General features: G+C 71.5%; 217 protein-coding genes and 3 tRNA genes (1 of these 220 running past the window's edge). 98 read left to right on the forward strand and 122 right to left on the reverse strand.

What is annotated here, in order from left to right; translation table 11 throughout:
• The 10 genes from G495_RS0101525 to G495_RS20070 form a co-directional block, all read right to left on the reverse strand.
• On the reverse strand, positions 1-1,281 hold the 5' portion of the coding sequence (locus G495_RS0101525) for a carboxypeptidase M32 (protein ID WP_028586363.1). Its footprint begins 240 nt before the window's first position; only the first 1,281 of its 1,521 coding nucleotides appear in the window; its start codon is at positions 1,279-1,281; the stop codon falls past the left edge of the window.
• 75 nt (positions 1,282-1,356) lie between these two features.
• On the reverse strand, positions 1,357-1,959 hold the full coding sequence (locus tag G495_RS0101530; protein WP_028586364.1) for a MarC family protein: 603 nt from the start codon (positions 1,957-1,959) through the stop codon (positions 1,357-1,359).
• Between the two features lie 156 nt (positions 1,960-2,115).
• A complete protein-coding gene (locus G495_RS22165) occupies positions 2,116-2,529 on the reverse strand; it encodes an amphi-Trp domain-containing protein (RefSeq protein WP_211234119.1) in 414 nt (137 codons plus the stop codon).
• A gap of 37 nt (positions 2,530-2,566) precedes the next feature.
• Positions 2,567-3,751 carry a GAK system CofD-like protein gene (locus tag G495_RS0101540; RefSeq protein WP_028586365.1) on the reverse strand — a complete coding sequence of 395 codons (1,185 nt, stop codon included), beginning with the start codon at positions 3,749-3,751 and terminating at the stop codon, positions 2,567-2,569.
• 12 nt (positions 3,752-3,763) lie between these two features.
• Entirely contained in the window at positions 3,764-4,897 is a 1,134-nt protein-coding gene (locus G495_RS0101545; RefSeq protein WP_028586366.1) for an HprK-related kinase B, read from the reverse strand.
• 8 nt (positions 4,898-4,905) lie between these two features.
• A complete protein-coding gene (locus G495_RS0101550) occupies positions 4,906-5,784 on the reverse strand; it encodes a GAK system ATP-grasp enzyme (protein WP_028586367.1) in 879 nt (292 codons plus the stop codon).
• Between the two features lie 19 nt (positions 5,785-5,803).
• Positions 5,804-7,450, reverse strand: a complete 1,647-nt coding sequence (locus G495_RS0101555; protein WP_028586368.1) for a PhoU domain-containing protein — start codon at positions 7,448-7,450, stop codon at positions 5,804-5,806.
• 2 nt (positions 7,451-7,452) lie between these two features.
• Positions 7,453-7,713, reverse strand: a complete 261-nt coding sequence (locus G495_RS0101560; protein WP_028586369.1) for an amphi-Trp domain-containing protein — start codon at positions 7,711-7,713, stop codon at positions 7,453-7,455.
• A 54-nt stretch (positions 7,714-7,767) separates the two neighbouring features.
• Entirely contained in the window at positions 7,768-8,943 is a 1,176-nt protein-coding gene (locus G495_RS0101565; protein ID WP_051444951.1) for a hypothetical protein, read from the reverse strand.
• Positions 8,944-8,946: 3 nt separating this feature from the next.
• Positions 8,947-9,573 carry a GAK system XXXCH domain-containing protein gene (locus G495_RS20070; RefSeq protein WP_051444952.1) on the reverse strand — a complete coding sequence of 209 codons (627 nt, stop codon included), beginning with the start codon at positions 9,571-9,573 and terminating at the stop codon, positions 8,947-8,949.
• A 305-nt stretch (positions 9,574-9,878) separates the two neighbouring features.
• Between G495_RS20070 and G495_RS17035 the strand changes: the two genes are divergently transcribed.
• The 12 genes from G495_RS17035 (at position 9,879) to G495_RS0101630 (ending at position 18,367) form a co-directional block, all read left to right on the forward strand.
• The gene (locus G495_RS17035) at positions 9,879-11,183 is read left to right on the forward strand and encodes an MFS transporter (protein ID WP_051444953.1); all 1,305 of its coding nucleotides are present in this window, start codon (positions 9,879-9,881) and stop codon (positions 11,181-11,183) included.
• 3 nt (positions 11,184-11,186) lie between these two features.
• Positions 11,187-11,432 carry a hypothetical protein gene (locus tag G495_RS20075; protein WP_028586371.1) on the forward strand — a complete coding sequence of 82 codons (246 nt, stop codon included), beginning with the start codon at positions 11,187-11,189 and terminating at the stop codon, positions 11,430-11,432.
• Between the two features lie 177 nt (positions 11,433-11,609).
• Complete coding sequence (locus G495_RS0101585; RefSeq protein ID WP_245588336.1) at positions 11,610-12,566, forward strand: sensor domain-containing diguanylate cyclase; 957 nt, start codon at positions 11,610-11,612, stop codon at positions 12,564-12,566.
• A 39-nt stretch (positions 12,567-12,605) separates the two neighbouring features.
• Positions 12,606-12,944 (forward strand): tRNA-binding protein, encoded by a 339-nt coding sequence (locus G495_RS0101590; RefSeq protein ID WP_028586373.1) that lies wholly within the window; start codon positions 12,606-12,608, stop codon positions 12,942-12,944.
• 171 nt (positions 12,945-13,115) lie between these two features.
• Positions 13,116-13,742 (forward strand): LysE family translocator, encoded by a 627-nt coding sequence (locus G495_RS0101595; protein WP_028586374.1) that lies wholly within the window; start codon positions 13,116-13,118, stop codon positions 13,740-13,742.
• An 89-nt stretch (positions 13,743-13,831) separates the two neighbouring features.
• Positions 13,832-14,395, forward strand: a complete 564-nt coding sequence (locus G495_RS0101600; protein ID WP_035250439.1) for a LemA family protein — start codon at positions 13,832-13,834, stop codon at positions 14,393-14,395.
• A 15-nt stretch (positions 14,396-14,410) separates the two neighbouring features.
• Complete coding sequence (locus tag G495_RS0101605; protein ID WP_028586376.1) at positions 14,411-15,202, forward strand: hypothetical protein; 792 nt, start codon at positions 14,411-14,413, stop codon at positions 15,200-15,202.
• Positions 15,203-15,205: 3 nt separating this feature from the next.
• Positions 15,206-17,092: a DUF2207 domain-containing protein gene (locus tag G495_RS0101610; protein ID WP_028586377.1), complete on the forward strand. Its 1,887-nt coding sequence runs from the start codon at positions 15,206-15,208 to the stop codon at positions 17,090-17,092.
• Between the two features lie 205 nt (positions 17,093-17,297).
• A complete protein-coding gene (locus tag G495_RS21515; protein WP_156939539.1) occupies positions 17,298-17,444 on the forward strand; it encodes a hypothetical protein in 147 nt (48 codons plus the stop codon).
• A 43-nt stretch (positions 17,445-17,487) separates the two neighbouring features.
• The gene (locus tag G495_RS0101620) at positions 17,488-17,715 is read left to right on the forward strand and encodes a hypothetical protein (RefSeq protein ID WP_028586378.1); all 228 of its coding nucleotides are present in this window, start codon (positions 17,488-17,490) and stop codon (positions 17,713-17,715) included.
• Positions 17,716-17,717: 2 nt separating this feature from the next.
• Positions 17,718-17,912, forward strand: a complete 195-nt coding sequence (locus tag G495_RS0101625) for a hypothetical protein (RefSeq protein ID WP_028586379.1) — start codon at positions 17,718-17,720, stop codon at positions 17,910-17,912.
• A gap of 92 nt (positions 17,913-18,004) precedes the next feature.
• The gene (locus G495_RS0101630; protein ID WP_028586380.1) at positions 18,005-18,367 is read left to right on the forward strand and encodes a PilZ domain-containing protein; all 363 of its coding nucleotides are present in this window, start codon (positions 18,005-18,007) and stop codon (positions 18,365-18,367) included.
• Between the two features lie 170 nt (positions 18,368-18,537).
• On the opposite strand, the gene rpe is transcribed toward G495_RS0101630, so the two are convergent.
• The 26 genes from rpe to G495_RS0101760 all read right to left on the reverse strand — a co-directional run bounded on the left by rpe (position 18,538) and on the right by G495_RS0101760 (position 42,701).
• A complete protein-coding gene (gene rpe, locus G495_RS0101635) occupies positions 18,538-19,206 on the reverse strand; it encodes a ribulose-phosphate 3-epimerase (protein ID WP_028586381.1) in 669 nt (222 codons plus the stop codon).
• Between the two features lies 1 nt (position 19,207).
• Positions 19,208-19,666, reverse strand: a complete 459-nt coding sequence (gene ahbA / locus G495_RS0101640) for a siroheme decarboxylase subunit alpha (protein WP_028586382.1) — start codon at positions 19,664-19,666, stop codon at positions 19,208-19,210.
• Positions 19,666-20,856, reverse strand: a complete 1,191-nt coding sequence (gene ahbD / locus G495_RS0101645) for a heme b synthase (protein WP_028586383.1) — start codon at positions 20,854-20,856, stop codon at positions 19,666-19,668. Before ahbD ends, ahbA begins: the two co-directional genes overlap by 1 nt.
• Entirely contained in the window at positions 20,853-21,866 is a 1,014-nt protein-coding gene (hemB, locus tag G495_RS0101650; protein ID WP_028586384.1) for a porphobilinogen synthase, read from the reverse strand. The genes ahbD and hemB overlap by 4 nt, the downstream gene beginning before the upstream one ends.
• Before the next feature lie 81 nt (positions 21,867-21,947).
• Positions 21,948-22,160, reverse strand: coding sequence for a hypothetical protein (locus tag G495_RS0101655; protein WP_028586385.1), 213 nt, complete (start codon positions 22,158-22,160; stop codon positions 21,948-21,950).
• Between the two features lie 8 nt (positions 22,161-22,168).
• Positions 22,169-23,350 carry a 12,18-didecarboxysiroheme deacetylase gene (gene ahbC, locus G495_RS0101660; protein WP_028586386.1) on the reverse strand — a complete coding sequence of 394 codons (1,182 nt, stop codon included), beginning with the start codon at positions 23,348-23,350 and terminating at the stop codon, positions 22,169-22,171.
• 242 nt (positions 23,351-23,592) lie between these two features.
• Positions 23,593-24,924 (reverse strand): 4Fe-4S binding protein, encoded by a 1,332-nt coding sequence (locus G495_RS0101665; RefSeq protein ID WP_051444954.1) that lies wholly within the window; start codon positions 24,922-24,924, stop codon positions 23,593-23,595.
• On the reverse strand, positions 24,924-25,586 hold the full coding sequence (locus G495_RS17040) for a 4Fe-4S dicluster domain-containing protein (protein WP_156939540.1): 663 nt from the start codon (positions 25,584-25,586) through the stop codon (positions 24,924-24,926). Before G495_RS17040 ends, G495_RS0101665 begins: the two co-directional genes overlap by 1 nt.
• Positions 25,587-25,663: 77 nt before the next feature.
• Positions 25,664-26,341 (reverse strand): hypothetical protein, encoded by a 678-nt coding sequence (locus G495_RS17045; RefSeq protein ID WP_035250444.1) that lies wholly within the window; start codon positions 26,339-26,341, stop codon positions 25,664-25,666.
• Between the two features lie 105 nt (positions 26,342-26,446).
• The gene (locus G495_RS0101680; protein WP_156939541.1) at positions 26,447-26,788 is read right to left on the reverse strand and encodes a hypothetical protein; all 342 of its coding nucleotides are present in this window, start codon (positions 26,786-26,788) and stop codon (positions 26,447-26,449) included.
• 13 nt (positions 26,789-26,801) lie between these two features.
• On the reverse strand, positions 26,802-27,893 hold the full coding sequence (locus tag G495_RS0101685) for a YIP1 family protein (RefSeq protein WP_028586389.1): 1,092 nt from the start codon (positions 27,891-27,893) through the stop codon (positions 26,802-26,804).
• A 110-nt stretch (positions 27,894-28,003) separates the two neighbouring features.
• Positions 28,004-29,203, reverse strand: coding sequence for a glycosyltransferase (locus G495_RS17050; protein WP_051444956.1), 1,200 nt, complete (start codon positions 29,201-29,203; stop codon positions 28,004-28,006).
• A complete protein-coding gene (locus G495_RS17055) occupies positions 29,166-30,335 on the reverse strand; it encodes a glycosyltransferase family 4 protein (protein ID WP_084457735.1) in 1,170 nt (389 codons plus the stop codon). The genes G495_RS17050 and G495_RS17055 overlap by 38 nt, the downstream gene beginning before the upstream one ends.
• Before the next feature lie 13 nt (positions 30,336-30,348).
• On the reverse strand, positions 30,349-30,900 hold the full coding sequence (gene fliS, locus G495_RS17060) for a flagellar export chaperone FliS (RefSeq protein ID WP_051444957.1): 552 nt from the start codon (positions 30,898-30,900) through the stop codon (positions 30,349-30,351).
• A 20-nt stretch (positions 30,901-30,920) separates the two neighbouring features.
• Positions 30,921-32,585, reverse strand: a complete 1,665-nt coding sequence (gene fliD, locus G495_RS0101705) for a flagellar filament capping protein FliD (protein WP_028586390.1) — start codon at positions 32,583-32,585, stop codon at positions 30,921-30,923.
• 153 nt (positions 32,586-32,738) lie between these two features.
• On the reverse strand, positions 32,739-33,629 hold the full coding sequence (locus G495_RS0101710) for a flagellin N-terminal helical domain-containing protein (protein ID WP_028586391.1): 891 nt from the start codon (positions 33,627-33,629) through the stop codon (positions 32,739-32,741).
• A 323-nt stretch (positions 33,630-33,952) separates the two neighbouring features.
• Positions 33,953-34,741 carry a tRNA (adenosine(37)-N6)-threonylcarbamoyltransferase complex dimerization subunit type 1 TsaB gene (gene tsaB / locus G495_RS0101715; protein ID WP_051444958.1) on the reverse strand — a complete coding sequence of 263 codons (789 nt, stop codon included), beginning with the start codon at positions 34,739-34,741 and terminating at the stop codon, positions 33,953-33,955.
• A gap of 4 nt (positions 34,742-34,745) precedes the next feature.
• Positions 34,746-35,819 (reverse strand): RIP metalloprotease RseP, encoded by a 1,074-nt coding sequence (gene rseP / locus G495_RS0101720; protein ID WP_028586393.1) that lies wholly within the window; start codon positions 35,817-35,819, stop codon positions 34,746-34,748.
• A 52-nt stretch (positions 35,820-35,871) separates the two neighbouring features.
• Positions 35,872-37,068, reverse strand: a complete 1,197-nt coding sequence (gene dxr, locus G495_RS0101725; RefSeq protein ID WP_035250454.1) for a 1-deoxy-D-xylulose-5-phosphate reductoisomerase — start codon at positions 37,066-37,068, stop codon at positions 35,872-35,874.
• 8 nt (positions 37,069-37,076) lie between these two features.
• Positions 37,077-37,934, reverse strand: coding sequence for a phosphatidate cytidylyltransferase (locus G495_RS0101730; protein ID WP_028586395.1), 858 nt, complete (start codon positions 37,932-37,934; stop codon positions 37,077-37,079).
• A gap of 16 nt (positions 37,935-37,950) precedes the next feature.
• Positions 37,951-38,682 carry a polyprenyl diphosphate synthase gene (uppS, locus tag G495_RS0101735; protein WP_028586396.1) on the reverse strand — a complete coding sequence of 244 codons (732 nt, stop codon included), beginning with the start codon at positions 38,680-38,682 and terminating at the stop codon, positions 37,951-37,953.
• 66 nt (positions 38,683-38,748) lie between these two features.
• On the reverse strand, positions 38,749-39,303 hold the full coding sequence (frr, locus tag G495_RS0101740; RefSeq protein ID WP_028586397.1) for a ribosome recycling factor: 555 nt from the start codon (positions 39,301-39,303) through the stop codon (positions 38,749-38,751).
• Positions 39,304-40,026, reverse strand: coding sequence for a UMP kinase (gene pyrH / locus G495_RS0101745; protein WP_028586398.1), 723 nt, complete (start codon positions 40,024-40,026; stop codon positions 39,304-39,306).
• Between the two features lie 92 nt (positions 40,027-40,118).
• Positions 40,119-40,976, reverse strand: coding sequence for a translation elongation factor Ts (gene tsf, locus G495_RS0101750; protein WP_028586399.1), 858 nt, complete (start codon positions 40,974-40,976; stop codon positions 40,119-40,121).
• A 2-nt stretch (positions 40,977-40,978) separates the two neighbouring features.
• Positions 40,979-41,782 (reverse strand): 30S ribosomal protein S2, encoded by an 804-nt coding sequence (gene rpsB / locus G495_RS0101755; RefSeq protein ID WP_028586400.1) that lies wholly within the window; start codon positions 41,780-41,782, stop codon positions 40,979-40,981.
• A 160-nt stretch (positions 41,783-41,942) separates the two neighbouring features.
• Positions 41,943-42,701, reverse strand: a complete 759-nt coding sequence (locus G495_RS0101760) for a fumarylacetoacetate hydrolase family protein (RefSeq protein ID WP_028586401.1) — start codon at positions 42,699-42,701, stop codon at positions 41,943-41,945.
• A gap of 720 nt (positions 42,702-43,421) precedes the next feature.
• Between G495_RS0101760 and G495_RS0101765 the strand changes: the two genes are divergently transcribed.
• Positions 43,422-44,219 (forward strand): 2-amino-3,7-dideoxy-D-threo-hept-6-ulosonate synthase, encoded by a 798-nt coding sequence (locus G495_RS0101765; RefSeq protein ID WP_028586402.1) that lies wholly within the window; start codon positions 43,422-43,424, stop codon positions 44,217-44,219.
• 80 nt (positions 44,220-44,299) lie between these two features.
• On the opposite strand, the gene G495_RS0101770 is transcribed toward G495_RS0101765, so the two are convergent.
• Positions 44,300-45,466, reverse strand: coding sequence for a response regulator (locus G495_RS0101770; protein ID WP_028586403.1), 1,167 nt, complete (start codon positions 45,464-45,466; stop codon positions 44,300-44,302).
• Positions 45,467-45,924: 458 nt separating this feature from the next.
• Between G495_RS0101770 and G495_RS0101775 the strand changes: the two genes are divergently transcribed.
• The 3 genes from G495_RS0101775 to G495_RS0101785 all read left to right on the forward strand — a co-directional run bounded on the left by G495_RS0101775 (position 45,925) and on the right by G495_RS0101785 (position 50,951).
• Complete coding sequence (locus tag G495_RS0101775; RefSeq protein WP_245588338.1) at positions 45,925-46,359, forward strand: cytochrome c family protein; 435 nt, start codon at positions 45,925-45,927, stop codon at positions 46,357-46,359.
• A 12-nt stretch (positions 46,360-46,371) separates the two neighbouring features.
• Complete coding sequence (locus G495_RS0101780) at positions 46,372-48,399, forward strand: methyl-accepting chemotaxis protein (RefSeq protein WP_028586405.1); 2,028 nt, start codon at positions 46,372-46,374, stop codon at positions 48,397-48,399.
• A gap of 224 nt (positions 48,400-48,623) precedes the next feature.
• Positions 48,624-50,951 carry a methyl-accepting chemotaxis protein gene (locus G495_RS0101785; protein ID WP_028586406.1) on the forward strand — a complete coding sequence of 776 codons (2,328 nt, stop codon included), beginning with the start codon at positions 48,624-48,626 and terminating at the stop codon, positions 50,949-50,951.
• 317 nt (positions 50,952-51,268) lie between these two features.
• Here G495_RS0101785 and G495_RS0101790 read toward each other — a convergent pair whose 3' ends face one another.
• The 5 genes from G495_RS0101790 to G495_RS22715 form a co-directional block, all read right to left on the reverse strand.
• A complete protein-coding gene (locus G495_RS0101790; RefSeq protein ID WP_028586407.1) occupies positions 51,269-51,781 on the reverse strand; it encodes a hypothetical protein in 513 nt (170 codons plus the stop codon).
• Between the two features lie 83 nt (positions 51,782-51,864).
• Entirely contained in the window at positions 51,865-53,265 is a 1,401-nt protein-coding gene (locus tag G495_RS0101795) for an NAD(P)/FAD-dependent oxidoreductase (protein ID WP_028586408.1), read from the reverse strand.
• A gap of 181 nt (positions 53,266-53,446) precedes the next feature.
• Positions 53,447-53,968, reverse strand: a complete 522-nt coding sequence (gene yjgA, locus G495_RS21520; protein ID WP_028586409.1) for a ribosome biogenesis factor YjgA — start codon at positions 53,966-53,968, stop codon at positions 53,447-53,449.
• The gene (locus G495_RS20080; protein WP_156939542.1) at positions 53,965-55,428 is read right to left on the reverse strand and encodes an MBL fold metallo-hydrolase; all 1,464 of its coding nucleotides are present in this window, start codon (positions 55,426-55,428) and stop codon (positions 53,965-53,967) included. The genes yjgA and G495_RS20080 overlap by 4 nt, the downstream gene beginning before the upstream one ends.
• Before the next feature lie 101 nt (positions 55,429-55,529).
• Positions 55,530-57,146 carry a methyl-accepting chemotaxis protein gene (locus G495_RS22715; RefSeq protein ID WP_169734341.1) on the reverse strand — a complete coding sequence of 539 codons (1,617 nt, stop codon included), beginning with the start codon at positions 57,144-57,146 and terminating at the stop codon, positions 55,530-55,532.
• A gap of 519 nt (positions 57,147-57,665) precedes the next feature.
• Between G495_RS22715 and G495_RS20085 the strand changes: the two genes are divergently transcribed.
• From G495_RS20085 to G495_RS17085, 3 genes are read left to right on the forward strand one after another with little or no spacing between them, the layout of a single operon-like run.
• The gene (locus G495_RS20085) at positions 57,666-61,598 is read left to right on the forward strand and encodes a PAS domain S-box protein (RefSeq protein ID WP_051444961.1); all 3,933 of its coding nucleotides are present in this window, start codon (positions 57,666-57,668) and stop codon (positions 61,596-61,598) included.
• Complete coding sequence (locus tag G495_RS20090) at positions 61,595-62,629, forward strand: response regulator (protein WP_051444962.1); 1,035 nt, start codon at positions 61,595-61,597, stop codon at positions 62,627-62,629. Before G495_RS20085 ends, G495_RS20090 begins: the two co-directional genes overlap by 4 nt.
• A 13-nt stretch (positions 62,630-62,642) precedes the next feature.
• On the forward strand, positions 62,643-63,992 hold the full coding sequence (locus tag G495_RS17085) for a mechanosensitive ion channel family protein (RefSeq protein ID WP_051444963.1): 1,350 nt from the start codon (positions 62,643-62,645) through the stop codon (positions 63,990-63,992).
• 200 nt (positions 63,993-64,192) lie between these two features.
• On the opposite strand, the gene G495_RS0101830 is transcribed toward G495_RS17085, so the two are convergent.
• The 7 genes from G495_RS0101830 to G495_RS0101860 all read right to left on the reverse strand — a co-directional run bounded on the left by G495_RS0101830 (position 64,193) and on the right by G495_RS0101860 (position 72,598).
• Positions 64,193-64,915, reverse strand: a complete 723-nt coding sequence (locus G495_RS0101830; RefSeq protein ID WP_028586411.1) for a TrmB family transcriptional regulator — start codon at positions 64,913-64,915, stop codon at positions 64,193-64,195.
• Positions 64,916-65,064: 149 nt separating this feature from the next.
• Positions 65,065-66,054, reverse strand: a complete 990-nt coding sequence (locus G495_RS0101835) for an HD-GYP domain-containing protein (RefSeq protein WP_035250459.1) — start codon at positions 66,052-66,054, stop codon at positions 65,065-65,067.
• 474 nt (positions 66,055-66,528) lie between these two features.
• Complete coding sequence (locus tag G495_RS0101840) at positions 66,529-69,615, reverse strand: efflux RND transporter permease subunit (RefSeq protein ID WP_028586413.1); 3,087 nt, start codon at positions 69,613-69,615, stop codon at positions 66,529-66,531.
• A 7-nt stretch (positions 69,616-69,622) separates the two neighbouring features.
• The gene (locus G495_RS17090; RefSeq protein ID WP_169734342.1) at positions 69,623-70,861 is read right to left on the reverse strand and encodes an efflux RND transporter periplasmic adaptor subunit; all 1,239 of its coding nucleotides are present in this window, start codon (positions 70,859-70,861) and stop codon (positions 69,623-69,625) included.
• 155 nt (positions 70,862-71,016) lie between these two features.
• A tRNA-Pro gene (locus tag G495_RS0101850) sits at positions 71,017-71,093 on the reverse strand.
• Positions 71,094-71,255: 162 nt separating this feature from the next.
• The gene (amrS, locus tag G495_RS0101855; protein ID WP_028586414.1) at positions 71,256-72,278 is read right to left on the reverse strand and encodes an AmmeMemoRadiSam system radical SAM enzyme; all 1,023 of its coding nucleotides are present in this window, start codon (positions 72,276-72,278) and stop codon (positions 71,256-71,258) included.
• Positions 72,279-72,304: 26 nt separating this feature from the next.
• Positions 72,305-72,598, reverse strand: coding sequence for a hypothetical protein (locus tag G495_RS0101860; RefSeq protein WP_028586415.1), 294 nt, complete (start codon positions 72,596-72,598; stop codon positions 72,305-72,307).
• 93 nt (positions 72,599-72,691) lie between these two features.
• Here G495_RS0101860 and purM point away from each other — a divergent pair, with 93 nt between their 5' ends.
• Positions 72,692-73,753, forward strand: a complete 1,062-nt coding sequence (purM, locus tag G495_RS0101865; RefSeq protein ID WP_028586416.1) for a phosphoribosylformylglycinamidine cyclo-ligase — start codon at positions 72,692-72,694, stop codon at positions 73,751-73,753.
• 104 nt (positions 73,754-73,857) lie between these two features.
• Here the strand turns inward: purM and G495_RS0101870 are convergent, their stop codons facing one another.
• The 3 genes from G495_RS0101870 to rplM form a co-directional block, all read right to left on the reverse strand.
• Positions 73,858-75,159, reverse strand: coding sequence for a radical SAM family protein (locus G495_RS0101870; RefSeq protein WP_028586417.1), 1,302 nt, complete (start codon positions 75,157-75,159; stop codon positions 73,858-73,860).
• Positions 75,160-75,256: 97 nt separating this feature from the next.
• Positions 75,257-75,649 (reverse strand): 30S ribosomal protein S9, encoded by a 393-nt coding sequence (gene rpsI / locus G495_RS0101875; RefSeq protein ID WP_028586418.1) that lies wholly within the window; start codon positions 75,647-75,649, stop codon positions 75,257-75,259.
• Positions 75,650-75,673: 24 nt separating this feature from the next.
• On the reverse strand, positions 75,674-76,102 hold the full coding sequence (gene rplM / locus G495_RS0101880) for a 50S ribosomal protein L13 (protein WP_028586419.1): 429 nt from the start codon (positions 76,100-76,102) through the stop codon (positions 75,674-75,676).
• A 252-nt stretch (positions 76,103-76,354) separates the two neighbouring features.
• On the opposite strand from rplM, the gene G495_RS0101885 reads away from it, so the two are divergent.
• The 3 genes from G495_RS0101885 (at position 76,355) to G495_RS20095 (ending at position 79,824) form a co-directional block, all read left to right on the forward strand.
• Positions 76,355-77,602, forward strand: coding sequence for an HD domain-containing protein (locus G495_RS0101885; protein ID WP_028586420.1), 1,248 nt, complete (start codon positions 76,355-76,357; stop codon positions 77,600-77,602).
• Between the two features lie 223 nt (positions 77,603-77,825).
• Positions 77,826-78,782 (forward strand): MBL fold metallo-hydrolase, encoded by a 957-nt coding sequence (locus G495_RS0101890; RefSeq protein ID WP_028586421.1) that lies wholly within the window; start codon positions 77,826-77,828, stop codon positions 78,780-78,782.
• A gap of 49 nt (positions 78,783-78,831) precedes the next feature.
• Positions 78,832-79,824: a GGDEF domain-containing protein gene (locus tag G495_RS20095; protein ID WP_051444966.1), complete on the forward strand. Its 993-nt coding sequence runs from the start codon at positions 78,832-78,834 to the stop codon at positions 79,822-79,824.
• A gap of 258 nt (positions 79,825-80,082) precedes the next feature.
• On the opposite strand, the gene G495_RS17100 is transcribed toward G495_RS20095, so the two are convergent.
• The 6 genes from G495_RS17100 to G495_RS0101925 all read right to left on the reverse strand — a co-directional run bounded on the left by G495_RS17100 (position 80,083) and on the right by G495_RS0101925 (position 85,982).
• Positions 80,083-80,400, reverse strand: a complete 318-nt coding sequence (locus tag G495_RS17100) for a hypothetical protein (protein ID WP_035250463.1) — start codon at positions 80,398-80,400, stop codon at positions 80,083-80,085.
• A 184-nt stretch (positions 80,401-80,584) separates the two neighbouring features.
• On the reverse strand, positions 80,585-81,199 hold the full coding sequence (locus G495_RS17105; RefSeq protein WP_035250466.1) for a chemotaxis protein CheX: 615 nt from the start codon (positions 81,197-81,199) through the stop codon (positions 80,585-80,587).
• A 156-nt stretch (positions 81,200-81,355) separates the two neighbouring features.
• Positions 81,356-82,417, reverse strand: a complete 1,062-nt coding sequence (locus tag G495_RS17110) for an HDOD domain-containing protein (RefSeq protein ID WP_245588339.1) — start codon at positions 82,415-82,417, stop codon at positions 81,356-81,358.
• 88 nt (positions 82,418-82,505) lie between these two features.
• Positions 82,506-83,381: a CheR family methyltransferase gene (locus tag G495_RS0101915; protein WP_028586422.1), complete on the reverse strand. Its 876-nt coding sequence runs from the start codon at positions 83,379-83,381 to the stop codon at positions 82,506-82,508.
• Positions 83,382-83,556: 175 nt separating this feature from the next.
• Positions 83,557-85,503, reverse strand: coding sequence for a heavy metal translocating P-type ATPase (locus tag G495_RS17115; protein WP_245588340.1), 1,947 nt, complete (start codon positions 85,501-85,503; stop codon positions 83,557-83,559).
• 203 nt (positions 85,504-85,706) lie between these two features.
• Complete coding sequence (locus G495_RS0101925; protein ID WP_028586423.1) at positions 85,707-85,982, reverse strand: metal-sensing transcriptional repressor; 276 nt, start codon at positions 85,980-85,982, stop codon at positions 85,707-85,709.
• A 282-nt stretch (positions 85,983-86,264) separates the two neighbouring features.
• Between G495_RS0101925 and thiM the strand changes: the two genes are divergently transcribed.
• Genes thiM through G495_RS0101945 form a run of 4 tightly spaced genes read left to right on the forward strand, consistent with a single transcriptional unit; the run spans position 86,265 to position 89,515 of the window.
• Positions 86,265-87,125 carry a hydroxyethylthiazole kinase gene (gene thiM, locus G495_RS0101930; protein ID WP_028586424.1) on the forward strand — a complete coding sequence of 287 codons (861 nt, stop codon included), beginning with the start codon at positions 86,265-86,267 and terminating at the stop codon, positions 87,123-87,125.
• Complete coding sequence (gene thiE, locus G495_RS0101935) at positions 87,122-87,760, forward strand: thiamine phosphate synthase (RefSeq protein ID WP_028586425.1); 639 nt, start codon at positions 87,122-87,124, stop codon at positions 87,758-87,760. Before thiM ends, thiE begins: the two co-directional genes overlap by 4 nt.
• A 55-nt stretch (positions 87,761-87,815) precedes the next feature.
• Positions 87,816-89,039 (forward strand): aminotransferase-like domain-containing protein, encoded by a 1,224-nt coding sequence (locus G495_RS17120; RefSeq protein ID WP_035250469.1) that lies wholly within the window; start codon positions 87,816-87,818, stop codon positions 89,037-89,039.
• Positions 89,015-89,515, forward strand: a complete 501-nt coding sequence (locus G495_RS0101945; RefSeq protein WP_028586426.1) for a GNAT family N-acetyltransferase — start codon at positions 89,015-89,017, stop codon at positions 89,513-89,515. The genes G495_RS17120 and G495_RS0101945 overlap by 25 nt, the downstream gene beginning before the upstream one ends.
• An 80-nt stretch (positions 89,516-89,595) precedes the next feature.
• Here G495_RS0101945 and G495_RS0101950 read toward each other — a convergent pair whose 3' ends face one another.
• A complete protein-coding gene (locus G495_RS0101950) occupies positions 89,596-90,123 on the reverse strand; it encodes a type 1 glutamine amidotransferase domain-containing protein (protein WP_028586427.1) in 528 nt (175 codons plus the stop codon).
• A gap of 291 nt (positions 90,124-90,414) precedes the next feature.
• Between G495_RS0101950 and G495_RS22335 the strand changes: the two genes are divergently transcribed.
• Together G495_RS22335 and G495_RS0101960 are read left to right on the forward strand one after the other, a co-directional pair.
• A complete protein-coding gene (locus G495_RS22335; protein ID WP_028586428.1) occupies positions 90,415-90,903 on the forward strand; it encodes a CBS domain-containing protein in 489 nt (162 codons plus the stop codon).
• 2 nt (positions 90,904-90,905) lie between these two features.
• Positions 90,906-91,820 (forward strand): delta(1)-pyrroline-2-carboxylate reductase family protein, encoded by a 915-nt coding sequence (locus G495_RS0101960; RefSeq protein WP_028586429.1) that lies wholly within the window; start codon positions 90,906-90,908, stop codon positions 91,818-91,820.
• Positions 91,821-91,840: 20 nt separating this feature from the next.
• On the opposite strand, the gene G495_RS0101965 is transcribed toward G495_RS0101960, so the two are convergent.
• The 4 genes from G495_RS0101965 to G495_RS0101980 form a co-directional block, all read right to left on the reverse strand.
• Positions 91,841-92,593, reverse strand: coding sequence for a UPF0280 family protein (locus tag G495_RS0101965; protein WP_035250473.1), 753 nt, complete (start codon positions 92,591-92,593; stop codon positions 91,841-91,843).
• Positions 92,590-93,705: a glycosyltransferase family 4 protein gene (locus G495_RS0101970; protein WP_028586431.1), complete on the reverse strand. Its 1,116-nt coding sequence runs from the start codon at positions 93,703-93,705 to the stop codon at positions 92,590-92,592. Before G495_RS0101970 ends, G495_RS0101965 begins: the two co-directional genes overlap by 4 nt.
• Complete coding sequence (locus G495_RS0101975; protein WP_028586432.1) at positions 93,702-94,808, reverse strand: glycosyltransferase; 1,107 nt, start codon at positions 94,806-94,808, stop codon at positions 93,702-93,704. The genes G495_RS0101970 and G495_RS0101975 overlap by 4 nt, the downstream gene beginning before the upstream one ends.
• 76 nt (positions 94,809-94,884) lie before the next feature.
• Positions 94,885-95,250, reverse strand: a complete 366-nt coding sequence (locus G495_RS0101980; RefSeq protein ID WP_028586433.1) for a molybdenum cofactor biosynthesis protein MoaE — start codon at positions 95,248-95,250, stop codon at positions 94,885-94,887.
• A 25-nt stretch (positions 95,251-95,275) separates the two neighbouring features.
• On the opposite strand from G495_RS0101980, the gene G495_RS17125 reads away from it, so the two are divergent.
• Positions 95,276-98,011 carry a tetratricopeptide repeat protein gene (locus G495_RS17125; RefSeq protein ID WP_035250479.1) on the forward strand — a complete coding sequence of 912 codons (2,736 nt, stop codon included), beginning with the start codon at positions 95,276-95,278 and terminating at the stop codon, positions 98,009-98,011.
• 78 nt (positions 98,012-98,089) lie between these two features.
• Here G495_RS17125 and G495_RS0101990 read toward each other — a convergent pair whose 3' ends face one another.
• Positions 98,090-98,845, reverse strand: coding sequence for an SDR family oxidoreductase (locus G495_RS0101990; RefSeq protein ID WP_028586434.1), 756 nt, complete (start codon positions 98,843-98,845; stop codon positions 98,090-98,092).
• A 205-nt stretch (positions 98,846-99,050) separates the two neighbouring features.
• Between G495_RS0101990 and G495_RS0101995 the strand changes: the two genes are divergently transcribed.
• Positions 99,051-100,502 (forward strand): sensor domain-containing diguanylate cyclase, encoded by a 1,452-nt coding sequence (locus G495_RS0101995; protein WP_051444967.1) that lies wholly within the window; start codon positions 99,051-99,053, stop codon positions 100,500-100,502.
• Positions 100,503-100,619: 117 nt separating this feature from the next.
• Here G495_RS0101995 and G495_RS0102000 read toward each other — a convergent pair whose 3' ends face one another.
• The 16 genes from G495_RS0102000 to G495_RS0102070 all read right to left on the reverse strand — a co-directional run bounded on the left by G495_RS0102000 (position 100,620) and on the right by G495_RS0102070 (position 115,297).
• A complete protein-coding gene (locus G495_RS0102000) occupies positions 100,620-101,501 on the reverse strand; it encodes a hypothetical protein (protein WP_169734343.1) in 882 nt (293 codons plus the stop codon).
• Between the two features lie 154 nt (positions 101,502-101,655).
• A complete protein-coding gene (locus G495_RS0102005; protein WP_028586437.1) occupies positions 101,656-101,844 on the reverse strand; it encodes a flagellar biosynthesis anti-sigma factor FlgM in 189 nt (62 codons plus the stop codon).
• A 98-nt stretch (positions 101,845-101,942) separates the two neighbouring features.
• Complete coding sequence (locus tag G495_RS20100) at positions 101,943-102,644, reverse strand: tetratricopeptide repeat protein (protein ID WP_051444968.1); 702 nt, start codon at positions 102,642-102,644, stop codon at positions 101,943-101,945.
• Between the two features lie 312 nt (positions 102,645-102,956).
• Positions 102,957-104,240, reverse strand: coding sequence for an amidohydrolase family protein (locus G495_RS0102015; protein WP_028586438.1), 1,284 nt, complete (start codon positions 104,238-104,240; stop codon positions 102,957-102,959).
• Positions 104,241-104,251: 11 nt separating this feature from the next.
• Entirely contained in the window at positions 104,252-105,193 is a 942-nt protein-coding gene (locus tag G495_RS0102020; RefSeq protein WP_028586439.1) for an ABC transporter permease, read from the reverse strand.
• Positions 105,194-105,196: 3 nt separating this feature from the next.
• Complete coding sequence (locus G495_RS0102025; RefSeq protein ID WP_028586440.1) at positions 105,197-106,246, reverse strand: ABC transporter permease; 1,050 nt, start codon at positions 106,244-106,246, stop codon at positions 105,197-105,199.
• Complete coding sequence (locus tag G495_RS0102030; RefSeq protein ID WP_035250483.1) at positions 106,236-107,768, reverse strand: ABC transporter ATP-binding protein; 1,533 nt, start codon at positions 107,766-107,768, stop codon at positions 106,236-106,238. The genes G495_RS0102025 and G495_RS0102030 overlap by 11 nt, the downstream gene beginning before the upstream one ends.
• A gap of 55 nt (positions 107,769-107,823) precedes the next feature.
• Entirely contained in the window at positions 107,824-108,822 is a 999-nt protein-coding gene (locus G495_RS0102035) for a BMP family protein (RefSeq protein ID WP_028586442.1), read from the reverse strand.
• 556 nt (positions 108,823-109,378) lie between these two features.
• Positions 109,379-110,425, reverse strand: a complete 1,047-nt coding sequence (locus tag G495_RS0102040) for an extracellular solute-binding protein (protein WP_028586443.1) — start codon at positions 110,423-110,425, stop codon at positions 109,379-109,381.
• Position 110,426: 1 nt separating this feature from the next.
• Entirely contained in the window at positions 110,427-111,197 is a 771-nt protein-coding gene (potC, locus tag G495_RS0102045; protein WP_028586444.1) for a spermidine/putrescine ABC transporter permease PotC, read from the reverse strand.
• Positions 111,194-112,072: an ABC transporter permease subunit gene (locus G495_RS0102050; RefSeq protein WP_028586445.1), complete on the reverse strand. Its 879-nt coding sequence runs from the start codon at positions 112,070-112,072 to the stop codon at positions 111,194-111,196. Before G495_RS0102050 ends, potC begins: the two co-directional genes overlap by 4 nt.
• A complete protein-coding gene (gene potA / locus G495_RS0102055; protein WP_028586446.1) occupies positions 112,065-113,174 on the reverse strand; it encodes a spermidine/putrescine ABC transporter ATP-binding protein PotA in 1,110 nt (369 codons plus the stop codon). The genes G495_RS0102050 and potA overlap by 8 nt, the downstream gene beginning before the upstream one ends.
• Before the next feature lie 154 nt (positions 113,175-113,328).
• The gene (locus tag G495_RS22720) at positions 113,329-113,454 is read right to left on the reverse strand and encodes a hypothetical protein (protein WP_281171678.1); all 126 of its coding nucleotides are present in this window, start codon (positions 113,452-113,454) and stop codon (positions 113,329-113,331) included.
• Positions 113,455-113,669: 215 nt separating this feature from the next.
• Positions 113,670-114,530, reverse strand: coding sequence for a class I SAM-dependent methyltransferase (locus G495_RS17135; RefSeq protein WP_035250487.1), 861 nt, complete (start codon positions 114,528-114,530; stop codon positions 113,670-113,672).
• Positions 114,531-114,615: 85 nt separating this feature from the next.
• Positions 114,616-114,691 (reverse strand) — tRNA-Ala (locus tag G495_RS0102065).
• 105 nt (positions 114,692-114,796) lie between these two features.
• Positions 114,797-115,297 (reverse strand): VOC family protein, encoded by a 501-nt coding sequence (locus G495_RS0102070; protein WP_051444969.1) that lies wholly within the window; start codon positions 115,295-115,297, stop codon positions 114,797-114,799.
• A 179-nt stretch (positions 115,298-115,476) separates the two neighbouring features.
• Here G495_RS0102070 and selB point away from each other — a divergent pair, with 179 nt between their 5' ends.
• A complete protein-coding gene (gene selB / locus G495_RS0102075; RefSeq protein WP_028586448.1) occupies positions 115,477-117,390 on the forward strand; it encodes a selenocysteine-specific translation elongation factor in 1,914 nt (637 codons plus the stop codon).
• Between the two features lie 227 nt (positions 117,391-117,617).
• Here selB and G495_RS0102080 read toward each other — a convergent pair whose 3' ends face one another.
• Together G495_RS0102080 and G495_RS0102085 are read right to left on the reverse strand one after the other, a co-directional pair.
• On the reverse strand, positions 117,618-118,088 hold the full coding sequence (locus tag G495_RS0102080; protein ID WP_028586449.1) for a hypothetical protein: 471 nt from the start codon (positions 118,086-118,088) through the stop codon (positions 117,618-117,620).
• Positions 118,089-118,326: 238 nt separating this feature from the next.
• A tRNA-His gene (locus tag G495_RS0102085) sits at positions 118,327-118,402 on the reverse strand.
• A gap of 78 nt (positions 118,403-118,480) precedes the next feature.
• Between G495_RS0102085 and murA the strand changes: the two genes are divergently transcribed.
• A complete protein-coding gene (murA, locus tag G495_RS0102090; protein ID WP_028586450.1) occupies positions 118,481-119,734 on the forward strand; it encodes a UDP-N-acetylglucosamine 1-carboxyvinyltransferase in 1,254 nt (417 codons plus the stop codon).
• An 84-nt stretch (positions 119,735-119,818) separates the two neighbouring features.
• Here murA and G495_RS0102095 read toward each other — a convergent pair whose 3' ends face one another.
• On the reverse strand, positions 119,819-120,745 hold the full coding sequence (locus tag G495_RS0102095) for a Gfo/Idh/MocA family protein (protein WP_245588341.1): 927 nt from the start codon (positions 120,743-120,745) through the stop codon (positions 119,819-119,821).
• A gap of 156 nt (positions 120,746-120,901) precedes the next feature.
• Here G495_RS0102095 and lpxB point away from each other — a divergent pair, with 156 nt between their 5' ends.
• Both lpxB and G495_RS0102105 read left to right on the forward strand, forming a co-directional pair.
• Positions 120,902-122,062 (forward strand): lipid-A-disaccharide synthase, encoded by a 1,161-nt coding sequence (gene lpxB / locus G495_RS0102100; RefSeq protein WP_245588342.1) that lies wholly within the window; start codon positions 120,902-120,904, stop codon positions 122,060-122,062.
• An 11-nt stretch (positions 122,063-122,073) separates the two neighbouring features.
• Positions 122,074-124,542: a DNA internalization-related competence protein ComEC/Rec2 gene (locus tag G495_RS0102105; RefSeq protein ID WP_028586453.1), complete on the forward strand. Its 2,469-nt coding sequence runs from the start codon at positions 122,074-122,076 to the stop codon at positions 124,540-124,542.
• A 154-nt stretch (positions 124,543-124,696) separates the two neighbouring features.
• Here G495_RS0102105 and trpS read toward each other — a convergent pair whose 3' ends face one another.
• The 3 genes from trpS to G495_RS0102120 form a co-directional block, all read right to left on the reverse strand.
• Positions 124,697-125,722 carry a tryptophan--tRNA ligase gene (trpS, locus tag G495_RS0102110; protein WP_028586454.1) on the reverse strand — a complete coding sequence of 342 codons (1,026 nt, stop codon included), beginning with the start codon at positions 125,720-125,722 and terminating at the stop codon, positions 124,697-124,699.
• A 13-nt stretch (positions 125,723-125,735) separates the two neighbouring features.
• Positions 125,736-126,386 (reverse strand): site-2 protease family protein, encoded by a 651-nt coding sequence (locus G495_RS0102115; protein ID WP_028586455.1) that lies wholly within the window; start codon positions 126,384-126,386, stop codon positions 125,736-125,738.
• A gap of 171 nt (positions 126,387-126,557) precedes the next feature.
• Positions 126,558-126,917 carry a response regulator gene (locus tag G495_RS0102120; RefSeq protein WP_028586456.1) on the reverse strand — a complete coding sequence of 120 codons (360 nt, stop codon included), beginning with the start codon at positions 126,915-126,917 and terminating at the stop codon, positions 126,558-126,560.
• Positions 126,918-127,099: 182 nt separating this feature from the next.
• On the opposite strand from G495_RS0102120, the gene G495_RS0102125 reads away from it, so the two are divergent.
• From G495_RS0102125 to G495_RS0102145, 5 genes are all read left to right on the forward strand, one after another.
• Entirely contained in the window at positions 127,100-127,312 is a 213-nt protein-coding gene (locus tag G495_RS0102125) for a ubiquitin family protein (RefSeq protein ID WP_028586457.1), read from the forward strand.
• A 4-nt stretch (positions 127,313-127,316) separates the two neighbouring features.
• A complete protein-coding gene (locus tag G495_RS0102130; RefSeq protein ID WP_028586458.1) occupies positions 127,317-128,213 on the forward strand; it encodes a TIGR00269 family protein in 897 nt (298 codons plus the stop codon).
• Positions 128,214-128,360: 147 nt separating this feature from the next.
• A complete protein-coding gene (locus G495_RS0102135; protein ID WP_028586459.1) occupies positions 128,361-128,759 on the forward strand; it encodes a DUF3568 family protein in 399 nt (132 codons plus the stop codon).
• A gap of 112 nt (positions 128,760-128,871) precedes the next feature.
• Positions 128,872-129,897 (forward strand): glycosyltransferase, encoded by a 1,026-nt coding sequence (locus G495_RS0102140; RefSeq protein ID WP_028586460.1) that lies wholly within the window; start codon positions 128,872-128,874, stop codon positions 129,895-129,897.
• Between the two features lie 32 nt (positions 129,898-129,929).
• Positions 129,930-131,198 (forward strand): glycosyltransferase, encoded by a 1,269-nt coding sequence (locus G495_RS0102145; protein ID WP_028586461.1) that lies wholly within the window; start codon positions 129,930-129,932, stop codon positions 131,196-131,198.
• A 409-nt stretch (positions 131,199-131,607) separates the two neighbouring features.
• On the opposite strand, the gene mltG is transcribed toward G495_RS0102145, so the two are convergent.
• From mltG to hypF, 5 genes are all read right to left on the reverse strand, one after another.
• A complete protein-coding gene (gene mltG / locus G495_RS0102155) occupies positions 131,608-132,675 on the reverse strand; it encodes an endolytic transglycosylase MltG (protein ID WP_245588343.1) in 1,068 nt (355 codons plus the stop codon).
• On the reverse strand, positions 132,672-133,112 hold the full coding sequence (gene ruvX, locus G495_RS0102160; RefSeq protein ID WP_028586463.1) for a Holliday junction resolvase RuvX: 441 nt from the start codon (positions 133,110-133,112) through the stop codon (positions 132,672-132,674). The genes mltG and ruvX overlap by 4 nt, the downstream gene beginning before the upstream one ends.
• Before the next feature lie 9 nt (positions 133,113-133,121).
• Positions 133,122-136,682, reverse strand: coding sequence for an FAD-binding and (Fe-S)-binding domain-containing protein (locus G495_RS17140; RefSeq protein ID WP_035250491.1), 3,561 nt, complete (start codon positions 136,680-136,682; stop codon positions 133,122-133,124).
• 96 nt (positions 136,683-136,778) lie between these two features.
• The gene (locus tag G495_RS20105; RefSeq protein WP_028586464.1) at positions 136,779-137,546 is read right to left on the reverse strand and encodes a substrate-binding periplasmic protein; all 768 of its coding nucleotides are present in this window, start codon (positions 137,544-137,546) and stop codon (positions 136,779-136,781) included.
• Between the two features lie 91 nt (positions 137,547-137,637).
• Positions 137,638-140,046 carry a carbamoyltransferase HypF gene (gene hypF, locus G495_RS0102175; protein WP_028586465.1) on the reverse strand — a complete coding sequence of 803 codons (2,409 nt, stop codon included), beginning with the start codon at positions 140,044-140,046 and terminating at the stop codon, positions 137,638-137,640.
• A gap of 203 nt (positions 140,047-140,249) precedes the next feature.
• On the opposite strand from hypF, the gene G495_RS0102180 reads away from it, so the two are divergent.
• The 7 genes from G495_RS0102180 (at position 140,250) to G495_RS17155 (ending at position 148,610) form a co-directional block, all read left to right on the forward strand.
• Positions 140,250-140,981, forward strand: a complete 732-nt coding sequence (locus G495_RS0102180) for a sulfite exporter TauE/SafE family protein (protein ID WP_028586466.1) — start codon at positions 140,250-140,252, stop codon at positions 140,979-140,981.
• 195 nt (positions 140,982-141,176) lie between these two features.
• Positions 141,177-141,578 (forward strand): response regulator transcription factor, encoded by a 402-nt coding sequence (locus G495_RS0102185; protein WP_028586467.1) that lies wholly within the window; start codon positions 141,177-141,179, stop codon positions 141,576-141,578.
• Entirely contained in the window at positions 141,575-143,335 is a 1,761-nt protein-coding gene (locus G495_RS0102190; protein ID WP_245588344.1) for a sensor histidine kinase, read from the forward strand. Before G495_RS0102185 ends, G495_RS0102190 begins: the two co-directional genes overlap by 4 nt.
• Positions 143,332-143,820 (forward strand): response regulator, encoded by a 489-nt coding sequence (locus G495_RS17150; protein WP_051444971.1) that lies wholly within the window; start codon positions 143,332-143,334, stop codon positions 143,818-143,820. The genes G495_RS0102190 and G495_RS17150 overlap by 4 nt, the downstream gene beginning before the upstream one ends.
• Positions 143,817-145,088, forward strand: coding sequence for a sulfite exporter TauE/SafE family protein (locus G495_RS0102200; RefSeq protein WP_028586469.1), 1,272 nt, complete (start codon positions 143,817-143,819; stop codon positions 145,086-145,088). Before G495_RS17150 ends, G495_RS0102200 begins: the two co-directional genes overlap by 4 nt.
• A 2-nt stretch (positions 145,089-145,090) precedes the next feature.
• The gene (locus G495_RS0102205) at positions 145,091-145,843 is read left to right on the forward strand and encodes a hypothetical protein (RefSeq protein ID WP_028586470.1); all 753 of its coding nucleotides are present in this window, start codon (positions 145,091-145,093) and stop codon (positions 145,841-145,843) included.
• Positions 145,844-145,958: 115 nt separating this feature from the next.
• On the forward strand, positions 145,959-148,610 hold the full coding sequence (locus G495_RS17155) for a PEP/pyruvate-binding domain-containing protein (RefSeq protein WP_051444972.1): 2,652 nt from the start codon (positions 145,959-145,961) through the stop codon (positions 148,608-148,610).
• Between the two features lie 2 nt (positions 148,611-148,612).
• Here the strand turns inward: G495_RS17155 and G495_RS0102220 are convergent, their stop codons facing one another.
• From G495_RS0102220 to nth, 4 genes are all read right to left on the reverse strand, one after another.
• On the reverse strand, positions 148,613-148,933 hold the full coding sequence (locus tag G495_RS0102220; protein ID WP_281171679.1) for a DsrE family protein: 321 nt from the start codon (positions 148,931-148,933) through the stop codon (positions 148,613-148,615).
• Positions 148,934-149,154: 221 nt separating this feature from the next.
• Positions 149,155-149,847, reverse strand: a complete 693-nt coding sequence (locus G495_RS17160; protein ID WP_051444973.1) for a YdcF family protein — start codon at positions 149,845-149,847, stop codon at positions 149,155-149,157.
• Complete coding sequence (gene tgt / locus G495_RS21525; protein WP_028586472.1) at positions 149,844-150,965, reverse strand: tRNA guanosine(34) transglycosylase Tgt; 1,122 nt, start codon at positions 150,963-150,965, stop codon at positions 149,844-149,846. The genes G495_RS17160 and tgt overlap by 4 nt, the downstream gene beginning before the upstream one ends.
• Before the next feature lie 41 nt (positions 150,966-151,006).
• Positions 151,007-151,648, reverse strand: a complete 642-nt coding sequence (nth, locus tag G495_RS21530) for an endonuclease III (RefSeq protein ID WP_028586473.1) — start codon at positions 151,646-151,648, stop codon at positions 151,007-151,009.
• 416 nt (positions 151,649-152,064) lie between these two features.
• On the opposite strand from nth, the gene G495_RS0102240 reads away from it, so the two are divergent.
• Positions 152,065-152,403, forward strand: a complete 339-nt coding sequence (locus G495_RS0102240; protein ID WP_028586474.1) for a hypothetical protein — start codon at positions 152,065-152,067, stop codon at positions 152,401-152,403.
• Positions 152,404-152,660: 257 nt separating this feature from the next.
• Here G495_RS0102240 and G495_RS0102245 read toward each other — a convergent pair whose 3' ends face one another.
• Positions 152,661-154,409, reverse strand: coding sequence for an ARMT1-like domain-containing protein (locus tag G495_RS0102245; RefSeq protein WP_028586475.1), 1,749 nt, complete (start codon positions 154,407-154,409; stop codon positions 152,661-152,663).
• Positions 154,410-154,627: 218 nt separating this feature from the next.
• Between G495_RS0102245 and G495_RS0102250 the strand changes: the two genes are divergently transcribed.
• On the forward strand, positions 154,628-155,395 hold the full coding sequence (locus tag G495_RS0102250; protein ID WP_156939544.1) for a hypothetical protein: 768 nt from the start codon (positions 154,628-154,630) through the stop codon (positions 155,393-155,395).
• A 145-nt stretch (positions 155,396-155,540) separates the two neighbouring features.
• On the opposite strand, the gene G495_RS17165 is transcribed toward G495_RS0102250, so the two are convergent.
• The 4 genes from G495_RS17165 to G495_RS0102270 all read right to left on the reverse strand — a co-directional run bounded on the left by G495_RS17165 (position 155,541) and on the right by G495_RS0102270 (position 159,504).
• Positions 155,541-156,527, reverse strand: coding sequence for a TRAP transporter substrate-binding protein (locus tag G495_RS17165; RefSeq protein ID WP_051444974.1), 987 nt, complete (start codon positions 156,525-156,527; stop codon positions 155,541-155,543).
• A gap of 285 nt (positions 156,528-156,812) precedes the next feature.
• Entirely contained in the window at positions 156,813-157,862 is a 1,050-nt protein-coding gene (locus tag G495_RS0102260) for a glycosyltransferase family 9 protein (RefSeq protein WP_035250495.1), read from the reverse strand.
• Positions 157,859-158,890 carry a glycosyltransferase family 9 protein gene (locus G495_RS0102265; protein WP_028586478.1) on the reverse strand — a complete coding sequence of 344 codons (1,032 nt, stop codon included), beginning with the start codon at positions 158,888-158,890 and terminating at the stop codon, positions 157,859-157,861. Before G495_RS0102265 ends, G495_RS0102260 begins: the two co-directional genes overlap by 4 nt.
• Positions 158,887-159,504, reverse strand: coding sequence for a D-glycero-alpha-D-manno-heptose-1,7-bisphosphate 7-phosphatase (locus tag G495_RS0102270; protein ID WP_028586479.1), 618 nt, complete (start codon positions 159,502-159,504; stop codon positions 158,887-158,889). Before G495_RS0102270 ends, G495_RS0102265 begins: the two co-directional genes overlap by 4 nt.
• Positions 159,505-159,815: 311 nt before the next feature.
• Here G495_RS0102270 and G495_RS0102275 point away from each other — a divergent pair, with 311 nt between their 5' ends.
• The 23 genes from G495_RS0102275 to G495_RS0102380 all read left to right on the forward strand — a co-directional run bounded on the left by G495_RS0102275 (position 159,816) and on the right by G495_RS0102380 (position 179,614).
• Complete coding sequence (locus tag G495_RS0102275; RefSeq protein WP_028586480.1) at positions 159,816-160,868, forward strand: hemolysin family protein; 1,053 nt, start codon at positions 159,816-159,818, stop codon at positions 160,866-160,868.
• A gap of 3 nt (positions 160,869-160,871) precedes the next feature.
• Positions 160,872-161,312, forward strand: a complete 441-nt coding sequence (locus G495_RS0102280) for a cytochrome c maturation protein CcmE (protein WP_028586481.1) — start codon at positions 160,872-160,874, stop codon at positions 161,310-161,312.
• Between the two features lie 61 nt (positions 161,313-161,373).
• Positions 161,374-163,263 carry a heme lyase CcmF/NrfE family subunit gene (locus tag G495_RS0102285; protein WP_028586482.1) on the forward strand — a complete coding sequence of 630 codons (1,890 nt, stop codon included), beginning with the start codon at positions 161,374-161,376 and terminating at the stop codon, positions 163,261-163,263.
• A gap of 4 nt (positions 163,264-163,267) precedes the next feature.
• A complete protein-coding gene (ccmA, locus tag G495_RS0102290; protein ID WP_028586483.1) occupies positions 163,268-163,942 on the forward strand; it encodes a heme ABC exporter ATP-binding protein CcmA in 675 nt (224 codons plus the stop codon).
• A complete protein-coding gene (locus tag G495_RS0102295) occupies positions 163,939-164,613 on the forward strand; it encodes a heme exporter protein CcmB (protein WP_028586484.1) in 675 nt (224 codons plus the stop codon). The genes ccmA and G495_RS0102295 overlap by 4 nt, the downstream gene beginning before the upstream one ends.
• A gap of 3 nt (positions 164,614-164,616) precedes the next feature.
• The gene (locus G495_RS21535; RefSeq protein ID WP_156939546.1) at positions 164,617-165,141 is read left to right on the forward strand and encodes a hypothetical protein; all 525 of its coding nucleotides are present in this window, start codon (positions 164,617-164,619) and stop codon (positions 165,139-165,141) included.
• Positions 165,142-165,263: 122 nt separating this feature from the next.
• On the forward strand, positions 165,264-165,989 hold the full coding sequence (locus G495_RS0102300; protein ID WP_028586485.1) for an NYN domain-containing protein: 726 nt from the start codon (positions 165,264-165,266) through the stop codon (positions 165,987-165,989).
• A 5-nt stretch (positions 165,990-165,994) separates the two neighbouring features.
• Positions 165,995-166,696 carry a cytochrome c biogenesis protein CcsA gene (ccsA, locus tag G495_RS0102305; protein WP_245588345.1) on the forward strand — a complete coding sequence of 234 codons (702 nt, stop codon included), beginning with the start codon at positions 165,995-165,997 and terminating at the stop codon, positions 166,694-166,696.
• Positions 166,697-166,753: 57 nt separating this feature from the next.
• A complete protein-coding gene (locus G495_RS20810; protein WP_084457760.1) occupies positions 166,754-166,894 on the forward strand; it encodes a CcmD family protein in 141 nt (46 codons plus the stop codon).
• The gene (locus G495_RS17170; RefSeq protein WP_051444975.1) at positions 166,884-167,546 is read left to right on the forward strand and encodes a tetratricopeptide repeat protein; all 663 of its coding nucleotides are present in this window, start codon (positions 166,884-166,886) and stop codon (positions 167,544-167,546) included. The genes G495_RS20810 and G495_RS17170 overlap by 11 nt, the downstream gene beginning before the upstream one ends.
• A 408-nt stretch (positions 167,547-167,954) precedes the next feature.
• Positions 167,955-169,103 (forward strand): ABC transporter substrate-binding protein, encoded by a 1,149-nt coding sequence (locus G495_RS0102320; protein WP_035250497.1) that lies wholly within the window; start codon positions 167,955-167,957, stop codon positions 169,101-169,103.
• A 145-nt stretch (positions 169,104-169,248) separates the two neighbouring features.
• The gene (locus G495_RS0102325) at positions 169,249-170,145 is read left to right on the forward strand and encodes a branched-chain amino acid ABC transporter permease (protein WP_028586488.1); all 897 of its coding nucleotides are present in this window, start codon (positions 169,249-169,251) and stop codon (positions 170,143-170,145) included.
• Positions 170,146-170,155: 10 nt separating this feature from the next.
• Positions 170,156-171,199: a branched-chain amino acid ABC transporter permease gene (locus G495_RS17175; RefSeq protein ID WP_051444976.1), complete on the forward strand. Its 1,044-nt coding sequence runs from the start codon at positions 170,156-170,158 to the stop codon at positions 171,197-171,199.
• Complete coding sequence (locus tag G495_RS0102335; protein ID WP_028586489.1) at positions 171,183-171,971, forward strand: ABC transporter ATP-binding protein; 789 nt, start codon at positions 171,183-171,185, stop codon at positions 171,969-171,971. Before G495_RS17175 ends, G495_RS0102335 begins: the two co-directional genes overlap by 17 nt.
• Complete coding sequence (locus G495_RS0102340) at positions 171,964-172,671, forward strand: ABC transporter ATP-binding protein (protein ID WP_028586490.1); 708 nt, start codon at positions 171,964-171,966, stop codon at positions 172,669-172,671. The genes G495_RS0102335 and G495_RS0102340 overlap by 8 nt, the downstream gene beginning before the upstream one ends.
• A 51-nt stretch (positions 172,672-172,722) precedes the next feature.
• Positions 172,723-174,237, forward strand: coding sequence for an IMP dehydrogenase (gene guaB, locus G495_RS0102345; protein WP_028586491.1), 1,515 nt, complete (start codon positions 172,723-172,725; stop codon positions 174,235-174,237).
• A gap of 24 nt (positions 174,238-174,261) precedes the next feature.
• Entirely contained in the window at positions 174,262-175,821 is a 1,560-nt protein-coding gene (guaA, locus tag G495_RS0102350) for a glutamine-hydrolyzing GMP synthase (RefSeq protein WP_028586492.1), read from the forward strand.
• A 73-nt stretch (positions 175,822-175,894) separates the two neighbouring features.
• Positions 175,895-176,194, forward strand: coding sequence for a Sec-independent protein translocase protein TatB (gene tatB, locus G495_RS0102355; RefSeq protein WP_028586493.1), 300 nt, complete (start codon positions 175,895-175,897; stop codon positions 176,192-176,194).
• Positions 176,195-176,210: 16 nt separating this feature from the next.
• Positions 176,211-177,287 (forward strand): twin-arginine translocase subunit TatC, encoded by a 1,077-nt coding sequence (gene tatC, locus G495_RS17180; protein WP_084457762.1) that lies wholly within the window; start codon positions 176,211-176,213, stop codon positions 177,285-177,287.
• 170 nt (positions 177,288-177,457) lie between these two features.
• Entirely contained in the window at positions 177,458-178,045 is a 588-nt protein-coding gene (gene hisB / locus G495_RS0102365; RefSeq protein WP_028586494.1) for an imidazoleglycerol-phosphate dehydratase HisB, read from the forward strand.
• On the forward strand, positions 178,045-178,680 hold the full coding sequence (locus G495_RS0102370) for a hypothetical protein (protein WP_028586495.1): 636 nt from the start codon (positions 178,045-178,047) through the stop codon (positions 178,678-178,680). The genes hisB and G495_RS0102370 overlap by 1 nt, the downstream gene beginning before the upstream one ends.
• Positions 178,677-179,417 carry a 1-(5-phosphoribosyl)-5-[(5-phosphoribosylamino)methylideneamino]imidazole-4-carboxamide isomerase gene (hisA, locus tag G495_RS0102375; protein WP_028586496.1) on the forward strand — a complete coding sequence of 247 codons (741 nt, stop codon included), beginning with the start codon at positions 178,677-178,679 and terminating at the stop codon, positions 179,415-179,417. Before G495_RS0102370 ends, hisA begins: the two co-directional genes overlap by 4 nt.
• A complete protein-coding gene (locus G495_RS0102380; protein WP_028586497.1) occupies positions 179,414-179,614 on the forward strand; it encodes a heavy-metal-associated domain-containing protein in 201 nt (66 codons plus the stop codon). Before hisA ends, G495_RS0102380 begins: the two co-directional genes overlap by 4 nt.
• An 81-nt stretch (positions 179,615-179,695) precedes the next feature.
• Here the strand turns inward: G495_RS0102380 and G495_RS0102385 are convergent, their stop codons facing one another.
• Entirely contained in the window at positions 179,696-180,103 is a 408-nt protein-coding gene (locus G495_RS0102385) for a hypothetical protein (RefSeq protein WP_028586498.1), read from the reverse strand.
• A 207-nt stretch (positions 180,104-180,310) separates the two neighbouring features.
• Between G495_RS0102385 and G495_RS21985 the strand changes: the two genes are divergently transcribed.
• On the forward strand, positions 180,311-181,423 hold the full coding sequence (locus tag G495_RS21985; protein ID WP_028586499.1) for an ATP-binding protein: 1,113 nt from the start codon (positions 180,311-180,313) through the stop codon (positions 181,421-181,423).
• A 102-nt stretch (positions 181,424-181,525) separates the two neighbouring features.
• Here the strand turns inward: G495_RS21985 and G495_RS0102395 are convergent, their stop codons facing one another.
• The 5 genes from G495_RS0102395 to upp form a co-directional block, all read right to left on the reverse strand.
• Positions 181,526-183,391, reverse strand: a complete 1,866-nt coding sequence (locus tag G495_RS0102395; RefSeq protein WP_051444977.1) for a bifunctional homocysteine S-methyltransferase/methylenetetrahydrofolate reductase — start codon at positions 183,389-183,391, stop codon at positions 181,526-181,528.
• A gap of 75 nt (positions 183,392-183,466) precedes the next feature.
• On the reverse strand, positions 183,467-183,976 hold the full coding sequence (locus G495_RS0102400; protein ID WP_028586501.1) for a hypothetical protein: 510 nt from the start codon (positions 183,974-183,976) through the stop codon (positions 183,467-183,469).
• 27 nt (positions 183,977-184,003) lie between these two features.
• Positions 184,004-184,990, reverse strand: coding sequence for an NAD-dependent epimerase/dehydratase family protein (locus tag G495_RS0102405; RefSeq protein WP_028586502.1), 987 nt, complete (start codon positions 184,988-184,990; stop codon positions 184,004-184,006).
• Positions 184,991-185,010: 20 nt separating this feature from the next.
• Positions 185,011-186,249: a uracil-xanthine permease family protein gene (locus G495_RS0102410; RefSeq protein WP_028586503.1), complete on the reverse strand. Its 1,239-nt coding sequence runs from the start codon at positions 186,247-186,249 to the stop codon at positions 185,011-185,013.
• Between the two features lie 71 nt (positions 186,250-186,320).
• The gene (upp, locus tag G495_RS0102415) at positions 186,321-186,947 is read right to left on the reverse strand and encodes a uracil phosphoribosyltransferase (protein ID WP_028586504.1); all 627 of its coding nucleotides are present in this window, start codon (positions 186,945-186,947) and stop codon (positions 186,321-186,323) included.
• A gap of 206 nt (positions 186,948-187,153) precedes the next feature.
• Here upp and G495_RS17190 point away from each other — a divergent pair, with 206 nt between their 5' ends.
• The 14 genes from G495_RS17190 to pal all read left to right on the forward strand — a co-directional run bounded on the left by G495_RS17190 (position 187,154) and on the right by pal (position 198,348).
• Positions 187,154-187,711, forward strand: coding sequence for a hypothetical protein (locus G495_RS17190; protein ID WP_035250500.1), 558 nt, complete (start codon positions 187,154-187,156; stop codon positions 187,709-187,711).
• Positions 187,712-187,730: 19 nt separating this feature from the next.
• A complete protein-coding gene (gene cutA / locus G495_RS0102430) occupies positions 187,731-188,066 on the forward strand; it encodes a divalent-cation tolerance protein CutA (RefSeq protein ID WP_028586505.1) in 336 nt (111 codons plus the stop codon).
• 23 nt (positions 188,067-188,089) lie between these two features.
• On the forward strand, positions 188,090-189,034 hold the full coding sequence (locus G495_RS0102435; protein WP_028586506.1) for a carbohydrate kinase family protein: 945 nt from the start codon (positions 188,090-188,092) through the stop codon (positions 189,032-189,034).
• Positions 189,035-189,088: 54 nt separating this feature from the next.
• Complete coding sequence (locus tag G495_RS0102440; RefSeq protein ID WP_028586507.1) at positions 189,089-190,183, forward strand: phosphotransferase family protein; 1,095 nt, start codon at positions 189,089-189,091, stop codon at positions 190,181-190,183.
• Positions 190,180-190,794 (forward strand): adenylyl-sulfate kinase, encoded by a 615-nt coding sequence (locus G495_RS0102445; protein ID WP_028586508.1) that lies wholly within the window; start codon positions 190,180-190,182, stop codon positions 190,792-190,794. Before G495_RS0102440 ends, G495_RS0102445 begins: the two co-directional genes overlap by 4 nt.
• On the forward strand, positions 190,791-192,218 hold the full coding sequence (locus G495_RS0102450; protein ID WP_035250503.1) for a MiaB/RimO family radical SAM methylthiotransferase: 1,428 nt from the start codon (positions 190,791-190,793) through the stop codon (positions 192,216-192,218). Before G495_RS0102445 ends, G495_RS0102450 begins: the two co-directional genes overlap by 4 nt.
• Complete coding sequence (locus tag G495_RS0102455) at positions 192,212-192,715, forward strand: bifunctional nuclease family protein (RefSeq protein ID WP_028586510.1); 504 nt, start codon at positions 192,212-192,214, stop codon at positions 192,713-192,715. Before G495_RS0102450 ends, G495_RS0102455 begins: the two co-directional genes overlap by 7 nt.
• 37 nt (positions 192,716-192,752) lie before the next feature.
• Entirely contained in the window at positions 192,753-193,406 is a 654-nt protein-coding gene (locus G495_RS0102460) for a histidinol phosphate phosphatase domain-containing protein (RefSeq protein WP_028586511.1), read from the forward strand.
• Positions 193,407-193,418: 12 nt separating this feature from the next.
• Positions 193,419-194,174, forward strand: a complete 756-nt coding sequence (locus G495_RS0102465) for an SIR2 family NAD-dependent protein deacylase (protein WP_028586512.1) — start codon at positions 193,419-193,421, stop codon at positions 194,172-194,174.
• Between the two features lie 107 nt (positions 194,175-194,281).
• Complete coding sequence (locus G495_RS0102470) at positions 194,282-194,980, forward strand: MotA/TolQ/ExbB proton channel family protein (RefSeq protein ID WP_028586513.1); 699 nt, start codon at positions 194,282-194,284, stop codon at positions 194,978-194,980.
• Positions 194,981-194,998: 18 nt separating this feature from the next.
• Entirely contained in the window at positions 194,999-195,436 is a 438-nt protein-coding gene (locus tag G495_RS17195; RefSeq protein ID WP_035250507.1) for an ExbD/TolR family protein, read from the forward strand.
• A 37-nt stretch (positions 195,437-195,473) separates the two neighbouring features.
• Positions 195,474-196,331 (forward strand): cell envelope integrity protein TolA, encoded by an 858-nt coding sequence (tolA, locus tag G495_RS22170; RefSeq protein WP_028586514.1) that lies wholly within the window; start codon positions 195,474-195,476, stop codon positions 196,329-196,331.
• Positions 196,332-196,333: 2 nt separating this feature from the next.
• Entirely contained in the window at positions 196,334-197,656 is a 1,323-nt protein-coding gene (locus G495_RS0102485) for a PD40 domain-containing protein (RefSeq protein ID WP_035250509.1), read from the forward strand.
• A gap of 173 nt (positions 197,657-197,829) precedes the next feature.
• Positions 197,830-198,348, forward strand: a complete 519-nt coding sequence (gene pal, locus G495_RS0102490; protein ID WP_028586516.1) for a peptidoglycan-associated lipoprotein Pal — start codon at positions 197,830-197,832, stop codon at positions 198,346-198,348.
• 532 nt (positions 198,349-198,880) lie between these two features.
• On the opposite strand, the gene G495_RS0102495 is transcribed toward pal, so the two are convergent.
• The 9 genes from G495_RS0102495 to G495_RS0102535 form a co-directional block, all read right to left on the reverse strand.
• Positions 198,881-199,399, reverse strand: coding sequence for a phosphatidylglycerophosphatase A family protein (locus G495_RS0102495; protein ID WP_035250512.1), 519 nt, complete (start codon positions 199,397-199,399; stop codon positions 198,881-198,883).
• A 135-nt stretch (positions 199,400-199,534) separates the two neighbouring features.
• Positions 199,535-200,554: a type I glyceraldehyde-3-phosphate dehydrogenase gene (gap, locus tag G495_RS0102500; RefSeq protein ID WP_028586518.1), complete on the reverse strand. Its 1,020-nt coding sequence runs from the start codon at positions 200,552-200,554 to the stop codon at positions 199,535-199,537.
• A gap of 24 nt (positions 200,555-200,578) precedes the next feature.
• Positions 200,579-201,139 carry a GAF domain-containing protein gene (locus G495_RS0102505; RefSeq protein ID WP_028586519.1) on the reverse strand — a complete coding sequence of 187 codons (561 nt, stop codon included), beginning with the start codon at positions 201,137-201,139 and terminating at the stop codon, positions 200,579-200,581.
• Between the two features lie 288 nt (positions 201,140-201,427).
• The gene (locus G495_RS0102510; RefSeq protein ID WP_051444980.1) at positions 201,428-202,051 is read right to left on the reverse strand and encodes a Maf family protein; all 624 of its coding nucleotides are present in this window, start codon (positions 202,049-202,051) and stop codon (positions 201,428-201,430) included.
• A 19-nt stretch (positions 202,052-202,070) separates the two neighbouring features.
• A complete protein-coding gene (locus G495_RS0102515) occupies positions 202,071-203,480 on the reverse strand; it encodes a dihydrolipoyl dehydrogenase family protein (RefSeq protein ID WP_245588346.1) in 1,410 nt (469 codons plus the stop codon).
• A complete protein-coding gene (gcvPB, locus tag G495_RS0102520) occupies positions 203,461-204,915 on the reverse strand; it encodes an aminomethyl-transferring glycine dehydrogenase subunit GcvPB (RefSeq protein ID WP_028586522.1) in 1,455 nt (484 codons plus the stop codon). Before gcvPB ends, G495_RS0102515 begins: the two co-directional genes overlap by 20 nt.
• On the reverse strand, positions 204,912-206,246 hold the full coding sequence (gene gcvPA / locus G495_RS0102525) for an aminomethyl-transferring glycine dehydrogenase subunit GcvPA (protein WP_028586523.1): 1,335 nt from the start codon (positions 206,244-206,246) through the stop codon (positions 204,912-204,914). Before gcvPA ends, gcvPB begins: the two co-directional genes overlap by 4 nt.
• Positions 206,247-206,268: 22 nt before the next feature.
• Complete coding sequence (gene gcvH, locus G495_RS0102530) at positions 206,269-206,649, reverse strand: glycine cleavage system protein GcvH (protein WP_028586524.1); 381 nt, start codon at positions 206,647-206,649, stop codon at positions 206,269-206,271.
• Positions 206,650-206,992: 343 nt separating this feature from the next.
• Positions 206,993-207,403, reverse strand: coding sequence for a response regulator (locus G495_RS0102535; protein ID WP_028586525.1), 411 nt, complete (start codon positions 207,401-207,403; stop codon positions 206,993-206,995).
• Positions 207,404-207,571: 168 nt separating this feature from the next.
• On the opposite strand from G495_RS0102535, the gene G495_RS22340 reads away from it, so the two are divergent.
• Positions 207,572-207,913, forward strand: coding sequence for a hypothetical protein (locus G495_RS22340; RefSeq protein WP_051444981.1), 342 nt, complete (start codon positions 207,572-207,574; stop codon positions 207,911-207,913).
• A 10-nt stretch (positions 207,914-207,923) separates the two neighbouring features.
• The gene (locus G495_RS17205) at positions 207,924-208,799 is read left to right on the forward strand and encodes an HD domain-containing protein (RefSeq protein WP_051444982.1); all 876 of its coding nucleotides are present in this window, start codon (positions 207,924-207,926) and stop codon (positions 208,797-208,799) included.
• Here G495_RS17205 and G495_RS20115 read toward each other — a convergent pair.
• Positions 208,739-209,440 (reverse strand): PilZ domain-containing protein, encoded by a 702-nt coding sequence (locus tag G495_RS20115; protein WP_028586526.1) that lies wholly within the window; start codon positions 209,438-209,440, stop codon positions 208,739-208,741. The genes G495_RS17205 and G495_RS20115 overlap by 61 nt on opposite strands.
• Positions 209,441-209,669: 229 nt before the next feature.
• Between G495_RS20115 and G495_RS0102555 the strand changes: the two genes are divergently transcribed.
• The 7 genes from G495_RS0102555 (at position 209,670) to G495_RS0102585 (ending at position 215,962) form a co-directional block, all read left to right on the forward strand.
• The gene (locus G495_RS0102555; RefSeq protein WP_028586527.1) at positions 209,670-210,416 is read left to right on the forward strand and encodes a hypothetical protein; all 747 of its coding nucleotides are present in this window, start codon (positions 209,670-209,672) and stop codon (positions 210,414-210,416) included.
• Between the two features lie 7 nt (positions 210,417-210,423).
• Positions 210,424-212,085 carry a dephospho-CoA kinase gene (locus tag G495_RS17215; RefSeq protein WP_281171680.1) on the forward strand — a complete coding sequence of 554 codons (1,662 nt, stop codon included), beginning with the start codon at positions 210,424-210,426 and terminating at the stop codon, positions 212,083-212,085.
• A complete protein-coding gene (locus G495_RS0102565) occupies positions 212,082-212,822 on the forward strand; it encodes a rhomboid family intramembrane serine protease (RefSeq protein ID WP_028586528.1) in 741 nt (246 codons plus the stop codon). The genes G495_RS17215 and G495_RS0102565 overlap by 4 nt, the downstream gene beginning before the upstream one ends.
• A gap of 177 nt (positions 212,823-212,999) precedes the next feature.
• Positions 213,000-213,809 carry an ABC transporter ATP-binding protein gene (locus G495_RS0102570; protein ID WP_028586529.1) on the forward strand — a complete coding sequence of 270 codons (810 nt, stop codon included), beginning with the start codon at positions 213,000-213,002 and terminating at the stop codon, positions 213,807-213,809.
• Positions 213,806-214,972, forward strand: a complete 1,167-nt coding sequence (locus G495_RS0102575) for a SufB/SufD family protein (protein ID WP_028586530.1) — start codon at positions 213,806-213,808, stop codon at positions 214,970-214,972. The genes G495_RS0102570 and G495_RS0102575 overlap by 4 nt, the downstream gene beginning before the upstream one ends.
• A 268-nt stretch (positions 214,973-215,240) precedes the next feature.
• A complete protein-coding gene (locus G495_RS0102580; RefSeq protein ID WP_028586531.1) occupies positions 215,241-215,693 on the forward strand; it encodes a metal-dependent hydrolase in 453 nt (150 codons plus the stop codon).
• 53 nt (positions 215,694-215,746) lie between these two features.
• Positions 215,747-215,962: a hypothetical protein gene (locus tag G495_RS0102585; protein WP_028586532.1), complete on the forward strand. Its 216-nt coding sequence runs from the start codon at positions 215,747-215,749 to the stop codon at positions 215,960-215,962.
• 89 nt (positions 215,963-216,051) lie between these two features.
• On the opposite strand, the gene G495_RS0102590 is transcribed toward G495_RS0102585, so the two are convergent.
• The 6 genes from G495_RS0102590 to G495_RS0102610 form a co-directional block, all read right to left on the reverse strand.
• Positions 216,052-216,357, reverse strand: a complete 306-nt coding sequence (locus G495_RS0102590) for a hypothetical protein (protein ID WP_028586533.1) — start codon at positions 216,355-216,357, stop codon at positions 216,052-216,054.
• A gap of 273 nt (positions 216,358-216,630) precedes the next feature.
• On the reverse strand, positions 216,631-217,014 hold the full coding sequence (locus tag G495_RS21545; protein WP_156939547.1) for a hypothetical protein: 384 nt from the start codon (positions 217,012-217,014) through the stop codon (positions 216,631-216,633).
• A 358-nt stretch (positions 217,015-217,372) separates the two neighbouring features.
• Positions 217,373-218,704, reverse strand: a complete 1,332-nt coding sequence (locus tag G495_RS17220; protein WP_051444983.1) for an RHS repeat domain-containing protein — start codon at positions 218,702-218,704, stop codon at positions 217,373-217,375.
• 465 nt (positions 218,705-219,169) lie between these two features.
• Positions 219,170-219,982, reverse strand: a complete 813-nt coding sequence (locus G495_RS0102600; protein ID WP_028586534.1) for a J domain-containing protein — start codon at positions 219,980-219,982, stop codon at positions 219,170-219,172.
• Between the two features lie 11 nt (positions 219,983-219,993).
• Positions 219,994-220,452, reverse strand: a complete 459-nt coding sequence (locus G495_RS0102605; RefSeq protein ID WP_028586535.1) for a YkgJ family cysteine cluster protein — start codon at positions 220,450-220,452, stop codon at positions 219,994-219,996.
• Positions 220,449-220,859, reverse strand: coding sequence for a CoA-binding protein (locus G495_RS0102610; protein ID WP_028586536.1), 411 nt, complete (start codon positions 220,857-220,859; stop codon positions 220,449-220,451). Before G495_RS0102610 ends, G495_RS0102605 begins: the two co-directional genes overlap by 4 nt.
• A 94-nt stretch (positions 220,860-220,953) precedes the next feature.
• Between G495_RS0102610 and mqnC the strand changes: the two genes are divergently transcribed.
• Both mqnC and G495_RS17225 read left to right on the forward strand, forming a co-directional pair.
• Positions 220,954-221,982: a cyclic dehypoxanthinyl futalosine synthase gene (gene mqnC, locus G495_RS0102615; protein ID WP_028586537.1), complete on the forward strand. Its 1,029-nt coding sequence runs from the start codon at positions 220,954-220,956 to the stop codon at positions 221,980-221,982.
• 4 nt (positions 221,983-221,986) lie between these two features.
• Positions 221,987-222,385 (forward strand): hypothetical protein, encoded by a 399-nt coding sequence (locus tag G495_RS17225; protein WP_051444985.1) that lies wholly within the window; start codon positions 221,987-221,989, stop codon positions 222,383-222,385.
• Positions 222,386-222,391: the final 6 nt, after the last annotated feature.

Raw genomic sequence — 222,391 nt, forward strand, 5'->3', positions numbered from 1 at the left:
GTAGAGGTTGCCCAGGGTGTAGGTGGGGAAATAGCCCAGCAGCCCGGCGGACCAGTGCACGTCCTGCATCACCCCGTCGGCCAGGTCCGGCGGGGTCAGGCCCAAGAGGGCGCGTGAGGCCTCGTTCCAGGCCTCGGGCAAGTCGCGCGGGTCGAGCTGGCCGCGCAAAAGCGCCAGCTCCAGCTCGAAGCGCATGAGCACATGCAGGTTGTAGGTCACCTCGTCGGCCTCCACGCGGATCAGGCTGGGCCGCACGTCGTTGACCGCCAGCACGAAGGCGTCCAGCTCCACATCGCGCAGGCACTCGAAGCGGTCCACGGCCCGGGGCAGGAAGTGGCGCCAGAAGCCCCGCGAGCGGGCGACCATGTTCTCCCACAGCCGCGACTGCGATTCGTGGACCCCCAGGGATACCGATACGCCGCAGGGCGTGCCGAAGTGCGCGCCGGGGATGCCCTGGCTGTACAGGGCGTGCCCGGCCTCGTGGATGGCTCCGAAGAAGCCCTCGTTGAAGAAGCGCTCGTTGTAGCGGGTGGTGATGCGCACATCGCCGGGGCCGATGCGCGTGGAAAAGGGGTGCGCCGTGGGGTCGATGCGCCCGGCCTCGAAGTCGAAGCCGATGGCCGCCACGGCCTCGCGGCACAGGGCGCGCTGGCAGCCCAGGGGGTACTCGCGGGTCAGGATGGAGCGGTCGGGCTGGCGCGGGGCGCCCTGGATGCGCTCCAGCAGGGGCACCAGCTCGCGGCGCAGCCCGGTGAGCACGGGCTCCAGGGTCGCGGCGGTCTCGCCGGGTTCGTATTCGTCCAGCAGGGCGTCGTAGGGCTCGCCCGCGTAGCCCACGGCCTCGGCCTCCTCGCGTCGCAGGCGGACGATCTCCTCCAGGTAGGGCAAAAAGGCGGGCCAGTCGCCGTCCGGCCGGGCGCGCTTCCAGGCCGTTTCGCCCTCGGCGGCGGCCCGGGCCAGGGCCACGGCCAGCCCGGCGGGAATCTTCACCGCGCGCATGTAGGCCCGCTCCCATTCGCGGACGTTGGCGACCCATTCGCTGTCCGGGTCGTCGCGCAGCAGCTCGGCCTGGGCCTTGGCCAGGGCCTCGCCCACGCGCGGGTCGGTGCGCCGCTCGTGCAGCAGCCCGGCCAGGCTGGCCACCTGCGCGGCGCGGTGGGTATGGCCCGCCGGGGGCATCTTGGTGGACTGGTCCCAGTGCAACAGGGCCAGGGCGGAGCCGATGTGCGCGGTCTCCACCGCGTGGGCGCGCAGCCAGTCGTACGATTCGCGGGGCGGCATGGCTTCTCCGGGGCTTGGGGGCTGGGGGGACAGTGTACGGGATTTCGCGGCGCTGTGGCAACCGGGGCGCGCGGCCTACAGGCTGGCGATGAACAGGCGCACGCCGTCTTCGAGCATCTGGAAGGACATCAGGATGAGCACCAGGCCCATGAGCCGCTCCATGGCGCGCATGCCCTTGGCGCCGAGCACGCGCGTCAGGGCCGGGGCCAGGAGCATGAAGGCCAGGGTGGCGGCCCAGGCCGCGCCGATGGCCGGCAGCAGCACGGCCTGGCTGTCGCGGTGGGCGTAGACCATCACCGCCGCCAGGCACGACGGCCCGGCCACGAAGGGCACGGCGATGGGCACGATGAAGGGGTCCTTGAGGTGCGGGTCCGACAGGGCGTCTTCGGACTGGGGGAAGACCATCTTCATGGAGATGATGAACAGGATCACCCCGCCCGCCATGCGCAGGGTGGACTGGTGGATGTCGAGCAGCCCGAGCAGCCCCTCGCCCAGGTACATGAAGAGCACGATGATGGCCAGGGCGAAGACCAGCTCACGCAGGATGATGGCCCGCTGGCGCCGGGCCGGGAAGTCCTTGAGGATGGTCAGGCAGACGACCCCGTTGCCGATGGGGTCCATGATCAGGAACAGGGGGAAGGCGATTTCCAGGATGGCCTGGAGGGCGGGCTGCTGCATGGGGCTCTCCTGCATCGCTTCCTACCCCTGAGCGGGGGGGATGGCAAGGCTGGGCCGCAGCCCGCGCGCCCGCCTGCGCCTGGCGCCACGGACAAGGCCCCCGGGCGACCGGGGGCCTTGCTGCATGCTGCGCGGCCCGGGGTGCGGGCGGCGGGCCTACTTGCCGGGCTTGGCCGGGGCGGGCTTGGCGTCCTTGGGCGCGTCCTTGGGCGCGGCGGCATCCTTGGCCGGGGCCTTGGGCGCCTCGGGCGCCTTGGCCTCGGCGGGCTTGGCCTCGGCCTTGGGGGCCTCGGACGCGGGCAGGTCGGTCTCCACGGGGGTGATGACCACCTGCTCGCCGGGCTCCATGGGCGTGCGCCACTCCAGCTCCAGGCTGAACTTGGCCTTGCCCTTCTTCACGCGGGCCTCCACCTCCACCTCCACGCTGTCGGCGGGCACCAGCTCCAGGCTGGTGTCACCCTGGGCCACGATGACCTTGCCCGCCCGGAAGCCGTCGGCGAGGTCCTCCAGGTAGGCGATGGCGTCTTCCAGGGCCATGGTCTGCTCCAGGGAGATCTTGTCCTTTTCCATGTCGTCGCTCCTTGCGGGCCGGGGGGCGCCCCGGCGCTCAGGTGAGGGACAGCAGCGCCCGGGCCAGGAGTTCCGGGTCCAGAAGCGGCGCGCTGTCCGGGGTGACCAGGGGGCAGTCGATGATTTCGGCCCCCTTGGCCTGGATGGCCCGCTTGTCCAGCGGGCCGGGGTACTTGCCGTTTTTCTGGTCCACGAGCACGAAGTTCACGGGCAGCCCGGCGCCGGGGGCGTCGCGGGTCAGGGTCGTCAGCAGCACGCGCAGCTGGTCGGCCACCGTGAGGCCCGGGGCCTCGGGGTCGTGGCCCAGGTTGGGGATGAAGACCTTGGGGCAGGGGTTGGCTGCCACGGCGGCGCCCACGCCCTGGGGCAGCAGCGTGGCCACCAGGCTGGTCCAGAAGCTGCCCACGGGAAAGCAGATCAGCTCCGCCGAGGCGATGAGCTGGCGGACCTTGTCGCGGATGGGCACGCGCACGGCCTCGGTGTCCGCCGCGCTGCGCACCAGGCGCAGGGTGCGCACGGGCGAGGCCAGCGGCGCGGTCTGCTTGCCGGTGATCAGGTGCTGGCCGAGCACGGTGGTGCCGTCGTCCAGCTCGGCGCACAGGTGCAGGCTGCGGTTGACCACCGGGCGCACCGTGCCGCGTACCTCGGCCAGCTTGGAGAAGATGTAGATCACCGGGTCCAGGTGCCTGCGGTGCTCCAGGTAGCCCGCCGTGAGCACCAGGTTGCCGATGCTGGCCCCGGTCAGGTCGAAGGCCGGGGGCATCCATTCGGTGAACACCCGCAGGTGGTGGCGCACGATCTTGCGCATGGGGTCGGGGATGGCCGAGACCAGGGGGTGCCTGCCCCGGGCCATGGTCTGCATGGCCTCGCGCAGTTCCCGGGCCGGGGCGTCCTTGGCGAAGCGGTGGGCGAACAGGGCCACCACCTCGGGGTTGCCGCGCAGGCTCTGGTCCGACAGGGCCATAAGCCGGTTGCGGATGTCGCCGATGGCGGGCATGCCGAAGGCCTGGCGCAGGGTGGCCGAGCTGCCGCCCGAGTCGAAGGGCGTGATGAGGTGGATGGAGTTGTGCGTGTAGCGGATGATCCGCTGCGAGAGCCCGCGCAGGGCCGAGCCGCCGCTGAAGAAGAGCACGCGCGGCCCCAGCTCGGGGCTGCGTTCGTGGCGGCGCAGGCGCAGCGGGTCGGGCACGCGCGCCTCCCTGGTGATGCGGACCTGGACCATGGTTCCTCCGCCTCAGGCCCCCCGGCCCGCGCCGGGGGTCTGGCCGGTGTGCAGGAAGTTCCAGCATACCGTGGCCCCGGCCTCGAAGTCCACCCCGCCCGCCAGTTCGATGACCGCGCAGCGCGACAGGGCGCGCACGTAGGCGGCCAGGGGCGGGTCCTGGGGCCGGGCGGGGTCGGCGGGGCGGTAGAACAGGCCCGTGGCCTTCATGAACGCGGGCAAAAGGTCGGTGCGCAGGGCGGGGGCCACCCGGTGGGCGCGCAGCGGCCCGCCGCCGCGCCGCCAGTTGAGCAGCACCAGGGCGTCCATGGGCGCCTGGAGCCGGAAGCGCCCGGCTCCGAAGCACTGGCCGATGAGCGCGTCGTACTTGTGCTCCAGGCTCCACAGCTCGGCCTCGGGCAGGGCCAGGAAGCGCGCGCGGTCCTCGGGGGCGACGATGCCCGCGAGGTCCGCATTGGCCAGGGCCGTGCCGGGGTTGATGCGCGGGTGCTTGGCCACGCCGAACATGGTCAGGCCGCCGTCGGCGCCCTCCTGGGCCAGCACGCGGTCGTTGGACACGAAATCCGTGCCGCGCGACATGAGGTGCAGGGCCAGGGTGGACTTGCCCATGCCCGAGAACCCGGCCAGGGCCAGGCCGCGCCCGCCCAGGGCCACCCCGGCGGCGTGGCCCAGCAGGCAGCCCTGGTCGAGCTTGCGCTCGATGAAGCGGTTGTTGATGAAGTTGACCACCTGGTTGGGGTTGGCCAGGCAGGGGCCCAGGGCCACGTTGGTTCCGCCGCCGAAGGCGAAGACCATGCCCGTGAGCCGCTTGCGCACCACGCGTCCGTCGGGCAGGTCGGCCCACTGCTCCTTGATCTTCTCCTTGCCGGGGTCGGGGGCCTTGTCGGTCAGGGCCAGGCCCAGCTCCGGCGCGGGGGCCTCGTGGGCGGTGACCAGGATGTCCGCCGCCCCGGGGGCCGGGGGCGGGCACAGGAATTCGTCGAAATATCCGGCCAGGGCGCTTTGCAGCTCCAGCTGGCTGGTGCGCACCTCCACCACGCAGTCGCCCAGGGCCAGGAACAGGGCGTGCTCGGCAGGCAGGGCCGCGCGCACGGATTCGGCCAACTGGCCGACGCAAGCGGGGGCGCCGAAAGAATCCGGGGGCATGGGCACACTCATGACGCGATCCTTTCCAGGGCGTAGCGGGCGTAGAGCCGGGCGGCATCCAGGCCGCTGGTTTCCTGGATGCCCCGGAACCCGCCGAAGGCCGAAACCTCGAACACGCAGGGCCCCTGGGCGGTGATGGCCACGTCCACGCAGGTGAAGTCCAGCCCGAAGGGCGCCTGGGCCCGCCGGGCCAGCTCGATGATCTCCGCCCCGGGCTCGAAGGGCGCGTATTTGCCGCCCGATTCGGTGGTGGTGTTCCAGGCGCCGTTGGTCTTGCAGCGGGCGTAGGTGGTCAGGTACTCGCCGCCCAGAAAGACCACGCCCAGGTCGCGGTCGTCCAGCTCCACGGTCTTCTGGATGTACATGATGGGGTTCTCGGCGGCGTAGGCGGCCACGGCGGCCCGGGCCTGCGGGCCCCGGGAAACCACGGTCATGCCCCGGGCCTTGGAGGTGTACAGCGGCTTGAACACGGCTTGGCCGTACATCTCAAGCGCTTCCAGGGCCTGGTCCACGTCCTCGGTGATGGTCGTGGGCGGCATGGGGATGCCCTGGAGCTGGAGGGTCACGGTGCACGAGAGCCGGTCGAGCACGCGCATGATGGCCATGGGGTCCGAGAACACGGGCAGCCCGCGTGCGGCCAGGAAGCGCAGCACCTCCAGGCGGTCCAGCAGGTCCGGCGAGTAGCGCGCGCCGATCTTTTTGACGAGGAGCCCGTCCAGGGTGGCCAGGTCCGTGCCGTCGAACCAGGCCGAGCCGCCGGGCAGGTCCAGGCGGACGCGGGACATGTCCACCAGCAGGCGCGGCCCGCCGGTGACTTCGGCCACCGTGTCGGCCAGCAGTTCCGAGGACCAGCCGCCGGTGGTCCCGATGACGCCGATGCGTTTCATGATGCTCTCCGTTGCGGGCTTAGTAGTACAGGACGCCTTCGGGCAGGCGGAAGGTTTCCCAGGGCGCGCCCTGGTGGGCCAGGGTTTTTTCCATGAGGAAGTGCGCGCGCAGGTACATCTCCTTGGAAAACTTGGGGTGCAGCTCGAAGCGTGTGGAGGTGTACAGCGAGCGCGCCAGGCCCAGGGCCAGGCGCGCGTGGAAGGTCGCGTCGCCGATCTCTTCGGCGAAGCCGCAGGCGAAGTCCAGGAACTGGGCGATGACCCAGTTGATGCGGTCGCGCTCCTGGCGGCCCAGCAGCGGCACGCGGAAGTTGGAGATGAGGAACACGGCCACGTCCTGCACGTAGTCGCCCTCGGTGGAGCGGTACAGGTCGATGAAATGGACCTGCTGGCGCTCGTGGTCGTAGACCACGTTGTTGGTGTTGAAGTCGCCGTGGATGAGCATGGACGCGGGCGCGGGCAGCTCCGCCTCCAGGACCTTGCAGCGGGCGATGAGTTCGGCGGTGGGGGCGACGCGCGCCAGGCCCAGGCTGCGTTCGGCGCGCTCGAAGTCGGGGTGGACCTGGAGCACGGAGCCCAGGCGCTCTTCGAGCTGGGCCATGAAGCGCGTGGGGCCGGGCCGGGGGGTCAGGGTCTGGGCCCAGATTTCGTGCAGGGTGGCCGTGAGCACGAACAGGGCGTTGGTGGCCAGCTCCCGGTTGGGCGAGAGGATGACCTCGTCCAGGGTGCAGCCGGGCAGGAACTCCACCAGCAGTGAGCCGTGGTCGCCGTCCTCGTGGAAGCTGAAGATGCGCGGGCCGATGCCCGGGAAGACCCTGGCCCAGCGCTCGATGTTTTCCTTCTCGCGGCGGATCTTCTTGATGTTGCCTTCCTTGTAGAGGCTGCCGGAGGCCACGTCCTCGCTGCCGGGCGGGCGCGAGCCTACGCGCCCGATGCGGCAGCCCGAGCGCGAGCCCCAGATGGACTTGAAGTCGATGTCGTCCACCGAGCCGGTGAAGCCGCCCTTGTCCAGGGTCTGGCGCAGGGCCTCGAACTGCTCGATCTTGATGCGCTCGCCCAGGATGGAGAAGATCAGCGCCTCGCCGATGTTGAGCAGCGAGTCGCCCACGCGCTCCAGGTAGCGGAAGATGAACAGCGCGGTGATCAGGTTGCGCGGCTCGCCCCCGCGCGACAGCTCGGCCATGATGCGGTCGAAGTTCTGCTTGTAGAGCGCGTCGAGCTCATGCTCGGTCTTGCAGATTTCCAGGGCCCCGCCCAGGTCCGCCGCGCGGCGGGTGGGCGCGATGCGCGCCAGGCCGTCGGCGATGATGGCGAACATGGCCTGGTAGTCGTAGCGGTGCAGGAACTTCGGGTCCGTGAAGTGCTCCACCTGGCGGGTGATGTTCACGCAGAAATCGGCGATGCGCTCCAGGTTGACGCACATGATCTGCACCGAGCGGATGGTGTCCACCATGCGCCCGGAGAGGTCCGCCTCGCCGTGGATCTTGGAGAAGCACTTGTTCTCGATGACGTTCTTCAGGTTGTCCACGTAGTCGTCGCGCGAGATGATGCGCTCAAGGAGCGCGCGCGAGGGCTCGGCCAGGAACGACAGCGTGGCCTGCACGAGGTTGACGGCCTCGATGGTCAAAAAGCGGAAGTTTTCTTCCAGGCTTTCGAGTGTCGGCATGGTCAGGAGCGGATGTCCATGCTGTCGTCGGAGCGGATGGCGGCCTTGGGCTCGTCCTTCCAGGCCAGCTTGAGCACCAGCTTGCTGGTGGGCGCCTTGCGCTTGGCCTTGAGGGTGAACTTGAGCAGGTCCGGCGGGGTCAGGGTCAGCTCGTCGCCGTTGGTGGACAGCACGATGCGTCCCTTCTCGATGCCCTCGACGAGCGATTGCAGGTAGTCGCGGATGGACTTGGGGTCCTGGATGGACTCGAAGAAAAACTTTATCTTCCTGGGCCATGGGGGTGCTCCTTGGGTGCGTTCGGGTGCGGGGTGCGGGGGTCAGCCGTCCAGGCGGGCGCGGTATTCGGCCATGACCCGGGCGCGGTCCATGCCGGCCATGATGAGCTGCTTGCGCACGAGCATGTCGTCCCAGGGCTGGACGCCGACCTCGCGGGCGGCCTTCTCCGGGCTCTGGAAGGCCGGGTCCTTGACCTTCTCGCCCAGGTGCGTGTCGTCGCCCATGAAGACCATCAGCGGGCGGCCCGAGCGCGGGCGGCAGCGGTTCTTCTCGTGCAGCACGGAGACGAGGAAGGCCGTGTAGCGGCTGGACTGCGGGTTCCAGACCTCCCAGCCGTCCACGTCGTACTCGGCCAGCAGCACGGGCCAGAACTGCTCGGGGTGGGGGATGACGATGCCCGCCCCCAGCGCCCGGGCCTCCTCGATGACCTCGCTGGCGCGGTAGAAGTAGTCCAGGGAGAACTCGGCCTTGACGATGGCCTTGACCGCCCGCAGGTAGGTCTGCACGCGGTCGATGAACGGGTCGGAGTGCTCGGCGCGCAGGGTGTCGAACCAGTGGGCCAGCAGTTTGTTCTTCACCGAGTCGCGCGGCACGGCGTCCCACTGCGCGGTGAGCAGGGCGTCGATGCGCGCCACGTTGCGGCGTACGTATTCCACCGTGGTCTCGTCGGCGCCGGTCAGGGCGGCGGCGCGGGCGATGGTCTCCTGGCGGGGTTCGAGGATGGCGGCCATGAACTCGAAAAGCTGCGAGGAGCGGTACTTGTGCGTGTGGCGCAGCATGTGCCGCAGGGTGTGCGCGTTTTCCAGGCGCTCCTTGCGCAAGTGCAAGAGCAGCTGGATTTTCTGGTTGAAGCCCGAGGAGTAGCAGTCCACCTCCACCCCGGCGTAGTCGCCGAAGGTGGTCAGTTCGTTGTGCTGGGTGGGGATGATCAGGCGCTCCTCGGCGTTGGGGAACAGCGCGTCCAGGCGCTGGCCGATGAGCTCCATGGGCACGAACTCGGGGTGCCAGTGCAGGGCCAGCACGCGGCGCTGCTTGGGGTACGTCTGGCCGGGGGTGGTGGCACGCAGGACCTGCTCGGGCGAGAGGTCCACGCTGACGATGCGCGCGAAGCGCTCGGCGTCGGCCTGGGTGGGCTCGCGGGGCACGGCGTCGAGGTCGGGCGCCGTCCACGGGGCGCGCGCCCCGGGGCGCAGGGCGGTGAGGGGGGTGGCGGGCATGGGCTATTTGTACCTGTCGTGGCACTCGTTCTTGCGCGCTTCCAGGGCCTCGGCGGCGCCAGCCATGGCCGCCAGGTCGCCCGCCTCCCAGGCCCGGGCCAGCTCGCGGCAGGCGCGGGAGTAGTCGAGGTAGAACTCGTCGCCGTGGCCGGGGTAGCAGACCATGACGTCGGAGTCGGCCAGGAAGGAGGCCACGGCTTCGGCGGCGGGCGCGCGCCCGGCCTCCAGGCTGGAGCGGATGGCCTTGAAGGATTGCTTCATGCGCTTTTTCAGGCGCGAGTACTTCTCGGGCTCATTGGCGGCGGTCACGCATCCGGCCTCGGGATCGCAGGGGCAGCCCGGGCGCATGGGCTCGACCTTCAGCTTGGCCTGCACTTCGCCGAACTCGCGCTTGACCGTGAACTTGATCTTGCACACATCCGCCGCCGTGAGCAGGGCGGGGGCGGCGGGGGCTTGGCCCTGGGCGCCGCCCTGCGTTTGTGCGGGCTCCTGGGCGGGCTCCTGGGCGGGCTGCTGCGCGGGGTCCGGGGCGGGCGCCGGGGCGGCCATGAGCGTAAGCAGGGCCTGGAGCGCCGGGCCCAGCTCCGCGTCGGAAAGGACGCGCTCGAACTTGACGGACTTGCTGCTCATTGCGGTCTTTCTCCTTCGGGGCGGACCCGAACGGTTGCGGCCGGGAAAGGCGCCCCGGGCCGGGGCCGGAGCGGGACGGGCGTGGCGCCCGCCATCGGCTCGCGATATTCGCTGCTGTGTACTTGACGTGTGTGACGACCGCGTTGCGGATGCGGGAAGAATATGCGCCGCGCGCGTCACGCAATCGTCACCTTGGACCCTTCCGGCCCCGGGGCGGCGCCCGGAGCCCCGACGGCGGGGCTTTGCCGCCCGCCGTGGCCGGGTTGCGGGTTTTCTTTGGCGGCGGCCTGGGGTAGAACCCCGCCATGAACGACGCACGCGCCGCGCGGCGCCGGGTCCACGCCTGGTGCCTGTACGACTGGGCCAACTCGGCCTATGTGACCACCGTGGCCGTGGCGGTGCTGCCCGCGTATTTCGCTGCGGTGGTGGTGCCCGAGGCCGGGGTGGCCGTGGGCGGGGCGCGGCTGTCCGCCGCCAGCCTGTGGGGCTATCTGGTCAGCGCCACAGCCCTGGTGGTTTTCGTTCTGGCGCCGCCCCTGGGCGCCGTGGCCGACCACCTGGGGGCGCGCAGGCGGTTTCTGGCCGTGTTTTGCACCCTGGGCGGCCTGGCGGCCACGGGGCTCGTGGTCATCGGCCCGGGCGCGGTCTGGCTGGCCATGGGCCTGTTTTTCCTGGCCCAGGTGGGCTTTGTGGGCGGCAACGTGTTCTACGACGCGCTGCTGGGCCATGTGGCCCCGCCCGGGCGGCTGGACGCCGTGTCCGGCCGGGGGTTCGCCTACGGCTATGTGGGCGGCGGGCTCCAGTTCGCCCTGGCCCTGGGGCTCATCGCCGGGCACGGGACCCTGGGGCTGGACGCCGATCTGGCGGCGCGGCTGGCCATGGCTTCGGCGGGGCTGTGGTGGCTGGGTTTCGGGCTGTGGGCCGTGCGCGGCATGGACGAGCCGCCGGGCACGGCGGCAGGGGCCGAGCCCCTGGGGGCCTCGCTGCGCCGGGGCGTGGCGCGGATGCGCGGGCTGTGGGCCCGGGCCCGGGCCGTGCCGGGGCTGGTGCCGTTCATGCTGGCCTTTTTGTTCTACAACGACGGCGTGCAGACGACCATCAGCATGGCCACCATCTACGGCAAGACCGAGCTGGGCCTGTCCACCACCGTGCTCATGCTGACCCTGCTCATGATCCAGTTCGTGTCGGTGTTCGGGGCGCTGGCCTTCAGCCGGCTGGCCGGGGCCGTGGGCACGCGCGCGGCGCTGATGCTCTCGGTGGCCCTGTGGGCCGGGGTGGCGGTGTATGCGTGGCGGATGCAGTCGGCCACGGAGTATTTCATCCTCGGCGGCGTGGTCGGGCTGGTCATGGGCGGCTCCCAGGCCCTGTCGCGCTCGCTCTACGCCCGGCTCATCCCGGCGGACCGCCCGGCGGAGTTCTTCGGCTATTTTTCGGTGGTCAACCGCCTTTCGGCCATCGCCGGGCCCGCCGTGTTCGCCGCCGTGGCCCAGCATACGGGCTCGGCGCGCGGGGGCATCCTGGTACTCACGGCGTTTTTCGTCCTGGGCCTGGCGCTGCTTGCGCGCGTGCCCGCCGGGCGCGAGGACGCGCCCAAGCCCCAAGGAGCGTGACCCATGTCCATGCGCCACAAGCTCATCCTGTGGGCCGTGCGCCGCGAGCTGCGCGAACACGGCGACGAGATCCGCGCCGAGCTGGAACGCCTGCGCGCCATCCGCAGCCTGCCCGAGCTGCGGGCCTGGGCCGCCGAAAAGGGCGGGGCCCTGGCCGGGCTGGTGCGCCGCCACGGGCCCCGGGCCCTGGAGCTGCTGCGCGCCGAGCTGGCCCGCCGCGCCCCGCGCGGCAACGGGAAGGACGCGTGAGCCCGGCCCGCCGTGCGCGGGGTGGCCGGGCAGGGTGAACGGCACTGCGCGCCCCGGGCGCGCGGGCTGACCCTGCCCCGCACCTCGCGCCGTGTGTCGGTTTTCCCGACACGGCAGCCTGCGGCGTTCACAAAACGGGAAATACCGATTTTGCCGCCGTTGACGCTGGAAAGACGCGTGCGAACGTGTTACGCCACGGCCATGGAAGACGAAATCCTCGACGCAGCAGGCATCGACCTCTACGCCCTGGAACGCGTGCTCACCGTGGAGCGCTACGCGTGGCTTTCCCTGTCGCTGGACATGGCCGCCGTGCTGACCACCGACGGGCAGTTCGAGGATTGCAACGTCCAGTGGGAGCGCGTCACGGGCCACGCGCCGCAGGACCTGACCGGCACCTACCTCATCGAGCACATCCATTTCGACGACCGCGAGCGGGCCCTGGCCCAGATGCAGCGGCTCATCACCTCGGACATCGGCTCGGCCTCGCTGTTCTTCCGCTTCGCCTGCGCCGACGGCGACTACCGGCGGCTGAACTGGAACGTGGTCTTCTCGCCGGACCACGACAGCTATTTCTGCATGGTCAAGGACGCCTCGGGCATGAGCGGCAGCGACGCCCTGGCCTACCGCGACGCCCTGACCGGCCTGGCCAACCGCATGGCCCTGGAAGACACCCTGCCCGCCATGGTCACCCAGACGTGCAGCCTGGGCGTGAGCGTGGCCCTGCTGTTCATGGACCTGGACGGCTTCAAGGCCGTGAACGACACCTTCGGCCACCGCGCGGGCGACGCGCTGCTGGTGCAGGCCGCCGCGCGCATGGAGCGCTGCGTGGGCGACGCGGGCACCGTGTACCGCCTGGGCGGCGACGAGTTCGTGGCCGTGCTCTCGGGCTGCACCGCCAGCCGCGACGACGTGGTGGCCGTCGCCGCCGAGCTGGTGGCCGCCCTGCGCCAGGAGTATCCCCTGGGCCAGGATCTGGTGCGCACCGGGGTCAGCGTGGGCATCGCCCTGGCCCCGGAGCACGGCGAGGAGCCCACGGCCCTGCTGGACAAGGCCGACCAGGCCATGTACCGCGTCAAGGGCGCGGGCAAGAACGGCTTCGCCTTCCACGGAGCGGACGAAGTCCACACCTCCTGACCCCCGGCGCCCCAATCCGACCGTCCGCGAGGCCCGCACATGGCGCATATCACCTGGGATGATTTCGAGCGCGTGGAGATTCGCGTCGGCACGGTGGTGGCCGCCGAGCCCTTCGCCCAGGCGCGTGTTCCGGCCTACGTCATCCATGCCGATTTCGGCCCGGGCATCGGGGTGCTCAAGTCCAGCGCGCGGGTGACGGCCCTCTACCGCCCCGAAGAGCTGGTGGGCCGCCAGATCGTGGGCGTGGTCAACTTCCCGCCCAAGCAGATCGGCCCGCTGCGCTCGCAGTTCCTGGTCACCGGGTTCCCCGACGCCGACGGCGCCATCGTGCTGGCCGTGCCCGAGCGCCCGGTGCCCGACGGCGCCCGCCTGGCCTAGCCGGGCCGGGGGTGCCTTTCCGCTGGCCTGCGCAAGGGCGGGCTGGCGGCCTCGGGCCTCGGGGCGCCGCGCGCCTGCCGCAGGCAGGGGCTTGAATTTTCCGCAGCAAAGCAGCAGATTGCCGCCTGGCGCGGCCCGCAGGCCGCCCCGCCCTCAACCCCGGAGCCCGCCATGTTCGGCATCGAGAACTACTTCCTCTTCCTTGGCGCGGGGGTGCTGCTCAACGTGACCCCCGGGCCGGACATGCTCTACGTGGCCACGCGCAGCGCCTGCCAGGGCCGGGCCGCCGGGTTGCTCTCGGCCCTGGCCATCACCTGCGGCGGGCTGGTGCATACGGCCACGGCGGCCCTGGGGCTGTCGGCGGTGCTGCTGGTCTCGGCCACGGCCTACGAGGTGGTGCGCTTTGCCGGGGCGGCCTATCTGGTCTGGGTTGGCCTGCGCATCCTGCTTTCGCGGCCCGATGCCCACGGCCCAGCGCCCTGCCTGCCGCGCGCGCGCATCTTCCGCCAGGGGTTCCTGGTCAGCGTGCTCAACCCCAAGGTGGCCCTGTTCTTCCTGGCCTTCCTGCCGCAGTTCGCGGACCACGGCTCGGCCCATTTCCCGGCGCAGATCGTCGCCCTGGGCCTGACCTTCTGCACCACGGGCTGGATGGTCATGTCCGGCGTGGCGCTGTGCTTCGGGCGCATCGGCGCCTGGGCCGGGGCGCACCCGGGGGTGCGCCGGGCGCAGCACTGGCTCACGGGCGGGGTGTTCCTGTCCATGGGCCTGGGCCTGGGGCTGGCCGGGGGGCGCGACTAGCCCAGGCCCGCCCGCCGGGCCGTTTGACTCCGCCGCCCGGGCCCATGTAGACTGCCGGAGCATTCCCCGACCCAACCTGGAGGCAGCCGATGACCGCGTGGTGGATCGCCCTGGCCGGCCCGGCCCTGATCGGCCTGTGGCTGGCGCTGACGTTCAACGCCCTGGTGCGGGCGCGCAACCTGGTCCGCGAGGGCTGGAGCGGCATCGACGTGCAGTTGCGCCGCCGCCACGACTTGGTGCCCAACCTGGTGGAAACGGTGCGCGCCTACGCGGCCCACGAGGCCGAGGCCCTGGCCCGGGTCACGGCCCTGCGCGGCTCCGGGACGGGCGCAGGGGGCGGGGCCGTGGCCCAGGCCGCGCGCCTGGAGGGCGAGCTGGGCCTGGCCCTGGGGCGGCTGCTGGCCGTGGCCGAGGCCTACCCGCAGCTCAAGGCCGACGCCAACTTCCGCCAGCTCTCCGAACAGCTCGGGGCCGTGGAGGACGAGTTGCAGATGGCCCGGCGCTACTACAACGGCGCCGTGCGGCGGCTCAACGTCGCCGTGGAGTCCTTCCCCTCCAATCTGGCGGCCCGGCTGTTCGGCTTCGGCGCCGCGGAATTTTTCGAGACCCGGGACGAGGCCGTGCGCGCCGCGCCCCGGGTCCGGCTGGACTAGGCCGGGAGGCGCGTCGTGGGCGGCAAGACCCTGGAAGGCATGGCCGACGGGCTGGTGGAAGAAACCCTGGTGGAGGCGGCGAGCACCTTCTTCGGGTCGCGCAAGGCCCTGGAGGAGGAGATTGAGCTCTACCAGCGCCGGGTGGCGGAGCTGGGGCGCGTGCAGCAGGAGGTGCTGCGCCGGGCGGCGGCCCTGCACAGCCTGCTGCCGGGCCCGGACGCCGTGGGCGGGTTCTACGCCGCCATCGGCGTGGCCCCGGGGCGCCTGCCCGCCGCCGCCGCCCAGGCCGCGCCCGCGCGCCTTGGGGTGCGCGCCCCCCTGGCCCTGCTGCCCTGGCGGCGCTACGCCGGGCTGCTGCTGGCGGCCTACGCCGCGCTGGTGGACGCTGCGGGCGCCTACCTGCATGGCCGCCACTGCGACGGCCCCGAGGGTCGCAAGGTGCAGACCGTGAACCTCGACCAGCTGAACGAGTGGTGCCGCTCGCTCAACGAGCGCATCCAGGCCCTGAACCGCGACCAGCGCCCTTCGGGGACCATGAGCTTCGTGCGCGGGCTGGACCCGGCCGGGCAGGAGCGCAGCCGCCTGGCCGACGCGCCCCTGGACGGCTACGCCAGCGGGCTGGACCGCGACCTGGCCTTCGCCCCGGTCCAGTGCCCCGACGCCGAGGCCCTGGCCGTGCCCGAGCTGCCCTCGGCCCACAAGGTCCGCGGGGCGGTGCTGGGCCACGCCCGGGCGGTGTGGGCCGCCGATCCCGCCGCCGCCCGGGCCCGGGCCCGGGCCTTCGCCCGGGGCGCCAAGGGGCGCTGACCCGTGGGCGCCGCGCGCGTTTTGGCCTGCCTCGCGCTGCTGCTGGCGGCCCTGGGCGCGACGTGGTGCCCGGCTGGGGCCGCCGAGGCCGTCACGTCCTTCGCCAGCCGGGTGGAGGTGCTGCCCGACGGGCGCCTGCACGTGACCGAAACCATCGCCGTGGCCGCCGAGGGCCGCGAGATCCGCCGGGGCATCTACCGCGATTTTCCCACCGTCTACCCGCATCCCGCGCCCTGGGCCCAGGCCCTGGGGCTGGTGCGCCGCGTGGGTTTTTCCGTGCGCGGCGCCATGCGCGACGGCGCTCCCGAGGCCTTCGCCCTCCGCCCCCGGCCCGGCGGGGTGCGCGTGTACCTGGGCCGCGAGGACGCGCTGCTGCCGCCCGGGCCGCACACCTTCACCCTGGCCTACGAAACCACGGACCAGCTGGGCTTTTTCGCCGACCACGACGAACTGTACTGGAACGTCACGGGCCAGGGCTGGACCCTGCCCATCCTGCACGCGGCGTGCGAGGTGGCCCTGCCCCCGGGGGCGCGGCTGCTGGGCGCCGAGGCGTTCACCGGGTTCTCCGGCCAGCGGGGCGCGGCGTTCAGCGGCGGGCCGCAGGGCCCGGAGCTGGCCGCTTTCGCCACCACGGCGCCCCTGGCCCCCGGCCAGGGCCTGACCGTGGCCGTGCGCCTGGGCAAGGGCGCGGTGGCCGCCCCGGGCGGGGAGGCCGCCCGGCTGGCGCGCGACAACCCCGGGCCCCTGGGCGCCCTGGCCGGGCTGCTGGCGGCCCTGGGCGCCTACCTCTGGGCCTGGCGCCGCGTGGGCCGCGACCCCGGGGGCGGGGTGGTGGTGCCGCGCTTCCGGCCCCCGGCGGGGGTCAGCCCCGGGGCGGCGCGCTACGTGTTGCGCATGGGCTTCGACGACCATGTGTTCGCCGCCGCGCTGGTGGGGCTGGCCGTGCGCGGGGCCGTGCGCCTGGACCGCGCCCCCGGCGGCGCCTGGACCGTGGCCCGCGCCGCCGCCGCTGCCGAGGGCCTGGAACCCGAGGAGCGGGCCCTGCTGGAGGCGCTGTTCGCCCGGGGGCCGGAGGTGGCCCTGCGCCAGGAGGCCCACGCCGTGGTCCGCCCGGCGCGGGCGGCCCTGCGCAAGGCCCTGGCCGCGCGCTACCGGGGGGTGCTCTTCCGCGGCAACGCGGCCTGGCTGGCGCCGGGGCTGGCCCTGGGTCTGGCGGCCACGGGCGCCGCGCTGTGGGGCGCGCCCGAGCCGGTGCCCGCCGCCTTCCTCGCCCTGTGGCTGACCGTCTGGACGGCCATCACTGCGGGGCTCGTGCTGCGCGCCCTGGCCGCGCCCGCCGTGGGCACCCTTGTTCCGGCCCTGGCCTTCGCCGCCGGGTGGTGCGGCGGGGCGTTCATGCTCGGCGCGACGGCGGGCGGGCTGGCCCTGGCGGTGGTCGCCCTGGCCGGGGCCATGGCCGTGCTCTTCGCCTGGCTCATGCGCGCCCCGACGCCCGGGGGCCGCGCGGTGATGGACGAGCTGGAGGGCTTTCGCCTGTATCTGGCCGTGGCCGAGGAAGAGCGCCTGAACCTGCTCAACCCGCCGGACCGGACCCCGGAGCTGTTCGACGCCTGCCTGCCCTACGCCCTGGCCCTGGACTGCGAGCAGCAGTGGGCGCGCAAGTTCAGCGCCGTGCTGGAGGCCGCCGGGCGCGATCCGCACGCCGCCTCGCGCGGGGCGGGGCTGGCCGCGCGCGGGGGGCTGGGGCCGGGCGGGCGCGGGGGCGGGCTGGGCAGCTCCCTGGCCGGGGCCATCGCCGCGTCCTCGTCGGCCCCGGGCTCGGGGCGGGACTCGGGCGGCGCGGGCCGCGCGGGCGGCGGCGGCGGCGGCGGGGGCGGCGGGGGCTGGTAGCCCCGGGCGCGGCGGCGCATGCAATGGAACGCCCTGCCGTCATGGGGAAATCCGGCCCCTCCCCTGGCGCGCGGGCACGGCCAAACGGGGCGTTCCCGGCGCCCCGGACAGCTGGCAGCCCCGGGCGCGTGGCCTGCGCGGTTGCCTTTCGGCCCGCGCGGGGCTATAGCATGGGGGCGCCAACGCGCATACGGAGAAATGCAACATGTGGGAATCACTTTCTTTCCTTCTGAAGGCTGCGGCCATGGTCGTGATCTTCACCCTGCTGGCCCTGGGGGCCGGGGTGGGCATCGTGCGCGCCGCCAACCGCCGCGCGCGCCAGCGCGGGCAGGGCGGGGCCCCGGGCCGCTGAGGCCCGCCCGCGCCGCAACCCTTCGCCAGGAGCCGTATCTGCCATGAACATCCTGCGCATCCTCATCAAGGCCCTGTCCTTCGTGCTGGCCATCCCGTTCATCACCTACGGGTTCCTGGGGCTCATCAGGGCCATGCGCCTGGAGGGCGTCATCGACGACTACATGGGCTTCATCGGCTCCTACCGCAACCCGGTGACGGCGCTAATCCTGGTGGTCATCGGCGGCTGCCTGCTCTACGGCCTGAACGCCCTGGCCTCCAGGATCCGCTGACCATGGCCGAGCCCACTCCCGCGCCCCGGCCCTGGTGGCACAAGAATGCCTGGAAGATCGCCTACTTCGCCGCAGGCATCCTCTTCATCGGCCTGTCGCGCTTTTTCGTACCCTTCTGGCCGCGGTTCATCATTCTTTCCGCGTGGGCCGTGGGCATGGCGCTGATTTTCATCCGCCAGCTCGAAGCCGGGAAATGAGTGCCGGGGGTTGGCAGCCCCGGGCCGGATGGTGTACGGTGACGCCCGGACCCCTGCGCCCCGGCGGCGCCGGGCGGGGGCCGGGAGGGTGCATGACCGACCAGCGCAGCCGCAGCCGGGTTCCGGCCCGCTTCGAAGCCACCGTGTCCTGGCAGGGGCTGACCGTGCCTGTGATCAGCCTGAACATCAGCCTGCGCGGGATGCTCTGCGAGGCGCCCCTGGGCCTGGGCATGCACGCCGGGGACGCCTGCACCGTGCGCCTGACCCTGGCCCCGGACGTGGTGCTGGGCATCGCCGCCCGGGCCGCGCGTGCCGGGGGCGAATCCCTGGCCCTGGCCTTCGAGGAGATGGACCCCGCGACGTTCGCCCACCTGCGCAACCTGGTGCGCTACGCGGCCAGCGACCCCGACGCCATCGACGCCGAGCTGGCCGGGCCCTGCGCGGGCCCCTGCTGACCCCGGGCCGGGCCGCAGGGTCCGGCGCCGCCTGCCGCGTCGCCCCATCCATGAGCCCGCGCCCCGCGCCCCCTGCGCATGACCCCGCGCCGCGCCCCGCGCCCCCACGCAAAAAGGCCGCCGCACCCGCAAGGGTGCGGCGGCCTTTTCGGGCGGCCCCGGCGGCGCGGCTACAGGGCCCCGGCGGCGCGCAGGAAGGCCTCGTGGCGCTCTTTGTAGGGCGGGAACTTGAAGAAGGCCGAGCCGGAGACCAGACAGTCGGCCCCGGCGGCCACCAGTGCGGCGGTGTTCTCGGGCGTGCAGCCGCCGTCCACCTGGATCAGGCAGCGCGGGTTCAGCCGGTCGCGCAGGGCGGCCAGCTCGCGGATCTTGTCCAGGGAGAAGGGGATGAACGACTGCCCGCCGAAGCCGGGGTTGACGCTCATGATGAGCACCAGGTCCAGCTGCGGCAGCAGGTAGCGCACGGCGTCCACGGGGGTGGCCGGGTTGAGCGCCACGCCCACCTGCTTGCCCAGCTCGGCCACGGCGGCGCAGGTGCGCTCCAGGTGGCGGGTGGCCTCGGCGTGCACGCAGATCAGGTCCGCCCCGGCGCGGGCGAAATCGGCCACATAGCGCGCGGGCTCCTCGACCATGAGGTGCACGTCGAAGAACAGCCGCGTGCGCCCGCGCAGGGCGCCGATGATCGGTGCGCCCAGGGTGATGTTGGGCACGAAGGCGCCGTCCATCACGTCCCAGTGGACCCACTTGAGCCCGGCGGCCTCCAGGGCGGCCAGCTCCTCGGCCAGGCGCCCGTAGTCGCTGGACAGCAGGGACGGCGAGAGCAGGAAGGGCCGGGTCATGCTACTCCTCCCCGCCCTGCATGGCGAAATCGACCTTGATCTTGAAGAGCCGGGTGGCGGGCAGGTAGAGCACGTCCACCCCCGTGGCCGCGCCGATGTCCGCCAGGGCCTGCTGCACGGTTTCGGGGTCTTCGCCGATGAAGGTGAACCAGACGTTGAACTCGTGGTCGCGCAGGTAGTTGTGCGTCACGCCCGGGTGGGCGTTGACCGTGGCCACGAAGTGCTCCATGCGCTCGGGCGGCACCTTGGCCGCGCACAGGGTGGAGTGCCAGCCCAGGCGCGCGGACTGGAAATTGGCCCCGATGCGCCGGATGACGCCGGACTCCTTGAGGGCGCGCACGCGGGCCAGGGTCTCGGCCTCGGTCAGCCCCAGGTCGCGGCCAAGCTCCGCATAGGGCCGCGCGGCCACGGGAAAGCCGGACTGGATCACGTCCAGGATTCTGCGGTCGATGGCGTCCATCACGACTCCTCCCCCTTGCGGCGCGCCCGGGCCGGCTCGTGGGAGCACAGCGGCTCGGCGGCCATGTGGTCGCCGGACATGGTGTAGGCCCGGGCCCGGCACCCGGCGCAGACCTTGTGGTACTCGCAGACCCCGCACTTGCCCGTGAACTCGTCCTGGTTGCGGAACTGGTTGAATATCTTCGAGCTTTTCCAGATTTCCGGGAAGGGCGTCTCGCGCACGTTGCCGCAGTCCAGCACCAGGTAGCCGCAGGGCTGGACCTGCCCGGTGTGCGACACGAAGCAGAAGCCCACCCCGCCCAGGCAGCCGCGCGACACGGCGTCCAGCCCGAAGTTCTCGAAGGTCACGGGGATGCCCTCGGCCTTGGCGCGCTGGCGCAGGATGCGGTGGTAGTGCGGAGCGCAGGTGGCCTTGAGCTGCATGGCCGTGGTCTTCTGGAAGTCGTAGAACCAGTTGAGCACGTCCTCGTACTCGGCGGCGCTGATGACCTCGGCGCCCAGGCTGGCCCCGCGCCCGGTGGGCACGAGCAGGAAGATGTGCCACGCGGCGGCGCCAAGGCCCTCGCAGAGCTTGAAGATGTCCTTGAACATCCCCAGGTTGCCGCGCGTCACCGTGGTGTTGATCTGGAACTCCAGCCCGGCGGCCTTGAGGTATTCGATGCCGCGCATGGAGGCCGCGAAGGCCCCGGGCACGCCCCGGAAGGCGTCGTGGGACGCGGCGTCGGGCCCGTCGATGGAGATGGACACGCGCTGCACGCCCGCCTCGACCATGGTCCGCGCGCTCTGGGCGGTGATCAGCGTGCCGTTGGGCGACATGACGCAGCGCAGGCCCAGGCTCGTGGCGTAGCGCACCAGCTCGGGCCAGTCCTTGCGCAGCATGGGCTCGCCGCCGGTGAAGATCAGGATCGGGTCCCCGGCCTTGCGGAAGTCGTCGATGAGGGCCTTGGCCTCGGCGGTGCTGAACTCGCCGGGGTAGGGCTCCTCGTGGGCCTCGGCGCGGCAGTGCTTGCAGGCCAGGTTGCAGGAGCGGGTGATCTCCCAGGCGATGAGCCGCAGGGGCGGGGTGCCGTCGGCCTGGCGGGCGTCGTGGGGGTGCCCGCCGGGGGCCATGGGGTGGCCCTTGGGGCCGCCCGCGCCGTGGGGCGGGGCGGTGGGGTGGCCCGGGCGCCCGGGGTGCTGGGCCGCGCTCATGCCTTGCCCCCCTGGCCCTGGGCGCGCAGGCGCAGGAAATCCTCGGTGAAGTAGGTCAGGATCAGCTCGGCCCCGGCACGCTTGAAGGCCGTCAGGCTTTCGAGCATCACGGCGGCCTCGTCGATCCAGCCGTTGGCGGCGGCGGCCTTGATCATGGAGTATTCGCCGCTGACCTGGTAGGCCGCCACGGGCAGGTCGAAGGCCTCGCGCAGGCGGGTGATCATGTCCAGGTAGGGCATGCCGGGCTTGACCATGATGATGTCCGCGCCCTCGTCGATGTCGGCCTGGGCCTCGCGCAGGCCCTCGCGGGCGTTGGCGGGGTCCATCTGGTAGGTGCGGCGGTCGCCGAACTTGGGCGCGCTCTCGGCGGCCTCGCGGAAGGGCCCGTAGAAGGCCGAGGCGTATTTCACGGCGTAGGACATGACCGGCACCTGGGCGAAGCCCGCCTCGTCCAGGGCCTGGCGGATTTCAGCCACCCGGCCGTCCATCATGTCCGAGGGGGCGACCATGTCGGCCCCGGCCCTGGCGTGGGACACGGCGGTCCTGGCCAGCAGGTCCAGGGTCGGGTCGTTGCTGACCTCGCCGGAGGTGTCGTCCTGGCGCAAGAGCCCGCAGTGGCCGTGGTCGGTGTATTCGCACAGGCACACGTCGGTGGCCACCAGCAGATCGGGGTGGTTGGCCTTCAGGCGGCGGATGGCGCGCTGGACGATGCCGTCCGGGTCGTAGGCGCCGCTGCCGCGGGCGTCCTTGGCCTTGGGCAGGCCGAAGAGGATGCACGAGCGCAGGCCCAGGGCCACGGCCTGGCCCACCTGGCGGTCCAGCTCGTCCAGGGAAAGCTGGAACTGGCCGGGCATGGCGCCGATGGGCTTGCGCAGGGCCGCGTCGTCGGTGTCCACCACGAAGTAGGGCATCATCAGGTCTTCGGGGCGCACATGGGTTTCGCGGAAGATGTCGCGGATGGTCGGGGTTTTGCGCAGGCGGCGGCCCCGGAAGAAGCAGGGCTGGTCCATGGATGGCTCCTTGGGCGGGCGCCGCAGCCGCCGGGGCGCCCTGGGGCACCCCGGCGGGATTTGGCGCACAAGTCTACAAACCTATTTGCAGGTCCGCATCTGGTAGGCCTTGGCGCGCTCGGCGTCGCGGGCGGCCTCCTTGCGGGCCTCGGCCTCGGCCAGGCGCTCGGGGCTGAAGACGATCTCGCGGGTCAGGCCTTCGCCCTCGCCGCCGAAGAACTCGTCGCGCCGCGCGCTGGCGGCCATGACCAGCCGGAAGCCCGCGCTGGCTCGAGCGCGGGCGTAGCTGAACATGGACAGCCTCAGGCCTTGATCTCTTCGTCCGTCAAATAGCAGGCGGGATCCTGAGCCCATATGTCCCCGTAGTAGGCTTCCGCCCGGGCCCTGAAGTTTCCGCCGCAGATGGCGAGGTATCGGCATGTGGCGCACCTCCCGCCGACGTGCTTCTTCTTGTCCTTGAGCTTGTGCAGCAGTTCGATGGACGGGTCGTCCCAGATTTCGGAGAACGGGCGCTCGAGCACGTTGCCGAAGGTGTGGTTGCGCCAGAACTGGTCGGGGTGGACCTGCCCGTCCCACGAGATGCAGCCGATGCCGCGCCCGGAGTTGTTGCCCTCGTTGAAGTCCAGCAGGCGCTTGACCTCGGCGGCGCGCTCGGGGTCTTCCTTGAGCAGCCGCAGGTAGACCAGGGGCCCGTCGGCGTGGTTGTCCACGGTCAGGACTTCCTTGGGCTTGCCCTTGTCGAACAGCTCGCGGGTCTTGTCCATGATCAGGTGGACGGCCTCGCGGGTCTCGGCGTGGTCCAGGTCTTCCTTGATCAGCTCCGAGCCGCGCCCGGAGTAGACCAGATGGTAGAAGCAGATGCGCGGAACCTCAAGCTCCTCGACGATCTGGAACAGGGTCGGGATCTCGCCCTGGTTGCGCTTGTTGATGGTGAAGCGCAGCCCGACCTTGAGGCCCTCGGCCTGGCAGTTCTCCACGCCCTGGAGGGCCTTCTTGAACGAGCCGGGCACCTTGCGGAACTTGTCGTGGATCTCCTCGCCGCCGTCCAGCGAGATGCCCACGTAGGACAGGCCGATCTGCTTGAGCTCGCGGGCCTTGTCCTTGGTGATCAGCGTGCCGTTGGTGGAGATGACCGCGCGCATGCCGTTGGCCGTGGCGAAGCTGGCCAGCTCGGGCAGGTCCTGGCGCACCAGGGGCTCGCCGCCGGAGAACAGCATCACCGGCGCGCCGTAGTCGGCCAGATCCTTGATGATGACCTTGGCCTGCTCGGTGCTGATCTCGTCCTTGCCGTCGGGGTCCACGGCCTGGGCGTAGCAGTGCACGCATTTGAGGTTGCAGCGCCGGGTCATGTTCCACACGACCACGGGCTTCTTGTCCTTGGAGAATTGCAGCAGGTGGGAGGGCAGGGTCTTGGAGTCGCGCCCGTAGCGCAGGGCGTCCGAGGCCTCCACCGAGCCGCAGTAGAGCTTGGAAATGCCGATCATGAAAAACCTCCGTAGTGGCAGGGGGCGCGCCGGGCGCGTGCCCCGGGGCAGGGTCCGCCCGGGCCGCGCGACGGCGGACTCGCACCATAGACCGCCTGGGCCGTGGAGTCAAAGGAACAGGCCCGTGCAGAGCATTGATAATGGTAATCATCCGGCGGTGGGTGGCAATGCCCGGCCCCGGGCCGGGGGGCGCTGCCGCGCGCGTCCGTCGCCGGGGGCGCTGCGGGCGGGCCCCCGGGTGCTTAGATGCGTGCCACGCCCAGGAACATGGCGTGGGCGCTCACGGCCAGCACGGCGAACAGCGCCCGGGCCCGCGCCGGAGAGAGCCCCGGGAAACGGTAGCCCAGGGCGGCGTGGGGGCAGCGGCCCACGCAGTCGCCGCACAGGGTGCAGGTGCCCCCGGGGCGGCCCAGGGCCAGGCGCGCCTCGTCCAGGGCGCCGTAGCGGCAGGTGCGTACGCAGACTCCGCAGCCTGTGCAGCCCGGGCCCACGCGCACCCGCAGCGGGTTCAGCCGCCCCAGCAGGGTGGCGGCCAGGCCCATGGGGCAAAACGCCGTGCAGTGGGCCATGGTGCCCATGCGGCGGCTGACGGTCAGCATCACGGCCACCCCCGCCAGCCCGAAGGCCGCCGCCAGCCCCCCGGCCAGGGCCACGGGCGCCCCGGTCGCGCGCAGGCCCCAGGCCGCCAGCAGCACCAGCGCCGCCAGGGCCGCGCGCGCCGGGCCGCGCCAGCGGGGCAGGGGCCGGAGAACCTTGTGCCGGGCCGCCGCGGCGCCGTCCCACGCGCCGATGTAGCACAGCCAGCTGCACCACGCCGGGCCGACCACGGCCACCGTGGCCAGGAACAGCCCGGCCATGAACAGCCCCTCGCCCCGGAACACGGGCCCGGCGGCGATGAGCGCGGGCACGGGCAGGTGCAGGGCCCCGGTCATCAGCAGCCGCTCGGCCCCGGCCAGCCCCAGCAGCAGTTGGGCGAAGAATACCGCCGAGAACAGCCCCCAGGCCCGCAGGCGCAGCCGCCCCCAGCGCCGGGGCCCGCCGCCCGGGGCCAGCAGCGCGCGCGTCAGCCACGCGGCGTAGGCGCCCAGGGCTAGGGCCAGCAGCCAGCCCGCGCCGGGGAGGAAGCGGTCGGGCAACAGAATGGGAAAGGGCACCGTGGCCCGGCACACGGCCAGCAGGGCCACGGTGAGCGCCAGGGCCAGGGCGGGCGGCCAGTGGGGGGCGGGGTCGGCGCCGTGGCGCCGGGCGGCGGGTCCGCGCTCCAAAAGGGCGACGCCCAGGGCCGCCAGCAGCATCACCGCACCCAGGATCAGGGCCAGCCGGGCCCAGGGCAGGTCCATGGCCACGCGCAGGCGGATCAATTCGCCCCCGGCATGGGCCCAGACCAGGATGGCCCAGCCCAGGGCCAGCTGCGCCGCCCGGCGTACCCAGCCGTGGGGCAGGGCCAGCAGCAGCGGGGCCAGGGCCCAGGCCCCGGCCAGCCCCCAGTGCCCGGCGCGCAGGGCGTGGGCCCCCAGCAGCCACAGCGAGAGCACCGCCGGGGCCAGGCTGGCCAGCAGGGCGGGGGCGGGCATCAGGGCTGCCCCGGGTCGCGGGGCGGGCCCGTCAGGGCGGCGGCGCCCAGGCGGGCCACGACGTCGCCGGGGCGCTCGTGCCCCTGGCGTGCGGCCAGGCAGGCGGCGAGGAAATCCGCAGCCAGGGCGGGCAGGGCCCCTGGGGCGCGCAGGCCGGGCAGCTCATCGGCCAGGCGCGGGTGGCGGCCCAGCTTGCCGCCCAGCAGCAGCCGGAAGCCGCGCTGGCCGATGCTGATGGCCTGGGCCGGGCAGGCGGCGGCGCAGGCCCCGCAGCCCAGGCAGCGCGCGGCGTCGATGCCCCGGATGCTGCCCAGGCCGTCCAGGTCCACGGCGGCCTCGCGGCAGGCGGCGGCGCAGGCCCCGCAGGCCACGCAGGCCCCGGGGGCCACGGCGGGCAGGGCCGCGCCGATGGCGCCCGTGTCGGCGATCTGGGGCTGGGAGCAGGCGTTGGGGCAGTAGGCCACGGCCACGCGCAGCAGCGTGTGGGCGTGCTGCGCGCCGGGCCCGGGGGCCAGGGGCAGGCGGCCCAGGGCGTCGGCCAGGGCCTGGGGCAGGTCCGGCGCGTCCAGGGCGCGGCGCGGGCAGTCCACGGCGCCGCGGCAGGCGGTGACGCAGTAGCCGGGGCCCTCGATGCGTACGGTGCGGGGTGCGGGGGTGCTCATGGCGCCAGCGTAGGCCGGGGCGCGCGCCGGGGCTTTGACCGGGGTCAAATCCGCAGGCCGCCCGGGCCGGTGGAGGCTCAGTCCAGGGGCGAGGGCGCCGCCGGGTCCTCCTGGGGCTGGCCGTGGTTCCAGGCCTTGACCGGCACGGCCAGGTCCTGCGCCAGGGCGGTCATGATGGCCTGCACCGGCTCGGCGGGCAGGCGGGATTTCTTGGTCAGGATGATGAAGTCGCGGGTCTGGGCGTTGCGCATCTCGCCCGCGTGGGCCATGGACCACAGCAGGGTGCCTGCGGCGGCGTCGTAGACCTCCAGGCGCACGCTGACCTGGGTGGTGCCCGACGAGCCGCCGAACATGACGTGGGTGATTTCGCCGCCCACGATGAGGTCCGCCGAGCCGTCGGCCACGGCCATGGCCTGGGCCGGGGTGCGCCAGGTCTCGCCCTGGGCGAAGGCCAGGGCCGGGAACACGCGCTCGCGCAGCCAGGCCTGCCAGAACACGCGCGACATCTCCTCGGCGTAGGGCTGGGCGTTGGCCATCTGCGGGCGCATGCGCAGGGGGAAGAACACCGCCGTGAGCGGCTGCATGGGCGGGTTCTCGGGCTCGACGAAGACCTCGGGCTGCCAGGCGCGGGTGACCAGCTCGTCCACGTAGAGCACGGGCGGGTTGGCGAGGTCGGCCTCCATGGCGCAGGCGCCAAGGAGCAGGGTGGCGAGCAGGCAGGCCAGCAGAGGCAGGGCCGGGCGGGCGGACGTCATGGCGTTTCCTCGAAAGTCGCGGCGTTGGCCGGGCGCGCGGGCGCTCCGGCGCCGGGAAGGCCCCGGCGCCGGAGGAGAAGCAAGATGCGTACCTGCGCCGCGCGGCTACTGGATGCGCTCGGTGGGCGGGGGCGAGGCCTGCATGGATTCCAGGAGCTGGTCGCGCGACAGGATCAGGCTTTTGCGCAGCTCCAGCCGCTTCTGGGGCGACAGGCGCCGGAACTCGGGGCGCTGGGCGATGCGTTCGAGCTGGTCCATCTCGTCGAGGATGCGCCGGGCGCGGGCCGAGAAGGAGGGGTCCTCCTGCCAGAGTTTTGACGCCGCGTCGGCGATCTCGCGCAGTTCGGCGGCCATGTGCAGGAACACGGCGGGATCGATCTCCCGGGCCACTCTGCGGGCCTCGCGCCACTGGCGCCAGCGGGCCATGAGCCTGGACAGCACCCGCATCGCTCCCCGCCTCCTACAGCCCCGCGTCCGGGCCGACGCCGTGCATGGCGGCCACCACCAGGGCCAGGGCGCCCAGGGTGTACAGGCCCACGGCCAGGGCGGCCTTGGCGAAGGATGTCTTGTGCACCCCGCGCAGGGCGTAGGTCAGCAGCACGATGCTCCACACCGAGCCGACGTACATGCCCGCCACGGGCACGACCATGCACAGCGAGGGCAGGGCGGTGTACGCCACGGCGCGCACCGTGGCCTGGAACCCGCCGGACACGCCCCGCATGAGCGTAAGCAGCAGGTGCAGCACCGCCGAGATGCCGAAGAGGAAGAAACTGAGCACCAGGGGCCCGGCCACGAGGACGAAGAGATACGAGGCGGCCACGGCGGCCCCGGCAGTCAGGCCCTGGACCTCGGCGGGCAGGTCGGTGGCTGCGGGGGCCTGGACGCCGTGCAGGCCGAACTCCACGGCCAGCTGGAGCATGACGGCCACGATGTTCAGCAGCACGTAGAAGACTGCGGGCCTGCCGTAGCCCCGGTCCACGGGCATGGCTTCGAAGAACAGCCGGGGAGCGGTGGCGGTGCGCTTGCAGGTTTCCCACAGCCCGCCGAAGAACCCGAACTGGTCCAGGCGCTCGAAGGGCACGTCCACCACCGGGGCGCCGTGGTGCCCGGGGCCGCCGGAGGCGTCCGCGTCGCGGCCCGGGTGGCTGTCGCCCAGGTGCTCCAGGCTCTGCCAGATGTCGCCACCCTTGCGCTGCGGGCCGTCCAGGGGCGGCAGGGGGTCCTCCTCAAGCAGGCCGATGTTGCGCACGGGGCGGGTGTCCGGCTGGGGCTCGGGGCCGGGCTGGCCGGGGGCGGGCTCGGCCTGGGGCGTGTCCTGAGTGTCCTGGGGCATGGCCTGGGTCGCGCTCTCGGGGGCGGGCGCGGGGGATTCCTGGGCGGGCGCCGGGGGCGCCTGCGCGCCGGGCTCGTCTGCGCCGTCCAGGGCGAAGTCCACGTCGCGGAAGCGGAACTTGGTGCCGCACTGGGGACAGGTGGCCTTGACCGAGTTGGCCGGCACCTTGTCGTCGGGAATGGAGCGGCTGTATTTGCAATTCGGGCAGGTGATGTCCATCGCGTGTCCTTTGGGTTGCGTGCAATGCACAACGATACATGCAACCCCGGGGGATATCAACAGCGCTTGGCGCGGCGCTTGGCGCGGCGCCCCGCGCGGTGTCCGAGGGCTCAGGCGGGGTCGAAGGGCAGGGTCACCGCCTGCAGGTCCGCCGGGCCGTGGGCCTCGGGCAGCAGCTCCGGGGCCAGGGCCGGGTAGTCTGCGGACAGGGTGTGGCGTACGCCGCCCGCGCCCGCGCGGTCGAACCCGGCCAGCTTGGCGCGCACGCCCTCGGGGTCGCGCAGCAGGCGGTTCAAGTGGACGATGGACAGGTCGAGGGCCACGCCGAAGGGCCCGCGCGCGCCCGTCAGGCGCTCGTGGACGGGCCGCTCGTAGTGCAGGGCCGGGGTGCGCCGCACAAGGCGCGGTTGCAGGTCCGGCCACAGGCCCAGCCCGGCCAGCACGCGGTGGCCGTCGGGGTGCAGCGTGCGGCGCGGCAGCAGGAAGAGCCCCGGGCCGTCGACGCCGCCCCGGCGGGCCAGCTCGCGCACGCCCTGCCAGCCGCCGGGGACCAGGCGTTCGTCGGCGTCGAGCACGAGCACCCAGTCCGTGCGGCAGGCGGCGAGCATGGCGTTGCGCTGGGCCGCGAAATCGTCGCCCAGGGGCCGCGCCAGGTGGCGCACCGGGGCCGCGCAGGCCGGGGGCGCGGCCGGAGGCGCGGTGGCGTCCCAGAGCGCCACCACCTCGGCCACCCAGGGCGGCACCTGGGCGAAGAATTCCCCGAGCCCGGGGTCTCCGGGAGCCAGGATGGCCGCCAGGGTCAGGGTCGGGGCGGGCGCGGCGGCGGGCGCCGGGCCCAGGGGCGCAGCGCGGGCGAACAGGCGCCGGGCCAGGGCCCAGTCCCCGGCCTGGGGCCCGGGGTGCAGGCGCAGGTGGGTCGTGGCCGGGGTCAGGCCGTGCAGGGTCCAGAGCAGGAAATGGGCCCAGGGCGAGGTGTCGGCCAGCAGCACCGTGCGCCCGCCCGCCCGGGCCCAGGGCGCCCCGGGCTCGGCCAGGGCCGCGCGGGCCAGGGCCGTGTCCTGCTCGCAGACCGTGAGGTCCACCCCCGGGGGCAGGGCGGCGTCCAGGGCCCGGGCCAGGTCGCCCGCGCCCAGGCCGAGCAGCAGCACGTGCTCGCGGGGCTCGCGCTCCAGGGCGCGCAGGCAGCCGTCCAGGGCCGCGCGCAGGGCCCCGGGCGCCAGGGGCGCGGGGGCGGGCGCCTGGGCCTGCCCGGCGAAGCCGAAGCGCAGGACCTCAGCCGTGTAGCGCGCGAAGGGGTGCGGGGCGGTCATGGCGGGCGGTGTCCGGGGCCGTGTCCGGGGTGATGTCCGGGGCGGGGTCGCGCTGTGCCGGGCGCGCGGGGGAGGCCCCGGCCCGGGCGGGCAGTTCGTCGTAGATGTCCATGAGCCGCGCGGCCACCACGGGGGTGTCGAACAGCGCCCGGGCCCGGGCCCGGCCCGCCTGGCCCATGCGTCGGGCCAGCTCCGGGTCGGCGAGCAGCCGGGCCACGGCGCCGGCGTAGTCCTCGGGCGTGGCGGCCACCAGGCCGGTGACGCCGTGCTCCACCAGTTCGAGCTGGGCGTTGTCCTTGAGGCCGGGGCAGGGGTGGGTGACCACGGGCAGCCCGGCGGCCATGGCCTCGGCGATGACCATGCCGAAGGTCTCGCCCGTGTCGTTGGCGTGGGCCAACACGCCGACGGTGGCGAAAAGCGCCGCCAGCCCCGCGTCGTCGGCCACGGGCTCCAGGAAGTCCACATGCGCCGCGAGGCCCCGGGTGGCCACCCACTCCCGGGCCTGGGCGGTGCCGCCGATGACGCGGTAGGCCGCGCCGGGCACGCGCGCCAGCAGGTGCGGCAGGAACTCCAGGGCCAGGGCCGACCATTTGCCGGGGTCGGCCCGCGACACGCGGCCCACGGCCAGCGGCGCCCCGGCCCCCGCCCCGGGGCAGGCGGCGAAGGCCGCGCAGTCCACGGGGTTGTACAGCACGCGGTGGCGCGGGCCGGACACGTCCAGCCCGTGCACGGCGCCGTAGCGGCGCAGGCAGAAGGTGGAGACGAACAGGTGGCGGTCGATGATCCGGGCCCCGGGACTGGGGTCGTGGCGGCCGAAGACGTTGGTTTCCACCACCGCCCCCGCCCCGGCCAGGGCCGCGCTGCGCAACAGGCGCGGCTCGGGCCAGCCCGCGCGGTGCAGGTGGATGATGTCGGGCGCCGTGCGCGCGGCGGTGCGCAGCAGGTCCGGCCCGATGTGCACCGGGATGCCCAGGGCCGTGAGCTGGGCGCGGCGCGGGCCGTCGGCGAAGGCGTGGACCACCGGGCGGTAGCGCGCGGGGTCCATGGCGGCGGCCAGCAGCTGCATGGCCTTTTCCGTGCCGCCCAGGCCCAGGCCCCCGCAGACGTGCAGCACCGTGCGCGGCGCGCTCATGGCCGGGCTCCGCTCAACCCTGGCGTGAGGGGCCGTAGGTGCCGGGCATGGCGCCCTTGTGCACCGGGCGCAGCACGGCCCGGGGGCCGTAGGTGCCCTGGGCCTGGGGCGCGGGCTGGGCCGGGGGCTCGGGGGCGGCCTGGGGCGCCTGGGCGGGCGCGGGCGGCTGCTCCTGGGCCTCGGCGGCCTGCTGCTGGGGCGCGGTGCTCTTGATGCGGTTGAAGGCGTCGCGCAGCGAGTCGAGGATGCGCACGACCTCGTCGATCTTTTCGGGCTTCATCTCCAGGTTGGCCCGCAGCAGGCGCGTGTTGCAGTAGAAATAGAGCTGGTGGAGGTTCATGGCCAGCTCGCCGCCCTTCTCGCGGTTCAGGCATTCGTCCAGCTCGGAGATCACGTCCATGGCCCGCGAGATGAGCTGGCCCTTGCCCGCGTAGTCGCGCTGGGCCATGCAGATCTTCGCTTGGTTCAGGTACTTGATGGCCCCGTCGTAGAGCAGGATCAGCAGGTCGCCCTGAGTGGTGGTGGTGACCTGGGTCTGGAAGTACGCCTTGGCGGCCTTGAGCATGGGAATCTCCGGATGCTGGGTTACGAGGTCGAGGAGGACAGCTGCTTGGTCTGGTTTTCGAGGGAGGTCTTCATGTTCTCGTAATAGGACAAGGTGGCCTCCAGCCGGGCGAAGCGCATGCGCATGGTGCTTTCCGTGCGCGCGATGCGGTCCTCTTCGTAGGATATCTTCTTGTTAATGTTGTTGATGATGGTCTGGTAGTTCTTCTGCAGGATGTGCAGCGGCCCGGAAACCGAGCTGGTCAGGTTGGTGAGCTTTTCGGTGATCTCGCCCGCCTTGCCGAGCTTGAGGTGGATTTCGCCGCTGAAGGTGCTCGAGGCAGTGGTGTTCACGGCGGAGATGGACAGACCGGCCACGGGCGTGTTGGCCGGGCCGGTGAGAGTCGTGCCGCTGATGGTCGCCGCGTAGCCGCCGATGGTGGCCGAGACGATGGCGCCCGAGCCGTTGGTGGTGTACTCCACGGCGTAGCTCCCGGCCTTGGTCATGCCCGTGATGTGCCCGGCGTAGAGGAAGTCCGGCGAGTCCGTCGAACCATCGTAGCTGACGCTGAACAGGCTGGCGACCTCGTCGGGGTGGTCGGTCAGGGCCTTCTTGAACTTGGTCTCGTCGAGCAGCAGCAGCCCGCGCGTGGGCGAGCCCTCCTCGGCGTCGGTGGTGATGCCAATCTGGCCCAGGGTGGAGATCACGTCGTCGTCGTAGTCGAAGCCCAGGCCCTTGCCTGCGGTGATCTCCTTGAGCTGGGAGCTGATGATCTGCACCCCGTAGTTGCCCGTAAGCAGCGAGCCCTGCTGGGTCTGCTCGTTGAACTTGGTCAGGTTGATGAGCGCGGTGCGCACCTCGTTGATCTTGTCCACGAAGCCGCGCACGTTCTCCAGGATGGCCGCGTCGTCGTTGGCGACGGTGATGACCGAGGTGCCGGGGTCCTTGACGGTGAAGGTCAGGCCTTCCACCACGTCGGCCACGGTGTTGGAGGTGGAGTCGATGGCCAGTCCGTCCACGGTGAACTGGGCGTTCTGGGCGGTCTGGGTGTTGGTCCAGCTGGCGGCGCCGAAGCCCGCCAGGGTCGTGCCCGCGCCGATGTCCACGGTGTTGTCGGCGCCCATGTCCAGGCCGCGCACCTGCAGGTGGTAGGTCGAGCCGTTGTAGACGATGCTGGCGCGCACCCCGGGGTTGTCGGGGTCCTTGTTGATCTGGTTGACCAGGGCTTCCAGGGTCGTGCCCGCGGCCACGTCGATGGACATGGTCTGGGGGGAGGCGGTGCCGTAGGTCAGCTCCAGCACGCCATCGGCCCCGGCGACGCTGGCGGTCTTGCTGGCGAAGCCGGTGGCCAGGTTGGTCTGGATGTCGGTCCTGGCGATCTGGGTCACGACCACGGTGTGCGTGGCGCTGACGGCGGTGCTGGAGGCCGTGGCGGTGGCCACGGTGGCGTTGGACGCGCCCACGTTCTTGATGAAGAACTCGTCCATGGTGTCCATGCCCTGCATGTGCGTCTTGAGCCCCAGGAGCATGGTGTTGAGCTCCTTGAAGGCGATCTGCTTGTTTTCCCAGTCGGTGCGCCAGGTGATGAGCCGCTGCTTGTGCACGCTCTGGGCCTGGACCATGGCATCGATGATGGAGTCGAAGTCCGTGCCGTTGCCAAGGCCGGTGAAGTGGATCGCTCCTGAGCTGAGATAGTCGCCGGGCATGTCGCGTCGCTCCTCACGTGCAAAAAATTCCTGGCCAGAGGTCGCCGCCCAGGCGGCTGCAAGGTTGGTGCCAGGAAACAGCCAGCCGGGCCGCGCCGGAGGGGCGCGGCCCGGGCAGGCGGCCCGGGGCGGGGCGCAGGGGGCCCCGGGCGGCTAGCCGCCGAGCAGCTGCATGGCCAGACGCGGCAGGCTGTTGGCTTGGGCCAGCATGGCCACCGCGGACTGGGTCAGGATCTGCTGGCGCACGAATTCGGTCATCTCCAGGGCCACGTCCGCGTCGGAGATGCGCGACTCCGAGGCCTGGAGGTTCTCGGCCTGGACCTCCAGGTTGGTGATGGTGTTCTCCAGCCTGTTTTGCAGCGCGCCGAGGCTGGCCCGGATGTTGTCCTTGGAGACGATGGCCTCGTTGAGGGCGTCCAGGGCGTTCTGCGCGGCGGACTGGGTGGAGATGGAGTAGCCTGCGCCCGCCGGGGCCTGGTTGCCCACGCCCAGGGCCGAGGCCGTGGCCGTGTTGATCTGGATGTAGTAGTAGTCCTCCGAGCAGTCGTTGCCCGTGCCGAAGTGGATCTTCATCTTGCCCGTGGGCATGATCCCCGAGCCGTCGTGCGTGCTCCCGGAGAGGTTGCCGTTGAGCAGGTAGATGCCGTTGAAGTCCGTGGCGTTGGCGATACGGGTGATTTCCGAGGCCATGGCCTGGTACTCGGAGTCGATGAGCAGGCGCTGGTCGGAGTTGTACGTTCCCGTGGCCGCCTGTTCCGCCAGCTCCTTCATGCGGATCAGCTTCTCGTCGATGACGCCCAGGGCGCCGTCGGCGGTCTGGAGCAGCGAGATGGCGTCGTTGGCGTTGCGGGCGCCCTGGTGCAGGGCCGCGATTTCCGAACGCATGATTTCGCGCACGGCCATGCCCGCCGCGTCGTCGGCGGCGGTGCCGATGCGCAGCCCGGACGACAGCCGGCGGACCGACGTGCCGAGCGCCCCGAAGGAGTTGCTCAGGTTCCTGGCGGCGTTGATCGCCATCAGGTTTGTGTTGATGACCAGAGACATGCCACTTTCCTCCATGAAAGTCTGTTCTCTGCGCCCGGCGTCCCTGCCGGGTTATGCATAAGGCCCACGGGGCGCCGCCTGGCTGTCCTTGCCGGGCTGTGTCCGCGTGTTGCAGGTCTCATCGGCGGGGCGGAGGTGTGGCTTTAGGGGGCGGGTGCGATTTGGTGCGTCCTGCCCTGGGGGCGCGGGGCAGTGGGCGCAGCTGGCGCGCGGGCAGCGGGGGCGCGGGGGCCGGGGCGGAAGCGGGAAACGGCGCCAGGGGCGCGGCTGGCGGGGGGCAGGGGCCAGGGACGCGGGCGGAACGGGCCGGGCTGGCGTGGGGCTCAGGCCTGCGGGGCGTCCAGGCGCGAGGTGGCCTCGTCCAGCTGGCGGCGGGCGCTGGCGGGGTCCAGGCCCCGGCTGGCGGCAATGGCCGCGAGGTTGTCCTCGGCGTCGCTGGCGCGCAGGTACAGGGGCTCGGGGGGCTCGGGGCCGAAGGCGGCGGCCTGCGCGGCGCGGGCCAGCACATGGGGCAGGGGCTGGTCGAAGCGCGTGTCGGGCAGGGCCATGCCGGGCAGGGCGGCGTCGAAGAACGCGGCGTTGTTGCGCAGCCCGCTGCCCAGGGCGCGGCAGGGCCCGGGCAGGGCCCCCAGGGCCCGGGCGGCGGCCTCCAGGCTCATGGGCGCGGGCCCGGCCAGGGGCGCGGCCTGGGGCATGGCGAAGGGCTGCATGTAGACCTGGCCCGTGCGCGAATGGGTGACGACCGCCAGGGTGCCGCCAAGCAGCGGCGCGGGCCCGGCGGCCAGCAGGGGCAGGTAGTCCAGCCCGGCCAGGGGCAGGCCCGCCGCCCGGGCCAGGCCCAGGGCCAGGGCCATGGTCATGCGCAGCCCGGTGAAGCTGCCCGGCCCGCGCACCACGGCCACCCCGGTCAGCTCCGCCGCCGTCAGGCCCAGGGCGTCCAGCAGGCCCGCCAGGGCCGGGGCCGTGTGCTGCATGGCGCGCCCTCCCACGGCCAGCTCCTGGGCGGCGAGCACGGCGCCGTCCTGGGCCAGCACGAGCTGGAGGCGCTCCTCGGCGCCGCACAGCACCAGGGCCGGGCGCAGCTCGGGAGTCTGGGGGCGTTTGCGGGCCACGGCGTCAGGACGGCGCGGTGAACAGCCGCAGGATGTCGTTGAAGATGGCCAGGCCCATGAGCGCCACCAGGAACACGATGCCCAGGCGCGTGGTCATGATCTGCCAGCGCTCGGGCACCGGGCGGCGGAAGATCATCTCCAGGGAGAAGAACAGGATGTGCCCGCCGTCCAGCACGGGGATGGGGAAGAGGTTGATGAGCCCCAGGTTCACGCTGATGATGGCCGTGAGCAGCAACACGCTGACGATGCCCTGCTCGGCGCCCTGGCTCACGAGCTGGGCGATCATGATCGGCCCGCCCACTGTCTCCAGGGGGATGACGCGCTCCACGATCTTGACCAGGGCCTTGAAGGTCAGCACGATGTAGCCCCAGGTGTCCCTGGCGCCCTCGATGAAGGCCGCGCCCGCGTGCATGGGCAGGGTGGCCAGCTCGCCCGCCGAGCCCACGCCGAGCATGGGCGTGGTGATGGTCTCCCCGAAGATGGAGCGCCGCTCGGACAGGCGCGGGGTCACGTCCAGGACCAGGACGGCGCCGTCGCGCTCCACGGTCAGCGCGATGGGCTGGCCCTGGTTGGCGGCGATGCGCTCGGTCATGTCGTTCCAGAAGTGCACGGTCACGCCGTCCAGGGCGGCGATGTGGTCGCCGGGCAGCACGCCCGCGGCCTCGGCGGCGCTGCCCGCCTGCACGCTGCCCACGGTGGTGGCCAGCTCGGTCTTGCCCGCCGTGGCGTAGATGCCAAACAGCACCACCCAGGCCAGCACGAAGTTGAACACCGGCCCGGCGGCGACCACGAGCATGCGGTGCAGCGGCGGGCGCAGGGCGAAGTTTTCGGCGGCGGTGAAGCCGTCGGGCTGGTCGTCCTGGGCGGACTCGCCCACCAGCTGCACGTAGCCGCCCAGGGGGATGAGCGAAAGCTGGTAGCGCGTGCGGCCTCGGTCGAAGGCCAGCAGCCGGGGCCCGAAGCCCAGGGAGAAGGTCTTGACCCCGATGCCCAGCAGCCGGGCGACCAGGAAATGGCCCAGCTCGTGGAAGAAGATCAGCGCTCCAAGAACGAGGATGACGGCGAAGGCACCTTGCATCGCGGGGGGTCTCCAGTATGCGGCCCGGCCCCGGCGGGGGCGGGGGGCGGCGTCAGGGGTTGGCGGCCCAGGCGCGGACCGTGGCGCGGGTGGCGCCGTCCAGCTCCAGGATGGCTTCCAGGCTGTCCACGGGCCGGGGCTGGTGGGCTTCCAGGGCCCGGCCCACCAGGGCGGGGATGTCCAGGAAGCCGATCTGCCCGGCCAGGAACAGTTCCACGGCCACCTCGTTGGCGGCGTTCACGGCCACGGGGTGGCTCGGGCCCGCGGCTAGGGCCTGGAAGGCGTAGGCCAGGCAAGGAAAGATATCTAATGCCGGGGCTTCGAAGGTCAAGTGCCCGGCGCGCACCAGGTCCAGCGGCTCCAGGGACAGCGCGGCCCGCTCGGGCCAGCACAGGGCGTAGGCGATGGCGATGCGCATGTCCGGCGGGCCGAGGTGCGCGAGCACCGAGCGGTCGTGGTATTCCACCAGCGAGTGGACGATGCTTTGCGGATGGACCACCACCTCGATGGCCTCCGGCCCCAGGCCGAAGAGGTGCGCGGCCTCGATGACCTCCAGGCCCTTGTTCATCAGGGTCGCCGAGTCCACGCTGATCTTGGCGCCCATGGACCAGTTGGGGTGGGCCAGGGCCTGGGCGCGGGTGACGCGGGCCAGCTCCGCGCGGCCCTTGCCCCGGAAGGGCCCGCCCGAGGCCGTGAGGATCAGGCGGCGCACATGGCGCGGGTCGTGTCCGGCCAGGGCCTGGAACAGGGCGTTGTGCTCCGAGTCCACGGGCAGGATCATGGCTCCGGAGGCGTGGCATTCCTGGCGGAACAGATGCCCGGCCAGCACCAGGGCCTCCTTGTTGGCCAGGGCGATGACCTTGCCCGCGCGGGCGGCGGCCAGGGCCGGGGGCAGCCCCGCCGCGCCTACCTGGGCCGCCAGCACCGTGTCGGCCTCTGGCAGGGTGGCCAGCTCGACGTAGGCTTCGGGGCCGACGAGGATCTCGGGGGCGTAGCCTGCGGGCAGCAGGGCGCGCAGCTCCCCGGCGGCCTCGGCGGTGAGCACCGCCAGCCGGGGCGGGCGCAGGGCAGCGGCCTGCGCGGCCAGCAGGGCGGCGTTGCGCGCCCCGGCCAGGGCCAGGACCTCGAAGCGCCCCGGATGCTCGGCCACCACGCGCAGCGCGCTGACGCCGATGGACCCGGTGCTGCCCAGGACCACCAGCCGCCTGGGGCCGCCGGGCCGGGGAACGAGGGGCGAGATGTAGCGCATGGCGGGGCCTAGTTGGCGGCGCCGCGGAAGAAGTGGAACACGGCGTCCAGCCCCGCGTAGGTGGCCACGGCCAGCAGCAGGCTGTCGATGCGGTCGAGCACGCCGCCGTGGCCGGGCAGCAGGGTGCCCGAGTCCTTGACGCCCAGGCGGCGCTTGAGGGCCGACTCGAAGAAGTCGCCGAACTGGGAGGAGACGTTCAGCCCCGCGCCCAGCAGGGCCCACATCCACCACGGCCTGCCCGCCCCGGCCCCGGCCAGCCAGAATTCGTCCACCGCCCCGGCCAGCAGGCAGACGCCCACGCTGGTGGTCATTCCGCCCAGGCTGCCCGCCCAGGTCTTCTTGGGGCTGACCCGGGGCCAGATCTTCGGGCCGCCGATGAGCGACCCGGCGTAGAAGGCCCCGGTGTCCGAGGCGAATGTCGCCAGCAGCACCAGGATGATCTCCATGCGCTCGAAGCCCAGCAGGAACTGGAGCATCACCGGCAGGTAGAGCAGGCCCGTGAGCAGCACCGAGGCCCGGCCGTAGGAGGACTCCTCGCCCTGGTCCTCGGGGCGCTCGGCGTAGCGGCACAGGAACCACAGGTTGCAGACCCAGAAGGCGCCGATGAGCGCGCCCAGGATCATCCAGGGCTGCCCGGTCTTGCCGGCGTAGAGGATGAGCACGCCCAGGGCCAGGCCCGCCGCCTTGAGCGGGGCGTGGCGCCCGCCGCTCCAGAACATGCTGTAGAACTCCCACAGCCCCGCGCTGGACAGCGCCGCCAGCAGGACGAACTCGGGCCAGCCCCGCAGGGTGATGGCCAGGGCCAGCAGCGGCAGCAGGATGAGCGCCGTGGTCACGCGTTTCTTGTGCGAGTCGGACAGGGGCATGGTTGCGGGCGCCTCGTCAGGGGGTTGGGCCGATCTGTTCGGCGGTCTTGCCGAAGCGGCGCTTGCGCGTGGCGTAGTCGGCCAGGGCCTTGTCCAGCTCGGCGGCGTCGAAGTCGGGCCACAGGGTCGGGGTGAAATACAGCTCGGAATACGCGCACTGGAACAGCAGGTAGTTGGACAGCCGCAGCTCGCCGCTGGTGCGGATGATCAGGTCCGGGTCGGGCTGGCCTGCGGTGTAGAGGCGCTCGGCCAGGGCCTGTTCGGTGATCTGGGCGGGGGCCAGGCCGTCCTGGACCATGCGCCGGGCGGCGCGCACGATCTCGTCGCGCCCGGAGTAGTTCAGGGCCAGGTTGAGGACCATGGCCCGGCCCTTGGCCGTGCGGGCCACGGTGTGGGCCAGGGCCTTGCGCGTGAGCAGCGGCAGGGCGTCCATGTCGCCCAGCACGTTCAGGCGGATGTCCTGGGCCAGCAGGGTGTCCAGCTCCTTGTCCAGGAAGCGGCGCATCAGCTCGAAGAGCGACTCCACCTCGTCCTTGGGGCGGCCCCAGTTCTCGCGCGAGAAGGCGTACAGGGTGACGTGGCCGATGCCCAGCTCGCGGCAGCGGGCGACGAAGGCCCGCGCGGCGGTGGTTCCGGCGGTGTGGCCCTGGCTGCGGGTCAGGCCCCGGGCCTGGGCCCAGCGGCCGTTGCCGTCCATGATGACGGCCAGATGCCGGGGAAGTTCTGTGGGGTGCAGGGGCGGCTCCATTGGGGGTCGGCCCGGCGGGCCCGGGCCCCGGCGGGCGTCGGGGCGCGGGCCTCGCGCGGGGGGAGGCTAGAGTTCCATGACTTCCTTTTCCTTGGCGTCCAGGGCCTTGTCCGCCTCGGCGATCAGGTCGTCGGTGATCTTCTGGATGTCGGCCTGCCCGGTGCGCAGGTCGTCCTCGGTGATGGCCTTGTCCTTCTGGAGCTTTTTCAGCTGGTCGTTGGCGTCGCGGCGGATGTTGCGCATGGCCACGCGGCAGTCCTCGGTGTACTTCTTGGCGACCTTGACCAGATCCTTGCGGCGCTCCTCGGTGAGCGGGGGGATGTTGATGCGGATGATCTTGCCGTCGTTGACCGGGGTCAGGCCCAGGTCGGACTTCATGATGGCCTTCTCGATGGCCGAGAAGGCCCCGCGGTCCCAGGGCTGGATGGTCAGGCTGCGGCTCTCGGGCACGGAGATGGAGGCGATCTGCTTGAGGGGCGTGGGCGTGCCGTAGTAGTCCACGCTGATGTCCTCGACCAGCGACGGGGTGGCGCGGCCGGTGCGCAGCTTGGCGAAATCGTGCTCCAGGGCCGCCAGGGCCTTCTTCATGCGCTGCCTGGAATCGTCGAGAACGGACTGCATCTATTCTCCTCCTTGCACGGTGGTCCCGACGTCTTCGCCGGTGACGACCTTCTTGATGTTGCCGCTGCCAAACAGGTTGAACACGCAGATGGGCATCTGGTTGTCCATGGCCAGGGAGATGGCGGTGGAATCCATCACCTGCAGCCGCCTGCTCAGCACGTCGATGTACGTCAGGTTCCTGAACAGCGTCGCGTCGGCGTGCTTCTCCGGGTCCTTGTCGTACACGCCGTCCACCTTGGTGGCCTTGAGGATGGCCTCGCAGTGCAGCTCGGCGGCGCGCAGGGCGGCGGCGGTGTCCGTGGTGAAATACGGGTTGCCGGTGCCTGCGGCGCAGATGACCACGCGGCCCTTCTCCAGGTGGCGCACGGCGCGGCGCCGGATGTAGGGCTCGGAGACCTCGCGCATGGTGATGGCGCTCATCACGCGGGTCTGCACGCCTTCCTTCTCCAGCCCGTCCTGCACGGCCAGGGCGTTCATCACCGTGGCCAGCATGCCCATGTAGTCGCCCTGGGCGCGGTCCATGCCCTTGGCGCTGGCGGCCATGCCGCGGAAGATGTTGCCCCCGCCGATGACCAGCGCCACCTGCAGGCCCATGCGCACGACCTCGGCGATCTCCTTGGAGAACGCGCTGACGGATTCGGGGTCTATACCGAATTTTTTCGTGCCCGCCAATGCCTCGCCGGAGAGCTTGAGCAGCACCCTGGAGAAACGCAGTTCGCTCATTGTCATTGCCTCGTGCTGTTTTGTTGGGCCCGGGCGCACCCCGCCGGGCGCGTCCGGGCCAAAAAAAACGGGCCTTGCGGCCCGTTTTGGGGTTACTCGGCTTTGCTTTCGCCGCCCTCCCCGAGGGCGAGTCGGACGAAGCTTGTCACCGTCGCACCGGGGGCAGCTTCCTTGAGGTACTGCTTGATGCTCTTCTTGTCATCCTTGATGAAGGGCTGCTCCAGCAGGCAGACTTCCTTGTAGAACTTGGACACGCGGCCCAGGACGACCTTGTCGGCGATCTCGGGGGCCTTGCCCTCTTCGATGGCCTGGTTGCGGTAGATGTCCTTCTCCTTCTCCAGCAGGTCGGCGGGCACCTCGGCGGAGGTCAGGCAGACGGGGCTGGCGGCGGCGACCTGCATGGCCACGTCGCGGGCGGCATCGACGTTGGTGGAGCCCGTCATGGGCACCAGCACGCCGATCTTGCCGTTGGAGTGGATGTAGGAGCCGATGCAGCCGTCGGCCACGCTGGCCTTGGCGAAGCGGCCCACGCCCATGTTCTCGCCCAGCTTGGCGATGAGGTTCGTCACGTCGGCCATGTCGCCGGGCAGGTCGGCGGCGGCGCCCACGGTCATGCCGCCGGGACCGGCGGGCAGGTCAAGGGCGGCGACCTTGGCGGCCAGGTCGGCGGCGAACTGGCGGAACTCGTCGTTCTTGGCCACGAAGTCCGTCTCGCACATCAGCTCGGCGATGGCGGCGGTCTTGCCGTCAGCGGCCATGAAGAAGCCGATCAGGCCCTCGGAGGTGGCGCGGCCGGCCTTCTTGGCGGCCTTGGCCAAGCCCTTCTCGCGCAGATAGGCGATGGCCTTCTCTTCGTCGCCGCCGGTCTCGGCCAGGGCCTTCTTGCAGTCCATCATGCCTGCGCCGGTCTTGTCGCGCAGGGCCTTCACCTGGGATGCGGAAATAGCCATGTCTAGATCTCCTCGTCGTCGTCCGAGTCGTCGGCCATGGGAGCGGCCTCGGCCATGGCCGCGTCGGCGGTCTTGTCGCCAGCCTTGGCCTTGCTGGCGGCCTTGGCCATGGCCACCTCGTCCTGGCGGGCCTCGCCCTCGAGGCAGGCGTCGGCGATGTGGGCCACGAACAGCTTGATGGCGCGGATGGCGTCATCGTTGCCGGGGATGATGTAGTCGATGAGGTCGGGGTCGCAGTTGGTGTCCACCACGGCGACCAGCGGGATGCCCAGCTTGCGGCACTCCTTGACGGCGATCTCCTCGCGCTTGGGGTCGATGATGAACGCGGCGCCCGGCAGGGCCTCCATGTCCTTGATGCCGCCCAGGGCGTCGTTGAGCTTCTCGACCTCGCGGGTCATGCCCACGATCTCGCGCTTGGGGAACTTGTTGATGGTGCCGTCCTCGAACCAGCCCTCGATCTTCTTCAGGCGGTCGATGGAGCGCTTGATGGTCTGGAAGTTGGTCAGCGTGCCGCCCATCCAACGGTTGGTGACGTGGTACTGCCCGGCGCGCTCGGCTTCCTGCTTCACGGCCTCCTGGGCCTGGCGCTTGGTGCCGATGAAGATGATCTTCTCGCCGCGCGAAACCACGTCGGCGATGAAGTCGTAGGCCGTCTGGAACAGGCGCACGGTCTGCTGCAGGTCGATGATGTGGATGCCGTTGCGCGCGCCGAAGATGTAGGGGCGCATCTTGGGGTTCCAGCGCCGGGTCTGGTGGCCGAAGTGGACGCCGGTCTCCAGCATCTGCTTCATGCTTGCGTAAGCCATGGGAATGCCTCCTGGTGGGTTGTTGTCCCTCCACCCCGGCGGGCTGCCGCCACAAACCCCGCACCATGCGGGGCACCCTGGGCGGCACCGGGGTGTGTGGAATCGAAGTCGGGGGTGTATATACGATAATGGGGCGGAGCGCAACCCCCGCCCCGGCGGCCTATTGCAGCGGAGCGGCGCCCTCGTCCCGGGCTGCGTCGTCGGGCGCCCCGGCCACGGAGTTGATCAGGCGCCCCAGCCCGGCGATCTCCACGGCCACCTCGTCGCCGGGCGCGATGGGCACCGGCGCGCCGGGAGCCCCGGCGAAGACCACATCGCCGGGCAGCAGGGTCATCACCCGCGAGACGATGCTCAGGGCGGTCCAGGGGTCGGCGGGCAGGTCCGCCGTGCTGGCCTGGGCCACGGCGCGGCCCCCCACCAGGACCGACACGGCCAGGGCCGTGGGGTCCTCCACGTCGGTCTCGATCCACGGGCCCACGGGGGCGAAGGTGTCGAAGCCCTTGGCCCGGGCGGGCAGGCCGTCGTGCTCCAGCAGGTCGCGGGCGGTGACGTCGGCGGCGCAGGCGTAGCCGAAGATGTGCGCCGGGGCGTCCTCGGGGCGCAGGTTGCGGCAGGTGCGGCCCACGACCACGGCCAACCCCCCGGCGTAGTCCACCCGCCCGGCCTCGCGGGGCACGACGATGGTCCCTCCGGGGCCGATGACGGCGGTGGGCGGCTTGAGGAACAGCCCCGGCCCGCCCCCGGCGGCGCCCGCCGCGAGACAGACGATCTTGCTGGGCACGGCCAGGGGCAGGATGACCACCTGGCTCAGGGGGATGGGGGCGTCCAGGCCCTTGCTGCGGTCCAGGCAGAGCACGCTGTCGCCCATGAGGCGGGCGTAGAAGGACTGTTTCATGGCGCTGACGCGGATGACCTGCATGGACCCTCCCGGCTCTTGGCGCCCGGCCCGGATGGCCGCAGCGCGGACAAGCTGTAGCACGGGGCCGGGCCCCTGTCTAACCGCCCCGGGCGGGCCGGGCGTGGGCCCTTTGCCCCGTGGGGCGCGCCCCTGGCCGGGCAGTGCGCCGCCGTGTGCCCGGTCTGGACGGGTGCTCTTGCCCGGAGTGCCCACGCGGCGGGCCTGTTGGCCGCGTCGGCCCGGGCGGGGCGGTGCCGGGACTGCGCAGGCCCGGGGAGGGCCGGGCGGGCGGAGGGGCCAGCCTTGGGGCGAGAGCGATCCTTCGCCGCAGCGGACCCGGACCCGGGCCCCCGGGGGATGACGGGCAGGCGTCTTCTTTGCGCGGAAAAACTATTATCGGTTTCGTCTTGACAGGCGTCCGGCCCCGGGCTAGGGTCCGCCCATGCGCACCACGACCACCCCCCACGGCCTTCAGGGCCTGCACGCCCCCGCCCCCCGGGGCTCCCGCGCCGCCGCCCCGCAGGGCCCGCGCGCCCATGCCCGTCAGAGCCTGCCTGCCACCGCCGCCCCTGGCGGTTTCGCGGGCTTTACGGGCTTTTATTACCCCGGCGGCGGCAGGCCCGGGGCAGGGGGTGCGTTCTAGCCGGCAACGGCTGCGCCGCACACCGGACCCACGGGCCGCTGGAACGCTCCAGCGGCCCTTTTTCATGCCCGAACCACAGCACCCGAGGAGAACCAGCCATGCACATCGGCAAAGCCATCCGGATGGAACGCATCTTCAACCGCGACACCGAGCGGGCCATCATCGTGCCCCTGGACCACGGCACCACCGTGGGCCCCATCGCCGGGCTCATCGACATGCGCGAGACCCTGAGCCACATCGCCGAGGGCGGGGCCAACGCCGTGCTCATGCACAAGGGCCTGGTGCCCTGCGGCCACCGCCGCAGCGGGCCGGACATCGGGCTCATCGTCCACCTTTCGGCCAGCACGACGCTCTCGCCCTTCCCCAACGCCAAGACCCTGACGGGCACGGTGGAGGACGCCATCAAGCTCGGGGCGGACGCGGTGTCGGTGCATGTGAACATCGGCGACGAGACCGAGCGCGACATGCTGCGCGACCTGGGGCGCACGGCCTCGCGCGCGGCGGACTGGGGCATGCCCGTGCTGGCCATGGTCTACGCGCGCGGGCCCAAGATCAAGGACGAGTACGACCCCGCCGTGGTGGCGCACTGCGCGCGGGTGGGCATGGAGCTGGGGGCCGACGTGGTCAAGGTGCCCTACACCGGCGACCCCGAGACCTTCGCCCGGGTCACCGAGGGCGTGTGCGTGCCGGTGGTCATCGCGGGCGGGCCCAAGCTGGACAGCGTGGCCGGGCTGCTGACCATGGTGCGCGACTCGCTGGCCGCCGGGGGCCGGGGCCTGTCCATCGGGCGCAATATCTTCCAGGCCGCGCGGCCCTACCAGCTGGTGCGCGCCCTGCGCGGCATCGTCCACGAGGGCTGGAGCGTGGAGCAGGCCCTGGAAGGCCTGGAGGGATAGGGCGGCCCGGGCGCGGCGGGCGTGGCGCCAGCCGCAGGGCTGGCGCCCCCGGCGCTGGTGCTGGCCTGCTCCTGCCGGGCTCAGAAGTCCAGGGCCAGGGGTGCGGCGCTGGGCAGCGGGCCGCCGTGTCGGTAGGCCTTGCAGGTGTACTTGAGCACGGCCCACAGGTCGTGCATCACCCCCGGGGCGCCGCCCGGCGCAGGCTCGGCGCCGTGCGCCGTGCGCCGGGGCATGTCGCCCATCACGGCCTTGTACACCGCCCCCGCGTTGCCGCGCCCCGTGGCCTGGGCCAGGGCCAGGGCCACCTGGCGCGCGGCGGCCTCGGGGTCGCGGGTGAAGTGGCAGGCCCGGGCCACGGCGGCGTGGACCTCGGCGGCGGGGCTGTAGCGCGCGGCCAGGGCGTAGGCCCGGCCCGCCGCCGCGTGGGCGCCCTGGCGCACGAGGGAGAAGCCCAGGTCCATGAACGGGTTCTCGGTGGCGGGGCTGTCGCGCAGGATGAGGGCCAGCTCGCGCCGGTTGCGCAGCATCTCGTCGCGCCGGGCGAAGGCCTGGGCCGCGCGCAGCATGTTCTCGCGGGCGCGCGCCGGGTCGCCCAGGTGCTTCCAGGCGCTGGCCAGGCCCACATAGGCCTCGGCGTGCAGGCTGTTCACGGCCACGGCCCTGGAGAACTCGCGCACGGCCTCCTCGTAGCGCCGCGCGACCAGATGCGCGCAGCCCGCCTCGTAGCGCTGCGCGGCCTCGTCGGCCGGGGGCGCGGCCTGCTCGAAGGCCTGGCGCGCCGCGTCGTGGCGGCCCCGGGCGGCCTCGCGCCGGGCCAGGGCCAGGGCGGCCAGCCGGGCGGCCCCGGGGTCGGCCCCGCGCGCGGCCAGGCGCAACTGGCGCCGGAAGGCCTCCGGCGAGTAGGGCCGCAGCAGGAACCCCGAGCAGCCCGCGGCCACGGCTTCGAGCACATCGGTCTCGGCCCCGCGCGTGCTGGCCAGGACGAGGGGCGTGCGGTCGAAGGCCCGGCGGCGGCGCAGCATGGCCGCCACCCGGACGCCCGTGGTGCGCCCCAGGTCGGCGTCCAGCAGCACGAGGCCCACGGGGTTGGCCGCCAGCCAGGCCATGGTGGCGCGCACGTTGGTGCCGCCGCGCACCACGGGCACCCCCGCCCGGCGCAGGAAGTCGCGGTCCGTGCGCAGGTGGGCCGCCGAGGGCGTGACCACCAGGGCCGAGGCGAAGGGGGGTGTGCTTGCGTGGCGTTGCATGGCGTGGCGGCTCCGGAACGGGGTTGCACGGGGCTTTGCCTGCCTTATCGGCGGCCCGGGCAGGGACTTTACTCCCGCCCGCGCGCCCGGCCTGTTCCCTGCTTTCATCCAGACACGCCCCTGCCCGCGCCTCCGGCCCCGTCCCCGCTGCCGCGCCCGTCCGGGCCCCTGGCGTGGCGGTTTCAGGGGATATGATATTTTTTTCACTATTCCACTTGCGCCAACCTGCCGATATGACGGAATGAACCGGGTTTGCCCCCATGAAACGGGCCCTGGCGGGGCTTGATCAACGGGCGCGGACTCGGCTAGGACAGGCCACGCCGCCGGGCCGGGCCCCGTTTGGGGGCCGCCCGGCGCACACCGGGCGTTCGCGCCCGAGCGGGCCGCACCGGGCGGCCCGGCTGCCGATCTGACGCGAGCGGAGGTTTCCCATGACCAGGGGATTTGTGACGCGGTCCATGGCGACCGCAATGATGGTGGTGCTGCTGTGCTGCACTGCCGGGGCCGGAGCCGGGGGCTATGTCGGCTCCAAGGCCTGCGGCGATTGCCACGACGAGCAGTACGAGAATTTCTCCCAGTATTCCAAGAAGGCCCATTCGCGCCGCAGCGTGGAGATCATGGCCTCGGACCTGACCCCCGAGGAACTGCGCGGCTGCTACGAATGCCACACCACGGGCTACGGCAAGGGCGGGTTCACGGACTACCAGTCCACCCCCGAGCTGGCCGACGTCGGCTGCGAGACCTGCCACGGCCCCGGCGCGGAGCACGCCGAGTCCGGCGACCCGCAGCTCATCCTGCGCAGGCCCGAGCTGGCCACCTGCGAGGGCTGCCACAACGCCGAGCGCGTGGCCGACTTCAACTTCAAGCCGCTGCTGTTCAGCGGCGCGCACTAGAAGGAGGCGGCCATGCTCAAATCCCTGCGCAACCACGTCAGCGCCAAGGTCACGGCCCTGGTGCTGGGCATCAGCGTGGCGGTGTTCACGGCGCTGGTGCTCATCAGCGCCACCTGGCAGCGCCAGGGCATGGTGGAGCAGATGGACGGCGCCCTGACGCGCACCGCCGAGCTGATCCGCCTGGCCGTGGAGAACCCCATGATCGTGGGCGACGACGCGGGCACCAAGAAGGAATTCGCCTTCTTCCGCGACAAGTACGCCGACATCACGGTCTACCTGACCAACTTCAAGGGCAACGTCACCTACAGCACCGACGAGGCCATGGTCCGCCGCGACTTCGTCCAGGCCTACGACCACGAGGGCATCCGCGAGCTGTTCGACCGCGCCCTCAAGGCCCCGGTGGAGTCCGGGCTGCTGTCCCGCCACGACGGCAAGGACCTGTTCATGCGCGTGATGAGCGTGCCCAACGCCAAGACCTGCCACCACTGCCACGGCTCCTCGCAGCCCATCCTGGGCGAGATCGTGGTCGTGCAGGACGTGAGCCCGGCCATGGCCGCCATCGACTCCCACGTCTGGAGCTTCGTGGGCCTGTGCGCCATGGGGCTCGCGCTGCTGGTGACGCCGGTGGTCATCTTCCTGCGCCGCAGCGTCATCGCGCGCATCTCGGCCATCGCCGGGGCGGCCAACGAGGTGGCCTCGGGCAACTTCTCGGCCCGTTTCGACGCCGCCAGCGGCGACGAGCTGGGCCAGCTCGGCGGGCACCTTTCGGAGATGGTCGCCAAGCTCAAGACGCAGCTGGGGTTCTCCCAGGGCATCCTGAGCGGCATGACCGTGGCCTGCTACGTGGCCGACACCCGGGGCCGGGTGACCTTCGTCAACCGCCCCCTGCTGGACCTGCTGGGCCTGGACGGCACGCCCGAGAGCTATGCGGGCCGGGCTGTGGCCGAACTGTACTACGGCGACGCCACCCGCGAGACCATCGTGGGCCGCGTGCTGGAAACGCGCCAGGCCCAGTCGCGCCCGCGCTTCGAATACACCAACCGCAAGGGCGCCCAGATGTTTCTGAGCGTGGAGGCCGCCCCGCTGTATGACCTGGACGGCACCCTCATCGGCGCCTTCGCCCTGACCAGCGACCTGACGGCCATCGTCGAGCAGCAGCGGCTCATCGAGGCCCAGAACGAGCGCATCGCCCGCGCCGCGGCCCAGGCCGAGGACGTGTCGGTGCAGATGTCCACCTTCGCCGACGAGCTGGCCGCCCAGGTGGACGAGGCCAGCAGCGGCTCCGCCGAGCAGCAGGCCCGCACCGCCGAGGTCGCCACGGCCATGGAGCAGATGAACGCCACGGTGCTCGAAGTCGCCAGCAGCGCGGGCGGGGCGGCGGAAATGGCCGACAAGGCCCGCACCATGGCCGAGGACGGGCGCGAGGTGGTGCGCGAGGCGGTGGCCCTGTCCGAAGGGCTGGCCGGGCGCGCCGAGGATCTCAAGCGCGATATGGCCAACCTGGGCCGTCAGGCCGAGGACGTGGGCCGGATCATCGAGGTCATCAACGACATCGCCGACCAGACGAACCTGCTGGCGCTCAACGCCGCCATCGAGGCCGCGCGCGCGGGCGACGCCGGGCGCGGGTTCGCCGTGGTGGCCGACGAGGTACGCAAGCTCGCCGAGCGGACCATGGCCGCCACCCAGGAGGTCACCAGTTCCATCAAGACCATCCAGGCCAGCGCGGCGTCCAACGTGGAGGGCACGGGCCGCACGGTGGAGGGCATCGCCCGCAGCCGCGACATGGCCCAGAAGTCCGGCGAGGCCCTGGGGCGCATCGTGGAGATGGTCCAGCAGACCGCCGACCGCGTGCGTTCCATCGCCACCGCCGCCGAGGAGCAGTCGGCCACCTCGGAGCAGATCACCCGCTCCACCGAGGGCATCAACCACATCGCCCACGAAACGGCGCGGACCATGGCCGAATCCGCCGTGGCCGTCTCGGAGCTGGCCCAGCAGGCCCAGACCTTGCGCCGGATCATCGAGGACATGCGCGCGGGCTGACACCGCGCCGCCAACGCCAGCCACGGCCCCGGGGTGCTTTGCAGCCCGGGGCCGTTTTTTCCGGCCTGGAGCGGACCTTGCGGCGCGGGCAGCCTTGACCGTGTTCCAGGGTCTCGTGCATAATCGGTTCTTCGGTCTCAAGAAAACCCTTGCCCCGGCCGATCATTCGCAACGAGGCCACCCGCACCGGCCAGGACCACGCCACCTTCGCAAAGGGGAACTCCATGAAACTGCGCAGCATCAATTCCCAGGTCTCGCTCATCGCCACGCTGGTCGTGGTCGCCGCCATCACCGGGCTGGTCCTGTACGTCAGCGCCTCGACCTATCGGGTGGCCCGCGACCTGGGGGTGCAGATGTCCGACCAGTCCGTGGACCTGGCGGCCAAGGCCCTGGATTCCTACATGCAGGGTGCCATGGGCAAGGTCGAGGGCCTGGCCAAGCAGAAGAACATCACCAACAGCCTGTCCCCGGGCTTTTCCGCCTCGCGCGCGCAGAAGACCTTCGAGGAGATCATGGAGGTGGAGCCCGACTACTGGGCCATGTTCACCTTCGACACCAAGGGCAAGATCGTGGCCGGCACCAACGCCAAGGGCGTGGACATGACCGGCGGGGACCGCGCCTCGCGCGACTACGTGCAGGCCATCCTGGGCGGCAAGGACGTCTACGTCACCGAGACGGTGCTCAACGCCGCCAGCGGCGACGGCACCATGCTCATCTTCGGCGTGGCCAAGGCCGTGCGCGACCTGGACGGCTCGCTGCTTGGCGGCATCGCCGTGTTTCCGCGCTGGGAGGTCTTCACCCAGCGCTTCATCGACCCCGTGCGCGTGGGCCGCGAGGGCTACGGCTTCGTGTTCGACCCCAAGGGCGTGATGATCGCCCACGCCGTGAACAAGGACCTGCTGCTCAAGGATCTGTCCGACCAGGGCTTCGTGCGCCAGGCCATGGAGCAGGGCGGCGGGGTCATCAACTACGAGTGGGAGGGCCGGGCCAAGGTCATGACCGTGCGCCGCAACGAGACCACCGGCTGGCTGTTGTGCATGAGCGTCTACGAGGACGACCTGGCGGCGGGCGCCCTGCAGCAGCGGGGCATCCTGGCCGGGGTCGGGCTGGGCATGGTCCTGCTCGTCTCCGGGATGCTGGTGTTCATGCTGCGGCGGCTGGTGTTCCGGCCCCTGGCGGCCATCGAGGCCTATTCCGGCGAGGTGGCCGAGGGCAACCTTTCGGCGGCGCTCTCCGGGGTCTTCCGCCACGAGATGCACAACCTGGCCGGGCATATCACGCACATGGTGGGCGAGCTCAAGCGCAAGCTGGGCTTCGCCGAGGGTGTGCTGGCGGGCATGACCTCGCCGTGCATGGTCGTGGACCCCGAGGGGCGGCTGACCTTCGTCAACGCGCCCCTGCTGGAGCTGTTCGGGCGCACGGAGAGCGTGAGCCAGGCCCTGGGCATGGACCCGTCGCTGCTCATCCACAACGCCCCGGGCCACGAGAGCCTCGCCGCCCGGTGCCTGCGCGAGGGCCGCGAGGTGCGCGACCAGGAGCTGGCCGTGACCACCGCCAAGGGCCGCGAGATCGTCGTGCGCTACGACGCCGCCCCGTTGCGCGACCTGGACGGCACCCCCATGGGCGCTTTCCTGGTGTTCTTCGACCTGACGGACATCCGCCGCACCCAGCGGCTGGTGGAGGAGAAGAACACCACCATCGGCGAGGCCGCGCGCCGGGCCGACGTGGTGGCCGAGCAGGTGGTGGACGCCAGCCAGGAGCTGGCCGCCCAGGTGGAGCAGTCCTCCCAGGGGGCGGACCTGCAACGCGAGCGCGCCTCCGAGGCCGCAACGGCCATGGAGGAGATGAACGCCACGGTGCTCGAAGTGGCGCGCAACGCCTCCGAGGCTGCGTCCCTGGCCGACAAATCGCGCGACCGGGCCCTGGCCGGGGCCGAGGTGGTCGAGCGCATGACCGGCACCATCCGCCAGGTCCACGAGAACGCCGCCCAGCTCAAGAGCGACATGGCCGAACTGGGCGCCCAGGCCGAGAACATCGGGCAGATCATCGGCGTCATCAACGACATTGCCGACCAGACCAATTTGCTGGCGCTCAACGCGGCCATCGAGGCTGCGCGGGCGGGCGACGCGGGCCGGGGCTTCGCCGTGGTGGCCGACGAGGTGCGCAAGCTGGCCGAGAAGACCATGGCCGCCACCCAGGAGGTCGGCGCCTCCATCCGCACCATCCAGCAGAGCGCGCAGAAGAACGTGCGCAACACCGAGCAGGCCGCGCAGTCCATCGACGCGTCCACGGGCATGGCCGCCGAGTCCGCCCAGGCCCTGCGCGAGATCGTGGGCTTCATCGAGCGCACGGCGGACCAGGTGCGGGCCATTGCCACGGCCAGCGAGGAGCAGTCCGCCGCGTCGGAGGAGATCAGCCGCGCCACGGGCGAGATCAACCAGATCGCCACCGAGACGGCCCAGGCCATGGGCGAGTCGCGCCGGGCCACCGACGACCTGGCGCGCATCGCCGCCGACCTCAAGGCCATCATCGACGCCATGCGCGACGCCTAGCGCGGAGGCGGGCGCGGGGCTGCGGCCCGGCGCTGGCGCAGGCTCAGACACAGCAAAGCAAAAGGCCCCGGATGCGTTCCGGGGCCTTTCGTTTGTGGGCGCGGGGGGGGGCGGGGCCCGCAGGCGGGCCTGTCGCGGGAGGTCGCGCGGGACAGGGCAGGGGCCCGCCGTCCGGCGCGCAAAAAAACACCGTACCGAATCCCTGCAACCCTCATGGCCAGGGGGCCGGGCGCGCGCGAACGCGCGAAAAAACACTGGCCCCGGAGCGAATCCGGGGCCAGTGGCCGTTTCGGCCCGTGGCGCGGGCGCCGCCGGGGCTATTGTTCCGGTTTGGCCTTGGGTGCGGCCTTGGGGGCCTTGGGCTGCGGGGCCGGTCCGGCCCCGGCGGCTTCGGCCTCGTCGGGCGTGGCGGCGGCGGCGCGCGGCAGGTGGCGCTTGAGGCGCGCGGCGGCCCCCGTCGGGTCGTCGCCGGGGCCCAGGTGGCGCATGACGCCTTTGTTCGAGAACCAGTGCCAGCCCTCGGGCTCGCGCAGCAGCCGCGCGCCGTTGGCGGCCAGGAAATCCTCGGCCAGGGCGCGGTCCACGGCGTCCTGCATCCCGGCCAGCAGGCGCTGGTTGTCCAGCACCACGCTGGCCGTGCGGAAGATCTCCAGGGCCCCGTGGGCCACGTCGAGCAGGGGGAAGTCGTCGTCCCTGGCGCGGCCCGCGAGGATGCGCTCCAGGGCCGCGAGATCCTTGCGCAGTTCCTTGATTTCCTCCAGGGCGATGGCCCGGGCCTCTTCGGTGGCTTCGAGCATGGCCTTGAACATGGGGGCGGTGGGCTGCTGCACGGGCGGGCCTCCTCGGGGGTTGCGGTTGCGGGCGCGCGGCCCGGGTTTGCTGCGGCCTGGGGCCCGGGGGCGGCCCGGCGGGCTCAGCCCGCGCGGCGCACGATCTCCTTGGCCGGGATGAGCCCCGTGGCCGAGGCCGAGACGATGTTGCCGGCCACACCCGGGCCGTCGCCGGCCACGAACAGCCCGGCCACGGGCGTTTCCAGGTGCGCGCTGGTCGTCACCTGCGTGGCGAAGAACTTGATCTCCGGGGCGTAGAGCAGGGTCTCGTCGTTGGCCACGCCGGGCACGGCGTAGTTGAGCTGCTCCAGGCCCTGGACGAGGTTGGTCACGATGCGTTCGGGCAGAGCCATGGCGATGTCGCCGGGCACCACGTCCTTCATGGTCGGGTTGATGTAGCTGTTCTTGATGCGCTCCCAGGTGCTGCGCCGCCCGCGGCGCAGGTCGCCGAAGCGCTGCAGGATGGGCTTGCCCCCGCCGATGAGCGTGGCCAGCCGCCCGATGGACTCGCCGTAGGCCTGGTTGTCGGACACCGGCTCGGTGAGCACCACCTTGGACAGGAAGGCGAAGTTGGTGTTCTCGCTCTTGAGGTTCATGTTGGCGTGGCCGTTGACGCACACGAAGTCCTGGTAGTTTTCCAGGGCCACGAAGCCGCCGTAGTTGGTGCAGAAGGTGCGCGTCTGGTCGTCGTACTTGCGGGTGCGGATGAAGAAGGTCGGGTCGTAGACGATCTCGCACAGGTCCTTCATGATATCGTTGTGGACCTCCACGCGCACGCCGACCTCGATGCCGCGCTGGGTCACGGGCAGGTCCAGGGCCTGCACCACCCGGCCCACCCACTCCGCGCCCACGCGCCCGGGCGCCAGGATGACGTTTGGCGCGTAGTAGCCGCCGCGCTTGGTGAGCACGCCGGTGACCCGGCCCTCGTCCACCAGCACGTCCCTGACCTCCTCGGAGGTATGCACGGTCACGCCCATGGCCAGCAGGTCCTCGACCATGGCGTTGATATGCCCGGGCAGGTTGTCCGAGCCCAGGTGCTTCTGCTTGATGATGAGCAGGTCCACGCCGTGGCGCAGGGCCTCGCGGCGGATGGCCCGGGCGGCGTTCATGTCCGTGGGGAAGACCTGGCCGTCCATGCCGTAGGCGTTGAACACGGCCTCGGTCTCGTCGATGAGCGCCTGGGCCTGGGCCAGGGGCATGAACTGGGTCAGGTCCGTCTTGCCGAGGATGGGGATGAAGTTCAGCTTGCCGTCGGAGAACAGGCCCGCCCCGCCCATGCCGGACAGGATGTTGCAGGGCTTGCATTTGACGCATTCCTGGCCGTGGCCGATGGGGCAGTGGCGCTTGAGGGGCGCCTTGCCCTTGTCCAGCACCAGGACCTTGAGCCGGGAATTCCTGGCCAGGTACCAGGCCGAAAAAAGGCCGGCGGGCCCGCCGCCGACGATGATGACGTCGAAGTTCTTGCCGGGGTTCTTGGATGCCATGAACGGATGCTCCACAAGGGTTTGCGGGGGGGCGCGTCCGGAAATTCGCGCGCAAAACCCTTGAGGATACGTTGCACAGGTCGGGCAGGAAAGCAAGGGGCGGCCCGCCCCGCCGACCTGGCGGCGGGGGGGGCCGTCCTGCACGGTGGGCTGCCGGGGTGTTCCCGGCCCTGCCGGGGGGTCAGCCCTGCTCGTCCAGGCTCTTCAGATAGCGGAACAGCGCCCGGCTGGACTTGGGCGGCTTGGCCTTGGCGGCCTCGCGGGCGGCGTTGCGGGCCAGGGTCAGGGCGTGCTGGCGGTCCAGCCCGGGGAGGGCGGCGGCGATCTCCTCCACCAGGGCGAATTCCCCCGCCACCAGCCGGTCGCGCCAGTCCTCCACCTGGTGGAAGGCATTGTCGGCGCCGCGCTTGCGGTGGTCCAGGTCGTCCATGGCCCGGCGCAGGGCGGCGATCTCTTCGCTGTCGGCGTCGCCCGCCAGTTCGCGCACCAGGCGGCCCATGTACTGCATGTGGCGCCGCCGGGCTTCGTGGGCGGTGAGGGTCTTGGAAAACAGCGCGGCCTCGGCCAGCTTGGGCGCGAGGCCCAGGCTGGCGATCTTCTCGGGCGACAGGGCGCACAGGGCCTCGCCCAGGGCCTGGAGCTCGTGCATCTCGCGCTTGAGTTGGGATTTGCTCTTGCGGTCGTAGTCTTCGGCTTCGATCATTGGTCCTCCCCCACGCGGGGCATGAGCAGCGTAGCGCGGCCCGGGGCAGCCTCGAAGGCGCCGCCGTAGGCCTGCATGGCCAGCCGCAGGTAGTCGGCGCAGGGGCCGGGCAGCGCCGTGCCATTCGGATCGGGCTCCACGGCCACGGCCACGGCGTCGGCCCGGACGTGCACGGCCACGGTGGCGCCGCTGGCCCCGCAGTCCTTGTAGGCTTCCAGGGCCGTTTCCACAAGGTCGGCCAGCACCTCGGGGTCCATGCGTGCCCGGGGCGCCGCGGGGCTGTGCGCGAAGCCCAGGGCAAAGCCCGCCAGCCGTTCGCCGGAGCCCAGGGCGGCCAGCAGCGTGGCCACGGCGTGGTTGACCTCGACCGGCCCGGCGTGGTCGGCGAAGCGGAAGCCGTGCAGCGCGCACAGGAAATCGCCCAGCCTGCGCCGGGCGCGGCGGGCGGCGCGGGCGCCGGGCCACTCCTCGCTTCCCGGGGCGGCCAGGGCCTGGTCCAGCTCGCGGGCCAGGCGCGCGGCCCGCAGGTGCAGCCCGGGCAGGGCGGACCGGGCGGGCAGGGCCTGGGGCAGGCCCGGGGCCTGCGGCGCCCCGGCCTCGTCCAGCAGCGCGGCGCAGGCTTCGAGCAGGGCCTCGGGAAAGGCCGTGTCCTGCCGGGGCGTGGTGAGCTGCGCATGGCCGTGCAGGCCGTCGAGCATGTCGGCCATGACGCGGCGGGCCTCGCCGCGCTCCAGGGCCCGGCCATGGCCGGGCAGCACGGTGGTCACGTTGCAGTGGTCCAGCAGCCAGAGGATCTTCTCCAGCGAGGCCGCAAGCTGCACGCCGTCCCATCCGGGCAGGGCCACCAGCCCCGGGCCGGTGGCGAAGGGCAGGTCGCCCGCGAACAGCGCCCCGCCCACGCGGTAGCACACGCTGTCGGGGCTGTGGCCGGGGGTGTGGTAGACCTGGAGCGCGTCGCGCGGGCCGATGGGGATGGACAGGGAGCGCAGCCCGCCGCCGGGGGTGTCCATGGCCCGCGACACGCCCGCCGGGCCCGGCCCGGCGAACAGGGCGTGGATGTCACCCAGGGCGGGGATGGGCAGGGCCGTGAGGGCGGCCAGGGTCAGGTCCGCGTCGCCCCGGCGCAGGGCCTCGGCCCCGGCGCTGTGGCAGACCACGGTGGCCTCGGGCAGGGCCTGCAGAAGCGTGCCCGCCGCCGCGCAGTGGTCCAGGTGGCAGTGGGTCAGGCACAGGGCGGCCTGGCGCGGCAGCTCGCGGGTCAGGGCGCGGGCCGCGTCCGCCACGGCCCGGGCCTGGGCCAGGTCGGCGCCCGGGTCGATGACCAGCGCGTATTCCGGGGTCCGCAGCAGGTAGGTGTTGCAGCGCAGCACGCCGGGGCGGCGCGCAAAGGCCAGCATGGCCGTGTCCAGCGCGCCGGGGAGCATTTCCCATTGCGGCTGCGTCGGTCGGTGGTCGGTCACTCGTCCTCCCGGGGTCCGGAAACCCCTGGGCGCCCGGATAGCCGAGTTGGCCGCCCGAGTCCAGGAGTTCCGGCGGGCCCGGGGCCCGGGGCTCGCGGGGGCTAGCCCAGGGTCACGTCGGCGGCCACCACGCCGAGGACGGCCTCGCCGGGCCCGCGCAGGGGCATGGACACGGTCAGGCAGCGCTGCCCCGAGGCCTGGGACACGTAGACCTCGGAGATGGCCAGCCCCCCGAGGGCCATGGCGGCGGTGAACCAGGGCCGCGAGGACCAGTCGCGGCCCCGGGCCCGGGCGTCCTCGGGGCTCTCGCGGCCCGGGCGCGGCACGTTGGCCACGGGCTGGATGCCCCGGGCGTCGGTGAGGTAGAGCAGCTCGACGAAGGGCGCGGCCTGCACGGCCTGGCGCAGGGCGCGCTCCTGGCGGGCGGGCTCGAAGGACAACACGTCCGCCGAGGCGGCCAGGGCGGTGATCAGCTCCTGGACCTTGCCGCTGCCCATGAGCTCGAAGGCGCCGTTGAGGCCCCCCAGCTCGTGGACCCGGGCCAGCAGGCGCTCCTGGGCCCGGGCCGACTGGTCCATGTCTTCCACGGTGCGCCGCGAGATGGCCTCCACGCGGGTCACGGCGCGGGTGACCTGCTCGCTGGCGGCGGACTGCTGGGTGGCGGCGGCGGCGATGGACTGGATCTGCCCCGCGTTCTCCCCGGCCAGGCCGACGATGGCGGCCAGCATGTCGCCCGAGCGGCGGGCCACGTCCGTGGCCTGGCCCACCAGGTGCGCGGCCTGCTCCATGCCGCTGCGGGTGCGGCCCACGCCCTGCTGGATGCCCTCGATCTGGGTGCCCACGTCGCGGGTGGCGGCCATGGTCTTTTCGGCCAGCTTGCGCACCTCGTCGGCCACCACGGCGAAGCCGCGCCCGGCGTCGCCCGCGCGCGCGGCCTCGATGGCCGCGTTGAGGGCCAAAAGGTTGGTCTGGTCGGCGATGTCGTTGATGACCCCGATGATCTGCCCGATGTTCTCGGCCTGGGTGCCCAGGCCCTGGACCACGGCGCCCAGCTCGGCGGTGCGCTCGCGGGCGGCCTGGATGGCGCCCACGGTCTCTTCCACGGCCCCGGCCCCGGCCTGGGCCTGCTCCATGGCCCGCTGGGCGGCCAGGGCGGCGGATTCCGCCCCCTGGGCCACCTGGGCCACCGAGGCGTTCATCTGCTCCATGGCCGTGGCGGTTTCCGCAGCCAGCTGGCGCTGCTCCCCGGCGCCCCGGGCCGCGCTCTGGGCGGCGAATTCCAGGTCGGCGGCGCTGCCGTGGATGTCGGCGATGGCCGCGCCCAGGGTCGCGGCCGCGCTGCGCAGGCTCTGGCAGCGCGAGGCCTCGGCGCGCCGGGCCAGGTCTTCCCGGCGCCGGACCTCGGCGGCCAGGTTGGCCTCCAGGGCCCGGACCTTCCCGGCCAGGGCCTCCCGGTCTTGAAGCAGCTGGCGGATGCTGACAAAAATGGCATCGAACCCGGGCAGGTCCGGGACAGAATTGTCATCGCCCGCCGCTGCGGGCCCCCCGGGGGCCAGCAGGGCGGCCAGCCGGGCCCGGGTCGCGTCCAGGGCCCGCCGTTGCCGGGCCGCCACCAGGGCCGCCCAGGCCGCGCCCAGCAGGGCCGCGCCCAGGGTCAGCGCGCCCAGGGCCAGGGTCCAGGAGCGCTGGGCGGCCAGGGCGCTTTGCATATTTGTCATGGCTGCGGAGGCCGGGTCGGGCCCGGAGGCGGCAACGGCCAGCAGGGCCGCGGCGCAGAGGGCGGCGGGCAGGAAGGGAACGCAGGGGGCAAGCGGGCTGCGGGGCATGGGAGACTCCTGATGAAGAGATGGGACCGGAACGGGAAAAGCAAAAACAGGGCCAGTGGCCGGGCTGGCGGGCCGCACGCGGGCGCGGCGGGGTGTACGCCTGCGTGCCTGACCATGTCGCGGGTGTGCGCGAAGCGGTGGCGATTCGGACAAAGGGCGCAAAAGAGGAAGGGAGGGGCCCTCGGCGGGTGCGCGCGCGGGTGCGGCGCGAAGCAGCTATCGAATTTGTCCGTCCCCGCAGGGCCATGGCGCGGACGCACGCGAGGGGGCGGGGGCGGGCCCGGAGTCCCCACGGGGAGCGGCGCCCCGGGCCCGGAAGTCCCGGCGTTTTCATGGCCCTTGTCCTTGGCCGGGGGAGTGGGTTAGGGAGAGGGGACGACCAGGGCCCGACCACGGGCCGAAGGGGTGGATTTGAGCGCACGGCACAAGGATTCCGGGGCAAAGCGGCACGGTGGCGCGCGCGCGGGCGGCGGCGCTGGCCTTGGGCTGTCCGCCGCCCTGGACAGCCTGGACACCCCCGTCTTCGTCAAGGACGAAAACCACCGCTGGGTCTACCTGAACGATGCGGCCTGCCGGGTGCTCGGCCACGGACGCGACGAGCTGCTGGGCAAGGGCGACGCGGACTTCTACGACGACGAGTACGTGCGCTTCCTGTGGGCGAAGGACGAGCAGGTCCTGTCCGGCGGGGAGTCGCAGCACTACGAGGCGCGCGTGGTCTGGGGCGGGCGCACGCACCACATCGTGGCCCGCAAGAGCCTGCACGTGGACCCGGACACCGGGCGGCGCTACGTGGTCGGCGTGCTCCAGGACATCACCGACATCCGCGCCACCGACGGCTCCCTGCGCGAGAGCGAACGCAAGCTGCGCACCATCTTCGAGCGCGCCAGCGTGGGGGTGCTCGTGGTGCGCGACTTCAGGCTGCTGTTCGCCAACCCCTGGGTGGAGGCGCTGTGCGGCTATTCGCGCGAGGAGTTGCGCCACCGCGACCTGCTGGACTTCGTGCTCCCCGGCGACCGGGACATGGTCGGGGCCCTGCGCGACGCGCTGCTGCGCACGGGGGCGGCCCCGGGCCAGACCATGTTCCGGGTGCAGGCCCGCAGCGGGCATACCCGCTGGGTGGGCGCCTCGGGCGTGCGCATCGACTGGGAGGGCGCCCCGGCGAGCCTGCTGTTCCTGGCGGACCTGACCGGCCTGAAGCTGGCCCGCGACGAGCTGGCCCTGAGCGAGCAGCGCCTGCGCCAGGTCATCGACCTGGTGCCGCATATGATCTACGCCCGCGACGGCACGGGCCGCTATCTGCTGGCCAACCGGACCATGGCCGAGGCCTGCGGCACCACCGTGCAGGCCCTGACGGCCTGCGGCCCCGGGGCCGGGCTGTGCCCCCCCCACGGCGGGCTGGCCGAGGTGGACCGCCGCGTGCTCAAGACGGGCCGCCCGGTGGCCGAGCCCGCCCTGGAGTTCATCGACGCCTCGGGCGCCCGCCGCGTGCTCCAGTGCGCGGCCATGCCCTTTTTGACCCACGACGGCGCCGGGGCGGTGCTCGGGGTCTGCACGGACATCACCCGCCCCAGCAGGATGCTTGCGCGCCTGGAGCGCCTGAACCATACGCTGCTGCACTTCGGCAGCGACCCGGTGGGCAACATCCAGGCCCTGGTGGGCCTGTGCGGCGCCATGCTCGACGGCGCCTGCGCCCTCTACAGCCGCATCGAAGGCGATGCCCTGGAGGTGGCGGGCGCCTGGAACGCGCCTGCGGACCTCGAACTGCGGGGCGACGCCCGGGGGCATATCTGCACCGAGGTGGCGCGGCTGGGCGACGCCGGGCCGCTGCTCATCCGCAACCTCCAGGACTCGCGCTTCGCCGAGACCGACCCCAACGTGCGCCGCTACGGGCTGATGACCTACCTGGGCGTTCCCGTGGCCATCGGCGAGAGCCGCCTGGGCACGCTGTGCGTGGTCTACGCCCGTGACGAGCAGCCCGGCGACGAGGACCGCTGGCTGCTGGGTGTGGTGGGCTCGGCCATCGCCGTGGAGGAGCGCCGCCTGGCGGCCATGAACGCCCTGCGTCGGCGCGAGGGCACCCTGCGTGCGCTGTTCGACGCCATCCCCGACCAGGTGCTGCTGCTGGCCCTGGACGGCACGGTGCAGGCCGTGAACCGCCACGCGGCGGACGCCCTGGGGCGGCGGCCCGGCGAGATCATCGGCCGCCCGGTGAGCGCTTTTGCCTGCGCCGGAATGCGCCCGCCCGGCGAGCGCGTCTTCGCCCAGGTGCGCGAGATGGGCGGGCCCGTGCAGTACTCCGAGGCCGGGGCCGGGCGCTTCTTCGAGCGCGAGGTGTCCCCGGTGTTCGACGAGGCGGGGGCCGTGGGCGGCTACGCCCTGTATTCGCGCGACGTGACCGCCGAGCGCAACGCCCAGCGCGAGCTGCTGGACAGCGAGGCGCGCCTGCGGGCGACCTTCGAGCAGTCCGCCGTGGGCATGGCCCATTGCGGGCTGGACGGGCGGTTCCTGGAGGTCAACGACCGGCTGTGCGCCATCCTGGGCCACCCGCGCGCCGCGCTGACCGGGCTGCGCTTCCAGGACGTGATCCTGCCCGCCGACCTGCCCGCCGACCTGCCGCTGCACCAGGCCATGCTGCGCGGGGAGATGCCCGACTGCTCCATGGAAAAGCGCTACCTGCGCAAGGACGGCCAGGTCGTGTGGGCCAACGTCACCGTGAGCCGCATCCTGGACGAGGGCGGCGGGCACCGCCACAGCTTCGTGGTGGTGGAGGACATCACCGAGCGCAAGCTCATGGAGGAAGCGCTGCTGCGGCGCGACGCGGTGCTCGAGGCCGTGAGCCTGGCGGCGGAGAAGTTCCTGCGCGAGCCGGACTGGCGCGGGTCCATCGCCACGGTGCTGGAAACCTTCGGCGTGGCCGCCGGGGCCGACCGGGCCTACCTGTTCCGCAACGTGCGCGACGACGCCGGGCGGCTGTGCATGGAGCTGCTCGTGGACTGGGCCGCCCCGGCCGCCCCGCCCCGGCCCGACGCCGCGCGCCTGCGGCGCCTGCGCTACGACGAGGCCGACCTGCGCGAGCTGGGGGCCGTGCTGGGCGCCAAGCGGCCCTTCCACAGGCTGGCCCAGGATCTGGAGCCCGGCGAGCAGGCCCTGGTGCGCCTGCACGGCGTGCTGTCCCTGGCGGTGGTGCCGGTGTTCGTGCGTGACCAGTGGTGGGGCTTCATGGGCTTCGACGACTGCTCGCGGGGCCGGCGCTGGATGCCCGTGGAACTGGAGGCGCTCATGGCCGCGGCGGACATCCTGGGCAACGCCATCGCCCGCAGGCATGTGGAGCAGGCCTTCCGCGAGAGTGAGCGCAAGTTCCGCATCATCGCCGAAACCGTGGAGGACGTGTTCTGGATCACCAGCCCGGACCGGGGCACCCTCATCTACCTGAGCCCGGCCTTCGAGCGCCTGGTGGGCCCGCGCGAGGAGGTCTTCCGCGATCCCGCCGGGTTCCTGGCCCGGGTCCACCCGCAGGACCGCAGGCGCCTGGCGGCCCACTATCTCCGCCCGGCCCGGGGCCCGCGCGAGGTCGAATACCGGCTGGTGTCGGCGGACGGCGCCGTGCGCTGGGTCCGCGAGCGGACCTTCCCGGTGCTCGACGATGCCGGCGCGGTGGAATGGCTGGCCGGGGTGTCCAGCGACGTGACCCTGCGCCGCGAGGCCGAACAGCAGACCCTGCGCTCCCTGCGCGAGAAGGAACTGTTGCTCCAGGAAGTCCACCACCGGGTGAAGAACAACCTGCAGATCATTTCCAGTCTGCTGGACATGGCCGGGCGGCGCATCGAGGACCCCAGCGCGCGGGAGATCATGCGCGACACGCAGTCCAAGGTCCACAGCATGGCCATGATCCATCTGCAACTGTACGGCTACGAACGCTTTGACAGCATCGACATTGCAAGCTACGCCAAGCTGCTGACCTGGCAGCTCGCCCAGATGTACAACGCAGGCAACGTCACGCCGCGCTTCGAGCTGGCCGAGACGTTTTTGCCCCTGTCCAAGGCCATCCCCTGCGGCCTGGTGCTCAGCGAGGCGCTGTCCAACGTCTTCAAGCATGCGTTCCCCGGCGGGCGCCGGGGCTCGGTGCTCGTGGCCGTGGCCCCCGGCGCAGGCGACACGGTGGCCCTGCGCGTGGAGGACGACGGCGTGGGCCTGCCCGGGGCTGCGCACGAGGGCAGCGCGGGCATGAAGCTCATGGGCAATATCGTGCGCTACCAGCTTGGCGGCAGCCTGGACGTCACCTCCGGCGGCGGCACCCGCGTATGGATCACCTTCAGACGGCAAGACGAAGGAGCAACCCCATGACCCCTCCCGACGGCGGCGCCAACAGGATCCTGGTGGTCGACGACGAGGCGATCATCATCACCCAGCTCGAGGACATGCTCGCAGCCCTGGGCTACGAGGTGGTGGGCAAGACCTCCTCGGGGGCCGACGCGGTGCGCCTGGTGCGCGAGCTGGCGCCGGACCTGGTGCTCATGGACATCGTCATGCCCGGGGCCATGGACGGCATCACCGCCTGCGCCACCATCCAGGAGCAGCTGGACACCCCGGTGATCCTGCTCACGGCCTACGGCGACGACAGCCACATCGCCCAGGCCAAGGCCGTGCGCCCCTACGGCTACATATTGAAGCCCAGCCAGAACGACCAGATCAAGGCGGCCATCGAGATCGCCCTGGAAAAGAAGGCCGTGGAGCGCGACATGGCCGGGGTCATGGCCGGGTTGCGCTCCCAGGCCGTGGACCGCGAGTTGCAGCTCAAGGAGATCCACCACCGCATCAAGAGCAACCTGAACATGATCTGCGGGCTTTTGGCCCTGCAGGGCATGCGCTGCGAAAGCGGCGCCTGCGCCGACGCCCTGCGCGCGGTGCGGGGGCGGGTGCTCTCCGTGGCCAAGGTCCACGAGGCGCTGTCCAGCTCGCGGCACCTGGACTCCATCAACGCCCGCGACTATTTCCGCAGCCTGGCCGACGCCGTGCGCCGGGCCTACGCCGTGCCCGACGCCCTGATCCTGGACCTGGACTGCCCGGACCTGGAGCTGGAGCCGGATAAGGCCATGCCCATGGGCCTGATCTGCACCGAGCTGTTGACCAACGCCCTGCGCCACGCCTTCCCGGGCGGGCGCGCCGGGCGGGTGCGCATCGTCCTGGGCCGGGCCCCGGGTGTCTACGAGCTGGCGGTGTCCGACGACGGCGTGGGCCTGCCTCCAGGGCTGGACGTGCGCAACAGCGGCACCCTGGGCCTGGAGCTGGTGCACGGGCTGGCGGCCCAGGTGGGCGGGGGCGTCGAGCTCGCCCCGGGCCCGGGCGCCGGTTTCCTGGTCCGCATTCCCGCCTGAGCCGAGGAGCCCCATGCCGCTGCACGACGTGCTTCCCGCACTGACGGATTTCCTCGTCCAATGGACCCGCACCCACCTGCTGGCCTGGACGGCCCTGGCCCAGGCCGTGGCCGTGGCCGCGTGCTGCGTGGCGGGCTGGGCCCTGGCCCGGCCCCTGGTGGCCCAGATGCAGGTGCGCTTCCCGGGCGGGCCGGGCCCGGTGGCGCGCGTGGCCCGGGCCCTGGCCCAGGTGCTGCCCTGGGCCACGGGCATGGTGCTGGTGCTGGGGGCCCGCGCGGCGTTCGCCGGGGCCGGGCTGCCCGGGGCGGGCCTCAAGGCGGCGGGCACCATCCTTTTGGCCTATGTGCTGGTGCGCTTCCTGGGGTCGGTGATGCTGTCGCGGCTGTGGGGGCGGCTGGCCGCCGTCGTGGCCCTGGTGGCCGTGGCGTTGGAGACGGCGGGCGTGCTCTCGCCCGTGCTGGCCTGGCTGGACGGCTTCGGGCTGGACCTGGGCGGGGCGCGCATGACGGTGCTGACCCTGGCCAAGGCGGGCGTCGTGCTGGCGGTGCTCATGCGCCTGGGGGCCTGGGCCTCGGAGCTGGTGGAGCGGCGCATGCAGGGCGTGACGGAGATGACGCCCTCCATGCGCGTGCTGCTGGGCAAGGTGGTGCGCGTCGCGCTGTTCGTGCTGGCCTTCATGATCGCCCTGGGCAGCGTGGGAGTGGACCTGACGGCGCTCACGGTCTTTTCGGGCGCCGTGGGCGTGGGCCTGGGCTTCGGCCTGCAGAAGGTCTTCTCCAACCTCGTCAGCGGGTTCATCCTGCTGCTGGACAAGTCCATCAAGCCCGGCGATGTGATCGAGGTCGGCGGGGTCTACGGGGCCATCAAGGAGCTGCGGGCGCGCTTTGTCTCCGTGGTCACCCGCGACGGCACGGAATACCTGATCCCCAACGAGGACCTCATCACCGGGCAGGTGGTCAACTGGTCGTTTTCCGACAACAACGTGCGCCTGCGCCTGCCCGTGGGCGTGAGCTACAATACGCCCGACGTGCGCCGCGTGCTGGCGCTCATGGCCGAGGCGGCGGCGGGGGTGCCGCGCGTGCTGGCCTCGCCGAAGCCCCGGGCGCTGTTCCGGGGCTTTGGCGACAGCGCGCTGGACCTGGAGTTGCGCTTCTGGGTCGGCGACCCGGAAAACGGCGTGGGCAACGTGCGCAGCGAGGTGGGGCTGGCGGTGCTGGACGCCCTGCGCGCCGCAGGGGTGGAGATTCCCTTTCCCCAGCGCGACCTGCACCTGGTGTCCGGCTTCGCCCCCGGCGGCGCGGGGGCTGCTGCGGCTCCTCAGGGCCCTCCGGAGCGGAGCCGGGGCGGGGACGACCCGGCCTGACCCCGCGCGGGCGCACCGTCCAGGCCGAACCATGGCCCGCGCGCCCAGGCCCGGCCCGCCACGCAAGGAAAGGGCCGGCCCCGGCCAATCCGGAGCCGGCCCTCTGCACGGAGGTGCCCGGCGATGCGGAGCCTGCCAGAGTCCGCCCGCCGAACTGTCTGCCGCCAGCCGCCGCATCCGGCGGTGGCGAAAAATCCTGTCTACTCCTGCCCTGCCGCCCCGGGCGGCGCCGCCTCGCCCTCCCGGGCGATGAGCGCCAGCTCGTTCAGGAAGGCCTCGCGCATGAGCCGCACCAGGTGGCCGTTGCGCGAATACAGGCACTGGGCCGAGCCCTTGGGCTCCAGGCTCCCGGTGAGCACCGCGGCGGTGTCGGCGATGATCTTCACGTGCCCGCGCTCCCGGGCCTTGCGGTGCACCAGCACCCCGGGCAGGCCGGGGTCGGCGTCGCACAGCAGCACCGTCTTGCGCCCGCGCGCCGCCAGGGCCGCCAACTCGTGGGCCACATGGGCGGCCTCGGCGCTGTGGGCCGAGACGTACACATGGCTGCGCACCGCCCCGAGCATGGCCCGCATCTTGTCCACCACGTTGGCATGGCCCGACACGGTGAGGTAGGGCTCCTCCTCGTCCGCGCGCTCGGGCAGCTCGCGCTCCAGCAGGGCCAGGGCGGCCTCGCTGGCGGCGCGCAGCCGCGCCAGGAACTCGCCCCGGGGCGTGGGGCTGAAGCGCCTGGCCGCGCCGCCCGAACTCATGGCCCCGCCCTTTTCCGCCAGCCCGGCCAGGGCCGCGTAGGCGTTGGAGCGCGATATCCCGGCCCGCTTGGCGGCCTCGTACCCCGTCTGCGGCCCGTGGCCCAGCAGGGTCACGTACATCAGCGCCTCCTGGCGGGTCAGGCCGAACCTGTTGAGGGCGTCGATGCAGTCCATGCGGTAGTGGTTCCTTTTGGGACTACTACTCTCCGGAGGCGGAGGATGTCAATGCCTTTGCTGGAAAATCGACTTCGGGGCAGTCGGTTTTCTGTGCGGGCAGCGGCTGCGCGGGCAGCGTCACGGGAGGGAGGGTGAAGGCGGCCGGGCTAGACGATCCGGGCCCCGGAGAGGATGGTCACGAAGCGTTTGAACATCTCGATGTCCAGTTCGTCGAACATCTCGTCGCGCATGATGCGCAGCACCTGGAAGGGGTTCATGGCCTTGCTGTAGGGGCGGTTGGTGGTCATGGCGTCGTAGATGTCGGCGATGGTCACGGCGCGCACGGGCAGGGGGATGGCCTCGCCCGCCGCCCCGGCGGGATAGCCCGAGCCGTCGAGCTTTTCGTGGTGCAGCAGGATGCAGTTGTGGGCGGTCTGGGACAGGGGCAGCCCGGCGCACAGGGCCACGCCCTTCTGGGGGTGGGTGTTGATGACGGCGCGCTCGGTGAGGGTCAGGGCGCCGGTCTTGCTCAGGATGTCGTGGGAGACCAGGACTTTGCCGATGTCGTGGAGCATGGCGCCGATGCCGGTCTGGACCAGGGTTTCGCGGTCGGTGCCGTAGGTTTGCAGGATGGCCGAGGAGTAGAGGAAGACGTGTACGCAGTGCGAGAAGGTGCGGTAGTCGTGGGACACGAGCTGGGCCAGGGTCTGGAAGGACTGCCCGGCGCACAGGAAGGCCATGGCCTCGCGCACGAAGTCCATGACCCGGGCGATGTTCTGCTGGCGGGCCAGGGCCTCGGGCAGGCGGTGTTCGAAGGCCGAGCGCACGATGTCCACCGCGCAGTCGTGGACGATGCGCGCGCGCTCCTCCAGGGGGGCGTCCTCGTGCAGCAGGGTCTTGCCGAGGTTGTGCTCCACGTAGGCGCGGTAGGCGGGCTCCTGCTCGCAGGAAATGTAGACCTCGGCCACGCCATTCTCGCGCAGGGCGGCCCGGTGGCGCGCGGTGAAGCGCTCGCAGGCGCGGGTGTAGAGCACGAACTCCCCGTCGCGCAGCAGGAATACGTCGAACCCGCCCTGTCTGCCGGGGAACAGCATCAGGGGCGATACGGCGAAATAGCGGTCCTGGCGCAGGCCGGGGCGGTCGAAGGGCTCGTGCATGGTTTCTCGCTGGGGAGGGGGCCGAAACGGCAAGACGGCGAACGCGGAGAGCGCCCGGGCGCGGCGCGCCGGGTGCTGCGCTGCCCTGGGGGGGCAGCCTGCTCCTTGCGTTGGTCGGTATGCGGAGCCCGCCGTGGGCGGCGGGCGGCGTTTCTCCCGTTTGTCCCGGTGCGCCTGGGCCAAACTATCACCATACCCCAGAGCGCGATGTCTGTATATAGGGGTTTCCACCATTTGTACAGGGGGAAATACCCGGGAGGCCTTGCTGGGCATGGGTTGCAACGCAACTGGGCGATGTCGCACGCGTTCTGCTCCGCCCTGGTCTGCGTGGCGCGCTTCCTGCGTGTGGGGGTGCTGCGCGGTCGCCCGAGGCGTGGCGGGGGCGCTGCCCGCGCCACGAAGCGGGCCCGCGCCGAGCGGGCAGGCGACATCCCGCCGCTCGGTACGCGCCCGCCCCGCCCCTGCGGGCGGGCGCTACCCGGCCTGCTCCCGGGGCGCCGGGTCCATGCGGCGCCGGGCGGCGTCGAGGTAGGTGTAGTAGACCGGCGTGAAGTACAGCGTGAGCACCTGGGAGATGAGCAGCCCGCCGACCACGGCCAGCCCCAGGGGCTGGCGCGCGTCGCCGCCCGCGCCGATGCCCAGGGCGATGGGCAGCGCGCCCATGAGCGCGGCCATGGTGGTCATCATGATCGGCCGGAAGCGGATCAGCGCGCCCTGGCGGATGGCCTCCAGGGGCGTCAGGCCCTGGTCGCGCTGGGCGGCGATGGCGAAGTCGATCATCATGATGGCGTTTTTCTTGACGATGCCCACGAGCATGATGATGCCCACGAAGCCGTAGATGTCCAGGTCCCGCCCGAAGACGGCCAGGGTCAGCAGGGCGCCCGCGCCCGCCGAGGGCAGGCCCGAGAGGATGGTCAGCGGGTGGATGAAGCTCTCGTAGAGGATGCCCAGCACGATGTAGATGACCACGATGGACAGCAGCAGCAGCATCCACATTCCGGCCATGGAGTCCTGGAAGGCCTTGGCCGTGCCCTGGAAGCTGAAGTTGAACGAGGGCGGCAGGGTGTCCAGGGCCAGGGCCTCGATGGCCGCCACCGTGGGCCCCAGGGACTGGCCCGGGCCCAGGTTGAAGGACAGCGTCACCGAGGGCATCTGCTGGGTGTGCGACACCGACGAGGGCCCCGAGTCCAGGGACAGGTCGGCCACGGCGTCCAGGGGGATGAGCGCGCCGCCGTCGGCGCGCACGCGCAGCATGCTCACGGCGTAGGGCGTGCGCTGGAAGTCCGGGGCCAGTTCCATGATGACCTTGTAGTCGTTGGTGGGCGCGTAGATGGTGGACACCTCGCGCGAGCCGTAGGCCATGGCCAGGGTGTTTTCGATCTGCCGCGGGCTGACCCCCAGGGCCGCCGCGCGGTCGCGGTCGATCTGCACGCGCAGCTGCGGGGTGTTGAGCTGCATGGTGCTGTCCACGTCCTGGATCTGGGGCATGGCCCGCATGCGCGCCAGGAACTGCGCCGCGTGGGCGTAGAGCTCCTCGGTGTCGGGGTTTTGCAGGGTGAACTGGTACAGCGCCTTGGTGGTGCGCCCGCCGATGCGCACCGGGGGCGTGTTGCGCGGCACGGCGATGATGCCGGGGATGTCGGCCAGCTGGGGCCGCAGCCGGGCGACCACCTCGTCGGCGCTGGCGTCGCGCTCGTGCAGGGGCCGCAGCTTGCCCATGACGCGCCCCGCGTTGGTGTTGCTGTTGGGCCCGCCCGAGCCGACCACGGACATGGTCGATTCCACCGCCGGGTCGGCGGCGACGATGGCGTCCACCTTGCGCTGGAGCTCGCGCATGACCTCGAAGGACGTGCCCTCGACGGCCTCGGTGGACACGTCCACGCGGCCCTGGTCCTCGCTGGGCAGAAAGCCCTTGGGCACGGCCACGAACAGCCAGCCCGTGAACCCGAGGATGGCCAGGGACAGGGCCATGGCCAGGGCCCGGTGGCGCAGGGTCGCGTCCAGGGTCGCCTCGTAGCCCCGGCGCAGGGCCTCGAAGCCGTGCTCGATGGCCATGTACAGCGCGCCGTGCCGGGCGCGGGCGTGGTCGCGCAGGATGAGCCGGCAGAGCATGGGCGTAAGCGTCAGCGAGACCAGCCCGGAGATGAGAATGGCGCTGGAGATGGTCACCGCGAATTCGTTGAACAGCCGGCCCACGATGCCGCCCATGAACAGCACCGGGATGAACACCGCCGCCAGGGACACGGTCATGGACACGATGGTGAAGCTGATCTCGCGCGAGCCGTCGAGCACCGCGCGCAGGGTGGGCTTGCCCATCTCCTTGTGGCGCACGATGTTTTCCAGCATGACGATGGCGTCGTCCACCACGAAGCCCAGGGACAGGGTCAGGGCCATGAGCGAGATGTTGTTCAGGCTGAACCCGGCCAGGTACATCACCGCGAAGGTGCCCACGATGGACAGCGGCAGGGCCAGGCTGGGGATGATCGTCGCCCGCAGGGTGCGCAGGAACAGGAAGATGACCAGCACCACCAGCACGGCGGCCAGATACAGGGTGAACTCCACGTCGGCCACGGACTCGCGGATGGTCTGCGAGCGGTCGTACATGACCTCCAGGTCCACCGCGGCCGGGATCTGCGAGCGGAACGAGGGCATGAGCCGCAGCACGTCGTCCACGATCTGCACCGTGTTGGACCCCGGCTGGCGCGAGATGGCCAGGATGATGGCCGGGTCGCCGTCGAAGGTGTTGGCGCGGCGCTCGCTTTCCACGCCGTCCTCGACCACGGCCAGCTCGCCCAGGCGCACGGGCGAGCCGTCCATGTAGCTGACCACCAGGGGCCGGAAGGCCTCGGCGTCCATGAGCTGGCCCGAGGAGCGCACGGTGTATTCGCGCCCGGGGCCCGCCACCGTGCCCGTGGGCAGGTTCACGTTGGCGCGCTGCACGGCGGCCAGGACCTCGTCCAGCCCGATGCCGCGCGCGGCCACCAGCTCGGGGTCCACGCGGATGCGCACGGCGTACTTCTGCGAGCCGTAGACGTTGACCTGGGCCACGCCCGAAACCATGGAAATGCGCTGGGCCATGATGGTCTCGGCGTATTCCGTGACCTCGGACAGGCGCAGGGTCGGCGAGCTGACGGCGATCATCAGGATGGGCGAGGCCGCCGGGTTGACCTTGCGGAAGTACGGCGGGGTGTTCATGTCGTCGGGCAGGGCGCGCATGGCCGAGGAGATGGCCGCCTGCACGTCCAGCGCCGCGTCGTCGATGTTGCGCGAGAGCGCGAACTCCAGGGTGATGCGCGTGGAGCCCAGGGTGCTTTCGGAGGTGATGGACTCCAGCCCCGCGATGGCCGAGAACTCCTTTTCCAGCGGCGAGGCCACGGACGAGGCCATGGTCTCGGGGCTGGCGCCCGACAGCGAGGCCGAGACCTCGATGGTCGGAAAGTCCACGTTGGGCAGGTTGTTGATGGGCAAAAGCGTGTAGCTGAACAGGCCGAAGACCAGCAGCCCGAGCATGAGCAGCGTGGTCATCACCGGGCGTTCGACGAAGATGCGCGAGATGTTCATGGCGGCCTCAGCTCTGGCCTGCGGGGGCGGGGCTCACGGGCGTGCCGGGCTTGAGGCGGATCTGGCCCTGGGTGACCACCGTCTCGCCCGGGGCCACGCCCGAGGTGACGACGGTCTCGCCGTCGAGCACGGGGCCCAGCTCCACCGGGCGCAGCTGGGCGACGCCGTCCGCGACCACGTAGCAGTACGGCCCGTCGATGCCCACGCTCACCGCCGCCGAGGGCACCACCACCGCCTGGGGCAGCACGCCCAGCACCAGGGTCGTGCGCGTGAACTGCCCGGGCCACAGGCGCCCGGCGGGGTTGGCGAACACTGCGCGCAGGCCGATGGTGCCCGTGGCCTTGTCCACGGCGTTGTCCATGGCCGCCAGGGTTCCGGCCTCGGCGGGGCCGGGGTCGCCCGTGGGCGCGGCCAGCACCTGCGCCTGGCCCTGGAGCAGGCGCTGGCGCACGGCGGGCAGATGCTGCTCGGGCACGGCGAAGTCCACGGCGATGGGCGAGACCTGGTTGATGAGCAGCAGCGTGCCCTTGTCGGCCTCGACCACCGTGCCGCGCTGCACGAGAACCTTGCCCGCCTGCCCGGAGATGGGCGCGCGCACGTCGGTGTATTCCAGCTCCAGTTCGATGCGCTCGATGGCCGCGCGGTTCATTTCCACCGTGGCGGACAGGCTGTCCTCCTCGGTGCGGGCGCGCTCGAACTGCTCCTGGCTCACGGCAGCCTGGGTCACCAGGTCCTGCTGGCGCTGCATGTCGCGCCGGGCCTGCTCCAGGGCGGCCAGGTCGCGGGCCAGCTGGGCCCGGGCCTCGCGCAGCCGGGCCTGCACCGGGCGCGGGTCGATCTGGAACAGGGGCTGGCCTTCGGCCACCAGCTGCCCGTCGGCCACGTGCTGGGCCACGATCATCCCGCCCGTGCGCGGCGTGACGGCCACCGAGGCCAGGGACTGCACCGTGCCCACGGCGCGCAGCTCCAGGGGCACGTCCCGGGCCTGGGCCTGGGCCACGGCGACGGTCACGGGCCGGGGGGCGCCGCCCTGGGCCGGGGCGCCGTCCTTGCAGCCTGCGGCCAGGGCGGCCAGGGCCAGGGCCAGCAGCGCGGGCAGGACGAGGGCAGGAAGCGGGACAAGGGCCGGACGTGCGGCCCGTCGGGGCCGGGAGCTGGGCGTGGGGCTGTGCATCGGTGTGGAAATCCTCGTGGGCTGGTCCGTGCGGGCCGTGGCGTGGATGGATTGTGCAGACAGACTATGCACAGGCGCCGAGAGGGCGTCAAATGGATTGGAATGGTGGGAAAAGGCGGTTTCCGGTCAGCGCCGGGAAGTTTTGACGAATCGCGGCAGGGCAACCCGTCCCGGTTTCCCGGGCACAGGAAAGCGGGCCACGGCCCCGGCCGCGACCCGCGCAAATCTGGTCGGGGCGAGAGGATTTGAACCTCCGGCATTCAGCTCCCAAAGCTGACGCGCTACCAGGCTGCGCCACGCCCCGACGGGAGAGGGTGTCGTACCGGAAAGGGGGCGCCAAGGCAAGACGCGGGGCGGCGGCTGGCGCCGTGCGGTGCTGCGGCGCGGCGGCGGCCCTGGCGCGCTCCGGGGGCGCCCGGGGCGGGGCACGGGCGTTGCGGGCGCGCGGCCCGGGCTCGCCCGTCCGCTACCAGACCCCGGCCACGGGCAGGCCGCATTCGGGGCAGTGGCCGCGCGCCGGGCCGTGGGAGAGCACGTTGTCCTGCACCGCAAAGCCCGCGCGGCGCAGCAGCACGGCGCCGCAGCCCGGGCAGCGGGTGGACTCGGCGTCGTGGCCGGGCACGTTGCCGGGGTAGACGAAGCGCAGCCCGGCCTCGTGGCCCAGGCGCCAGGCGCGCTCCAGGGTGGCCAGCGGCGTGGCGGGCACCCCGCGCAGGCGGTGGTCCGGGTGGAAGCGCGACACGTGCCAGGGCACGTCGGGCCCCAGCTCCGTGGCGATGAACCCGGCCATGGCCGCCAGCTCGGCATCGGAGTCGTTGAGCCCGGGGATGACCAGGGTGGTCACCTCCAGCCACCAGCCCAGGGCCTTGATGCGGCGCAGGGTGTCCAGCACCGGGGCCAGGCGTGCGCCGCAGATTTCGCGGTAGAACTCCTCGGAGAAGGCCTTGAGGTCGATGTTGGCGGCCTGGACCAGCGGGCCCAGGGCCTCCAGGCACTCCGGGCTCATGAAGCCGTTGGAGACCAGGATGTTGTCCAGCCCCTGGGCCCGGGTCAGCTCCGCCGTGGCCTGGACCAGCTCGAAGAACACCGTGGGCTCGGAATAGGTATAGGACAGGCTGGCGCAGCCGTGGTCGCGCGCGGCGCGCACCAGGGCGGCGGGGTCGGCGGGTCGGCCCTGCACGGGCTCGCCCGCGCGCGGCGGCTGGGAGAGGGAAAAATTCTGGCAGAAGGTGCAACTCATGGTGCAGCCCATGGTCGCCAGGCTGAGGGTCGTGGTGCCGGGGCGGAAGTGGAACAGGGGCTTTTTCTCCACCGGGTCCACGGCCAGGGCCGCCACGCGGTCGGCCACCAGGGTGAACAGCGCGCCGCCGTCGTTGACGCGCACGCCGCACTGGCCCCGCCCGCCGTCGGCCAGCACGCAGTAATGGCTGCACAGGCGGCACTGGACCTTGCCGCCCGCCAGGGGCTTCCAGAGCTTGGCCGGGTGCATGTCTCCTCCCTGGGCCCGGGCCGGGGTCACTTTTTCCTGGGCGGCCAGCGCACCTCGGGGCGGACCTCCACGGGGGGCACCTGGTACTCGGGCTGCTCGGGCCGGGGCGCGGGGCCCACGCGCATGACGTTGTTCCCGGTTTCCGGGTCGCGGCCGATCTGGATGTTTTCGCCGCCGGTGCCGAAAGATTTGGGCGGCCTGTCCGGGGCCGTGGCGTTGCCCGCCTGGGCCTGGGCCGGGGCCAGGGCCAGCCCCAGGGCCAGGGCCGCCGCCAGGGCCCGCAAGCGCCCGCCGGAGGGGAATAAGCCGTGATTGTTCATGAAAAATACTCCCTTGAAGAACGGGCCCGAAACCCTTATAACCCACCCCTCGACGACCCGTTGACCGGATTTCCTATGCAAGGAGCGTTCCCCATGACCGACAGGAGCAAGGCCTACACCGAAGCCGGGGTGGACATCGGCGCGGGCAACGCCTTCGTCTCGCGCATCAAGAGCATGGTCGCCTCGACCTTCACCGGCGGTGTGATCACCGACATCGGCGGGTTCGGCGGCCTGTTCAAGCTCGACACCTCGGCCATGGAGGAGCCCGTGCTGGTGGCGTCCACCGACGGCGTGGGCACCAAGCTCAAGCTGGCCTTCGAGTATGATGTCCACGACACCATCGGTATCGACCTGGTGGCCATGAGTGTCAACGATATTCTGGTCCAGGGCGCCAAGCCGTTGTTCTTCCTTGATTATTTTGCAACGGGCAAGCTGGACGTGGAGCGCGCGGCCAAGGTGCTCGAAGGCGTGGTCGAGGGCTGCAAGCAGGCCGAATGCGCGCTTTTGGGCGGCGAAACCGCCGAGATGCCCGACTTCTACGCCCCTGGCGAATACGACCTGTCCGGTTTTTGCGTCGGCGTGGTGGACAACGCGCGCATCGTGGACGGCTCGGCGGTGCGCCCGGGCGACAAGCTGGTGGGCCTGGCCTCCTCGGGGGTCCACTCCAACGGCTACTCCCTGGTGCGCAAGCTGGCCGCCGCCGCCGGGCTCAAGGGCTCGGACACCTTCCCCGGCCAGGAGGCCACCGTGGCCGAGACGCTGCTGGCACCGACCAAGATCTACGTCGCCACCGTGCGCGCGCTGATGCGCGAGATCGAGGTGCGCGGCATGTGCCACGTCACGGGCGGCGGGTTCTACGACAACATCCCGCGCGTGCTGCCCCGGGGCGTGGCGGCGCATATCGACTTCGGCTCGTGGGGCATGCCCCCGGTCTTCCCCTGGCTGCGCGAGGCCGGGAACATGACCTGGCCGGAGATGCTCCAGATCTTCAACTGCGGCATCGGCTACATCCTCATCGTACCCGAGGACGCGGCCCTGGACGTGGTCTCCCGCGCCGAGGGCATGCAGGAGCGGGCCTGGGTCATCGGCACGGTGGAGCGCATGACCAAGGACGACACCGAGCAGGTGGTGGTCCACTTCCCCGAAACCTGCTAGCGCGCCGGGCGCTGCCCCGCGCACGCGCGAAAAGCCCCGGGAGGTCCGCCTCCCGGGGCTTTTTCGCGCCGTCTCCGTGCGCCACCGGGCGCGCCGGGGGGGCTTCAGGGCGCTTCGGGCCCCTGGGGCGCTTTCCGGTCGCCCAGGTACGGGTTGAAGTAGCCAAACCCCAGGTCCGGGCAGGTCTTTTTCAGGCGCTTCTTGAAGTTGGCCAGGCCCATGCTCGGGCCGCTGACGAAGGGCGCGGCCAGCTCCAGGTACAGCTCGGGGTCGAGGTTCAGGTTGCGCAGCTGCACGAAGTCCACGCGCAGCTCCTGGCACCAGGCCGCCAGGCGGTCCAGCTCGGCCTCGGTGTCGGTGACGCCGGGGAAGAACAGCAGGTTCAGGGACACGAACAGCCCGTGGACCTTGGCCTGCTCCACGGTCTGGCGCACGGCCTCCAGCCCGGCGTAGCCCTGGGGCCGGTAGTAGGCGGCGTAGAGCCCGGGGTCGGCGCTGTTCATGGACACGCGGATGGAGTCCACCCCCGCGCGGGCCAGGGGCTCCATGGCCTCGGGCAGGCTGGCGTTGGTGTTCACGTTTACCGTGCCGCGCCCGCCGCCTGCGCGGAAGCGGGCCACGGCCTCGGCGATGGTCCGGGCCTCGGTCAGCGGCTCGCCCTCGCAGCCCTGGCCGAAGGAGTACACCGGGCAGCGGCGTTCGCGCCGGGCGTGCTCGGCCATGACTTCGACGACCTCCGCCGGGCTGGGCCGGAACGCGATGCGGCCCTGGGGCGCGGGGAAGCCCGAGTCCTCGGGCTGGTGGGAGATGCAGCCCAGGCAGCGGGCGTTGCAGGCCTGGGCCGTGGGCAGCGGGGCCTCGAAGCGGCCCAGGGCCAGGTTCTTGGCCGCCGGGCAGCAGTAGGTCAGGGCGCAGCGGCCCAGGTGGGCCACCAGCCTGTTTTTCGGGAATTTGACCAGCAGGTTGCGCGCGCCCTGGGCGATGCGCTCCTGGGGGATGCCGCTGAACACCTGGCGGCGGTCCTCGTCCACCTTCTTGGCGCAGACCCAGAAGCGGCCCTCGGCGAAGCCCACGGCGGCGTAGGCCATGAGCGGCAGGCGCGGGGCGCCTGCGTCGGTGGCGTAGGCGGCGACGCCCGTCACCGTGTGCGCCGGGCAGACGAAGGCGGCCACGGCGTTTTCCTCCAGGGCCAGGGCCTGCCCGGTCTCGGGGTCCATGCCCACGGCGCGGCGCCCGGGCAGCAGGAACACGTCGCTGCCCTCGGGCAGGGGGGTCAGGTCCTGGGGCCGGGGCAGGGCCAGCTCGTCGCCCCGGCGGCAGAGCAGCAGCAGGTCCGGGTCGTCGTAGATGGTGCCCTTCGCGTCGGCAAACAGCAGCCGGGGCTGGACTTTGGTGCCGGTGGACATGGCTCCTCCGTGCGGCGGTGAAGGCGCGGGGCCCAAAGCAAAGGGCGGGCCTGCAAAGCGCAAGCCCGCCCGGAAGAGCACCGCGTGAGGACCGGTTCTAGCGCTTGGAGTACTGGAACCTGGCGCGGGCGCCGCGCTGGCCGTACTTCTTGCGCTCCTTCTTGCGGGCGTCGCGCGTGACCAGCCCGGCACGCTTCAGGGAGGGGCGCAGGCCGCCGTCGAACTCCATGAGGGCGCGGGTGATGCCGTGGCGCACGGCCTGGGCCTGGCCGGCGATGCCGCCGCCGTCCACGTTGATCTTGATGTCGAACTTGCCCATGGTCTTGGTCAGGTTCAGGGGCTGGCGGATGATCATCTGCAGGGTGGCCCGGGGGAAATACTCCTCGTAGGGCCGACCGTTGACGATGATGCGGCCCGTGCCGCCCTGGTAGATACGGGTCCGGGCCACGGAGGTCTTCCGCTTGCCGGTGCCGTAGAAGAATTCGCTCATTGTCTCACTCCTTCGCGGTGCGTGCTAGATGTCGAGCTGCTTGGGGTTCTGCGCACCGTGGGGGTGCTCGGAGCCCGCGTAGACCTTCAGCTTCTTGAGCATGGCCCGGCCGATGCGGTTCTTGGGCAGCATGCCGCGCACGGCCTTGCGGATGACTTCCTCGGGCTTGGTGGCCAGCAGGTCCTTGAGGGTGACCTCGTGGATGCCGCCGACGTAGCCGGAGTAGCTGTAGTATTTCTTCTGGGCCAGCTTGGCGCCGGTGACCTTGATCTTCTCGGCGTTGACCACCACGACGAAGTCGCCGGTGTCCATGTGCGGGGCGAACTCAGGCTTGTGCTTGCCGCGCAGCCGCACGGCAATTTCGGTGGCCAGGCGGCCCAGGATCTTGTCCTGCGCATCGACCACCAACCACTCGCGGGCGACCTCGCCCTGCTTCGGACTATATGTCTTCATGGAAAGCTCCTCAGGTCAAAAAGTCGGAACAAAGCTCCTTAAGAGCTTTCCTCCCGGCTGTCAATCAAAATTGCACTGCGCGAAACGTAACAGGGACCGGAAACCTACCTGAAACTTTTTGGCTTGTGAAGCCCCTTTTCCGTGCTTTTCGCACCCGGGCCCCGCGCGGGCGGCCCGGATGGCCCGGCGGCCCGCGCGGGCCTTGAGCTTTGCCCGGCGCCGGGATAGGGTGGGCCCATACCGGGAGCCGCCATGACGATTATCCGCAAGAGCCTGCTGCAATTCATCTTCTCCGGCACGACCATGAAGCGCTGGAACGACAAGCTGCGCCCCGTGGAGCTTCTGGAAGTGGACAAGCAGGCCCACAAGATGATGGCCGCCTGGATGCTCTTCATGCTCAACGCGCGCGGGCTGGACCCCGTCGCCCGCCGCGAGTTGGGCGACGCCGTGGTCGAGGGCGGGCTGTACGACTACTTCTACCGCCTGGTGATCACCGACATCAAGCCGCCGATATTCTACAAGATCAAGGAAAACCCCGAGCACTACCGCCAGCTCACGGCCTGGGTGCTGGATCAGCTCGAACCCCTGCTGCTGCCCGTGGGCCGCGAGTTCTGGGACCGCTTCCGGGCCCGGCTGTCGCAGCCCCCGGGCGCTGCCGGGCTGGCCGGGCGCATCCTCGACGCCGCGCACCTGTACGCGTCGAGCTGGGAGTTCAACCTCATCAAGGACCTCGGCCCCTGGGACGACGAAAAGGCCGGTATCGAGCAGTCCTTCACCGACGGCCTGCGCCGCTTCGAGGATCTGGCGGGCGTGTCCGAGCTCATGGCCGGGCCGCAGTCCGTGCTGGGGCGCTTCGCCCACCTGTGCGGGCAGCTGCGCTTCCAGACGCGCTGGTCGCAGACCCCGCGCATCCCCGAAACCTCGGTCCTGGGCCACCTGTTCATCGTCGCCGCCTACGCCTGGTTCCTGAGCCTGGCCGTGGGCGCCTGCCCGGCGCGCCGCCAGAACAACTTCTTCGCCGGGCTGTTCCACGACCTGCCCGAGGTGCTGACCCGCGACATCATCTCGCCGGTCAAGAAATCCGTGCGCACCATCGGCGACCTCATCCGCCAGTACGAGGACAGCGAGCTGGAGCGGCGGGTCTACGGGCCGCTGGAAGCCGGGGGCTTCGCCGACCTCTCCGCGCGCCTGGGCTATTTCCTGGGCCGCGAGACGGGCTCGGAGTTCCAGGCCGTGGTGGTGCGCGCCGGGGCGGTGCGCGCCGTGGGCTGGGAGGAGCTTCAGGGCCCCGGCAACCGCGACGACCAGGACCCCAAGGACGGCGAACTGCTCAAGGTCTGCGACAGTCTGGCGGCCTTCGTGGAGGCCTATTCGGCCCTGCGCAACGGCATCTCGTCGGACCAGCTCCAGCAGGCCGTGTGGCGCCTGCGCCAGCACTACCAGACCTACGCCCTGGGCGACGAGCTGCACGTGGGCGCCCTGCTGGCCGACTTCGACTAGGGCGGCGCCGGGCTTGGCGCCCGGTTGCCCCTGGCGGGCGGGGGGAAATGCCGGGCCCTGCGCCTTCGGCCCTCCCGGCCCCGCGTCCGGCCTCCGCCCTGGCCCCGCCCGCGACCCTCCCGCCTGCCTCCCGCGTCCGGCAAGTCCCCTCTTTTTTTGACCTTGCGCCGGGATGGGTGTATAAATGGAAATCCTGCCGCCCGTTCCGTGAGGAGGTGCCGCCGTGAAAGTGACCGTCTGGGGCTGCCGCGGGTCGCTGCCCGTGTCCACCACCGCCCCGACCATCCGCCGCAAGGTCGCCAAGGCCTTGCGGGCCGCCGCGCGCAAAAGCCTCGGCCCCGGCGCCGACGTGGAAGCCTTCATCGACTCCGAGTTGCCGTTTTCCGTCCACGGCTCCTACGGCTCCAACACCTGCTGCGTGCAGGTGGACGGCGGCGGCGAGGCCACCGTCATCGTGGACTGCGGCTCGGGCCTGCGCGACCTGGGCAACGCCGTGATCTCCACGCGTGGCCCCTCGGGCGGGCGTTACGACTTCCTCATGACCCACCTGCACTGGGACCACCTCATGGGCTTCCCGTTCTTCACCCCGGCCTACGTGCCCGGCAACGTCATCCGCTTCCACGGCTGCCACGAGGCCATGGAGCGCGCCCTGCGCACCCAGCAGTCGCCGCCGTTCTTCCCCGTGGGCTTCGACGACCTGGGCGCGGACATCGCCTTCAATACCCTGATCCCGGGCCGGACCACCGAGATCGGCGGCATGGCCGTGACGCCCTTCGCCCAGAACCACCCCGGCGGCTCCTACGGCTACCGCTTCGAGGCCGCTGGCAAATGCTTCGTCATGTCCACCGACAGCGAACACCGCGAGGACGCCGAGGCCGACGACTACCCCTTCCTGGAGCATGTGCGCGGCGCGGACCTCATGATCTTCGACGCCCAGTACACCTTCCAGGCCGCCAGCACGAGCAAGAAGGACTGGGGCCATTCGTCCAACATCGTCGGCGTGGAGCTGGCCAAGCGCGCCGGGGTGCGCGCCCTGTGCCTCTTCCACCAGGAGCCAACCCTGGACGACGCCTCCATCGAGGCCTTCCACGACGAGACGCGGCGCTACGCCGGGCTGTTCATGCCCGAAACGCCCCTGGAGGTGCTCATGGCCTACGACGGCATGGTCGTCGAGGTCTGAGCCGCAACACCCTCACCCCTCCCGGCCCCGGGCCGGACAAGGAGACGCCATGCATCTGGCCGAGACCGACCTGGGCGAAACCCTGCTCATCCTCAATTTCGCCTCGCGGATGCTCACCGCAGCGTCGGACCGCGACATGGTCACCGACATGGCCCTGGAAACCCTGGCCGACTTCGCCGCCGCCCCGCGCGTGGCGCTGTGGACCCTGGCCCCCGACGGCGCCAGCCTGAGCCTGGACCGGGTGTTTTCCGGCAACGCCTCCTCCCGGCCCGCCCTGACCGTGCCCGTGGCGGGCGGCGCCTTCGAACGCGTGTTCACCGAAAAGCGCGACATGGCCTTCGCCCCGCTGCCCGGCGCCCCGGCCCCGCTGCCCGCCGGGCCCGAACCTGGCCAGGGCTGCCTCGTGCTGCCCGTGGTCGCCTCCAGCGGGCTGATCCTGGGCGCCCTGAGCCTGGAAACCGCCGCCCCCGCCCCCGAAACCCTGGCCTCCCTGCGCCTTTTGGCCACCGTGCTGGCCGTGAGCCTGGACAACGCCCGGCTCTTCGAGCTGGCCATGGTCGATGGCCTGACCGGGCTGTACATGCGCCGCTTCTACGACGCGCGCATGGCCGAGGAACTGGCCGCCCTGCGCCCCGGGGGCAGCGCCTGCCTCGTGGTCTTCGACATCGACCACTTCAAGCGCGTCAACGACACCTGGGGCCACGCCACCGGCGACATGGTCCTGCGCGAATTCGCCCACGTCGTGCGCCAGGGCGTGCGCCGCGGGCACGACCTCGCCTGCCGCTACGGCGGCGAGGAGTTCACCCTTATCATGCCCGCCACCGATGCCGCCCGGGCCCTGGAAATCGTCGAGGGCGTGCGCCACGCGGCCTCGGCCCTGGCCTTCCCGGGCATCGAGCCGCCCCTGCGCATCACCGTCAGCGCGGGCATCGCCCAGGCCGACGGCCCCGGACACACCGCCGAAAGCCTCTTCGCCCGCGCCGACACCGCCCTCTACGCCGCCAAGGAGGGCGGGCGCGACCGCGCCGTGGTCGCCAAGTAGCGCCCGCGCCTGGGCGCTGCGCACGGCGTTGCCGGGGCGCTGCCCCGGACCCCGGCTGGGGGGCGCCGCCCCCCAGCACCCCCCGCAAGGGGGCAATGCCCCCTTGACCCCGCACGCCGCCCCGGGGCCGCGCGGCAAAGCCCGCGCGGCCCCGGGGCGGGGGGGGGGGCAACGGGTGGGGATTGCGGCAGAAAACATCGGGCCGGATTCCTCGCGGGGAATCCGGCCCGGGCGTTTTCGGGGCGCGGGGAGGGGGCGCTATTCTCGTTGCCCGGCGGATTGCGCACGACGGCGGTCGGAGATGGCCTGCGCGGGGAACTCCGCCCCGGCGCCGCCGTCGGCGCGGCAGGTGCATGTCGAGCTCAACGTGCCGTCGCAGCAGACCACCCGCCCGTTCTGGCAGCCGCAGACACCTTTATGCCACGAGCAGCAGCCCCGCTGGGCAAGCGGGCCCTCGCCCGGGGGCAGGCCCTGGATGCCCCCGGGCCCGAAAGCGGAAACAGGGACGGGCTCGGTCGCCAGGGCCGGGCCGGACAGCGCAAGCAGCAGGATCAAGACCGCGACGCCGGTTTTCATGGCGTTCCTCCTGGCAGCGGAAGAGTCTTGGTCTTGACTCGCGTAGCAGATATTTTGCGGAAGTGGAAGGCGGGGGCAAAAACGGGCCTTGCCCTGGCAGCGGCACCCGGGATGGGCGCAATGCAGGCGGGCCCCGGCCATTCCTGGCCGGGGCCCGCCCGCACGTTGATGCGCCGCAACGCGGCTAGTCGAAGAACTTGTCGATGGCGTTCTGGTCCATCTTGTCCTGCTTCTGGTCCGGGTCGGGCTGGGGGGTGGCGGGGGCTTCGGGGGCGGGCTGGGCCGGGGCCTGGGGGGAGACCTCCTTGCCCACGGCCACGGCCTGGGAGCGCACGAAGCAGATTTCCACCACCAGGTCGCCGTCGGGCGTGGTGAAGGGGATGGTCAGGATGGGCCCCGAGGCCGGGTGCGCCACGCGCAGGCCCTTGCCGATGACCACCGAGGGCGTCGAGGCCCGGAAGTTCAGGCCCATGGTGGACAGGTTCTGGCGCGCCTGGCCGGAGATCATGTTCGTCAGCTCGCCCACGGCGTCGGCGATGTCGTTGTTCAGCTCGGTGTATTCCTCGCCGATCATGTTGCTGACGATGCGCAGGATGGCGCCCTTGGACAGCGACAGGGCGATGGTGCCCTCGGCGTGGCCGGTGATGCCGATGAGCCCGGTCACGTCGCACTGGGCCGTGCGCCGGGTGTTAATGTACGGACGCCCGGGCGTGGCCGAGACCATGGCCATGGTGGAAAGCACGTTGATGACGGCTTCCAGGAAGGGGTTGATGAACGCGACGTCGTACTTGATGGCCATGGCAGCCTGGGCTTTCCTGTTGAGAGGCGGCTGGCGGGCCCGGCCCGGAACGGGGAGCGGCTCGGGGGGCAGGGACCGGTGCGCCCGCCGGGCGGCGGGCGCATCAATTCATAGACGCTCGGCGGCCCGAAGGCAAGCCCGGAACAGGTGCCTGGCCTAGAGGAAGGTCTCCAGGACTTCCTCGATGTGCAGGTCGTACAGCTCCATGAGCGGCTCGATGGTCTCCGGCGACAGCTTCAAAAGCTCCCAGGCCCCGGGGCTGACCCCGGGCAGCACGAACTTGCCCCCCGCCGGAATCTCGGCGGCGTTGGCCATGTTGTCGGCCACCTGGACGACGGCGGCGTCCAGCGGGGAGGGCGCCTCCATGGGCGAGTGGTGGTGGCGCACCAGGGCGGTCATCTCCGGGGGGAAGTTCCAGGCCGCAAGCAGCGTCTGGCCGACCTCGGTGTGGTCGTAGCCGAACACCTCGCCCTCGGCGTCCACCACGGGCAGCATGTTCGACCGGGCGTGCAGCAGGGCCTGGGTCGAGGCGTAGGGCAGCTTCTTGAACAGGATGAGCCGCCCCACGTCGTGCAGCAGCCCGGCGGTGAACAGCCGCTCCACGCCCGCCCCGCGCACGCGCGAGGCCAGCAGCTTGGAGAAGATGCCCACGCTGATGGAGTGCTTCCAGAAGGTGCGCATGTCCATCAGCTCGGGCGGGATGTCCTTGAAAAAGTTGATGGTCGAGATGCCCAGGGCCAGGTTGGAGACCTCCTTGACGCCCAGCAGCGACACGGCGTGGGGCACGGAGTCGATGCGCTCGGCAAAGCCGTAGAGCGGGCTGTTCACCAGCTTGAGCAGCTTGGCCGTCAGCGCCACGTCGGTGCCCACGACCCGGGCCACGTCGTCCGCCGAGCTGGTGGGCCTGTCCAGCTCTTCGCGCAGCCGGAAGTACACGTCGGGGAAGGAGGCGATCTTGGTTTCGGCGTCCACTATCTCCCGGGGGCCGCCCTGCTGCTCCTGGTAGAACATGTCGCGCAGGTGTTCGACGTTGCGCGGCATGAGCTGGTCGATGGTCGGGAAGGTCCAGCCCGCCCGCAGCGCGGCCAGGGTACGGGCCACGGTCACGCGGTACAGGGCGACCATGGCTTCGTGGTCCGGGTCCACGTAGAGGAAGAAACCGCGAACGTAGCTTTCGGCTTCGGGGAAATCCGCGGCCCTGGTGTCGATCTGGTACACGCCTGCCCTCCGTATCTGTGTGGCGCGGCCTTGGCCGGCCTGTGCTGCCCTGTGCCCCGCTCGGGGCGCCCCCGCCCGCCGGGCGGTCCTAGCCCTTGATGTAGGCGATGCCGCCCGGCTTGAACACGGGCCGGAACGCCGTGGACAGCTTGTGGATGCTTTCCGAATGCCCCAGGAACAGGTGCCCGCCGGGCAGGAGATTGTCGTAGAACGCCGAGATAACCTGCTTTTTCATGGGGTCGTCGAAGTAGATGATCACGTTGCGGCAGAACACGATCTGCGAGGGCGGCACGCGCCGGGTCTGGGCGCGGTCCGAGAGGTTGATGGGCCCGAAGCTGACCAGCTTCTGGACCTTGGACTTGATCTGGAACTCGCCGCCGCCCACGTCGTCGAAATATTTGGTGATCATGCCCCGGGGCGTGGTGCGCAGGGCGTAGTCTCCGTAGACCCCCCGGCGGCACTTTTCCAGCATGGCCGGGGACAGGTCGTTGGCCGTGATGCGGATGCGCCAGCCGATGATGGACATGCCCAGCACCTCGTGCAGCAGGATGGCCAGGGTGTAGGGCTCCTCGCCCGACGAGCACCCGGCGGACCAGATGGACAGCTCCTTGCGCCCGGCCTTCTCCTGGGCTTCCAGGGCCTCGCGCAGGATATGGTCCTTGAACATGGTCAGCTGCTTGATGTCGCGGAAGAAGCTCGTCTCGTTGGTGGTGATGCGCTCGCACAGCGCGTCCATTTCCTTGGTCCGGTTGGCGTCCAGGCGCAGGTAGTCGTAGTAGTCCTTGAACGAGGCGAGGTTGAGCTCCTGCAGGCGGGTGCCCAGACGGTTCTCCAGCAGGTACTTGCGCTTCTCCGGAATGCTGATGCCCGTTTTGGCATAAATGAAGTCGCGCAGCTGCGCGAACTCGGCATCGCTGATCTTCGGCTGCTTGCGCAGGGTGAGCGAACTGCCCAGAACTCCCATGGATGTCTCTCCTTCCCGACGGACGCGGTGATCCAACAAGACCCAGGCTAGCAGATTTGCGCGGCCTGGGGAAGCCCGGCCATGAAAAAAGCCCTGCCTGTGCGGGGGGGGGGGGGGCGCGCAGGCAGGGCGGGGCGGGGCCGGGGGGCGGCCCCCGAGGGGGATTTCTGGCGGGCTAGCGCCGGGCGGCCACGGCGGCGGGGGCGGGCAGGGGTGCGTCCGCCGGGGCGGCCTGCGGCTGGCGCGCCCGGCGCGCCGGGCGCGGCGCCCAGCGCAGCAGCAGGGTGGAGTTGAGGACCACCAGCACCGAGCCCACGTTGTGCACCAGGGCCCCGGCCACCGGACCCATGAGCCCCAGCATGGACAGGGCGGTGGCCACGAAGTTCAGGGCCATGGCCATGGTCATGTTGATGTGGATGGTGCGCATCATGCGCCGGGCCAGGGCGACGGTCTGCGGGATGGCCGTGATGTCGTCGCCCACCAGAGCGATGTCCGCCGCGTCCACGGCGATGTCGCTGCCGATGCCGCCCATGGCGATGCCCACGTGGGCCCGGCGCAGGGCCGGGGCGTCGTTGACCCCGTCGCCGACCATAGCCACGGGCTGGCCGTTTTGCTGGTACAGGTCGATGAGGGCCAGCTTGTCTTCGGGCAGACAGCGGGCGTGCAGCTCCAGGATGCCCGCCTGGGCCGCGACGTGCCGGGCGGCCTCTTCGTGGTCGCCGGTGAGCAGCACCGTGGACAGGCCCAGGGCACCCGCCTCGCGGACCATGGCCGGGGCCGCCTCGCGCAGGGCGTCGGCCAGGGCGATGAACCCTGCCGCCTGGCCGTCCATGGCGACGAAGATGAGCGTGGCGCCTTCCTGGACGTGGTCTTCGGCTTCGCGGGCCAGGGCCGGGGGCAGGGCCACGCCGTGGTCGGCCAGCAGCGCGGCGTTGCCCGCCAGGACCTGCGCCCCGTCCACCGTGGCCAGCACGCCCCTGCCGGGCAGCATGGTGAAGGCCTGGGGCTCGCGGGGCGCGCCGGGGCCGGTGGCGCGGTAGTGGGCCAGCACGGCCCGGCCCAGGGGGTGCTCCGAGCGCAGCTCCGCCGCGGCGGCCAGGGCCAGCAGGGCCTGTGGCTCCAGGCCCGGGGCGATGCTGCGCACCGCCGCCACCTGCGGCCTGCCGTGGGTCAGGGTGCCGGTCTTGTCCAGGCACAGCCGCCGCACCCCGGCCAGGCGCTCCAGGGCGTCGCCCTGGCGCACCAGCACGCCCCGGCGCGTGGAGTTGCCGATGGCGGCCATGATAGCCGTGGGCGTGGCCAGCACCAGGGCGCAGGGGCAAAAGACCACCAGGATGGTCACGGCGCGGATGACCTCGCCGGTGACGAGCCAGGTGCCCACGGCGCAGGCCAGGGCCCCGGCCACGATCCAGGTCGCCCAGCGGTCGGCCACGCCCACGATGCGCGCCTTGCCTGCGTCGGCGGATTCCACCAGGCGGATCATGCGTTGCAGCGAGCTGTCCTGCCCGACCTTCACGGCGCGCATCTCGAAGGCGCCGAACTGGTTGACCGTGCCGCTGAACACCTCGTCGCCGGGTTCCTTGTCCACGGGCAGGGATTCGCCGGTCATCACCGACTGGTCGATGGCCGTCTGCCCGGAAAGGATCACGCCGTCCACGGCCACGGCCTCGCCGGGCAGCACGCGCAGCACCTGGCCCACGCGGACCTCGTCGGCGGGCACGGTGCGCTCGGCGCCGCCCTCGACCACGCGCGCCGTGCGCGGGGTCAGGCGCACCAGGCGCTCGATGCCCGCGCGGGCCTTGGCCACGGTGCGCTCTTCCAGCAGGGCGCCGATCTGCATGATGAAGGCGATTTCCCCGGCGGCGAAGACCTCGCCGATGGCCACCGCCGCGATGAGCGCCAGGGACACCAGCACGTCGGCCTTGATGTCGAATTCTGTGATCAGCCCTTCGGCGGCCCCCTTGACGATGGGCGCGCCGCACAGCACCACGGCGATCCAGGCCGGGTCCACGGGCAGCATCGCCCCGGCCAGGAAGCTGGCCCCCAGGGCCAGGCCGGAGAGGGTCAGCAGCAGGAAATCCAGGCGGTTTGCCTCCATGAGTGAGGCGAGCAGGCGTTGCACGGCGGGTTCCTCCTTGGTTCTAGATACCCATGGGGGGTATAGGTATTCCAGGGGGCCGGGGCCTGTCAACGCCAAAAAAAGGCCGCCCCGGAAACAGGGCGGCCTGGGTCTGATGCGCAGCGTCAAATGCAGTGAGCCAGCCGTGTCAGCCGCGCCGCCTGCGTCGGTCACACCAGCCGTGCCGCGCCGGGCCTGGCACCCGGCTACGACAGCCGCGAGAAATGCTCCACGGCCTTGGCGAAGCGGGCGATGGTCTTGTCGGCGTCGCCGTGCTCGATGCCGTCGCGCACGCAGTGGGTCAGGTGGCCTTCGAGGATGATCTGCCCGACCTTGTGCAGGGCGCTTTTGGCGGCGTTGACCTGGATCAGGATGTCCTCGCAGGGCACGTCCTGGTCGATCATCTTGCCGATGGCGGTGATCTGTCCGCTTATTTTATTCAGCCTGCGGTGCAGGTTGTCGGAATCCATACACTGGCGCATGGGCGGCCCTCCGTGGCTGGTGGTTCCCCTGGGGTACCCAAGGGGGGTATGGGCGAGGCTTGGCCCGGGGCGCGCGCGCTGTCAAGGGAAACTTCGCCCCGCTCCGCCGGGCCGGGGCGGTTTTGCTCCTGACCCTTCCGCCGCCTGTCCGCGTGCGCCGTGTGCTCCGGGCCGGAGGACATCCCCCCGGCCCGCCTCCGGCCCGGGGGGCTCTTGAAATCCTGGACGTTTTGCGTATCACTGGAAGGCTCCGGCACGAACCCAGGCCCACAAGGAGGCCCTATGCCCGCGAGTCCCGCCGTCGCCGCCGTCCATTCCGCCCTCCGGCAGGTGCGCGCCGCGCGCCCCCTGGTGCACAACATCACCAACTTCGTGGTCATGAACACCACGGCCAACGCCCTGTTGGCTCTGGGGGCCTCGCCCGTCATGGCCCACGCCCCCGAAGAGGTGGAGGAGCTGGTCGGGCTGGCCGGGGCCCTGGTGCTCAACATCGGCACCCTGAGCGGCCCGTGGGTGGAGAGCATGCTCCTGGCCGGGCGTGCGGCGGGCGAGCGCGGCGTCCCGGTGGTCCTGGACCCCGTGGGCGCCGGAGCCTCGCACCTGCGCACGGCCACCAGCCTGGACCTGCTGCGCGAGACGCGCCCGGCCATCCTGCGGGCCAACGCCTCGGAGGTCCTGGCCGTGGCCGGGGCCCTGGGCGCGGTGGACTCCCGGCGCCTGGGCGCGGCCCTGGCCGCCGCCGGGGGCTCCACGCGCGGGGTGGACAGCGCCCACTCGGGCCAGGGCGTGGAGGATGTGGCCCGGGCCGTGGCCCAGGCCGCCGGTTGCGTGGTGGTGGTCAGCGGCGCGGTGGACATCGTGGCCGATGCGCGCCGCGCGGTGGCCGTCTTTGGCGGCAGCGACCTCATGCCCCTGGTCACGGGCATGGGCTGCACGGCCACGGCCCTGGCGGGAGCCTTCGCCGCCGTGGTGCCCGACGCCTTCGAAGCCGCCGTGGCGGCCATGGCCGTGATGGGCGCCGCCGGGGCCGTGGCCGCCGCCCGCGCCCAGGGCCCCGGCACCCTGCAACTGCATTTCCTGGACGCCCTGCACGCCCTGGACCGCGAGGACCTGGAGGCCCACGTGGCCGTGGAGCCGCTGTGACGCGCCCGGTGCCGGACTACGGGGTCTACCTCGTCACCGACGCGGGCCAGTGCGGCGTGCGGGGCGTGGCCCGGACGGCGCGCCTGGCCGTGGCCGGGGGCGCGAGCGTGGTCCAGCTGCGCGAGAAGACCCTGGGCACGCGGGCCTTCGTGGCCCTGGCCCGCGAGGTGCTGGCCGCCCTGGCGGGCAGCGGGGCGCTCGTGCTGGTCAACGACCGGGTGGACGTGGCCCTGGCCGCCGGGGCCCACGGGGTCCACGTGGGCCAGGGCGACATGCACCCCGGCGACGCCCGGCGCCTGCTGGGGCCGGACGCGATCATCGGCCTGTCGGTGGAGACCATGGCCCAGGCCGGGGCCGCCGAGGCGCTGGACGTGGACTATTACGGCGTGAGCCCCGTGTTCGCCACGCCGACCAAGACCGACACCGGCCCGGCCTGGGGCCTGGAGGGCCTGGCCCGGCTGCGCGCCGCCACGGCCCGGCCCCTGGTGGCCATCGGCGGCATCGGCCCGGCCAACGCGGCGGGCGTGCTGCGCGCCGGGGCCGACGGGCTGGCCGTGGTGTCGGCCATCTGCCGTGCGCCCGACCCCGGGCGCGCGGCCGCAGATTTGCGCGCCGCCGTGCAGGCGGTGCGCTGAACCGCCGCTCCCGCACGGCGCAACCAGAACCTTCCTCCCGAAGGAGCCTTGGCTGATGTCACTTCCCTTTGCCGCACGGATGGGCTCCGTGCACCGCTCGTTCATCCGCGAGATCCTCAAGGTCACCGCCGACCCCGAGGTCATCTCTTTCGCCGGGGGCCTGCCCAACCCCGGCCTGTTCCCCATGCGCGAGCTGGCCGAGGCCGCCGCGCAGGTCATCGGCCAGGAGGGCCGCTCCACCCTGCAATATTCCACCACCGAGGGCCACGCGCCCCTGCGCGAGTGGATCGCCGCGCGCTACCGCGAGCGCAAGGGCCTGGACGTGGGCGCCGACGACATCCTGGTCACCACCGGCTCCCAGCAGGCCCTGGACCTGATGGGCAAGGTGCTCATCGACAAGGGCGACCGCGTGCTCATGGAGGCCCCGGGCTACCTGGGGGCCATCCAGGCCTTCTCGGTGTTCCAGCCCGAGTTCCGCACCGTGCCGCTGGAAGACGACGGGCCGGACCTGGAAGTGCTGGCGCGCGAGCTGGCGGGCGGGGTCAAGGCCTTCTACGCCGTGACCAACTTCCAGAACCCCTCGGGCCTGACCTACGGTCCGGCCAAGCGCCGCGCCGTGGCCGACCTGCTGGCAGGCACGGACGTCTTCTTCGCCGAGGACGACCCCTACGGCGAGCTGCGCTTCGAGGGCCAGGACCAGCCCCCGGTCTACGCCCTGCGCCCGGAGAACAGCGTGCTCACCGGCTCGTTCTCCAAGGTCTGCGCCCCGGGCTTTCGCATCGGCTGGATCGTGGCCAGGGGCCCGCTGCGCGACGCCCTGGTGCGCGTCAAGCAGGCCAGCGACCTGCACACCAGCACCGTGACCCAGCGCATCGTGCACCGCTACCTGGAGACCAACGACCTGGACGCGCACATCGCGCGCATCCGCCAGTGCTACGGCGAGCAGTGCCGGGCCATGCAGGAGGCCGCCGCGCGCCACCTGCCCCCCGAGGTGCGCCTGACGCGCGCCGAGGGCGGCATGTTCCTGTGGGCGGTGATGCCCGAGGGCTATTCGTCCATGGAGCTGTTCGAGCGGGCCATCCGCTGCAAGGTGGCCTTCGTGCCCGGGCGGCCTTTCTACGTGGACGGCAGCGGCGACAACACCATGCGCCTGAACTACACCAACTCCGAGCCCGAGCGGATCGAGGAGGGCATGCGCCGCCTGGGGCGCTGCCTGGAGGAGTACCTCGCCGCGCGCGGCGGGGAGCGGGCCGCATGCGCCGCCCAGGCCCGGCCCTGACCCTGCGCCCGGGCCTGACCCTGCGCCCGGCCCGGCCTGGGGACCTGGACGCCCTGCACGCCCTGTGGCTGGACGCCGTGAGCGCCACCCACGGCTTCCTGTCCGGCGAGGACGTGGAGTTCTATTCGCGGCTGGTGCGCGAGGAGTACCTGCCCGCAGGCGGGCAGGTGGTGGCCCATGGCCCGGGCGGCGTGGTCCTGGGCTTCATGGGCCTGACCCGCGAGGATGGGCTGTGCGGCATTGATTCGCTGTTCGTGGCTCCGGCGTACCATCGCCAGGGCGTGGGCCGGGCCCTGGCGGAGTACGCCCTGCGCGGGTCGCGGCTCGTGCGCGTGGACGTCAACGAGCAGAACCCGGGCGCGCGGCGGTTCTACGCGGCCCTGGGCTTCGTGGAGCGCGGGCGCTCGGAGTGCGACTTCTGCGGGCGGCCCTACCCGCTGCTGCACCTGGAATACATGGCCCCGGGCGCGGGCTGACCCCCACCCTGGCCAGCAAACGGTAAAGCCCCCGGGCCGCAAGGCCCGGGGGCTTTTGTGCGCGCCGGGGGCGCCAGCGCCTACCCGCGCGCCAGGTGCGCGATGATCGCCCGGCAGAAGGCGGGCAGGTCGTCGGGCTTGCGGCTGGAGATCATGGTCCGGTCCACCACCACCTCGCGGTCCTCCCAGGTGGCGCCCGCGTTGACCAGATCGTCGCGGATGCCGGGGGTGGAGGTGCAGTGCATCCCGGCCATGATGCCCGCCGAGATGGGAATCCAGCCGCCGTGGCAGATGTGGGCCACCAGTTTCCCGGCCTGGAATATCTCGCGGGTCAGGGTTTTCACGGTGTCCAGGCGGCGCAGCTTGTCCGGCGCGAATCCGCCGGGCACCACCAGAAAATCGAAACCCGCAGCCGAGAGCCCGTCCAGGGCGGCGTCGCTCACGCAGGGGTAGCCGTGCTTGCCCGCGTAGGTCTTGCCCGCCACCGGGGCGGCCACGACCATCCTGGCCCCGGCCTCTTCCAGGCGCAGCTTGGGGTACCACAGCTCCAGGTCCTCGTACACGTCTTCCACGAACATCAGCCCGCGCAGGCCGTCCAGTTCCGCCATCGTCGCCTCCTTGCGCGCCCGGGGCGGGCGCGGTGTCGTGTCTGGCCGTCCAGTGTAGGGGAGGGCGGCCCCGCGCGCAAGCCCGGCGCGGCGGGCGGCGCGGGCACGCCGGTGCTGCGCCGGGAGCGGCCCGCGCCCGTGGGCGGCGCAAGGCGCGGTCCCGCGCTGCCCCGCGAACCCCGCCCGCCAGACAGGGGCGGCGCGCCGGGAGTTGCGCCCCGGCCCAAAGTCCCCTACATCGTTGGAAGCACGAACCGCGACGCGCCGCACGGCGGCGAAAGGAGCACCCCCATGCTGATGCGCAAGCGCGCCTGGGACATCATGCGCGACGATTTCACCTCCGTGGGCGAGGACGTGGGCTTCATGGAACTGATCCGCGCCCTGCGCCTGGGCGTGGAGGCCAACCCCGACAACCACATCGCCGTGGTCCAGGACTCCGACGGGGTCTTCAAGGGCGTGGTGACCATGTGGAACGTCATGCGCAAGCTGGAAGAATGCGTGTTCGGCGACGACACGCTGCTGGCGCTGACCGACCAGGACTGGGACCGGGCCTTCGCCCTGGCCTGCAAGGCCTGCGCGGGCAAGGGCATCGCCGGGCTGCTGGAGCCCAAGGTGCCCAGGGTCCAGCCCAACGACCCGCTGATCACCGTGGTGGCCGATTTCCTGCGCCACCGGCGCGGCTGGGCCCTGGTGTGCGACGGCGACAAGATCCTGGGCGTGATCTTCAAGGCCGACATCTTCAAGGAAGTCAGCCGCGACGTGCTGGCGCAGATGAAGTAGCCGTGCCGGACCACGACGCGGCGGCCACGGCGGCCCTGCTGCCCTATCCGGCCCTGGCCGAGGCCATCGCCGCGACCCTGGCCGACGCCGCGCAGGGGCTGGCCACGGCCCCGGAGCGCATCCACCACCCCCTGCCCGGGGGCGGCACGCTGCTGGTCATGCCTGCGGCGGACCAGCGCGTGGCGGTGAACAAGCTGGTCACGGTCTGCCCGGGCAATCCCGCGCGCGGCCTGCCCCTGCTGCTGGGCGCCGTGACCGTGCTCGACGCGGCCACGGGCCGCTGCCTGGGCGTGCTCGACGGGCCCACGGTCACGGCGCGGCGCACGGCGGCCCTGTCGCTCCTGGCGGCGCGGACCCTGGCGCCGCAGCCCGGGGGCGCGCTGCTGGTGCTGGGCGCCGGGGCCCAGGCCCGGGCGCATCTGGAGGCCCTGCGCGAGGGCCTGGGCACGCGCCGGGCGCTGATCTGCTCGCGCACTCCGGCCCGCGCCGAGGCCCTGGCGGCCCACGCCCGCAGCCTGGGCATGCAGGCCGCCGCCGTGGCCGACCCCGCCCGGGCCCTGGAAGAATGCGCGCTGGTGGTCACGGCCACCAGCAGCCGGACCCCGGTGCTGCACGGGCCGCTGCGTCCCGACGCCTTCGTGGCCGCCGTGGGCGCCTTCAAGGCCGATATGGCCGAGGTGGCTCCGGAGGTGGTGCGCGCCTGCCGGGTGTTCGTGGACACGGCCCCGGGCTGCGCCGCCGAGGGCGGCGACCTGCTCCTGGCCGGGCTGGACCCCGCGCGGGACTGCACGCCCCTGGCCGCAGCCCTGGGCGCGCCGCGTCCGGCGCACGGGCCGGTGCTGTTCAAGAGCGTGGGCCACGCCCTGTTCGACCTGGCCGCCGGGCGGCTGGCCCTGGGCCACGCGGCGGGGGGCTGAGGCCGGGGCGGCTGGCGGGCCTACAGGGCCACCAGCTCCATGCGGCCCCAGGCGGCCACGCGCTCCCCGGCCTGGGCGAACAGGCCGTCCAGCCCGAAGCGGCGGCCCAGCTCGGCCAGCCCGGGCAGGTCGCGCGCGGTGCGGATGTGGTTGCACAGGGCCGTGGCGGCGGCGTCGGCCAGGCTGGCGTCGCGGGCCCGGGCCACGGCCAGGTCGCCCTGGCCCAGGGACAGGGAATGCCCGATGCGCGCCGAGGAGGCGCACAGGGCGCAGGGGAAGTCTGCGGCAGGGATGCGCACGCCCAGGCGCGCGCCCCCGGCGGGATCGGCCAGGAGGCCCACCGTGCGCGCGCGGGTGGAGAACATGGCGATGTCGCCGCCGTTTTCAACAAGAATATCGGGGCTTTCCTGAACAAAGCGTTCGGCGACCATGCGCGCGATGGTTCCGGCCACGGCGGCCATGGGCCCCACGCCGCAGGCCGCCCCGGCCCGGGCCATGGCCTGGACGATCTGCGGCGCGCCCGGGGGCACGTCCACAGGCACCAGGCTCGGGCCGAAGGCCGGGTCCAGGGCCATGTAGGCCTTGAGCTGGCCGCGCAGCTCCGTGACCCAGGCCGCCACCTCGCGGGTCAGGTCCTTGCGGGCCACCACCCAGAGGTCCGTCTGCTCCACCACCACCTGGAAGGCCACTTCCCCGCCCGAGGGCGCCAGGGCGCCGCGGTAGCCGCGCGCCGTGCCCGTGTGCACGGCCTGGGGCCGCCGGGCCGGGCTCATGGCCGCTCCAGCATGTCGCGCACCAGGGCCCGGTAGGGCTCCAGGCCCGAGGCCACGTTGTGCGGCCAGGCGAAGGCCCCGGGGCGCGGGGCGGCGGCGGTGGCCTCGATGGCCCGGGCCAGGGCCTCGTGGTCGCCGGGGTCGGCCACCACGCGCTCGGGCGGCAAAAAGAAGCTCGACCCGTTGTCGCGGGACGAGACCACCCGCGTGCCGCAGGCCAGGGCCTCGACCACGGCGTTGGAGCAGGTGTCGTAGAACGAGGGCAGGCAGAACACGTCGCAGGCGCGGTACAGCGCGGCCATGTCCGCCACGCGGCCCAGGAAGACCACCCGGCCCCCCAGGCCCAGGGTCTCGGCCAGGGCCCGGAAGCGCCCGGGGTTGCGCCCCCCGGCCACATGCAGCACGGCGTCGCCGGGCAAGAGCGCCAGGGCGCGGATGAGCGGTTCCAGGCCCTTGAGGGCGAAGTTGGTGCCCGCCGTGGCGATGAGCAGGCGCTGGCCGTCCAGGCCCATGGCCCGGCGCAGGGCCGCGCGCCCGGCTTCGTCCACGGGCGAGAAGCGCGCCAGGTCGGGCCGGTTGTAGATCACGCGCAGGTCGCGTCCGGCCAGGAAGGGGTGGGCCTCCAGCAGCCAGTCGCGCACGCGGTGCGACACGGCCACGCACACGCGCTGGTTCTCCAGGGCCCGGCGCTCCAGGGCGCGGATGAGCGCGTTTTCCGGGGCCAGACGGCGGCGCAGCATCTTCCAGGCCCGGGGCAGGCCCGGGGCATAGGCCCGGGCGGACAGCTCCCAGAACTTGGCCAGCGGCCCGCCGCTCATGCGCAGCAGGTCCTGGCGGGGGGTCTTGCCCAGGCCGCACGTCAGGGCGTAGCCCCCGCGCCTGCGGGCGCGCTCGGCGGCAAAGGCGAACCAGGCGATCTTGGCCGCGCGGCCCAGGGGCGGGCGGCCCAGGGCCACCACGCGCACCCCGGGCGGCGCGGGGGTCTCCTGGCGGGCGCACAAAAAGTCCACTTCCAGCCCGTCTCCGGCCAGGGCCCCGGCCAGGCGGTGGGCAAAGCCCTCCACCCCGCCGTAGGTGGACAGCTTGGGCAGCATGAGGGCCACGCGGCTCACGGGCGGCCTCCGGAGTAGACGGCCAGGGTCCGGGCCAGGAAGTCCGCTCCCGAAAGGCCCGCGATGGTCCGGGCCTGTTCGGCGGCCAGGGCGGCGCGGTGGGCCGGGTCCGCCGCCGCGCGGGCGATGGCTGCGGCCATGGCGGGCACGTCGGCGGGCGGAAACAGCGCCCCGGGCCCGAGCAGGTCGGGCATGACGCCCACGGTGGTGCCCAGCAGCGGGCGGGCGCAGGCCATGATTTCCAGGGCCGCGCGGGCGATGGTCTCCGACCATTTGGAGGCCACCACGCCCAGGTCCATGGCCGAGATCACGGCGGCCACGTCGGGCCGCTGGCCGGTGATGACCGTGGCCTGGCCCAGCCCGGCGGCGTCGATCCAGCCCTGGACCTCGGCCTGGGTGGTGGCCGTCTCGAACCCGGCGAGCATGAGCCGCAGGCGCGCGCCCCCCGGGGCGCTCCGGGCCTGGGCCACGGCCTGGATCAGTTCGCGCTGGCCCTTGACCTCGTCGAAGCGGCCCAGCAGGCCGACCACGAAATCCTCCGGGCCCCAGCCGAACTGGGCGCGCACCCGCTCGCGGCCCTGGGGGTCGAAGGCGAAGCGCGCGCGGTCCACCCCGCCCAGGATCAGGTGCAGCCGGTCCGGCCCGATGCCGAAGGCGTCGCGGAAATGGGCGTGCATCACCGAGTTGGTGGCCACCACGGCGTCGGCGCAGCGGCAGTGCAGCCAGCGGTTGGCGGCGTTGTTGCGCGGCAGGCGCTGGTCGCCGCGCGTGCGCACCAGCCGGAAGGGCGCGCCCGCCGCGCGCATGGCGCCCCACAGCCAGAACGACTCGCCCCGGTGGCAGTTCACGGCGTCGGGGTGGAACTCGCGCACCAGGCGGCGCAGCTCGCGGGCCAGCCCGGCCAGCACCAGGGGGTTGGCGGAGTTGAGCGGCAGGGCGGCCACGGGCAGGCCCCAGGCCCGGGCCGTGTCCAGGGTCTCGGTGCCGGGCAGGGCCAGCACCAGCGTCTCGTGCCCGGCCTCGCGCAGCAGGCGGGCCAGGTACAGGGCGTACCACGAGGTGGCGTTGAACCAGCGGACGTTGGCGACCTGGATGATGCGCATGGGCCTGCCTAGTGCCATTGCACGGGAATTGCAAGGAGATCCGGCGGCGACGGGTTTTCGCCGCCCCGGCTCCCGGCTAGCGCACGCAGGTTTCGGACTTGACCACGGCTTCGGCCTTGATGCGGTCCAGCACTTCGGCCAGGGTGGCCTTGACGTTTTCGCGGAAGTCGCCGGCCACGACGATGAACAGCAGATCGTCGCCGGGCATCAGGCGGCCCGAGGCGGCCTCGGCCAGCACGCGCCAGATGCCCGGGCGGGCCTGGTATTCGCGGCACAGGGCGGCGATCCGCTCCCGGTCGGGCGTGACCTCGACGCAGGTGACCTGCGCGCCGTCGGCCCGCGAGGTGGCGCGTACCACCCCGTTGTGGACCAGGACCATGCCCACGTGGTCGCTGAATCCGGGTTCGGCCTTGAGCTTTGCGATGGTTGCTGTAATGTCCATGTGAACTCCTTCGCGGTAGGCGACAGTGTACAAGTTTGCGACGCTTCTCAAGGACCTTCCGACCCTGCACGAGTACAGGATGTCGGCCACAGGCTATGCCGTGTGGCTGGTCTGGTCCGGGGAGCTGACCGAGGCCATCCCTTCCACCTTCCGCGACTTCGGCGGGGTGGAGATCAATGCCGACCGCAACCAGGCGGTGTGGTACTTCTGGTCGCGCGACGTGTTCCAGGCCGCGGCCCGGCTCCAGATCTGGGCCAACCTGAACGAGCTGCCGGTCTTCATCCAGATCATGCCCACGAACCTGATGATCGGGTTCCAGCGCGAGATGTCCCTGTCCATCGCCTCGGAGCTGTACTCCCAGCAGGCCATGAGCCCGGGGGTCTTCGAGGTCTGGGTCCACCCCAAGGTGCGCCCCGACGTGGAGAACATGCCCGGCATCCAGCTGGAGAAGGTGGACCGCCAGATCACGGGCATGGCCTCGGCCAGTTGGAGCCGGCTTTCCGGCGACCCGCGCATCGGCTTCCGCCCGACCCTTGGGTGGTACTTCATCCTGCGGCCCCTGGGCAACCCCCTGGACAAGCGCTTCATTGAGGGCTGGCCCCGGTTCTTCGCCGCAGTGGAGCAGATCGTCAAGCGCCTCAAGCTCAAGTTCATCCTGCACGACAACCACATGATCTTCGAGCTGGAGAACTACAAGACCCTGGAGATCTGGTGCCGCGAGATCCTCTCGCTGCTGGCCCGGGCCAAGGACTGCGACGACTGCGCCTACTGGCCCAGCGTCATGGCCGCCGTGGAGAAGGCCGGGTTCCAGTTCAACGAGGACCTGCCGCGCAAGGTGCCCCTGGACTGGGACAAGATGGCCCCGGATTTTCCGCACATGTCCTACCGCTCGGCCTTCCTGCTGGGTTCGCGCTTCCTGATCAAGGACGTGAGCTACAGCTTCGAGCGCAACAAGCTCACCGACTGGTGTTACGTGCTGCTGGCCGACGAGCAGGGCGAGCAGGACCGGGGCACCCTGGCCGTGACGCTGCCCGTGGCGCTGCTGGTGGGCAGCGGGCGGCCCTGCTTCTACTGCGGCCAGCGCACCCACGAGGAGGCCCAGTGCCCCTCGCGGCGGCTGGTGGACCTCAACCCCGCGCCCTGGCGGGAGCTGGCCGGGCTCGACTTGGCCCATATCTCCGCCGGGCTGGGCGAGCTGGGCGAGGCCCTGCGCGAGGACCCGGCCCAGGCCCTGGGCACGGTGCTCACGGGCCAGGGCCTGGCCCAGAGCCTGCTGGCCGCCGTGTTCGAGATCAACGCCCCGGCGCAGCTGCGCGCCGCGCCGCTGGTCATGCGTTCGCTGGGCAAGGAACTGCCCTCGGGGTTCTTCAAGCTCGCTCCCCCGCAGGACTCGCCCCACGCCAAGACCCTGGGCGCCCTGGTGGCGGGCGACGCGGCGGTGGCCGAGGGCCTGGCCAAGCAGGGCGCGCTGCGCGCCCCGCGCGACTTCGGCTTCCGCACGCTGCTGGGCTTCCTGGCCCTGGAGCGCGGCGACCTGGAGCGCGCCGTGGAGTTCTGGCACGAGGCCGAGCAGGTGGGCGACACGCCCACGCATTTCGCCTACCACAAGTATCTCCAGGGCCGGGCGCTGGAGGTCCAGGGCCGCTTCGACCAGGCCATGACCCTGTACCGCGACGCCCACAAGCTCTGCCCGCGCTGGATCGACCCGCTCTACCGCCAGGCCGTGAGCATGGTGAAGATGGGCTTCACCGAACACGCCGTGGGCCTGGTGGACCAGCTCGTGGACGACGACCCCAACATGTTCAACCGCGTGCTCATCGACCCGGAGATGGAGCGCGGCTACGTGCAGCTTCTGGGCGTGCTCTACGGGCGCTGGATGCAGGCCCAGGCCGTGGCCAAGGAGAGCGCCGAGAAGCTGCGCCAGCTCCAGGAGGAGATCGACGACTGGTTCGGGCAGGGGCACGATTTCGGCCACAAGGCCCGCCGCCAGATCGAGGAGCTGCTCAAGCTCGCCGGGGTGGAGAATTTCGTGGCCTTCCGCCGCCTGTCCCAGGGCCGGATGCAGCTCGAAAAAGAGATGCGCCAGATGATCGAGACCGAGACCCGGGACCTGACCCGCCAGGCCGAGAGCATCCGCGACCGGCTGCGGCGCATCCACGAGGACATCTCGTGGTTCCCCTTCCCCAAGGCCCTGCGCGACTTCAACCGCGATTTCAACTTCTGCGTGACCAAGCTGAACTGGGTCCGCCAGCAGCACTTCACGGTGGCCAAGAACTTCCGCCTGAGCCACGAGTATTTCCGCCAGGTGGACGAGACCCTGGGGCGGCTGGGCCACCGCCTGGTGACCCTCAAGATCGTGCGCGACGCCACGCTGTTCATCCTGCTGCTGGGCAAGAGCTTCATGTGGCTGGAGATCGTGGGCCTGGGGCTGGCCCTGGTGGCCATGCCCGCGTCGGTGTTCGTGGCCGAGCACTGGGGCGTCGAATGGCTCTCGCGGGCCATCGAGGGCCAGCGCTGGAACCTGCAGAAGGGGCTGGTGGTGGTGCTCAGTGTGGCGGCGTTCGTCTTTGCCCTGCTGCGCACGGCGCTGGTGTTCGAGAAGAAGAAGGCCAAGTTCTTCGAGGAGCGGATCGAACTGGGCCGCAAGCTGGCCCAGGAGCAGGCGGCGCAGTCCGCCCGGGGCGGCGCCCGGGGCGGCGCCCGGGGCGGTCAGGCAGGCCGGTCGGGCGGGGCGCGGCCCCGCTCCGGCTCCCGCCGCTAGCCGGGGGGCGCGCAGGCGCCCGCGCCGGGCCCGGGGCCCCGTCCGCGTCGTGCGGGCGGGGCCCCGCGCGTCTGTCGGCTAGCTTTCGCGGGCCACGGGGAAGGGGCCGAAGCTCTGGGCCACGGGCATGACTTCCAGGCGGTTGATGTTCACGTGGGCCGGGGCGCTCACGGCGTAGTGGATCAGGTCGGCGATGTCGTCGGCCACCAGGGGCTGCATGCCCTGGTACACCGACCCCGCGCGGCCCTGGTCGCCCGAGAAGCGGACCACGGAGAACTCGGTCTCGGCCATGCCGGGCTCGATGTTGGTCACCCGCACGCCCGTGCCGTGCAGGTCGGCGCGCAGGTTCAGGGAGAACTGGCGCATGAAGGCCTTGGTGGCGCCGTACACGTTGGCCCCGGGGTAGGGGTAGGTGCCCGCGATGGAGCCCAGGTTGACCACGTGCCCGGCCTTGCGCTGGGCCATGCCGGGCAGCAGGGCGCGGGTCATGTACAGGGTGCCCTTGATGTTGGTGTCCACCATGGTCTCCCACTGGTCCAGGTCGCAGCGCTGGGCGGGCTCCAGGCCCAGGGCCAGGCCCGCGTTGTTCACCAGCACGTCCACGGCGGCGAACCCGGCGGGCAGCCCGGCCACGAAGGTATCCACGGCCTCGCGGCGGCTCACGTCGAAGGCTGCGGCGTGGACCTGGGCCGGGGCCAGCTCGCGGGCCAGGGCCTCCAGGCGCTCGCGGCGGCGCCCGGTGATGATCACGCGCCAGCCCTCGCGGGCGAAGCGCCGGGCCATGGCCTCGCCGAAGCCCGAGGTGGCCCCGGTGATGCAGATCGTCTTGCTCATGTCGTTCATCCTGTTTGGGAATGGTGATAGGGGGGCGTCGCGGCGCAGTGTAGCCGATCGTGCCCCGATTGCAAGCCGCGCCCCGGGGCGCCGCCCGGGGGTGCCTCGCGGGCGCGGTTTTCCTTCTTGTCGCCCGGGCGGGGAATCGATAGTGTCGGCGTGCGGGGGGGATGCCCCGCCGCATCCACGGCCCCGGGAGGAATCGTTGGCTCATCTGTCCGTGAAGGCCAGGCTCGTGCTGGCCCTGTCCGTCATCCTGCTGGCGGCCTTCGTCGTCACCAGCGTGGTCAACTACCGCGTCTCGCGCGACGCCGTGCGCGAGGAGCTGCTCACCACCGGCCTGCCGCTCACCCGCGACACCATCCACTCCGAGCTGCGCGGCGAGCTGATGCGCCCGCTGTTCGTGGCCTCGCTCATGGGCAGCGACACCTTCCTGCGCGACTGGGCCCTGGACGGCGAGCACGACGAGGAACTCGTCCGCAAGTATTTGAACGAGATCAAGAACCGCTACGGGTTCTTCACGTCCTTCTTCGTTTCAGAGAAGACCAAGAAATACTACTATTTTGGCGGAACGCTGAAGACCGTCTCGCGCATGGACCTGCGCGACGCGTGGTACTACGGGTTCGTGGGCCGGGGCGTGGATGTCGATCTGAACGTGGACGCCAACCAGGCCGCGGGCGGGGCCCTGACCCTGTTCATCAACCACCGCGTGGAGGACTACCGGGGCTACCTGCTGGGCGTGACGGGCGTGGGCCTGGACCTGACGGAGTTCGCCGGGATCATCCAGGGCTTCCAGAACAAGTACCACCGACGCATCCTCCTGGTGGACGAGTTCGGCACGGTGCAACTCGGGCCGGACACGGAGCAGATGGCCCAGGCCAACATCCGCAGCATGCCCGGCATCTCCAGCGTGGCGCGCAAGGTGCTGGCCCTGCGCGGCGAGCCTGCCAACTTCGAGTACACCGGGCCGGACGGCACCGTGCTGCTCGCCGCCCGGTACCTGGAGGACATCGGCTGGACCCTGCTGGTGGAACAGGACGAGGCCTCGGCCCTGGCCGCCGCGCGCGACAACCTGGTGCGCACCCTGGTGGTGGGCGTGGCGGCGTGGCTGGTGATCCTGGGGCTCAGTGTGGTCACGGTGAACCATTTCCAGCGCCGCCTGATGCACATGGCCGTCACCGACCAGCTCACGGGCGCGGCCAACCGCTGGGAGTTCGAGGGCCGCTTCGGGCAGGCCGAGGCGCGCCACGGGCGCCATGGCACGCCCTTCTCCATCATCCTGCTCGACCTGGACCATTTCAAGGGCGTCAACGACAACCTGGGCCACCTGGAGGGCGACCGCGTGCTGGTGGGCATCGCCCGGCTGGTGCGCGGCATCATCCGCCCCGGCGACCTGCTGGCCCGCTGGGGTGGCGACGAGTTCCTGGTGCTGGCCGAGGGCGGGCTGGACGAGGTCCGGGCCATGGCCGAGCGCATCCGCGCGGCGGTGGCTGGCGCCTGTTTTGCCCAGAAGGAGGGCTGCCAGCCCGTCACCGTGAGCTGCGGGGTGGCCGAGTACCGCCAGGGCGAGACCCTGGACGCCCTGACCCGGCGCGCCGATCAGGCGGCCTACAGCGCCAAGGAGCAGGGCCGCGACCGGGTGGTGGCCAGCGCGTAGGCGAAGCCGGGCGCAGCCGGGCGAAGCCGAGGGAAGCCGGGTACAGTCGGGGGAAGCCGGGCGACCCCGGGCAAAGCCGGGCCGGGTTGGGCCGCGATGTTCATGGGACGCCGTCCGTCAGGGGCGGCGTCCTTTTTTGCGCAGCAGGGGCAGCACGGCCAGGGCCGTGCCCGCCAGGGCCAGCAGGACGGCGGCCATGCCCACGGGCGGGCCGTGCTCCCCGGCGGGGGCGGGCAGCACCAGCAGCAGCACCAGGGGCTGCGCGCGCAGGGGTGCGGCCACGGCCAGCAGGCGTTCCCCCCCGGGGTCGGTCAGCTCCCGCTGGGCCAGGGCCGAGGCGCGCCGGGCTTCGCCCGCCAGCCTGCGCAGGGCCTGCGCCGTGGCGCCGGTGGCCAGGGCCGTTTCGTCCAGTCCGCCGGAGGCGACTTCCAGCAGCGCGTCGTCGGCGGCGAAGAGCAGGGCCAGGCCCCGGGGGCGGTCCGCGCCTTCGGTGAGGAGGTCGGCGTCGGCCCGGGCCGTCAGGTGCGCCCGGGCTCCGGGCAGGTCCTGGCGCAGGACGATGTGCACCCCGCCCTGCGGCCCGGGCTCCAGGCCATGGGGCGCGGGCGCGGGGCGCTCTTCCAGGGCCAGCCCGGCCAGGGCCGGGTCGCGCTGGCGCAGGGCCGCGTCCAGGGTGGCCAGGGCGGCCTGGTGGTCCGGCGCGGCGGCCTGCTCCAGGCCTGCGGCGGCCTCGTCCAGGGCCGCGCGCAGGGCGCCCAGGCGGGCGTCGGCCTGGGCCGCCAGCACCAGGGCCAGCCGCCCCCGGGCCTCCACCAGCTGCGCCGCCTCCTGCCCCGAGCGGTGCCCGACCAGGGCGGCGGCCACGGCCAGCAGCGCGGCCAGCAGGGTCAGGGCCGCCGTGGGCCGCAGGGTCGAGGTTGCGGGATTGCGCAGGGGGCGGCGGATGCGGGGCATGGCGTCGGCTCCGGGCTTGACGTTGGTGCTGGGCGTTCGGCGCAACAGGCGCCGCGCGGCCAGGGTCGCACGGACGTTGGCGGATGGTCAATGCGTCAGGCGCGCGCGAGGGGTTTTTCCGGGCCGGGGCGGCGCCGAACGGCGGCGGGCGGGGGCGGCAGAAGGGGGCGGCAGGCGGCGGCGGCGGGCGGGAGCGCGGTCACTCCTCGGCCAGGTCGCCGCAGATGCTCACGCTGATGCGCCCGATGCTCGGGCGGTAGGTTCCGGCGAGAATCTGGGCGCGCAACTCGGCGATGAGGGCCTTGCGGTCCTCCTCGGTGGGCTCGTAGCGGCCCCCCGTTTCCGGGGCCGGCGCGGCCCCGGCGCCGTGTGCGTCGTCGTGCTGCATGCCGTATTCATCGGCAGCGGATTCAGGAAGTTAAGGGTGTATTTGGAAGTGCAAGGATTTGTCGGGGATGCCGGGTCGGGCCGGACCGGGGGGGCGGGTCAGCCGGGGGGCAGGGGCAGGGGCAGGGGCAGGGCGGGGGACAGCTCGCGGGCGCGGGCTTCGTCGCGTTCGGCGGCCCCGGGCTGGCCCAGGGCGCGCAGGGCCCGGGCGCGGTCCTGGCGCGCGGGGCCGAGGTCGGGGTCCAGGCGCAGGGCCTCGTCCAGGGCGGCCAGGGCGTCCTGCGGACGGTCCTGGGCCAGCAGGGCCCGGCCCATGGCCAGATGGGCCAGGGCGGCGCTGGGCGTCAGGGTCACGGCGCGGCGGGCGTCGTCCAGGGCCGGGCCGGGGCGGGCCAGCTCCAGCCAGGCCAGGGCCCGCCAGGCCAGGGCGCCCGAGGTCGCCGGGGCCAGCTCCACGGCGCGGCGGAAGTCCGCCAGGGCCTGCCGGGGGGCAGCGCCTTCCAGGCCCAGGCGCCCGCGCAGCACCAGGGCGTCGGCCAGGGAGCGCTGGTCCATGTCGGCGGAGTTGACGGCCCGGGTCAGCAGTTCCCAGGCCGAGTCCTGATCGCCGCGCAGGGCGGCCTCGCGGCCCTGGCGCACGAGCTGGCGCGGGTCGTCGCGCACCAGGCGCGGCGAGAGCAGCGGCACGAGCGGCGCGTCCTGCGCCAGGGCGGGGGCCAGGGCGCACGGCGCGGGCACGAAGAGCGCCAGGGCCAGGACCGGCGCGAGCAGCAGGGCGGGCAGGGCGTTGCGGCGGCGCATGGTTTGTTGTGCGCTGCCCGGGCAGCGCTGTCAACACACCGGGGCGGCGCAGGAAGGCCGGTCGGCGAGGGTTTTTCGGGAAACGGCAGGGGGCGCCCGGTCCGGGGGCGCCCGGCAGGCGGCGCCGCGCCCCGTATGGCGCGCAGCCGGGCCGCCGCATCTGGCGCGGGCAGGCGTCCTGCGGCGTGGCGATTTTTCCCCGCCTGGCGCAGCGCCCCCGAAAGACAGCCAGGGGGCCGTGACGGCAAAAAGCGTTTTGACCCGGGTGCCTTGTGCGGCCAGTGGATCTGGCCGTATTTCGCGGGGGCGGCCCTAGCTGCGGCGCAGGGTGAAGTCCACCTCGCGCGGGGCCTGGCCGGGCAGGGTCAGGCTGGCGCGCACCGGGGGCGTGGCGGCCAGCACCTGCCCGCGCCGGACCACGAACAGCCGCGCCGGGCGCAGCCGGATGGCCTCCACGGGGTTCCTGGCCTGCAGGATCACGAAATCGGCGGCCTTGCCCGGGGCCAGCCCGTAGTCCGCAAGGCCCAGGGCCCGCGCGCCGCCGTGGGTCACGGCCTCGAAGCACTGGCCCAGGCCCGTGGTGCCCATCATCTGCAGGCAGTGCGCGCCCATGTGCGCCACTTCCAGCATGTCGTGGCTGCCCAGGGAGTACCAGGGGTCCATCACGCAGTCGTGGCCGAAGGCCACGTTGACCCCGGCGGCCAGCAGCTCGGGCACGCGGGTCAGGCCCCGGCGCTTGGGGTAGGTGTCGTGGCGGCCCATGAGGTGGATGTTGATCAGCGGGTTGCACACGGCGTGCAGCTGCGCCTCGGCCATGAGCGGCAGCAGCTTGGACACATAGTAGTTGTCCATGGAATGCATACTGGTCAGGTGCGAGCCGGTGACGCGGCCCTGCAGGCCCAGGCGCGTGGTCTCGAAGGCCAGGGTCTCCACATGGCGCGAGGCCGGGTCGTCGGTCTCGTCGCAGTGCATGTCCACCAGCAGCCCGCGCGCGGCGGCCAGCTCGCACAGCCAGCGCACGGACAGCCGCCCGTCCTCCATGGTCCGCTCGAAGTGCGGGATGCCGCCGACCACGTCCACGCCCTTGTCCAGGGCGCGCTTGAGCAGCTCCTGGCCGCCCGGGGTGCGCAGCACGCCGTCCTGCGGGAAGGCCACCAGCTGGATGTCCACCAGGCCGCGCATCTCTTCGCGCACCTCCAGCAGCACGTCCACGGCCATGAGGCTCGGGTCGGTCACGTCCACATGGGTGCGCACGGCCAGGGTGCCCCGGGCCACGGACCAGTCCAGCAGCTCCAGGGCCCGGGCCTTGACGGCCTCGGGGGTCAGCTCGGGCTTGAGCTCGCCCCAGATGCGGATGCCCTCCAGCAGGGTGCCGCTCTCGTTCATGCGCGGCAGGCCCAGGGACAGGGTGGCGTCCATGTGGAAATGCGGGTCCACAAAGGGCGGGGCGGCCAGGTTGCCTGCGGCGTCGATGGTCCGCGCGGCCTGGGCCGTGATGCGCGGGGCGATCTCGGCGATGCGTCCGTCCTTGACGGCGATGTCCACGGGGCCGCCGCCCTCGGGCAGGGTCGCGCCGGTGACCAGCAGATCGAGCATGGGAGCCTCCTTCAGCGTTCGCCCTTGCGGAAGGGCACCAAAAGCGCCGCCGGATAGGCCGCGCGGCGCGACATGACCACCAGGGCCACGATGGAAAACACGTAGGGCATCATCAGATAGACCTGGTAGGGGATGGCCAGGCCCGACTGCTGCTGCACGCGCATCTGCACGGCGTCGAAGGCCGCGAAGAGCAGCGCGCCGAGCAGGGCCTTGCCGGGCCGCCACGAGGCGAAGACCACCAGGGCGATGCAGATCCAGCCCCGGCCATTGACCATGCCGATGTAGTAGGCGTCGAAGGCGGCCAGGGTCAGAAAGGCGCCGCCCACGGCCATGAGCGCGCTGCCCGCCATGACCGCCACGGTGCGGATGGCATGGACCGACAGGCCCTGGGACTCCACGGCCATGGGGTTTTCGCCCGCCATGCGCAGGGCCAGGCCCGCCGGGGTGCGGTAGAGCACCCAGGCCGTGACGCCCAGCGCCGCCAGGGCCAGCAGGGTCAGGGGCGTCTGGCCGAAGAGCACCGGCCCCAGCAGGGGTATGCTGCTCAGGCCCGGGATGTCCATGGCTGCGAAGGGCACGATCTTGGGCGGAGTGGTGGCCTTGGGCAGCAGCATGCGGAAGGCGAAGGACGACAGGGCCGAGGCCAGCATGGTGATGCCCAGGCCGGTGACGTGCTGCGACAGGCCCAGGTGGACCGTGAACAGCGCGTGGACGAGCCCCAGGGCCGCGCCCACGGCGGCGGCGAAGAGCACCGCGCCCCACAGCGACCCGCCCAGGTAGACCCAGCACCAGCCCCCCATGCACCCGGCGGCCATGATGCCCTCGATGCCCAGGTTCAAGACGCCCGCGCGCTCGCAGATCAGCTCGCCCAGGGTGCCGAAGAGCAGCGGCGTGGCCATGCGCACCGTGGCGACCCAGAAGCCGGTTTCCAGCAGCAGTTCCAGCACGCCCACGGCCTACCTCCAGCGGATGCGCCAGCGCGGCGCCAGCATGCTCACCAGCACGGCCAGAAGCGAAAGCGCCGTGGCCACATCGGCAATATAGTTGGAAATTTCCAGGGAACGGCTCATGGAGTCGGCGCCGATGGAAATGACGGCCACGAACAGCGCCGCCGCCACCACGCCCAGGGGGTGCAGCGCCGCCAGCATGGCCACCACGATGCCCGAGTAGCCGAAGCCCGGGGAGAGGTCCAGGGTCAGGTAGCCCTTGAGGCCCGCCAGCTCGCTGACCCCGGCCATGCCCGCCAGCCCGCCGGAGAGAAGCGCTGTGCGCAGCACCGCGCGGCCCACGGGGATGCCCGCGAAGCGGCTGGCGCGCTCGCTGTGGCCCACGGCGCGGATCTCCAGGCCCCAGGTGGAAAAGCGTATCACGGCCCAGGCGCCCACGGCGCAGGCCAGGGCGACCACGAAGCCCCAGTGCAGGCGCGTCTTGGCCACCATGGGCGCCAGCACGGCGGCGTCCACCACCGGCGCGGCCTGGGGCCAGCCCATGGCCATGGGGTCCTTCCACGGCCCGAAGACCAGCCAGTTCACGGCCAGAAGGACCACGAAATTGAGCAGCAGGGTGGTGACCACCTCGTCCACGGCCAGGCGTGTCTTGAGCAGGGTCGGGCCCAGCAGCAGCAGCCCCCCGGCCAGGGCCCCGGCCAGGAAGAGCGTGGGCACCATCAGCCAGGCGGGCAGGTCGAGCATCCCGGTGCCCAGCCAGGTGGCCATGGCCGCCCCCGCGTAGAGCTGGCCCTCGGCGCCGATGTTCCACAGCTTGGCGCGGAAGGCCACGGCGGCGGCCAGCCCGGTGAAGATCAGCGGCGTGGCCCGGGTCAGGGTCTCGGTGAGGGCGAAGGTCGAGCCCAGGGAGCCCTTGAGCAGCAGGCCCAGGGCCCGGGCGGGCGAGGTGCCCGAGAGCCAGATGAGCAGCGAACACAGCGCCAGGGCCACGCCCACGGCCAGCACCGGAGCCAGCACCGTGAGCGCCAGGGAGGGCTGCTCGCGCGGTTCAATGCGCACTGCGGGCCTCCTCGCCGTGGCCGCTCATGGCCAGGCCGATGGCTGCGGCGTCGGCCTCGTCGGGGCGCACCGGGGCGGACAGGCGGCCGCGGTGCATGACCTGGATGCGGTCGGCCACCTGGAAGATTTCGTCCAGGTCCTCGGAGATGAGCAGCACCCCGGCCCCGGCGCGGCTGACCTGCATGAGCGCCTTGTGCACGAAGGCGGCGGCGCCCACGTCCAGGCCCCAGGTGGGCTGGCTGGCCAGGATGACGGACGGGCTGCCCGAGAGCACCCGGGCCAGGATGAGCTTTTGCATGTTGCCCCCCGAGAGCTGGCGCACCGGGGCGCCGGGGCCCGGGCAGCGCACGTCGAAGCGGGCGACGAGGTCGCGCGCGCGCTGGCGCATGGCCGCAAAGTCCAGCAGCCCCCAGCGCGAATAGGGCCGCTGGCGGTAGACCTCCAGGGCCAGGTTCTCCATGACGCTCATGTCGCCCACCAGGCCGGTGCCCGTGCGGTCCTCGGGCACGCGGCCCACGCCCAGGGCGATCATGCCCGCCGGGGTCGGGGCGGGCACGGGGCGGCCATGGACGCGCAGCTCCCCGGCGTCGGGCCGGGCCAGCCCGCTGACCAGTTCGGCCAGGGCGGCCTGCCCGTTGCCCGACACCCCGGCGATGCCCAGGATCTCCCCGGCGCGCAGGGTCAGGTCCAGCCCTTCCAGCACGGGCCGCCCCTCGGGGCCGCGCAGCAGGACGCCGTCCAGGGCCAGCACCTCGGCGCCGGGTTCGCCCGGGCGGCGCTGCACCCGGGGCACCTCGCCGCCGACCATGGCCCGGGCCAGGGTGCCCGCGTCGGTCTCGTGGGTCGCGGCGCGCAGCACGACCTTGCCGTGGCGCAGCACCACGCAGCGGTCGCTGGCGGCCATGACCTCGCGCAGCTTGTGGGTGATGAAGATGACCGACAGGCCCCGGTTGACCAGCAGGCGCAGGGTGGCGAACAGCTGGTCGCTCTCCTGGGGCGTGAGCACAGCGGTGGGCTCGTCCAGGATCAGGATGCGCGTGTCGCGGTACAGGGCCTTCAAAATTTCCACGCGCTGGCGCTGGCCCACGGAAAGATCACGCACGCGGGCGTCGGGGTCCACATGCAGGCCGAAGCGCGCCGAGAGGTCGGCCAGCCGCTTGCGCGCCGCAGCCGTGCGCAGCCGCGTGGACCATACGGGCCGCGTGCCGACCATCACGTTTTCCAGCACGGTCATGTTGGCGGCCAGGGTGAAATGCTGGTGGACCATGCCCACCCCGGCGTCCAGGGCCGCCCGGGGCGAGCCCGGGGGTAGCGGGCGGCCCATGACCTCCACCTCGCCCTCGTCGGCCACATAGTGCCCGAAGAGGATATGCATGAGCGTGGTCTTGCCCGCGCCGTTCTCGCCCAAAAGGGCGAGCATCTCGCCGCGCGCAAGCTCCAGGCTCACGGCGTCGTTGGCGGTCAGCGGGCCGAAGCGCTTGGTCACGCCGCGCAGGCGCAGCACGGTCTGGCTTTCGGGCATGGTGCTCCCGGGCGCGCCGGGGCCGCCGCGCAGGCGGCCCCGGCAGGTCCGCGTCCTAGAAGGTGGACTTGGGCTCTTCGTCGTTGATGGTGATGACCATCTCGCCAGCCAGGATGGCGGCCTTGATCTTCTCCACCTCGGCCTTGACCCCGGCGGGGATGCGCTCATCGAACTCGTAGTAGGGCGCCAGGGCCGCGCCGCCCTTGGCCATCATGGTCCACTCGCGGTAGTCCTCGGCGGCGAAGGTCCCGGCCTTGACGCGCTCGATGGCGTGGCCGATGGCGGCGGTCATGTCCCACAGGGCGGAGGTCACGACCACGTCCGTGCCGTTCTCCTCCTTGTTCATGTCGTTGACGTTGCCGAAGGCGATGATGCCCTTCTCGCGGGCGGCGTCCACCACGCCCGCGCGCTCGGCGTAGAGCACGTCCACCCCGGCCTCGATCTGGGCGTAGGCGAACTCCTTGGCCTTGGGCGGGTCATACCAGGAGCCGATGAAGGAGACCTTGAACTCCACGGCGGGGTTCACGGACTTCGCTCCCTCCATGAAGGCGTGGAACAGGCGGTTGACCTCGCCGATGGGGTAGCCGCCGACCATGCCGATGCGGTTGTTCTTGGTCATGGACCCGGCGATCATGCCCATGAGGTAGCAGGGCTCGTGGATGTAGTTGTCGAACACGGCCATGTTCTTGCCGTAGGGCCCGAAAGAGTCGCCCATGAGCAGGGCCACGCCGGGGTAGTCGTCGGCGACCTTGCGCACGTCGCGGCTGATGCCGAAGGCCTCGCCGACCACCAGGTCCACGCCCGACTCGCAATACTCGCGCAGCACGCGCACGTAATCGGTGTTGGAGACCTTCTCGGAGAACACGTACTCGATCTCCCCGGCCTCGGCGGCCTTGGTCAGGGCCTGGTGCAGGCGGGCGTCCCATTTCTGCTGGATGGGCTGGGTGTAGATGCCGGCGACCTTGATGGTCTTGGCCAGGGCGGCCCCGGGCAGGGCCAGGGCGCAGGCCAGCGCCAGGGCACAGGCCAGGGCGGTCAGGGAAGTCTTCTTCATCGTCGTCTCCCGAGGGGTGAGGGTGGTTGGTCCGCCCCGGCAACGCCGATGCGCCGGGGGTGCGGCGCGCAGGCCGCGGCCCGCTTCCGAGCAACGGGCGTGCCAGCGGCGCCAAGCCCCGGAGCGGCCAGGAAAAGCGCGCCGGGGGCCGCCCAGAGCGGCGACGAATATGACAAAAAGCGGCAAGGAGCGCCACGCAATTGTAACAGTTTGACGAAAATGTGAAGGTCGAGGACGGGCGCGGGCCGGGGGAGGAGGAGCCTGGGGACGGTGCGTGCTCCTGGGGATTGATTGGCCTCCGGCGGCTTAAGGGCCGTGGGCCCTTAAGAATCCCATTCGGGGTGGGCGTGGCGGCGCGCCGCCACGCCCACCCAATGCGGGATTCTCAAGGGACGTGTCCCTTGAGCCGCCGGAGGCAAATCCACCCAGGGGCCACGCGCACCGTCCCCAGGCTCCTCCGCCCCCGGCGCCGGGCCGAAACCGGCAGGCGGGAAACGGCGGGGGCCCGCAACGCTTGTGCGTCGCGGGCCCCTGGGCGTCGTCTGGGTCCGGCGGGTTACTCCGTCGCGACCTTGAGCATTTCCCAGTACTTTTCGTAGATGGGCAGGGCCTCGCCCACGCCGGTCTGGAACTCGCTGTTGACGAGGTCTTCGGGGCGCGGGGAGACGATGGGGTCGTTTTGCAGCTCTTCGGGCAGCAGGGCGAAGGCGGCCTTGTTGGGCGTGGTGTAGCGGAACTCCTCGGCGATGCGCGCGGCGATTTCCGGGCGCAGCAGGAAGTCGATGAACAGCAGCGCGCCTTCCTTGTTTTCCGCGCCCGCCGGGATGCACAGGCTGTCCATCCACAGCATGGCGCCCTCGCGGGGGTAGACGTATTCCAGCTCGGGCATTTCCTCGCGGATCTGGCTGGCGTCGCCGTTGAAGATCAGCCCGGCCACGGCCTCTTCGCCCGCGAAGACCTGCTTGGCGCCGTCGCTGGTGAACACGCGCACGGCGGGCTTGAGCTCCAGCAGCCATTCGTAGGCGGCCTTGATCTCGGCCTCCTCGCGGGTGTTCATGGAGTGCCCGAGCACCTTGAGGGCCAGGCCCAGGCCGTCGCGCAGGTCGCTGGACATGACGATGCGTCCGGCCAGCTCGGGGCGCTTGAGGTCCGCCCAGGCGGCCACGGTGCCGGGGGCGACCTGCCTGGTGTTGACCATGAGCCCCGTGGAACCCCACATGTAGGGGATGGAGTAGCGGTTGTCGGGGTCGAAGGGCTTGTTGAGCACCGAGGGGTCCAGGTTGGCGAAATTGGAGAGGGCCGTGGGGTCGATCTCGGCCAGCAGGCCCTGTTCGCGCATCAGGCTCACGAAGTAGGTGGAGGGCACCACCAGGTCGTAGCCCTTGCCGCCCATGAGCTTCAGCTTGGTGAACATGGCCTCGTTGGACTCGTAGGTGGAATAGACGACCTTGATGCCCGTCTCGGCGCTGAACTCGTCGAGCACGCTCTGGGGCATGTAGTCGGTCCAGTTGTAGATGGTCAGGGTCTTGCCCGCCCCGGCCCAGGCCGAGGGGACGGCCACCAGGGCCGCCAGGAGCAGCAGGGCTGCGATGCGCTTGGTCATGTTATTGCCTCCTTGTGCGGGTCATGGCGTGGGCCAGCAGGACGCAGGCCACGGTCAGGGTGAACATGATGGCCGACAGGGCGTTGATGTCCGGCTTCACGCCCAGGCGTACCATGGAGTAGATTTTCAGCGGCAGGATTTCGTAGCTCGGGCCGGTGACGAAGAAGCTGATGAGCACGTCGTCCATGGACAGGGTGAAGCTCAGCAGCCAGCCCGCGCCCACGGCGGGCAGGGTCAGCGGCAGGATGACGTCGCGAAAGGCCCGCCACTCGGAGGCGCCCAGGTCGCGCGCGGCCTCCACGAGGTTCTCGTCGAAGGACGCCAGGCGCGCCAGCACCGTGAGGGTCACGAAGGGCAGGCACAGGGTGATGTGCGACACCAGCAGCGTGCCGAAGCCCAGGCTCGCGCCCAAGACCACGAAGAAGATGAGCAGCGAGATGCCCATGACGATGTCCGGCGAGACGGTGAGCACCAGGATGCTGCCCAGCAGCACCTTGCGCCCGGTGAAGCGGTAGCGGTTGAGCGCCAGGGCCGCCAGGGTGCCCAGCACCGTGGCCGCCGTGGCGGAGACCACGGCCACCACCAGGGTGCGCAGGGCGGCGTCCATGAGCGGGCCGTTGGCCGCCAGGCGCTCGTACCATTTCCAGGTGAACCCGCGCCAGGCCGTGGAGTAGGTGGCGTCGTTGAAGGAATAGACGATGACCACCAGGATCGGCAGGTACAGGAAGGCGAAGACCAGGACCATCCACGCCAGGCGCAGCTTGCGGGTCATGGCGCCCCCTCGGCCAGCAGGTCGTCGGCCTCGTCCTCGCGGGCGCGGCGCGCGGCCACCCGCCACAGCACGATCATCACCGCCAGGGCCACGGTGAGCACCGTGCTGGCTGCGGCGCCCAGGGGCCAGTCGCGCGCGAGCAGCATCTGGTTCTTGATGAAGTTGCCGATGAGCATGGACTTGCCGCCGCCCAGCAGCTCGGGGATGTAGAACATGCCCAGGGCGGGCAGGAACACGAGCATGCTGCCAGCCAGGATGCCGGGCATGGTCAGGGGCAGGGTCACGTTCCAGAAGGCGCGCAGGCTGCCCGCGCCCAGGTCGCGCGCGGCGTCGAGCAGGTTGCGGTCCAGCTTTTCGATGGCCGCGAACAGCGGCAGGATCATGAACGGCAACAGGGTGTAGGTGAAGCCGATGAACATGGCGGTGTCGGTGTACAGCAGCGACACCGGCCCGCTGGTCAGGCCCAGGGCTTCGAGCAGGTTGGAGAGCACCCCGCGCGATTTGAGGATGATGATCACCGCGTAGGTGCGGATGAGCGAGTTGGTCCAGAAGGGGATGACGACCATGAGCAGCAGCCAGGGCCGGGCCCGGCGCCCGGCGCGGGCCAGGGCGTAGGCGAAGGGGTAGCCCGCCAGCAGGCAGACCAGGGTCGCCAGGGCCGCCAGGCGCACCGACTCCCAGAAGATGGCCGCGAAGGTCGGGTCCATGAGCCGGGTGTAGGCGTCCAGGGTCAGGCCGGGGGCGACGAAGTCCTCGGGGTGGCGCGTGAGGAACGAGACCACCAAGAGCCCCGCGTTGGGCGCCAGGGCGAAGACGATCAGCCACGCGGCCACGCCCAGGATGCAGAAGCGCCGGAACAGCGCGCCGTCATGCATCGGGCAGCACCACTTCCCAGCCGTTGACCCAGGTCACGGCCACGGTCTCACCCGTGGCGTAGCTGATCTCCTGGTCGTCCTCGTTGAAGTATTCCTGGGCCAGCAGGGTCTTGCCGCCGTCTTCGCCCTCCAGGCGCACGATGATGTCCACCGTGGCGCCCTTGTAGACGGTCTCCTCGATGCGCCCGGTGAGGAAGGGGCCCTCGGGCCGCTCGTCCACGGCGCGCCACACGCGCAGGTCTTCGGGGCGCAGCAGCACCTTCACGTCGTCGCCCGGGGCGAAGGAGCGGCGCGTCTCCACGGGCATGGACGAGCCCTCGACCACGGCCCGGTAGCGCACGCCGTTGATCTTCTCGGCGATGGTGGCGTCCAGGATGTTGATGTCGCCCACGAAGCGCGCCACGGTGAGGTTGGCGGGGTTTTCGTAGATTTCCTGGGGCGAGCCGATCTGCTCGATGCGGCCTTCGTTCATGACCACCACGCGGTCGGACATGGCGAAGGCTTCCTGCTGGTCGTGGGTCACGAAGACGAAGGTGATGCCCAGCTGGCGCTGGAGGTGCTTGATTTCGAGCTGCATGGCCTTGCGCAGCTTGGCGTCCAGGGCGCTGAAGGGCTCGTCGAGCAGCAGCACCAGGGGGTTGTTGACCACGGCGCGGGCGATGGCCACGCGCTGCTGCTGCCCGCCCGACAGCCGCCCCGGGCGGCGCTTGGCGAAGCCGTCCATGTGCACCGTGCGCAGCACGTCGGCCACGCGGCGGGCGGCCTCGGCGCGGTCCGTGCGCTGCATGCGCAGCCCGAAGCCCACGTTGGCCTCCACTGTCATGTGCGGGAACAGCGCGTAGTTCTGGAACACGGTGTTGACCTGCCTGCGCTCGGGGGGCATGTCGTTGACGCGCCGTCCCGCGATGAACACGTCGCCTTCGGTGGGCGCCTCGAAGCCCGACAGGATGCGCAGGATGGTCGTCTTGCCGCAGCCCGAGGGCCCGAGCAGGGTCAGGAACTCGCCGTTTCTGATGCCCAGGTCGATGCCGTCCAGGGCCAGCAGGTCGTCGAAGCGTTTGGAGACGCCCCGCAGCTCGATGATGCAGTCTTGATCCGCCATGGATGCCCTCGTGGGCCGCGTTGGCCGCTACAGGAACACGAAAGGCCGCAGCCGTGCATCGCGGCCCCGCCGGGGGGCCGCGCCGTTCGTCCGGCCACGCCGGGGGCGGAAAAGCGTCGGAGGGAAAGAAAAAACGGAAAGAGACGCCAGCCGCCTACCCGAGGGCGTGGTCGGACCAGGGTCTACTTCCCGCCGGTCCGGCCTGCCGGGCGCCGCGTGCTGCAAGGCCCCGGCGGGCCCGGCGCAGGTGGCGCAGCAGGTAGCTGGTCTGTCGTCTCATTGCCGCTCCTTGGGAGGGGATGGGCGGAGGCGCCCCGGGGGGCTGTCCCGTCCGTTGCGGGCCTTATGCCACGAACGTGCCGGGCTGACAAGGGGCGCCGTGGCGGCACGGCGATTTCCTGCGCCGGGCGCGGGTCGGAAGCGTTGCCCTCGCGCGGGCTCCGGCCCGGCGCTGCGCCTGCCGCGCTGCGCATTTTTTCGTGCCCGGGCCGGGCCTCAGGGCGTCCAGCGGGCCCACAGCGAGCGCGGCAGCAGCCGGGGGCTGGCGCTGTGCGCCAGGGCCAGCTCGCCCACGGCCAGGGTGCCGCCCGCGCCGGGCATGGCCCCGAGCATCAGGTTGCGCAGCATGAGCGCCGAGGCGTCGGTGTTGTACATGGTCAGGATGACCAGCCGCGCGTCGTCGGAGAGCAGCCGCCCGCAGGTGGCCAAAAGGTCCGCCACCTGGGCCTCGACCTTCCACAGCTCCTTGGCCGGGCCGCGCCCGAAGGCCGGGGGGTCCAGCAGGATGGCCTCGTAGGCGTTGCCGCGCCGCTCCTCGCGGGTGGTGAACTTGGCCGCGTCGTCCAGCAGGAAGCGGACGTTGGTGTCGCCAAGGCCGGAGAGCTCCTGGTTGCGCCGGGCCCAGGCCAGGGCGGTCTTGGAGGCGTCGATGTGCGTGACCTCGAACCCGGCCCGGGCCGCGGCCAGGCTGGCCACGCCGGTGTAGCCGAAGAGGTTCAAAAGCCGGGGCCTGCGCCCGGCCCGGGGTGCGCCGTGGGCCGCCAGGCTCATCCAGTGCGGCCACTGCTCGGGGAACACGCCCAGGTGCTTGGAGGTTTCGGTGAAGCGGGCCAGCAGGCGCAGGTCACCCAGGGGCAGGGTCCACTCGCGCGGGGCCCCGGGGCGCATGGTCCAGCGCTTTTCGTCGTGCACGGCCACGGCGCGGTCCCAGTCGGCCTGGGGCAGGGCCGGGGCCCACCACGCGCGCGGCTCCCCGCGCACCACGACCACATCGCCGAAGCGCTCCAGCTTGCGCCGGTCGCCCGAATCCAGCAGCTCGTACTGGTCCCATCCGCCAAGAAGAACTTCGATGTGCATTGCCGCTCCGAGTGGCCGCGCCCCGGCGTGGCGCGGGACGGGAAAAGGGGCCTGCGGGTCGCGCCGCAAGCCCCTTTGGAATTCGTGGTGGAGATGAAGAGATTTGAACTCTCGACTTCTGCCTTGCGAAGGCAGCGCTCTCCCAGCTGAGCTACATCCCCACTGGTGGTCCGGTCGGCGGGTCCCGACGGCGGAGCAGGTTTTCTTACACGCAGCGGCCCGGGGGCGCAAGCACTATTTCGGCCCCCGGCCCGGGCCCCCGGTGGCTATGGCTGCGCGCCCCCGGCGGCCACGGCCTGGACCATCTCCAGGGTGGTCATGGTCCGCTCGGCCACCTGCTCGGGGCTCAGGCCCTGGTCCAGGAAGCGGCGGATGACCAGGGGCAGCGGCTCGGCCACTTCCACGATGTGCCCGTCGGGGTCCTGCACGCGCAGGCAGCGCTGGCCCCAGGGCATCTCGCGCATCTCGTGCAGCGGGCGGGCCCCGGCCCGGGCCAGGCGCTCCCAGGCGGCGGGCAGGTCGTGGGTCTCGAAATACAGCTCGAAGTTGTCGCGGCCCAGGGGGGCGCCGGGGCTGGGCGGGGCCTCGCCGCGCACGGCCTCAAGCGCGCTGGCGAGCTGCCACAGCGCCAGGCCCCCGGCATAGCTGACGTACTGGTCCCCGACCTCGAAGAGGACCTGCTGGTCCAGGGCCTGTTCGTAGAAGGCGCGTGCGGCGGCCATGTCGGCCACGAACACGGCCTGGCCCTCGAAGGTGATCCGGCTCATGGGGCATTCCTCCCTTTGTGTGCCCTCTACCACGGCGGGCCGCCCGGGCCAAGCCTGCACCCGCCCCCCGCCCCGGGGGCGGGGGACGGCCTCCGGGGCGGGCGCGGGTTGAGGCGCGGGCGATTTTCCCATACACAGGGGGTTCGCACCACGGCCACCAATCCGCAAAGGGGACGCACATGCCGCTCATCATGGGCACCGCCGGGCACATCGACCACGGCAAGACCACGCTCATCAAGGCCCTGACGGGCATCGACTGCGACCGCCTGAAGGAGGAGAAGAAGCGCGGCATCACCATCGAGCTGGGCTTCGCCTTCCTGGACCTGCCCGGCGGCGCGCGCCTGGGGGTCATCGATGTGCCCGGCCACGAGCGGTTCGTGAAGAACATGGTCGCCGGGGCTTCGGGGGTGGACTTCGTGCTGCTGGCCATCGCCGCCGACGAGGGCGTCATGCCCCAGACCCGCGAACACCTGGAAATCTGCACCCTGCTGGGCATCCGGCGCGGGCTGGTGGCCCTGACCAAGGCCGACGCCGTGGACGCCGACTGGCTGGAGATGGTGGTGGAGGACGTGCGCGGCGCCCTGGGCGGCACGTTCCTGGCCGACGCGCCGATGCTGCCCGTGAGCGCGCACACCGGCGCCGGGCTGGACGCCCTGCGCGCGGCCATCGCCGAGCTGGCCGCCCAGGCCCCGGCCAGCCGCCCGGCGGACCTTTTCCGCCTGCCGGTGGACCGTGTGTTCACCATGCGCGGCCACGGCACGGTGGTCACGGGCACGCTGGTTTCGGGGCGCATTGCCGAGGGCGAGGAGGTGCAGCTCTACCCCCAGGGCACGCGCACCCGCGCGCGGGGCTTGCAGTCCCACGGGCAGCCCGTGGCCGAGGCCCTGGCCGGGCGGCGCACGGCGGTGAACCTCGCCGGGCTGGAGGTGGAGGACGTGGCGCGCGGGCAGGTGCTGGCCCGGCCCGGAACCCTGTTCCCCCACACCCTGTGGGACGTGGAGCTGACCGCCCTGGCCTCGGCCGGGCGCGACCTCAAGCACCGCAAGGAGACCCACCTGCACCACGGCACGCGCGAGGTGCTGGCCAAGGTCCTGCTGCTGGACCGCGAGGCCCTGCGCCCGGGCGAAACCGCCCTGTGCCGTCTGCTGCTGCCCGAGCCCATGCCCGGGGTCTACGGCGACCGGGTGGTGCTGCGCTCGTTTTCGCCGCTGCGCACCATCGCCGGGGGGCGGATCATCGGCCCCTGCGGGCGCAGGCTGCGCCGGGGCGACCCGCAGGCCATGGCGCGCCTGCAGGCCCTGGCGGGCGACGACCAGCAGGCCGTGCTGGCCGCGCAGCTGGCCCTGGCCGGGCCGCAGGGCGTGAGCCTGGCCGCGCTGCGCACCATGTGCGCCCTGGAGGCCCGGGCCCTGGAAAAGCTCGTGCAGCAGATGTGCAGCCAGGGCGCGGCCTATCTGGTGGACAAGGACGAGCGCGTCCACGTGTCGGGCGAGGTCATGGAAGGGCTCATGGCCGGGGCCCTGGAGCGCGTGGCGGCCTTCCACCGCGCCGAGCCCATGAAGCAGGGCATCCTGCGCGGCGAGCTGGCCTCGTCGTGGGGCCGGGAGCTGCCCGAGCGGCTGGTGCATTTCGTGGTCGAACGGCTGGTGCGCCGGGGCGAGCTGGTGGCCGAGGCCGAGACCCTGCGCCTGCCGACCCACGCCGTGTCGCTGGCGGCGGACGCCCAGCGCCTGCGCGCGGCCCTGGAGGCCGCCTACAGCCAGGGCGGCCAGACCCCGCCCAACCTGAAGGACGTGCTGGACCCCCTGGGCGTGGCCGCCAAGGACGCCGCCCCGGTGCTGCGCCTGCTCCAGGAGGCCGGGGTGCTGGTCAAGGTCAAGGAGGACCTCTACTTCCACGCCCCGGCCCTGGACGCCCTGCGGGCGCGGGTGGTGGCCTTCCTGGAGGAGCGCGGCGAAATGGGCGCGGCGGACTTCAAGACCGTGAGCGGCCTGTCGCGCAAGTACCTGATTCCGCTGCTGGAACAGTTCGACAAGGAGCGGCTGACCGTGCGCGTGGGCGACATGCGCGTGCTGCGGCGCAAGGAAAAATAGGGGAAATCCCCATTGCCCCGGGGGTTGCGGGCGCGGTAATTTGATCGTGCGGTCGCGCGTGGGCGCGGGCCGCAATGGGTGTGGGCCGCCCCCTTCGGGGGGCGGCCTGTGTTTTTGCGCGCCGCCGGGTCGGGGAGTGGCGTGAAGGGGTGCGCCGACCTGGATGCGGACTCCGGCAGTGTGCCTCGACCCCCGGCTGCGGGGCTGCACAAGCCCGATTCCCGCGTCTAGATATTGGTCAGGCTGCGCACCTGGCGGCCCAGGGCCTGCTGGGCGTCGTAGGCCCGCAGGCAGTCGGCCACGCACTCGGCCACCGCCGCCCCCAGGCGCTGGCGGGGCACCCGGCGCACGCGCGAGGCCAGGGCCGCGCCGTCGGCCATGGTCAGCTCCAGGGAAAAGGCGGCCCAGGGCTCCGCGCGGCGGGCGCGCACGGGGTCGGGCGCGGTGCGCTCGGCGTGCAGCCGGACGCTGGCGATGCGCCTGCCCTGCAAGGCCAGGGCCTTGTTCACGGTGTCGCGTTCCTGCGGGGTCAGGTCCAGGCGGCCCGCAGGCGAATCGGGGCTGCGCAGGGTGAAGGCCGCAGCCGGGGCCGCAGGGGTGCCCGCAAGGTCCAGGTCCAGCCCGGCCAGGCCCATGCCCAGGCCCAGGGCCAGCCCGCCCAGGGCCAGGGATGCGAGGAGAATGCCGAGGGTTTTCATGCTGCTGCGTGCTTTTTGGGATTTGGCCGCCCCTCCCGGAGGGGCGGGCCGCTGGGTGCGACAGGGGGAGCATAGCGCGGCGCGGCGGCGGCGCGGTGACGGCCGGTCGGCATTCCCGTTGCGGCCCCGGCCCCTGGCCCACGCGGCGCTTTCGTTTTGCCGCGCATGAGGGTATACCCCGGGCTGGCGGCGGCGGCGCAAGACAAAGGCCCCGCCGGAGCGGGGCCTTGTGGTCTTGTGGGGTGAGAGATGGGACTTGAACCCACGGCCACCTGGGCCACAACCAGGTGCTCTACCAACTGAGCTACTCCCACCGTGAAGGGAGAAACGTCTACCCGAGCTTCGGGCGGCGGTCAAGCCTTTTCAACCCGCAAAAACAACGGAACGCATCCATGGAAAAACTTGTCATCGAAGGTGGCCGCCCCCTGGCGGGAACGGTGCGCATCAGCGGCTCCAAGAACGCCGCGCTGCCCCTGCTCTTCGCGGCCCTGGCCGTGGACGGGCCGGTGACCTTCACCAACGTGCCGCGCCTGCGCGACATCCATACGACCCTGAAGCTGCTCGAAATCCTCGGCTGCACCACGGCCTTCGACCAGGGCACCGTGCGCGTGGACACCGTGGGCCTGACCCCCGAGGCGCCCTACGATCTGGTCAAGACCATGCGCGCCTCGGTGCTCTGCCTGGGGCCGCTTTTGGCGCGCCTGGGCGAGGCCCGGGTGGCCCTGCCCGGCGGCTGCGCCATCGGCGCCCGGCCTGTGGACCTGCACCTCAAGGCCCTGGAGGCCATGGGCGCCGTGTTCGAGCTGGAGGACGGCTACATTCGCGGCACCTGCCAGGGCCGCCTGCGCGGCGCGCACATCCCCTTCGACTTTCCCACCGTGGGCGGCACCGAGAACCTGCTCATGGCCGCCGCCCTGGCCGAGGGCGAGACGCTGCTGGTCAACGCCGCCCGCGAGCCCGAGGTGGTGGACCTGGCCAATTTCCTCGCCGCCTGCGGCGCGAAGATCAGCGGCCAGGGCACGAGCATCATCCGCGTGGAGGGCGTGGAGCGCCTGGCGGGCTGCGCGTACCGCATCATGCCCGACCGCATCGAGGCCGGGACGTTCCTGTGCGCCGCGGCCATCACCGACGGCGAGCTGCTGCTCGAGGACTGCCCGCTGGGCGAGCTGGAGGCCGTGGCCTCCAAGCTGCGCGAGATGGGCGTGTGGATCGAGGAGACCGCCGGGGGCGTGCTCTGCCGCCGGGGCACGGAGCTGGTGGGCGTCAACGTGACCACGCTGCCCTTCCCGGGCTTCCCCACGGACATGCAGGCCCAGATCATGGCCCTGATGTGCCTGGCCAAGGGCACCGGCGTGGTCAAGGAGACCATCTTCGAGAACCGCTTCATGCACGTGCCCGAGCTGGGGCGCATGGGCGCGCGCATCTCCCTGGACGGGCGCACCGCCGTGGTGCGCGGCGTGGCCGGGCTGACCGGGGCGCCGGTCATGGCCTCGGACCTGCGGGCCTCGGCCTCGCTGGTGCTGGCCGGGCTGGCCGCCCGGGGCACGACCCACGTGCAGCGCATCTACCACCTGGACCGGGGCTACGAGCGCATCGAGAACAAGCTCGGCGCCGTGGGCGCGGTCATCCGCCGCGAGCGGGAGTAGGGCGGCCCCGGAGCCCGCAAAAGCAGGCGGCCCGCCCGGAACACTCCGGGCGGGCCGCTTCGCGTGGGCCGGGCCCGCGCGGGCTCAGCACACGCCCAGGCGCTCGATGGTTTCCAGCACCACCAGCCCGTCCTGCCCGCTGATGGGCATGGGCGTGCCCTGGCGCAGGGCGCCCAGGAAGGCCGTCAGCTCGCTGCGCACGGGCTCGCGGTAGAGCACGGGCCATTCCTTGATGGTGTAGTGGTCGTTGTAGTCCTGGAAGCGGCTGTAGGCCTTGACCTGCTGGGTGATGAGGTTGGCCTCGATGTAGCGCGTGGTGGTCGCCACGCGGATGAAGCGCGACTTGTAGGGCGTGATCCAGTTGGTGGAAATCTGCCCCAGCACGCCGTTTTCCATCTCGGCGGTGATGAGCGCCGTGTCCTCGTGCTTGCCGATGGTCGTGGCCGTGACGGCGAAGACCTTCTTGTACTCCGAGCCGGAGATGTGGCGGATGAGGTCGATATCGTGGGAGCCCAGGTCGCGGATGACGCCCACGTCCTGGATGCGCGGCGGGTAGGGGCCCACGCGCTCGATGGTGATGGAGATGACCTTGTCCTCGGCGGCCAGCTCGCGCACGCGCTGCACGGCGGGGTTGAAGCGCTCGATGTGCCCGACCATGAGCGGCACGCCTGCGGCGCTGGCGGCCTCCAGGAGTTGGCGGCCCTGGGCGGCGCTGGCGGCCAGGGGTTTTTCGATGAGCAGCGGGATGCCCCGGGCGATGACCGCCAGGCCCACGGGCAGGTGGTGTACCGTGGGCACGCACACGCTCACGGCGTCCAGGGGCTGGGCCAGCAGGGCGTCCAGGGTGTCGAACACCGGCACGCCGAACTGCTTGTGCATGGCGTCCAGGGCGGCGGGGTCGCTGTCCATGACCCCGGCCACGCGCACGCCGGGCATCTCGGTGTAGTTGCGCAGGTGGACCCGGCCCATCCAGCCCAGGCCGATGACGCCGACGTTCATGGTCTTTTGCATGCGGGGAAACCTTCCTTTCGCGCCCGGGGCGGGCCGCCTGATGGCGTTGGCGTTGCCTCGGGGGCGTGTTTGGCTTAGGGTCGCTCGGGCGTCGTACCAGATTCCGCCCCGGTTGCCAAAACCTTGTTTGGGCGCAGGCCCGCAGGGAGGAAGACCATGCAAGCCACGGGAACCATGAGCCAGGGAGCGGGGCCGGTGTGGGTCAGCGCGGGCGAGGTGTCGGGCGACCTGCACGGCGCGCTGCTGGTGCGCGCCATGGCCGGCCTCGCCCCGGGCCTGCGCTTCACCGGCATGGGCGGCCCGGCCATGGCCGGGGCCGGGGTCCAGGCCGCTTTCGACATCGCCGAGCTGTCCCTGGTGGGGCTGACCGAGGTGCTGGCGCACCTGCCGCGCATCGCCGGGCTGCTGCGCCGCATGCGCCGCCGCATGGCCGAGGAGCGCCCGGCGGCGGTGGTCTGCATCGACGCGCCGGACTTCAATTTCTTCGTGGTGCGCATGGCCCGGCGCCTGGGCATCCCGGTGTTCTACTACATCTGCCCCCAGGTCTGGGCCTGGCGCGCCGGGCGGGTGAATTTCCTCAAGAAATACGTGCAGCGCGTGCTGTGCATCCTGCCCTTCGAGAAGGCCTTCCTGGCCGAGCGCGGGCTGGACGCCGACTACGTGGGCCACCCCCTGACGGACCAGATTCCGCTGGACGCGCTGCGCGCCCTGGCCCCGGAGCCGGGGCGGGTGGGCATCCTGCCCGGTAGCCGCACCCGCGAGATCGAGACCCTGCTGCCCGAGTTCGGCGCCGCCGCGCGGACCATCGCCGTGCGCATCCCGGGGGCGGCGTTTTCCATCCTGCGCGCCCCGGGGGTGGACGAAGCCCGGCTGCGCGCCCTGTGGCCTGCGGACCTGCCCGTGGAGATCGTGCCGCCCGAGGAGCGCTACCCGGCCATGCGCCGGGCCCAGGTGCTGCTGGCGGCCTCGGGCACGGCGACCCTGGAGGCCGCGCTCATCGGCACCCCGGCGGTGGTGGCCTACCGCGTCTCGGCCCTGTCCTACGCCCTGGGGCGGCTCGTCGTGGGCGTGCCGAACATCAGCCTGCCCAACCTCATCCTGGGCGAGCGGGCCCTGCCCGAGCTGCTCCAGGGCCAGGCCAACGGCCCGGCCATCGCCGTGGAGGCCCTGCGCTGGCTCACGGACCCGGCGGCCATGGCCGAGGTCCGCGCGCGGCTGGCGCGGCTGGCCGGGATGGTCGGCGAGCCCGGCGCCCCGGGCCGCGCGGCGCGCATCATCCTGGACGGCGCGGGCCTGGGGCCCCGGCCCGCCCGCTGACCGGAGTGGCCGTGCGCGGCGGCGGCGGCGAATTCCCCTCCCGGGCCGTGCCCGGCCTGCTGCCCTGGCAGTTCCCCCTGTGCGCCCTGCTGCTGGGCCTGTTGGCCCTGCGGTTTCCCTGGCCCGCCCTGGCGGGCCTTGTGCTGCTGTGGGCCCTGGCCGGGGCGGGCCCGGGGCGGCGCGCCGCCCTGCTGGGCGCGGCCTTCGCCCTGGGCTGGGGGCTGGCGGCCTGGGCCATGCCCGCCGGGCCCGGCGAGGTGGCGCCGTGGATGGCCGAGCGGCGCGTGGCCGAGGTCACGGGGCGGGTGGCGCGGGTGGAGAGCGTGCCCGGGCGGCAGCTGCGCGTGTTCCTGGCCGGGGCGCGCTACGCCCTGGACGACGGCGCACAGGGCGCCCTGCCCGGGCTTGTGTTGTGGACCTGGCAGGAGCCCCTGGCCTGGCCGCACCCCGGGCAGAGCGTGGCGGTGCGCCTGCGGGTGCGCCCGGTGCGCGGCTTCGCCAACCCCGGCCAATGGGACGCGCGGTTCCACTGGGGCCGCCAGGGCGTGTTCTACCGCGGCTTCACCCGGGGCGAGGGCGGGCAGCCCCGGCTGGGCGACGAGCCGCCAGGGCCCGGGGCCCGGCTGCGCGCCAGCCTGCGCCAAGCCGTGGAGGCCGCCGCGCCCGACGGGCCGGGCCGGGCGCTCTTGGCCGCGCTGGTGCTGGGCGAGCGGTTTTTCGTGGCCCCCGAGGCGTACGACACGGTGCGCCGCTCGACCCTGGCCCACAGCCTGGCGCTGTCGGGCATGCACCTGGGCTTCGCGGCGGGCCTGGGGCTGGGGCTGGCCTGGGCCCTGGGCCGGTTGTGGCCGGGGCTGCTGCTGCGCATGGCCCGGCCCCGGCTGGGGGTGCTGCTGGGGGCGCCGCTGGTGGGCCTCTACGTCTGGCTGGGCGGGGCTACGCCCAGCCTGCTGCGCGCGGGGCTGATGTTCGCGGCCTGGGGCGCGCTGCTCCTGCTGGGCCGGGGCCGGGTGCTGCTCGACGGGCTGCTGCTGGCCCTGGCGCTGCTGGTTGCCGCCGATCCGCTGGTGGTCCACGACATCCGCTTGCAGCTCTCCGCCGTGGCCGTGGCGGGCATCGCCGTGCTGGTGCCTCCGGTCTGGCGGCTGCTGCCCGGGCGCGAGGCGGCCCGGGGCGCGGGCCCGGCGGTCTGGGCCGCGCGGGGCGCGCGGGCCCTGGCCGGGGTGCTGCTGGTCAGCCTCGCGGCCAACGTGGCCCTGCTGCCGCTTCTGGTCTGGAATTTCACGGAAACAGGACTGGCGCTGCATCTCAACGTCCTGTGGCTGCCGGTGCTGGGGCTGGCGGCGGTGCCCGCCGGGCTGGCGGGGGCGGTCCTGGCCGTGACGCCGGGGCTGGGCGAGGCCGGGCGCTGGCTGCTGGGAGCGGACGCCGCGCTGCTGGAAGGGGCCATGGCCGCCCTCTCGGCCCTGGACGCCCGGGGCTGGCTGCCCGTGGCGACGCTTCCGCGCCCGCTGTGGCCGCATCTGGTGGGCTACTACGCGCTGCTGGTCGGGCTGGCGGCCCTGGTCCATGCGCGGGCGCGCGCGGCCCTGGGCGTCTGCCTGGCCGGGGCGCTGCTGCTGGCCTGGCCCGGGCTGTGGGCCGGGGCCACGGGCCAGGGCCGGGCCCTGGGGCTGACGGTGCTCGACGTGGGCCAGAGCCAGGCCGTGCTGCTGGACCTGCCCGGGGGCGGGCGCGTGCTGGTGGATGGCGGCGGCGGCTTTCCCGGCGGGCTGGACCCGGGCCGGGCCGTGGTCCTGCCTGCCCTGGCGCGCGGGCGCTGGCCGGGGCTGGACATGATGATCCTCAGCCACCCGGACCACGACCACTACGGCGGGCTGGGGGCCGTGGCCGGGGCGGTGCCCGTGGGCGTGTTCGTCCATGGCGGGCGCTGGCCGGACAGCGGGTCGGGCCGGGCCCTGCGCGCGGCGCTGGAAGAGGGCGGGGTTCCCGTGCGCACCGTGGGCGCGGGGGATGTGCTCGACCTGGGCCCCGGGCTGGCCCTGGAAGTGCTGCACCCCGGCAACCAGCGCAGCCGCGGGAGCAGCAACAACCAGTCCCTGGTGCTGCGGCTGGTGTGGCACGGGCGGCCCCTGGCGCTTTTGCCCGGCGACGTGGAGCAGGCGGGCATCCAGCGGCTGCTGGCCGAGGGCGCCGACCTGCGCGCCGGGGTGCTGGTCGTGCCGCATCACGGCAGCGCCAGCAGCCTCTCGCCCGAGCTGTACGCGCGGGTGGGCGCCCGGCTGGCCCTGGCGGGCACGGGGTTCCTGAACTACCTGGGCCTGCCCGACGCGCAGGTGCGCCTGGCCCTGGCCAGGGCCGGGGTCGCGCTTTACGACACCGGGCGGTGCGGGGCCGTGCGCGTCACCTGGGCCGCGCCGGACGCCCCGGCGCGCCTGGAAACGGCCCTGGGCTGCCCGGGCACGGCGGCCATGCCCTGAGCGGGCGCCCGGCGGGGCGGTGCATGGGGCGCCCCGCCGTCGCCAAAAAAGGCCGGGGCCGGTGCGTTGTTTTGCGCGCACCGGCCCCGGCCCTTTTTGCGCCCTGCGCCCTGCCACTGTGCACGGCGCGGGGCGCAGGGGTTCCGGCGGCCTGCTAGAAGTCGAAGCCGACGAGCTCGCGCACGGCGGCCATGGTCTCGCAGGCCTTGGCGCGGGCCTTGCGGTTGCCCTCGGCCAGCACATCCCACAGCAGGGCGGGGTCCTTGTCGTAGACGGCGCGGCGGGCGTGGATGGGCTCCAGGAAGCGCTCCATGGACTGCACCAGCAGGCGCTTGCAGTCCACGCAGCCCCAGGAGGCGTCGCGGCAGCCGGTCATGATTTCCGGCAGGCGGTCGGCGTCGGTCATGATCTTGTGGTAGGGGAACAGGTTGCAGACGTCGGGGTCGCCGGGGTCGGCTTTGCGCAGGCGGTTGGTGTCCGTGAGCATGGCCATGACCTTCTTGCGCACGGAGTCCATGTCCTCACCCAGGGCGATGGCGTTGCCGTAGCTCTTGCTCATCTTGCGCCCGTCCAGCCCCGGGAGCTTGGACTCGCGGGTCAGCATGGCCATGGGCTCGGGGAAGTAGGGCGTGCCGGTCTCGCCGCCGCAGTTCAGGTAGTTGAAGCGCCGGGCGATCTCGCGGCACAGCTCCAGGTGCGGCAGCTGGTCCTCGCCCACGGGCACATGGGCCGGGCGGAACATGATGATGTCCGTGGTCATGAGCACCGGGTAGCCCAGAAAGCCGTAGGTGTTCAGGTCCTTGGCGGCCAGCTGCTCCTTCTGGTCCTTGTAGGTCGGGCAGCGTTCCAGCCAGCCCAGGGGCGTGATCATGGACAGGATCAGGTGCAGCTCGGCGATCTCCTTGATCTGCGACTGCTGGTAGATCACGCATTTTTCGGGGTCCAGCCCGGCGGCCAGCCAGTCCTTGGCCAGCTCGGGCACGAACTGCTTGATGCGCCGGGGGTCGGCGTATTCGCTGGTCATGGCGTGCCAGTCGGCCACGAAGAAGAAGCAGTCGTAGTCCTGTTGCAGGGCGACCCAGTTGACGAGCACGCCGAAGTGGTGGCCGAGGTGCAGCGGCCCGGTGGGGCGCATGCCGGAGACGATGCGTTGTCTTGCGTTGGGCATGGGGCTGGACATGGGGCTCCCCTGGTCAGGGCAGGATGTGGTTGAGCAGGGCCCAGATGGGCTGGAACACGAAGCGCAGGGCGCCGGAGACCACCAGCAGGACGATGATGATCATGCCGTAGCGCTCGAGCTGCATGTAGCGCCAGGCCCAGTTGTGCGGCAGCAGCTCGGCCAGGATCTTGCTGCCGTCCAGCGGCGGGATGGGCAGCAGGTTGAACACGGCCAGCACGACGTTGATGATCACGCCGAACTGGGCGATGAGGTACATGGGCTCGAAGTAGGGCGCAAGCAGGCTGCCCGGGGCCGGGATGTTGGCGCGTAGCAGGGAGAGCGCCGCCAGGAAGGCCACGGCCAGCAGCACGTTGGCCGCCGCCCCCGCCGCCGAGACCACGATGAGCCCCTGGCGCACGTTGCGGAAGTGGCGCGGGTTCACGGGCACGGGCTTGGCCCAGCCGATGATGAAGCCCCCGGTCATGGCCGTGATGATGAACACCAGGGTGCCCATGGGGTCCAGGTGGGGCAGGGGGTTCAGGGTCAGGCGCCCGGCCAGCTTGGCCGTGGGGTCGCCATACCACCACGCCGCCAGCCCGTGGGCCACCTCGTGGCAGGTCACGGCCAGCAGGAAGGGCACGGCCATGATGGCGATGCGCTGGATGCTCTCGGCGAATTCGAACATAGGGGCTCGGGGTTATCACATGCCCGCGCGGCGGGCAAGCCCGGGGCGCAGGGGCCGGGCGGGCCCGGGCGCGGGGCGTGCCCTTGCCTGCGGCGGGGTTGCGGTTGGCTTGGGGCCGGGGCCCGTTCGGGCTCCGCGCCCGCCCCGGGCGCCGGGGCGGGCGGCGGGCCGCTAGGCGCTGGCCAGGGCGGCGGTCACCTTGGACTTGAGCTCGGTCAGGTCCACGGCCTTGACCACGTAGTAGTCGGCGGCGATGGATTTGAGGTCGTGCTGGAAGCTGTCGTAGGCCGTGCACAGGATCACCGGCAGCTTCTGCTCGCGGCTTCTGATCTGCTGGAGCAGGTCCAGCCCCGAGCGGTTGGGGCCGAGCTTGATGTCGAGGATGACCACGTCGGGGTGCTCGCGGTCCAGGGCCGCGAGGATGTCCTCGGAGCCGTCGGACGTGGCCACCTGGTAGCCCTCGGCCTGCAACTCCTCCTGGTAGAGCATCCGGATGTGCTTCTCGTCGTCGACCACGAGGATCTTGTGCATCGTCGCCCTCCTGCGCGCTGCGGCGATTGCGGTCTGCGGCGCAAGGGGTTATCCTTGGCCCATCTGCACCGTCATGGTGGAACGGAACGCGGGAAAAAGCAACCCTGCGGAGGATTTTCCTTGCGGTTTCGAGGGCCCTGGTGCTAGGGGAGCATCCCCCACTGAAACGATAGGATATACCCATGCCCGAGCTTCCCCCGGTGACCGTGGCCCTCGAGCGCGAGGGCCAGACCCTGGTCTACCCCCGGCTGAACACGGCCCACCAGCTGCTGAACCGCCTGGGCCTTGGCGTCAACGACTGCCTGGTCATCCGCGCGGGTGAGCTGCTGACCCCCGACCGCAAGATCCACCCGGGCGACGCCATCACGGTGCGCACCGTGGTCTCCCGAGGCTGACCCTATGAAATGCTCCCGTTGCGGCGCCGTGGCCCAGGTGGCCCTGCCCAGCCACCACAGCGGCTTCTGCCCCGACTGCTTCCGGGTCTTCTTTTCCCGCCAGGTGGAGCGCGCCATCCACCAGCACCGGATGTTCTCCCCGCAGGAGCGGGTGCTGGTGGCCCTGTCCGGCGGCAAGGACTCCCTGAGCCTGTTCCGCGAGCTGGTGCTCCAGGGCTACGACGTGACCGGGCTGCACATCGACCTGGGCATCCCCGAGTCGTCCCCGCCCGCGCGGGCCAAGGTCGAGGCCTTCTGCGCGGCCCTGGGCGCGCGGCTCACGGTGCTGGACATGACCCGCGAGGGCCTGCCCATCCCGCAGGTCAAGGCCAGCGTCACGCGGCCCATCTGCGCCGTGTGCGGCAAGATCAAGCGCTACTTCTTCAACAAATTCGCCATGGACAACGGCTTTGCGGCCATCTGCACCGGGCACAACCTCGACGACGAGGTCGGCCGCCTGCTGGCCAACACCCTGCGCTGGGACGTGGCCTACCTCTCGGACCAGGGGCCCAGCCTGCCCGGGCGCGAGGGCTTCGTGGCCAAGTGCCGCCCGCTGTACCGGGTTTCGGAGTACGAGACGGCGGCCTACGCCTTCCTGAACGGGCTGGACATCCATGTGGCGCCGTGCCCCTACAGCAAGGGCGCGAGCTTCACCCGCCGCAAGGAGCTGATGAACCGCCTGGAGATCGAGAGCCCCGGAGCCAAGTTGCAGTTCTACGAATCGTTCCTGAAGAACGCCCGGGCGCATTTCGAGGCCGCCGAGGCGCGCGGCGGGGCGGCCCTGGCCCCGTGCCGGAGCTGCGGCTACCCGACCTCGGCGGGGGTCTGCACGGTGTGCCGCATCCGGGAAAAGCTGGCGTAGCAGGCTTTTTGCCGATCCGGCCCCCGGGGCGGCACTTTTTGCGCCGCACATCTTGAAATGACGCCACTTTTCAGGTATCGGTTGCATTGAATTCGTGAACGGAAGAATCGCACTGTAGCAGAACAACCATCGCCCTGGGGGGGCACAATGCGCACCATCGTTTCCACTCTGCTTTGCGCCGCGCTGGCGGCCATCCTGCTTTCCGGCTGCGCCGTCGGCGGCAAGGGCGGCAACGTCGCCCAGGGCGCGACCTACTTCGTCTGCACCGGCACCATGTTCTCCGACGAGCCCGGCACGGTGACGGCGGTCCACGCCGCGGTGCTCGACGCCCTGGTGGCCCTGGAGCTGCCCGTGACCTACGAGAAGAAGGACAACCTGGTGGCCGTGGTCGAAACCACCACCGCCGAGGGCAGCCCCATCGAGATCAACGTGGCCTACCGCAAGGCCGACCTGACCCGCGTGACCTTCACTTCCACGGACCGGGTGGACCAGTACAAGCTGTCCGGCCTGCTGGAAGAGATCCGCAGGAACCTGGCGACCATCTAGGCCGCGCCGGGTTCGCGCGCAATTTGTGCGGCGCCTGCGGCCCCCACCGGGGCCGCAGGTCCTTTCGCGCCTTGCGCCCGCCCGGCGCGCCGGGCCGCCGAGCCCCCCGACCATGAGCAGCCCCAGCCCCGAAGTCAGCGTCGCCCTGCCCGCCTTCAACGCGGCGCGCACCCTGCCCGCCGCCCTGGACAGCCTCCTGGCCCAGACCCACCCCTGTTTCGAGATCGTGGTCGCCGACGACGGCTCCACCGACGCCACCGCCGAGGTGCTGGCGGCCTACGCCGCGCGCGACCCCCGGATGCGCCCGCTCCTGCTGCCCCACCGGGGCGTGGCCCACGCCTTCAACGCCGCCGTGGCCGCCGCGCGCGGGGCCTTGGTGGCGCGCATGGACGCCGACGACCGCTGCCTGCCCCGGCGCCTGGAGTTGCAGGCCGCGCACCTGCGGGCCCATCCCGCCACGGGGGTGGTGGCCTGCCGCGTGGAGTTCGGCGGCTGCCGCCGCACCTGCGCGGGCTACGCCGCCCATGTGGACTGGACCAACGCCCTGCTGACCCACGAGGCCATGAGCCTGGCCCGTTTCGTGGACGCGCCCCTGGCCAACCCCTCGGTGATGTTCCGCCGCGAGCTGGTGGCCGCCCACGGCGGCGCGCGCCAGGGCGATTTCCCCGAAGACTATGAAATGTGGCTGCGCTGGTTCGACGCCGGGGTGCGCATGGACAAGCTGCCCCAGGCGCTGCTGGTCTGGAACGACCCGCCGGGGCGTGCCTCGCGCACCGACCCGCGCTACGCCCTGGACGCCTTCTACCGCGTCAAGGCCCGGTACCTGGCGCGCTGGCTGGCGGCGCACAACCCGCACCACCCCGAGGTGGTGGTGCTGGGCGCCGGGCGCGTCACGCGCAGGCGCGCCGTCCTGCTGGAGGAGCACGGCGTGCGCATCGCCGCCTGGGCGGACATCGACCCGCGCAAGATCGGCAACGCCGTGGCCGGGGTGCCGGTGGTCCACCGCAGCGAACTGCCCGGGCCGCAGGGCTGTTTCGCCCTGTCCTACGTGGCCAGCCGGGGCGCCCGCGAGGACATCGCGGCCTTCCTGGAGGCGCGCGGCTTCCGGCCCGGGGTCCATTACATCGTGGCGGCCTGAGGCCTTCGCGCCGCCGCCAGCAAGGAGCGCCCATGTCCACCGCCCCGCGCATCGCCTGCGTGCTGCACGAAAGCCCCGCCGTCCGCCCCGGGGGGGTGGAGCTGTACGTGCTGGCCCTGGCCCGGGCCCTGGGGGGGCTGGGCTTCGCCGTGGAATGCGTCCTCCCCCTGCCCCTGGGCCCCGGGCAGCAGGCCGCGCCGCGCACGGCCATGGTCCAGGGCGTGGCCTTCACGGCCTTTCCCGCGCCCCTCAAGCCGACCTTCGAGTCGCGGCACGCGGACCCGGAGCTGGGTGCGGCCCTGGCCGCGTATCTGGCCGGGCGCGGCACGGACGTGGTCCACGTCCACCAGCTCATCGGCTTTTCCGGGTCGGTCATCCCGGCCTGCAAGGACGCGGGGCTGCCCGTGGTCATGACCGTCCACGACGCGTGGTTCGCGTGCAACCAGTGCCACTACGTGCGCTGGGACGGGGAGCTATGCGCCGAGGCCCCGCCGGGGCCGGATGTCTGCGCCCGCTGCCTGCTGGAGCGCGTGCCCCATGTGGGCCGGGTCTACCCGCTGGACGAACTCGCCGGGCTCATGGCCGGGCGGGCCCGGAGCCTGGCCGGGGCCCTGGGCCGGGCCGACCGCCTGCTGGCCAATTCGCGCTACACCCGGCGCAACCTCCTGCGCGCCGGGCTGCCGCGCGACAAGGTCGCCTGCGCGCCCCTGGGCGTGGTCGGCTTCGCGCCGCTGCGGCGCGTGGAGCGCCCGGCGGGGGCGCCTCTGCGCGTGGGCTGCCTGGGCAGCCTGGGTCGGGTCAAGGGGCAGGACATCCTGGTGCGCGCCGCGCGCCTGCTGCCGCCGGGGCTGGCGGAGATCCACATCCACGGCGGCAGCGCCGGGCGCGATTTCGCCCGCGAGCTGGAGCCGCTGCTGGGCACCCCGGGGGTGGTCTGGCACGGCACCTACGGCCCGGCGGATCTGCCGCGCATCCTGGCCGGGCTGGACGTGGTGGTGCAGCCCTCGCGGGCCGAGAGCTTCGGGCTGACGGTGCGCGAGGCCTTCCTGGCCGGGGTGCCGGTGCTGGCCGCGCGCATCCCGGCCCTGGAGGAGGCCGTGGCCGAGGGCCGGGGCGGGCTGCTGTTCCCGCCCGGGGATGAGGCGGCCCTGGCCGGGCTGCTGGAGCGCGTGGCCCGCGAGCCCGGGCTGCTTGCGGGGCTGGCCGCCAGCGTGCCCCCGGTGCGCACCATCGGCGAGGATGCGCTGTACCTGGCCCGGCTGTACGCCCGGCTGCTGGAAGGGCGCGGGGGCGCGGAGTGAGGGCGCGCGCGCCGCGCGCCTGCCCCGGGGCCTGAAGGGGCATGGGAGGTGCGGACCGCGGGCCGGGCCTCCGGCTCCGGGGCGGGTGGCGGGCCGTCTCCCGCAGCTGGCTGCCTGCGGGCCTGGGCGGGCGCGATGCCTGCTTCGCCAAGCGGCTGGCGGGCCGCCTTCAGGCCTCCGGTCGCGCCCCGCGCACTCTTCGGGGCCGCCGCGTCGATGGGCAGGCGCGGCGGCCCCGCAGCGTTGCCGCGCCTTCATCCCCTGTGCGCATGGCCTGCGCAAAGAGGCTTCCCCTCGAGCGGTTGGAGCCGTGTTCTTCAAATAAATCCAACGGTTTTGCGGGCGGAAGGCGGGTGATGCCGGGGTGCCGCGCGGTGGAATGGAGCGCCGCGTTGCGCGGACGCGGCAGCTAGCGCCGCCGCAGCTGGTGCTCGCGCACGGCGCTGTTGTGCTCGTCCAGGGTGCGGCTGAAGGCGTGGCTGCCGTCGCGCCGGGCCACGAAGTAGAGCAGGGCGTGCTTTTCGGGACTTTGGGCCGCCAGCAGGGCGTCCAGGCCCGGCGAGCAGATGGGCCCCGGGGGCAGGCCCGGGCGGCGGTAGGTGTTGTAGGGGTTGGCCTCGTCCTGGAGGTCGGCCCGGGTCAGGTTGCCGTTGAACTCCGGCCCCAGGCCGTAGATCACCGTAGGGTCGCACTGCATGAGCATCTTCAGGCGGATGCGGTTGGCGTAGACCCCGGCCACCCGCGCGCGCTCCTCGGGCAGGGCCGTTTCCTTCTCCACCATGGCCGCCAGGGTCACCAGCCGGGCCACCTCGGCCGGGGGCGGCGGGCCGTCCGGCCACAGCCGGGCCCCGGCCTGGGCCCAGAAGGCCGTGAGCATGGCCGCCACGATGGGCGCGGCGTCGCCGTCCCGGGGCCGGGGCACGAGGTAGGTCTCGGGGTAGAGGAACCCCTCGGCGCTGGGGCCGGGGATGCCCTGGGCCGCCAGCAGCGCGGGGTCGTGCACCGCGCGCCGGAAGCTTTCGAAGCTGGCCAGGCCGGACTGCTCGACCACGCGCCCGGCCTGCCACCAGGTCAGCCCCTCGGGCAGCACCAGCCGGTGCAGCAGCGTGCGGCCCTCGGTCAGGGCGCGCAGCACCTGGCGCGGGGGCCAGCCCGTGTGCAGGGCGAACTCCCCGGCGCGCACGCGGGCGCCCTGGCCGTCCATGCGCCCCAGCAGGCGGAAGAGCAGGGCGTCGGTGATCACGCCCTCGCGCTCAAGCTGCGCTGCCACCTGGGCCAGGCTGCTGCCCGGGGCGATGTCCACCACCACCTCGCGGCCCGGGGTCTGGGGCGCGCTGTCCAGGAAGGTCTGCACCCGCCACAGGCCCCAGGCGCCCACGGCCAGCACGGCGGCCAGCCCCAGGGCCAGGGCGTAGAGCGCCAGGCGCAGGCCCCGGCGCGCCGCCAGGGCTTTGCGCAGCCGCGCGGCCGGGTTCACGCCCCGCCCCGCGCGCCCGGCCCGGGGCCGCGCTGGTCCAGATGGGTTTGCAGGATGCGCACGGCGGCCTGCTGGTCGCGCGCGGCCTTGCGCCGGGCGTGGTCGCGTAGGCCTGCGGCGTCCAGGTCGTCGTCCGCCGCCGCGCTGGACAGGCGTTCGTCCATCAGAGCCACGGGCAGCGGCGTGCGCCGGGCCAGGCTGGCGGCGAAGTTGCGCGCCTGGCGCGTGGTGGTGGACTCCCCGCCGTCCAGGGTCAGGGGCAGGCCGATCACCACGGCCTCGACGCCCTCGGCCTCAATGACGCCCAGCAGCTCGGCGAAGAGCGCGTCGCGCGTGGTGCGCGTGATGGTCCGGTAGGGAAAGGCCAGGGCGCCGCGCGGGTCGGAGAGCGCCAGGCCCACGCGCTTGAGGCCGAAGTCGATGCCCAGGGTGCGCACCGCGTTGCCCTAGCCCTTGCCGCCCAGTCGGGCCGTGCGCACCCCGGAGCCCGCCCCGGGGGCCGCCAGGGCCGCCAGCAGCTCCTTGCGCCAGCGCGGGCCGCCCGCCAGGGCCGCCAGGTGCTCCAGGGTGTGCAGCACCGGGCGGTGCTGGCCCATGTTGATCAGGCAGCGGGCCACGCCGATGCGGCACGAGGGGCAGCCGACCAGGATGGGCGCGTCGGCGGGGTAGTCGGCCAGCCCGGTTTCGAGCACCGCCTGCTTCTGGGCCCGCAGGCGGTTGTAGATGGCCGGGGTGGTCATGGCGCCCATGCCCGACTCGCCGCAGCAGCCCGGGGAGAGGACGACCTCGGCCCCGGTCAGCCCGGCCAGGGCCGCGGCGTATTTCTTCCCGGCCTGGGCGGCCTTGACCCCCGACCATTCGGGGTGGCACGCGGCGTGGTAGAGCAGGGTGCCGCCCTGGGCCGCCGGGCCCGGCAGGCGCCCGGCCTCGATGGCGTACTGGACCACGTCGCGGTGGGCCAGGGGCGTGGCGAAGGTGTCGAGGTGGAATTCCTTGAGCCCCTCGCGGCAGGTGCCGCACGAGGTCAGCACATGGGTCGGGGCCAGGCCCGCCTCGGCGGCGCGCCGCAGCAGGTCGGCCAGGCGGTCCATGGTCCGCGAGCGGTTGGCGTTGAAGGCCTGCTCGCAGCCCGAGGCCAAGAGCGGATAGCCGCAGCACATGTGCTCGGGCGGCAGCACCACGCGCACCCCGGAGCGCAGCAGCAGGTACAGCCCGGCCAGGCCGATGTCGCGCGTGAACAGCCCGGCCCCGCAGCCGGGGAAGTAGAACACCGTGGGCGCATCGTCGCCCGCGCCCTCGGGGGCGAAGAACGAGGCCCGGCCCAGGTGCAGGGTGTCGGCCAGGTGCTGGAAGCCCAGGTGCGGCCCCTTGCCCTGGAACAGCGGGCTCTGGGCCCGCCTGCGCCAGGGCGCGGGGATGAGCCCCACGGCGCGGTTGCCCAGGGTCTGGCCCAGGGCCGCGGCCTTGGCCGCCCGGGGCACGCGCCGGGCCGGGTCCTCGGCCAGGAAGTGCAGGATGCGCGATTTGAGCGGATGCCCGCCCGCGCCCTTTTCTTCCAGGAAGGTGCGCATGTGCAGCGTGACCTCGGGGGTGTTGATCTTCACCGGGCACACGCTCATGCATTTGCCGCAGGCCGTGCAGTGGTCCACCAGGTCGCGCAGCTGGCCCAGCAGGGTCTGGTCCGGCTCGCCCTTGGTCACCTGGGTGTAGTAGATGGCTTCCACCAGGGCGCCCAGGCTGATGTTCTTGTTGCGCGGGTGGTGGATGAGCCCGCGCGAGGGCGAGTACATGGGGCAGACGGACTTGCACTTGCCGCAGCGGGTACAGGTCTGCACGTTGGTCAGCAGGCTCATGAGCCGCTGCTTGTCGGGCAGGCCGGTGCGCCCCAGGTCCTGGATGAGCTTGTTGAAGGAGAAGGTGTAGGGCGTGACGGGCAGCTCGCGCCGGGTCAGCTTGCCGGGGTTGAGCAGGTCCTTGGGGTCCACCTTGCGCTTGTATTCGGCCAGGGCGCGGATCTTGTCCTCGTGCAGGAAGCCGATCTTGGTGATGCCGATGCCGTGCTCGCCGGAGACGGCCCCGCCCAGGGCGTGGACCTTCTCGACCACGCGCTCCACGGCCTCCTCGGCCAGGGCCATCATCTGCGCATCGTTGGAGTTGACCGGGATGTTGACGTGGCAGTTGCCGTCGCCGGCGTGCATGTGGTTGGCGATGACGATGCGCGTGGCCTGCATGCGGGTGTAGACGGCGTCCAGCTCGGCTTCCAGGTCGGGGTAGCGGCTCTTGAGGTCGCGGAAGAAGTAGTGGGTCTGGATTTCCAGCTCCGAGTCGCTGATCTCGTCCGCGCCGATCTCGCCGTTGATGATCCGCGAGGCGTAGGTGAACTCCATGTTCACGAACTTGTCGGACACGCCGAACCCCGGCAGGCGCCCGGCATCCTGGAGCGCCGCGCGGTAGGCCTTGGCCATGAACACCAGGTTCAGGGTCTCCAGGAAGTCGGAGAACTCGGGGATGACCCCCAGGGGGATGACGATGTCCTCGTTGATCTTGAAGCCCGAGGTGCGCTTGGAGATGGCCGAGAGCTTGTGGCGGTCCTCCCAGAAGACCTCGGCCTCCATGGGGTCGCGGGCCACGAAGGCGTCCACGGTGTCGTAGGGCTCGGCGATGTCCACCACGGCCTGCACGGCCTGGTCCAGGGCGGCCTCGTCGTCGGAGTCCAGCTGCATGATGAGCACGGAGATGGGCTCGCCCTCGTAGCGCAGGGATTTCTTCTGGTAGTCGATGGCCCGCACGTACTTGGGGCCGAACTCCTCCAGGGCCGAGATCTTCACCAGGTCGCCCTGGCGGCGGATGGCGTCGCGCAGGGCGACCACGTCGCGGATGACCAGCATGGCCGGATGCATGGTGCGGCCAAAGAATTCCAGGCACAGCACGCGCGAGTGGGCCAGCTGCGGATAGCAGGTGAAGCAGCCCTCGGTGATGATGCCGTCCACGCCCTCCTTCTGCACGCCGGGCAGCCCGCCCAGGTACTTGTTGGTCACGTCCTTGCCCAGGCCCTTGCCGCGCAGCTGGTCGCCGCGCAGGGTCACGGTGTCCACCAGGGCCCCGGCCTCGTCGAAGACCTCGAACACGGCCACGTCGGTTTCCAGGATCTTGTGGCGCGGATGGTCCTTGCGGCGGACCTCGACGAGGGCACCGTCGGGGGTGACCATGCGGTAGGACAGGATGTTGTCGATGGTCGTGCCGTACTCGAAGGCGAAGGGGCCGCCGGAGTTCTCGGAGATGTTGCCGCCGATGCTCGAGGCGGTCTTGGAGGCCGGGTCCACGGTGAAGAGCAGGCCCTGGGCGGCTGCGGCGGCGATGGCGTCCATGGTGATGACGCCGCTTTGCACGCACAGGGTGCGCTGTGCGGGGTCCACGGAGACGATCTCGCCCAGGCCGGACAGGGACAGGACCACGGTGCGCGCGTCGGCGGGGATGGCCCCGCCCGTGAGCCCCGAGCCGCCGCCGCGCGGCACGATGGAAAAGCCCATCTCGCCCGCCAGGCGCACGATGTCCTGGATATGGCCGGTGGTGCGCGGCTTGAGCACCAGCAGCGGCAGCTCCATGCGCAGGTCGGTGGCGTCGGTGGCGCATTCCACGCGCGAATTGGGCCGGGCGTCCACGCACTCGCGCGGCAGCAGCTGCCCCAGGCGGCGCACCAGCTCTTCGCGGAACTTCTGGTCCTCGCGGAAGCGGTTCCAGAAGCGGAACATGCCCGTGGCCAGGGCGGAGGAATATTCCTCGGCCATGGCCAGCTTGGTCTGGGCGAAGGAGGTCTGGACGTTCTTCCAGACCAGCTCGGGGTCGATGAAGGGGTTGTAGCGGATGAGGAACAGCTCGGCGGTCAGCTCCAGGGCCGCCTCGCGGACGTGCTCGGGCCAGGCCTTGAACTCCCCGGGCGTCAGGCCCAGGACGCGCTGGACCAGCGGGTCGGCGGGGATGGATATGTGCGGGCCTTTGTAGGGCATGGTGGCAATCCAGGGTCGTGGTTCTTGGTGGAGCCCGCCAGTATAGGCACTGGCTTCCCGGATTGCAAGGGCGCCCGGCGGGGGCCGGGCGGCGGGTCAGGGCCGCAGGCCGGGGCCTCCCTGTACGGCGCAGCCGTGGGCGCATTGCAGGCGCTCCAGGGTGCCGTCGGCGCGCATGGCGTCCAGGCCCCGGTCGAAGTCGCGCACCAGGGCTTCGTGGTCCGGCAGGGCGGTGGAGAAGCAGACGGCCAGATCCTTTTCCTCCAGCACGACCACCAGCCGCAGGGCCGCGTACCCGCCGTCCAGCTCCGGGGCCAGATAGGCGGCCACGTAGACGTCGGCCACGGCCACGTCCACCCGCCCGGCCAGCAGCTTGCGCAAATTGGTCAGGTCGTCGGCGGCCTGCTGCCGGTCGAGCCAGGGCGTCTTGTCGATGACCGGGGTGTTCTTGTAGCCCAGCACCACGCCCACGCGCAGGCCGCGCAGGTCCTCGATGCCGGAGTAGGTCAGGGTCGATCCGGCGCGGGCGAAGAGCGCCAGCGGGCCGCCGGGAAAGGGCCCCGCGCACAGGACATCCCTGCCCTGGTCCTCGTCCGCGTAGGCCGGGATGTACCCGTCGTGGTACCCGGCGCGGGTGCCCTGCACGGCGCGCAGCCAGGGCAGGAACACGAAGCGCACCTCGTGGCCGGAGCGCCCCAGGGCCTCGCGGGCCAGGGCCGCCGCATAGCCTTGCCCGGGCAGGGCGTGGCCGATGTAGGGCGGCCAGTCCAGGGTGGCCAGGGTCAGCGCGCGGGCCGTGGCGGAGCCGGGGGCGAAGAGCGACGCGAAGAGCAGCAGCGGCAGGAGGGCGGAGGCGCGGCGCATGGGTTGTCCGGGTCTGGTTGCGGTTGGAGGGGCTTCGGATGATCTGTATCACATCCTGGACGGTGCTGACAATTCCGCAGTGCGGCGCTGCTCAACTTCGCTCCAGCAGGCGCAGGGCCAGGGCCGCCTGGCCCAGGCTGATGCAGCCGTCGCCGGGCGGCAGGGCGCGGTGGACCAGGGGCCGGAGCCCGCGCGCGCGCAGCGCCCGGGGCAGCAGGGTGGCCAGGGTGCGGTTGAGCATCGACCCGCCCGACAGGGCCACGTGGGTCAGGCCCGTGGCGGCGGCCAGGGCGGCGGCCATGTCGGCCAGGCCGCGCACCAGCCCGAGGTGGAAGCGGCGGCTGACCACCCCGGCGGGCACCCCGGCCTCCCAGTCGGCCAGCACCTGGGCGAACAGGGCCAGGGTGTCCAGCCGGGCGGGCTGGGCGGCGCCGCGCAGGGGCACGTCGTAGCCCGGGTCGTCGCCCAGGTCGCGCTGGACGCCCTCCAGGGCGATGGCCGCCTCGGCCTCGTAGCCCGCGGTGAGCTTCACCCCGAGCATGGCGCTCACGGCGTCGAAGAGCCGCCCGCAACTGGTGGTGGCCGGGCAGTTCAGCCCGCGCTCCAGCATCTGGCCCACCAGGGCCGAGGCCGGGCCGTGGGCCGCCAGCCAGGGCCAGGGGCGGCCCATGGGCTCGGTGACGCCCAGGGCGTGCAGGCAGGCCTGGGCCACACGCCAGGGCTCGCGGATGGCGGCCTCGCCCCCGGGCAGGCGCACGGGGCTGAAGTGCCCCAGGCGCTCGTGGCAGGGCTCTTGGTTGTCCACCAGCAGGCATTCGCCGCCCCACAGGGTGCCGTCCTCGCCTAGGCCCGTGCCGTCCAGGGCCAGGCCGATGACGGCGCCGTCGAAGCGGTTTTCGGCCATGACGGCGTGGATGTGCGCCAGGTGGTGCTGCACGGGGAACAGCGGCAGGCCGTGCGCGGCGGCGATGTCGCGGGCCAGGGCCGTGGTCATGAAATCGGGGTGCAGGTCGTGGGCCACGGCCACGGGGCGCACGCGCAGGATGTCCTCCAGGTGCGCGGCCATTTCCGCGTAGAAGGCGCTGGTCTCCAGGTTCTCCATGGTCCCGATGTGCTGGCTGACGAAGGCCTGGTCGCCCTTGGTCAGGCACAGGGTGGCCTTGAGCTCGGGCCCGGCGCCCAGCACCGTGGGCCCCGGGCGCGAGAGGAACACCGGGGCGGGCGTGAACCCGCGCGCCCGGCGCAGGAACTGCGGCGCGGGACCGTCCGGCCCGCCGTCGTCCACCACGCGCAGCACCGAGTCGTCGCAGCGGATGAGGATGTCGCGGTCGTGCAGCAGCAGCAGGTCGGCCACCCCGGCCAGCCGGGCCAGGGCCTCGCGGTTGCCGGTGCAGATGGGCTCGCTGCTCAGGTTGCCCGAGGTCATGACCAGTGCGGGCGGGCAGGGCGGCGCCCCGGGGTCCGCATCGCCCTGCGGGGCGGGCGCCTGGGCCCGGGCCTGGGCGTAGCGCTTGAAAAGCACGTGGTGCAGCGGCGTGTAGGGCAGCATCAGGCCCAGCTCGGTGGTGTCCGGCGCCAGCAGGGCCAGGGCCGGGCCCAGGGGCGAGGGCAGGCGCGCCGGGGCCAGGACGATGGGCCGGGCCGGGCCCGTCAGCTGGGCCAGGGCGGCGGCGTCCAGCCGGGCCAGGGCCAGGGCCCCGGCCTCGTCGGGCACCATCACCGCCAGGGGCTTGCCGTAGCGGTGCTTGCGCTCGCGCAGCAGGGCCACGGCCCGGGCGCTGGCCGCGTCGCAGACCAGGTGGAACCCGCCCAGGCCTTTCATGGCCAGCAGGGCGCCCCCGGCCACGGCCCGGGCGGCGGCGGCGATGGCCTCGCCCCCGCGCGCCAGCTCCGCGCCCTGGGCGTCGGCCAGCCACAGGCGCGGGCCGCACACGGGGCAGGCGTTGGGCTGGGCGTGGAAGCGCCGGTCGCCGGGGTCGGCGTATTCGCGGGCGCAGTCCGGGCACAGGGGGAAGCAGGCCATGGACGTGGTGGCCCGGTCGTAGGGCACGCTGCGGGTGATGGTGTAGCGCGGGCCGCAGTTGGTGCAGTTGGTGAAGGGGTAGTCGTGGCGCCGCCCGGCGGGGTCGGCCATGTCGGCCAGGCAGTCGGCGCAGGTGGCGGTGTCGGGGCTGATGAGCACGCTGTGGCCCTGGCCCGCCGTGCTGGCCAGGATGGCGAACTCCGCCTCGCCGGGCACGGGCGCCAGCTCCTGGCGGTCGCAGGACACGATGCTGGCCAGGGGCGGCAGCTTGCCCGTCAGGTCGGCCTCGAAGGCCGCCACGGCCCCGGGCGGCCCCTGGACCTCGATGACCACGCCCTCGGGGGCGTTGCGCACGCCGCCGGTCAGCCCGTGCTCGCGGGCGATGCGGTAGACAAAGGGCCGGAAGCCCACGCCCTGCACGGCGCCGGTGACGGTCAGGCGCCTGCGGGCGGCGGGGGGGCTGGCGTGGTCTGGCATGCTCGGGTCCGGTGGTTTCTGGGTGGCCGCGCCCGGCGGCGGCGCCCCGGGGCCCTTGATGTAGAACCAAATCCGCCGCGCTGTCCAGCCGCTGGCGCACAAAGGGCCGCCCCGGCGCTGGACTCCGGCCCCCGGCGGCGCTATGACCGCCCGTGCGCGCCCCGCACGTCGCGGCCCGCGCGTCCCGGTCCCAGCGAGGTTTCATGCTGTCCACCACCGCCCTCGTCGCCCTCGTGGTGCTCGTCGCCGCCTTCATCCAGGGCACGGTGGGCTTCGGCTTCGCCTTCTTCGCCCTGCCCATCCTGGCCTGGATCATCGACTTCCGGCTGGCCGTGGTCTCGCTGGTGCTGCTGGCCCAGGGGCTGAACCTGATCATCCTGTGGCAGCACGGCTTCCGGGCCGACTGGAAGAGCGTCGTGCCGCTGACCGTGGCCACCCTGCCGGGCATCCCCGTGGGCGTGTGGCTGCTCACGGCCCTGCCCGTGGCCTGGCTCCAGGGCGCCCTGGGCGCGCTTTTGGTGTGCTACGCGCTCTACCAGTGGCTGGCGCGGCCCGTGCCGCGCGCGGTGGGGCCGCTGTGGATGGCCGGGGCCGGGTTCATGGCCGGGTGCCTGGGCGGGGCGCTCAACTCCCAGGGCCCGCCCATCCTGGTCTACGTGTCCCTGCAACCGTGGGACAAGGATCGCGTCAAGGCCACCCTGGTGGGCTTTTTCTTCACCACCGGGCTGTTCGTGGCCCTGGCCCAGGCCTGGCGCGGGCTGGTCACGCCCGAGGTGGCGCGCATGACCCTGGTCTGCGCACCGTTCATGGTCGCCGGGGTGCTGGCCGGGCGGCGGCTCTACCTGCGCCTGGGCGAGGGCGGCTACCGCTCGCTGTTCACGGGGCTGATCTTCGCCCTGGGGCTGATGATGCTCGTGCGCAGCCTGGGCGCCTAGCCCGGCCCTTCCGTTTTTCCCCTCCTCGTTTCGCGGGTTTACAGGGTGTAAAAAATCCTGACACCCGGGCCGCCGCCGGGGCCCTCCGGGCGCAGGCTGCCTGGGTGTCCCTGCTCTTTTCTCCTTTGAATCCAAGGCTATAAATTTACTTCCGCTGCCAGGGTCCCCTGGCATGGGCGTTGCTTCGCCGCGGGCATGACCCAGCCTGTACCCGAGCCCGGCCCCCGGCGCCCCCTGGTGGTGGTGGCCGAGAAGAACCCCCGCATCCGTCAGTTCCTGGCGCGCGAATTCGCCGCCCGGGGCTGGCTGGCGGTCCAGGCCGCCGACGGGGCCGAGCTGCGCCGCGCGGCCCGGGCCGAGCCCCGGCCCGACATGTTCGTGGTGGACCTGGAGCTGCCCTTCCTGGAGGAGGGGTTGCGCGGGCCAGGCGGCGAAGCGCTGCGCCCGCTGGTGCTGCACGCGCTCATGCCCGAGGCTGCGGACCATCCGGCCCTGCCCCTGGCCGGGGCGGTGGTGGAAAAGACCGGCGACCCCGGCGCCCTGCTGGACGCCGCATGGACTCTGTTGCAGCGGGCCCCCGGCCCCGATCCCCAGTGAGGACCGCCATGCGCCTGAGCCCGGAAGACCTGCATTCCCCCAAATATTACCGCACCCTGCGCCGGGCCATCGCGGCCATCGTGATCCTGGTCTCGCTCACGCCGCTGGTGCTGGTGGGCGCCATCAGCAGCTCCCAGTTCCGCGAGTCCTACGAGGCCAAGGTGCTCGAACAGCTGCGCGAGGTGGTCCAGAAGCACCAGCAGCTCATCGACTTTTTCCTGGACGAGAAGCGCGGCGAGCTGCGCATGCTGGCCCGCTCGGCCAGCTTCGACGAGCTGTGCGCCCCCGGGCGCCTGGGCCGCGAGCTGCAACTGCTTCAGGAGGAATTGCAGGGCGTGTTCGTGGACCTGGGCGTGGTGGACGCCCGGGGCGTGCAGCAGGCCTACGAGGGCCCCTTCCGCCTCGGCCAGGCCGACTACTCCCAGGCCGAATGGTTCCGCGAGGCCATGCAGAGCGAGGTCTTCATCAGCGACGTGTTCCTGGGCCTGCGCGGGCTGCCGCATTTCATCATCGCCGTGCGCCAGAAGCGCGGCGACGAGCACTGGATCCTGCGCGCCACGGTGGACTTCGTGGCCTTCAACTCCCTGGTGGAGAGCATCCGCATCGGGCGCACGGGTACGGCGTATATCGTCAACGGCCAGGGCCGCTTCCAGACCCCTTCGCCGCGCGGGGCGGCCCTGCCCGACACCGACTGGCTGGCCGGGGAGCTGGACAAGTTCGCCGCGCGCCCGGCCCAGGGCCGGGGCTTCGGCCCGGCCTTCATGCGCGACGCGGGCCCCGGGGCCGTCGAGGTGCTCGAGCGCCCCGACCCCCAGGGCACGGACACCATCTACGTCATGACGCCCCTCAAGCAGGGGCGCTGGCTGCTGGTCTACCAGCAGGCCCGGGCCGACGCCTACGCCAGCCTGCACACGGCGCGGCGCCACGTCCTGATCATCCTCGGCCTGGGCGCGGCGGCCATCGTGATCATGGGCCTGTGGCTGTCGGCGCGCGTGGTGCGCTCCATCGAGGCCGCCGACACCGAGAAGGCCGTGATGAACGAGCAGGTCATCGAGACGGGCAAGATGGCCTCGGTGGGCGAACTGGCGGCGGGCATCGCCCACGAGATCAACAACCCCGTGGCCATCATGCTCGAGGAGGCGGGCTGGGTGGGCGATGTGTGCGCCGACCTAGAGCTGCCCGAGGCCGACCGCGCCGACATCGAGAAATCCCTGACCCAGATCCGCACCCAGGGGCGGCGCTGCCGCGAGATCACCCACAAGCTGCTCTCCTTCGCGCGCAAGATCGACCCCGTGGCCCGGCCCCTGGACGTGAACGCCGTGGTCTCTGAGGTGGTGGGCCTGTCGGAAAAGCGCGCCCGCTACAGCGGGGTGGACCTGGCCCTGGACCTGGCGCCCGACCTGCCCCCGGTGCTGGCCTCGCCCTCGGAGATGCAGCAGGTGCTCTTGAACCTCATCAACAACGCCGTGGACGCCACGGGCTCGCGCGGCGGGCTGGTGCGGGTGTCCACCCGCCGCGAGGGCTCCTGGGTGCTGCTGGGCGTCGCCGACCAGGGCGAGGGCATCCCCAAGGCCAACCTGGGGCGCATTTTCGAGCCGTTTTTCACCACCAAGCCCGTGGGCAAGGGCACCGGGCTCGGGCTGTCCATCGTCTACGGCATCGTCAAGAAGATGGGCGGCGACATCGAGGTGGAAAGCCAGCTGAACCAGGGCACCACCTTCCTGGTGCGCCTGCCCGTCGGGGAGGGCCAGGCGTGAGCGGGCCGGGGCTGCGGGTGCTGCTCGTGCTCGGCGAACCTGCGCATCTGGACGTGCTGGCCCGGCGCATGGCCCGGCGCGGGATCGGGGCCGTGGGCGCCGTCACCGTGGCCGAGGCCCTGCGCGCCCTGCGCCGCGACGAGTTCCACTGCGCGGTGCTCGACCTGGCCCTGCCCGTGGCCGATGGGCTGGAGCCGTTCACGGCCCTGCGGGCCGTGGCTCCGGAGATGCCCCTGGTCCTGCTGACGCCCCGGGCCATGCCCGGGTCGGGGGGCGGGGTCTGCCAGTGCCTGGCCAAGCCCTGCGGGCTGGAGGAAATCATGGAGGCCATCGGCGCGGCCGTGGCCTCGCAACCCGGCAGGAGGGAGCCCCGGACCCCCGTGGCCGGGCAGGACACCCGGGCGGGCCCCGCCCCGCCGGAACAGGACGCACGCGGGCACAGCGAAAATCCAAAGCATCCAACACCGGAGGAACAAAGGGAATGAAACTCGGCAGAAGACTCTACCAGACCATGCTCGAAAGCTCCATGGCCTACGCCAAGTGGGACCTGGAGACCTCGAGGAACATCCTGGGGAGCAGGCGCAAGATGTGGATCCTGGCGGCCATGGTAGTGCCCGTCATCCTGGGCGGCCTGGCCATCGCCGCGCCGGAGCTGCCCGGCATCCTGGGCGGGCACAAGGCCTACAGCCCGGCCTACTACACCCCGGCCATCTTCGGGGTCTCCATCGTCATCGGCATGTGCGCCGGGCTCATCACCGGCTGCATCGGCGCGGGCGGCGGGTTCATCATCACCCCGGCGCTCATGAGCGCGGGCGTCAAGGGCATCCTGGCCGTGGGCACGGACCTGTTCCACATCTTCGCCAAGGCCATCATGGGCACGGCCATCCACAAGAAGCTGGGCAACGTCTCCGTGGCGCTGGCCGTGGCCTTCCTGGTGGGTGCGGGCGTGGGCGTCACCGGCGGCGGCGTCATCAACCGCGCCCTGTACGAGACCAACCCGGTGCTCTCCGACACGTTCATCAGCGTGATCTACGTGTTCCTGCTGGGCTTTTTGGGCATCTATGCCATGACGGACTTCCTGCGCATGCGCAAGGCCGGGGGCGGCGACGCCCACGGCGGCCCGGCGGCGGGCTCCGCTGGCGGCGGCAAATCCCTGCCCGAGCGCCTGCAGTCCAAGAACATCCCGCCGATGATCACCTTTGACGAGGACCTGACCCCCGGCGGCAAGAAGATCAGCGCGCTGTTCGTGGCCGTGTGCGGCTCCATCGTCGGCTTCGCGGCGGCCATCATGGGCGTGGGCGGCGGCTTCCTGACCTTCCCCATGTTCGTGTACATCCTGGGCGTGTCCTCGTTCACCACCGTGGGCACGGACATCCTGCAGATCATCTTCACCGCCGGGTACGCGTCCATCGCCCAGTATGCGGTGTACGGGTTCATCTTCTACACCCTGGCCATGGGCATGCTCATCGGCTCGCTGCTGGGCATCCAGATCGGCGCCATGGCCACCAAGGTGGTGCCCGGCATCTACATCCGTGGCTTCTACGCCCTGTCCATCATGGCGGGCTTCGTCAACCGCCTCTTCGCCCTGCCGGGCAAGCTGGCCGAGATGAAGCAGCTGCCGCACAACCCGGGCCTGTACCACATGTTCGACGTGGTGGGGAACATCCTGTTCTTCATCGTCATCGGCATCTTCGCGGTGTGGGTCATCGGCAAGTTCCTGACCAGCTTCAAGCAGCTGAAGGAGGAAGCGTAGCCATGGCCGCTCCCAACAAGAAAAAGCTCATGCTGTCGCTGTTCATGGCCGTGGTCTTCTTCGGCCTGTTGCTGGCCATGTTCAGCCCCCTGTTCAACGGCGAGAACGCCCTCAAGGCCTCCGACCGGCTGTTCAACTCCATCTCCAAGGGGTCGAGCAACTACATCCCGGGCCTGAAGGCCACGGCGGCCAAGCACCAGGGCACGCCCCTGGCCCTGACCCTGACCTTCGTGGACGGCAAGGCCGAGGGCCACGAGGACGTGGCCGTGGTCGGCGCCGACGTGGCGGCCAAGGCCGCCCAGGTGCTGGGCACCGTGGCCCAGGCCCAGGCCCAGGGCGAGACGGTGACGCTCTCGGGCGACCTGGGGGCCATCCTTGGCGCGGCCCTGGCCGACGCCGAGGCCCTGTTCGAGAACCGGGGCCAGGAGGTGGCCGCGCGCCACGGCATGGACGAGAAGGAGGCGCTGTTCATCTGGTGGAAGGCGCTTACCGCCGTGGACGCCGAGCTGAAGCTGGCCGGTGGCAAGGACAACGTGGCCCTGGCCAAGGCCGTGCACTCGGTCATCGCCAAGGGCGTCGAGGTCGGCTACAACTACTACGGCATCACCCCCGAGAGCGCGGGCTCGCGCGCGGGCATCCTGACCTTCTCGCTGGTGTTCTACGTGATCTACACCCTGTGGTGGGGCATGACCATCTTCTACTTCTTCGAGGGGTTGGGGCTGGTCATGAGCAAGGGCCACAAGAAGGAGGCCTAGGGGCTTTGACCCCGGCGGGCCGGTGGGGCATGATGCCCTGGCCCGCATTGACGGGCCGCCGCCCCATTCCCGGGGCGGCGGCCCTGGTCTTTGGCCCGCCGGGCGAGGGAGCGACATGGGTTGGCTGACGGAATGGCTGGACAGGCACCTGGCCCTGAGCGGCGCCAACCGCGAACAGACCGAGCGGGAGAAGGAGCGCGCGCGCCAGACGTGCTCCATGCAGTTCCAGCATTTCAAGCGCCTGCTGGGGGCCAACGCCAAGGCCCTGGAGGCCATGACCGACATGGAGGACGCCCGCCGGGGCCGGCGGGTGTTCGGCATGTCCTTCATCCGCGCCAAATGCACCACGGTGGTGGTCAACGTGGAGGAGATCATCCGCCACCTGGAGGGCATCGCCCCGGGCCGCTACAGCGTGCTGGCCGAGCGCTTCGACGACATCCGCCGCGGCATCAGCGCCCTGCTGGAATCGGGGCAGCGCGCGGGCGACGCGCCCCTGGTGGTGCCCCTGGACGAGGTGGACAAGTCCATGGCCGACTGGGTGGGCAGCAAAATGGCCAACGTCGGCGAGATCAAGAACCGCATCGGCCTGCCCGTGGCCCCGGGGTTCGTGGTCACGGCGCGGGGCTTCGAGGCCTTCATGGCCCACCAGGGCCTGCGCGACGAGATCGGCAAGCTGCTGCTGCTGACCCGCGTGGAGGAGATGAGCGAGCGTTTCGAACTCTCCGAGGCCATCCAGCGCCTGATCGTGGACCACCCGCTGCCCGACGCCCTCGTGGAGGCGCTCATCGGGCAGTACCAGCGCCTGGAGCAGGCCACCCGCCCGGGGGTGCGCGTGTCGCTACGCTCCAGCGCCCTGGGCGAGGACGCCGCCGGAGCCTCCTTCGCCGGGCAGTTCCGCTCCATCCTCAACGTCGGCGGGCACCAGCTCGTGCGCTCCTACAAGGAGGTCGTGGCCAGCATGTACAGCCTGCCGGCCCTGACCTACCGCCTCAACCGCGGCATCCGCGACTCCGACGCGGCCATGTGCGTCGGCGCCATGGTCATGCTCGACCCCGTGGCCGGGGGCGTCATCTACTCGCGCAGCCCCCTCAACGTGCGCGACGACGCGGTGGTCATCAATTCGGCCTGGGGCCTGCCCAAGCTGGTGGTGGACGGCGTGGGTACGCCCGACCGCTTCGTGGTCGAGCGCCAGGGGCCGGACGGCGCCATGCGCGTGCGCGAGCGGCGCGTGGCGGACAAGCGCACCGTCTACGTCTGCCGCCCCGAGGCCGGGGTGGTGGCCCTGGAGCAGGAGTACGAGCTGGTTGCGCGGCCCTCGCTCACCGACGCCCAGGCCGTGGAGCTGGCGCGCCTGGCCGTGCTGCTGGAGGCGCACTACGGCTCGCCCCAGGACATCGAATGGGCCCTGGAGCGGGGCGGGGGCTTCTCGCTGTTGCAGTGCCGCCCGCTGTCGGTGGCCGTGCCGCCGCGCGAGGGCGGCGCCCCGGCGCCCCGGCGCGACCCGTCGGACCACGGCACGCCGCTGGTGCGGGGCGCGGTCACGGCGGCGCCCGGGGTGGGCTGCGGGCCGGTGCATGTGGTGGAGCGCGACCCCGACGCCCTGCGCTTCCCCCAGGGCGGGGTGCTGGTGGCGCGCTTCGCCCTGCCCAAATGGGCCTCGCTGCTCAACTGGGCCTCGGCGGTGGTCACCGAGCAGGGCAGCGTCACCGGGCATCTGGCCAACGTGGCCCGCGAGTTCGGGGTGCCGATGATCACCGGCGCCGCCGGGGCCATGGCGGCGGTGCAGGACGGCCAGGTGGCCACGGTGGACGCCGACGCGGGCGCCGTCTATCCCGGCTGCGTGGAGGCGCTCTTGCGCCATGCGGCCCCGCGCCGCAACCTGATGGAAGGCAGCCCGGTCCACGCCCTGCTCCAGGAGGTCAGCAGGCTCATCGTGCCCCTGAACCTGACCGACCCCGACGCCCCGGAGTTCCGGGCCTGCAACGTTTCGACCCTGCACGACATCACGCGCTTCTGCCACGAGAAGTCCGTGGCCGAGATGTTCGAGAGCAGCCAGGAGCGCGAGCACGGCGACTGCCCGGGCAAGCAGCTGCGCGACGGCGTGCCCGTGCAGTTCTGGGTCATGGACCTGGAGGACGGCATCGACGGCAACGGCGACGGGCCCTACGTGGACCTGGAGGACATCCGCTCCATGCCCATGCTCGCCCTGTGGGACGGCATCAGCGCCGTGCCCTGGGCCGGGCCGCCGCGCGTGGACGCGCGGGGCTTCATGACCATCGTGCTCGAGGCGGCCACCAACCCGGCCCTCAACCCCGTGCTGCGCAGCAAGTTCGCCAACCGCAACTATTTCATGATCACCCGCAACTACTGCAACCTGCAATCACGCTTCGGGTTCCACTTCTCCACCGTGGAGGCCCTGGTCACCGACAGCCCGTCGCAGAACTACATCAACTTCCGCTTTGCGGGCGGCGCGGCGGACCACGCCCGGCGCAGGCGCCGGGCGGTGTTCATCGCGGGCATCCTGGAGCAGTTCGGGTTCTATTCCGAGGTGCGCGGCGACAGCCTGTCGTCGCGCTACGAAGGCATGCCCAGGCCGCTCATCGGCGAGCGCCTGAAGCTGCTGGGCTACCTGACCATGCACACCCGCCAGCTGGACATGATCATGGCCAACCAGGCCGCCGCCATGGCCCACCGCGAGAAGATCCTGGCCGATATCTACCGCATCCTGCCCGCCCTGCGGCCTTCCAGCCGCAAGACCATGGCCTGAGGCTAGTAGGACAGCACCTTGTCCGCGGCCATGAGCAGTTCGTAGAGTTCGATCTGGGTCGATTTGCGCAGGTAGTCGTCCGCATCCACACCGTGGATGCCCATGCTCTTGCCTCAGGCCAGCAGCACGCCCTCGGACAGGGCGAAGGTCTTGGCCTGCACCGCCAGCCTCAGCGCCTCGCAGTCCCCCGCGCAGTAGTCCACCGCCGGGCCGTCCAGGAAGATGGTCACGTCCTCGTCCTTGTTCAGCAGCAGGTTGGCGAAGCGCAGCGCGTTCCAGCGCGTTTCGGGGTCCGGGCTCGTGACGTGCAGCAGTATTTTCATGGCCTCTCCTTTTCCTGGGATTGGATAGTAAAAACCTATGGCAAAGGCCACGCCGGGTCAAGACGGCGCGGCCGGACGGCGCCGGGCGGGCGCGGGGGCGGGCAGGCGCGGGGGCGGACGCCGTGCGCGAGGCCAGCGGGCGGGCGCCGGGCCGGAGGAGGCGCGGGCGCCGGGCAGGAGAGAAAAAGCCGGGCGCGGGCGGGCGCGGCGCCCGCGCGGGGTCAGGAGCCGGGGGCCGGGGCGGGCGCCGGGGCCGGGGCCGAGGAGGAGAAGCGGCCGCCCAGCAGGTACCAGGTCAGCTTGGCCGTCTCGTTGACCACGCGCACCGCGCTGCCCTGCCTGCTCCACCAGCGCCGGGGGAAGGGCTCGTCGGGCGTGGCCACGGCCAGCACCTGCGTGCCCGGGAAGGCTGCCTCGAAGATCAGCCGCGCGCGCAGCACATGGTAGGGCGAGGTGACCACCAGCAGCGTCTGCGGCGGGCCCTGGGGCCGGGCGCGCAGGGCCTGGGCCAGCAGGGTGGCCTCCTCGGCGGTGCTCTGCACTTCCCGCCCATAGAAGTGGATGGCCGCCTCGGGCACGCCGTGCAGCACCAGCAGGCGGCGGTAGATCTCCTCCTGCGGGGGCAGGTCCACGCCCACCTGGGGCAGCAGGGTGGCCTCGGGGGGCGTCTCGGGGCGCGAGATCCAGACCTCCGGGGCCAGGCCCCGGGCGTAGAGCCGGGCGGCGTGGACGGGGCGGAAATACTGCCCGCCCAGCACGACCATGGCCTCGGCGGAGCGGGGTTCGTCCTGCACGCAGAGCAGCCCGCCGACCACGGCCACGGCCCCGGCCCCGGCCAGCAGCAGCCCCAGGCCCAGGGCCCCCGTGACCATGAACAGCCGCCCTAGAGCGCGGCGCAGGGTGCTTGCGGTCATGCGTTGACTCCGTAGACGGCCTCCACGGCCTGCTTGTAGGCCGCGAAGCGCCCCTGGCGCAGGGCCTGGCGCGCGCCGCGCGCCAGGTCCAGGAAGTAGGCCAGGTTGTGGATGGTGTTCAGCCGGTAGGCGAGCAGCTCGCGGCTGACGTAGAGGTGGCGCAGGTAGGCCCGCGAGAAGGTCCGGCAGGTGGAGCAGGAGCAGGCCGGGTCCAGGGGCGCGTCGTCCTCCTTGTACTCGGCGCGCTTGATGTTCACGCGGCCCTGGGAGGTGAACAGGGTGCCCGTGCGCGCGTTGCGCGTGGGCAGCACGCAGTCGAACATGTCGATGCCCGCCTCGATGCCGTCGAGGATGTCCAGCGGCGTGCCCACGCCCATGAGGTAGCGCGGCTTGCCCTCGGGGAGCAGGGGCGCCGAGTGGCGCAGGATGCGCAGCATCTCGGGCTTGGTTTCGCCAACGGAGAGCCCGCCCAGGGCGTAGCCCTCGAAGGGGATGGCCGAAAGTTCCTCGATGCTGCGCTCGCGCAGGTCCTCGTGGAAGCCGCCCTGGCAGATGCCGAAAAGCAGCTGGCCGCCCCGGCCCGGCTCGTGGAACTCGCGGCAGCGCCGGGCCCAGGCCGTGGTCAGCTCCAGGGCGCGCACCACATAGTCGCGCGGGCTCCCGGCGGCGGCGCACTCGTCGAAGACCATCATGATGTCCGAGCCCAGGTTCTGCTGGATGGAGATGGACTTCTCGGGCGAGAAGAAATGCTTCGAGCCGTCCAGGTGCGAGCGGAATTCCACGCCGTCGGGGGTGATGCGGCGCAGCTCCGAGAGGCTGAAGACCTGGAACCCCCCGGAATCGGTGAGGATCGGCCCATGCCAGCCGTTGAAGCGGTGCAGCCCGCCGCGCCGGGCCACCACCTCGTCGCCCGGGCGCAGGTAGAGGTGGTAGGTGTTGCCCAGGATGATCTGCGCGCCGACCTCGGTCAGGTCGCGCGGGTCCACGCCCTTGACGCTGCCCACGGTGCCCACGGGCATGAAGGCCGGGGTGCGCACCAGCCCGTGGGCGGTTTGCAGCGCGCCCAGCCGGGCGCGGCCCTCGGTGGCGAATACCTGGAAATCGCCCGGGGCGGCCAGGGCGGCCTGCTCCTCGGCGGGGGTCAGAGTCTCTTGCGTGATCACGTCGTCTTCACTCCGCGCTTCGGGCAGATGTCGGCCAGCTCGCAGGCGGCGCAGCGCGGCGAGCGGGCCGGGCAGACCTGGCGCCCGAAGAGCACCAGCATGTGGTTGAAGTCGCCCCAGTCGGGCCGGGGCACCAGGGCCATGAGATCCTTTTCGATACGTGCGGGGTCCTGGCTGCGGGTCAGGCCCAGGCGCCCGGCCAGGCGCCGGACGTGGGTGTCCACGGCGACGCCCTCCTGGAGGCCGAAGGCGTTGGCGAGCACGATGTTGGCCGTCTTGCGGGCCACGCCGGGCAGGGCCGTGAGGTCGGCCATGGCCGCGGGCACCTGGCCGCCGTGGCGCTCCATGAGCAGCCGCGCCGCGCCCACCAGGCTCTTGGCCTTCTGGCGGAAAAACCCCGCCGAATGGATGACCGTTTCCACCTGGGCCGTATCGGCCTGGGCCATGGCCTCGGGGCCGGGCCAGCGGCGGAACAGCTCGGGGGTGATGGCGTTGACGCGGGCGTCGGTGCACTGGGCCGAGAGCATGGTCGCCGCCAGGAGCTGCCAGGGGGTTTCCCAGTGCAGCTCGGAGCGGGGGTCGGGGTAGCGCCGCCTGAGGCGGGCCACGATCTCCAGGGCGCGGTCCTTGGTTTTCATAGGGGTGGCTCGGGGGTCGGGCGCGGCTGTGGCCGCCGCGCCCGGCAGGCGGGACCATACGGACAAACGCCCCCGGGGGCAAGGGGCGGCGCGCGGGGCGGCGCGGGCCCGGCGCCCCGCGCCGTGGCGGCAGAGAGGGGGCGGGGCGCGTGGCCCGGAGGGTGGCCCCGGGAGCACCTGGCTGTCAACTCCGGGTGGACGGCGTTGTCTATTTTGGCTGGTCAATCCATTTGGATTGGACGGAGCGGCTGGCCCGTGCTGCCGGGCGCGCGCAAGGGGGTGGCCTGAAAATCGGCACCCCACAGGCTTGCCAGGGATTTTATGCTCCCGGCCCCGCTTTGGTACGCTCCTTGATATGTCCTGGGCAAGTCTGAACAGGCGGCACGCAGGACGCGACCGCAAGGGGAGGGAAAACCATGGGACATTCCGAGCACTACGAAAGAGCGGCCAACGCGCGCATCCGGCTGATGGCCTTCGCTTTCAATCATAGCAGCGAGATTTCGGCTTGTGACGCCCGGCGCCCCATCTCCCTGGTCAACGTGCACACCGGCGGCGCCCGGCTGCGCAAGCAGCGCGGCGTGGCCTACTGCGGCCTGAACGTGGGCGACAGCGTGGTGCTCGACCTGCGGCTGCTGTCCGAGACCACCAACCTTCAGGGTCGCGTGGTCTGGGCCGCAGGCGAGGACGTGTTCGTGGACTTCGGCACGCCGCTGTCCGTGGGCATGGCCGACCTGCAGAGCGCCATCGGCAACTGAGTGGGTTGGCGGCCGGCAATGGGCTGGCCGCTTGGCCGCCGCGCGGGAATCCCGGACCCGCGCGGCGGCAGCTAAATTTCCCCCCGCCCTGCGGGGGACGGCATTGGCAGGACGGGAGGCATAGGGCCGACCGTCGCCGCATGTCAGGGAATCCCGGACCCGGGCATGCGGCATCTTTGGGCGCCCGTTCACTGGCGCCGCTGCGGCCCGCACAGGATGTGCGGGCCGCCTTTTTTTCGCCGCCGCCCCGGGGGCTGCTAGCCCAGCACCTGGTCGCTGAACTTGCCCACCCCGTATTCGCTGCGCCGGAAGAACCGCTCGGCGGTCGGGCCGATGATCTGCATCTCCGGGTACTTGCGTTGCATGTCCAGGGCGATGCGCATCTCCTTTGTGCAGCCGGTGGAGAACGTCGAGTCCTTGCCGGCCCACACCGGCGGCACCCGGCTGCCCATGAGCTCGAAGCTGCGCTCGATGTCCTGGGCGGTCTGGAAGCGCCAGACCTGGATCATCCCGCTGCGCTGCACCGTCTCCCACATGAACATCAGGTCGTCGGCGTCCATGCCCTCCTCGAAGTGCTCGGCGGGGTTGATGATATAGGCGTGCTCCAGCTTGGCCCGCAGGTCGCGCACGAAGGTGTCCACGACCTTGATGGCCATGGAGGTCTGGCCGGGGATGGAGCCGATGATGGCGCTGTAGAACATCACGGTCTGGCCCTGGGAGCGGGCCTCGCGCATGGCGGCGATGAGTTCCTCGGCCTTGCCCAGCAGCTCGCCCTCGCTGAACTTGACCACCGATTCGGCCTTGGGCTTGAAGCGCAGGCTGAAGGCCCCGTCCTCGTCGCGGTGGAAGCACAGGATGTCGCGGGTGAACTCCTGGGCCGTGCGCAGCAGGCGGCGGTGCTGGGGCTCGCCCTTGGCCAGCACCAGGTCGGCTTCCTTCCAGGCCCGGGCGAAGGTCACGCTGGTGCGGTAGAAGTTCAACTCCTCGCGGGTGCCGTCGGAGATGATCAGCAGCGGGTGCTCGCGCAGGGCGCGCAGGAGGGCGTTCTTGCTGGCGCGGTTGTCCTCCATGAAGTGCGCGCCGTCGAGCTGGCGGTGCAGCACGGGGTCGTGGAAGCGGTCCCAGAAGGTCGGGCCGTCGAAGTGGAAGCCCTCCTTGAGGGCCAGCATGACCCGGTGCCCCTGGCGGATCAGGGTCCGGATGATGCGCAGGTCGAGCATCAGCCCGCCGGAGGTGTCGGGGATGTAGAGGACCTTCAGGCCCTTGTTCCGGCCCCGGGTGAAGGTCTCGGCCAGCAGCCGGGTGGCGCGCTGGTCCTCCAGGTCCTTGTCGCGGATCGTCTCGCAGGCGGCCTGGTAGTAGGGCCCGGTCCACAGCCCGGAAAGGGTGGAAAGGATCATCAGCCGGGTCAGCTCGACCATGTCGAGGTCGAAGCGGAAATCGGACAGGCGGCGGCAGGCCAGGGCGCCGTCGGGGCAGACGTTGAGCATGCGGTCCAGCTCCGGCGACTCCACGGCCTCCTGGGCCTGGGCGTTGTAGCGGGCCTTGATGCCCCGGTAGGGGTCCACCTCGCCGCACAGGGACAGGAAGATGGTGATGAAACGCTTCATCAGCCGCGAGGGGATGATGATCGGCGTGGCCTGGATCATGCGGTACTTGTGGCTGCAAAGGAGCAGGATGCGCTTGCGCAGCGCCCGGTCGCCCACGAAGCGGCGCACCAGCCTCACCAGGGCGACCCACTTCTCGTGGTATTCGCGGCGCAGCCCGGCGTCCATGCGCGAACTGAGCAGCAGCGGCAGGCGCCGGTCGGAGAACGGGCCGTACACCGACTGCTCGTCGGGCAGGGCGACCATGAAGCGGATCTGCTCCGGGGAGGCGTTCTTTTCGGGGTCTATGGCGTGGTCGAGATTGTTCTCGGTCATGAAGTGCAAGAGCCAGGCGTCTAGCCGGGGCGAGCGCCCGTAGCGCAGGTTGGCCACGGAGGTGAAGCCGTAGTCGGGGGTCATTGTCGCTCCTGTGGGTTGCGTTTCTGCCGTGTTTCGCGGGCCACGATACGTGTAAACCGCCAGGAGTTGAATCTTTTTCCGGGGGTTGGCGCCGCCGGAGTTGTGGCCCCCGGGGGGCGTGTGCTATTTTCGGGGCGCACCAGGAACCGTGTCGCCGGATACCCTGCACCGTGAAAACGCATCGCCCCGTTTCCTCCGCCGTTCCGGCCCGCAACGCAGTGCGCCTGGCATTGCTGGCCCTGGCCCTGGCCCTGCTGGCCGTGGCCGGGGGCTGCGCCAAACCGCCCATCGCGGGCTACGAGCCGCAGGGCACGGCCCCGCCCGAGTTGGCCCACCGCGACCCCGGCTCCCTGCCCGCGGGCTGGGGCTACGTGGACGTGACCTGCCGCCAGGGCCAAAGCGACGGTCGCGGCACCCCCGACACCCTCTTCGGCTGCCTGCTCCACGCCCGCGACCAGGGCGAGGGCACCGTCCACCTGCCCCACGGGGTCTACCTCGGCCATGTGGCCGGGTTCATCTCCCAGGCCCTCAAGTACTACCACGTCGAGAAGAATTTCCAGCAGATCTACGGCTGCCGCATCGTGCTGGCCTTCCGCCCGGCCACGGAGCAGGAGCTGGCCGACGCGCGCAGCGGCAGGCTCGGGCGCCTGGGCCTGGGCCTGGCGGGCGAGGTCGTGCTCACCGTGGCGGCGGGCGCGCCGCTCATCCCCATCGTTGCGCCCCTGGCCTTCGTCTTCGAGAGCGTGAGCGAGGACATGCACTTCCAGGAATTCCGGCGCGAGGCCGCGCGCAGCGGGCTGCCCGAGCCCAGCCGACGCGGCGACGAGATCGTGGCCAAGGAGTATTCGCGGCGCTACGGGGAGTACTGGGAGGCCGTGTCCGGCAACGGGAGCTGGGCCGGGGAGGGGCCCGGGCTCTACGTGGTGCAGCACTGCTTCATCCAGCGTGAGGGCGGCAGGCCCCTGTCGCTGGTGTCGGACCCCTAGCGGCTGCCGGGAAACGCCTTTTCCCGGGTCGCTTAGGCAGTGCGTTTGAGGAGCCAGCGGGCCGCTGGTCCGGGCTGCGCGGGGGCGGGTGCGCCGCCGGGGGCGCGGCTGCGGGGAACCGGGGCGGGCGCGCGGTCGTGGCCGCTCAGGGCCGCAGGTAGGCTTCGATGGCGGTGGCGGCGTCCTCTCCGGCGCGCCAGAGGAATTCGCGGCGCATGTCCTGGGCCAGGGCGTCCAGGGCCGGTTCCAGGGACGGGTCGGGCCGGACCACGACCACCCCGTGGCGCTGGATGGCCGCAAGGCTCTGGGCCGCCTCGTGTTCGACCTCAAGCCACAGCCGCTCCTGGGCCCGGGCGGCGGCGTCCAGCAGTGCCGCGCGGTGCCCCGGGGCCAGGGCGTCCAGGGCCTGGGTGTTGATGGTCAGCATGTTCAGCGGGTAGGCTAGGTCCAGGGCCAGGAAGTGGGGCAGGTGCTCCCACAGGGCAACGTCCACGGCCGAGGTCGGCGAGGTCAGCACGGCGTCCACGGCGCCGCCGTGCAGGGCCGAGAGCAGATCGACCCAGGGCAGGTCCACGGGCCGGGCTCCGGCGCGGGCGAAGAACCCGGCCATGGTCGTGTCGTACACGCGCAGGCGCAGCCCGGCCAGATCGGCCATGGTATGCACCGGCCAGCGCGAGAACAGGCCCGACGGCGGCCAGGGCGCGGCCAGCAGCAGCGTCTGGCCCCAGCGGGCGCACAGGGTTTCGTAGAGCGGGCGGCAGCGGTCGTGCAGACGCCTGGCGTCGGCCAGGGAGCGCGCCAGCAGCGGCAGGGTGCTGATGGCGAAAGCCCGCTCCGTGCGCGAGACCTCGCCCATGAGCATGTTGGCCAGGGGCGGGGTGCCGCCGCGCACGGCCTCCAGCAGGTCCGGCCCGCGCAGCCCCGGGACGCCGCCCGGCAGCACCTGGATGCGCACGGCGCCGCCGGTGCTCTCCCGCACCTCGTCGGCCAGGGCCTGGGCGGCGCGGGTATGCAGGCTGTGGGCGGGATAGACGGAGTGCAGGAGCAGGGCGCCTTCCTGCGCGCGGCCCGGGCGGGTGCCGAGGGCCAGGGTCAGGGTTGCGCACAGCAGCGCGGCGAGGATGCGTGTCATGAGACCTCCGGGGCGGGTTCCCGGCCCGCCCGGAACCGCAGTTCCTGGGAAAACCATGCCACGCCTTGGGCGCGGGGTAAAGGGGTGGCTGGCGGTTTTCCGGCGCGCCCGGGGCCCGGGCCGGTGGTCCGGCGCGCCGGGGGGGGGGCGGGCGGTGGCACGTTTTTCGGGCGGCCGCCCGGGGATGGCGGAAGGGCGGGACGGGGGGCGCCGCCCGGATTTCCTCTGCGACACCAGGGGGGACTGCCCGGTGCGCCGCGCGGCAGGCGCCGTTGCGCGCTGCGGCTACGCGGCCCCGCCCTCGGGGCCGGGGCGCACCAGCACGGCCCGGGCCACGGTGTCGGGGTCGATGTCGCGCATGCACTGCTCGCCCCGGCGGCAGCCCCGGCCCCCGTGCAGCGAGCAGGGGCGGCAGGGCAGGGGCGTTTCGATGACCACATCCTGCGGGCCGCTGGGCGCGAAGCCCCAGGCGCGCACCGTGGGCCCGAACAGGGCCACCACCCGCGTGCCCACGGCGGTGCCCAGGTGCATGGGCCCCGAGTCGCCGGTGACCAGGGCCTGGCACTGGGCGAGGATGGCGCAGGTCTGGCGGATGTCCGTGGCGTTGGTCAGGTCCGTGGTGCCCTCGGGCGGGTCCACGGCGAACAGCGGCGCGGGATGCCTGCCGATGACCACCGTCTTCCAGCCGACCATGGCCAGGCGCTGGGCCAGAGACTGCCAGTGGCCCGTGGGCCAGCGCTTGCCCGCGTGGGTGGCGTAGGGGTGCAGGGCGCACACGGGCACGTCGTCGCCCAACCCGGCCACCAGGTCGCGCCCGTAGGCCAGCTCGTCCTCGCGCAGGTGGATCACCGGGCGCAGGGCCTCGCGGGGCGGGGCCTCGCCCAGGACGGCCAGGGCGTAGCGCTGGGGCACGTTCAGGCGCTCCAGGCGCGCGCGCAGCCCCTCGCCGCGCGTCAGCCCGTACAGGCGCCGCTGCACGGCGAACTTGGGGTGGCGCAGCACCGGCCCGCGCCACAGGGCCCCCAGGGCCCGCGAGCGCAGGGTGCCGTGCAGGTCGAGCAGGCCGAAGCCCTCGTGGCGCGCGGCCAGATCGCGGCAGGCCTTGAGCCACGCGGCGCCGCGCAGGGCCCCGGCCTCGGGCAGAACGAGCTTTTTCACGGCGGGCAGCCCCTGCAGGGCCGGGGCGAAGGCCGCGCGGGTCAGGAAGTGGAACTCCCAGCCCAGGGTGGCCCGCAGGTGTTCCAGCACCCCGGTGGTCAGCACCACGTCGCCCAGGGCGCTCAGGCGCACCACCAGCCAGCGGTCGGGCAGGGCCGTCGTCGCGGTCGCGGTCATGGCGTCATCCCCATCTGTGCGGCCACCGAGGCGAAGGCCGCCTCGGGCGTCACGTCGCGCATGCAGCGGTGGTGCCCCAGGGGGCAGGTGCGCGGCCCGTGCAGCGAGCAGGGGCGGCAGGGCAGGTCCGCCTCCAGCACCGTGGAGCGCGGCCCGCGCGGGAAAAAGCCCAGGCGGCGCACCGTGGGCCCGAAGATGGCCGTCACCGGCACGCCCTGGACCCAGGCCAGGTGCATGGGCCCGGAGTCGCCCGTGAGGTAGCAGCCCAGGCCGCCGATATGCGCGGCCAGGTCCGGCAGGGCCAGGGCCCCGCACAGGTCGGCCACGCGCTCGGCCTTGTGCGGGGCGCGGGCGTCGGCCAGTACCTTGCGCGCCAGGGCTTCCTCGCCGGGCCCGGCAAAGAGCGCCACGCGCATCCCGGCGGCCAGGGCCAGCTCCAGCACGCGGGTGAAGTATTCCGGGGGCCACTGCTTGGTGGGCCAGGTGGAGCCGGGGTGGATGCCCAGCACGGGCTCGCCCCCCAGGGAGTGGAGAAAGGCCGCCGCGCGCTCCAGGGCCGGGGCGGGCAGCACCAGCCGGGGCTCGGCCACGGGCGCGAGCCCCAGGGGTTCGGCCAGGCGCAGCAGGCGTTCGATCTCGTCCAGGCGGTGGAAGGCGCGGTCCACGGTGTGGGTGTAGGCGTACTGGTTGAGCAGGGGCCGCGCGTAGCCGATGCGCCGGGGCGCGCTGGACCAGCGGGCCACCAGGGCGCTGCGCAGGCTGGTGTGGGCCGAGATCCACAGATCGAACCGCTCGCGGGCGGCGGCGCGGCCCATGGCGTAGGCCCCGGCCAGCCCGGCCTGCCCGCCGCGCTTGGCAAAGCCGTGCACGCACGCCAGCTCCGGCTGGGCGGCGAAGAGCCCCTCCAGGCCCGCGCGCACGTAGAAATGGATGTCCGCCCCCGGGCAGCCCTGGGCCAGGGTGTGGAGGAGCGGCAGGGTCAGCACCGCGTCGCCCAGAAAGGCCGTGTTCCACAGGGCGATCTTCATGGCCGCTGCCCCCGGGCGCTGGCGCCCCGGGCCAGCAGCCAGTCGGCCACGGCCCCCAGGTCGCGCGCCAGCAGGTGCGGCTGGCCCGGGGCGCGGGGGGCGATCTCCCGCCAGGGGCCGTCGAGCCCGGGCAGGCCCAGGCGCGCGGCGTGGGCCGCGCCCTTGCCCGTGAGCACCAGGATGGCCGCCGCCAGCCCGGCCCCCAGGCCCAGGCCCACGTCGGCGTCCTTGTCGCCGACCATGACCGTGGCGGCGGGGTCCAGGCCCCAGTCGCGGGCCAGGGCCAGCCACAGGCCCGGGGCGGGCTTGCGGCAGGCGCAGTGCTCCTCGGGGGCGTGGGGGCAGTGGACCGCGCCCGCGAGGGTCACGCCGTGCTCCGCCAGCAGCGCCGCCAGCCGGGCCTGCACGGCGCGCTGGTCGGCTTCGGTGAAGTAGCCGCGCCCGATGCCCGACTGGTTGGACGCCAGGTGCAGGCGCAGCCCCGCGCGCGCCAGCCGCGCCAGGGCGGCCCCGGCGCCGGGCAGCAGTTCCACGCCCGCCGGGTCCGCCAGGTAGTGGCGGTCCACGATGACGGTGCCGTCGCGGTCGAGGATGACGTCGGTGATGGGCTTCATGCGCGCTGCCGGATGGAGGGGGCCCCCGGGGGGCGATACCGCCCCTATGTGTGTCATGGCGGCGGTTTCGTCAAGGGACGCAGGGGCCGCACCGGGGCGGCGCCCGGTTGTTCCGCGCCCGGGAAGCCGCGCCGTCAGGGACTTTTGTGCAAATATTGTCTCTTGCGCGGGCTGTGCCGCTTTGGTACATCGGGCCTACGTATGGTGATGGACGAACCCGTGTGCGACGACCCCTTCCCTCCCGGCAGGCGCCCTGACGCGCCGGGTTGCGGCTTGGTGCCCGGAGCCCGCCGCCCGATGCAGGACGTGCGATGCTCGATCTGATCCTCGCCGTGGGGCTGGCCGTGGGTGTCTCCTTTTTCTGTTCGGTGGCCGAGGCTGTGCTGTTGTCGGTACCCTGGAGCCGCATCGAGCAGCTGCGCAAGGCCGGACGCCCCGCGGGCAATATCCTCTACGCCCTGCGCTCGGACGTGGACAGGCCCATCGCCGCCGTGCTGACCCTGAACACCGTGGCCCACACGGTGGGCGCGGCGGTGGCCGGGGCGGCTGCGGCGCGGGTGTTCGGGCCGGAACACATGGCGCTGTTCGCCACGGCCTTCACCGTGGTCGTGCTGGTGTTCTCGGAGATATTGCCCAAGACCATGGGCATCCTCTACGCCGGGCCCCTGGCCGCCGTGCTGGCCAAGCCTTTGCAGATCCTGGTGTGGGTGTTCAGTCCGGTGATCTTCCTGCTGGGGTTCTTGTCCCGGATGCTGCAACGCAAGGCCGCCGGGCCCCGGCACACGGAAGAGGACATCGCCGCGCTGGTCAGCCTCACGCGGCGCTCGGGAGTGCTCAAGGCCTACGAGGAGCGTTCCATCAAGAACATCCTGAGCCTGGACCGCAAGGTGGTGCACGAGATCATGACCCCGCGCACGGTGGTCTTCTCGGTGCCCGCGCAGACCACGGTCAGCCAGGCCCGGGCCCAGGGCAACCTCTGGCCCTACAGCCGGGTGCCGGTGTTTGCCGACGGCGACCCGGAAAACATCGTCGGCGTGGTCTACCGCCGCGAGGTGCTCCAGGCCCAGGCCGAGGACCGCGACGGCCTGCGCATGGCCGACCTGATGAAGCCCGCGCGTTTTGTCCAGGAGAGCTTGACGCTGGACAGGCTGCTGGTAAAATTCCTGGACTCGCGGATGCACCTGTTCATCGTTTTGGACGAGTACGGCGGCGTGGGCGGCGTGGTGTCGCTCGAAGACGTGCTCGAAGAGATACTGGGCAAGGAGATCGTGGACGAGACCGACGAGGTCGTCGATACGCGCGCCCTGGCCCGGCAACGCAGCGAACATCTTGCCGACGGCCCGGATGGCCGCGACGGGAACTGAACCATGGCCAAAAAAAGCAATGCAGGCATCTATGCCGCCGCCCTGGCCCTGCTGGTGGGCGGGCTGGGCTGGCTGATCTTCTCGGGCGTGTCCGAGAGCAGCGTGTATTTCGTCAACGTGTCCGAGGCCCTGGCCCTGCCCGAGGGCGAGCTGAAGAACGCCCGGCTGTTCGGCGTGGTGGACGGGGCGGACCTCATCGGCGGGCCCGGCACCATGGGCGCCACCTTCCGCCTGCTGGACAAGGACGACACCACCCGGGCCATCATGGTCTCCTACTCCGGCGCGGTGCCCGACACCTTCAAGCCCGGGGTGGAGGTCATCGTCGAGGGCGGGCTGGCCCCCGGGGAGCACGCCTTCACCGCGCGCACCCTGATGACCAAATGCCCCTCCAAGTACCAGAAGATCCGCGACGAGGAGAAGGCCGAGCAGGCCCGGACATCCTGACGGCGCCCCCCGGCGCCCGCCTCCGGCCTGCGGGCCGGTTCACCCCGAAAAGAGGAACTCCATGCAGACCCTGGGATTCTTTTGTCTGGTCGCGGCCATGCTCGCCACCCTGGCCGCCGGGGCCGTGGCCGCCTGGGCCGCCCTGGCCGCCCCCGGCGACGACAGCCGCGCGGCATCGGTGCGCTGGGCCGAGCGCGGCCACGGCGTGGCCCTGGCGCTCATCGTGCTGGCCTCGGCGGTGCTGCTGCGCGCCCTGGTCGGCCGCGACTTTTCCTTCCAGTATGTGGCTTCGTACACCGACCAGTTCCTGCCGCTGTTCTACGCCGTGACGGCCTTCTGGGCCGGGCAGGCCGGGTCGTTCCTGTTCTGGCTGCTGTGCGTGGCGGTCATGGGCTGGGTGTTCCTGGCCACGCCCGCCTACCGGCGGCTGTCGCCGCGCGCCAAGGCCCTGTTCTGGCTCATGCACTGCGCGGTGCAGGTCTTCTTCCTGCTGGTGCTCACCGGGCCGACCAACCCGTTTCTGATCCTCTCCCCGGCCCCGGCGGACGGCAACGGCCTGAACCCGCTGCTGCGCAACCCGGGCATGGTCTTCCATCCGCCGCTGCTCTTCATCGGCTACGCGGGCTTCACCGTGCCCGCCTGCCTGGCCCTGGCCGCGTGGCTGGACGGCGACGCCGAGGGCTGGCTCACGGGGGCGCGCAACTGGGCCCTGGTGTCCTGGGCCTTCCTCACGGCGGGCATCGTGCTCGGCGCGTGGTGGGCCTACATGGAGCTGGGCTGGGGCGGCTACTGGGCCTGGGACCCGGTGGAGAACGCCTCGCTGCTGCCCTGGCTGGGGGCCACGGCCTTCCTGCACACGGCGGTGATCCAGGCCCGGCGCGGTTCGTTGCAGCGGTCCAACGTCTTTCTGGCCGTCTTCACGCTGCTGCTGTGCTTTTTTGCCACCTACGTGGTGCGCAGCGGGGTCATCGACTCGCTGCACGCCTTCGGCGACGGCGGCGTGGGCGGGGTGCTCCTGGTGTTCCAGATGGCCCTGGCGGCGGTGGCCGTGGGCGCGCCCCTGCTGGCCTCCAACGCGGGCGCCCGGCCCCTGGACGAATTCCTGTCGCGCCCGGGCTTCCTGGTGGCGGCGGCCTGGCTGCTGCTGGCCACGGCGCTGGTCATCTTCCTGGGCACCATGTGGCCGGTGATCTCGCACCTGTGGAGCCCGAGCCCCGTGGGCCTGGACGCCGGGTTCTACAACCGCGTGTGCCTGCCGCTGTTCACGGCCATGGCCGTGTTCCTGGTCTTCTGCCCCTGGATGGGCTGGAAGGGCGGGGTGCGCGACAAGCGGCTGTTCATCGCCGTGGGCGTCTCGCTCATCCCGGCGGGCATGTTCTTCTACGCCGTGGGCGTGCGCATGGCCCTGCCGCTCATCGCCGCCTCGGCGGCGGTGTCGTGTCTGGCGGGCATCGCGGCGCTGTTTGCCACCCAGGCGCACATGCGCGCCAGCCGCTTCTCGTGGGGCGCGTACGGCGTGCATGTGGGCGTGGCGCTGATGGTCCTGGGCGTGGCCTTCTCGGGGCCCTACGCCCAGAGCGTGGAGGTCCGCCTGGAGCAGGGCGGCTCGGCCAGCCTGAACGGCTACGACTTCACCTACACGGGCGGGCAGGAGTCCTCCACCAACGCCATGGCCAAGTTCCAGGCCGTGGTGGAGGTCAGCCGCGAGGGCCGCGCCGTGGGCACCCTGCGCCCCGAGCGCCGCGTGTACCGCAACTTCGAACGCCAGGCGTTCTCCGAGGTCTCGGTCATCCCGGGCCTGGGCGACGAGCTGTACTCCACCGTGCTGGCCCACGACCAGTCCGGCGCGGCGACCCTCAAGCTGGCGGTGAACCCGCTGGTGAACTGGGTCTGGATCGGCGGGACGATCATGTCCCTCATCCCGTTCATCGCCCTGGGCCGCAGGAGATAGGCCCGTGCTGCTGCGCCTGTCCGAGGTGGCCAAATTCCACGGGCCCAGGCTCGTCTTCCGCAAGCTCTCCTTCGAGCTGGGGGCGGGGCTGGTGCTGCTGGTGGTGGGGCCCAACGGGGCGGGCAAGTCCACGCTGCTGCGCATCATGGCCGGGCTGTCGCGGCCCACGGCGGGCGCCGTGGACCTGGGCTGCCCCGCCGGGGCCGTGGGCTATGTGGGGCACCAGACCTTCATCTACCCGCGCCTGACGGCCCTGGAGAACCTGCGTTTCTGGGCGCGGCTCTACGGGCTGGACGCGGGCGACGCGGCCCTGGCGGCGGCCCTGGAGCGGGTCGGCCTGGAGCGCGCGGCCCACGAGATGGCCGGGAACTTCTCGCGCGGCATGGCCCAGCGGCTGTCCCTGGCGCGGGCCTTCCTGCCGCAGCCGCAGCTGCTGTTCCTCGACGAGCCCGGCACCGGGCTGGACCAGCGCAGCCTGGGCGTGCTGCACGCCGAGATCGCGGCGGCGCGCGGGCGCGGGGCCGCAGTGGTCTGGGTCAGCCACGACGTGGCGGGCGACCTGCCCCGGGCGGACCTGGTGCTGGCCCTGGAGGGCGGCGGCTGCGCCTACTTCGGCCCGGCGCGGGACTTCACGCCCGCCGGGGCCTTGTGCGCGGCGGCGGCGGAGGGCGCGGCATGATCCGCGCGGCGCTGACCATCGCCCGCAAGGACCTGCGCCTGGTGCTCGGCGGCGGGGTGGGGCTGGCCCAGCCGGTGTTGCTGGGGCTTCTGCTCATCTTCGTCTTCAGCCTGTCGCGCCCGCCCGGGGAGCTGGTGCCGGCCCAGGCGGCGGCGGGCATCTTCTGGCTGGCCTCGCTGTTCGCCATGGTGCTGGTGTTCAACACGCTCTACGCCTTGGAGGAGCAGGCCGGGGCGCGGCTGGCCCTGGTGCTGGCGCCGGTGCCGGTCCACGCCGTGTGGCTGGGCAAGGCCCTGGCCGGGCTGGCCCTGCTGCTCATCGCCCAGGCGGTGTTCTTTCCGGCGGCGGTGGCCTTCCTGGGCCAGGGGGTGCGCGGCGGCGCCGGGCAGGCCCTGCTGGGGCTGGCCCTGGCGGACTGGGGCGTGGTGGTGCTCGGCGCGCTGCTGGGCGCCCTGGCCCAGGGTCAGGCCACGCGCGAGTCGCTGCTCACGCTGCTGCTGTTTCCGCTGCTGGTGCCGCTGCTTTTGGCGGGCATCAAGATTTTCGCGGCCTGCTTCGCGGGCGACGGCGCCGAGGTCTCGGCCTGGCTGGGCCTGGCCGGAGCCTTCGACGCCCTGTTCACCGGCGCGGCGCTGATCCTGTTCCCGTTCGTGTATGGCGGGGAGGAGTAGGGAATGTCTTGGTCCTCGCGTGATGCCTTCAATGCTTTGGAGGACGATCTGTTTGCGTTGTCGCGATATATTGCCTTTCAAGAAGATAATTTTTGTGTGTATTCATTGGAACTAGCTAATTTATTGCTTCGGATTGGTTCTGAGGTCGAGGTTTTTACCAAAGCCTGTATGCATGGTTCGTGTGAGGATGAGTGCAACAAGAAAACAAACATTCATGATTATGTCTCGTTTTGGACTAGCGACAACCGGTTTAAACCTAATATACGAATAAGATTGACCTCGTGCGATTTGCTTTTTTCTCCGTGGCAAAGTCTGGAGAGCAAGGAAAGGCCTCCTTGGTGGATATCGTATAATAGCGTAAAGCATAACAGACTTGATGCATATCGTGATGCAAATTTGGGTAATGTCCTGAATGCTGCAGCAGGTTTCTTTTATTTGCTCTTATTTAAAATGGAAATTTTTGATTTTATGAGGGTCGCGGGCTCGGAGCCATGTCGCGGGCTTCGTCTCTTTCGTACAGTTGATTAGGTGCTGAATATGGCGAGTAACCGTTTTTTGAAATTGGTGAGTTAATCTTATCCTTCTTTTGGTGCCCGGGAAAATATTTTTCACGTTACATCCTACTTTGGGTGCTCCGTAGAGAGGGTCATATGAAACTGGCTGTGCTCATCGACGCAGACAACGCCCAGGCCACCAAGGTTGGGGCTCTGCTGGACGAGATCGCCCTCTACGGGGTGGCCAGCGTCAAGCGGGCCTACGGTGACTGGACCACACCCAACCTCAAGGGCTGGAAGGACGTGTTGCATGAGTTCGCCATACAGCCAGTTCAGCAGTTCGCCTATACTCAGGGCAAGAACTCCACGGACGCGGCCATGATTATCGACGCCATGGACCTGCTCCACGCTGGCACATTCGATGGATTCTGCATCGTGTCCAGCGACAGCGACTACACGCGGCTGGCCACGCGCATCCGTGAGCAGGGCTTGACGGTCTACGGCTTCGGGGAGAAGAAAACGCCCAAGCCTTTCGTCCAGGCTTGCGATAAGTTCGTGTATACAGAAATATTGAACAAGGAAGGGCAGATAGGACCGGGGGATGCGATCGCCCGCCCCCTGGACTTCGCCGACAAGCGCGGCCTGGACAAGCAATTGATTGGGGTTCTTAAGGCGGCGGTGGCTGGGCGCTCTAATGATGACGGTTGGAGTCATCTGGCTCCGGTTGGCGACCAGTTGGCCAAGACCATGCCGGACTTCGACCCGCGTAATTATGGCTACTCGAAATTGAGCCAGCTCTTTTCCGCCCTGAAGGCGTTCGAACTGCGCGTGGAGGGCGAGGCGGCCCGGCAGCAAATGTATGTGAGGATCAAACCGGAGTGAGCAGAGTGGGCGCAAATTCGTTGAAACCGGGCGACTGGCAGGCCCCCGTGGCCGTGGCCGCCGCCGTGGCCCTGTGCGCGGCGCAGTATTTCGTGTGGGTCCATGCGCCGGTGGAGCTGACCATGGGCCCGGTGCAGAAGATCTTCTATTTCCACATCGCCCTGGCGTGGTGGGCCCTGTTCAGCTTCTTCGTGGTCTTCGCCGCCGGGGTGGGCTACCTGGCGCGGCGCAGCCCGGGGCTGGACTTCTGGGCCGGGGCCGCCGCCGAGGTGGGCGTGCTGTTCTCGGGGCTGGCCCTGGTGCTGGGCATGCTCTGGGGCCGCGCGGCCTGGGGCGTGTGGTGGACCTGGGACCCCCGGCTGACCACCACGCTGATCATGTGGTTCGTCTACTGCGGCTACCTTGTGCTGCGGGCCTCGGGCATCGGCGGCGAGCGGCGCGCCCTGGTCTGCGCCGTGGTGGGCATCGTGGCCTTCGTGGACGTGCCGCTGGTGTTCCTCTCCGCGCGCATGTGGCGCAGCATCCACCCCTCGGTGCTGGGCCGCCAGGGCGGCGGGCTGGAGCCCGAGATGCTCACGGCCATGTTCGTCTGCCTGGGGGCCTTCGGGCTTTTGTGGCTGGCCGTGACCGGCCTGCGCGCCCGGCAGATGCGCACCGCCGAGGCCCTGGACGCCCTGGCCCGCGAAAACGCCGCCTCGTTTCATTAAGGAATACACGACCCAAGCGACCAACAACGGGGCCGCGCGCCCCGGGGAGTGAATGACATGGACTACCAGACCTACCTGCTTTCGGCCAACGTGGCCGTGTGGCTGGGCATCGGCGGCTACCTGCTGCTGCTGGGCGCCCGCCAGCGGCACATGGAGACGCGCATCATGCAGATGGAGCGGTTGCGCGATGGCGAGTAAGGCACGCACCAAGGCCCCGCGCGACGGCAAGCCCCAGGCCAGCCCGCAGGCCGCCGCCCCCGCCGGGGGCGGCGCCTCCGGCGGCGTGAAACTCGTGGTCGGCTTCGTGGCCGCCGGGCTGGTGGCCATGTTCCTGTGGTCCTTCGCCTACCGGGTGGACAATCCCTCCCTGGTGCAGGCTCCGCGCCAGCCCCAGGCCCAGGCCGACGACCACGACCACGAGCAGCAGGGCGACGAGGCGGGCATGAAGATGATCGCCACCCTCATGCAGCGCCTGCAGGAAAACCCCAACGACGTGGACACCCTGGCCATCCTGGGCGAGCAGTTCATGCGCATGCAGCAGTGGGAGCGGGCCAGCCAGCTCCTGGAGCGCGCCCTGGTTGTGGCCCCGGGCAATATCGATGTCCTGAGCATGCTGGGGATCTGCGACTTCAACCGCGAGAAGTACCGCGAGTCCGCCGACAAGTTCGAGACCATCCTTGAACTGGCGCCGCAGAACATGATGGCCCGCTACAACCTGGGCATCCTCTACGGGCACTTCCTGAAAGACGCGGCCAAGGCCCGGGAGTTCCTCCAGGCCGTGGCCGATGCGCCCGACGTGGACGAGCAGACCCGCCAGCAGGCCCGCGACGAGATTGCGAACCTGAAGTAGGCCGCAGGCCGGGCCGTAGGCCGGGCCGCAGGCCGGGCCGCAGGACCGGGCCACAGGCTGGGCCGAGGCCAGAGCCTGGGCGCGCCTGGCCTCCGCCCGCCCGGCTCCCGGGCGGCGGGCCGCCCCACGGCCCGTAGGGCTGCCCGCGTGGCCCCGGGTCCGCCCGCCCGGGGTCGCGTCCGCACCTGTCCGTGCGCCTGCGCGCACCCGGGCCGGGGCCGGGAAGGCGTTGCCGGGCCGTCACTTCGGGGCAAACGATTTGACATGCAACCTTGGTTCGTGGCACTTGTTTGCCTTGCGATTGAAAAGCCTCCCGGCGGCGCGCCTCCCCGCGCTTGCGCCCCCGGGCGGCCCGGCAAGGGGCGTCGGCATCCGCCCGCCCGCCAAACTTTATCCGTGGAGGTTCCCATGAAATTTGGATGGTCCAAAGCTGTCCTGCTGGCCTGCGTGATCGCCCTGATGAGCGCTCCCGCCTACGCGAAAACCATCAAGATCGCCTGCGCCTCGCCCTTCTCGGGCCCGGCGGCGGCCTACGGCGACAACGTCAAGGCCGGCGTGACCATGAAGGTGGAAGAGATCAACGCCGCCGGCGGCATCGGCGGCGCCCAGGTCGAGGTCGTGTGGATGGACGAGCTGTGCGACCCCAAGGAAGCCAACACCGTGGCCTCCAAGATCGCGCGTGACGAGGAGATCGTGGGCATCGTCGGCCACCTGTGCTCCTCGGCCCACCTGGCCGCCCTGCCCACCTACACCCGCACGGGCATCGCCGCCATCTCCCCCACCGCCACCAACGTCGCCATTTCCGACCAGAACAAGGACCGCAAGGGCCTGGTGTGGTCGTTCCGCGATGTGTACCGCGACGATTTCCAGGGCAAGTTCCTGGCGCGCTACGCCAAGGAAGTCCTGAACGTGACCAAGGTCGCCGTGTTCTACGAGAACAACGACTACGGCATCGGCCTCAAGGACGCCTTCGTGGGCGAAGCCAAGGCCCTGGGCCTGTCCATCGTCGGCGAGGAAGCCTACGTCAAGGGCACCCCGGACTTCACCCCGCAGTTGACCAAGCTCAAGGCCGCCGAGCCCGACGGCATCTTCCTGTCCGGCTACTACAACGAGGGCGCGCTCATCGCCTCCCAGGCCAAGAAGATCGGCCTGGACGTGCTGAAGTTCGGCGCCGACGGCTTCGACAACATGGACTACATCAAGCTGGCTGGCGACGCCGCCGAGGGCACCTACATCACCACGCCCTTCCTGGCTTCCGAGGCCGGTCCCGAGGCCCAGAAGTTCCTGGCGGACTTCAAGGCCCGCTACAACCGCGATGTTGACTACATGAGCGCCAACGCTTATGACGCCGCTGGCATCCTTCTGCTGGCCATCGAAAAGGCCGGGGCCGACCGCGCCAAGATCCGCGAGTACATGGCCGGGATGAACAGCCCCGAGAAGGGCTACACCGGCGTGTCCGGCCTGACCTACTTCGACGAGCACGGCGACGCCCAGAAGCCCGCCTTCGTGAAGGTGGTCAAGAACGGGGAGATGCTCCCCGCCCAGCAGCTCAAGTAGCCGCGATACCGTAGGAAGTGACCATGAAACAGGCTGGGCTCGGTTCCAGCCTGTTTCTTCATTTTCACCTGCAACCCGCATCTGCCTCCCTTGGGCGCCGCTCCTCCCGACCCTGCGGCCCCTTGGCGACACCGGGGAGTGACCCGTGCTCGAACAGCTTCTCCCGCAACTGGTCAACGGCCTGACGCTGGGCGTGATCTACGCGCTCATCGCCGTGGGCTACACCATGGTCTACGGCGTCATCGAGCTGATCAACTTCGCCCACGGCGAGGTCTACATGTTCGGCGCCTTCTTGTGCGTGACGTTCATCACCGCCGTGGGCATGCCCTTCTACCTGGCCATCGTGGCGGCCATGCTCTGCTGCGCGGCCATCGGCATGTTCCTGGACCTGGTGGCCTACAAGCCCCTGCGCAAGGCCCCGCGCCTGGCGGCGCTCATCACGGCCATCGGCATGTCCATCTTCTTGCAGAACCTGGCCATGGTCATCTGGGGCAGCCGCCCGCTGCCCTTCGTGCAGGAGGCCGTGCCCGCCTATCTGAACGAGACGGCCCTGTCCTTCTCCGGGGTCTACCTGACCTGGTTGCAGCTGTTCATCTTCGGCGTGACCACGACCATGATGATCGGGTTGATGCTCATCATCACCCGCACGCGCATCGGCACGGCCATGCGCGCCCTGGCCCAGAACAAGACTGCGGCCTCGCTCATGGGCATCAACGTCAACTTCGTCATCGCCTTCACCTTCGCCCTGGGCTCGGCCATGGGCGCTGTGGCGGGCATCCTGGTGTCGGTCTACTACAACTCGCTGTACCCGACCATGGGCTACGTGGCGGGGGTCAAGGCCTTCGCGGCGGCGGTGCTGGGGGGCATCGGCTCGGTGCCGGGGGCCATGCTGGGGGGCATCGTGCTCGGCGTGGCCGAGGCCCTGGGCGCGGGCTACGTGTCGTCGCTGTACCGCGACGGCGTGGCCTACGCGGTCATGATCGCGGTGATCATTTTCCGACCCTCGGGCCTGCTCGGCAAGGCCGTCATCGACAAGGCCTAGGAGGACGGACATGGGCAAATTCAAACCGCTTCTCGGCGTCCTGGCCGTGGGGCTGGCGGCCTACCCGCTGCTGCCCTTCGCCAACGAGTATCTGCTGCACGTCATGACCCTGGTCATGATCTACATGGTCCTGGCCATGGGCCTGAATATCGTGCCTGGCTTCTGTGGCCTGCTGGACCTGGGCTTCGTCGGCTTCTACGGCATCGGCGCCTATACGGCGGGCCTGCTCACGGTGCACTACGGCGTGAGCTTCTGGCTCATCGTGCCCCTGGCGGCCTTGAACGGCGCGCTGTGGGGCGTTTTGCTCGGCGCGCCGACTCTGCGCCTGACCGGCGACTATTTCGCCATCGTCACCTTCGGCTTCTCGGAGCTGGTGGTGCTGTTCTTGACCAACGAGATCTGGCTCACGCGCGGGCCCCTGGGCCTGCCGGGCATCGATCCGGTGAACGTGAACCTGGAGTTCCTGAACCCGGACTGGTTCTGGGAGTTCCAGGGCGAGGTGCCCTATTTCTACCTCGCCGTGCTCATGGTCCTGCTGGTCTATTTCGTGCTGCGCCGGGTGGAGGATTCGCGCCTGGGCCGGGCCTGGTTCGCCATCCGCGAGGACCCGCTGGCCGCAGCCAGCTGCGGGGTGGACATCCTGACCTACAAGGTCATCGCCTTTGCCATCTCGGCGGGCATCGGCGCCGTGGGCGGCGCGTTCTTCGCCCGCTGGCAGCTGTTCCTCTCGCCGGACATGTTCAAGTTCTGGGAGTCGTTCCTGGTTCTTTGCATGGTGGTGCTGGGCGGGCTGGGCAACATCCACGGCGCGCTCATCGGCGCGGTGATCATGGTCTGCCTGGGCGAGGTGCTGCGCGAGGTGCTCTACGTGGCCGGGCTGCCGCCCGAGGTGCGCTTCCTGTTCTACGGGCTGATCATGGTCCTTATCATGCGCTTCAAGCCCGCAGGGTTCTTCCCGGCCATCGCGGCCACGGCCAAGAGCAACCCGCTGCTGGTGGCCCTGGCCGCGCGCATCGAAAAGACGTACGGAGGGCGCCGTGAATCCCATTCTTAAGATCGACGGCGTGACCAAGCGCTTCGGCGGCCTGCTGGCGTTGAGCGACGTGGAATTCGAGGTGCGCCGGGGCGAGATCATGGGCCTCATCGGGCCCAACGGCGCGGGCAAGACCACCATGTTCAACTGCATCGCCGGGGTCTACGAGCCCACCGAGGGCCGGGTGGTTTTCGAGGCCGAAGAGGGCGCACCCAGGCAGACCAACGGCTTCAAGCCCGAGCGCATCACTGCCCTGGGCATCGCGCGGACCTTCCAGAACATCCGCCTGTTCTCGGAGCTGACGGTGCTGGACAACGTGCGCATCGGCTGCCACTGCCGCAGCCGGTCCAACTTCTTCGGGGCCGTGCTGCGCACCCGGGCCCAGCGCCGCGAGGAGGCCGAGATCATCGACCGCGCCATGCGCTGGCTGGACTTCGTCGGCCTGGGGCCCCAGGCCCTGGCCCGGGCCAGCGCCCTGTCCTACGGCAACCAGCGCCGCCTGGAGATCGCCCGTGCCCTGGCCACCGGGCCGCGGCTGCTCATGCTCGACGAGCCCGCCGCAGGCATGAACCCCCAGGAGACGCGCATGCTGGTGGACCTGATCCACGCCATCCTGGCCGAGGGCATCACCGTGGTGCTCATCGAGCACGACATGAAACTGGTCATGAAGATCTGCAACCGCTTGGTGGTGCTCGACCACGGCATGAAGATCGCCGACGGCGCACCCGAGGAGGTCCGGGGCGACGAGCGGGTCATCGAGGCCTATCTGGGACGGGGGGCGGCCCATGCTTAAGGTTGACGCCATCCACACCTACTACGGCAGCATCCATGCCTTGAAGGGCGTGAGCCTGGCCATCGCCGAGGGCGAGATCGTGACGCTCATCGGCGCCAACGGCGCGGGCAAGTCCACCACGCTCATGAGCATAAGCGGCGTGACCCAGCCCCGCCAGGGGAGCATCGAATTCCTGGGCCAGGACATCACCCGCCAGCCCTCCAACCGCATCGTGGCCATGGGCTTGACCCAGGTGCCCGAGGGGCGGATGATCTTCCCGGGGCTGACCGTGCGCGAGAACCTGCGCATGGGCGGCTACCTGCGCCGCGACAAGGACGGCATGCGCCGCGACGAGGCCATGATCTTCGACCTGTTCCCCATCCTGCGCGAGCGCCACAAGCAGGCCGGGGGCACCCTGTCGGGCGGCGAGCAGCAGATGCTGGCCATCGGCCGCGCGCTCATGGCCCGGCCCCGGCTGTTGCTGCTCGACGAACCGTCCCTGGGCCTGGCGCCCATCGTGGTGGAGAACATCTTCCGCGTGATCCAGAAGATCAACGACACCGGAACCACCGTGCTGCTGGTGGAGCAGAACGCGCAGATGGCCCTGGCCATCGCCCACAGGGGGTACGTCCTGGCCACCGGCGAGGTGATCATGGAAGGCTCGGCCCAGGCGCTGTTGCGCGACCCCAAGGTGCGCAAGGCCTACCTGGGCGAGGACTAGGACCCGGCAGAACCGCAAGCCCGGCCCGCGCGCCGGATGGAGAAGACGCCCATGGACAAGATCGCGCATGACGGACTGACCTTCGACGACGTGCTGCTGCTTCCGGCCTATTCGGAAGTGCTGCCCGACGAGGTGGACGTGAGCACCTGGCTCACCCCGGGCCTGAAGCTGAACATTCCGCTCATCAGCGCGGCCATGGACACGGTCACCGAGTCCGAAATGGCCATCGCCATGGCGCGCCAGGGCGGGGCGGGCGTCGTGCACAAGAACCTGTCCATCGAGCGCCAGCGCCTGGAAGTGGAGAAGGTCAAGAAGTCCGAGAGCGGCATGATCATCGACCCGGTGACCATTCCGCCGGACATCACCGTGGGCCAGGCCCTGCGCGTCATGGGCGAGTACAAGATCTCCGGGCTGCCCGTGGTCAAGGAAGGCCGTCTGGTGGGCATCCTGACCAACCGCGACGTGCGCTTCGTGTCCGACCCCGACATCCTGGTGCGCGACGTGATGACCCACGAGCGCCTGGTCACCGTGCCCCAGGGCACGACCCTGGAGCAGGCCAAGGCCCACCTGCACGAGAACCGCATCGAGAAGCTCCTGGTGGTGGACGAGAACAACACCCTCAAGGGCCTGATCACCATCAAGGACATCGAGAAGATCCGCAAATACCCCATGGCCTGCAAGGACGACCTGGGGCGGCTGCGCGTGGGTGCGGCCATCGGCGTGGGCGGCGACCGCGACGCCCGGGCCGAGGCCCTGCTCTCCGCCGGGGCGGACTTCCTGGTGCTCGACTCGGCCCACGGCCATTCGGCCAACATCCTGCGCTCGGTGGCGGCGGTGAAGGCGGCCTTCCCGGGCTGCCAGCTGGTGGCGGGCAACGTGGCGACCTACGAGGGCGCCAAGGCGCTCATCGAGGCCGGGGCCGACGCCGTGAAGGTCGGCATCGGGCCGGGCTCCATCTGCACCACCCGCGTGGTGGCGGGCGTGGGCGTGCCGCAGATCACGGCCATCATGGAGGCCCGGCGCGCCTGCGCCGAGGCCGACCGCTGCCTCATCGCCGACGGCGGCATCAAGTTCTCCGGCGATATCGTCAAGGCCCTGGCCTGCGGGGCGCAGACGGTGATGATGGGCTCCATGCTCGCCGGCACCGACGAGAGCCCGGGCGAAACCATCCTCTACCAGGGCCGCACCTACAAGATCTACCGCGGCATGGGCTCCATCGACGCCATGCGCGAGGGCAGCTCGGACCGCTACTTCCAGGAGAAGCAGGCCGCCGAGGACCGCCGCGACCAGGACTGCGCCCCGCGCAAGCTCTCCAGCGAGTCCAAGAAGCTCGTGCCCGAGGGCATCGTGGGCCGCGTGCCCTACAAGGGCCCGGTCATGGACACCCTCTACCAGCTCCTGGGCGGGCTGCGCTCGGGCATGGGCTACACCGGCTGCGGCAGCCTGCCCGAGCTGGCCATCAAGACCCGCTTCACGCGCATCTCCACTGCGGGCCTGCGCGAGAGCCATGTCCACGACGTGATCATCACCAAGGAAGCGCCCAACTACCGGGTGGACTCCTACTAACCGCAGCACAAGGCGGAACCAGCCATGAAGCACCCCGACAAGGTCGTCATCCTGGACTACGGGTCCCAGTACACCCAGCTCATCGCCCGGCGCGTGCGCGAGGCCGGGGTCTACTCCGAAATCCTGACCTGCGAGGCGTCCATCGAGGAGATCGCCGCGCGCAAGGCCCAGGCCATCATCCTTTCCGGCGGCCCGGCCAGCGTCACCGGCGCGGACTCGCCCGCGTTGCAGCAGGGCGTGCTGGAGCTGGGCCTGCCCGTGCTGGGCATCTGCTACGGCATGCAGCTTTTGGCCCACGAGCTGGGCGGGCGCATCACTGCCAGCCAGGACCGCGAGTATGGCCGCGCCGAACTGACCATCGCCGCCTACGGCGCCTGCCCGCTGTGGGACGGGCTGGCCGAAAAGGGCGTGCACAGCGTGTGGATGTCCCACGGCGACCATGTGGAGGCCGTGCCCCCGGGCTTCGAGGTGCTGGCCAGCACCGGCAACGTGCCCGTGGCGGCCATGGCCGACCCGGCCCGGCGCATCTACTGCCTGCAATTCCACCCCGAGGTGGCCCACACCGACGACGGCAGCCTGATCCTGGCCAACTTCCTGTTCAAGGTCGCCGGGCTGACCCCGGGCTGGACCATGAGCTCCTTCGTGGAGTCCAACGTGGCCGAGCTGCGCGAGCGCATCGGGGCGGACGAGCACGTGGTCTGCGGGCTGTCGGGCGGCATCGACTCCACCGTGGTGGCCCTGTTGCTGCACAAGGCCATCGGCAAGCGTCTGACCTGCATCTTCGTGGACAACGGGCTGCTGCGCATGAACGAGGGCGAGGAGGTCATCGGCTACCTCAAGGAGCATTTCGACCTGAACCTGGTCTGGGTCCAGGCCCAGGACGAGTTCCTGGACAAGCTCGAAGGCGTGCAGGACCCCGAGCGCAAGCGCAAGATCATCGGCCACACCTTCATCGAGATCTTCGACCGCGAGGCGGCGAAAATCCCCAACGTGAAGTACCTGGCCCAGGGCACCCTGTACCCCGACGTCATCGAGTCCATCTCCTTCAAGGGCGGGCCCAGCGCGGTCATCAAGAGCCACCACAACGTAGGCGGGCTGCCCGACCACATGAACCTGGCCCTGGTGGAGCCGCTGCGCGAGCTGTTCAAGGACGAGGTGCGCCGCGTGGCCGTGGAGCTGGGGCTGCCCGATTCCATCATCTGGCGCCACCCCTTCCCGGGGCCGGGGCTGGCCATCCGCATCGTGGGCGAGATCACCCGCGAGCGGCTGGACATCCTGCGCCGCGCCGACCGCATCGTGCAGAGCGAGCTGCGGGCCACGGATTGGTACCGCAAGGTCTGGCAGGGGTTCGCCGTGCTCTTGCCTCTTAAAACCGTTGGGGTTATGGGTGATGGCCGGACGTACGAACACGTCGTGGCCCTGCGCGTGGTGGACAGCGTGGACGCCATGACCGCCGACTGGACGCGGCTGCCCTCGGAAATCCTGGCTCGGATGTCCAACCGGATCATCAACGAGGTCAAGGGCGTGAACCGCGTGGTCTTCGACATCTCCTCGAAGCCCCCCGGCACCATCGAGTGGGAGTAGGGACAGGCCGGGGGCGCCAGCGCCCCCCGGACGCCCCGCCCGGCCCGAGCACCTGTTACGCGAAGGAAGAGCCATGTTCGGTTCCATCGGTTCCATGGAAATCCTGCTCATCGTCGTGGTGGCGCTGCTGGTGGTCGGCCCCAAGAAGCTGCCCCAGGTGGCGCGCACCCTGGGCAAGACCTTCGGCGAGTTCAAGCGCGTGACCAGCGACGTGCAGCGGACCATCAGCACCGAGGTGGACCGCGCCGAGCGCCAGGAGCGCGTGGCCAAGGCCAAGAGCGAGCTGCTGCTCGACGACGCCGCGCCCAAGGTCGCCCCCGCCAAGGCCGAGGCCACTGCCGACACCCCCAAAGAGCCCGCCAAGGGCGCCTGATCGAGGCACGAGGCCCATGACCGAGGATCGCAAGCCCGAAGAGCTGGAAGAGGCCGCTGTCGAGACGGACGCGCCCGTGGCCCAGGCCGGGCCGGACGCCGACCCCGCCGAGGCCGAAGCCTCCGCCTCCGGCGCCGAGGCCAGCGGAGAATCCGACGCCTCCGGCGCCGAGGCCGATCCCGCCGAGGCCGAAGCCTCCGCTTCTGGCGCCGAGGCTGCCGGGAACGAGGCCTTCGCCTCCGGCGATGAGGCCGGGGCCGACGCCGAGGCCGGGGCTCCCGCCCCCGGCGCCCCCGACGCCGAGGCCGCCGACGCCGCCGACGCTGCCGCCGCGCCCGGGGAGGAGCCCGAGCTTCAGGAAATGGGCCTGCTCGGGCACCTGGAGGAACTGCGCGTGCGCCTGACCCGGGTGGCCATCGCCGTGGTGGTCGGGGCCTGTGCGTCCTACGCCTTCGCCGAGTACCTCTACCGCTTCATCGTCGATCCGCTGATGCCCTTCGTCTCCGGCGGGCATCTGATCTATACCAGCCCTGCCGAGGGATTCATTACCTACATCAAGCTGGCCGCCGTGGCTGGGGTGTTCCTCACCAGCCCGTATTCCTTCTATCAGATGTGGGCCTTCATCGCCCCGGGGCTGTACAAGGAGGAAAAACGCTACATCGCACCCCTGGCGTTCGTTTCCGCCGTGCTGTTTGTCGGCGGGGCGCTGTTCAGCTACTACAAGGTTACGCCTCTGGCCTACGCCTTCTTCGCCAGCTTCGACAACGAGTTCATGGTCATGCTGCCCTCGGTGAAGGAATCGCTGTCCATGGGCCTCAAGCTGCTGTTCGCCTTCGGCATCGCCTTCGAGCTGCCGCTGGTCATCTTCTTCCTGGCGCGCCTGGGGGTGGTCTCCTCCGCCGGGCTGCGCCGCAACCGCAAGTACGCCATCCTGGGCGCGTTCATCGTCGGCGCGCTGCTCACGCCGCCCGACCCGGCCTCGCAGTCGCTCATGGCCATCCCGCTGATCATCCTGTACGAGATCGGCATCTGGCTGGCGCACTACTTCGGCAAGAAGCCCGCTCCCGCCGAGGACGAGGAAGCCGCCGCCTGACCCCGGCCCCGCACCCGCGAGGGGCCCGGGAATGCGCAGGCCGCCGCCCGCAGGGCGCCCGGACCCCCGGGCCCCGCGCAGGGCTTTGACGCCAAAGGCGAATTGGAGCATTGTCGAGGCTGGCGGGCGCCGCGCCCGCCCAGCATTCGCACCGACCACGGAGACCGCCCATGAGCACCCGCACCGCCCGCTACGAGCGGGCCACCAAGGAAACCCGCATCGAGGTCGCCCTGGACCTGGACGGCACCGGCAAGGCCGAGGTCGCCACGGGGGTCGGGTTCGCCGACCACATGCTGACCCTGTTCGCCTTCTGGGCCCGGGTGGACCTGACCCTGACCTGCCAGGGCGACCTGGAGATCGACGCCCACCACAGCCTGGAGGACGTGGGCCTGTGCCTGGGCCAGGCCCTGGCCGACGCCCTGGGCGACAAGCGCGGCATCGCGCGCATCGGGCTGGCCCGCGTGCCCATGGACGAGGCCCTGACCGAGGTGGTCATCGACATCTCCGGCAGGCCGTACCTGGTCTACGAGGACGGCCCCGTCCCCGCCCTGATCGCCGGGCAGGAGAAGGACGTGTGGCGCGAGTTCTTCAAGTCCGTGGCCCAGCGCGCGGGCCTGAACCTGCACATCAATTTCCTGTATGGCCGCAACGGCCACCACCTGCTCGAATCGGCCTTCAAGGGCTTTGGCCTGGCCCTGGGGCAGGCGGCGGCCCGAACCCGCGACGGGGTGCCCAGCACCAAAGGGAGCCTGGACTGATGCCTAGCCGCAACCGTTTTCTCGTGCTGGCCCTGGCCGCGCTGGCCGTCCTGGCCCTGGCGGCGGGATGCAGGCGCGCCCCCGCGCCCGTGGAAGGCCCTGCGGGCAGCCTGGCCGTGGCCGGGTTCCACCAGCCGGGTTCGGCCTCGGAGCTTTTGGGCGGCTACCTGCCCGGGGGCGCCGTGGCCCGGCCCCAGGACCTGGACGCCCTGGACGAGGCCCTGCGCGCGGCCCTCAAGCGCCGCCCCGCCCTGGGCGCCGAGGCCGTGCGCCAGTGCGCCGAGACCGTGCTGGCCGCAGAGTCCGGCTCGGGGCGCGCCTTCGAGCACTGGCTGGCCGTGGGCCGCTGCCTGGACGTGGACTGGCTGCTCATCCCCCAGGTGACCCAGTGGCGCGAGCGCGACGGCAGCGAGGTGTCCGTGCGCGAGCCTGCCGCCGTGACCCTGTGGCTGCACCTGCTCGACGTGCGCGGCGAGTCCTTCGCCGCTCGCTACAAGTTCGAGGAGGCCCAGCAGTCGTTGACCGAGAACTTCCTGGACGCCGGGAAGTTCCTGGACCGCGGGGGCCGCTGGCTCACCGCCGGGGAACTGGCCAGCGAAGGCGTGGCCGCCGGGCTCAAGGAGCTGGGCCTGTGATTGTTTTTCCCGCCGTGGACATCAAGGACGGCAAGTGCGTGCGCCTGCGCCAGGGGCTGGCCGACCAGGTCACCGTGTTCGGCGACGACCCCGCGGCCATGGCCCGCCACTGGGCGGCCCAGGGCGCGCGCTACCTGCATGTGGTGGACCTGGACGGCGCCTTCTCGGGCCAGCCGCGCAATTTCGAGCTGATCCGCGAGATCTGCGCCGCGCTGGACATCCCCGTGCAGCTGGGCGGGGGCATCCGCGACCTGGACACCGCCCGGGCCTACGTCCGCGCCGGGGTCGAGCGGTTGATCATCGGCACCATGGCCCTGGAGGATCCCGCGCTGTTCGGCGAGCTGTGCGCGGCCCTGCCCGGGCGGGTGGGCGTGTCGCTGGATGCGGTGGACGGCCGGCTGAAGACCAAGGGTTGGGTGCAGGACGCCGGGCTGGACGTGTTCGACGTGTTGCCCCGCCTGCGCGAGCAGGGCGCCGCGTTCATCATCTACACCGACATCAGCCGCGACGGGATGCAGACCGGGGTCAACACCGCCGCCCTGGAGCGGCTGTGCCGGGCGGCGGGCCTGCCCGTCATCGCCGCCGGGGGCGTGCATACCCTGGACGACATCAAGGCCCTGCATCCCCTCGCGGCCAAGGGCCTGGAAGGGGCCATCACGGGCCGGGCCATCTACACCGGAACCCTCGATCTGGCCGAAGCCCAGGCCTGGATCGCAGCCCAGGGAGGAACGTCATGATCACACTGGAAGTGCAAGGCATGTCCTGCCAGCATTGCGTGGCCAGCGTCACCGAGGCGCTGCGCAAGGTGCCCGGGGTGACCGGGGTCAGCGTGAGCCTGGAGACGGCCAGCGCCACCGTGCAGGGCAACCCGGACCCCGAGGCCCTGAAGCGGGCCGTTGCCGCCGTGGGCTTCACGCCCGGCAAGGCCGAATAGGCCGCCGCCGTGTGGTGCCAGGCCGTCCGCCGCGCCCCTTGGCGCTGCGGGCGGCCTTGTATTTTTTTGTCGTGCGGGCCGCTATCCGGCCACCAGGGTCGTGAAATTTTCCGCCGTGGTGGCCAGGTAGTCGCGGGCCGTGGCGGGCAGGGCGCCGGGCAGGGGCCGCCCGCCCCGCAGGCGGCGCTCCAGGCGGGAAATCTCCTGGTGCAGGGTTTTGTCCGTGGCGCGCAGGATGTGCAGGGCGACCACGGCCTCGGCGGTTTCCAACCCGCCCCGGGCCCCCAGGGCGTCCAGGTGGCGGCAGGCGTCGAGAAAGGCCCCGCCCCGGCGCAGGGGCCAGGGCAGGCTCCGGCCCGGGGCCCGGCGCGGCACCGCCTGCGCGGCCCGCAGGGCGGCGTCGAAGCAGTCGTGGACGTCGAGTTCCACGTCGGCCGTGAGCAGTCCCTGGATGTCGAGCCAGGCGATGAGGGCGTCCTTGGAGATCATTGCCGCCGTCCTCCCGGGCAAAGTTTTTTCGATATCCCGGGCAACTCCGGGGTACATGAAAACATCGTTCCAGGCAACGCGCCCGGGCGGGCTTCCCATGCGTTTTCACGGGGCTTTGCCCTTGTCAGCATTCTTGTGGCTACTATACCGTAGCCAAAATAGTCATGAAAAACCGGGAGAAAATGGGATGACGATGAATGGTACCTAATGGGAAAACTCTTCGGTGAATACATTCGTACGCGGCGCGAGACGTTGCTCCAGGGCGACCCGCGGTTTTCCATCCGCAAGGTGGCGGACCGCATCCGGGTGCACCACTCGTATCTGAGCAAGATCGAGCGGGGTGAGCCGGGCGCCCTGTCCGAAAAAAAGGTCGTGGCCTTGGCCTGCGAGCTGGGCGAGGACCCTGACCTGCTGTTGGCCATGAACGGCAGGATTTCTGAGACCATGTCCCGGACGGTGACCCGCCATCCCGCGCTGTTCAGGAGCATCGTCGAGAACCTGCGCAAACACTGTGCGGCCCATGGCGATGCCGCGCCCGACGAGGAGGCCTGCACGGCCATGCTCGTGCAGGTCAACACCCTGCTGGAGGGCGGGCCGGGGTGCCTGGTGCTGCACGAGCTGCGCTCGCCCCTGGCAGGCATCGTCAGCGCCGCCGAGGCCATCCTGGCGGCGGACGCCCTGGCCCGGGAGCACGAGGAACTGCTGCGCTGCATGATGCACACGGCGCGCAGGCTCGTGGACGACATCGACGGCTCCCTGGCCCTGGCCATGATCGAGGCCGGGGAGTACCGCCATCAGCCCGAGCCCGTGGACATGCTGGCCCTTGTGGCCGACGTGTGGGCCGAGCTGCGCGGCCTTGCGCAGGCGCGGGGCTTGGGGCTGCGGGTGGAGCTGGAGGGCCGCCCCCTGGCCTGGGACGGCGGCCGGCCAGACCCGGGGGGCCACAGGCTGCTGGCCGCAGGGTCGTGGCGCCTGTGCCGGAGCCTGCTGGCCAATTTGCTGCGCAACGCCCTGGAGGCCGGGCCCGAGGGCGGGGCGGTCACGGTGCGCCTGGCGGGCGGCTGCGGGCGGTGCGCGCTGGAAATCCACAACCAGGGCCTGGTGCCCGAGGCGATGCGCGAGCGGTTCTTCGAGCGCTTCGCCACCCACGGCAAGCCGGACGGCACGGGCCTGGGGGCCTACGCGGCACGAGTCATGGCCCGGGCCATGGGCGGCGACGTGACCCTGGGCACGCCGGCCGGGGCGGACGCAATGGACACGCAGGGCGCGGGGCCGGAACAGGGCACGATTCTGACGGTAAGCCTGCCCGGCCACGGGTAGCCGGGCGGCGGCGGGACCGCCGCAGGGAATTTTTGCGGGCGGCGTGCCGGGATGGCGCGCCGCCCGCCGTGTTTTGCGGGCCGCCTGGGAGGGTTCGCGCGATCAGTCCCCGGGCTGCCACAGCCCCGCCGCGCGCAGGCGCGCGGTCAGCTCCAGGGCCAGGGCGTGGCGGTTGAAGGGCGGGATGAGGTAGACCCCGGCGAAGAGCCCCCAGGCGTGTTCCAGCAGCTCCCAGGCGATGTCCGTGCCCTCGCGGGCGCCCTGGTCCCCGGCGCGGCGCATGCGCTCGCGGATGGCTGCGGGGATGGAGATACCCGGGAATTCGTTGTGCAGGAACTCGGCGTTGCGCGCGCTGACCAGGGGCATGACCCCCAGCAGCACCGGCACCCCGAGCCCGGCAGTCAGCTCGGCGCAGCGCTCGGCGGCCTCGCGGGTGTAGACCGGCTGGGTCAGCAGGAACTGCGCGCCGTTGTCGATCTTGCGCCGCGCGCGCTGCACCTGCAGGGCCGGGTTGCGCGTGTTGGGGTTGAAGGCCGCGCCGATGGTGAAGTTGGGCCGCAGGCGCAGGGGCTCCCCGGCGTGGTTCTCGCCCCGGTTGAAGCGCGCCAGCAGGGCGATCAGCTCGAAGGAGCGCAGGTCGAACACGCCAGTCACGGCGTCGTCGGTGCCCTGGGGCGGCGGGTCGCCGGTGACGGCCAAAACGTTGGTCAGCCCCTGGGCCGCCAGGCCCATGAGGGTGGACTGCATGCCCACCAGGTTGCGGTCGCGCCCCGTGAGGTGGACCACCGTCTGCGCGCCCGTGGCGCGGTGGATCATGCCCGCCAGGGCCACGCCCGACAGGCGCGGCGCGGCCAGCGGGTTCTCGGCCACGGTGATGGCGTCCACCCCGGCCTGGGCCAGGGCGCGGGCGGCCTGCATGGCCGGGGCGGTGTCCAGGTGCCGGGGCGGGTCCAGCTCCACCAGCACCAGCTTGCGCCGCCCCAGGGCCTGACCCAGGCGGCTGGGGGGCAGGGCGGGGCTGGCGCCGGGGTCCGCCGGGGCGGCCTGGGGCTGGGCGGCGGCGAAGGTGGGCCCGGTGGCGCGCGCCGCGCGGGCGGGGTCGCCCTGGGCGTCCAGCAGGCGGCGCAGGGCCGCGATGTGCGCGGGGCCCGTGCCGCAGCAGCCGCCCACAAGGCGTGCCCCGTGGCCCGCGCATTCCAGCAGGGCCTGGGCGAAATATTCCGGCGAGCTGTCGTAGAGCAGGCGGTCGCCCGCGCGCTCGGGGTAGCCCGCGTTGGGGAACAGGGTCAGGGGCACGGGCAGGGGCCCCAGCCCGCGCACCAGCTCCAGGGCCTTGTGCGGCCCGGCGCCGCAGTTGAAGCCCGCCGCATCGGCTCCGGCGGCGGCCAGGGCGCGCAGGGCCGCCGCCGCCCCCGGCGCGGCCAGGGCCCCGCCCTGGGCCGGAAGCACGAGCTGGGCGATGACCGGCAGGGCGCAGGCGCCCTTGGCGGCGGCCAGGGCCGTGAGCAGGGTCTCCAGGTCGGCGAAGGTTTCCAGCAGCAGCAGGTCGGCCCCGCCTTCGGCCAGGGCCGCGGCCTGGGCCGCATAGGCCGCGGCCAGGGCCCCGGGGTCCGGGCGCTGCTCCATGCGTCCGGGCGGGCCCATGGACCCGGCCACCAGGGCCCGGGCGCCCGCCTGGGCCCGGGCCAGGGCCGCGCCGCGCAGGTTGATCTCCCGGGCCTTGTCCGCCAGGGCGAAGCCCGCCAGCTTGAAGGCGTTGGCCCCGAAGGTGTTGGTCTCGATGACCTCGGCCCCGGCGGCCAGGTATTCGGCGTGGACCTCGGCCACCAGCTCGGGCCGGGTCAGGTTCAGGGCGTCGAAGCAGGCCCCGGCGGCCACGCCCTTCTCGTGCAGCCGCGAGCCCATGGCGCCGTCGGCCAGCACCGTGCGCGCGGCCAGGGCGTCGATCAGGGATATGCTTGGGGACATGGACGGTGGCGCTCCTTGGGTTGCGCCCAGTGTGGCTGCGCGGAGCGGGGCTGTCAACGCTGCGGCGGGCGGGCGCTAGTCGCCGCCGGGGGGCGGGGTCTGGTCCGCGTCCTTGCCCGGCGCGGGGCCGGAGGCGTCGGGCAGCCAGCGGCCCTCGTCCTCGAAGCGGGCGGCCAGGGGCGCCTCCACGGGCGCCCCGCCCTCGGGGGTCGCGCGGGCGAGCAGGGTGCGGCGCTTGCCCGGGGCCGTGGCCTCGGCGCCCCGGGCCACGACCTCCCATTTGACCTGGGTGTCGAAGTTGCTCCAGCGCCGCGACAGGCCGCTGGGCAGCTCGTCGAAGGCCTCCTGCATTTCCGCGAGGTCCGAGTCCTCGGCCAGGGGCGCCAGGGGCCCGAGCCAGGCCGCGCGCTCCGCCCCCGCCACGCCGCCCATGGCCGGGGGCGCCTCGCCGGAGCCGAAGCCCTCGGTCAGGGTGCCGAAGAAGCGCTTGGTGGACGTGCAGCCCGCCAGGAGCAGGGCCGCCGCCAGGGCCAGGACCAGAATCAGCAGCGGGGCCCGGACCGGGGCCGGGGGGCAGGGGCGCATGTTTCCTCCGTGGCGGGCGCGGCCCGCTCAGTCCACGTACTTGTCCAGGCAGTCGCGGTAGTAGTCGAAGGTCGCGGCCAGGCCCTGGTCGATGCCCACCCGGGGCTTCCAGCCCAGGGCGAGGCCGATCTTGGTGGCGTCGCCGTAGAAGTCGCCGATGTCGATGCGCTTTTTCTCTTCGGGCCAGGGCACCAGCCGGTAGGAGCCGCGGCCCGCGATGCGGATCATGCGCTCGGTGAGGTCCTTGAGGCTCACGGGCTCGTCGCCCGCGAGGTTGTAGACCTCGCCCACGGCCTCGTCGCGCGCGCCAGCCAGCAGGATGGCGTCCACCACGTCGTCCACGTAGTTCATGTCGCGGCGCTGGGCGCCGTCGCCGAAGATCTGGATCTCGCGGCCCTCAAGCACCAGGCGGATGAACCAGCCCAGGAAGCCCTGGCGGTTGTGGCGCAGCAGCTGGCGCGGGCCGTAGGTGTTGGTCAGGCGCAGCACCGTGGCCGGAATGCCGTACACGCGGTGGTAGAGCAGGTGGTACCATTCCCCGGCGATGCAGTTGATGCCGTTCACGTCCACGGGGTCCAGGGGGTGGTTTTCGTCCACGGGCATGTAGCGCGGGCGGCCGTAGATCTGGCGGGTGCTGGTCAGCACCACGCGGGCGGCCGGGTTGACGTGGCGGCAGGCCTCCAGCACCCCGAGCTGGGCCTTGGCGTTGATCTCCAGGTCCGTCACCGGGTCGAGCATGGAGTCGATGTGGCTGACCTGCCCGGCGAGGTTGAAGATGACCTCCTGATCGCGCACGAGGTGGCGCAGGGAGACCTGGTCGCGCACGTCGGAGATGTTCAGGCGCACGTCGTGCGCCACGGGGGCGATGTTGTGCAGGTTGCCGCCGTAGGCCTCGAACATGGAATCGACGATGGTCACCCGGGCCCCGGCGCGCACCAGCCGGATGGCCAGGTTGGAGCCGATGAAGCCGCACCCGCCGGTGACGAGCACCGCCTTGCCCTTGTAGAAGTCCATTGCGCCTCCGCCGCGCGCGGCTACTTCGCGGCCCGCTGCATGGGCAGGACCAGGTTCAGCACCACGCCGACGATGCCCGCCAGGCCGATGCCCGCCAGGGTCACTTCACCGATGTTGAAGCTCATGCCGCCGATGCCGAAGACCAGGATCACGGCCACGATGGCCAGGTTGCGCGGCTGCATGAGATCCTCGCCCGCGCGCACCAGGGTGTTGATGCCCACCACGGTGATGGCGCCGAAGAGCAGGATCATGATGCCGCCCATGACCGGGGTGGGGATGGTGCCCAGCAGCGCGCCGAGCTTGCCCACGAAGGCCAGGGCGATGGCCGTGATGGCCGCCCAGGTCATCACGCCGGGGTTGAAGACCCGGGTCAGGGCCACGGCGCCGGTGACTTCGGAATAGGTCGTGTTGGGCGGGCCGCCCAGGCAGGAGGCCAGGGTCGTGGCCAGCCCGTCGCCCAGCATGGTGCGGTGGATGCCGGGGTCCTTCACGTAGTCGCGCCCGGTGACCGAGCCGATGGCCAGCACGTCGCCGAAGTGCTCGATGGCCGGGGCGATGGCCACGGGCACGATGAACAGGATGGCCTCCCAGTTCAGCTCGGGCAGGGTGAAGGCGGGCATGGCCAGCCACGGGGCGGCGCCCACGGCGTCGAAACGCACGATGCCCATGGCCAGGCTCACGGCGTAGCCCGCCGCGATGCCGCACAGGATGGGCACCAGCCGCAGGAAGCCCTTGCCCAGCAGGGACGCCAGGATGGTCGTCGCCAGGGCGGCCAGGGCCACCGTCAGCGCGATCTCGCGCGGGAACAGCTCCGCCGAGCCGTCGCCGGTCTTGCCCACGGCCATGAACACGGCGACCTTGGCCAGGATGAGGCCGATGACCATGATCACCGGCCCGGTGACCACCGGCGGCAGCACGCGGTGCAGGATGCCCGCGCCGCGCGCCTTCACCAGCGCGGCCAGGGCAACGTAGAACAGCCCCGCCGCCGCCAGCCCGCTCATGGTCGCCGGGATGCCCCAGGTCTGCACGCCGTAGATGATGGGCGCGATGAAGGCGAAGGACGAGGCCAGGAACACCGGCACCTTGCCCCGGGTGATGGCCTGGAAGAGCAGGGTGCCCGCCCCGGCGGTGAACAGGGCCACGTTGGGGTCCAGCCCCGTGAGCAGGGGCACGAGCACCAGGGCCCCGAAGGCCACGAAGAGCATCTGCGCGCCAAGCAGGCTGTCCTTGAGCCGGAACGAATAGTCGCTTGTGGCCATGGCCGTCGCCTCTCCTTGCAAAAGGGTTCAGGACTCGGATTCAAAAAAGGCGGGGCAAGCCCCGCCGTGTGCTACTTGGTGCCGAAGATCTTGTCGCCCGCGTCGCCCAGGCCGGGCAGGATGTAGCCGACCTCGTTCAGGCGCTCGTCCACCGCCGCCGTGTAGACGTCCACGTCGGGGTGGGCCGCTTCCAGGCGGCGCAGGCCCTCGGGCGCCGCCACCAGGAACAGCCCCCGGATGGACTTGCACCCGGCCTTCTTGAGCAGGTCGATGGTGGCGATGAGCGTGCCGCCCGTGGCCAGCATGGGGTCCAGGATCAGCGCCATGCGCTTGTCGATCTGGTTGGCCAGCTTCACGTAGTACTGCACGGGTTTCAAAGTTTCCTCGTTGCGGTAGAAGCCGACCACGCTGGTCTTGGCGCCGGGCACCATGTCCAGCACGCCGTCGAGCATGCCCAGCCCGGCGCGCAGGATGGGCACCACGGTCAGGGTCTTGCCCTCGATGTTGTCCACCACCACGTCGCCCGCCCAGCCTTTGACGGTTTTCTTCTCGGTCTTCAGGTCCTTGGTGGCCTCGTAGGTCAGCAGGCGGGCGACCTCGTTGGCGAGCTGGCGGAAGTCCTTGGTGGACAGCCCGTCCTGGCGCAGCAGGCCGAGCTTGTGCCGAACCAGCGGGTGGTCCACGACGTGCAGGGGCATGGTGTCTCCGTTTGATGAAGGGTGCGGCGGTGACGGAACCGGGGCAAATCCACAACCGCCTAACTCCGTTGGCGACCCGAGGTCAACCCTTTTGGCGCGCGGCGCGGGGCCAGGGCGGCCCGCCGCGTCCGGCGAAAGCGGTTTGCTTTTGCCGCCGGGCCTGCTATTCTCGGGCTTGCGCCGGGCCTGCGGCGCGGGAGGTGTGCATGGCCATGCTGTCTGCAAAACGCATCCGGCGCGCGGGGGCCGCCCTGGCCCTGGCGCTGCCTCTGGGTTTGTTCCTGTCCCTGGCCCTGGCCATGGCCGCGCAGGACGGCGCGGCCCTGCTCCAGGAGCGCTGCACGGCCTGCCACGGCACGGAGCTGGCCTGCGCCAAGCTCGGCAAGCTCGACCGCGGCGGCTGGGACTGGGTGGTCAACGAGATGCACCGGGGCGGCGCGCGCCTGGACGTGGACGAAAAGCGCATCCTGGTGGACTGGCTGGCGGCCCTGGAGCCGGGCAGCCCGCCCGTGTGCCCGGCCCCGGAGCAGGCCGCCCCGCCCGAGGCCCACGACGGCCCGACCCTGGTCATGAGCCGCTGCACCCGCTGCCACGACACGGTGCGCATCTGCCGCAACCTGCGCGGCAAGGGCAAGGACGCCTGGGACGTGACGGTGACGCGCATGATGATGCGCGGGGCCCAGGTGGACTCCGCAGAGAAGGCCCTCATCGTCGATTACCTTTTCGGCCTTCCGGCGGGCGCCGCGCCGGTGTGCCCCAAGTAGGCCGGGGCAGGGCGCGGCCATGGACACGGGAGCCCTCATCGTCTACATGACGGCGGCGGACGCCGACGAGGCCGCGCGCATCGGCCGCCTGCTGGTGCAGCGGCGCCTGGCGGCCTGCGTCAACGTCCTGGGGTCCGTCCGGTCCATCTATTCCTGGCAGGGCACCGTCCACGACGAGGGCGAGACGGCCTTCATCGCCAAGACCTGGGCCGACCGCCTGGACGAACTGATCCTGGCCGTGCGCCAGGCCCATTCCTACGACGTTCCCTGCATTGTGGCCCTGCCCCTGGCCGGAGGCAGCGCCCCGTTCCTGGACTGGATCCGCGAGCAGACCCGGCCCGACACGACCGCATAATCCCGAAAGGAGATCCCCTGCCCATGCACATCCTCGTCTCCGGCTCCCTGGCCTTCGACCGCATCATGAGCTTTCCCGGCAGGTTCGCCGACCATATCCTGGCCGACAAAATCCACATCCTCAACGTCTGCTTCGTGGGCAACGGGCTGACCGAGCGCTTCGGCGGCACGGCGGGCAACATCGCCTACAACCTGGCCCTGCTCGGCGAGCACCCGCGCATCCTCTCCGCCGCAGGCAAGGACTTTGACCGCTACCAGGAGCGCCTGACGGCTCTGGGGCTGGACCTGTCGGGCGTCTGCCGCGTGCCCGGCGAACTGACGGCCAACTGCCACATCACCACCGACCAGGCCGACAACCAGATCACCTGCTTCAACCCCGGGGCCATGGGCACGCGCTGCGGCTTCGATGCCGCCGGGGTGGACCCGGCCCGCGCCCTGGCCATCGTCTCCCCGGGCAACCTCGAAGACATGGTGGCCCTGCCCGCGCTCTACAAGGGCAAGGGCATCCCCTACATCTTCGACCCCGGGCAGAACATCACCGCCCTGTCCGGCGAGGCCATGGCTGGGTGCATCGACGGGGCCATGGCCCTGGTCTCCAACGACTACGAGCTGGAGATGATCATGAAGGCCACGGGCCGGTCCCTGGCCGAGCTGCTGGGCATGGCCGGCAGCGTCATCACCACCCTGGGCGAGCAGGGCGCGCGCATCCACGCGGCGGACGGCACGGTCACCGAGGTGCCCGCCGTGCCGGTGGCCCGGGTGGTGGATCCCACGGGCGCGGGCGACGCCTTCCGCGCCGGGCTGCTCAAGGGCCTGGCCCTGGGGCTGGCCCTGCCCGAGGCCGCGCGCCTGGGCGCCGTGTGCGCCAAATGGGCCGTGGAGAACCTGGGCACCCAGGAGCACGCCTTCACCCAGGACGAGTTCTGGGCCGTGTACGAGCGCCACTTCGGCCCGGCCCCGGCGCGCTGACGCCTGCGGGCGCCCGGGGCGCCGGGTCGGCCAAACTGCACAAGGAGGCCGACGATGATCGAGCTGACGCGCGAGAGCGTGGAACGCTACCTGGGCGAGGCCCTGGGCGGCCAGGTGCGGGTCACGGCCCTGGGCGCCGTGGGGTCGCTGGACGAGCAGGGCATCAAGGACTTCGGCTATGGCCGCCCGGTGCTGGTGCGCTGGGAGCGCGCGGGCAAGGTGGGCGAGGCCGTGTTCTCGCTCATGCGCGGTGACCGCTACGGCCACCAGGACTACTGGGACCGCGCCCGGGTGGCCATCTTCCAGTATGAGACCGGCGCGCGCATGGAACGCCACGCCCGGCCCCTGGGCATGGGCTACGTCAACGCCTCGGGGCGGCTGGTGCCCGTGCGCGCGGCCCGCGAGTTCTTCATCGTCAACGAGATGCTCCCGGGGTCGGACTATTTCCTGGAGCTGGAGCGCATCGGCGAGCACGGCCTGACGGAGTACGATCTGGAGCTGGCGCGCGAGTTCGGGCGCTGGCTGGCGCGGGTGCATGCCGTGCGCCAGGACGACCCCGACCGCTACATCCGCCACGTGCGCAACCTCATCGGCGACTGCGAGTGCATCTACGGCATCGTGGACGGCTACCCGCACCCCTACGCGGCCTTCCCGCCCGAACGCTTCAAGGCCCTGGAGAGGCGGCTGGTGGACTGGCGCTGGAAGCTGCGCGGCTACACCCACCGCCTGGCCGAGGTCCACGGCGACTTTCACCCCTGGAACGTGCTGGTGACGCGCGACGACGCGGGCCGCTTCGACTTCCGCGTGCTGGACCGCAGCCGCGGCGTGTGGGGCGAGCCCGCCGGGGACGTGGCGACCATGACCCTCAACTACGCGCTGTTCGGCCTGCTGGGCGGGCGGCCCCGGCTGGAAGGGCCGTTCCTGGAGCTGTATACCGCCCTGTGGCAGTCCTGGCTCGAAGCCACGGGCGACACCCAGGCCATGGAGGTGGTGGCGCCGTTCTATGTGTTCCGGGGGCTTGTGGTCGCCTCGCCGCAGTGGTACCCACGCCACACGCCCGAGGTCCGCGCCGCGCTTTTGCGCTTCGTGGAGAACGTGCTGGAGGACGGGAGGTTCAACTACATGGACTTCAACCACTACCTGCGGTGAGCAGCGGCAAGCCCGGCGGGGCTGGCTGGGCCGTGTGGGTCGTGGGGCTGCCGGGGTCGGGCAAGTCGGCCCTGGCGCGCGGGCTGGCCCAGGCCCTGGCCGACGAGGGCCGCGACGTGGTGCTGCTGCAGATGGACGCCCGGCGCAAGGCCTATTTCCCGCAGCCGCAGTACAGCGCCGCCGAGCGCGAAGAGGCCTACCGCCTGTTCGCCGAGGAGGCCGCCGCCCTGGCCGCCGCCGGGCGCGGGGTGCTCATGGACGGCGCGGCGTATCGCGTGGCCTTCCGGGAGTACGCCCGGTCGCTCATCGCGCGCTTCGCCGAGGTCCATGTGCGCTGCCGGCTGGAAACGGCCATGGCCCGCGAGGCGCGGCGGCCCGAGGGGCTGGTCATGGCCGGGCTGTACGCCAAGGCCCTGGAGCGCCGCGAGACGGGGCGCCAGTTCCCGGGCCTGGGCGAGGTCGTCGGCGTGGACGTGCCCTTCGAGGAAGACCCGCGCGCCGAGCTGGCCATCACCAACGATGACATCCCCAAGGATGAAACCCGCCGCCGCGCGCTGACCTGGCTGCGCGGCTGGCTGGACGGCGCCACGGGCGCCGAAGCGAGCCCATGAATCCGGAAAACAAGACCTTTCATATCCTGACCTTCGGCTGCCAGATGAACGCCCACGACTCGGACTGGCTGGGCCGCGCCCTGGGCGCCCACGGCTGGACCCGCGCCCCCGAGGACCGCGCGCGGGTGGTGCTGGTCAACACCTGCTCGGTGCGCGAGAAGCCCGAGCGCAAGGTGTACGACCTGCTGGGCCGCCTGTCGCGCCTGGGGGCCGACGTGCCGGGGCGGTTTTTCGCTGTGGGCGGCTGCGTGGCCCAGCAGGTGGGGCGCGGGTTTTTCGAGCGCTACCCCCTGGTGCGCCTGGTTTTCGGCACGGACCAGACCGCGCGCGTGCCCCGCGCCCTGGACGCCCTGGCCTCGGGCGCCGAGCCCGGGCCCCTGGCCCTGCTGGACTTCGAGTCCGCCTTCCTGCCCCGGGCTCTGCACCTGCCCGCGCTGGCCGGGGAGCCCGGAGCCGGGGGGGAGCAGGGAGCCGTGCAGCCCGAAACCGGAGACGCGGCCCTGGCCCGGCCCGGGCAGGCCTTCGTGAGCATCATGCAGGGCTGCGACAACTTCTGCGCCTACTGCATCGTGCCCTACGTGCGCGGGCGGCAGAAGTCGCGCCCGGCGGCGGACGTGCTGGCCGAGGTCCGCGCCCTGGCCCTGCGCGGGGTGCGCGAGATGACGCTGCTGGGGCAGAACGTCAACAGCTACGGGCTGGACCGCCACGGCGACGGCACGGGCTTCGCCGCGCTGCTGCGCCAGGTCTGCGCCGTGGACGGCGTGACCCGGGTGCGCTTCACAACTTCGCACCCCAAGGACCTGGCCCCGGAGGTCGTCGAGGCCTTCGGAACCCTGCCGCAGCTCTGCCCCGCGCTGCATTTGCCCCTTCAGGCCGGTTCGGATAGGGTACTTGCTGCCATGGGGCGCGGCTACGACATGCGCCGCTACCTGGACCTGGTGGCGGCCCTGCGCGCCGCCCGGCCCGGCATCGCCCTGACCACCGACCTCATGGTCGGCTTCCCGGGCGAAACCGAGGACGATTTCCGGCAGACCCTGGAAGCCATGCGCGCCGTGGGCTACGAGTCGAGCTTCTCCTTCGCGTACTCCGACCGGCCCGGCACGCGCTCGGTGGACATGGCGCACAAGATCGCCCAGGCCGAGAAGCTGGACCGCCTGGCGCGGCTCCAGGCGCTTCAGGAGGAACTGACGGCCCGGGCCCTGGCCGCCCGGGTGGGCGAGCGCGCGGTGGTGCTGCTCGAAGCCGAGAGCCGCCGCCAGGACGGGCGCGGCCCCGTGGCCTGGCGCGGGCGCGACGAGGGCGGGCGCGTGGTCAACGTGCCCCTGGGGGGCGGCTCCGGCCGCGCCGGAAGGCTCCTGGACGTGAAGGTCGTGCAGGCCAAGAAGCATTCCCTGCGGGGAGAGGCGGTGGGAGAGCCATGGTAGAAATGAACGTGTACGGGCTGGCCCTGGACGAAGCCTCCAACGTGCCGGTGCTGGTGCTCAAGGACACGCGCGAGGAGCAGACCCTGCCCATCTGGATCGGGGCCATGGAGGCCATGGCCATTTCCCTGGTGCTCAACAACGTGTCCCTGCCCCGGCCCATGACCCACGACCTGCTGCTGACCCTGGCCGGGCTGCTGGGGGCCACGGTGAGTCGGGTGGAGGTCACGCGGCTGGATGCCGGAACCTACTACGCCGAGGTGGAGCTGGACCAGGGCGGGCGGCTGCATCGCCTGGACGCCCGGCCCTCGGACGCCGTGGCCCTGGCCCTGCGCGCCAAATGCCCCATCTTCGTGGCCCAGGCCGTGCTCGATGACGTGGCCCGCGATGCGGCGGCCTCCGCCGCCGGGGCCAGCCCCGTGCTCAAGACCGAGGAGGCCGCCAAGTGGAACGAGCTGCTGGAAAAATTCTCGGCCAACGACACCAAGTACAAGATGTAGCGCCCTGGCTGGCCAGGGCGCGGGGGGCTTCGCGCATATGATCGACCTGCACACGCACACCACCTTTTCCGACGGCGTGCTTATCCCGGCGGAGCTGGCCCGGCGCGCCCGGGTGGCGGGCTACGCGGCCCTGGCCATGACCGACCACGCCGACCACTCCAACATCGAGGCCATCGTCAGCGGCGTGCGCCGGGTCACGGAACTGTATTCGCCCTACGCGGGCATCGACCTGTTCTGCGGGGTGGAGCTGACCCACGTGCCCCCGGCGCTCATCGCGTCCCTGGTGGCCCGGGCGCGCGAGCTGGGTGCGCAGCTGGTGGTTGTGCACGGCGAGACGCCCGTGGAGCCCGTGGAGCGCGGCACGAACCTTGCGGCCATCGAGGCCGGGGCCGACGTGCTGGCCCACCCGGGGCTCATCACCCCCGAGGAGGCCGCCCTGGCCGCCGCGCGCGGGGTGGCCCTGGAGATCACCACCCGCAAGGGCCACAGCCTGGCCAACGGCCACGTGGCGGCCATGGCCCGGGCTCACGGCGCGGCCCTGGTCATCAACAACGACGCCCACGAGCCGGGCGACCTGGTGTCTGCCGAGCGGCGCCGGGTGGTGGGCCTGGGCGCCGGGCTCTCGCCGGAGGAGCTCCTGCGGGCCGAGGCCAATTCGCGGGCCATCATCCAGCGGCTCATCGCCCGCTGAGGGCAGCAGGCCATGACGCAGGACTGGCAGGAGCAGTGCGCCCGCGCGGCGGCGCTGGTGCGCGGGGCGCGCCGGGCCGTGGCCTTCACGGGGGCGGGCGTGTCCGTGCCCAGCGGCATCCCGGACTTCCGCAGCCCCGGCGGGCTGTGGTCGCGCTTCGACCCCATGGCCGTGGCCTCGGTGCAGGCCCTGGCGGCCAACCCGCGCGGGGTGTGGGAATTTCTGCTCGACGCCGCGCGCATGTTCCACCGCGCCGCGCCCAACCCGGCCCACCTGGCCCTGGCGGCCCTGGAGGCCGACGGGCTGCTGGCCGGGGTGGTGACCCAGAACATCGACGGCCTGCACCAGCGCGCGGGCTCGCGCCGGGTGGTGGAGTTCCACGGCAGCGCGGCGGCCTGGCACTGCCACCGCTGCGGCCAGCCCCACGACCACGCGCGCTACCACGCGCTGGCCCCCGCCGACCTGCCCATGCGCTGCGCCTGCGGCGGGCTGGTGCGCCCGGCGGTGGTCTTTTTCGGCGAGGCCATCCCCGAGGCCGCCGTGCGCGGCAGCGACGCGCTGCTGGACGGAGCCGACCTTGTGCTGATAGTGGGCACCTCGGGCGATGTGGCCCCGGCCAGCGCCATCCCCTGGCGGGTCAAGCGCGCGGGCGGGGCGGTGGTGGAGGTCAACCTCGGGCCCACGGCCTACGCGGAGCTGTCCGACATCCGGCTGGACGCCCCCGCCGAAAGGGCTCTTCCACTGCTTTATGAACTCGTAAAATGCTGATATGCCCCCCTGGAAGCGCGGGGGACCTTCCCTGCGCGAAGCTGCAATGACACTCCCGAAACCCGACTGCCGCCATGGCGCGGCCTGAGACAAGGGGTTGGACGATCATGGAAACGATGCCTCAGATGGGAATTATGGCCATGCTGGCCGGTGCGACGCTGACCGTGAAATTCGTGCTCGCGCTGCTCGTTGTCATGTCCGTGACGAGCTGGAGCATGATCCTGTACAAGTTCTTCGCCCTCTCGGCGGCCCGCAAGACCGCCGCCCAGGACCTGCTGGCCTTCCAGGGCGCGCGGACCCTGGACGAGGGCATGCGCGTGCTGGCCTCGCACCGCTCCTCGCCGCTGTACCGCGCGGGCACCATGGCCGTGAACGAGCTGCGCCGGCTCGACCAGTCCGGCCTGCTGCACACCGCGTCCATGAAGGTGGTCATGGGCAACCTCGACCGCGCCCTGCGCCAGGGCGTGGGTGCGCAGATGAAGGAGCTGACCCGCTCCCTGGCCTTTCTGGCCACCTGCGGCAGCTCGGCGCCGTTCATCGGGCTGTTCGGCACGGTGTGGGGCATCATGCACTCCTTCCACTCCATCGCCAGCATGAAGACCGCCGCCCTGGCCGCCGTTGCCCCGGGCATCTCCGAGGCGCTCATCGCCACCGCCGTGGGCCTGGGCGTGGCCATCCCCGCGTCCATCGCCTACAACTCCTTCCTGGGCATGCTCTCGGGCATCGAGACCGAGCTCAACGGTTTCGCCGGGGCGTTCATGAACACCGTGCAGCGCGAGATGTCCGCCCCGGCCAGGGGCGAGTAGCCCGCAAGGAGCCCCGTCATGGGAATGAGTTCCGGCAGCAGAAACGGGTTCATGGCCGAGATCAACGTCACGCCCTTCGTGGACGTGATGCTCGTGCTGCTCATCATCTTCATGGTCACCGCCCCGCTGATGACCCAGGGCCTGGAGGTGGAGCTGCCCCAGACCAAGACCGTCAGCACCCTGCCCCAGGACAAGGACCATATGGTGCTTACCATCCGCCGCGACGGCAGCGTGTTCCTGGATGAATACGCCGTGCCTGCGGGCGAGCTGGAGGGGCACCTGAAGCGCCTGGTGGCTGCGGAGCGCAAGTTTCTCTACCTGCGCGCCGACCGCGAGGTCCCCTACGGCACGGTGGTCGCCGTCATGGGCGAGATCAAGTCGGCGGGCATCGACCAGATGGGCGTGGTCGCCGACCCCGCCGACGCACCTGCCCCCGCCCGCGGCGGGAAAAAATAGCCGCGCCCCGCCCCCCGGCGGAGCGCACCCTCGTGCGATGCGACCCATATACTTCTGGCTCATCTCCCTGCTGATGCATGGCGGCGTCCTGCTTGCGGCGACGGTCCTGTCCGTGCCCAGCGCCATGCATATCGACCTGGGCGTGCCCGTGTACCAGGTGGACCTGGTGAACCTCAAACCGCTCAAGGGCGCGCCCGCCAAGGCCGCCCCGGCGCCCGCCGCCAAGAAGACCGTGGACGTGACCCCGCCCGCGGCCCCGGCGCCCAAGCCCCCGGCCCCCGAGCCCAAGCCCGAGGCCAAGCCCATCGCCGCCAAGGCCGAGGAGCCCAAGCCCAAGCCCGAGCAGGCCCCGGCCAAGCTCGCGCCCGAGGTGAAAAAGCCCGAGCCCAAGCCCAAGCCGCCGGAAAAGACCAAGGAGCAGATGCTGGCCGAGGCCCTGGCCGACGCCAAGCGCGAGGCCCAGGCCAAGGCCAAGGCCGAGGCCAACAGCAAGCAGAACCTGGAAAAGAGCGCCCTGGCCGACATCGCCAAGATGGTCGCCGAGCAGGACGCCGCCGACACCAGCGAGCCCGGCGACGGCACCGGCGCGGGCGGCGAGGACGACGACGGCGTGCCCATGGGCCTGGAGGCCATCTACGCCGCCAGGGTCCGGGAGATCATCAAGAGCAACTGGCGCTTCCCGAACATCCCGGTCAAGCAGGCGCTCATCGCCAACGTGTTCTTGCGCGTGGACGAGCAGGGCCGCATCACCGAGGCCGTGCTGGCCGCGCGTTCGGGGCGCCCGGATTTCGACGAGTCGGTGCTCAAGGCCGTGCAGGAGACGGAACAACTGCCTGCCCCGCCCGGGAGCGTCCGCGAAATGCGCATCAACTTCAACCTTCAGGACATGCGATAACCATGCTGCGACGAGCTCTTGCGACCATCATGCTGCTTCTTGCCGCCGCCGTGGCGGGCGCGCCCGCTCCGGCCCAGGGCGCGGCGCTGTCCATCGACATCTTCGGGCCCGGCCAGGGCAAGGTCAACATGGCATTTGCCGAGCCGCTGCCCCTGGCCCCGGCCCCGGCCGTGCCCCAGGAGGCCGCGCGCTTCGCGGCCCTGGTGCGCGAGAACCTGGGCTTTCTGCCCTTCCTGCACCTGGTGGGCGACGCCGAAATCCTCGGCGGCACGCGCATGCCCGGCGTGACGCGCGACGACCTGGACATGCGCCGCTTCCAGATCTCCAAGGTGGACCTGATCATGACCACCGGGTGGCAGCCCGGGGCCGAAGGGTCGCGCCTGGAATGCCGCGTGTACGAGGCGTCCTCGGGGCGGCTGGTCATCGGCAAGGCCTACCTGCGCGTGGACGCCGAAGGCCTGACCCGCGTGGCCGACCTGTTCTGCTCGCATTTCATGGAGGCGCTCACCGGGCGCGGCGAGTTCTTCCGCTCGCGGCTGGCCTTCTCGCGCCGCGAGGGCCAGAAGCGCGAGATATGGGTCATGACGCCCCAGGGCCGCGACATGCGCCAGGTCTCCTTCCTGGGTGGCGCCAGCAGCAGCCCGGCCTGGTCCGTGGACGGGCGCTACCTGGCCTTCGCCCACCACAGCGTCTGGCAGCACACTCTGGCGGTGTGGGACTCGCAGAACAACCGCATCTTCGAGACCAAGGTGCCCGGCACGACCATCGGCGGCATGGACTTCATGCCCGACGGCACCCTGGCCGTGGCCATGACCCGCGGCAACATGGACATCTTCAAGATGAGCCGCGACCTGACGCGCGTGGGCGACACCCTGGTCTCCCACTGGGCCATCGACGTGTCCCCGAGCTTCGACTCCGAGGGGCGGCTCATGGCCTTCACCTCCGACCGCCAGGGCAACCCGCAGATCTTCGTCAAGGACCTGCAGACCGGGCGCGAAGAGCGCGTGACCTTCGAAGGCAAGTACAACACCAGCCCGAGCATCTCGCCCGACGGGCGGATGGTGGTCTACTCGCGGCGCACCGACTCCGGGCACCGCATCTTCGTGTCCGACATCCAGACCATGCGCGAGCGGCAGCTGACGTTCGGCCCCGGCAACGACGAGGAGCCCTGCTTCTCGCCCGACGGGTACTTCGTGGTCTTTTCCTCCAACCGCAGCGGGACCTACAGGCTCTACCTGACCACCCGCCACGGCGACGAGCCGAGGATGCTCGAGACGGGCAAGGGCGCGGCCACCCACCCCGCCTTCGGCCTGAGGATAGAGTAAACTGAAAACGCCCTAGGGAACCGGGCCTTAAAAAAGGTTTGGTATCCTATTGATTTCCTCTTCGGGGCAATGTAGTGTGTTGGGCTGGTTGGAACCGCTGGACAGCTCCGGCGTTCATGACCGAGGGGCGGCATAATTTTACATCCCAAGTAACAGTTTTCGAGGAGGATGCAATGCGTACGAGATTCCTGGTTGGCATGGCCATGATTCTGGCCATGATGTTCGTGGTTTCCGGTTGCGCCAAGACCCAGAAAGACGCCGCCGAGCAGCCGCTGGCGTTCTCGACTCCCGATCCCGCCGAGCCGACCATGGTCGACAGCTCTGCTCTGGACGCCGAGGCTCAGAAGGCTTTTGACGCTCTGACCGCCAACAAGATCTACTTCGACTTCGACAAGTTCGACCTCAAGGACGACAGCAAGGAAGTGCTGAAGTCCAAGGCCGAAATCCTGAAGAAGTACGCGGACTGGAAGATGCTCATCGAAGGCCACTGCGACGAGCGCGGCACCGAGGAGTACAACCTGGCCCTGGGTGAGCGCCGCGCCCGCGCCGCCTACGAGTACCTGGTTGTTCTCGGCGTGCCTTCCTCCCGCCTGAAGATCGTCTCCTTCGGCGAAGAGAAGCCCGCTGTCGAGGGTTCCGGCGAGGCCGCCTGGGCCAAGAACCGCCGCGACGAGTTCAAGGTCTTCAAGTAAGGCCGGTCCGCTCCCTGGGAGCTGTGGCGCCGCGCGGGCAACCGCGCGGCGCTTTTTTTTTGCGCACCGGAGGGAGGTTGCGCGCCGAGGGCAGGGGGCGCGCCGGGCTGGCCAGGGGTAGGGCCGGGCGAAGGCCGGGCCAGGGGGCGGGAATCCTTTCCCGGCGGGAAAAGGGTTGTGCAGCCGGAAACAGGGGGAACGCTTGCGTCCGGAACGGGGGGGCGCGTTCAGCGTGGGCGCTTTGGCTCCACGGGGCGGGCCCGCCCCGTGGCGCCGGAACCTTTGGGCGCGCCCGGCAGGGGCGCCGGGGCGCGAGCCAGGGCAGGCGGCGCGCCGCTGTCCGCCGGGCGGCTTGGGCCGGGGCTGGGCAGGGGGGCGCGTGTTCCCGCTCGGGACGGGGGGCTGTCCCGCCTCCGGGCGCGGGGCGCGGGAAGGGCGCGGCGCGGCGCGGTGAGGGCGCGGGCGTTGTCGGTGGCGGCCAGGGCCGCCTCGCGCCTGCGGCGTCCGGCGCGGCCCCGAAGCCCGGGGCGGCTTACATGCCGCCCGAGTGCCCGGCCACGAAGGCCACGTAGCCCCAGCGGGCCAGCCCCAGGGCGCAGGCTGCATAGACACCGGCCACGGCGTCGTCGATCATCACGCCCCAGCCTCCGGGCAGCCAGGTTTCGGCGCGGCGGATGGGGAAGGGCTTGGCGATGTCGAACAGCCGGAAGAAGAGCAACCCGGCGAAGACCTGCCACACGGGCAGCATGGCGAAGGGCAGGAAGGTCAGCCACTGGCCGAGCACCTCGTCGATGACCACGCAGCCGGGGTCCTTGCGGCCCAGGGTGGCCTCGGCGCGCCCGGCGGCCCAGGCGCCCAGCACGAACAGCCCCGCCAGAATGGCCGCGCGCACCAGCGGCGAAAAGGGCAGGAACAGGAAGGGCGCCAGCAAAACGGCGGCGGCGGAGCCCCAGGTGCCCGGAGCCTTGGGCAGCTGCCCCACGGGGCCCAGGGTGGCGATGGCGGTGGCCATGCGGTCGGTGGCGCTGGGGGCGGTGGCGTGCGTGGTCATGGTCCGTCCTGCGGTTTGCGGCCCGGGGCCGGGGTTGCGGGGCGGGGCCAGCCTAGGCGGCGCGCGGCCAAAAGGCAAGGGCCGGAGCGGCGCGCGCCGCCCCGGCCCCTGTGGGTGCCGCCCGTGCGGGTCCGGCTAGATGCCCTTCTTGGCCATCAGGGCGATGAGGTCGGCGATGCGGCAGGAGTAGCCCCATTCGTTGTCGTACCACACGTAGGTCTTGGCCAGGGTGCCGCCCTGGACCAGGGTGAACCCGTCGTCCACGATGCCCGAATGCGGGTCGCCGATGAGGTCCGACGACACCAGCGGTTCGGTGGAGTAGGCCAGGATGCCCTTGAGCGGGCCCTCGGCGGCCTGGCGCAGGGTGGCGCGCAGCTCCTCGGTGGTCGTGGGCTTCTTGAGCAGGGCCACGAAGTCCACCAGGGACACCGTGGGCGTGGGCACGCGCACGGAGTAGCCGTCGATGAGGCCCTTCATCTCGGGCAGCACCAGGGCCACGGCCTTGGCCGCGCCGGTGCTGGTGGGAATCATGTTGCACGCGGCGGCGCGCGCCCGGCGCAGGTCCTTGTGCGGCAGGTCCAGGATGCGCTGGTCGTTGGTGTAGGAGTGGACCGTGGTCATCACGCCCTTTTCGATGCCGAAGGCCTCGTGGATGACCTTCACCGCCGGGGCCAGGCAGTTGGTGGTGCACGAGGCGTTGGACACGATGCGGTGTTTGGCCGGGTCGTAGAGGTGCTCGTTGACGCCCAGCACCAGGGTGATGTCCTCCTCCTTGGCCGGGGCGGAGATGATCACGCGCTTGGCGCCGGACTCCAGGTGCTGCGCGGCGGTGGGCCCGGTGCGGAAGATGCCCGTGGACTCGATGACCACGTCCACCTTGCGCTCGGCCCAGGGGATGTTGCGCGGGTCGCGCTCGGCGTAGCTACGGATGGAGAACTCGCCGCCGATGGTGATGGTGTCGCCGTCCACGGCCACGTCGGCGGGGAAGGCGCCGTAGGTCGTGTCGCGGCGCAGCAGCTGCGCGTTGGTCTTCACGTCGAACAGGTCGTTGACGGCCACGACCTCGATGGCGTCGCGGTGGTATTTCCAGATGGTCTTGACGACTTGCCTGCCGATGCGGCCAAAGCCGTTGATGCCTACTCTGACTTTGCTCATGGGGCCTCCGTGGGCACTTGCCGGTTAGTCCTCGAACGTCTGGTAGACGTACGCGTTGGCCAGCTCCGAGGTGCGCTTGAGGGCGTGGTACATGCGCGCGTTCTCCAGGGCGATGCCCGAGAGGTTGGCGATGCAGGTCAAAAAGTCCAGTTCGTCGGCGGTGAAGGTGCGCGGCGCGCCCGAGTAGATGCGCAGCACGCCGATCACCGCGCCGCCGCGCGCCGTCAGCGGCACCACCACCAGCGAGACGAGGCCCTCCTCGGCGGCCTGGGCGCCGTACTGGAAGCGCGGGTCCGTGCGCACGTCGTCGATGGTCACCATGCGCCCCTGGAGCACGTCCTGGTCCAGCAGGCTCTTGGCCACCTCCACCGGGCCCTTGGACGCGTAGCGCTCGGACAGCCCGTAGGACGCGTCGGGCAGAAGGATCGTGCCGCTGCGGTCCAGCACGCGGATGAAGCAGCCTTTGGCGTCCATGGCCCGTGTGGCCTGCTCGGCGATGCCGGCCAGGACCTTGGACGGGTTGAGGGTCGAGTTGATGACCTTGGCGATGCCGTAGATCGTTTTGTACAGCCGTTCGGTACTCATCTTCCACCTGCCTGTTGCGGGGTTCGACGCCCAGCCCCCCGCCCGCCGGGCGGGGAGACGATGCATGTCACAGCTTACCGTGGACGGTACGCGCTTTCGCGTCTGTTTCAAAGGGAAAATCAAAGGGAAAAGTGGAGGAGCAGGCGGGGGGGCACGGGGCGCGCTGGCCGGGAGGGGCGGACGCAGGGTGGAAGAGTGGCGCAGCGGCCGAGGCCGGGCCCACCGGGGCGGTAGGGGCGGGAAGCGGGGCTGGCTCCGGAAAAGGCTGGCCGCGCGCGGCGGCGGGCCTCAGAGCCCCGCCGCGCGCACGGCGCGGATGGCGAAGAGGGTTTCCACCAGGCGGTGCAGGGGCAGGCCGACCACGTTGTTGTACGAGCCCTGGATGCTCTCGACCAGGAAGCCGCCCCGGCCCTGGATGGCGTAGGCCCCGGCCTTGTCCATGGGCTCGCCCGAGGCCACGTAGGCGAAGAGCACTTCCAGGGGCTGCGGACCCATGGTCACCTCGGTGGACACGGTGAACGCCACGGGCTCGCCGCCGGGGTGGTGCACCGCGCAGCCCGAGACCACGCGGTGCGTCGCGCCCACCAGCCGCGAGAGCATGAGCATGGCCTCGTCGGGGCCCGAGGGCTTGCCCATGATCTCGGAGCCCAGCACGACCACGGTGTCCGAGCCGATGACCACGGCCCGGGGGTGCAGGGCGGCCACGGCGGCGGCCTTGGCCCGGGCGGCGCGCAGGGCGTAGGCCTCGGCGGCCTCGCCCGGCAGGGGCATGGGCTCGGGCTCCGGGCTGGGGGCCACGGTGAAGGCCAGCCCCAGGGCCGCAAGCATCTCGCTGCGGCGCGGGGAGCCCGAGGCCAGCACGATGGGCTGGACGGCTTCCAGGACGCCGGGGGTGGACGGGGCGAAGGTCATGGGGCGCTGCCGGGGCCGCTCAGGCGCCCGCCGGGGCGGCGGGCGCGGCGGTCAGGGCGTGGTACAGGGCCTCGTCCAGGGTCGGGTGGGCCCAGATCAGGGCCTCGGCGTCTTCGCGGGTCCAGCCGTCGCGGACCATGACCGTGGCGGCGGTGACCAGGTTGGCCACGCCGTGGCCCACGGCGGTGACGCCCACCACGCGCCCGTCCAGCCAGACGACCTTGACGAAGCCCTGGGCGCTGGCGTGGCTCTGGGCGATGGGGTTGGCGGCGAGCTGGGCCGTGCTGACCCGGGGCTCCAGGCCCTGGGCCAGCAGCTCGGCGGCCATGCGCCCCACGCGCACGGTCTGCGGCGCGCCGTAGATACACCAGGGCATGGGCCCGGGGGCGTAGGGGCCGTGCTCGCGGCCCGCTGCCTGGGCCGCCGCGTGGCGCGCGGCGTAGCGGCCCTGGTGCGAGGCGGCGTGGGCCAGCATGGCCTTGCCGTTGGCGTCGCCGATGACGGCCACCGTGGGCGCGGCCAGCAGGCAGTCGCCCACCTCGGGGAAATTGCCCCGGCCCAGGCGCACCCCGGCGGTTTCCAGGCCGATGCCCGTCGTGTTGGGCCCGCGCCCGGTGGCCACCAGGGCCAGCTCCGCGCCCAGGGTCTGGCCGGATTCCAGCTCCAGCAGGGCCGCGCCGTCCACTGTGCGCAGGCTCTTCACCCGGCTGCCCAGGTGCAGGGCCCATTTCTCGCGCTTGCACAGCGCGGCGATGGCGGCCGACACCTCGGGGTCCTCCCAGGGCGCCAGGCGGTCCAGGGCCTCCACCACGGTGATGGCCGCGCCCAGGCGGGCGAAGAAGCGGCCCAGCTCCAGGCCGATGACCCCGCCGCCCACGATGATGAGCGAGGCCGGGGCCGTGGTCACGTCCAGGATGGCGTCGGAGTCCAGCACGCGGTCGCCGTCGGGCTCCAGGCCCGGGAAGGCCGTGGGCCGCGAGCCGGTGGCCACCACCAGCCGCCCGAATTCCACGGCCACGGGGCCCTGGTCCGTGGCCACGTCCAGCTCGCTGGCCGAGCGCAGCGTGCCCTGGCCGCGCAGCAGCGCGACCCCGGCGTCGGCCAGCTGCTTTTCGATGGCCTTGCGGCTGCCCGCCAGCATCTGGCCCTTGCGCTTTTGCAGGGCCGCCAGGTCCACGCGGATTTCGCCTTCGAGCAGGCGCAGCCGGGCCTGGGCGTGCATTTCGTGCACGCAGTCCGTGGCGCCCAGGAAGAGCTTGGTGGGGATGCAGCCGCGGTTCAGGCAGGTGCCGCCCAGCTCCGAACGCTCCACCAGCGCCGTGGACAGGCCCAGGGCGGCGGCCTCCAGGGCGCAGTCCACGCCCCCGGGCCCGCCGCCCAGGACCACGAGGTCGAAGCGCAGGCGGCGCTCAGCCGCAGTTGCAGTCATCGGTCAGCACCATTTCGCGCGCGGCGCGGGTTTCGTCCAGGCGCGTCACGGGCAGCGTCACCGGGGCGGCCTGCACCGAGGCCGGGTCCGTGCCCGCGCGGCGCACGATCTCGATGAGGTCGTCCACGAAGGCGTCCAGGGTGTCCTTGCTCTCGGTTTCCGTGGGCTCGAACATCAAGCATTCCTTGACGATGAGCGGGAAGTAGATGGTCGGGGCGTGGTAGCCCTTGTCCAGCAGGGCCTTGGCGATGTCCAGGGCGCGCACGCCGTTCAAGGCCTCGCCCACGGCGCTGGCCACGAACTCGTGCATGCAGATGCGGTCGTGGGGAATCTCCAGCACGCCTTCCAGGCGCTTGCGCATGTAGTTGGCGGCGAGCACGGCGTTTTCCGTGGCGCGCACCAGCCCCTCGCGGCCCAGGCGCAGGATGTAGGCGTAGGCCTTGAGCACCACGCCGAAGTTGCCGTAGAACGGCGCCATGTAGCCGATGGACTGCGGGTGGTCGTAGTCGAGCACGAAGCGGTTGTCATCGAGCTTTTTCACCCGCGACACGGGCAGGAAGGGCACGAGCTTGTCGCACACGCCCACCGGGCCGGAGCCCGGGCCGCCGCCGCCGTGGGGCGTGGCAAAGGTCTTGTGCAGGTTCAGGTGCACCACGTCGAAGCCCGCGTCGCCCACGCGCATCTTGCCCATGATGGCGTTGAGGTTGGCGCCGTCGTAGTAGAGCAGGGCGTCGGCGGCGTGGATCATCTCCACGATTTCCGGCAGGTTGCGCTCGAACAGCCCCAGGGTGTTCGGGCAGGTCATCATCACGGCGGCCACGTCGTCGGTGAGCGCCGCGCGCAGGGCTTCGGGGTCCACCATGCCGTCGCGCGACTCGATGGACACCACCTCGAAGCCCGCCAGGGCCGCCGAGGCCGGGTTGGTGCCGTGGGCGGAGTCGGGGCAGATGACCTTGGTCTTCTTGTTGCCCTTGGCCTTGTGGTAGGCGGCGATGATCATGGCCCCGGTCAGCTCGCCGTGGGCCCCGGCCATGGGGTGCAGGGTGTAGCCCGCCATGCCGGTGATCTCGCACAACAGCTGCTCCATGTGGTACATGACCTCAAGGGCGCCCTGGGTGTGGTGCCCGGCGCCGCGCAGCTGGGCCATGAGCGGGTGCAGGCGGGTGAAGCCCGGCAGGGCGGCCACCTGCTCGGTGAACTTGGGGTTGTACTTCATGGTGCACGACCCCAGGGGGTAGAAGTTGCCGTCCACCCCGTAGTTGCGCCGCGACAGCCGCGTGAAGTGGCGCACCACGTCGAGCTCGCCCAGCTCGGGCAGGCGCGCCCGCGAGGAGCGCACGAGCCCGGCGGGCAGGAAATCCGTGGCGCGGGCGCTGGTCAGCCCGGCGCAGACGCCCTGGCGGCAGGGGATGGATTGTTCGAACAGGGTCTTCATCGCAGCAGTCCTCCCAGCATTTCGGCCATGACGCCGATGTCCTCGCGGGTGTGCTTCTCGGTGCAGGCGACCAGCAGGCAGTTTTCCAGCCCGGGGTAGTAGCGGCCCAGGGGGAAGCCCGGCACGAAGCCGCGCTCGGTCAGCTGGTCCACCACCTGGGGGGCCGGCACGGGCAGGCGCACGGCGAACTCGTTGCAGAAGGGCGCGTCGCCCAGGCGCGAGACGCCCGGGATGACCGTCAGGCGCTCCAGGGCGTAGTGGGCCAGCTCCATGCAGCGCAGGGCGGTCTGCTCCAGGCCGCCGGGGCCCAGCAGGCTGACGTGGACCAGCGCGCGCAGGGCGCACAGGGCCTGGTTGGAGCAGATGTTGGAGGTCGCCTTCTGGCGGCGGATGTGCTGCTCGCGGGCCTGCAGGGTCAGCACGTAGCCGGTGCGGCCCTTTGTGTCCACGGTGCGGCCCACGATGCGCCCGGGCATCTGGCGGACCATCTTGGACGTGCAGGCCATGACGCCCAGGTACGGCCCGCCGAAGGACAGCGGCTGGCCCAGGCTCTGGCCCTCGGCCACGGCGATGTCCGCGCCCATGGCGCCGGGGGTTTTGAGCACGGCCTGCATCAGCGGATACACGGCCATGACGCCCACGGCCTTCACGGCCCGGGCGTGGTCGAACAGCTCGGCGTAGTCGCCCACGTTGCCGAAGAAATCCGGATTCTGCACCACCACGGCGGCGGTGGCGTGGTCCACGGCGTCCATCATGCCCGCCATGTCCGTGGCCCCGTTCTTGTGGGGCACGGTGACCAGCTCGAGGTTCAGGTTCGATGTGTAGGAGTCGAGCATGATGCGGTAGATGGGTGACAGGGTCTGGCTGACCACCAGCCGGGTGCGCTTGGTGGCGCGCACGCCCATCATCATGGCCTCGAACAGCGCGGAGCCGCCGTCGTAGACCGAGGCGTTGGCCACGTCCATGTCCAGCAGGCGGCACATGGCGGTCTGGTATTCGAAGATGGCCTGGAGCGTGCCCTGGGAGGCTTCGGGCTGGTAGGGCGTGTAGGCGGTGTAGAACTCGCCCCGCCCCGCCAGGGCGTCCACCGCCGCGGGGATGTGGTGGTCGTAGAAGCCCGCGCCGAGGAAGCTGACCATGTCGGTCCTGTTCTTGGCGGCCAGGCGCTCCATGCGCGCCAGGACTTCCATCTCGGACAGGCCTGCGGGCAGGTTGAAGCTCCTGGGCCGCAGGTGCTTGGGAATATCCGCGAACAGCTCGTCCATGGACGCGACGCCGATGGTCGCGAGCATGGCGCGCGTCTGCTCCTCGGTATGGGGAACGTAGGGCATGGGGCCTTGCTCCTGGGGTTGGTTAGTGGGCGTCCTGCGCCACCAGCTCTTCGTACTCGTCGGCGGAGAGCAGGTTCTCGGGGTCGGAGGCGATCTTGAACTTCACCAGCCAGCCCTCGCCGTAGGGGTCGTGGTTGACGATCTCGGGGGCGTCGGCCAGGGCGGCGTTGACCTCGATGACCTCGCCGGACACGGGGGCGTAGATTTCGCTGGCGGCCTTGACGGACTCCACCGTGCCCATCTCGCTGCCGGCCTCGAAGGTGTCGCCCACCTCGGGCAGCTCGACGTAGGTCAGGTCGCCGAGTTGCTCCTGGGCGAACTGGGTGATGCCGACGGTGGCCACGTCGCCTTCGACGAGCGCCCATTCATGGGACTTGGCGTACAGCAGATCCTTGGGAATCACGGCGTCCTCCTTGGACCCCCGCGCGGGCGGGGCGGGTGGGGGGTTGGGCTGGCGTCTGCCAGGAAAACGGCGGGCCCACGGCCCGAGCCCTGACGCAAAAGGCCGCACTTATACCTTTCCGCCCCCGGGGGCAAGCGCGGGCGGACGCCCCGGGAGCCGGGGCGGGGCGGTCGGCGCGGTACGGCGCGCCAGCGACCGGGAAATTCTTCCCGGCCGCTTGAAAATGGCAGGATGGCGGCGTGCGGACGACCCGGGGCCGCGAGCCGCTGCGGCCATGCGCCCGGGCCCGGGTCGCGCAGCGGCGCGGCCAGCCATTTCGGGGCGGCGACTTCCGGGCGGCCCGCTAGTCCGTCTCGTCCAGGGGCAGGCCCAGGTTGCGGATCTCGTTGAGCAGGGTCTTCTTGCGGATGGGCTTGACCAGGTACGAGGTGGCCTCGCCCAGGAAGAACGCGTCGTGCAGCTCCTTGGTGTCGTCCAGGGCCGAGATCATCACCGCCTTGACGCGCTTGTCCTCGGGAACGCCCATCTCGGTCTCGATTTCGCGGATCTCGCGCAGGGCCTGCTGGCCGTCCATGTTGGGCATGATGATGTCCAGGCAGACGAGGTCGTAGGGCTCCTCGTTTTTCAGCGAGCTGCGGAAGGCCTCCACGGCCTCCTCGCCGTCCACGGCGACATCGCAATACCCGAAAGGATAGAGGATTTTCTGCATCAGGCGACGGCTGTCGAAGTCGTCATCGACGATGAGAAAACGCATTGGCACACCCCCGGGAGTGGTTCGTCAGGATTTTGCATGGAGTCCAGCCATGCTATTAAAGAATTCCGGCCAGCTTGGCAACCGCCGGGCGCTTGTGGCCGCCGGGGGAACAGGGTAGGGTGCCCCCGGCGCGCAGCGTGTGCGCCGCACGCCTTCTCGGGAGCGGACATGGGAATCGAAAGCCTGTTTTCCTTGGATATTCTGGTGCAGGCCGCCGGGCGCAGCGGCTGGGAAGGCTGGCCCTTCGGCGGCACGGGCCCCGGGGGCGTGGTGCTGGCCTCGGCGGCGCGCATCGTGTTCATCCTGCTGGTCTTCGCCCTGCTGGCCTGGGTGCTGCGCAGGCTCTTCGGCCCGGGCGGCCCCCTGCGCCCCCGGGAGTTCGGCACCGGGCACATCGAGCGCCGCCGCCGCCGCGAGGAGGCCGGGCGCGCGCTGTACGCCCGCTGGCGGGCCGGGGAGCTGGACGACGCGCAGTACGCCGCAGCCCGCAAGGCCCTGGACGAGGACTGAGCCCCCGGCCATGCCTGCCTCCGCCGCCGTCTTGCGCCCCGCGTTCCTGGCCCCGCACCTGCGGGCCCTGGACGCCTGCCATCGCCTGCACCTGGAGCTGGCCCCCGACGAGGCCGAAAACCTGGCCTTGAAGCACGAGCACAGCCTGCGCGTGCTCGACGAGGCCGTGCGCATCACCGCCACCCTGGGCCCGGCCCAGGGCCTGACTCCGGCCCTGGAGCGGCTGGTGCTCCTGGCGGCGCTGTTCCACGACCTGGGGCGCTTCCCGCAACTGGTGCGCTACGGCACCTTCAACGACCGCGAATCGGCCAACCACGGGGCCCTGGGCGCGCGGGCCATGGTGCGCCTGGGCCTGCCCCGGGGGCTGGACCCGGCCTGCGCGCGCCTGGTGCGCGCCTGCGTGGCCCTGCACAACCGCAAGGAGCTGCCCCCGGGCCTGCCCGCGGACCTGGGCCTGGCCCTGCGCGTGGTGCGCGACGCCGACAAGCTGGACATCCTGCCCGTGGTCCTGGCGCACCTGCGGCCCGGGGCGGCCAACGATGTGGTCACCCTGGGCCTGTCGCGCGACCCGCAGCTGTGGAGCCCGCCCCTGCTGGACAGCCTGCTGGCGGGGCGCCCCTGCGTCTACGAGGACATGCGCAGCGTCAACGATTTCCGGCTGCTGCTCCTGTCGTGGGTCTACGGGATGCATTTCACGGTGTCGCGCCGGGCGCTGCTCGAGCGCGGACACCTGCGCGAACTGGCCGCCGGGCTGCCCGACACGGCGCCGCTGCGCGGGCTGTACGACCGCCTGCGGGCCGATCTGGAGCGTGCTGTGGGGCCGGGTCAGGACGCCGCAGCCGAGGCCGGGGAGTCGTCCAGCAGCCCGGCCACGGTGCGCAGATAGCCATCGATGCTGCGGCCCACGGCCTCGGGCACGGTGGTGAAGGCCAGGCCCAGGGTGGTCCGCCCGCCGGAGCCCTGCACGCCGCGCACCTGGCAGCCCAGGCGCTGGGCGCCCGCGGCGCCGAAGATGGCGCATTCCAGCTCCACCGTGTCGCCTATGGCCAGCCGGGCCGCAGGGTCCGAAGACTCGCAGGCCAGGCGGCAGCCGTTGCGGCTGATGTCCAGCAGCATGGCCTGGCCGCGCAGGGCCCCGGCCTGGATCTGGACCGGGAACAGGCATTCCACGCGGCTTTCCTTGCGCAGGTTGTGCGAGTCGATGCGCGAGGGGAAGTCGGCGAAGAGCAGGGGGTAGGGCCGCAGGGCGTAGCTCTGGATGCGCGTGGAAAAGCCCCAGATATTGCCGGAATGCAGGTAGCTCACCGTGGCCGTGTTGCCCTGGTAGAGGTATTCGTAGAGCCCGGGCAGGCCCTGGGTCGCCGCGCTGGGCAGGCGCATGAGGAAGTATCTGCCGCGCTCGTGGCCCACGAAGGCGGTGCGCACGCGCTCGTCGAAGCCGGTGATGCCCAGGATGAGTTGCAGGCCGGGCTTGATCTCGAAGATGCTCCGGGGCAGGGGCTGGGGCGTCTCGTCGCTGGGAGGCATGGCCGTCGGTCTCCGTGGTCTGCTGGCGGTGTCGGTGGTGCGGCTCGTGGTGGAATGCCGTACGCCGGGGGCCAGTTTAAGCACATTCCCCGGCTGGTGCGCAAGCCCCTCAGTGAAAAACAGGGCAGCGTCCCAGGGAATCCGGGACGCTTCCGGCGTCCGGCTTGCCAGCGCCGCAGGTTCAATGGATAATGCCCCCCCTGGCCCCAACCCCGATGAGGACGGCTCCGTGACCGAAACGCCCCCCAAGGAACTGGATCTGCAGCAGATGCCCATCGAGGCCGTGGCCGCCTACTGGCTGTCGCTGCGCAAGGTCATGGGCCCGAAGTTCGCGCCCAGGACCCTCCAGGACGAGGCCGCCAACACCGCCGAGCCCTTCATCCGCTACATGCTCGACCTGGGCCTGTGCGGGCTCGACGATGCCACGGCCCGCCGCGCGGGCGTCCGGCGCCGCGACACCGCTCTGCGCGACCTGGGCCTGAAGCTCGGGCTGATGCGCGATGCGCTGTTGTCCATGGCCGCCGCCGAGAACCCGCGCATGGCCCTGGCGCGCATGTTCGCCCGCCTGCCCGCCCCGGCCCTGACCGAGGAGGCCGCCACGCGCATGGCCCTGGACATGGTCCGCCTGGCCGAGCAGGGCGGCGGCGGCCCGACCCTGGACGTGGACCTGGGCCTGGGCGCCGAAGAGCTGCTGGTGCGGCTCATGTTCTACGTGCTGTGGGCCCGGCGCGAGGGCAAGGCCGCCACCTGGCCCCTGGGCGGCTCGGCGCGCTGCCGCTTCTTCCTCCAGGGCCTGGCCCTGGCCGCCGACGGCCACGACCGCAGCTTCGTCAAGGCCTGCCTGGACACCGCCGCCGCCGAGGTCCTGGCCGACGCGGGCACCAAGATGGACCTGTGCGTGGACATGGTCCTGGCCCTGCGCGCCAAGGCCAGCTACGAGGATCTCTACCGCCTGGCCCGGGCCTATGTGCCCTGAGGCGCCTGTGCCGGGCACCCCTGCCCCCGGCCCGCAAACCCGCCAGTGGGCCGTGCCCGCCGCCGCGCGCGGCGAGCGCCTGGACGCCTTCGTGGCCGGGCTGCTGGCCGGGGAGGGCGTCTCGCGCGGGGCCGTGCAGGAGCTGATCCGCCAGGGCCACGTGACCCTGGACGGCCGGGCCCCGGCCAAGGCCGGGCTGCGTCTGGCCGGAGGCGAGGCCCTGGCCGTGCGCCTGGAGCTGCCGGGCACGGCGCTGGCCCCCGAGGCCGGGGAGCTGCGCGTGGTCCACGAGGACGCGCGTCTGGCGGTGATCGACAAGCCCGCCGGGCTCACGGTGCATCCCGCGCCGGGGCTGGAGACGGGCACCCTGGTCCACCGCGTGCTGCACCGCTGGCCCCAGGCCGCGCTCATGGACGGCCCGCGCCCGGGCATCGTCCACCGCATCGACAAGGACACCTCGGGCCTTTTGCTGGTGGCCCTGGACGAGGCCGCGCGGCTGGCCCTGGCCGAGGATTTCGCCGCGCGCCGGGTGCGCAAGGAATATCTGGCCCTGGTCCACGGCGTGCCCGAGGCCCGGCCCGGGCCGTGGGGCGAGATCGACGCGCCCCTGGGCCGCGACCCGCGCCACAAGACCAAGATGGCCGTGACGCCCTCGGGCGGGCGCGAGGCGCGCACCTCGTGGCGGGTGCTGTGGGCCGCGCCCGGCGGGGCGGCCAGCCTCGTGCTGGTGCGCATCCATACCGGACGCACGCACCAGATCCGCGTGCACATGGCCCACATCGGGCATCCGCTGCTGGGCGACGCGATCTACGGCTCGCGCCAGCACGCCGAATTCGCCGCCGCCACGGGGCTGGACCCGGCCCTGGCCGGGCGCCAGATGCTGCACGCCTGGCGCCTGGGCTTCACGCACCCGGGGACCGGGGCGGCCATGATCCTGTGGGCCCCGCCGCCCGAGGATTTCCAGGCCCTGGCCCGCGCCCTGGGCGCCGCAGTGCTGCGCGTGGGGCTGGTGGGCATGCCCGGGTGCGGCAAGTCGGCCCTGGCCGGGCTGCTGGCCGCCGCGGGGGTGCCGGTCTTTTGCGCCGACCGCTGCGTGGCCGGGCTCTACGCCCCGGGGGCCGACGGTTGGGTGCTGGTGCGCCGCCGCTTCGGCGCGGCCCTGGCCCCCGATGGCCGCCCGGTGGACAAGGCCGCGCTGCTGGCGCTGATGCGCTCGGGCGAGGCCGTGCGCCGCGAGGTGCAGGACATGATCCACCCCCTGGTGCGCCACCGGCTGGAGGAATTCTGGCGCGCCCACGCCCGCGAGGCCGTGGCCGTGGCCGAGGTGCCGCTGCTGCTCGAAGGCGGCTGGCCCGCCCAGGGCCTGACGGACATGGTGCTGGGCGTGCGCTGCCCCGAGGCCGCGCGCCGGGCCCGGCTGCGCGAGCTGCGCGGCTGGGACGACGCCACCCAGGCCGCCCTGGAGGCCTGGCAGTGGCCCGAGGCCGACAAGCTGGGCCGCTGCGACCTTGTGGCGGACAACGGCGGCGACCTGGCGGCCCTGGGCGCCGAGGCCGCGCGGGTGCTGGAGCAACTGCGCGGGCTGGCCGCTGCCCGCCGGGAGCGGGTGGCCGGGGCCCTGGCCGCGCTGTGGACCCCGGACCCCCGGGAGCCGGAGGACGCGCCGTGATCCCCCTGCGCGACAGCATCCCCCGGGTGCACACCCCCTGGGCCACCTGGCTGCTCATCGCCTGCAACGCGGCGGCCTTTGCCTGGACCCTCGCCCTGGGCCCCCAGGGCCGCGAGGTGCTCTTCCACCTGCTGGGCGTGGTGCCGCTGCGCTTCACCGAACCGGCCCTGGCCGCCCAGGCGGGCTTTCCGCCCCACGGGCAGTATGCCTTCGTGACCTACATGTTCCTGCACGGCGGCTGGCTGCATTTCCTGGCCAACATGTGGACGCTGTGGATCTTCGCCGACAACATCGAGGACGTGATGGGCCCGGTGCGCTTCCTGGGTTTCTACCTCTGCTCGGGGCTGGCGGCGCTGGCGGTCCACTACGTGTTCGAGATGCACTCGCCGGTGCCGGTGGTGGGCGCCAGCGGGGCCATCGCCGGGGTCATGGGCGCCTATTTCCTGCTCTACCCCCACGCGCGGGTGACCACCGTGGTGCCGCTGTTCTTCATCCCGCTGATCTTCGAGCTGCCCGCCGTGATCTTCCTGGGCATCTGGTTCCTGTCGCAGTTCTTCTCGGGGGTCGCCGGGCTGGTGGGGCCGGGCCAGGGCGGGGGCATCGCCTGGTGGGCCCACGCCGGGGGCTTCATGGCCGGGGCGCTGCTCTTGCCGCTGTTCCGCAAGCCGGGGCGCTGCTATTTCTGCGTGGCGCCCCGCGACGACCCCTTCCGGCGTTTCCCCTTCCTGCGGCGCTGACCCGGCCCCACGCGGCCCCGCGCTGCCCGCGCCGGTCCTGCGCCATGCGTGCGCTCCGGCGCGGCTCCGCCGGGCTTTTGCGCCGCCCCGGGAGTGGACTTTTCCGCAAATCTGTTTATTGGTTTTGGGCGCGCGGACGGGGCAGCCCCCCGGCGCAATCCGAATCGAGGGACGCCAATGCTGAAAATAGAGAACCTGCACGTGCGGATCGGCGAGCGGGAGGTGCTGCGCGGCATCGACCTGGAAATCGCCGAGGGCGAGACGTTCATCCTGTTCGGCCCCAACGGCTCGGGCAAGACCACCCTGCTCATGACCCTCATGGGTTTCGGCAACTACACCATCACCGGCGGGCGCATCCTGTTCAAGGGCGTGGACATCACCCACGCGCCCATCCACGAGCGCGCGCGCCTGGGCATCGGCATGAGCTTCCAGCGCCCGCCGACCATCCACGGCCTCAAGACCCGCCATCTGGTGGAGATGTGCGCCGTGCACGGGCACAACAAGGGCGGCATCGACGTGGAGGCCATGGCCGGGCGCGTGAATTTCGACACTTTCCTGGACCGCGACATCAACGCGGGCTTCTCCGGCGGCGAGATCAAGCGCTCGGAGCTCTTGCAGCTCATGGCCCAGGCCCCGGACCTGGTGCTCTTCGACGAGCCCGAGTCCGGCGTGGACCTGGAAAACATGAAGCTCATCGGCACCACGGCCCGCAAGCTGCTGGACGGCTTCATCGAGCCCCGCCCGGGCCTGTCCATGAAGGAGCAGAAGTCCGGCCGCAGGACCGCCGGGCTGATCATCACCCACACCGGCTACATCCTGGAATACGTCAATGCCGACCGGGGCCAGGTCATGTACAACGGCCACCTGTGCTGCGAGGCCCGCCCGCGCGACATTCTCGACCACGTGGGCCGCTACGGCTACCAGGAGTGCGTGCGCTGCCTGAGCCAGCCGGGCACCATCCAGGAATCCTTGGGAGGCGCGCAATGACCGGACCCGAATTCAAGCTCTCCGACTTCTCCTTCGACGGCGCCAGCGCCCCGGCCATCGAGGATCTCTCCACCCTGGGCGAGGCCGACAAGAAGCGCCTGCTCTACGCGGGCGTGGACGTGGACCAGAAGGACCGCGCCGGGTCGTTTCTGCACATGGACCACTCCGGGGTCCACTGCCGTTCCAACCACCCGGGCGTGGAAATCCTGGACATCAAGCAGGCCCTGAAGAAGTACGACGGGCTGCCCGGCCACTTCTGGACCCAGGTGGACCCCGACAAGGACGAGTTCACCCGCGCCGCACGCGAGCAGCTGCACGGCGGCTACTTCGTGCGCACCGCGCCGGGCGCCAAGATCGTCGAGCCCGTGCAGTCGTGCCTGTTCCTCAAGGGCCAGGCCGTGGGCCAGAACGTGCACAACGTGGTCATCGTCGAGGAAGACTCGGAGCTGCACATCATCACCGGCTGCGCCGTGGCGGGCGAAACCCAGTCCGCCGCGCACCTGGGCATCAGCGAGTTCTTCATCAAGAAGGGCGGCAGGCTGACCTTCACCATGATCCACAACTGGGGCCACAACACCGTGGTGCGTCCGCGCACGGCGGGGGTGGTCGAGGCCGGGGGCGTGTTCCAGAGCAACTACGTGTTGCTCAAGCCCGTGAAGACGCTGCAATCCTACCCGGCCATCACCCTGGCGGGCGAGGGCTCCGTGGCGCGCTTCAACTCGGTCATCGTGGCCCCTCCCGGCTCGCATGTGAACTCCGGCAGCCGCATCAACCTGGCCGCCTCGGGCACGCGCGGCGAGATCATCTCGCGGACCATGACCACCGGCGGCACCATCATCGCCCCGGCCAACATCACGGCCAGCGCCGTGCCCGCGCGCGGGCACCTGGAGTGCAAGGGCCTGATCATCGGCGAGGGCCGCATCTGGGCCATCCCCGAGCTGGACGGGACCATGGAGGGCGTGGAGCTCTCCCACGAGGCCGCCGTGGGCAAGATCGCCCAGGAGGAGATCGAGTACCTCCAGGCGCGCGGCATGGACGAGGCCGAGGCCACCTCGACCATCGTGCGCGGGTTCCTCAACGTGGACATGGACGGCCTGCCCCCGAGGCTCCAGCAGGCCATCAGCGAGCAGATCGATCAGCTCGACAGCAGCGACGCCATGTAGCGCCGCCCTGGGGCGCGCCGCAACGGCGCGGGCAAGAGGCCCGGCGGGGAGCGCTTCCCGCCGGGCTTTTTTGCGGCCCGGGCCGGGCCCTCGGGAAAAGATTCACGTTGGTTGACGGGCCCTGCGAAATGGATGACAAGCAGGGGGCGGGCCGCAATGGTCCGCATTCGTGCATTTGCGAGAAAGGGTGGACGGGTTGTCCGTGACCTGCGGCGGGGGAGCCGCAGGACGACGCGCGGGCGGCCCCCATTGCAGAGCGAGAGGACGGATGCCGGGGTACAAAGGGCACCTGATGGGCGCCGGTCTTGTGGCCGGGGGCGCCTGGGCGGCCCTTGCGGCCTGGCTTCCGGCCCATGATCCGGGGCCCCTGCTGGGCAGCGTGCTCGCGGCCATCTGTGTGCTGGCGGCGCTGTTTCCCGACGTGGACACGGACTCCAAGGGCCGGGGGCTGTTCTACGCCATCCTGGCCGCCGTGGACCTGGGGCTCCTGGTGCGCGGGCAGTACCGCTGGGCCGCCGTGCTCGGCTTCGCGGCCATGCTGCCCGCCCTGGGGCACCACCGCGGCTGGACGCACAGCTGGTGGGCCATGCTGCTCGTGCCGCTGCCCATCCTGGTGCTGCCGGTGGTTTTCTACGGCGCGCAGCCCGTGGCCTTGGTGCCCTTCTACGCCGCCGCCGTGCTGGGCTACCTCTCGCACCTGGTGCTCGACGCGCTGCTGTGACCCGGGGCGCCCGCACAGGGCCGACCTCCCCCCGCCCCGCCAAAGGGAGACCGATGCGAAAGGTTTGTGCCCGCTGCCTGCACTGGGTGCCCCCCAAGAACACGCCCATCGTCTGCGACGTGGAGGGGGAGTGCCGCTATCGCCCGCCGGGGGAACCGGCCAGCAGCGCGCCGCGCTACGAATGCCTGACCGAGGCCTGCGGGTGCTGCGAGTTCTACGAGCCCAACCCGGCGTTTGCCGCCGGGCCGCCGGGCGGCGCCGACCCCTGAGCCGGGCCGCCGGGCCACCCCGCCCCAGGAACGGGAAAAGCCCCGGAGCATGCCGCTCCGGGGCTTTTTCGCGGCCCTGGCCGGGCGCGCTAGTCTTCCTCGTCGCCCATGCCGGGCAGCCACTCGCCGAGAACGTCCACCAGCTGGCGGGCCTGGCGCGCGGAGGAGATGTTGAACTTGGACTGCAACGAGTAACGCCCGCCGCGCTTCTGGTAGCGCCCGACGCGGATCTTGGGCGCCTTGTACTCGCCCGTGCGCTTGTCCATCTCCTGGTACAGGAACATGATCGTGGACCAGGAGCCCTTGGTCAGGACCTCCTTCTTGAGTTCCTTGACCAGTAGGCGGCCTTCCTCGTCTTCCCAGTTGATGGTAATGTCTTCAATGGTTTCGGCCATGCGTCCTCCTCTGGATTCTCGCGCGAAGCGTGCGCCCGGGCCGTGTGGCCCACTGCGCCCGGCCCTGCGCGCGCCCGTTTCACTCGCACGGATGGAGCGCGATGACAAATCTTTTTTCCATGGCGCGCGCCGGGGAGGGTGCCCGCGAGTGGTGCACGGGTGCCTTGGCAACCCGGGTATGTGGACCGGGGGGCTACAGGAAGGCCGGGGCGGCAGAGTGGCAGGGTCCACGGTATCCGTCGCGCAGGGTTTGCCTCGGTGGCTGAGGCGGAGCTATCTCCTGACCACAGGGTGGACCTTGGGGGCGCAGATCATCTTGGCGACGGTGAACGCTTCCTGTGCTGTTGGCCGAGTGAAGGCAAAGCCCCAGGCAGAGCGGCTTGTGGTTTCTTCTTCGTATATAACCTGTTGCTGAGCGAATATTCGCATTTTATCTTCTGGGCATTTTTCCATCGCGCATGGGATATTCAGGTGCTCCTGGTTGATTTCGACAACAATTGCATATACAACGCTTTGAATTTCTCCGTCATTGTAGTGCATGTCTGTTGTTTCACCTATCCAGATGAAGCCAACATTTGAGCAGTCGAGATCGATCCTGCACTCTGCATACGCTTTTGCGTATATGGAGAGTGTGGTGAAAAACATGAAAATGAGCACTAGCTTACTGTGTTTTATATTCAATTTCATAGAGGACAAGGGAGTTGTCTCCTGCTCTGACGTGGATGGATAATTCGTAGTCCATTTGCTTTGTGTCTATGTTCCCAATGTGTTCCTTGATTGCTGATCCTATGGGTAACATTTTTGCGAATGTTTTCCCGTTTTTTATTTCAACATAGACGCCTGAAAGAAGTCCTGGCCCTGCGTTTCGCATGGATACCATCACTTGCCCTTTGGCCTGGAAGCGATGTGTCACTCTGTCGTCGAAGCCGTAGAGTTTGCCGACGATATGTCGTTGGCGTGCGATGGCCGTATGCTTTTGTATCAGGCATTTGCAGTTCGGGTGTGGCCGCTTTGGTTATTTTCGGAAAACTCTGCCTGCCAGGGCTCTGCATTTGGCGCACGCTGTCGCTTCCGGGATCACCGTCCAGTAGTGCGCCCCGCCCGCTGGGTCGAAGGCCTTCTCAAGGTCTTCATCCAGCGGGCCGGGAGCCGGAAGTTCGGCCAATTCACTTTCGAGGCCCTGGCTGTCAATCCGGTTGACCGGATCGTCGATGCAATACTCATAGGTGTCAGGGTCTCCTTCCGGCGAATGGCTTGGGTCGCAGGCGGTGAAGCGGCCGCTTTGCGGATCGTAGTCGCGGTGGCCGAAGCGGATCAGGCCCGTCCAGCGGTCCTGCGCGCCGCCTGCGAAGGTCAGGGGCAGGAAGAAGTGCGGGGCGCTGTCGTCCACCACGTTGCCGAACGCATCGTACAGGACCGTCTTTACCAGATCGCCTGCTTCGTTTGCAACCGTTGTGATGCTGCCCACCTGGTCGCAACCCAGCGCGAAGAGGCAGGTTTCCCGGCCATCACGCAGGGTCATGGCCTTCGGGATGCGCGCCTTCCCGGCGTAATGGAAGTCCATGACCAGCCCCCGGCGGAGATCCTCATAGCGCGCCAGGCGCGACAGATCGTGCCAGGTCCAGCGTTCGGCGAGGTGGCCGTCCAGGGTGCAGGACAGGGGCTGACCGGCGGCATTGCGCTCCCAGCGCACCGTGCTGCCGCCGGGCAGCTGGGCCCGGATCAACCCGCCGTGCGGGCCGTAGGTGAAGTAGGTGGTGCCGCGTTGCGGGTCGCGGCGCACGCTGAGGGTGCCGTCCGGGCCATACCATAAACCTACGCCTCCCATGCGCCGGAGCTTGTCGTCCTGATACTGCAGTTCCATGCGCACCATGCCCAGGGCCTCGCTGCGGCTCATGACCCGGCGCCCCGCTGCATCGTAGGCGTATTCCTCGGTCAGCCGTCCATCGCGGCGGGCTTCCACCAGGCGCCCCTGCCTGTCGTAGGCGTACTGCGTGATCACCGTGCGCGGGCCCAGCCTGTGGCGCTTGCGGACGATGCGACCGCTTTCGTCACGTTCCAGGGTCAGGGCCGAACCTGCCCGGCCCTGGACGGGCGCCGCACCCGGGGCCTGCGGGAGGTGCCGCTGTCCCGTCGAGGCCCGGGGGGCCGACGCATTGCCTTCGTTTGGCCTGCCCGGCCCACCCTGGCCGTCGCCAAAGAGCTGTGCGAAGTAGGCCGCCGATCCGAAACGCTCCCGGGCTGCCGCCTCCTGGCGTTGACGCGCGTGCTCGTCCGCCTTTGCGAAGACTTCCGCCCCGAATTGTCCGCCACCGTGTCTGCCTGTCCTCTCGCGCCCCTTGCTCATGGCTGCTCCTCCCTGGCTTTTTTCGCCTTTCATCGGGTACGGCATCCCCGCGCCATGGCTGGCAATGGTGCTCTGCCCTTGGGGATTGCCTCATTCGCTGTGGCGTGTCCTCGTGACCGTGCCGAAGGGTGTCCGTATAGGCGAATATTGCCTATGTGTCAAGCGGGGAAGATGAAAAATCCTTGCTCGTGGGTGCGCGCGGTCGCGGGGCGTTGGCGATGGGGATGGCGGCCCTGCAGCGGCAATCCGGAATGCGGCGCAGGCACGCTGGGATGTGGCGGCCCCCGCGCCCGGTTCCATGGTGCGGCGAAAAAGGCCGAGGGTGGCGGCAAGGCAAGGCGGGCGGGACGCGAAATTTGTGAGGATCGGGGGACGGCGAGGATCAGGGGACGGCGGGGAGTGGGGGACGGCGAAGAGCGGGGGCTACGGGGCGCGGGGCGGCGCTCCGCTTGCGGGCGGAGGGCTCTACAGGGCCATCAGGCGCAGGTAGAGGTCGCCCTTGAGGGGGCCGAGCTTGCGGCCCAGGCCGCGCAGGCGCAGGGCGCGGCCGATGACGTAGTCGGGCGGGATGGGCACTTCCACGGTGATGGGGTCGCCGGACCAGGCGCGGCGCACCTGCAGGCGCAGGCGGTTGCCGGGCAGGAGCTGGGCGGCGGGCAGGCGCACGGTCTGCTCGTCGTCCATCTGGCGGCGGACCCAGCCCTTGAGCCCGCGCCACAGGCCGAAGGTCAGGTCCAGGGACATTTCGCGGTCGCCCCAGCGCAGGGCCAGGCTGCGGCTGCGCGTGACCCCGGGGGCTCCCGGGGCCCCGGCCGGGGCGCCCCGGCGGATCTGGCTGTAGATGTCCTCGAAGACCTTGCGCGCGAAGGGGTCGTTCAGGATGTTCTTGAGCACCTCCTCCTTGCGGTAGAAGAAGCGCCCGTCGGCCCCGGGCCGGGGCCCGGCGGGGCCCGCGCCGTTGGCGGCCCCGTTGCCCGTACCGTTGCCCGGGGCCTTGGCCTGGGCCTGGGCGCGGTAGCGCGCGGCGCCCTCGGCCTGGTCCGCCGTGGGCTTGGCCTCGGGGCGCGCCCCGGGGCGGGGCGGCGGCTCCTGGGCCAGGGCCTCGCGCAGCAGCACGTAGGCCTCGTTGAGCTTCTGGAATTCGGCGTGGGCCTGGGGGTTGCCGGGGTTCAGGTCGGGGTGCAGCTCGAAGGCGCGCTTGCGGAAGGCCGACTTCACGTCGTCCAGGCTCGCGCCCTTGTGCAGGCGCAGGATGCGGTAGCACTCGCGGATGTCCACGTCGCCCCCGGCTAGTCGGGCAGGTTCAGCAGGGCGCCGGGCGCGCCCTCGTCGGTTTCGTCCACGCCCAGGGCGCGCACGTAGGCCAGCCCCTGGCGGCGGAACTCCGCATGGCCCGCCGGGGCGCACACGCCGGGGCAGTCGTCCTGGATCATCTCCCAGCTGGAGCGGTCCACCAGGTTGCCGCGAAAGAAGGGCCAGGCCCGGCAGATGTCCGGCCTGCCCGCATGCACGGCGCAGCCGCGCTCGCGGCTGTAGAACACGCAGAACCCGTCATCCCCGCAGCGCAGGCGGACCTTGCCGCCCACGGTCTCGGCATAGCGTTCGGCCATGGCCGCCTCGGGCAGGCCCAGGTGCGCCGCCAGGCGCGCGCGGTCGCGCGCGGCCAGGACGATGCCCCCCGTGCCCTCGCAGCAGTGCCCGCACATGCGGCACACGAAGACCACGGGTGCCTGCGGCGCGGCGCTCACAGGCCAAGCCTCCGCCATTCGACCATCAGGCAGGCGTCTTCCACCACACGGATGCCCGACCCGGCCAGCACGGCCCCGGCCTCGGGGCTGGTGATGCCCGACTGCATCCAGAAGGCCAGGGGCCGGGGCGCCAGGGCCAGGGCCTCGGCGGCGTGGGCCGCGCAGTGCTCCGGCGCGCGGAATACGTTGACCAGGTCCACGGCCACGGGCACCTCGGCCAGGCTGGAGTAGGTCGGCAGGCCCCACACGTCGCGGCGCCTGGGGTGCACGGGCACCACGGCCAGCCCCGCGTCCATGAGGGCGCGGCCGACCATGTCCACCGGGCGGCCCGGCTTGTCCACGGCGCCGATGACGGCAACGGTCTTGACCTTTTCGAGCAGGGTCTTTAGCTCATCGTCGAACAGCATGGCATCTCCGCAGGGGGGCCGGGCCGCAAGGGCCGTGGCCGGGAGCCCTGTTCTGTGTGAAAAACACCGCCCCGTCAAGCATCCCGGAGGACCGATGACCCAGCGCCTGACCCCCGAGGCCGCCCGCGCCCTGTATGAAAGCCAGGACGTGTTCGCCCTGGGCCGCATGGCCCACGCCCGGCGCCTGGAACTGCATCCGGAGCCCGTGGTCACCTACATCGTTGACCGCAACATCAACTACACCAACGTCTGCGTGTCGGGCTGCCGCTTCTGCGCCTTCTTCCGCGCCCCTGGGGACCCGCAGGGCTACGTGCTTTCGCATGGCGAACTGGAGGCCAAGGTCCGCGAAACCGTGGAGCTGGGCGGCTACCAGATCCTGCTCCAGGGCGGCATGCATCCGGACCTGGGGCTGGACTTCTACACGGACATGCTGGCCTTCCTCAAGGCGCGCTTCCCGCAGGTGGCCATCCACGGCTTCTCGCCCACGGAAATCTGGTACCTGGGCCAGGCTGCGGGCCTGGGCCACGCCGAGGTCCTCCGTCGGCTGGTGGCGGCGGGGCTGGACTCCATCCCCGGCGGCGGCGCGGAAATCCTCACCGAGCGCATGCGCGCCCTGGTCTCGCCGCGCAAATGCACCGCTGCGCAGTGGCTGGAGGTCATGCGCGAGGCCCACGCCCAGGGCCTGCGCACCACGGCGACCATGATGTTCGGCCAGGGCGAGACCCTGGACGAGCGCATCGAGCACCTGGACCGCCTGCGCGCGCTCCAGGACCGGACCGGCGGCTTCACGGCCTTCATCCCCTGGACCTTCCAGCCCGCCAACACGCGCCTGGCCGCGCCCGAGGCCTCGGCGGTGGACTACCTGAAGACCCTGGCCCTGGCGCGGCTGTACCTGGACAACGTGGCCTCGGTGCAGGCATCGTGGGTCACGCAGGGGCCCATGGTCGGGCAGCTGGCCCTGCTGTGGGGCGCCAACGATTTCGGCTCGACCATGATCGAGGAGAACGTGGTGGCGGCGGCGGGGGTGCATTTCCGGCTGCCCGAGGCCGAGTTGCGGCGGCTGGTGGAGGCCGCCGGGTTCGCCCCGCGCCGCAGGACCATGGATTACACCCTGCTGGAGTGACGCGGTGACGACCTTCTGGATGTACGGCCTGGGCCTGTGGCTGGTGCTGCTGGCCCTGGCCATGCTCAACGGCGCGGCGCGGGTGCTCGTGAGCCAGCCGCGCCTGGGGCCGGACCGCGCGCGCCAGGTGCACACCGTGCTGCTGGCCCTGGCGGCCCTGGGGCTGGCCGTGCCCTTCGTGCGCGCCCAGGGCGTGGCCCAGGCCGGGCCGCTGTGGGGCCTGGGCGCGGCCTGGGCCGGGCTGACCGTGGCCTTCGAATGCGCCATGGGCCGTGCCCGGGGCCTGCCCTGGAGCGAGATCTTCGCCGACTGGAACCTGGCCCGGGGCCGCCTGTGGCCGCTGTTCCTGCTGGTTCTGGCCGCGGCGCCGTGGTGTGCGGCGCGCCTGACCCTTGCCCCGTAACCCCGA

This window comes from Desulfocurvus vexinensis DSM 17965 (assembly GCF_000519125.1).
Taxonomy (GTDB): Bacteria; Desulfobacterota; Desulfovibrionia; order Desulfovibrionales; family Desulfovibrionaceae; genus Desulfocurvus; species Desulfocurvus vexinensis.

What these genes read in the sequence shown, in the direction of transcription:
- murA (WP_028586450.1), top strand. Translation starts at nt 118,481, where the DNA reads ATGGAAAAACTTGTCATCGAAGGTGGCCGCCCCCTGGCGGGAACGGTG.
- G495_RS0101780 (WP_028586405.1), top strand. Translation starts at nt 46,372, where the DNA reads ATGCTCAAATCCCTGCGCAACCACGTCAGCGCCAAGGTCACGGCCCTG.
- G495_RS17135 (WP_035250487.1), bottom strand. Translation starts at nt 114,530, where the DNA reads ATGCACATCGAAGTTCTTCTTGGCGGATGGGACCAGTACGAGCTGCTG.
- pyrH (WP_028586398.1), bottom strand. Translation starts at nt 40,026, where the DNA reads ATGAGCGAACTGCGTTTCTCCAGGGTGCTGCTCAAGCTCTCCGGCGAG.
- G495_RS0102285 (WP_028586482.1), top strand. Translation starts at nt 161,374, where the DNA reads ATGCAGACCCTGGGATTCTTTTGTCTGGTCGCGGCCATGCTCGCCACC.
- G495_RS0102465 (WP_028586512.1), top strand. Translation starts at nt 193,419, where the DNA reads ATGACGCAGGACTGGCAGGAGCAGTGCGCCCGCGCGGCGGCGCTGGTG.
- G495_RS0102295 (WP_028586484.1), top strand. Translation starts at nt 163,939, where the DNA reads ATGATCCGCGCGGCGCTGACCATCGCCCGCAAGGACCTGCGCCTGGTG.
- nth (WP_028586473.1), bottom strand. Translation starts at nt 151,648, where the DNA reads ATGAAAACCAAGGACCGCGCCCTGGAGATCGTGGCCCGCCTCAGGCGG.
- G495_RS0102495 (WP_035250512.1), bottom strand. Translation starts at nt 199,399, where the DNA reads ATGACCACGCACGCCACCGCCCCCAGCGCCACCGACCGCATGGCCACC.
- G495_RS17190 (WP_035250500.1), top strand. Translation starts at nt 187,154, where the DNA reads ATGGCCATGCTGTCTGCAAAACGCATCCGGCGCGCGGGGGCCGCCCTG.
- G495_RS0102245 (WP_028586475.1), bottom strand. Translation starts at nt 154,409, where the DNA reads ATGACCCCCGACTACGGCTTCACCTCCGTGGCCAACCTGCGCTACGGG.
- hemB (WP_028586384.1), bottom strand. Translation starts at nt 21,866, where the DNA reads ATGGACCAGCCCTGCTTCTTCCGGGGCCGCCGCCTGCGCAAAACCCCG.
- G495_RS20810 (WP_084457760.1), top strand. Translation starts at nt 166,754, where the DNA reads ATGGACTACCAGACCTACCTGCTTTCGGCCAACGTGGCCGTGTGGCTG.
- G495_RS0102005 (WP_028586437.1), bottom strand. Translation starts at nt 101,844, where the DNA reads ATGCAGCACGACGACGCACACGGCGCCGGGGCCGCGCCGGCCCCGGAA.
- G495_RS20070 (WP_051444952.1), bottom strand. Translation starts at nt 9,573, where the DNA reads ATGAGCAGCAAGTCCGTCAAGTTCGAGCGCGTCCTTTCCGACGCGGAG.
- G495_RS0102340 (WP_028586490.1), top strand. Translation starts at nt 171,964, where the DNA reads ATGCTTAAGGTTGACGCCATCCACACCTACTACGGCAGCATCCATGCC.
- G495_RS21515 (WP_156939539.1), top strand. Translation starts at nt 17,298, where the DNA reads ATGTGGGAATCACTTTCTTTCCTTCTGAAGGCTGCGGCCATGGTCGTG.
- G495_RS0102040 (WP_028586443.1), bottom strand. Translation starts at nt 110,425, where the DNA reads ATGACCAAGCGCATCGCAGCCCTGCTGCTCCTGGCGGCCCTGGTGGCC.
- G495_RS0101620 (WP_028586378.1), top strand. Translation starts at nt 17,488, where the DNA reads ATGAACATCCTGCGCATCCTCATCAAGGCCCTGTCCTTCGTGCTGGCC.
- G495_RS0101980 (WP_028586433.1), bottom strand. Translation starts at nt 95,250, where the DNA reads ATGGACATTACAGCAACCATCGCAAAGCTCAAGGCCGAACCCGGATTC.
- hisB (WP_028586494.1), top strand. Translation starts at nt 177,458, where the DNA reads ATGAGCACCCGCACCGCCCGCTACGAGCGGGCCACCAAGGAAACCCGC.
- G495_RS0101885 (WP_028586420.1), top strand. Translation starts at nt 76,355, where the DNA reads ATGACGATTATCCGCAAGAGCCTGCTGCAATTCATCTTCTCCGGCACG.
- uppS (WP_028586396.1), bottom strand. Translation starts at nt 38,682, where the DNA reads ATGGAGCCGCCCCTGCACCCCACAGAACTTCCCCGGCATCTGGCCGTC.
- G495_RS0102300 (WP_028586485.1), top strand. Translation starts at nt 165,264, where the DNA reads ATGAAACTGGCTGTGCTCATCGACGCAGACAACGCCCAGGCCACCAAG.
- G495_RS0102470 (WP_028586513.1), top strand. Translation starts at nt 194,282, where the DNA reads ATGGAAACGATGCCTCAGATGGGAATTATGGCCATGCTGGCCGGTGCG.
- G495_RS0102180 (WP_028586466.1), top strand. Translation starts at nt 140,250, where the DNA reads ATGCTGTCCACCACCGCCCTCGTCGCCCTCGTGGTGCTCGTCGCCGCC.
- G495_RS0101795 (WP_028586408.1), bottom strand. Translation starts at nt 53,265, where the DNA reads ATGGCATCCAAGAACCCCGGCAAGAACTTCGACGTCATCATCGTCGGC.
- G495_RS0101830 (WP_028586411.1), bottom strand. Translation starts at nt 64,915, where the DNA reads ATGGACTGCATCGACGCCCTCAACAGGTTCGGCCTGACCCGCCAGGAG.
- ahbD (WP_028586383.1), bottom strand. Translation starts at nt 20,856, where the DNA reads ATGAGCGCGGCCCAGCACCCCGGGCGCCCGGGCCACCCCACCGCCCCG.
- G495_RS0101540 (WP_028586365.1), bottom strand. Translation starts at nt 3,751, where the DNA reads ATGGTCCAGGTCCGCATCACCAGGGAGGCGCGCGTGCCCGACCCGCTG.
- rpe (WP_028586381.1), bottom strand. Translation starts at nt 19,206, where the DNA reads ATGACCCGGCCCTTCCTGCTCTCGCCGTCCCTGCTGTCCAGCGACTAC.
- rpsB (WP_028586400.1), bottom strand. Translation starts at nt 41,782, where the DNA reads ATGGCTTACGCAAGCATGAAGCAGATGCTGGAGACCGGCGTCCACTTC.
- G495_RS21985 (WP_028586499.1), top strand. Translation starts at nt 180,311, where the DNA reads ATGGGAAAACTCTTCGGTGAATACATTCGTACGCGGCGCGAGACGTTG.
- tatC (WP_084457762.1), top strand. Translation starts at nt 176,211, where the DNA reads ATGACCGAGGATCGCAAGCCCGAAGAGCTGGAAGAGGCCGCTGTCGAG.
- G495_RS0102260 (WP_035250495.1), bottom strand. Translation starts at nt 157,862, where the DNA reads ATGACCGCGACCGCGACGACGGCCCTGCCCGACCGCTGGCTGGTGGTG.
- G495_RS0101655 (WP_028586385.1), bottom strand. Translation starts at nt 22,160, where the DNA reads ATGTTCAGCTACGCCCGCGCTCGAGCCAGCGCGGGCTTCCGGCTGGTC.
- G495_RS0102265 (WP_028586478.1), bottom strand. Translation starts at nt 158,890, where the DNA reads ATGAAGATCGCCCTGTGGAACACGGCCTTTCTGGGCGACGCGGTGCTG.
- G495_RS17170 (WP_051444975.1), top strand. Translation starts at nt 166,884, where the DNA reads ATGGCGAGTAAGGCACGCACCAAGGCCCCGCGCGACGGCAAGCCCCAG.
- G495_RS0101965 (WP_035250473.1), bottom strand. Translation starts at nt 92,593, where the DNA reads ATGAGCCCGGCCCGGCGGCCCCAGGCCGTGCACACGGGCACGGCGCGC.
- G495_RS0102455 (WP_028586510.1), top strand. Translation starts at nt 192,212, where the DNA reads ATGGTAGAAATGAACGTGTACGGGCTGGCCCTGGACGAAGCCTCCAAC.
- G495_RS0101950 (WP_028586427.1), bottom strand. Translation starts at nt 90,123, where the DNA reads ATGGCGGAACTGGACGGCCTGCGCGGGCTGATGTTCGTGGAAGACGTG.
- G495_RS0101550 (WP_028586367.1), bottom strand. Translation starts at nt 5,784, where the DNA reads ATGAAACGCATCGGCGTCATCGGGACCACCGGCGGCTGGTCCTCGGAA.
- gap (WP_028586518.1), bottom strand. Translation starts at nt 200,554, where the DNA reads ATGAGCAAAGTCAGAGTAGGCATCAACGGCTTTGGCCGCATCGGCAGG.
- rplM (WP_028586419.1), bottom strand. Translation starts at nt 76,102, where the DNA reads ATGAAGACATATAGTCCGAAGCAGGGCGAGGTCGCCCGCGAGTGGTTG.
- G495_RS0101545 (WP_028586366.1), bottom strand. Translation starts at nt 4,897, where the DNA reads ATGCCCCCGGATTCTTTCGGCGCCCCCGCTTGCGTCGGCCAGTTGGCC.
- G495_RS0101595 (WP_028586374.1), top strand. Translation starts at nt 13,116, where the DNA reads ATGTTCGGCATCGAGAACTACTTCCTCTTCCTTGGCGCGGGGGTGCTG.
- potC (WP_028586444.1), bottom strand. Translation starts at nt 111,197, where the DNA reads ATGACCCGCAAGCTGCGCCTGGCGTGGATGGTCCTGGTCTTCGCCTTC.
- lpxB (WP_245588342.1), top strand. Translation starts at nt 120,902, where the DNA reads ATGCAAGCCACGGGAACCATGAGCCAGGGAGCGGGGCCGGTGTGGGTC.
- G495_RS0102575 (WP_028586530.1), top strand. Translation starts at nt 213,806, where the DNA reads ATGACCGGACCCGAATTCAAGCTCTCCGACTTCTCCTTCGACGGCGCC.
- G495_RS0101625 (WP_028586379.1), top strand. Translation starts at nt 17,718, where the DNA reads ATGGCCGAGCCCACTCCCGCGCCCCGGCCCTGGTGGCACAAGAATGCC.
- trpS (WP_028586454.1), bottom strand. Translation starts at nt 125,722, where the DNA reads ATGTCCAGCCCCATGCCCAACGCAAGACAACGCATCGTCTCCGGCATG.
- G495_RS0102205 (WP_028586470.1), top strand. Translation starts at nt 145,091, where the DNA reads ATGGCCGCTCCCAACAAGAAAAAGCTCATGCTGTCGCTGTTCATGGCC.
- hypF (WP_028586465.1), bottom strand. Translation starts at nt 140,046, where the DNA reads ATGCCAGACCACGCCAGCCCCCCCGCCGCCCGCAGGCGCCTGACCGTC.
- G495_RS17155 (WP_051444972.1), top strand. Translation starts at nt 145,959, where the DNA reads ATGGGTTGGCTGACGGAATGGCTGGACAGGCACCTGGCCCTGAGCGGC.
- gcvPA (WP_028586523.1), bottom strand. Translation starts at nt 206,246, where the DNA reads ATGCCCTACGTTCCCCATACCGAGGAGCAGACGCGCGCCATGCTCGCG.
- G495_RS17220 (WP_051444983.1), bottom strand. Translation starts at nt 218,704, where the DNA reads ATGAGCAAGGGGCGCGAGAGGACAGGCAGACACGGTGGCGGACAATTC.
- G495_RS0102095 (WP_245588341.1), bottom strand. Translation starts at nt 120,745, where the DNA reads ATGCAAAAGACCATGAACGTCGGCGTCATCGGCCTGGGCTGGATGGGC.
- G495_RS0102240 (WP_028586474.1), top strand. Translation starts at nt 152,065, where the DNA reads ATGGGACATTCCGAGCACTACGAAAGAGCGGCCAACGCGCGCATCCGG.
- selB (WP_028586448.1), top strand. Translation starts at nt 115,477, where the DNA reads ATGCCGCTCATCATGGGCACCGCCGGGCACATCGACCACGGCAAGACC.
- pal (WP_028586516.1), top strand. Translation starts at nt 197,830, where the DNA reads ATGCGTACGAGATTCCTGGTTGGCATGGCCATGATTCTGGCCATGATG.
- G495_RS0102590 (WP_028586533.1), bottom strand. Translation starts at nt 216,357, where the DNA reads ATGGCCGAAACCATTGAAGACATTACCATCAACTGGGAAGACGAGGAA.
- G495_RS17100 (WP_035250463.1), bottom strand. Translation starts at nt 80,400, where the DNA reads ATGAAAACCGGCGTCGCGGTCTTGATCCTGCTGCTTGCGCTGTCCGGC.
- G495_RS0102370 (WP_028586495.1), top strand. Translation starts at nt 178,045, where the DNA reads ATGCCTAGCCGCAACCGTTTTCTCGTGCTGGCCCTGGCCGCGCTGGCC.
- G495_RS0102120 (WP_028586456.1), bottom strand. Translation starts at nt 126,917, where the DNA reads ATGCACAAGATCCTCGTGGTCGACGACGAGAAGCACATCCGGATGCTC.
- G495_RS0101710 (WP_028586391.1), bottom strand. Translation starts at nt 33,629, where the DNA reads ATGTCTCTGGTCATCAACACAAACCTGATGGCGATCAACGCCGCCAGG.
- G495_RS0101630 (WP_028586380.1), top strand. Translation starts at nt 18,005, where the DNA reads ATGACCGACCAGCGCAGCCGCAGCCGGGTTCCGGCCCGCTTCGAAGCC.
- G495_RS20105 (WP_028586464.1), bottom strand. Translation starts at nt 137,546, where the DNA reads ATGCGCCGCGCCTCCGCCCTCCTGCCGCTGCTGCTCTTCGCGTCGCTC.
- yjgA (WP_028586409.1), bottom strand. Translation starts at nt 53,968, where the DNA reads ATGATCGAAGCCGAAGACTACGACCGCAAGAGCAAATCCCAACTCAAG.
- G495_RS17160 (WP_051444973.1), bottom strand. Translation starts at nt 149,847, where the DNA reads ATGACCGCAAGCACCCTGCGCCGCGCTCTAGGGCGGCTGTTCATGGTC.
- G495_RS17085 (WP_051444963.1), top strand. Translation starts at nt 62,643, where the DNA reads ATGCCGCTGCACGACGTGCTTCCCGCACTGACGGATTTCCTCGTCCAA.
- G495_RS0102405 (WP_028586502.1), bottom strand. Translation starts at nt 184,990, where the DNA reads ATGGACTTCTACAAGGGCAAGGCGGTGCTCGTCACCGGCGGGTGCGGC.
- G495_RS0101835 (WP_035250459.1), bottom strand. Translation starts at nt 66,054, where the DNA reads ATGCACGAGCCCTTCGACCGCCCCGGCCTGCGCCAGGACCGCTATTTC.
- G495_RS0102535 (WP_028586525.1), bottom strand. Translation starts at nt 207,403, where the DNA reads ATGCGTTTTCTCATCGTCGATGACGACTTCGACAGCCGTCGCCTGATG.
- ahbA (WP_028586382.1), bottom strand. Translation starts at nt 19,666, where the DNA reads ATGGACGCCATCGACCGCAGAATCCTGGACGTGATCCAGTCCGGCTTT.
- G495_RS0102410 (WP_028586503.1), bottom strand. Translation starts at nt 186,249, where the DNA reads ATGGCCACAAGCGACTATTCGTTCCGGCTCAAGGACAGCCTGCTTGGC.
- purM (WP_028586416.1), top strand. Translation starts at nt 72,692, where the DNA reads ATGACCGACAGGAGCAAGGCCTACACCGAAGCCGGGGTGGACATCGGC.
- tolA (WP_028586514.1), top strand. Translation starts at nt 195,474, where the DNA reads ATGCGACCCATATACTTCTGGCTCATCTCCCTGCTGATGCATGGCGGC.
- frr (WP_028586397.1), bottom strand. Translation starts at nt 39,303, where the DNA reads ATGCAGTCCGTTCTCGACGATTCCAGGCAGCGCATGAAGAAGGCCCTG.
- G495_RS17035 (WP_051444953.1), top strand. Translation starts at nt 9,879, where the DNA reads ATGAACGACGCACGCGCCGCGCGGCGCCGGGTCCACGCCTGGTGCCTG.
- potA (WP_028586446.1), bottom strand. Translation starts at nt 113,174, where the DNA reads ATGGCGGATCAAGACTGCATCATCGAGCTGCGGGGCGTCTCCAAACGC.
- G495_RS0102320 (WP_035250497.1), top strand. Translation starts at nt 167,955, where the DNA reads ATGAAATTTGGATGGTCCAAAGCTGTCCTGCTGGCCTGCGTGATCGCC.
- G495_RS0102200 (WP_028586469.1), top strand. Translation starts at nt 143,817, where the DNA reads ATGAAACTCGGCAGAAGACTCTACCAGACCATGCTCGAAAGCTCCATG.
- G495_RS0102570 (WP_028586529.1), top strand. Translation starts at nt 213,000, where the DNA reads ATGCTGAAAATAGAGAACCTGCACGTGCGGATCGGCGAGCGGGAGGTG.
- tsf (WP_028586399.1), bottom strand. Translation starts at nt 40,976, where the DNA reads ATGGCTATTTCCGCATCCCAGGTGAAGGCCCTGCGCGACAAGACCGGC.
- G495_RS0102450 (WP_035250503.1), top strand. Translation starts at nt 190,791, where the DNA reads ATGAATCCGGAAAACAAGACCTTTCATATCCTGACCTTCGGCTGCCAG.
- G495_RS0101600 (WP_035250439.1), top strand. Translation starts at nt 13,832, where the DNA reads ATGACCGCGTGGTGGATCGCCCTGGCCGGCCCGGCCCTGATCGGCCTG.
- G495_RS0101680 (WP_156939541.1), bottom strand. Translation starts at nt 26,788, where the DNA reads ATGCGGGTGCTGTCCAGGCTCATGGCCCGCTGGCGCCAGTGGCGCGAG.
- G495_RS17195 (WP_035250507.1), top strand. Translation starts at nt 194,999, where the DNA reads ATGGGAATGAGTTCCGGCAGCAGAAACGGGTTCATGGCCGAGATCAAC.
- G495_RS0101665 (WP_051444954.1), bottom strand. Translation starts at nt 24,924, where the DNA reads ATGCCCGCCCCCGCCCTGCTGGCCAGCCTGGCCCCGGCGGTGCTCTCG.
- G495_RS20090 (WP_051444962.1), top strand. Translation starts at nt 61,595, where the DNA reads ATGACCCCTCCCGACGGCGGCGCCAACAGGATCCTGGTGGTCGACGAC.
- G495_RS0102275 (WP_028586480.1), top strand. Translation starts at nt 159,816, where the DNA reads ATGCTCGATCTGATCCTCGCCGTGGGGCTGGCCGTGGGTGTCTCCTTT.
- G495_RS22715 (WP_169734341.1), bottom strand. Translation starts at nt 57,146, where the DNA reads ATGACAAATATGCAAAGCGCCCTGGCCGCCCAGCGCTCCTGGACCCTG.
- amrS (WP_028586414.1), bottom strand. Translation starts at nt 72,278, where the DNA reads ATGCACCCGGCCAAGCTCTGGAAGCCCCTGGCGGGCGGCAAGGTCCAG.
- G495_RS0101555 (WP_028586368.1), bottom strand. Translation starts at nt 7,450, where the DNA reads ATGCCGACACTCGAAAGCCTGGAAGAAAACTTCCGCTTTTTGACCATC.
- G495_RS0102400 (WP_028586501.1), bottom strand. Translation starts at nt 183,976, where the DNA reads ATGCGCCCCTGCCCCCCGGCCCCGGTCCGGGCCCCGCTGCTGATTCTG.
- G495_RS17055 (WP_084457735.1), bottom strand. Translation starts at nt 30,335, where the DNA reads ATGAGCGCGCCGCGCACGGTGCTGCACGTCTGCGGGGGCCTGGGCCTG.
- G495_RS0102115 (WP_028586455.1), bottom strand. Translation starts at nt 126,386, where the DNA reads ATGTTCGAATTCGCCGAGAGCATCCAGCGCATCGCCATCATGGCCGTG.
- G495_RS0101925 (WP_028586423.1), bottom strand. Translation starts at nt 85,982, where the DNA reads ATGCGCCAGTGTATGGATTCCGACAACCTGCACCGCAGGCTGAATAAA.
- G495_RS0102080 (WP_028586449.1), bottom strand. Translation starts at nt 118,088, where the DNA reads ATGAAAACCCTCGGCATTCTCCTCGCATCCCTGGCCCTGGGCGGGCTG.
- G495_RS0102125 (WP_028586457.1), top strand. Translation starts at nt 127,100, where the DNA reads ATGCCCGAGCTTCCCCCGGTGACCGTGGCCCTCGAGCGCGAGGGCCAG.
- G495_RS0102380 (WP_028586497.1), top strand. Translation starts at nt 179,414, where the DNA reads ATGATCACACTGGAAGTGCAAGGCATGTCCTGCCAGCATTGCGTGGCC.
- G495_RS20095 (WP_051444966.1), top strand. Translation starts at nt 78,832, where the DNA reads ATGCATCTGGCCGAGACCGACCTGGGCGAAACCCTGCTCATCCTCAAT.
- G495_RS0102460 (WP_028586511.1), top strand. Translation starts at nt 192,753, where the DNA reads ATGATCGACCTGCACACGCACACCACCTTTTCCGACGGCGTGCTTATC.
- G495_RS0101685 (WP_028586389.1), bottom strand. Translation starts at nt 27,893, where the DNA reads ATGGACATCACCTGCCCGAATTGCAAATACAGCCGCTCCATTCCCGAC.
- G495_RS0102485 (WP_035250509.1), top strand. Translation starts at nt 196,334, where the DNA reads ATGCTGCGACGAGCTCTTGCGACCATCATGCTGCTTCTTGCCGCCGCC.
- G495_RS17050 (WP_051444956.1), bottom strand. Translation starts at nt 29,203, where the DNA reads ATGACCGCCCCGCACCCCTTCGCGCGCTACACGGCTGAGGTCCTGCGC.
- ahbC (WP_028586386.1), bottom strand. Translation starts at nt 23,350, where the DNA reads ATGATCGGCATTTCCAAGCTCTACTGCGGCTCGGTGGAGGCCTCGGAC.
- G495_RS20115 (WP_028586526.1), bottom strand. Translation starts at nt 209,440, where the DNA reads ATGCCTCCCAGCGACGAGACGCCCCAGCCCCTGCCCCGGAGCATCTTC.
- G495_RS0101565 (WP_051444951.1), bottom strand. Translation starts at nt 8,943, where the DNA reads ATGCCCGCCACCCCCCTCACCGCCCTGCGCCCCGGGGCGCGCGCCCCG.
- G495_RS0102435 (WP_028586506.1), top strand. Translation starts at nt 188,090, where the DNA reads ATGCACATCCTCGTCTCCGGCTCCCTGGCCTTCGACCGCATCATGAGC.
- gcvPB (WP_028586522.1), bottom strand. Translation starts at nt 204,915, where the DNA reads ATGAAGACCCTGTTCGAACAATCCATCCCCTGCCGCCAGGGCGTCTGC.
- G495_RS0101775 (WP_245588338.1), top strand. Translation starts at nt 45,925, where the DNA reads ATGGCGACCGCAATGATGGTGGTGCTGCTGTGCTGCACTGCCGGGGCC.
- rseP (WP_028586393.1), bottom strand. Translation starts at nt 35,819, where the DNA reads ATGCAAGGTGCCTTCGCCGTCATCCTCGTTCTTGGAGCGCTGATCTTC.
- G495_RS0102050 (WP_028586445.1), bottom strand. Translation starts at nt 112,072, where the DNA reads ATGCATGACGGCGCGCTGTTCCGGCGCTTCTGCATCCTGGGCGTGGCC.
- fliS (WP_051444957.1), bottom strand. Translation starts at nt 30,900, where the DNA reads ATGCTCAAGGCCGCCAAGGCGTACTTCCAGACCCAGGTCACCACCACC.
- G495_RS0102515 (WP_245588346.1), bottom strand. Translation starts at nt 203,480, where the DNA reads ATGACTGCAACTGCGGCTGAGCGCCGCCTGCGCTTCGACCTCGTGGTC.
- G495_RS0102395 (WP_051444977.1), bottom strand. Translation starts at nt 183,391, where the DNA reads ATGTCCCCAAGCATATCCCTGATCGACGCCCTGGCCGCGCGCACGGTG.
- mqnC (WP_028586537.1), top strand. Translation starts at nt 220,954, where the DNA reads ATGACCCAGCGCCTGACCCCCGAGGCCGCCCGCGCCCTGTATGAAAGC.
- fliD (WP_028586390.1), bottom strand. Translation starts at nt 32,585, where the DNA reads ATGCCCGGCGACTATCTCAGCTCAGGAGCGATCCACTTCACCGGCCTT.
- G495_RS0101760 (WP_028586401.1), bottom strand. Translation starts at nt 42,701, where the DNA reads ATGCAGGTCATCCGCGTCAGCGCCATGAAACAGTCCTTCTACGCCCGC.
- G495_RS0102140 (WP_028586460.1), top strand. Translation starts at nt 128,872, where the DNA reads ATGAGCAGCCCCAGCCCCGAAGTCAGCGTCGCCCTGCCCGCCTTCAAC.
- G495_RS20075 (WP_028586371.1), top strand. Translation starts at nt 11,187, where the DNA reads ATGTCCATGCGCCACAAGCTCATCCTGTGGGCCGTGCGCCGCGAGCTG.
- G495_RS22335 (WP_028586428.1), top strand. Translation starts at nt 90,415, where the DNA reads ATGCTGATGCGCAAGCGCGCCTGGGACATCATGCGCGACGATTTCACC.
- G495_RS0102185 (WP_028586467.1), top strand. Translation starts at nt 141,177, where the DNA reads ATGACCCAGCCTGTACCCGAGCCCGGCCCCCGGCGCCCCCTGGTGGTG.
- G495_RS0102135 (WP_028586459.1), top strand. Translation starts at nt 128,361, where the DNA reads ATGCGCACCATCGTTTCCACTCTGCTTTGCGCCGCGCTGGCGGCCATC.
- G495_RS0102280 (WP_028586481.1), top strand. Translation starts at nt 160,872, where the DNA reads ATGGCCAAAAAAAGCAATGCAGGCATCTATGCCGCCGCCCTGGCCCTG.
- G495_RS17105 (WP_035250466.1), bottom strand. Translation starts at nt 81,199, where the DNA reads ATGGCCATCAAGTACGACGTCGCGTTCATCAACCCCTTCCTGGAAGCC.
- guaB (WP_028586491.1), top strand. Translation starts at nt 172,723, where the DNA reads ATGGACAAGATCGCGCATGACGGACTGACCTTCGACGACGTGCTGCTG.
- G495_RS22720 (WP_281171678.1), bottom strand. Translation starts at nt 113,454, where the DNA reads ATGAGACGACAGACCAGCTACCTGCTGCGCCACCTGCGCCGGGCCCGC.
- G495_RS0101945 (WP_028586426.1), top strand. Translation starts at nt 89,015, where the DNA reads ATGCGCCGCCCAGGCCCGGCCCTGACCCTGCGCCCGGGCCTGACCCTG.
- G495_RS0101770 (WP_028586403.1), bottom strand. Translation starts at nt 45,466, where the DNA reads ATGCAACGCCACGCAAGCACACCCCCCTTCGCCTCGGCCCTGGTGGTC.
- G495_RS0102035 (WP_028586442.1), bottom strand. Translation starts at nt 108,822, where the DNA reads ATGAAGAAGACTTCCCTGACCGCCCTGGCCTGTGCCCTGGCGCTGGCC.
- G495_RS0101530 (WP_028586364.1), bottom strand. Translation starts at nt 1,959, where the DNA reads ATGCAGCAGCCCGCCCTCCAGGCCATCCTGGAAATCGCCTTCCCCCTG.
- cutA (WP_028586505.1), top strand. Translation starts at nt 187,731, where the DNA reads ATGGACACGGGAGCCCTCATCGTCTACATGACGGCGGCGGACGCCGAC.
- G495_RS0101730 (WP_028586395.1), bottom strand. Translation starts at nt 37,934, where the DNA reads ATGCCCCTGTCCGACTCGCACAAGAAACGCGTGACCACGGCGCTCATC.
- upp (WP_028586504.1), bottom strand. Translation starts at nt 186,947, where the DNA reads ATGCCCCTGCACGTCGTGGACCACCCGCTGGTTCGGCACAAGCTCGGC.
- G495_RS0102585 (WP_028586532.1), top strand. Translation starts at nt 215,747, where the DNA reads ATGCGAAAGGTTTGTGCCCGCTGCCTGCACTGGGTGCCCCCCAAGAAC.
- G495_RS21535 (WP_156939546.1), top strand. Translation starts at nt 164,617, where the DNA reads ATGTCTTGGTCCTCGCGTGATGCCTTCAATGCTTTGGAGGACGATCTG.
- G495_RS0101840 (WP_028586413.1), bottom strand. Translation starts at nt 69,615, where the DNA reads ATGAACATCTCGCGCATCTTCGTCGAACGCCCGGTGATGACCACGCTG.
- G495_RS17040 (WP_156939540.1), bottom strand. Translation starts at nt 25,586, where the DNA reads ATGAGCACCCCCGCACCCCGCACCGTACGCATCGAGGGCCCCGGCTAC.
- dxr (WP_035250454.1), bottom strand. Translation starts at nt 37,068, where the DNA reads ATGCGCTACATCTCGCCCCTCGTTCCCCGGCCCGGCGGCCCCAGGCGG.
- G495_RS0102610 (WP_028586536.1), bottom strand. Translation starts at nt 220,859, where the DNA reads ATGCTGTTCGACGATGAGCTAAAGACCCTGCTCGAAAAGGTCAAGACC.
- G495_RS17205 (WP_051444982.1), top strand. Translation starts at nt 207,924, where the DNA reads ATGCCTGCCTCCGCCGCCGTCTTGCGCCCCGCGTTCCTGGCCCCGCAC.
- G495_RS17120 (WP_035250469.1), top strand. Translation starts at nt 87,816, where the DNA reads ATGTCACTTCCCTTTGCCGCACGGATGGGCTCCGTGCACCGCTCGTTC.
- G495_RS0101860 (WP_028586415.1), bottom strand. Translation starts at nt 72,598, where the DNA reads ATGAACAATCACGGCTTATTCCCCTCCGGCGGGCGCTTGCGGGCCCTG.
- G495_RS0102270 (WP_028586479.1), bottom strand. Translation starts at nt 159,504, where the DNA reads ATGAAGCCCATCACCGACGTCATCCTCGACCGCGACGGCACCGTCATC.
- G495_RS0102385 (WP_028586498.1), bottom strand. Translation starts at nt 180,103, where the DNA reads ATGATCTCCAAGGACGCCCTCATCGCCTGGCTCGACATCCAGGGACTG.
- rpsI (WP_028586418.1), bottom strand. Translation starts at nt 75,649, where the DNA reads ATGAGCGAATTCTTCTACGGCACCGGCAAGCGGAAGACCTCCGTGGCC.
- tatB (WP_028586493.1), top strand. Translation starts at nt 175,895, where the DNA reads ATGTTCGGTTCCATCGGTTCCATGGAAATCCTGCTCATCGTCGTGGTG.
- G495_RS17175 (WP_051444976.1), top strand. Translation starts at nt 170,156, where the DNA reads ATGGGCAAATTCAAACCGCTTCTCGGCGTCCTGGCCGTGGGGCTGGCG.
- G495_RS20100 (WP_051444968.1), bottom strand. Translation starts at nt 102,644, where the DNA reads ATGCGCCGCCGCAACGCCCTGCCCGCCCTGCTGCTCGCGCCGGTCCTG.
- G495_RS0102130 (WP_028586458.1), top strand. Translation starts at nt 127,317, where the DNA reads ATGAAATGCTCCCGTTGCGGCGCCGTGGCCCAGGTGGCCCTGCCCAGC.
- G495_RS17045 (WP_035250444.1), bottom strand. Translation starts at nt 26,341, where the DNA reads ATGACGTCCGCCCGCCCGGCCCTGCCTCTGCTGGCCTGCCTGCTCGCC.
- G495_RS0101590 (WP_028586373.1), top strand. Translation starts at nt 12,606, where the DNA reads ATGGCGCATATCACCTGGGATGATTTCGAGCGCGTGGAGATTCGCGTC.
- G495_RS0101870 (WP_028586417.1), bottom strand. Translation starts at nt 75,159, where the DNA reads ATGTCCACCGGCACCAAAGTCCAGCCCCGGCTGCTGTTTGCCGACGCG.
- G495_RS0102510 (WP_051444980.1), bottom strand. Translation starts at nt 202,051, where the DNA reads ATGACCTTCGCCCCGTCCACCCCCGGCGTCCTGGAAGCCGTCCAGCCC.
- G495_RS0101765 (WP_028586402.1), top strand. Translation starts at nt 43,422, where the DNA reads ATGCACATCGGCAAAGCCATCCGGATGGAACGCATCTTCAACCGCGAC.
- G495_RS0102580 (WP_028586531.1), top strand. Translation starts at nt 215,241, where the DNA reads ATGCCGGGGTACAAAGGGCACCTGATGGGCGCCGGTCTTGTGGCCGGG.
- thiM (WP_028586424.1), top strand. Translation starts at nt 86,265, where the DNA reads ATGCCCGCGAGTCCCGCCGTCGCCGCCGTCCATTCCGCCCTCCGGCAG.
- G495_RS0101785 (WP_028586406.1), top strand. Translation starts at nt 48,624, where the DNA reads ATGAAACTGCGCAGCATCAATTCCCAGGTCTCGCTCATCGCCACGCTG.
- guaA (WP_028586492.1), top strand. Translation starts at nt 174,262, where the DNA reads ATGAAGCACCCCGACAAGGTCGTCATCCTGGACTACGGGTCCCAGTAC.
- G495_RS22340 (WP_051444981.1), top strand. Translation starts at nt 207,572, where the DNA reads ATGGGAATCGAAAGCCTGTTTTCCTTGGATATTCTGGTGCAGGCCGCC.
- G495_RS0102145 (WP_028586461.1), top strand. Translation starts at nt 129,930, where the DNA reads ATGTCCACCGCCCCGCGCATCGCCTGCGTGCTGCACGAAAGCCCCGCC.
- G495_RS0102070 (WP_051444969.1), bottom strand. Translation starts at nt 115,297, where the DNA reads ATGAGCCGGATCACCTTCGAGGGCCAGGCCGTGTTCGTGGCCGACATG.
- G495_RS0102505 (WP_028586519.1), bottom strand. Translation starts at nt 201,139, where the DNA reads ATGAGTACCGAACGGCTGTACAAAACGATCTACGGCATCGCCAAGGTC.
- G495_RS0102030 (WP_035250483.1), bottom strand. Translation starts at nt 107,768, where the DNA reads ATGCCCGAAAGCCAGACCGTGCTGCGCCTGCGCGGCGTGACCAAGCGC.
- G495_RS17165 (WP_051444974.1), bottom strand. Translation starts at nt 156,527, where the DNA reads ATGACACGCATCCTCGCCGCGCTGCTGTGCGCAACCCTGACCCTGGCC.
- G495_RS0101990 (WP_028586434.1), bottom strand. Translation starts at nt 98,845, where the DNA reads ATGAGCAAGACGATCTGCATCACCGGGGCCACCTCGGGCTTCGGCGAG.
- G495_RS0102440 (WP_028586507.1), top strand. Translation starts at nt 189,089, where the DNA reads ATGATCGAGCTGACGCGCGAGAGCGTGGAACGCTACCTGGGCGAGGCC.
- G495_RS22165 (WP_211234119.1), bottom strand. Translation starts at nt 2,529, where the DNA reads ATGGAAAAGGACAAGATCTCCCTGGAGCAGACCATGGCCCTGGAAGAC.
- G495_RS0101975 (WP_028586432.1), bottom strand. Translation starts at nt 94,808, where the DNA reads ATGCGCATCATCCAGGTCGCCAACGTCCGCTGGTTCAACGCCACCTCG.
- G495_RS0101915 (WP_028586422.1), bottom strand. Translation starts at nt 83,381, where the DNA reads ATGGGAGTTCTGGGCAGTTCGCTCACCCTGCGCAAGCAGCCGAAGATC.
- G495_RS17140 (WP_035250491.1), bottom strand. Translation starts at nt 136,682, where the DNA reads ATGCCCTACAAAGGCCCGCACATATCCATCCCCGCCGACCCGCTGGTC.
- G495_RS0102015 (WP_028586438.1), bottom strand. Translation starts at nt 104,240, where the DNA reads ATGCTCGATCTGCTGGTCACCGGCGCGACCCTGCCCGAGGGCGGCGGC.